We start from the raw sequence: 230,686 nt of genomic DNA on the forward strand, positions 1-230,686 counted from the left end.
TGCGGCGGGCGCGGCCGGCGCGCAGTTGGCGTTCGACTCGTTGGGCGAGGACGGTGAGTCCCCAGTTGATGAGGATCATGATGATGGCCACGACGGCCAGCGAGGCGAGGAAGTTCTGGTTGGCGGATGCGCTTTGGATGCCGGAGCGGACCACTTCGACGTAGCCGATCTGGTAGCCGAGTGCGGAGTCCTTGAGCGCGATGATCATTTGGGCGATCAGGGCTGGCAGCATCGCTGCGATGGCTTGGGGTAGCAGGATGGTCCGCATGGTTTGCGAGTAGGTCAGGCCGAGTGCTTCGGCGGCTTCGGTTTGGCCTTTGGGGAGGCTTTTGATGCCGGAGCGGAGGATTTCGGCGATGACGGACCCGTTGTACATGGTGAGCCCGAAGACGACGGCTGCGAACGCCAGGTGCTTTGGTGGGGCGAGGTGGTAGATGGCGAAGAGTTGGTAGGCGAAGATCATGAGGAGGAGCACTGGGATGGCTCGGAAGATCTCGACGATGACGCCGCACACCCAGCGCAAAGCCTTATTCCGGGAGAGCCTGCCTAGGCCGAGGAGGATGCCGACGGCCAGCGCGAGCAGGATGGATGCCACTGCTGCTTTGAGGGTGCCCATGAGGCCGGGGAGGATGTAGGTGGTCCAGGTTTGGGAGTTGAGGAACGGGGTCCATTTCCCGGCGGCTAGTTGTCCGTTGGCCTGCAGTTTCCAGAAGACCCATGCGGCAATGCCGAGGCAGACGGCGAGGCTGATGCCGGTGAGGATGCGGTTGGTGCGGCGGCCGTTGGGGCCGGGGACGTCGTAAAGTACTGTTGCGCGGACGCTCATTATTTTTTCACCGCCATGCGTTCGGAGAGGGCGCCAAGGACGAGGCCGGTTGGCAGGGTGAGGATGATGAAGCCGAGTGCGAAGATCCCGAAGATGGGGAAGAGCATGTTGGCGTGGTTTTCGATGGTGGATTTCATCAGGAGGGATGCTTCGGCGACACCGATTGCGGATGCGATGGTGGTGTTTTTCGTCAGCGCGATGAGCGTGTTGCCGAGTGGCACGATGGCTGCGCGGACGGCTTGGGGGAAGATGATGTTGCTGAATGTTTGGCCGAAGCTGAGGCCGAGGGATCGGGCGGCTTCGGCTTGCCCGAAGTGGACGGTGTTGATGCCGGAGCGCAGCGATTCCGCGACGAACGCCGAGGTGTAGATGATGAATCCGAGCACGGCGAGGCGGAAGTTGTTGTCTACCAGGAACGTCGCGGACTCTTTATCGGCGAGGGTGATGCCGAGGTTTTGGTAGAGCCCGAAGGAGCAGAAGATGATGATGAGGGTCAGCGGTGTGTTGCGCACGACGTTGATGTAGAACGTCGACATCGCGCGCAGCACGGGGATGGGTGCGACTCGCATCGCGGTGAGGATCGTGCCCACGATCATGGAGCCGATTGCTGAGTAGATGGTGAGCTTGATGGTCAGCCAGAAGGCTGCCCAGAGCTGCGGGCCCAGGTCGGACCAGAGTGTGGACATGATGTTCCTGCCTTAGGGGGTCTTACTGTTCGATGAAGGAGAGGTCGCCAGGGGTGCCGGCGTCGACTGCGTCGTCGCCGCCAAGGTTCTTATCGACGAGGGCGTCGAACTCTCCGGACGTTTGCAGTTCCTTGAGTGCGTTGTTGATGGCGTCGGTGCCTGCGGTGTCGCCCTTTGCCAGGCCGATGCCGTAGTACTCGTCGGTGAATGGCTTGCCGTCCTTGGTCATTTCGACGACCTTGAAGTCGCCTGGGGTTTGGGCGGAGTAGCCGAGCAGGATGGTGGCGTCGGTGGTCATGGCGTCGATGTTGCCTTGGCGGAGTGCTTCAACGCAGGAGGAGTAGGTGTCGTACTCCTGGAGCTGCACGCCTGGCAAGGCGTCCTTGACTTTCTGGGCTGGGGTGGAGCCGGTGACGGAGCAGAGGATCTTGCCGTCGAGGTCTTCGAGGCCCTTGATGTCGGTGTTGTCGTTGCTGACGAGGAGCGCCTGGTGGGTGACCAGGTATGGCCCGCCGAAGTTGACGGATTCGGAGCGGCCCTTGTTGATGGAGTAGGTCGCCGCGATGGCGCCTACCTCGCCGTTCTGGATGAGGGTTTCGCGCTGTGCGGATGGACTTTCGCGCCAGGTGATGGTCGGTTCTGCCCAGCCGTTCGCCTTCGCGATGTGGTTGACCACGTAGGTCGCCACGTCGACGTCGAGGCCGGACATGGTGCCGTCCGGGTTGCGCAGGCCGAGGCCCGGCTGGTCGTACTTGGTGCCCAGGGTGACCTGGCCGGATTCGATCTGGCCGAGGAGGTCGGTGCCTTCGCCGGCACCGCCGCCACAGGCGACGAGGGTTGCGGCAGCAGCGGAGAGCGCGGCGGTGAGTGCGGCGTAACGGATGTTCATGGTGTTGTCCTTTCGGTTAGTGGGCCAGGATTTTGGCCAGGAAGTCTTTCGCCCTGTCGGTCTTCGGGTTGGTGAAGAACTCTTCGGGTGTGGCGTCTTCGATGATCGCGCCGTCTGCCATGAAGATGATGCGGTCGGCGACGCGCCGGGCGAAGCCCATTTCGTGTGTGACCACGAGCATCGTCATCCCCTCGTTGGCGAGGTTGGCCATGACATCAAGCACTTCATTGACCATTTCGGGGTCGAGGGCGGAGGTGGGCTCGTCGAAAAGCATGACTTTGGGTGACATGGCGAGCGCCCGCGCAATCGCGACGCGCTGCTGCTGCCCACCCGACAGTTGCGCCGGGTACTTGTCCGCCTGATTCGCGATGCCCACGCGGTCCAGCAGCTCAATCGCCCGCTTCTCGACGTCCCCCTTCCCCTGCTTCCGCACCTTCAACGGACCAAGCGTCACGTTGTCCTTGATGGTCAGGTGCGGGAACAAGTTGAAGGACTGGAACACCATCCCGACGTCCGCCCGCAACTTCGCAAGGGCCTTGCCCTCCTCTGGCAGCGGGACTCCGTCGATGGTGATGGTGCCTTCGTCAATCGTTTCGAGCCTGTTGATCGTGCGGCACAGCGTCGACTTCCCCGACCCCGACGGCCCGAGCACCACCACTACCTGGCCTTTCGGCACAGTAAGGTTGATGTCTCGGAGCGCGTGGTAGTCGCCGAAGTGCTTCTGTACGCCCGCTAGGTCAATCATGGCTTCACTGGAGCTATTGCCCGACCCACTCTGGGCAGTGAATGTGCTTTGTGTCATAACGGGCACGTTAGTGGCCTGTCCCACACTTTGTATAGTGCTTGCGCGCTTTTCGCCCGAAAGTTCACCCCCACTACGTGTACTTCCCCGGCCCGCGCGCCTACTTCCCTTCCGGTTCGCAGCCGACCTGGGCTTTTGATCTCACCCCCACGAGGAATTGCGTCCTTTGGCACTCGCTCCCCTGTCGCGCGCACCACATTCCCTCCCGTACCCCCGCCGACCTAGGCTTTTCCAAACCTGGCCGCCGAAAAACCAGGAATCTGGTGCGCGTGTCCCCCGCCCAGACACCACATTCCCGTTTTCCCGCCAGACCCCCTCGGCGTTTCCCCAGGTCGCCAACTCCACGAGGGGGAATTTGGTGCACTCCCCCTCACCCCAGTGCCAAAGCACGCAACCCCCTTTTCACGACCTAGGCTTTTGCCCTCACCCCCACCAGGAATTGCGTCCTTTGGCACTGGCACCCCCGATGGGACGCCACATTCCCTCCCGCGCCCTAACTGACCTGGTCTTTTCCAAACCCGCCTGCGAAAATCCTGGAATTTGGTGCGCGCCCCCTAGGCTTCTAGCCCAAGCGCATAAAAAATGGGCGACCCACATGGGTCGCCCACATCTATCGGTGAGATGCTTCTTAGAAAGGAAGCGCGTCGCGCACTGCTGGTGGCAGCATCGGTGCAACCTGTGGCAGGGCCACTGCGATCAGGGCGATCAGCGCGAGAACGGAGCCACCAGCTACGGCACCGATGCCATAGTTGTTCAGCTTGCCGTCAATGGAGCTGAGGGTGGACTCGATCTTGGAGCTGGATGGGGAGAGGTCCTTGCCAGCTGCGCAAGCGCGAAGTGCTGGGGCGGTGGCGTTCAGGGTGGCGAGCTTTGCGTCGATCTCCTTGAACTTCTTGTCGGCGTCTTCCTGCTTGATCTTCTTGTCCTTGAGCTGTGCCTCGACCTCAGCGCGCTCCTTGACCAGTTTGGCCGAAGCCTCGATGTCCTTCTTCAGCTGTGCGTCAGCCTCAGCCTTGGTGAATTCCTTCGTTTCGGCCTTGTCGCCTTCCTTGGCAACCGGGTAGGTGATCTTGCACTTGGTCTCCTGTGGCTGGTTGTCAGCTGCCTGTGCTGGAGCGGCCAGGCCACCAGCGATGACTGCCGAAGCAACTGCGGCGGTGATGATCTTCTTCATGTTGAACCTCCTTTCAGGGGTAAGAAATAAGGGGCTTTAGGTGAACTACCTAGCTCGAAAATATATTGAATCCCCACTATTCGGGAAACAGTTTTTCGATAAATGTTTGGAGTTCATCCCCTAAATACCCCCGAAATAGGTGCGCCTAGAACGGCAGCTTCGGCGCCAATGTTGGGAATACCACGGTCACGAGTGCGGCCGCGCCGAGCGCTACTGCGAGGAAGATCCCGGCGAGTGGGCCAGCGACGCTGAGCCAATCGCGCATCTCTGCTGGGCTCACATCTTTAATGCTACTTCCTTCGCTGTTGCCGATTGACCCGGTCTGCTTTGGTGCAGTTTGCTTTGGCCGTGGGCTTGTGGTCTTAACTGTCCATTTCCCGTGATTTTCGCGCTGAGAGCAGGCTTTCAGGGCAGGCTCGAAAGCGCGAAGGAACTTGAGCTGGGAGTTGAGCTGTTTAAGTTGTTGTTCGTCGGCTGTGCCGTTGGTGGTGGCGTCGAGAAGTTCTGAGCGCTGCTTGGTGAGTGCGGCGACCTCCTGATCGAGGAGTGCCAGCTTGTCCGATGCTTCTTGCGGCGTTACCAGCGCGAATGCCTCGCGCAACCCGGCCTCCGAAAGTGCTTTCTTGGGTGCGATGGTGCTTGCTTTGAGGCTGGGAAGCTCGTCGTCGAACAGGGTGAACGCGCAGGTACCGTTCTGGTACTCAACGTTCGCTGCGTGTGCCGGTGTGGCGGTGGTAGCCAGCATGGCTACTGCGGTTACGGAAGCAACGATTCGCTTCATGTGGTGTCCTTTCCTGTCGGGGAACCTGATGGTTCAGGTTCTTCAAGAGTTTGACGCTGCGTCGCGCGCTTTGGTTCCATCGCGTCTTTGACTAGCTAGGCGTGGGTTAGTATTTCGGTATGCTTACCCGCTTTGAAGTTGATGGGTTTAAGAACCTGCGCAACCTAGCTATCGACCTCGGCCCATACACCTGTGTCGCCGGGGCGAATGCTATTGGTAAATCTAATCTTTTCGACGCTCTCCAGTTCCTAGCGCTCACTGGGTCGCGGACGTTGAATGAGGCTGCCATCAAGATCCGGGGTAATGGCGGGGACGTGCGCGATATTTTCGCGCCGGGTGGCAAGATGTCGTTTGCTGCAGAGATGATTACGGAGAAGGAGTTTGAGGATTCCTTCGGCAAGTCGATTACTGCTGATCAGACGTATCTCCGGTATGAAGTTGATCTTGAGCTGCGGGACGTGACTGTTGGTAACAATAGGAATGTTTCCAGCATTGTTGTTACGCGTGAGGAGCTAAAACCGCTCACGAAGGCGGATGCTCGAGAGAAGCTGGGTTGGGCAAAGAAAAGCTTTGTTGAGTCTGCGATCATGGGCGGACGTCGAAAAGCGTTTATTGAGACGAGTGAGCAGGAACGACAAATCCATGTGCGGCATGGAAGTCAGGGAAGGCCGTCGTTGGTGTCGCTGAGCGGGGATGCGCCGGCCCGTACTGCTCTGTCGGTGTATGGGCAGCAGGACCAGTATCCAGTGATTATGGCGGCGCGCCGGGAGCTGGATGCGTGGATGTACCTTTCCCTTGAGCCGAGTGCCATGCGCGCGCCGAGCGAGGCGTTGGCTCCCGACTTTATTAGTGCGAAGGGCGGGAACCTGCCGAAGACGCTGGACCGTCTTGTGGGGCAGTCGCCGGATCATGATGTGCTTGCGGAGCTTGCTGATGTCGTCGGAGATCTTGTCGATGTACGCAGCGTTACGGTGGACTTTGACGAGGCACGCCAGGTGTTTACGCTGCAGGCGCAGGTCGGTAATGGCGGTGTGGTGTCTGCCCGTTCTCTTTCTGACGGGACGCTGCGCTTCCTGGTCCTAGGCACGATCTTGCTTGACTCCGGTGGGAGCCGCCTGATCTGCTTCGAAGAGCCCGAGAACGGCATTCACCCGTTAAAGATCCAGGCGATGTATTGGCTGTTGCACGATTTGAGCGTGGACCCTGAGGAAGCAATCGGGTCGGAGAATCCGCTTCGTCAGGTCATCGTGAATACCCATTCACCAGCATTTTTAGCGCTGCACAAGGACAATTTTGACGAGCTGTTGCTGGGGTCGAAGGATCCGATGAATGGCTCGCTGGTCCTCACCCCGGTGGTGGCGGAGGGGAGCTGGAGGAAGTCGAAGGTGAAGGCTTCGGCTGCGAACGTTGAGGAGCTTCTTCGCGAGTCGTTCCCGGAGCTCAGCTTCCGTGAGCTCTTTGTGGCAGACGATGAGGGGGATCGATGAGTAGGCCACTGTATTGTTTGCTCGTTCGCGAGGCGTCCGAAGAGGTCAGCCCGGAGTTCGCGGTTGTTCCCGTTGTGCCGGTGAAAATGACTGAGGCGTGGGTGCTCCACGCACTGCACAGTCCGCAGTATCAGGCACAGCTGGGGATCAACATTCCTGCGAAGGATCTGCCAGCCAGGAAAACTATCCCGAATATTGCGGCGAAGGATCGGCTAAAACAGCTTCACGACGCCCACTTCGCCACCCGCGGGCGCCGAAAGCGAAAGCACGATTCCCGCTTCACGACGGACCGGTCCCGTTGGGTCGAGGCACTCACCAATGTGAGCTTCTTGGAGGGGTGCGAGTCCTTCGAGCGCTTGCGCGACGAGATCCTCAGCGCACAAACAGGCCTCTAGCCTCACTCCCTCCCGATGGGACACCACATTCCCTCCTTGGCACCCGACCCCCTCGGCGTTTCCCCAGGTCGCCAACGCCACGAGAGGGAATTTGGTGCGCTCCCCCTCACCCCAGTGCCAAAGGACGCAACCCCCTCTTCGTGACCTGGGCTTTTACCCCCTCTTCAAACAGGAATTGCGTCCTTTGGCACTCGCCCCCCCCAAAAAAATTAGATCTCGAACCCCTGCCGCCGCGCGACATCGAGGGACCCGTCCTGTGGCATGGCGTGCGTCGGCAACCCTGCGCGGACTTGGCGGAAGAAGTTGTCGGACCTGCGGTTGGCGTCTCGGAGGTCGTAGTAGGTGGTCATCTCCTGGTCGTATTCCCCCAGCGCCTCCTCCCAGCTCGCGGGGGCCTGGTAGGTGTTTTTCATGACGCGCAGCCGCGCCGGGATGCGTGGTTTGAATTGTGGGTCTTGGGCGGGCCACCCTAGGGTCAGCCCGACGACCGGGAAGGTAAAGCGTGGCAGTTCCAGCAGGTCAACCACGGCTTGCAGGTCGTTGTGGATGTTGCCGAGGTAGTTGGCTCCCATCCCGAGTGACTCCGCCGCGTTGACGACGTTTTGGGCCATGAGGCAGGCGTCGGTAAATCCTTCGACGAAAGGGCGGGTGTGCCCGGCGGCTGAGGGGTCCTCCAACAGCGCCGCGTTGCGCGCGGTGTCGACGATGAAGAGCAGGTAGACGGGCGCGCGCCCGACGTATTCCTGCTACCCGATCTCGGCCAACCGCCGCTGCTTGTCGGCGTCGGTGACGTGGATGATGCTGGCTTGCTGCAGGCCGCGCGAGCTCGCTGTGCGCATCGCGACCTCGAAGAGCTGGTCCAGCACCTCCTTATCGACGCCCCTCCGCTCAAACTCGCGGATCGTCCTGTGCTGTAGCTGGTGTTCGATGGTGTGGTTCATGCCCACACGGTACTTGAAATCGGCTACCCGAGCTCCTCCCGAAGCACATCGCGCACGATTTCGGCGACGTGCTGCGCCTGGGTGCCCGTGCCCTGCTCGACTTGGGTGCGGCAGGAGAATCCGTCGGCGACGACGGGCCCGTCGTGTTCCCTCACGCGCGGGAACAGCTCGCGTTCTCCCAGCTCCAGGGACATTTCGGCGTGGCCGTCTTCGAAGCCCCAGTTACCGGCGAGGCCGCAGCACCCGGTTTGGATCTGTTCCTCGTCGTAGCCGAGCGCCGCCAGGATCAGGGAGGACTGCTGCGGGTCGCCGAGTGACTTCTCGTGGCAGTGCACCTGGGTGAGGATGCTGCCGCTGTGCTTGCGCACCTTGCCCTCGGTGACGAGCGCTTGGATTTTCGGGGCGACGATTTCGGCGAAGGTGTGGGTGGCTTCGGCGAGTTCGCGGACGGCGGGGTCGGCGGTTTGGGTGGTGGCGTCGTGTTGCAGCATGACGGTGCACGACGGCTCCAGCGCGACAACCTGCAGCTCTTGGTCGAGGTACGGCTTGAGCACGTGCGCGGAGTGCTCGAGCACGCGCCGCGTCATCGCGAGTTGGCCGGTGGAGTGCCAGGTCAGGCCGCAGCAGACGAAGCCGTCGGGGATGATGACTTCGTAGCCGAGCATCTCCAGCGTTTCGACGGCCGCTCGCGCCGGGCCGGTGTTGAGTTTGTTGTTGAAGCTGTCTGGCCACAGCACAATCCGCTCACGCGAAGCTCCCGAACCAGCAGCACCCGAACGCTTCCGCGCCCACTTCTGCAGCGACTCCGGCGCGAAGCTGATGAGCGGCCGCCCGGTGTCCACGCCGCCGAGTTTCGCGACGGCCGTCGAGACGCCGGGGGCGTGGAGGGCCCAGTTCGTGATGCGCGGTACGAGCGGGAGTTTGTGGGCGATGTGGCTGAGGATTGGCAGCCAGCCCATGAGGTAGTGCACGCGTGGGCGGACGGGGCCGGCGTAGTGGTCGTTGAGGAACTCTGCTTTGTAGGTGGCCATGTCCACGTTGACGGGGCACTCGGAGGCGCACGCTTTGCAGGAGAGGCACAGGTCGAGGGCAGTGGTGGCGTCGTCACCTGTGATGGTTTCGCCGCGGAAGAGTTCGGAGAGGATGCGGGCGCGGCCGCGGGTGGAGTGGATTTCGTCGTGGGTGATTTGGAAGGAGGGGCACATGGAGCCGTCCATGGAGCGGCAGGCGGAGACGCCGACGCAGCGGTTGACGGCGTCGGTGAAGCTGCCGTTGTCGCGTGGGAAGAGTTGGACGGGTGTGATTTCGTGGGTGCGTTGGGCGGGTTCCATGCGCAGGCCGTCGGTGACGGCGTCGGCCCAGACGAGGACGCCGGGGTTCATGATGCGTTGCGGGTCGAAGAGCAGTTTGAATTCTTCGAAGATGGCGCGCATTTCGGGGCTGTACATGGTGTGCAGCAGGGATGAGCGTGCGCGGCCGTCGCCGTGTTCGCCGGACAGGGACCCGCCATGCTTGGTGACGAGTGTGGCGGCGTCGTTCATGAAGTTGTTGAAGTTGGTGATGCCCTCTGTTGAGTGGAAGTCAAAACTGATGCGGACGTGGACGCAGCCTTCGCCGAAGTGGCCAAATGGGATGCCGCGGTAGCCGTAGGTGTCCATGAGGTCGTAGAGTCCGCGCAGGTAGCTGGCCAGGTTTTCGGGCGGTACGGCGGAGTCTTCCCAGTTGGGCCAGGCTTCGCCGCCGTCGGGGAGGCGGGTGACGGTGCCTGCGGATGCTTCGCGGATGCGCCACAGCGCGCGGGCTTCGGCGTGGTCGCTGACCACGACGGCCCCGGTGTGTTCGACGGTGGAGGTGAGCGCTTCGGCGGCGGCGATGGCTTCCTCGAGGGTGTCGCCTTCGGTTTCGCAGTAGAGCCAGCCGCCGGCGTGGGGTTGGCCGGGGAGGTTCTCGCCGGCGTGTTCTTGCCCGTTTTTGCTGCGCAGCGCGTCGAGGAGGTCGCCGCCCATGCCTTCGATGGTGGCCACACCGGGTTGGCGCAGTTTGGGGGCGGCGTCGGCGGCGGCGAAGACGTCCGCGAAGGAGAGCACGGCCAGCGCGGTGTACTTCGGCTTATCGACGAGCCTCACGGTCATCCGCGTAATCACCCCGAGGGTGCCTTCGGACCCGGCGATGGCTTTGGCCATGTCGCTGCCCAGGTAGTGCAGCCCGTACCCGGAGACCTGGCGGGGGAAGCGCCCGAGTTCCCGCTGGATCAGTTCCTGGTTTCGGGTGTAGAGGTCGGAGAGGGCGTCGTGAAGTGTGGGGTCGTCGCAGCCGTCGGCGCTGAAGGTGACTTCCCTGCCGTCGGCGAGGGCGAGTGTGATGTCGACGAGGTTGTCGGCGGAGGTGCCGTAGGCGACGGAGTGGGAGCCGCAGGCGTTGTTGGCCACCATGCCGCCGATGGTGCAGCGGGAGTGGGTGGAGGGGTCGGGGCCGTAGGTCAGGCCGTGGGGTGCGGCGGCGTCGCGGAGTTGGTCGCAGATGACGCCGGGTTCCACGGTGGCCGTTTTGGCCTCGGGGTCGATGTTGAGGATGCGGTTGAAGTAGCGGGAGGTGTCGATGACCAGGCCGTCGCCGATGGCGTTGCCCGCCACGGAGGATCCACCACCACGCCCCACGATGGACCAGCCGCGTTCGCGTGCGTAGGCGATGCCGTCGAGCACGTCTTGTGCGCTGCTGGGTTCGAGTACTGCCGCCGGGACGCGTCGGAAGAGTGATGCGTCAGAGGAGTAGGCGGCCCGGGTTGGCATGTCTTTGCGGAGCTTGGCCCGGATGGCGTGTGGCGTGGTGTTCATGCGTGTCCTCTATTATTCTGCGCTGTTTTCGTCGCGGTGCTCGTGGAACTGCACTTCTTTGTCGCGTTTGCGTTGTTCGCGTTGTGCTCGGAGCGCTTCTGGGCGGTAGCCGAGCACGAATGCGGATACTGCACAAAGTGTAGCTGCGCCGAAGACCCATGGCGCGAGCGCCGCTTTGGCGCCGGTGATGGTGTCGCCGCTGCCGGTGACAAGACCGACTGCCTGAATGCCGACGAGTGCGAGTCCGCCGAGGAGGAACGCGGCGAGGAAGAGGTAGAACAGGATGTAGAAGAGCTTGAAGATTGGGTTCATGGTTTTACGCTCCTGGTACGTAGACGGGGACCAGTCCCATGCCGACGAGCCACGCCAGCAGGATCATCGGCAGGACAAAGTAGATGATGAGCGGGATGAACATCTTGGTCGGGTTGGCTTCCGCCATCGCGGCCGAGAGGTAGATCGGCGCGCCCACGGGTGGCGACGCCCCCTCCGTCGAGGTGCATAGCAGGGTGACGACGATCGCTACCGTCGGGTCGATGCCTACCGCGGTGAGCGCCGCGACTGCCGGGGCACCGATGGCGGCTGCCGTCGCAGTGGAAGACAGTGGGGTTGCCACGACGACGGCGAGCACGCCGACGACGAGGATCATGACCCACTTCGGCAGGTCCATTGCCCCAAGCGTGTTGGAGAGCTGGTCGCCCACACCGAGTTCCTCCATGATGGACGCGGCCGCGAGCGCTGCGAACAGCGAGATGCCGACGGTGGCGAAGCTTGGTAGGTCACGGACGATTTGCGCCCTGAACTGGGCGTTGTTGCGGCGGATGCGGCCGGCGCCCTCGATGAGGGCGATGAGCGTGATCAACACCGGAACCCACACGATGATGGAGATGGCCTTGATGCCGTCCTCGCCGACGCCGGTGGAGTTCTTGAACCAGTTGGCCAGCGGGCCGATGGTGAGCAGCACCGGGATGATGATGCCGAGGAAGATCGACGGCGAGCGCCACCCCTGCGCCCACGCTTGCCCGAACGGCACGATCTGCTCCTTCGGGGTCTTGGGGATGCGGTCCTTCTTGGTCCAGAAGAACACGACCGCCAGGCGGTACAGCACCGCGTACGCGCCGGCGGAGGCCAGCGCCACGTACACCTGGCTTGCCGACGCCGCCGCAGCCGCCGGCATCGCCAGAATGATGAACATGGTGGAGTTCGGCGGCAGCGCCACGCCCAGGCCGGAGTTACCGGCGACGAGGGTCGCTGCCCTGTTGGAGGAGAACCCGGTCTGCTTCATCCACGGAATCGTCACGGAGCCGACCGTGGCGGAGTTGCCAGCGGTCGAGCCCGCGATGAGCCCCATCATCGCTGAGGCCAGGGTGGACACGTAGCCCGCCCCGCCGCGCAGCCGGCCGAAGATCGAGTTCAGGATGGTAATCAACCTGTCGATCAAGCCCGTCGACTGCACAATGATCCCCATGAACACGAACGCCATACCTGCGAACGTGACCTCCGAGGAGACGGCCTTTTTAATTCCCAGCCACAGCAGTTCTGGCGCCCTCGTTCCGCCGACGAGCGCCACGCCGACCAGGCCGATCAGCAGCGCCTCTGCAATATTGCGCTTGAGCAGCACATTGAACACAACGGTGATCGCGATGAACACTATCAACGCAACGATGCCCATGTTCACTCCCTTCAACTCCAATTAGTGACGCGGCACACATTACGCGCTGCATGTTGCTGTAGCTACAAAATCCAACTAATTATCGACGCCCCTCCTCCCCCATCAACGCAAAAACCCGGGCGGGTGCGTTGTTGCACTCGCCCGGGTTTGACCCCCAGTAGCGGTAATCCCTACTTTGCCGGGACGTTCAGTTCCGCCAGGTCAGAGCCGTCCGGGTTATCGATGCTGATCTCCCACTGCAGCGCGCCATTGTCTTCGTCGAGCTCCGCCGAGTCCAGGATGCCGTCGTGCTGGCCCAGTGCCTCCTTGATCGCGTCCTCGATCGCCACGGTGGCCTGGCCCGCCTTCGCGACGTCCTCAGCGTCCTGCTCGGACTCCTTTTCCATCACGTGGTTGCCGTCGACATGCAGCTCGACGATCTTGTCCTCTGCCGCGACCTTGACCTCGAAGGCGTTGGTGTTGTCCTCGCGGTCGATGGCAATGACGGTGCCGAATGGGCGCGCCGCCTCAATCGCGTCGTACGCGGCGTCATTGGTGGCCTCGCCCGCGCTTTCCGACGCCGCAGCCGTGGTCGTCGTCGCCACCGTGGTCTCCGGAGCCTCCGTCACGGTCTTCGTCGCTGGTGCCTCGTCCGTGCCGTTCGAGCAGCCTGCGAGCAGTGCCGCCGCGGCCAAGACTGTCAGTGTGCGTTTCATGATTGCTCCTTCGTTCGGGTTCAGAAAGCCCCCACCGTACCCGTTTTGGAGGTAGAGTGTCGCACAACAAAGGTTCACAAACGCGGAGGAAATTCACCATGACCGATGTGGAAAAGATTGAGCGCGACACGCTTCTACCTGCATATTTCGGAGAGTTCGGCGGGCAGTACGTGCCCGAGCCGCTCTACCCGGTGCTCGATCAGCTGGAGCGCGCCTTCGTCGAGGCCCGCGAGGACAAGGAGTTTCTCGACGAGCTTTCGCGCCTCCAAGCGAAGTTCCTCGGCCGGCCGACCCCGGTCTACGAATGTGCCAACCTGCCGAGGGTGGGAGCGTCGAAAATTTTCCTGAAGCGTGAGGACCTCGCGCACGGCGGCGCCCACAAGGGCAACCAGGTGCTGGCGCAGGCGCTGATCGCGAAGCGGTTGGGTAAGAACCGCCTCATCGCAGAGACCGGCGCCGGCCAGCACGGCACCGCCACCGCCATGGTCGCAGCACTGATGGGGATGGAGTGCACGATCTACATGGGCGCGCAGGACGTCGCCCGCCAGCAGCCGAACGTGCGCCGCATGCGCCTGATGGGCGCGACTGTCGTCCCCGTAACTAACGACGCCGGCGGCTCCATGTCCAACGCCATCGACATCGCCCTGCAGGACTGGGTCGAGCACATCGACTCCACTCACTACGTCCTCGGCTCCGCTTGCGGCCCCCACCCATTCCCGACCCTGGTCAAGGAGTTCCAGTCCGTCATCTCCCGCGAGTCCCGCCAGCAGATGCTCGAGGACACCGGCCGACTTCCCGACGCCGTCATTGCCGCCGTCGGCGGCGGCTCCAACGCCATCGGCGCCTTCGCCGAATACCTGAAGGACGAGCCCGGCAACGCCGACGTGAAACTCATCGGCGTCGAACCCGCCGGCGAGGGCCTGGACACCGACCGCCACGGCGCACCACTCAACCACGGCAAGCTGGGCATCCTGCACGGCTCCCGCTCCTACATCGTCACTGGTCAGGACGGCGAAGTCCTCCCTGAGTCCTTCTCCGTCTCCGCCGGCCTGGACTACCCAGGCGTCGGCCCCGAGCACGCCTACCTCCGCGAGATCGGCCGCGCCCAATACGTCGCCGTCACCGACGAGGACGCCCTCCAGGCCTTCCGCCTGCTCTCCCGCTACGAGGGCATCATTCCCGCCCTCGAGTCGTCCCACGCCCTGGCCTACGCCCTGAAGCTCGCCGAAGTCGCCGACGCCGACGGCCACGAGCTCAACCTGCTGGTCAACCTGTCCGGCCGCGGCGACAAGGACCTCGACTACGTCTACAACATCCTCGGCGACCAACTCTTCGAGGATCCCGAGCAGGCCCCCATCGGCGACCTCCACATCAGCGAAGTCCTCGCCTCCATGACGAGCTCCTCCAACGAGCGCGAGGCCGGCCACACCGTCGCCCACTAGTTTTGGGTTGCTTGCTGTGACGTTTGGGCCCCTTCGCTCCTAGCGTGGGGCCCTTTTCTTTACTTTTGGCGTGCCTGTGTGCTGCCTGTGCGGGGCCTGTGCACCACTTTCGCTTTTGGCGTTGCGACGACCTGGGCTTTTCCGCCCGCCCCCTCCCGAAATCCTGGAATTTGGTGCACACTCCCTCACGGCAGTGCCAAAGGACGCAATTCCATCTGCCAGATCCGGCAAAAGCCCAGGTCGTGAAAAAGGGGTTACGTCCTTTGGCACTCACCCTGCCCGCGAAGACACCACATTCCTTCCCGCCCAACCTGCGACCTGGTCTTTTGCCCAGGCGCCCTCCCGAAATCCTGGAATCTGGTGCGTCCAACCCCTCACCAACGCAAAAACCCGCACCCCCTGCCACGAAAGCTAGGGGTGCGGGCTCAAACCCATTTGCAATTATGCCCGTGGAAGGACTGCGAGCGGTAGTACGTCGAAGCCGGTGGCAACGCCGTTGTTCTCGTCGCGGAACCACGTGCGGATTTGGTTGATCAACTGCATCATGTGGGTCCCTCCTTTCAAAGTGTGAAGGTTGTTAACCTTCTGTTCACGTTGAGGTAACTCTAGGGCCACAAAATTAGTTTGTCAACACCCACTATTGGCGTGTCGCAGGTATTTCTGGAACGAGTCCCGGTGGCCAGCACACTCATTTCCCCAGGCTTGAACCCAAGGGCAACAACTCGTCTATAGTGGGATCTGACATGAAGCCACCCAACGCCTCCATGTCAGCGTAAAGGCGAAGCCCCTCACCCGCCGGCAAGCAAAGTGAAGGGCTTCGTGAGACTAGTTAGTTGGCCGCTAACGCCCCGAAGGTCCGGAACGTAATTGCACCGATTGCTTTCCGGGCCCTTCCCTCATTCTCGTGCAATCAGGCTCTGCGGTTGAACCGTAGAAATACCCCCAACCCATTCAACGCGTGCGCTTAGAAGCGTGCGATGCAGGTCGCTCATTCGCACTGGCCTGGGTCGATTTTCGGCGACCAGCGTCGCACTCCTTTAGCACCTCGACCGAAACGAAAACAACCCGAAAAACCTACAGGAACGGGTACGGGTCCCACCCGGTGAAGTATTCGATCCGTTCGCGCGCGATCAGCAAAATGGCGGCGACCACGGCGACCAGCACGATCGCCAAAAAGACCCAGCCAACGACCCGCCGCACTCCGCTCGCCGCCGTGCCGTCTTCGGCTGGGGACAGGAAGTGGATGCTCAACGAAAACAGGGTGGGCAGCCCGGCGCCGAGGAGCAGGCCTACGCCGAGGACCATGAGTAGTGATTTCAGCATTGGTGTCTCCTATTTGCCCAGGTGGTGGTTGAGGCCGTGGGTGGTGTCGACGATGTGCGCGGGTCCGGTCGGGCCGGTTTCGGGGCCTTCGGGGCCGTCGATTGGGTCCCAGTCGTCGTTGACGTTGTCGCGGTGTACGGGCTGCAGTTGCGCGCGGTAGAACATGTAGCCGCCGCCGATTGCGAGGATGACGGTGAGGAGGATGCCGCCCCAGACGAGGTCGCCCCCAATTGTCGACGCCCACTTCGCCACCCACCACGTGACGAAGGAGATGGCTGCCGCGATCGGCAGTGTGGTGATCCAGGCGAGTGCCATCCTTCCGGCGACTCCCCAGCGCACTTCACCTTTCGGGCCCGTCAGGCCTGAGCCCATGATGGATCCGGTGGCGACGTGGGTCGTCGATAGTGCCATGCCGAGGTGGGAGGAGGTCAGGATGATTGCTGCGGACGATGTTTCCGCGGCGAGGCCTTGTGGCGGGTGGATCTCGACGAGCCCTTTGCCCAGCGTGCGGATGACGCGGAATCCGCCCGAGTAGGTGCCGATGGCGATGGCCAGGGCGCACGCTGCTTGGATCCAGAAGGGCATGGTGTGGTCGGCGTCGAATTGCCCGGCGGCGACCATGGCGAGGAAGATGACGCCCATGGTTTTTTGGGCGTCGGACGTGCCGTGTGCGAGCGCGACGAGCGACGCGGTGCCGACCTGCCCCCAGCGGAAGTAGGTGTCGCGGTGTTCGTGTTCGGCGTTGGCGGTGAGTCGGTAGACCAGCCACGTCGCGACGGCCGCGATGATCCCCGCGACGAACGGCGCGAACACGGCCGGCAGGATGATTTTGTCCAGGACGCCTTCCCAGACGACGCCTCCCCAGCCAATCGCCGCGATCGCAGCACCGATCAGCCCACCGAACAGCGCATGCGAAGACGATGATGGAATCCCGTACAGCCACGTGAACAGGTTCCACATGATGGCACCGGTCAGCCCGGCGAACACCACGAGCAGCAGCTTCTCGGATTCGATGGTGTTGGACAGGTCGAACCCGTCCAACTTCACGATGCCACTCGCCACCGTCTTCGCCACCGCCACCGACAGGAACGCACCTATTAAATTAAGGACGCCCGCGAGCGCCACCGCCGTTTTCGGCTTGAGCGCCCCCGTCGCGATGGATGTGGCCATCGCGTTCGCCGTGTCGTGAAAACCGTTCGTGAAGTCGAAGAACAGTGCCACAGCGATAATCAGAATCAGAAGGATAGTGATACTCACAACGTCGAATTATTCCCCTCTCCAGCGCGGAATGAAACTCTTTTCCACTTTTTACCTATTGTTCACCTCCCACCAGGCCTTTTCCCAGAGCGTCCGCCGGTTGTTCACCTTCTGGGGGCTGGCGTGGGGGTGTGTTCGTGTTAGAGTCTGTGCCAATGAGGACACGCCGAGGTTGGGGAGGTGTACCGTGAACGATTCCGCTGCGTACGTTCCGTTTCCGACGTTTGCTGAGTGGTCCAACCAGGCGAATGGGCATGGGGCGTTTGAGCGACTTGCTGCCGAGTTTCGGTGTTTTGGGGCGGAGCAGCGTGCCCGCTATTCGCGTGAGTCGACGCGCTTTGCTGCCGTCGATACGAATGCGATTGAGGGGGTGTTTCGTTCGGATCGTGGTTTTACGTATTCCGTGGCGAAGCAGGCGCATGGTTGGGAATCGGCGATGGAGGAGCGCGGTGTCCATGTGCGGCCGTCGTTTGAAGCGGCGATGGACGGCTACAACCTGGCGCTTGATGTGGCTACGGGCCGTTGGCCGTTGACGGAGGCGTTGATCCGTCGCCTGCACGAAACGATCATGGCGAGCCAGAAGCAGCCGCTGCAGCGTGGCGTGTATAAGTCGCAGCAGAATTCCCCGGTGCGTCCGGATGGTTCGCAGCACGTGTACGCGTCCCCGGAGGAGACGCCGAGTGAGATGCAGCGCCTGGTGGAGCAGTGCCGTTTGGATGAGTTTGTGGCGGCGCATCCGGTGGTGCAGGCGTCGTATGTGCATTATGCGTTTGTGTGCGTGCACCCGTTTGCTGATGGCAATGGGCGTGTGGCGCGCGCGTTGGCGTCGGTGTTTTTGTACCGGGATCCCGGCATCCCCCTCGTCATTTTCGACGACCAAAAGCACCACTACTACGACGCCCTCGAGAGCGCCGATGCGGGTGTGTTCCGCCCGTTCATTGACTTCATTGAGCAGCGGGCGATTGACACGATGAACGTCGCGATGGTCGAACTCGGCGGCACGGATGACGTCGATTCCGCCCTCGCTGACCTCGGCGATGCCTCCGCGCTCCGCCTCGCGGACATGGTGTTCACGGAGCTCGAGCGCCAGTTCGGTGCACTCCAGCACCCTCTTTTCGACGCCACCATCGCCCGTACCTGCACCACTCCAACCTGCGCCGATACCGGCTACCTCCCCGTCATTTCCGACGCCGACGGCTTTTCCTTCTCCCTCACGCCAACCTCATCTTCCGGCTCCCAGGTGACCGCGAACTTTAGCGTGTTCGCCAACCCGCAGGCCACCGATCGCCCCGAATACATCGTGGCTTGTACGTATGCGCAGCCATCCGGCCGCCCTGGCCCGCGAAACCTGGAAGTGTTCCGTCGCGAGCTCACCCCGGACATCAGCCTGAGCCTGACTACCCGCATCCGCGCCTGGTCGGCAGTCGTACTCGCCGACGCGGTGCGGGCGTTCAAGGGTTAGCTCGCCCCTGTTAGCTCACCACGGCAACCCCACAAACACGAACGGCACGACCTCTGTGCATTCAAAGCGTTCGATTAGAAGCGTGCGATGCAGGTCGCGCTTTCTCACCCAGCCCGGCCGATTTCCGCTGACCTGCATGGCACTCCTTAAAGCGCACGCTTTTAACCCGGCTCGAAGGGCACCCGAAGTACCAGAGTGGCTAAGAGGGCTTCCTGAACATTAGCTGTGCACCACAATCCCCGACGTGACGGCAGTGGCCTGGGCAAATAGAACGTCGGCAAACAGGAAACCCGGATTTTGGTGCGCCAGGCATTGATAGTCAGTGGAACCCTTATCGCGACGCGCCGTATTTTTGCCGGTCAACGGTCGACTGCTTGTCGACGGCGGCTCCGCCCGCGCCTGCGCCGCGGCTCGGTGACTTCGCCAAAAATAAAAGCCCCCCTCTCGTATGACGCTGTTCTGACGGGAAGCTCGGAGGGGGTTTCTGTCTCCACGAGTATAGGCCATGCGGTGGGCGCCTCGGGAAATGACGCTGACCTCAAGTAGCAGCTATCGTGTGATCGATTCCCGTTGTATCTCGTAGAGAGCGCCTCTAAAAGAGGAATGGGAGTACAGGTAAAAGTATGTTTCGGTGAGAGCACCGGTCATGAGCAGTTACGTGTCGGTTGGACATGATTCGAAAGGTATTTCTTGTGGATTCCTCCAAATATCCGTCAGATGAAGAATTCCTTGCACTGCTGAAATTGACGCGCGAAGAGCTATCCCCAGAACTGACCCCGGTCACCCTGGAATGGATATCCGCCTTGCAATTGGAAACGGAGGGGTTTCTGGCAATCGGTGAGTCCTTGACAGCGAAGCGCCTCGCCTTGTCGCTGATACAGGTTTTAGCAAGATTTGAATACGAATACGGGAACCGCCGTTAATCACGCTGCCAACGTCTAGGGCCCAGCTTCTCGACGCCAGCTCCGCCCCACCGCCTCACCCGCAATTCTGTTCACAAAATCCCGACTCTCAGCGCGATGCCTATCTCCACCCGCCTAAATCCCAACCCACCCAAATCCCTCCCCACCCAAAATCACACATAGAATCAACAGTCATGTGCCCTGACGCGACAGTAACGAACGCCGCCAAGCCCGCAGCCGAGCAAGACCAAACCTTCGCCCCCGGCCTCACGGTCCGGGTCCGGGACGAGTTGTGGCTGATCACGAACGTGACGCAGTCGGCGGACGGGTTTTTGTTGTCGGTGCGCGGCCTGTCGGATTTTGTGCGTGATTCCTCGGCAGCGTTTTATACGGCGATTGACCGTGTTGAGGTGGTGGATCCGGCGGATGTGCGGGTGATTCCGGATCGTTCGCCGGGGTTCCGTACGTCGAGGTTGTGGTTGGAGACGACGTTGCGTCGTACGCCGGTGCCGTTGTTTCAGGAGCAGTTGTCGGTGGCGGATCAGATGTTGTTGGATCCGTTGGATTATCAGTTGGCGGCTGCTCGTAAGGCGTTGAGTAGTGAGAATTTGCGTCCGCGTGTGTTGATTGCGGATGCGGTTGGTTTGGGGAAGACGCTTGAGGTCGGGTTGATTTTGTCGGAGTTGATTCGGCGTGGGCGTGGGGATCGTATTTTGGTGGTGACGCCGAAGCATATTTTGGAGCAGTTCCAGCAGGAGTTGTGGTCGAGGTTTGCGGTTCCGTTGGTGCGGTTGGATTCGTTGGGGATTCAGCGTGTGCGGCAGAAGTTGCCTGGTAGTCGGAATCCGTTTACGTATTTCAATCGTGTGATTGTGTCGATGGATACGTTGAAGTCTCCGAAGTATCGGGCGCAGTTGGAGCGTGTGCGTTGGGATGCTGTCGTGGTGGATGAGATCCATAATGCGACGAATGCGGGGACGCAGAATAATGAGTTGATGCGTACGTTGGCGCCGACGACGGAGGCGTTGTTGTTGGCGTCGGCGACGCCGCATAATGGTTCGTCGGATTCGTTCCGTGAGATTTTGCAGTTGTTGGATCCGTTGTCGGTGCGTCCGGATGGTTCGATTGATGTGTCGGCGGCGGAGCGGTTGATTATTCGGCGGCATCGTCATTCGCCTGAGGTGGCGAGTGTTGTGGGGGCGAAGTGGGCTGAGCGTGCGGAGCCTCGGAATATTTTGGTGGCGGCGTCTCCGGAAGAGAATGCGGTGGCGCGTGAGCTGGATGAGGTGTGGGTGCATCCAAAGGCAGGAAACCCTGCGGGGGATCGGCTGTTTCCGTGGACGTTGGTGAAGGCGTTTTTGTCGTCGCCGGCGGCGTTGGAGGAGACGCTGGTGAACAGGTTGAAGAATGTGCCGTCGGGGTCAGCGGAGGCGCAGTCGTTGGAGCGGTTGCGTGGGTTGAATGCGGGTGTGTCGGCGGGGGCGTCGAATAAGTATCGGCGGTTGTTGGAGTATTTGCGTGAGGTGGGGGTTGGCCCGCGGAAGGCGACTCGTGTGGTGGTGTTTTCGGAGCGTGTGGCTACGTTGCATTGGCTGCGGGAGCATCTGGAGCGGGATTTGAAGATGCCGAAGGGCGCTGTTGCGGTGATGCATGGGCAGTTGTCGGATCAGGAGCAGATGCAGCTTGTGGATGAGTTCAAGCGTGCTGATTCGAAGTTGCGTGTGTTGGTGACGGGTGATGTGGCGTCTGAGGGCGTGAATTTGCATACGTTGTGTCATGATTTGGTGCGTTTTGATATTCCGTGGTCGTTGATCAGGATTCAGCAGCGTAATGGTCGTGTGGATCGGTATGGGCAGGAGCATGCGCCGCAGATTGCGACGTTGTTGCTGGATACTGAGGGTGGGGGCGATGTTGGTGAGGTGAAGGTGCTTGCGCGGTTGGTGGAGCGTGAGTTTGAGGCGAATCGGATTTTGGGGGATGTGGGTTCGTTGATGGGGAAGTACAGTGAGTCGGCTGAGGCGGATGAGATCCGGAAGGTGTTGGAGCGCCAGAAGGAGCTTGATGACGTCGCGTTGGCACCGGAGGCGGTGCAGGATGGCTCGGCGGGGGATTTGGTGGCGCAGATGTTGGCGTCGTTAGCTGCGATGCCTGAGGAGGGTGTGGCTGATGTTGGGGCGCAGCGTCGTTCGTTGTATCCGGCTGAGGTGGGGTATTTGCAGGATGCGTTGAGTGAGGCGTTTCATGGTGCGCCGGAGAAGCCGTTGGAGGCGAATGGGGTGGCGTTTCATGTGCATGGGAATGGGGTGGCGGAGTTGGCGCCGCCGGTTGATTTGCGGCGCAGGTTGGATGTGTTGCCGCAGGATTATTTGGCGGCGCGGAGGGTGAAGGAGTCGTTCCAGTTGGCCACGACGCGGCTGCTTGGGGAGGAGTTGTTGCAGCGTGCCCGTACGGGTGATGAGGGGTCGACGTGGCCGGCGGCGCACTTTTTGGGCCCGTTGCATCCGGTGACGGATTGGGCGACGGATCGTGCGTTGGCGCAGTTGTCGAATGGCAGGATTCCTGCGATGCAGGGTGCGGTGGATGCGCCGACGGTGTTGTTGATGGGCACGTTGACGAATAAGCGTGGCCAGGTGGTGTCGCGTGCGTTTGTGACGGCGGGTCCGGAGTCGTTCCCGGCGACGATTGAGGATCCGGTGGCGTGGCTGCAGGGGGTCGGGTTGACGGTGGATGCGATTAATCCGGGCACGGTTGTGGTGCCGGAGGGTGCGCAGGAGATGATCCGTTCGGCGGTTGAGCAGGCGAAGGGCCAGTTGCAGCCGATGATGGCTGGGGCGAAGGCGGATGCGTCGAGAAGGATTGAGCGTTGGTTGCAGCAGGCGAATGCGTGGGAGGCGGAGAAGGCTGCTGGTTCGACGCATTCGGTGCGGGCTGCGAAGACGGCGAGGTTGTTGGAGCAGGAGAAGGCGTTGGTGGCGTCGTTGCATCCTGATCGTGAGTTGGTGCGTCCGCTTGTTCTTGTGTTGCCGAGGGAGGCCTAAGTTCCATGGCTGTGTTTGATTCGATTGTCAATGTTGAGGAGTGGATTAGTGATTACTACCTCACTACGGACGAGTCGAAGGGTGAGTCGTTTACGAAGCGTGTGAAGGCGCGGACGAATCAGTGGGCGAAGGAGGCGTCGCTGTCGGAGACGCCTGTGGAGCGGCTGAAGCGTGTGCGCGGCGCGTTGCAGTCGGCGTTTGCGCAGGGCGCGCCGACGTCGGCGTTGATCCGCGAGGCCTTCGGTTACGGGGAGCCGCAGGAGTTGACGTTTACGCGCGCGGGGGAGCCGGTGGAGTTCGTGGGCTGGGTTGGCCATGCGGGCACGCTGGTGGTGCTTGAGGCTGATCCGGTGGACAGTGTTGAGGAGGTTGCGCAGGCCAGCAAGGTTGTGGGGGATATTTTTCTTAGCGACGCCCCTCCGGCCTTCATCGTGATCATCGCCGGGAATTGGGTGGTGCTTGCGGAGCGTGAGTTGTGGCCGCTGGGCCGCTATTTGGCTGTGGATCTACAGCTGGTGGTGGAGCGCAATGACACGACGAAGTCGGGTGAGCTGGCGCGTGTCGCGGTGATGCTGGCGCGTGAGGATATTGAGCGCGCTGCGGATGGTACGACGTGGTGGACGGACACGTTGGAGGAGTCGCGTCAGCATGCGGTGAAGGTGTCTGGTGATTTGCGTGATGCGGTGCGTGAGTCGATTGAGTTGATTGGCAATGATGTGCTGCAGCGCCGCCAGGCGCAGGGCCTCCCGCTTGAGGATGTCGACGGCAACGAGCTTGCCCGCCAGGCGCTCCGGTACTTGTACCGCATTCTGTTTTTGTTGTTCGCGGAGGCCTCACCCGAGTTGGGTATTTTGCCGACGGGTAGCCCTGAGTACGTGGCTGGCTACGGTTTGGACCGGCTACGGGATCAGATTCTGACGCCGCCGGTCACCGAGCAGGCGCGCCACGGCACGCATCTTTACGAGTCTCTGCAGGTGCTGTTTGACCAGGTCAACCACGGCCACGATCCGTTTGCGGCAGCGGACGCGGATGAGGATGCGCAGAACCACGGCCTGACGTTCCGCAACCTGGACGCGGACCTGTTCAAGCCGGAGGCCACCGCGCTGATTGACCGCACTGCCCTGTCCAACGAGGCGCTCACGCACGTGCTGCGCAACCTGTTGCTCTCCCGTGAGGCGGCCGGGAAGGACCGCGGGTTCATCTCCTACGCAACGCTCGGTGTCACCGAGTTGGGCCAGGTGTATGAGGGGCTGATGTCCTACCACGGGTTCATCGCGCAGGAAGAACTTTACGAGGTCGCCCCGAAGGGCAAGGCCGAAAAGGGCTCCTAGGTCATCCCTGTCTCCCGCAGCGGTGAAGTTCCCGAGGACAGCTTTGTCATGGAGGACGTCGAAGACCCCGCCGGTGGTGTGTTCAAGCGCCGCCGCAGGTACCCGCGCGGCTCCTTTGTGTACCGCCAGTCCAGCCGCGACCGTGAACGCTCCGCGTCCTTCTACACCCCGCAGGTGCTCACGGAGTTCAGCGTCTCTCAGGCAGTCGAGGTGCTGCAGGAGGAAGGCCGCATCAGCTGCGCAGATGACGTGCTCACGCTGAGCATCTGCGAGCCGGCGATGGGCTCTGGTGCCTTCGCCGTCGAAGCCGTCCGCCAGCTCGCGGAGTGCTACCTGGACCTGAAAGAACAAGAACTCGGCGAGCGCGTCCCCGCCGAAGAACGCGCCGTCGAATTGCAAAAAGTGAAGGCCTACCTGGCGCTGCACCGCGTGTACGGCGTGGACCTCAACCCCACCGCCGTCGAGCTCGCCGAGATTTCGCTCTGGCTGGACACCATGACGGCTGGCCTAAAGGCGCCATGGTTCGGCCTGCACCTGCGGCGCGGAAACTCCCTGGTCGGCGCATTGCGCGCCACCTTTAGCAAGGAGCAGCTGAACAAGAAGGCGTGGCTGAAGGCTGTGCCGCGCCGGGAGTACGCGCCGGGCCGCATTCACCACTTCCTCCTCCCCTCTGAGAGCTGGGGTGCCGCAGCGGACGCGAAGGACCTGAAGAAGCTCGCCGCCGAGGAACAGAAGGCGTTGAAGGCGTGGCGTAGGTCCATGTTGGTCAAGCCGACAGGCCCACAAGCTAAACGCCTGTTGAACCTGGCTCAACGCGTTGAGTTCCTGTGGTCCGTAGCCCTTGCCAAGATGCAGATTGCGGAATCACAAATCCGCCGCGACATTGACCTGTGGGGCCGCGACCCCGAACCCGCCACCGGCGTGGTCACGCGCGAGCAGATCGAGCGCGAACTCCTCCACAACGAGGAAGGCGCCTACCGGCGTCTCCGGCTGGTGATGGACGCCTGGAACGCCCTGAAGTTCTGGCCACTCAATGAGGTGTTGGACACCGAGCTTCCCGATTGGGACGAGTGGCTGGACACCCTGCAGGACATCCTGGGCAAAGAGGCCGAAGCCCGCGACGAGGCCCAGATGGTCGTTGGCCGCGCCACAACCTGGGATGAGTTGCACGAACTGGAAACCACCGACCTCGGCCTGTCTGGTGCCCTGTCCATGGAGCGCATCCTGAGCGCCCACCCGTGGATCGCCACTGTTCGCGACGTCGCCGAGGAGCAGGGCTTCTTCCACTGGGACCTCGACTTCGCCGCCGTCTTCGCCGAGGGTGGCTTCGACCTGCAAGTGGGTAACCCACCGTGGGTGCGTCCCCGTGGCGACCTGGACGGGCTCTACTCGGAGCTGGACCCGTGGTTCTCCCTCGCCCACAAGCCGACGCAGGCCGTGAAGAACGAACGCCGCGCCCACTGGAACGACGACGCCCGCATGCGCGACATCGTATTCAAAGGCACCGGCGATATCGTTGCCACCGCGAATGTGCTCGGCAACGTGTCCGACTACCCGCACCTGGCCAACCAACAGCCTGACCTCTACCGCGCGTTCATGGAACGCACCTGGTCCAACGCCTCGAAGCGAGGCGTGGTATCCCTCATCCACCCGGAGTCCCACTTCACCGAAAAGAAGGCCGCTCCCCTACGCCGAGGCGCGTACCTGCGGCTGCGGAGGCACTGGCAGTTTATTAATGAGCTCTCACTTTTCGACGTCCACCACCTCGTTTCCTATGGTGTACACGCTTATGGACCTGAGCAGGAAACTGCCGACTTTATCCAGGCAGCACACCTTTACCACCCACGCACCGTCGAAGAGTCACTGCAACACAACGGTGAGGGACCACTGCCCGGCTTGAAGGACGACAACTACAACTGGGACCAGCGGCCTCACAAGGACCGTATTCAGCACGTTAATCTCGACGCACTTAAGCTATGGGCCTCGATCTTGGGCGACTCGGAAGCCGACCCGCTTGAATCGCGCATGGTGTACACCGTGAACACCGAGGCAGCAAAGGTGTTGGAGAAGCTCGCAGCGCAGCCACGAATCGGTGAGCTTGGTTTGCAGTTCTCGAACGGCTGGCATGAAACTGGTGATAAGAAGAAAGGCTATTTTGACACCGGCTGGGCGCATCCTGATTCCTGGGACAACGTCATTATTCAAGGGCCGCATATCGGTGTTTCGACGCCGATGAATAAGCAACCGAACCCAACGCTGAAGAACAATCAGGATTGGTCCGAGATTGATCTGGAGGCGTTGCCAAGCGATTTCACTCCCGCTACTGCCTACCAGCCAGATCGAGAGAAGAAGCCAACCTACGACTCCGACTACACGCAGTGGGAAGTCAAGGGTGAACGGCAATCTGCGAGGGGCTTCTACCGAGTTGCCTGGCGCGCAATGGCAGCGACCACAGGCTACCGAACTTTGTACCCAACGATTTTCCCCCCGGGCACAGCTCACATTCATGGTGTCTGTTCAGCGGCAAAACCAGGAGACAACCGAGCAACGGTGACGACGGCAGCTGTGTTGTCGTCGTTACTATCTGATTTTCAAATTCGGGTTAGTGGTATCGCCAATTTATATGGACCTGCAATAGAACACTTGGTAAGGCCAAATGAGGTGAAGAATGTGGAGAGCCTCATTCGCATCTACCTCCGCCTCAACTGCCTGACCGAAGCGTACGCACCACTCTGGGAAGAGATCATTGGTGAGAAGTGGACGGTAGACACGCCGATCCGCAACGCCCTTGAGCGGCGGCGAGCACAGTGGGAGATTGACAGAATTGTCGCAGAAAGCCTCGGGGTCAGCGAGGACGAGCTTGAGATGATCTACCGCACCCAGTTCCCCGTCATGCACCGGTATGACCAGGAAGACCTTTACGACACGAACGGTCGCAAAGTACCGAAGGAGGTCGTCAAGGAACACGAAAAGTGCAAGGGTGACGCCCAACTCACCGAGCAAGAGCGCACTTGGACGCACCCACAATCGCAGGTGGAGTATACGTTTGAGTACCCGTTCCTCACCTACGACCAGTGGGAGCATCAAAGAGTGCGAGCAAAGGAATCGTAGCCTGACTCAGTTTGAAATAAAGTGCATATACGAATTGTGCTATTGCGACACGAAGGATGAACATGATCGAATGCCCACCAGTTTTCCAACTTCACTCACTTGATCTTTGGTGGGAAGAGTATCTTTGCGAAACAGACCGCGAGGAGATCATCGCATACCTAACTGAATTTTCGCCTGAGTCATTGCAGAATGGGTATGGCGAGACCACCATTTACATGCCAAAAGGTGGCGAAGACTATACCGTCGAAACTGAAATAAAAGGTATCGCGAGCGGGATGGCTAGATTTTCCGACAACTTTGAATGTGTCGTGAAACTGTTCACCCTCCGACTTGCTCTTTTGGCAGAATCTGAAAACTTATTTCGCCTGCACCTTGGAATAATTGAGTTCGCTCACTTCCTGTACAAACGCCGTTCTGAACCGGGGGTTCTAGATGAAGCGACAAGATTCTATGCTTTGGCAGTCTCAGTAAGTGATGAGGTTTACGCTGAGCTTTCAAAAGAGCCATGGTTCGACGGGAATTGTATTAATGAAGCGGCTAAAAGGCTCTCAATAATTTTTGAGAAATCTGAGTTGTTCAACGTCGCTTTACAGGTAATCGAGAAAGTACGTGCTGAAGGATGGCCCGGGGACTGGAGCAACAGGACCAGACGAATTCAGCGGAAGCTAGAGAAACAAGGCGTGAGTAGTGCGAACACTGATTACGCAGTAGAAGAAGCACTTGCTACTGCGCTGTTTCAGCCACGAGACGTCATCGAAGTATATGAGTCTCTAAAGGATGGTTTCGAGGATGTCTTGAACCGGGTTTCTGTGTCTCGGCCTTGGGTGATTGAGAGCAGTGACCCTCCCGAACCAATCCCGGGCCCGAAGTCAGGGCCGGTGAAACTGCAAAGGCTCGATGTGCGAGTAGCAGTTGATATGTCGAATAAGCTTTTCGAAGTAACTAAAGGCACGACAACTCGCCAGGCTCAATTTCCGCCTGTTACGCGAAAGTTTATCGATGTTGAATGGTGGGAATTCATAAATATCATCGCAGCTGCATCTGATCGACAAGGCGGAATCCGGGAAGGCGTTGAGCAATGGTGGGTGTTGGAAACTGAGCCCCTCGAGATGCAGAAAGTGAGTCCATCGAAAGCACCTCGATTTGAATTCACTCTGCTTTCCAATGACCCGTATGGATTAACAAAGAAATCTGACCCGTTCGCAAGTCTCCATGGATTCAGAAAACTCAACTGGAACACGGGTGAGTCGCTACTCAGGAAAAACAAATACGCTAATCGACCCAGGCCAGCCTATTTATACTTTGAATCGGATCATCATAGAAGGAGAGTAAGCACGGGATATATCGGCGGAGAGGATAGAAATATTTGGGATAACGAAATAAATCTAGGCGGAATTATGGATGATACAAACTTCGATTTATACTCTAAGCTCGCGAGTGCAGTCGAGTCCGGTCTAGAACATGGTTTCACGCCTACAGGCCCGTGGGTCGGGCGGTTTATCACCGGCGCCGAGCCAGGAACTTTTGAATGTGGTTTTTATGCGCGTGCTGAGTTTTCCAAACCAGGATTCAGCGCCCCGATGTGGCTTGATTAGAAGGAAAGTTGACTCTGTCGGCACAGATCAGCACTTGCCTAGTGCCCTCCCGTGCAAAGACGCAAACTAGTGGATTACGTTGCAGTTGCAATTGCAACGCCGAGGCCTTCATTAGGCCTGCGGTCTGAACAGCACCTACTTATCGCAGAAGAGCTTGTTGGTGGAGGATAGATTGAGGATGGTGTAGTCTTTTATAGCCTGCTCTGACAAGCCTGCGGATACCAGCTTTTCGTGCAGCACAGCTACGATCATTTGTGCTCCAGTCTCTTCGCAAACATCGATAATGTGCCGCAGGTCGTCACCCTCGATGTTTTCAATGACATCATGAATGAAAAAGCGTGGGACAATAGTGTTGCTTGATTTTGCAAATTCTTGGTAAGCAAGATCGTAGGCAGCCATTAATGACTTGCGGGAACCGCTGCTGGCTCCATTCGGCAGCACAATTTCCATCGGGAAATGTGTTATATCCTGATCGTATTTGAGCACCGGATGTTCCTGATTAATTTCTTCAGAAAACTCGCTGAAGAAGTAGTTGAAAGACGCGATGCGTTGTTTCGCTTGGTGCTTGCTCGCTTCGATCGTTTTTTTGTGTTGCTCTAGTTCAGTCTCCAATGACGTAATCTCTTCCTCGAACTGTTCGGCGGTATTGACAATCTCCTGGAGCTCACCAATTCTTAAAGTCTGCTCTGTGATTTTATGGTTTAATTCTCGGAATTCATCCAAAGCAGGATCATTCAGTACCTCGTGGTTGCCGGCTAACTCTGCAATTTCATTCTGCGTGGCTAGCAGCTGTTCATGTGTATCGGATTTCAGATCGGAGAAATATTTAAGTTTGTTTTCTATTAGGCGTTGGTTGAAGCTGAGCATTTGCTTGAAAGTCTTATCCAAGTGCGGGATCAGCTTGGCGACCTCAGCGTAGAATTTGCTCTGGATATCGATCTCAGCCTGTAGATCACGTTCTTGCTCGATTTCTTGGATACTAAGATCAATCATTGTTAGATGATATTCGAGTTCATTTTTCCTTTCGTAGGCACGTGAGAATTGACTATAGAGTTCGGCTTGAGCGTCTTTGAATTTGTGGAAAGCCGGTAGATCTGTTATTGCTTCTAGTTTTTGTTCGAGGATATTGAGGGATTCAATCGATGCGTCGAGCTCGGATTTCGTTGCATTTATTTCATCGGTATCCCGAAGCTTTAGGTATGTTTTGCGGGCGTTCTTTATTGCGTTCAACTTACTGCTGACTTCAGCAGATTGAGATTTGTCTATATGACTGCCGAGTCCAAACAATACATCGTAGATTGAGTGGTAATCCGAGTGGCTTGTAGATTCAAGATTTTTCAAAAACCCTGGGTCATCACTGCGGGCTGAAATTCGTATAAACGACTTGATCAGCATCCGAAATGTCGGCTTAGCTGTTCCGTGCGCAAAGAAGATTTCATTTAGTTTTCGTACATATTTTTCGTAGCTGTACTGAGAGCCGTTGATGTAACGCGTACCACGTTCGAATAATTCAACTCTACAGGTTAATTCGTCCTCGTGATCCAGGATAGAAAGATCCGGTGTAAAAACGGCTTCGATTGCTATTCGAGAGTCATTGATTAGATTTTTGAGCTCGGAGTTTTCCTGCTGGAGCTGGTGGTCATAGTAGATGATCTTCTTATCTTTGGCCCCTAGTAACAGGTCGAGACAGCGCAGGAACGTAGTTTTTCCAACTTTGTTGTGTTTGTTGGATTTTTCGTTGTCAACGACGAGATTAATTCCTTGGCGAAATGCAACTGTGCGCAATGGGATATCGGTATCAGTTGCTATTATCTGAAATGTTTTGATGTACATGTAAGAAGCCACATTCGTCTAAATAGATCAAGTTGTTGAGGTACAGAAAGTCAAGAGCGAATAAGTAAGTACGGTACTGCATGTGGAGCGATTGGTGTTCATTTTTTGAAGCTCGGAACAAGCCAAGTGAATCTATAGCTCCATGCTTTGCGATGTCATGCAGAAGTTCTGCGGCCTTATAAAACACGGTGTGCTTCGGATGGGCGTTTCGGTCTAATATGATCATCGTTTACTCATCTTCGGTGGGACTTCTAGAACCTTACATTTCGATACCCCAACTTCAACGAGTGCCGTACAAAAATGTTGGACTGTCTCAACCTCTAAATCAAGCGCAGCGAAACGAGGATCGTTTTGGACTGTCTCTTGTATGTGATCCGCGAGTTCTTTTAGTACCTTGTCGGCGGCGCCCGGGGTTTGTTGCCATTTAGGCTCTGGAGGCATTAGTAAACAGTATTTTCGCTCCAGCGATTTGATGATTGTTTCAGAATTTGGAACATCATCTAGGACTTTGTCAACTAATTGAAATTCTCGAGCAAAGGTTCTAAAAAGCCGCCTTTGGTTTATGACGTTCTTAAACGTTAGCTTTTTCTCTAGCTCGGAGGGGAGATTGGTGAGGTCAAACGACCCCGATTCGTCGTTGGCGTCCGAATATAGTTTGAGCAATTTGTAGATATGAGTTTTCTGAAGCTTTTGAGGCCCTTGGGCGTAGTAATTATTGTCGCCAAAATGCTGTGTCGAATTATTCCCTGAGTTTTTCGCGCTGATTCTACCATTAGTGCTCAGCATGGTTGCCTACGCTCTGGGATGAATTCGCCCCGGAATTTTTCATCTTGATGTCCGAAAACGCTGTGCTATTACTGCCTTGTTTGATCTGCTTCTTGAGAGAATTGACTTGGCAAGTGCTGGCAATAGCTAGGGCGGATGCTATACAACTCAGCACAAGGGAGATAGTTTCGAGCATTGACTTCCATTCTTTAAAGGAGATACCTGTTTCCCTGGCCGTGAAATCGACGGGGGGATGCTCGTATATTACATGCATAGACTTGTGATCGATTCCATTTTTAGCGAAACAAGATGCGAATGGCCCGGCCAACTGCACGCTCTCAATGACTAATCTAATGGCGGTGTGTAACATTCACCACGAATACGTCACCAGGGAGCCCGCATGTCCACGTTGATCCCCGTTCACGCCTCCAACCACGTGCTTGAAGGTGTCAGTGAGTACCTGGCCACCACATTCTCGCTGGCCAGTCAAGACACGTCGGCGGCGCTCAAAGCGTTCCTTGAAGACTCCAAACAAGGCATGTTCCATGGACCATACGTGCGCACACGCTTGCCCTACGCGCGGGCAACAGGGTGGGAAGGGCTGCTCGGGTGGCTACCGGACTGGTTCAAGCCCTACCACCACCAGGCACAAGCGTTTCGTCGGCTCCGCTCCCTGGATGAAGGCGGGCAGCGCCGCCCAGAGCCAACACTGGTGATCACGGGTACCGGCTCCGGTAAAACGGAAGCTTTCCTCTACCCCGTGCTGGACCACGCGCGTCGCATGCGCGCGCAGGGGCAACGCGGCGTGAAAGCGCTGCTGCTCTACCCCATGAACGCGCTGGCGAACGACCAGGCGAATCGTCTTGCAACGCTGCTCACCGAGGAAGCCGCCCTCGCAGGGGTGACGGCGGGCATTTATACCGGTGAGCAGGCCGGAAGCAACGTGACCAAGGTGTCCAAGAAGTCCCTCATCACGTCGCGCCAACAGATCCAACAAGACCCGCCGGACATCCTGCTGACGAACTACAAGATGTTGGACCAGCTGCTGCTCCGCCCGGCGGACAGGGAGATCTGGCGCAACTCCGCCACCAGCCTGCAATACATTGTGCTCGATGAGTTTCACACGTACGACGGCGCCCAAGGCACTGACGTGGCACTCCTGCTGCGCAGGCTTGGTCTGCAGCTGAAGAAGCATCAACCGGCAGGGTTCCTCTCCCCCGAGGCAGCCGCGCGGCCGCTCGGGCAGGTCACGCCGGTGGCTACCTCCGCGACGCTGGGCGGGGAGGATGAGGCGCACAAGGTGCTGGGGTTCGCAAAGACGATCTTCGGCGAGACCTTCAACGAGGACGCGCTGGTTGGGGAGACGGTGCTCTCCTACGAGCAGTGGCGCGATGAGATCGCGCAGGCCTACGGGCAGGCGCACACGGACGCGTTCGTGCAGGTGGATGCGGATGTGATTCGTGGGATCGTCGAAAAGGTGGCTGCGCGCGTGGAAGCAGGTGAAGAGTACGCAGCAACCTGCCTGACAGTATTTCGTGGCGAGCTCCTGCACTGCGCAGACAACTTGGATGCCACCACTGCCGCCTTCGCAGCGCACCCGCTGACCAAGGCGGTGCTGCAGGCCTCCGCGCACGCGATCCCGCTCACCCAGCGCGAAGGCAGCGCGCAGGACACGCTGCCGCACCGGGTACTCGACAGCCAAGACCAGTACCTCGTGCGCGCCGTCGGGGAGGATACCGCGGCGGAGTTCACCACCCATGCGCTCACCGTGGTGTCCTACCTGCGCGCGCTCGCAGGCGACGCCTACGGCTTCGAAGGCAAACGCCTGCCCGGTGTGGAAACGCACCTGTGGGTTCGCGAAGTCTCCCGCGTGGACCGCGCCGTCACCCCAGTTGAGGACGGTCACATCTTCCGCTGGTCAGACGACGGCGCAGTGGAAGAGACCGGCGACTCCGCCGTGTGGCTGCCCGCCTGCTACTGCCGCAAGTGCGGGCGCGCAGGGTGGATGACGTCCCTGGAACCAGGCACGGACTCCCCTGTTTTCGACGTGGCCAAGATCCGCGCCGGCTCAATTGAGGATCGCAGCCGGCAGCGCGCGCTGCTGGACGCCACGAACGAATACCACCAGGCGCAGAAGCGTGGCACCGACTTCACTACTGGCGGCAGCGGCTCGGACGCCCGCGCGTTGCTGTGGCTGCACACCGGCACCCGCGAGTTGAGCCGCACTCAACCCTCCGAGGAAGCGCTCGCGGACGGACTGTCCGTACCGGTGCTCACCTTCGCAGGGCTTGAGGCGGACGAGCTCGCGCAGGCGCAAACCTGCCCCTCCTGCGGGGAGGCGGGCTCCATCCGCTACATCGGCTCCGCCGTGGCAACGCTGCTCTCCGTGGGGCTGTCGAACCTCTTCGGCATGGCGGACCTGGAGAGCCGGGAGAAGAAGACCCTCGTGTTCGCGGACACGGTGCAGGACGCGGCGCACCGCGCCGGGTTCGTGCAGTCGCGCTCCCACGCCTTCGGCCTGCGTACGTTCATGCACAACGCTGTGGGCGATGAGGTGCTCTCGCTCGCGGACGTGCCACGCCGCATGGTGGAGGCCGCCGATGCCTCCGGGGAGAAGTATCGTGCGCGCTACGAGCTGCTCCCGGCCGAAATCGCGCACACCCCGAACTTCCGCGCCTTCTGGGACCCGGACGCTGACCCGCAAAGCAGGCGTGCCTCCCGCACGAGCGCGCTCGAGCGCATCGCATTCGACGTCGCCCTCGAGTTCGGCCAGCGCGGGGACCTGCCACGCTCCCTTGCCCAGACGGGCGCGCTGTCCGTGGCGGTGGACGTGCCGGACGCCGTGCTGGAATCCGCAGGCAAAGTGGCCCTGGATGCCGTGGCCAGCCCCACCACCGCCATGCAGGACAAGCGCTTACGAATGCAGTGGCTGCGCGGACTGCTCGAGCAAGTCCGGGAACGCGGCGCCATCAACCACCCGTGGCTCAAGCAGTACCTCACCAATGACGGCAACGCCTGGTTCGTCAACAACCGCAACGCCAAGTCCCGCGGCGTGCCCTCCTTCCCACGCGGCGGCGCGCCCGAGTTCCCCCGCTCCGGGAAGAAGATCGACGACAAAGACCGCGGCATCACCCCACTCGGCAGCCCGCGCGGGCGCTACGCACAGTGGACGGAGAAGGTCCTGGGCATTACGCCTCACGACGCCGCCACCGTCCTGACCACGCTCTTCCACGAGCTGGCCAACCGCGACGTGCTCACCGCCATCCAAACCCAAAGCGGCGGCATCATGTACGCGCTTGAGCCCGAGCAAATCATCCTCACGCAGGAAGCGCAGCCGCACGTGCTGGAGTGCAACGTGTGCAACGCGCACATGGCGCTCGCCGCGACCACCCGCACGCTGCTCACCGGCATGGCGTGCACCACCCAAGGCTGCCCCGGCACCTTCGAGCAAAGCGCGGTGCCAGCCAACTACTACCGCACCCTGTACACCTCCAAGCAGGTGCGCTCCGTCGTCGCCGCTGAGCACACGGGCCTCATCCCCAAAGACGAGCGCCTTGCCCTCGAGCGCATCTTCCGCGGGGACCTCGCCAGCGGCACCCCGGCCCCGGATGCCCCGAACGTCCTGGTTGCCACCCCGACGCTCGAGATGGGTATCGATATTGGTGACCTGTCCACCGTCATGCTCTCCTCCCTGCCGAACAGCGTGGCCAACTACGTGCAGCGCGTTGGCCGCGCCGGGCGCCTGACCGGCAACTCGCTGGTGCTTGCCTTCGTCCGCGGGCGTGGCGCGTCGCTGCCGAAGCTGAACCAGCCGCTCTCCGTCATCGCGGGCAGCGTCGAACCGCCCGCCGCGTTCCTGTCGGCCACGGAGATCCTGCACCGGCAGATCACCGCCTACGTCATCGACTCCATCGATTTCGACGTCCTCGGCATCCAACTGCGCCAGGCCACCTCGGTGTTCTCACCGAAGGCACGCCCCGCCCCGCTTGTTGATGTCCTCGTGGAACACCAGCACGACGCCCACGAGAGCAACGCGTGGGTGGATGAGTTTTTGGGCACGCTGGACGCGGAGCACGTCGATAAGGAAACCCTCGAGCACGCCCGCGAGTGGGCGCTCGGTGGCGGGCCTGACTCCATGGCGGGGGACTTGAAGCGCGCGCAACAACGCTGGGAACAGCACGTGCGTGTCTACCAGGAGCGCGAGCGCGTCCTCGATGCCCGCTGGAAAGAACTCGAGAAGCTCAATGCCTCCAACCAGGACGAACGCCACAAGGATGAGGACCTTGAGCGCGAACTGCGCGCCGTGAAGTCCGCCCTGCGCCGCGTGCGACGCGACCTGAAGGAGCTCGCACTCGACGAGCACTGGGTCTCCGCCATGGAGCGCTACGGGCTGCTGCCCAACTTCGCCCTCCTTGACGATTCTGTGGAACTGTCCGTCTCCGTGAGCACGCTGAACCCCTCCACCCTCGAGCTGGAGCCCGAACCCTTCGAGCTCACCCGCGGCGTGGCCTCCGCCCTGCAGGAATTCGCTCCCGGCGCGACGTTCTACGCCCGGGGTATCGCTGCGAGGATCGACTCCGTCGAGCTAGGCGACGACGCCTCCGATGTCACCGCGTGGCGCCTGTGCCCCGCGTGCTCCTATGCCGAGCCTGCGGACGCGCGCGAGCCCGGCGCGTGCCCGGTGTGTCACTCGGCGGCGTTTGCGGATAATGGCCAGTGCATTGATGCGGTGCACCTGCGGAAGGTGTCCGCCTCTGTGGACCGCAGCCAGGCCACGATTGACGGGCGCAGTGAGCACCGCGTGAGTACCTGGTTCCATTCGACGATGAGCTTCTCCGTGCCCGAGCACGGTCAGGGTGGGGCGTGGTACCTTTCCGGCGGTTTCGGTGCCGAATACTTGCGTGTGGTGGACCTGAGCTGGTTCAACCTGGGCAACGGGCACGCCGTGCCGCGTATGTTTGCTGGCCGGGAGATCCAGGCGCCGCTGTTTACGGTGTGTAAGCACTGTGGTCACTTGGATTCGGCGCGTGGGGAGAACTCGAAGTGGGACCACAGGCCGTGGTGCCCGCAGCGCAACGAGCTCAACGAGGACGTCATGAGCGTGGCGCTCGCCCGCACGCTTCGCACCCAGGGCGTGCTGCTGCACATCCCGGAGCGCTTCAGCGCGGGCGATAACACCACGATCCCGTCGCTGGCGGCGGCGATCCGCCTCGGCTTTAAGGAGGTACTCGGCGGCGATCCGGACCACCTGAACGTCACCCCGGTGAAGGTGCCGAAGGAAAGCGGCGGCGCAGTCGAAGCGCTGATGCTGCACGATAACGTGCCAGGCGGCACCGGCTACCTCTCCCAGTTCGCGGACCCGGAATCGGTGCGCAACCTGCTGCTGCGCGCGTACGAGCGCGTCGTGTCCTGCACCTGCGCGGCCGATGATCGTCTGGCCTGCCCGCAGTGCCTGCTGCCGTACGCGCGCCCGCAGCAAATCGAGGTCACCTCGCGCGCCGCCGCACAGCGTGCGCTGCTGTCCATCCTCGCCGACCAGGACCATCCCGACCCGGCAACGGACCCGGCCTCAGTCACCTGGGACCCACAGCGCGAAGCCCCCACGATCGACCAGGGCAGCCAGCTGGAAATCCGCTTCCGCGAGACCCTGCGCCAGGCGCTCGAGGACCGCAACGCGGAGATCACCCAGCGGCCCACCGCCACCAGTATGGAGTGGCACATCCGCTTCCCCTCCGGGGAGCAGTGGGTGATGAACGAGCAGGAGGACTTCGGCTATACCCGGCCGGACTTCCTCTTCCGCCACCGCAGCAACCGCCAGGTGCGCAGCGTCGCCCTCTTTACCGACGGCTACGCCTACCACGCCTCCCCCGACGTGTTCCGCTTCGCCAGCGACATGGACAAACGCGCCCGCCTCGCCACCGAGCGTTACCTGCCGTGGACCATCACCCACCAGGACCTCAACTGGTTCGACGCCGAAACCAAAGGCACCGCGGAACCACCCGCCTGGCGCGACCCCCGCGGTATGGCCCAAGGCGGCGCCTTGCCGGCCCTGGACTCCCAGGCCATGGAGACAATCGTGTCCTCCCCACTTACCCAGCTGCTGCACTACCTGGGCAACCCACGCGATAAAGCGTTCGCCTCCTACGGGGAAGGCCTTACCGTGCTGCTCTTGGCCAGGATGTTTAGCGCGGGTAGCGCCCCTGACGGGAGTGTGTTGCGCTACCTCAACGACATTGAGCTCACCTTCGAGCAAATCGGCAACCGGCTGCTGCCCACCACGCTTAACATCGACGTGACCGGCCACAGCCTCCCCACCGAACTCTGGAACGACTACCTGCGCTTTTCCAACCTTCTCTACCTTTCCGACGAGCCCGTCACCGTCACCACCAGCGAATCCACCAGCGCCAGCGTGCCCGCTGTGCCCGCCGGGCCCACTGTGCCTTCGGGGCCGGAGGTGGGCGTCGACAAGCCTGTTGCTGACGAGGTCGCACCTGAGTGGGTCGAAGCCATCGAAGAATTCGAAGGCGAAGGTGCCGTCACCGAAGCCCTGCAGAAACTCGCCGCCGCCGGTGCCTCCACCAACATCCTGGTCGGCGAGGAACTCGAAGGCCTCATGACTGTGGTGCAATGGCCCGAGCGCCACGTCGTTGTCCTGTACGACGCCGCCGACGCCGAATCCCCCGCCGAAGCCGCCCTCCGGCGCGCCGGGTGGACCGTGCTCACCCCAGAAACCATCACTGACGACGCAATGAGAAAGGTCATGCCATGAGCATCCCCGTCACCATCAGCTACTACGAAAAGCTCAACGTCGACGGCAGCCTCAAGTCCCAAGTGTTCGACTTCGGACAGAAGCTCATGAAGGACCCCACCAACCCGTCGCTCAACATCAAGACGATCAACAACGCGGTGGACAAGCGCGTGCGCACCGGGCGCATCAACAAACAGTTCCGCGCCGTCCTCTTCGAGCTTCGCGACGCCACCACCCACCACTTCGTCCTCGTCGACGTCGACTCCCACGATGAAGGCATCTCAAAAGCCCGCCGCCTCGACCCGGCCAAACTGCGCCTGGACGTCAACCCCATCAACGGCATCACCACGCTCATCCAAGAGACGGGGCCGGCGTTGGATGCTGCAGTACCTGCTGCTCCTGCCGCAGCCCCTTCGGCTCCGCCGACCGCGACCTCCCGCCCCGCCGACGCCCTCACTGCCCATGGCTACACCCCGGACTCCCTCTACACCGACCTCGGCATTGATCCCCACTTCACCCAACAAGTCCTCGACTTGGCCACCGACGCCGACCTCGACCCGCTCCTCGCCACCCGCCCTGCCTGGGAAAACGAGGCCATGACCGGCCTGCTCGCCGGGTTCAGCGTCGACGAAGTCCGCGACCAACTCGACCTCTACGTCACCTCCCCAGCCGACGCCCCCGACCCCACCGACGATTCCCGCGTCATCGCCGGCCTCAAACAAACCGCCGCCGCCCTCGAGTTCGCCTACATCGGCGACGGCGACACCGACGCCCTACGCAACGTCATCGAAACCGGCGACTTCGACAAGTGGCGCACCTTCATCCACCCCGAACAGCGCCGCATGGCCAAAGGCGACTACAAAGGCTCCGCCCGCGTCTTCGGCGGCGCCGGCACCGGCAAAACCGTCGTCGCGCTGCACCGCGCCAACAACCTCATCACCACCCGCCCACAGGCCCGCATCCTCCTCACCACCTACACGCGCGGCCTCGCCGACGGCCTCAAATCCCAAATGACCATCCTCAACCCCACCTTCCCCGAAGCCACCTCACCAGGCGCGCCGGGCCTCTACATCGAGAACATCGACGCCATCGTGCGCAAAATTCTTCTCGACGCCACCACCGCCGAAATCGAACACGCCACCCGCAGCGTTCTCGGCGTCGCCGCGAAAGCCGTCAAACCCTACACCGACGCCCAGGCCCAAAGCGTGTGGGACAGCGTCCTGTTCGACGCCGACGACGCCCTCCCCACCGAGATCGCGAACCAGACCTTCCTCGCCGCGGAGTACGAAACCATCGTGCTTGCCCACGGCATCACCACCCAGGCCGAATACCTCCGCGTCGCCCGCACCGGCCGCGGTACCCCGCTGAACCGTAAGCAGCGCAAGCTAGTCTGGCCGCTGCTCGAGTCCGTCCTGCAAACCCAAGCTATCGACGGCAAACTCCTCTGGCCCACCATGTCCGCCATCGGCGCCGCCGTCCTCACCGTGCGCGGCCCAATCTTCGACCACGTCGTCGTCGACGAGGCTCAGGACTTCAACGCCGGACACTGGCACTTCCTGCGCGCCAGCGTCGCCCCCGGCCCCAACGACATCTTCCTCGCCGAGGACTCCCACCAGCGCATTTACGGCCAGCCGCTCGTGCTCAGCCGCTTCGGCATCTCCACTCGCGGCCGCGCTTCTCGACGCCTCACCCTCAACTACCGCACCACCCGCGAAAACCTCGACTACGCCCTCCGCATCCTCGACGGCTCCGAGAACGCCTACATCGACGGCGAAGGCGAAACCGACAACACCTTCGGCTACCGCTCCGCACGCTCCGGCCCCGAACCGACGCTCGTGCGCTGCACCGACCCCACCGAGGAATTCGACGCCGCCGCCCACTTCATCGGCACCTGGTTAGAGGAGGACCCCAACGCCCGCATCGGCGTCATGTGCCGCACACGCGGCCAGATTCCCCGCATCCTCTCCGGACTTCGCGACCACGGCATCGAAGCCATCCAAACCAAAAACGCCGACACCGCCGCCCACGAACAGGTCTCCGTCATGACCATGCACGGCGCCAAAGGCATGGAGTTCACCCACGTCGTCCTGATGGGCGTCGGCCGCAACATCCTCCCCCAGCGCTTCCGCCTCCGCGGACTCGCCGAAGCCGAAGTGGCACACGCCCTCCAGCAGGAGCGCTCCCTCCTCTACGTCGCTGCCTCCCGCGCCCGCGACGCTCTCCTCGTCACCACCCACGGCGAACCCTCCGACCTCCTCCCGGAGGTGTAGAAGTCGGCTGTAATTCCCGGGCGGCTTCGGATTACTCCCACCCGCAATTCTGTTCACAAAATCCCGACTCCGCGCGCGAAGCACTTCCCCACCCCACCTCAGAACGCCTCCAGCCTCCGCACCCACTGGGCGAGGGGGCTACCTTTTTCGCTGCTAGCGGGAACTGCAGAAACGGGACAAACGCTTCCACGCATCCCGCCAGTCCGTGGCTGAGCACGGATTTTTCCGAAGGAGCCTGCTTGTAGAGGTGGGAACAGGATGCCGACATCCATTGCCGTTGCCATTTGTGGGGGTGTGGAAGGAGCCATCAACTTTGCTTTCTAACACTCCACCCCGTTGCGGAAATCGAGTAGGAAGAAAACCTCCTATGAACTAGCAGATGATTTGGAAAGCGGAACCAAGTCATCGCCATCTTCTAAGGCCCAGAACTCTTCGCCCTTGAGGTTCGTTACGCCGAGGGAGTGCGTGGCTTCATCCAGTGAGTCAAAAATATTGACGCCATCGATGACAAGGTGGCCGTCCTCATTAATGACGGCATCAACAATCCAATCTGGATCAACCGGATCGAGAAGGTCGCCAGGTTTCAGCAGTCCGGCCTCAAAGAACTCCTGCAGGGTTCTAGACCCGGAACGTTCTTCAACGTCAGACGTAGAAATCACCGGTGCAGAGCCAGCTGTGATGTGGGCGAAAGCATCACGGATAACCTGGGCAATGAGGCTACGGCGGTTGGAAAGGAACTCGTCGTAGGACATGTTTTCCCAACCTTCTGGAATGGCATGCCAGTACATCTGTTGTTTCAGCCATTCCTCGTCTGGCGCGCGCTTCTCGACGAGTTCTTGCCAATAGTCCTTCGGGGCGCGATCCGAAATATGGATGTTGGTAGCCCAATCAGTGGGAGCGAAGTTAGCCACCTGGTTGATGCGCTTGAAGTCCGTAATCCCCAAAACCTTTTCCAGGTATTTGCGTGGAAACAGATGGTGGCCTTCGGTGCCCTTAGCCGCGGGCTGATTGGGATCCATCCAATCACGGACGCGCTCGTTGAGCATGAACATCTTGGCATCCAGGATGTTCAGCGCAGCGAGGTAGCACTGGTAATGCGGTGATAGGGCAGCGCCGGAAGTAACCAAGTTCTGAGGCAGATTGAAACGCCAGTAGTCTTCGGTGAGTTGAGTGCTAATCGTACGGTTAAGCAGCTCTTCGAAGCCATCCGCGTCGCCCTTGTCCAGCGCAGCAATCTGGTCGAGGTCCTTCTGGATTTGGGATTCCGATGAGCCCGTGTAGCGGGCGGTGAGTTGCGACATGAAGAGCCAGCGGGCAACCAGTGCGCGAAGGCGAGCGAGCTCGACGTCAAAATCATTGCGTCCAAGCAAGAAGATCACGTAAGAGTAGATGATGTTCATGTGCGAGGTGACGTTCCGGTTGGTTCGGAATCCAGCGGCCTGAATCGAACGAGTGAATTCCGTCCAGTTCGTGTGATCCACGACGACCGGTAGAGCGTCCTTGAGGAGCCCTAGTTCGCGTTCTTGACGCTCAGAGTTCACGCGGCCGGTGTGACGATCCTTTGCTTGAAGAGCGGCGTACGCATCTTGCAGTCGGCCTCGTCGCTGCCCGACAGCAACCATTGCACGAACAAGGTGGCCGTTCTCAACGTCAATATAGGGGTTGTGAGCCGTCCACTGAATTTCTTTCCCCAGTGCGGAGCTCGCATGAGCTGGGGACATACGGGAGTTGCGTGAAAACTCCTCGATTTGTTCACGGCCTTCAGGCCAAAAGACGCTGAGCCACGTCAGAATGTAGTCGTATGCCTTCAGTCGAACTCCTTCTGAGTTGATGCGAACGAAGACGTCAGCAACGAGGCGCTTGTCGGCCTCGCTCTGAAGGTGAACGACGTTGAACCGGTATTTCTCTAGCCCAGACAGTTTGCTAAAGACATCATGAACTGCCTCTTCTTCTTCATCGCTGAGAGTTCCGCCGGATTCTTCATACCTCTTGAAGAATGCTTTTCTTGCCTTGTAGGAGCTGGCGAAATAGGTCGAAATGTCTTCGACCCACTCCGGGGATTTGGCAATAGGTGGTGTACGAACCTCAAACTTCTCACTAAATGGATTGAACGCAATACGGATCCGCTTCTCGTTATAGTTAACGTCCCGGACAGGAAAGCCTTTTATTGCGGCATAAAGACTGGTCAAGCGCTGCTGGCCGTCGATAATTTGGTGCTGGCCGATGAAATTCGCGTCACCTGAAATTGATCGAGACTCACCGTCGGCAGCAACGTCCCAAAACATAAGCTCGCCTACTGGGTAGCCGCGGTACATCGAATCAAAAAGGTCACGAACCTTCGACGTGGGCCAGACAAATGGCCTCTGGAGATCTGGAAGTTGAATCCTTCCAGAGTGAACATCATTGACAAGTTGCTGCACGTCCCACGGGACAGTGCGGAAGATGGAGGCCATGGAGAGACCTTTCTAGAGTGACGTGAAAGAATTGATACCTTTTTAGAGTATCGCGCACTTCTGACACCTCTGCATGCGATTGCGCTGATGTGTTCGAGTGACGAAACTGCACCTGAAAAAGGCTCCGAACTTCGGGAAAACCTCGTTAGAGTTTCCGGCTCAGGATGGAAAGCCGATCGCCACAGTAGAACACCCTTTGCCACAAACCCCGAGTCCGGAAGGCCGGTGGTGCAAAGGCTTCTCTGTAGAAGCGAGGACGAGTGCTGTTTGCGTGGCCTGATCGTAAGCACCTGAATGACTTGTGGGGTATCGATGCAGATGCGCTCGTTGTGATCGAGTGGAACACAGAGGAAACCCAAGAGTGGATTGAGGACAATCAGCCCATCTTGCTACTTCATGATCGAACAACGCCCTACGTACCAGACGAAGAAGAAACGACTCATGCTGAGCCTCTGCCTAATGGGATTGATCGCATTCTGGAGTACGTTGCAAGGATGGCAGCCGGTTACTCCAGCGGGTTGAAATGGAATGAAGTAGACAAGCTAAAAGCGGACATGATGAATCGTCCTGATAGGTGGAAACCTGTAACGGTTGAGCAAGTTCGCGCTAAATGTAAAGAACTTGGTATGCGGCCGAACGATGTGGACACGATCGCAGATCTATTGCAGCGCCGGAAAGACGGGCGTTCTTTCCGGGTCGAACCTTCATATCGGAACTTTCATTCCTAGAAGAAACCAGCTTTAGAGACAGCCACGCGGACACGAGAGTTCGTAGAGCTTGCGGACTGTCTCGAGTCCGCGAGGCATCCTTGTCTATGGCGAGTACCTCGAGCTGCAAGGCAAATAGGCTCTGGCCCCGAGCAATCGGGGCCATCTTTTATCTCCCCATTCCCGTCGCTCTCCATCTGCAATTCTGTTCACGAATTCCCGACTCCGTGCGTGAAGCACATCCCCCACCCACTGCCTAATCCCCTTCTGCCCTCATGTCTCCGATTCGCCGATCGCCGAACCGCGAAATCGGCCCAGATACTCAGAATGGGCCGAAAACTCCGTGACCAGCATTGGTCGACGAGACCGAAGTAGCATGCGGAGCGCACTGGGCACCCGGGGTGCGGAGAGGCGTCGATAATTAAAGCTCTATTAAAACCGTCTGCAAAGGGTTATTGTTATCCGTGTAAGTCGCCTGTGTTCGGCGTTGTGCAGATTTGTGGAGAAATAGAAAATGAACCGGAAGAAACTGGTTGCGCTGTGTGGTGCCATCGCTATTGCGTGCGGGTCAATTACTGCGGTGGGTGGCCCGGTGGCGGGCGCGTATGTGGAGAAGCAAGACACTGCAGGCATGCAGCCGAGCCCCGATGTGACAGACGCGGCGAAGATTCCGGCTGTGGACGTGAAGGTCGAAACGGATAAGGCGGACGAGGTCAAAGCTGGTGACACGTTTAATATAACGATTTCGGGAACAGCGGAGGCGCCGTTTCCTGCTGGGGACGCAGCTGCTCAACCTGGTCAATCCAACATTTTAGGCTTCACTGTTGAGGTAACGCTGCCAGACGGCATCGAGCTTGCCGACCAAGCGGCAGTAAACATCAATGGCCAGTCCTTGGGCACTCTGGCGTTTAATCAACTCCCGTCAGGGTCGTACGAAGTAGACCTTCGTGGCGCTATGGGCGAGAAAGGCAACTTCCAGATCACCGTCCCCGTCAAAGCAACGAAAGATGCTCCCGCGGGTGAGACTTTGACGTTTTCTGGCGCTGCCCAAGCGCTGATTAATCCGGAGTTCTCTTTCGACGCTGTCCCGGGTAAGCGTACTGTTTCGCCTCAGGAAGTTGACGGCAAGTGCACCTGGATTGCCAAGACGGAATACGAACTCCACGCTGGTGAATACGGCGCCTGGCTTACCGAGCTTTTCCTCGGCGTCATCGACCCAGCCAATGTTCAGCTTGGCGACGCCACCATTACCATTTTTGACGCCGACGGCAAGAAGGTCACCGGCAAAGCTGGTGAGTTCGACGCTGAGGGACGGTTGACAGACCCGAGAACGTTGGAGAAGCGCAATGAGCAGTATAAAAACACGACTTGGCAGCAAACTTACGACTGGGGTTTGAACCTCAATCGCGCCGACCTGAACAAAACGCTTGGGCAGGTGTTCCTTCCTAGCGGTAGCCGCGTAGTCATCGAGCAGCCCGTATACGATAACCAGCGTCATTGTTCGATGACGGAGGTGTACCCGTCGGATATTTACAGCAGCTACGTCGGCGGCGTCATCATGAACCCAATCAAGCGTGAGACCGCCAAGACCCAAATCTCAGCGCCGGAAGCCCCGACCTCGCCTGCCGAGACGCCAACGCCCACCGTAACTACGACGGCAACTACGACGGCGACTACCACCGCAACCACCACGGCAACGACGACCGCAACCACCACGGCGACGACCACGGCGACGACGACTGCGACGACGACGGCAACTACCACCGCGACCACGACCGCAGACTGCGATTGCTCTCCAACGACGGTGACTGAGACCGCGACGACGACGGAGAAGGCCCCTGAGCCGACCACCGAAACCGCCACGGTGACCACCAAGGAGATCACCCCGACCACCGTTACGAAGAAGGTCCCTGAGCCGACCACCGAAACAACCACGGTGACCACCAAGGAGACCACCCCGACCACCGTAACGGCCACAGCAACCGAGACCACTACGACGACCACCACAACGACCGAAAAGGCCACGGAGACCGTCACGACCACTGTCACCACGACTCCGGTTGCTCCGGCGGACCCGCAGGATCCCACGCCGACCGTCACCGCAACGTCGACCCCGACCGCGCCTGGCAAGACTGCCGAGCGCTGCTTCGCTAACGCGTTGGCGTCGCCATTGTTCTATTTCGTGCCGGTGGGTGTGCTCGCGGCGGTTGGCGGTGAGCTCGCCCGCCCGTACGCCGGTGCGCTGAATGAGCAGCTCGCACGCATCAATGCGGATATTCAGGCAGCGTTCCAGCAGGATTCGCCAGATCGCGGTCGCAATGGTCGCACTCCGCGTAACGACGACCCCTCCGCCGCCCTCCGCGCCCAATTAGAGGAAGCGAACCGGAGGTTCCAGGAGATTGCTTCTGACCCGAACGTCCAGCGTATCGGCACGGTCGCCGCAGTGATCTTCGGTTTAGCTGCCGCCTCTGCCATCCTTTACGACTGGTGCTCCTCCGAGCCCGGCAAAGCCTTCACCGCCGTAGAGGGAAGCAGTGCCGCGGAGCGCTTCCTGAACCGGAACCGCTAACCCCCTGCCCTGCCCCAACCGAAAACGGGATACTAGTGAACTGAATTGAGCAGCGACTGTGTAGTGCCTCAACCCCCATTACTCCCATCTGCAATTCTGTTCACAAAATCCCGACTCCGCTGGAGGCAACTACTTCAGAAGGCCTCCAGCCTCCGCACCCACTGGGCGAGCGTGCCGTCGATAATCGCGGCATGCAACATAGCGGGGCCAACGATCCGCCGCCCGGTGAACTCGCTTGAGCCCCCCATCGCTTCGGTGGGGAGCACGGTTTGGGGCGGGTGAGCGTAGTCGTCGCCATGCGCCGTAGAATCCGGTTGATCGCAGTGCAGTTGGCGCGATTCGGCCCCATCATCACCTACGGTGGGTCGTGTTGACTCAATTTTGACTAGCGGGCGTCGATGAGTAGCTCGGTTGCGTAGTTCTTTGACCGCAAGCGCCTGGCTTTGGAAACGCCTGCGATTACTGGAGCTTCGGCCATAGGGCGAGAGGTTCGGTTCAAGCGCCTCATTCCAAAGAATTACGCGAGCATTGCGTTCTCCCGCATGAGGCTTGGGGAGAAGATGCATCCACTGACCAAACGTCAGCCCCGCCAACGAGTCATCCTGCGTACGCCACACTCTGCGGACTGAGCCGATAACATGGTGCGTAAACGCCCAGACACCACCACCCCCGATACCCCACAGATTGGATCAACGATGTCTCAGCCAAAAGATGACCTCCCCGTCAACCGCCCCGAAGTGTTTGGTGCTGCAGACTCGACAGGCTCGATCGACCGCGCCACCTGCATCCAGACGATCAACGCCGTTGCTCCGCGGCCAGACAACGCGCGGCCAGGGGTCAAGCGACTGCTGCAGGGCGACGGCGCGAACCTTATCGTCTTCAATTTCTGCCCTGGCCAGACGTTGCCGGCTCACAAGGCGGCCCACCCGATCACCGTGCAGTGCCTCAACGGGTCCCTCGAGTTCGAGTGCGGCGGCGAGCGTTTCCCGCTCAAGCAGGGAGAAGTTGTCCACCTGCGCGCGTATGTGCCACACGCGGTGTACTGCCCGGATAACGCTCTGTCGGCGGGCAACATTTTGCTGCTCAGCATGCTTACGGGCGAACGCCACGGCGAGCAGGACAGCTAAGCCCAAACATAGCCCCTAAAGGTGCACGATCTCCACGTCGTCCCAAACTTCGGCGAGGTACTCGGCGGCAACTAACCGATGGCAGGTGGAGGGGTCTGCTTCGGAGCAAAGCAGCACGGCGTCGTCAAAAAGCGAGCGGTCCAGGGACGAAACCTCCCCAGCGTCGTACTCCTCGCGCAACTGCTTCGAAAACTCATCGAAGCCAACCTCGTCATGCCGATACGCGTGCATCAGATCCGCTGACGGCGCGAGAGCGAGCTCGTGCGTGTACGGCATGTCCAGGATGACCCGCAGGAAGTAGCGCAGGTCGTCCTTCTTGGTAAACCCGGCGAGCTGATTCGTGTTGGAGCGGCGAATATCCACCACGCGCCGCACGCCGGACTCGCGCAGAATGTCGAAGAACTCCTCCGCGCTCTTGTGTGAAAACCCGAGTGTGTAAATTCGCATAATCCTCCTAGATCACGAAGCCTTGCCCGCAGCCACCGGGTCGTAGCCCTGCTCGCGCAGCTCCGACGGCGCGTCGATCGAAAGGTCTTCAGGCTTCGGTGCAAGTGCATCAGTCACGCAGCCCACGGTACCGCAGGGACTCTTGCTTATCGACGCCCCACTGTCCCACCAAACGTCTTCCGCTGCGCCCTAATGTCCCTTAAGCCCGGATTACTCCCATCTGCAATTCTGTTCACAAATTCCCGACTCCGTTTGTGACGCCTATCCCTTCCCCTATCCTGTCCCCATGCCTACGATCCGCCGCGCCAGGCCCGACGACGCCGAAGCCCTCGTCGAACTGTCTATCGCCACGTTCACGCAGACCTTCGGCCACCTCTACGACCCCGCCGACCTCGCAGCCTTCCTCAACGAGGCCTACGACCTGCAGAAACACAAAATCCTCCTCGCCGACCCCGACCACGCCACCTGGGTCGTCGAGGACAACGGCGCCCTCGTGGGCTACGCCCTCGCTGGGCCCTGCAGCCTCCCCCACCCCGACGTCCTCCCCGAAGACCGCGAGCTCAAACGCCTCTACCTCCTTGCCGATCACCAACAGTCCGGCCTCGGCTCCACCCTCATTGAGCTCGTCCTCGACTGGATCGGTCCGCGTACCGCGTGGCTCGGGGTCTGGTCGCAGAACTTTGGGGCGCAGCGTTTCTATCACCGCTACGGCTTCTCCAAGGCTGGCGAGTACTTCTTCAAGGTCGGCAATCACCGCGACCACGCTAACCTCTTCCGTTCAATCTCGAACGATTTTGGCGTCGTTATCCGACGGGCATTCCCAATTTTCGGGCACGGGCATTTGGAACTCAAAAATAACGGCTGCTGTTTGGCTCTTTCGCCATTTCAAGCGTGACTTATTTAGGTGCGCTTTCCATCTGCCTAGATCGGTATCGAGGTTGAACTCCTGGCGGAGGCTCTCTAAGACATCTTCCAATGACGGGCGGAAACGGTGCCCACCAGTAGGGAAATGGATTTTTGAGAGTCGAGGGAATTCCGAAGTAAATTTCTTTATCTTCTGATCGTTCGTTGAATCCAACTTCTTTGTTAGGCCTAGAAGGTGGGCTACTTCGTCCCGATGCGCGTGAACGTGGAAGTGCGAACTCGGTCTGTTGCTTTTGTTGCGGTCGTACTCAACTCTGAAAAGCGGTTCGTCGTTTGATTTTGCTTGAGCGTGAACAGCGAAGCTGGAGTTCTCCACGGCCAAGAAACTGTGAGTTGAATCCCAGGTGCATTTAAACGTCGGACGCAATCCGAGTATTACGTGCCCGTTCCAAGATAGAGGAATGATGCCTACACGGTCCTCTATCTGCTTTAGGCGGATCGAAATGCTGCCGTTCTCAACTATTTTGCTACTAAACTCAAAATGCTGTCCGGTGAAGGCTTCCACCGTAGCGGCGAGGTCTGCGCTGAACTCGGCGACCAGGGCCTGTAATTGCTCAGCGTTTTTAGTCATCGCCAAGGAGCCAGCGCAGTTCCGAAACACGCTCCCACACGGCGAATTCACGGGGTGTGAGATTGTAGTTGTCCGCACGCTCTTCAAACTCTTCGAACGAGTCCCCAGAAAGGGATTCGATCGACTTTTTGAGTTCAGCAAGCTCATGACGTGCAGCTTCTTTCGACAGATTTTCAACGAGCGGGGCGGTCATGATCGCTCCTTTCGAGTAGGGCAAGTGAAAATTGAAAATGAACTATATGCCTTTATCTTAACTTTGCAAAGGACAAACGGATCCTGCCACCCCCAAACGATATGGAACAAACGTGCGATATGTTTCTGGATTTTCCTCGTGAATGCGATGCTGACCAAACTCCGTGAAACCGGCACGATCGTGCCGAAACTGCCTCTTGCGCACCACTATTCCGCACAATATACTTCAAAACGGCACGATCGTGCCGAAACTCCAAAAGGTCGAAACCCCTCCAGAATCACAACACCGAAAGGCCCCCATGTCCCCCACGCCCCGCAGTCTCGGCGAGCAGGCTCGCGAGCAACGCCGTGCCATGCGCCTGACGCAGGCGGACGTGGCCGACCTGTCGATGGTGTCGGAACGGTTCATTCGAGAGTTTGAGCAGGGAAAACGTTCTGTCCGGCTGGATAAGGTTGAGGCCGTGCTGGCTGTGCTTGGCTTGGATGTGGTGGCGGTACAGCACGTTCCGGAGGCACTCCGATAGCGAGGCGCAATTCTGTTCACAAAATCGCTAAGGACAGTTTTCGACACCTTCCGCCCAAGCTTCCGCGCAGCTGGCCGTCGATAAGTTAGCTCAATTTCATTCATCGGCTAAGGTGTGTGGGGTCACATTATTGTCGAGCGAGAGAGGATTTCATGAGCGAGCGCGCCACGGACCCCGTACCTTTCAGCAGCGAGCACCAGGAGGTTGCCGCTGACGAGTTCGAGCTGGAGAACCTCACACCGGCGGACAAGCGCGAGATCCGCCGTACGCGCCGAGCCCCGTCTCCGGACGGTAGTACCTGGTCGTGGGCGATTACGCTGTTCGGCACCGCCGTCGGCGCCGGAATCCTCTTCCTGCCTATCGACGCCGGCTCCTTCGGCTTCTGGCCCCTCCTGCTTGCGACGATTCTGGTTGGACCAATGGTGTTTTTCTCGCATCGGATGTATTCGAGGATTGTGTCGGCGTCGCCGGTGAAGGGCCTGGACGTGCTGCAGGTCATCACTTCCCTGGCTGGGCGGAAGCGTGGCCTGGCCACGGCGCTGATGTATTGGCTCGCCATCTACCCCATCGTGCTGATTTATGGCGTTTCGGTGACGAACACGATGGACAGTTTCATCGTGAACCAGATGGGCGGCCCGCACGTGGACCGTTGGCTGCTGGCCACGATTTGCGTCGGCGTGATGACGGGCGCCTACGCCCTCGGCAAGAAGGCGACGCTGTGGTTCGCGAATCTGCTGGTGTATCCGCTGATCGTGGCGCTCGCTGCCGTCTCCCTGTACTTGATTCCGTACTGGGATCTGGAGAGTTTCATGGCGTACAAGTCGGATGTGCCGCTGTGGAAGGCGATGCTGTTTGTGCTGCCTGTGCTGGTGTTTTCCTTTTCGCATATGGCGGCGGTGTCGCAGTCGGCGTTGGATGTGCAGAAGTCGCACGACGGTGATGTGGCCGGTACGGAGAAGGAGGTCTCCAAGATTGAGTTGATCACTTGTACGCTCCTGGTCAGCTTCACGATGTTCTTCGTCTGGTCCTGCACGCTCGCCCTCGGCGCGGATGGCATGGCCGCCGTGCGCGAGGAGAACATTCCGGTCCTTTCCTACTTCGCCAACACGACGAATGCCCCGTTCATGGCGGTGGTGACTCCGGTGGTCGCGCTGTGTGCGATTGCGTCGTCGTACTTCGGGCACATGCTTGGCACGGAGGAGGGCACGCAGTATTTGCTGCGCGCGGTCGCGCCGAAGGCTTCGGAGAAGTGGAATCCGCGTGCGGTCCGCGCGGGCATCTATCTCTTCGTCTTCGTATCGACGGTCGCTGTCGCCATCTTCAACCCGTCAATCCTGGATTTGATTTCGGTCGTCGGCGGTCTCTTCATTACTTTGCTGGTCTACATCGTGCCGATGCTCCTCTTCCGCCACGCGACCGCCTTCCGTCATTACGCCAACCAGCCGGAGGCGATCTTCGTGTTCGGCCTGGGCATCGTGATTATTTGCGTGACGGTCTGGCAGATGGTGGCGTAGTACGGCGGGTTGCACGTTTATGGTGTGGATGTTACAGTTATAAGTGTAAACCCTCTGGAGGTGAAGCGCTGTGACAACGAAAACTAATCCGGCAATTGAGGTCACTCAAGCTGTCGAGCAGCAGGCCAGCCAGGTCGTGGCTAACCCCGAAACGTTTCATGATGCCGTGCGCGGTACGTTTCCACCTGCATTAGCCTCATTTATCGAGTCCATCTTGGCCAGGGTCGCGCGCGGAGAGAGCGTCGCGCTTTCCCGCCCCTCCGAGATACTCACCACCACTGAGGCCGCTGAGTATCTCGGGATCTCTCGGCCGACTCTGATGAAACGGATTCGAGAAGGCGAAATCGATTACTTCAAAGCCGGGTCACACACGCGGCTTCGCAGGGAAGACGTCGTCGCATACTTGCAGCGGTGCCGTGCGCGCGCACGGCACGAGTTCGATGCGATTCGAGAGCTCGATAATGAGATCGAAGGCCTGTGAGTATTCCAGTCCTTTTTGACGCTAACGTCTGGTACTTGCGCACTCTCACCGACTGGTGCTTCCTTCTCTTCCTGGGCTCTGATAAAGATGTCGAGCCACCATTCTTTCCAGTGTGGACCGAGGGTATTATCGCCGAAGCTCAGTATCATTTGCGCAGAAATAACCCACACGCTCCCGAGGGTGCTATTTCAAAACGCTTCAAGCGAATTCGCGGTGCGGTGGCGGAATGGGAAATCTCCGGTTTTGCTGTTGGCAAGTATGGGTACGCGGACATTCATGATCATCACGTTCTCAGCGCTGCCGTGGCTGGCAACGTCCAGTACGTCGTCACCAGCGACAGGGGACTCGTTGACTATGTTGGCTCACAGCAGTTTCTGTTTGACGTGGTGACTCCGGATGATTTCTTTTGCCACATTTTTGAGGCGTTCCCAGGGCTTTGTAAGAGGGTGGCGCAGGAAAACGAGGCTTATTGGGAGAAGGTGAAGGGCATCAAAGCGGCGGACCGGCCGATAACTGCTGTAATGCTAGAGCGCTCGGGCTGTCCGAATTTCGCAACGGTTATTGATTACGTTTTAAGATAGTGGGCACGGTCGGTGCCGTGCAGCAAATTCCATTGTGGACTGTTTGCGACCTGGACGTTTCAGAATCGCTCCTCCACCCCGGTAGGTAAAACCCCAGGTAATTCTTTTTAGGACCATTTTAAGGCTCTGAAAGATATCGGAAAGATATCACGCGCCGAGAAGTGGCAATTCTGGCCGTTTGTGCAGGTCAGAGAATTGTTTCGATATCTTTCTATCTCTTTCTACGCCCGAATCCAACGGGTGCCGCGGCCTCGCGGAGGACCATCCGGGTCGATCTTCGCGCGCCCGAGGCTGCGCAAGTGTCGAAGGATCCGGCCTGCTTCGGCGACGCTGACACCGGTCTGGTCGGCGATGTCGGCGGATTGGAGTGCGGCACCGTCGTGGAGTTTGGCCTCGATCCATTCCTGGACGCTCACGGTGGCCAGGTCGCCGGGTTGTCCCAGGTTAAGGAGTTTCCGGGCTTCACCGCTGAGGGTCCACTCGTCGGCGTCGGTGACGGGGTCGAGAAGGCCGCGGGCGACGAGGTCGTCCATAAGCTCATGTACCTCAAGGGTAGTGAGCTGGGTTTTCTGTGCAGCCGTTGTTGCTGTAATGAGCGGCGCGGAGTTGAGGTGCCAGAGCACAATCAGTGCCGCAACACTATCGACGACCTCCTCGCCGAAACGCTCCGAAAGCTTCCGCAAGCCCTTGATGAAGTTGGTATCTGGCTGCTGCGCTGCTAGCACCACCTGCACATTTGCCTCGGTCGCGGTTACCTCCGGGGCGCTGCGGCCGGTGCGGATCATGGTGGTCCACATGCGGTCGAAACCGCGCGAGCTTTCCTCTGCGAGGCCGAGCGTGCGCATCGCTGCCATGAGTCGATTGTTCCGTGGCACTGAGGGCGTCGATAGCAATGTATCAACCGTTACGCCTGGTGGGAGAGGTCCCGGAGAAGTGATCTTGAGCGTGCGGTTCGTTTGCTCGACCACTACTGGGCCGGGCAGGCGCCAGTCGCGGTGAATGAATGCGTTCGAGACGGCCTCGTCGACTGCCTGCGACGGGAACCTACTGATGGCGACTTCCTCACCATCTGCAAACTGCACGCGCTCAATCTCGCGGTCACCATTTTCCGCAATCAGACGTCGCAGGCGTGGCAACGCCAGCAGCAGAGGGTCTGAAATGAGCGTGGCCTGCGGTTCTTGCCCTGGGATGCTGCGCCACAGGTGGCGGACCACCACGTCTGTCGGGTTTGGTTGGGCGAGGAGGATTTCGGCGGCGCGCTTGAGTTGGCCGTCGTCACGCATGAGCCCGAGCTCTCGAAGCAGGCCAGTGGTGGTCTGCGGGACTGCCGCGTCTGAGCCCCGCGAGCGGCGATGCTCCCGCAGCATCCGCCGAGCCTCCTCGATGACGGGAAGTTGCAGGTCATCGACAGTGATATCGGCTGGGTCGTTCGAATAGTCAGGGTCTCGCCGCGCGGCATCAATCGCTCGGCGTAGCTCCTCTGTCATCGGCTGGCACGAGAACTGCGAGTCCGCCGTCCGCCTTTTCGCCGCACCATCACCCCGCGTGTACAGCGCACGAGCTTCCGGCACGTGAATCACTACAAGCCGAGCACCCCACGCATACACCGCTGTGACCTGCACATTCATGTTCGGCTTCGTGCCATTGAAGATTCTGCGGGCAATGTCCTCCTCGCCCAGCTCAGTGCCAGTGAATGCGCCCGCGCCGGGAGTCCGGTCCGCAACGCCGACAACAATGTGCCCCGTCGCCGCCTCGCTGTTGGCCATACAAATAGCCTCATTCAACAGCTTCTCGACGAGCTTCGCCCTCCCGCCCTTCCCCTCACGAGCAGTGGGATCCTCCTTGAATTCCAAAATCAGCGACTCTTGCGAGTCCGCCGTCGCTCCATCATGAATCGCCTCCAGCGCTAAACGAACATACGAGGGGAGCGCGTCCCAAGCTGATTCCGTGACCATGTGGCAGATTGTACATTCCCCAGGTAATTCTTTTCGGAGCCAATTTTGGGAGTTGAAAGATATCGGAAAGATATAGGGAGCCTGGAAGCCTCGCCGAAATGTTATTTGTGCAGGTCAGCAATTTGTTTCGATATCTTTCTATATCTTTCGGTGTGAGGGCGCCGGGTGCACCAAATTCCACCTCGCGCAATCAGCGACCTGGCCTTTTACCCTCCAGCCCCGCCAAAAACCCGGGTTCTGGTGCACAGCTAATTGCTAGAAACCCTTTCGCCAGCGGAGCCAGTGCCAAAGGACGCACCCGAAAATTCACGACCTGGGAAAACAGCCGTTTCCAAAACCGAAATTGCGTCCTTTGGCACTCGCTCCCTGTGACCAAGCCACCAGCAAGCCACCAACAAGCCACCAACCTGCCACCAACCCGTCGTGCGCATTCCCTCACAACCGATGTGCGAGTAAAGTAGGCCCGTAATTTATGGGCAAACAGCCCAGAAGCCACGAGCCCAAAGGGCCACGAGGAAAGGGAGGCGCATTATGCGTGTTGGCATTGTCGGCTATGGAAACTTGGGCAAGAGCGTGGAGCAGCTGGTGAAGCTGCAGCCGGATATGGAGTTGTCGGCGATCTTCTCGCGCCGCAGCAAGCTGGACACGGACACCCGCGTGTTGCCGGTGGCGGAGTTTGGCCAGTACAAGGACGAGATTGACGTCGCGATTCTGTGCCTGGGTTCGGCGACGGATATTCCGGAGCAGGCGCCGGAGTTTGCGAAGTACGTGCCTACCGTGGACACCTACGATAACCACCGTGACATCCCACGTCATCGCAAGGCGATGGACGAGGTCGCGCGCGAGCACAACACGGTGTCCATCGTTTCCACTGGTTGGGACCCGGGCATGTTCTCGTTGAACCGCGCGATGGCGGAGGCAATTCTGCCGAATGCGCAGCAGCACACGTTCTGGGGCCCGGGCTTGTCGCAGGGTCACTCGGATGCGGTGCGCAGGATTGAGGGCGTCGCGAAGGGTGTGCAGTACACGATCCCAGCGCCGGATGCGTTGGATCGCGCGCGCCGCGGCGAGACCGAGGGTCTCGACGGCAAGTCCGCCCACAAGCGCGTCGTTTACATCGTGCCGGAGGATGGCGCCGACACCGCCGCCATCGAGCACACCATCCGCACGATGCCGGACTACTTCGTCGGCTACGAGGTAGAGGTCAACTTTATTGACGACGCCACCTTCGTCCGCGAGCATTCCGGCATGCCGCACGGCGGTCACGTGATCACCACTGGTGGCGTCGGCGAGAACCACCAGCTTGTCGAGTACACCCTGGAACTCTCCAGCAACCCCGACTTCACCGGCGCCGTCGCCGTCGCGTACGCGCGCGCGGCTGCCCGCCTCGCGGAGGATGGCAAGTCGGGCGCGTTCACGGTGTTGGAGGTCCCGCCGTACCTGCTCTCCCCGGTCGCTCTCGACGACCTGATCGCCCGCGACGTCTAACTCACGGGTAGAAGGTGCCGCAAAAGGCCCTTAGAGATTTTGTGAACAGATTTGCACATGCAGATCTGTTCACATTTTTCTGACTCTTCTGGCTACACTTCCTGGAAGTGGCATTTTCAGGAGGCCCCTGTGAAGAAGTTCATTGCCCTGTTTATCGCGTTCGTGCTCGCAGTTCTTGTAGCGCCGAGTGCTTCGGCGATCTCCGTGCGTGGCGACGCCGCTTCGCCCCGATCCGCAGTTGCTGTGGTGCATGCGGGTGGGGGAGTGGAGGCGTCGAGAAATGGGTGGGAGGCGCGGCCGGCGCTGAGCCTGAGCAAGCTCTACCTGGGCTATTGGGTGCTGTACCACGGGGCGCCGCGGCATAAGGCGATGGTGGAGGAGATGGTGCGCACCTCGAGCGATGGCATCGCGAGCGTTCTCGATGCGGCGTACCCGCAGGCCATTGATGCGATCGCGCGCGACTTCAAACTGAGTGCCACTCAACGGCGTGGCAATTGGGGATTGGCGAGTACGTCGGCGGTGGACGTCGCGAGGTTTGTGCAGGCCATCAGGCACGATCCGGTAGCTGCGCCACTGCTGCGTGGCATGGCGCACGCGGCACCCGTCGCCGCGGATGGCTTCCCGCAGAACTACGGCACCTCGAGACTGCCCGGTGTGCAGGGCACGAAGTTCGGCTGGGCCGACGACCGGCGCAGCTCCACCGCGACGGTTAGTTACGGTGCCGGGTTCGCGGTCGCGGTGCTCACGTACGGTGATGTGCATGCGAACACGGTCGATGCGCAGCGTGCCGTCGATACCTCGGTGATGCCGGGGCCGAGCGGTGGCCGACGAGTTGTTGATATGTTGCCGCCGCAGACGCCGAACGAGATCAGGAACCTGGTTCCGAAGCATTGGGAGGTCCCGGCGGGCTCGTCGGTGCCGTGGTAAGGCGAGGTCCTGACCAGCCATTACGAGAATAGAGGGGGCTAATCGTCCAAGGTTTCGACGTTTCAGGAAAACCTTGGGAGATTAGGGGCAGGCGCAATTCTGTTCACAAAATCCCGAGCAAACTTGGCAACACACCTTCCACCCCGGAACCCCGAAACCCGCACCACTACTACTCACCCTTGCGGTACCTGCGGGAGCGCCCTCCGCCCACGGCGACGAGTAGGCCGTCGTCTTCCCACCCGCTGATGAGGTTGGTGGCCGTGGAACGGGAGATGTCGCAAAGTTCGACGAGGTCCGCGGTCCGGATTTCGCCGAATACGGAGAGCCATTGCAGCACAACGTTGCGTGCGTTTTCCGGGTCGGTGCCGAGGTACCAGGCGGGCTTCGAGGTGGGGGATTCGTGGTCGCGGAGTACGGCACGGCTTGTCTCGTTGAGGAGCCACGCGTCCCCATGCTTGCGGATCAGCGGTTCGCCATTGACCGTCGTTTGGTGCGCCGCGGTCAGGGCCAGTTCGGCGGCTTCCTCCGTGGACTGTAGTGCTTCGGCAACGCTTCGGCGGGTGATGAAAGGGTGGTTGAACAGGAGGTACAGGATGATGGCGATGCGTGTGTCGCGCTGGCGGGGCGTCGGCACGATGCGTGAAACGAGGTCCAGCACGGGCAGCTCAGGCTGGCCGCCCACGAGCGTCGTTTCGATGTATGGTCCTGGAACCTCGATGATCTCCGGAGACCGGTGGCCGAGCGTGATCATGGATTGGTACATGCGGTCAACGCCGACGCCCTGCTTGTCCACGAGGCCGATTGCGCGGTAGAGGTCGGCAAGGGCGGGGTAGCGGGCTTCCCGGTTGCTGAGCACGTTTGCCGCAGAGATGGCGGGCATGAATGGGCCGGGGCTGCGCACGATGAGGGTGCTGTCGAGTTCGATCCAGCGGACGTCGACTGGTTCTTGTCGGTTCCAGTCGCGGTGAATCATCGCGTTGAGCAGGGCTTCACGTACGGCGCTGTGCGGAATCTGTGGAATCGGTTGGTGCACGAACCCGGACACGATCGTGTTGTTCTTGTTCACGATGCGCAGCGCTCGCTCGATATCCTCAAGTTGTTCAAGTGCCGACGTCCCCGCGTTGCCACTGACACGATTCAGCACGTTGCCGCCGTGGACGTCGAAAATTGTGAGCTCGAGTACCGCGCGCGGGGCAGCGGCGAAGAGCGTGACGCCTGCTTGGGTGAGGTTGTTGTTCGCGTCGAGTGCCCCGAGTCCACGTAATAGTTCCTCGTCGGTGAGCTCGCGGAAGGCTTCTTGTTGACGCCGAACAATCTCAAGCGCACGCGGCCGGACGTCCTCAACTCCCAGGTCGGAGGCCTGTGCCATCGGGTCGATATTCATTTGTGAGCGCTGGTACTCCCACCATTCGGAAAGGTCCACCGGCTTGCACGAGTCGCCAATGCGCCAGCGCAGCTGATCACTCGTGTTGGGGACTGGTTGCTGGGACGCTGCCACAAAGAGGATCAACAGCCGCTGCCCTTCAACTACTCGTTCTTCGATGGAAGGGGCAACCTGCACACGCTGGTAAATTTCTTGCCGCAGCCAATCGACGTCCAACTCCGTCCCAATAATGCGCCCCGTTTTGTCTTCGACACCGACGATGAGCGCACCACCGCCGGGGGTGTTGGCCATGCAGGCAACTTCGTCAGCGAGTTTGGTGGCCGCCATCGGGTTCCGGGGTGCGCCCGGTTCGATCTCAGGCCCGTTGCGACGTCCGGCTTCTTCCTTGAAGTCGACATCCTGGGTTTCAGTCGTCCTATGGACGCGTCCACCTGCTGCCGTCGCCAGAATTGCGTCGACTTGTTCAGCCAAATCTTGCCGCAGGGGGTGAAAGCCGGGCTGCATACGAACCCTCCGACCTGCGATTGTTTGAATAACTATGTCTAATCTACCAAGGTTTCTGCGTTTCGGGGAAACCTTGGACGATTAGGCAGCTGTATTCGGTTAGGGTGGCAGGGGCCGTGATGGTGTTACGGCAGCATTGCTGCGATGTTGGCTGGCAGCATTGGCTTGAGCGCTGGCAGCGCGACAGCGCCGAGCACACCCGCGATCAGCAGTGCAACCGGTGTCCAGAATGTCGCAGCGCGTTCGGACTGCGTCATCTTCGAGGACTTAAGCCCCCAGAAGAGCTTGCCCGGCAATAGGACTTCGGACGCGTTGGCGAGAAGGCCGCACGAGCTGCTTGGGCCAAAGAAACACAAAATGTCCCTCAAGCTAAAAATGAAGGGACCCCGTCCGATGCTTCGGCACTAGCCGGTATTCGGACGTGATCCCTTCCCATCCGGAATACATAGGAGGCGATTACCGCCTTCTTGTACCCTCTCGTGTGTGATGCTAGTTCACACTGGAAAATACATCAAGCGCTATGCGTCGATTGACCGTGTTACAGTGTTACCTCACAGGGGGATTCGGCGGGAGGCAACACATAGAAATGCATGGTTCCGAGCAAGATAAGCGAGTCGTACGGGCGCTCGGTATGCAGCGTATGGAGAAATACCTGTCACAAATGGGTGACCATGCCGGTCGAGCAATCAAGCTTTACAAATGGGACGCCGAAATCTCGGCCGCTTTGTGGAACTTAGTTGCTCTTGTTGAGGTGGTTTTGCGGAATAAGATCTGTGAACAGGCCGAAATTTGGAGTGTTCAAAATAACCCACGAAGCAACCCAGATTGGATTTTGCAACCACGTCAAAACGTCCAGGAACCATTATCAAAGGTGAGCGCGAGCATCTCTGATCCGGCGTTAAACAAAGCTATAAAAGCCAAGCAAATCCGAGACGAGGGAACCGGTCTAACCGGGGGAGATCATCCGCGAAAAGGACAGCCAATCACGAAAGATGATGTGATCTCCCAGGTCACCTTATCCCAGTGGAAAGAATATTTCTTTTACCGTGAACCAATCAAAGCGCCAGATGGGTCCGTCCAGTACTACCCCGATAAAGTCACCTATGAATTTCGCAAAGCAATCTACCAAAAGATTACGTGCGAAGCCTTTTCCGCGCTTCCCGATACTGACCGAATTGATCCGGACGACGTCAGCCGAATCATGAACCGCGTTGTTCTACTTCGGAACAGAATTGGACATCAAGAGCCACTCATCGACATCAATTGTGCAAAATCTCGCGATGGCCTGCTCATTCTGCTCAAGCATTTGGATAGCGACGTCCTGAACAATTACACGGCATCCGACCCAATTCCTAGGATACTGAAGGCGGATCCACGGATACGCAGGGGTAGACGATAGGTACTTCGCTTCGCCACTTCTTTCGCCGTTTCTACAACGGGCGCAGCATTCTGGAGAGGCATCCCACCCCGTAGTAGCCCTCTACGCCCATGACGCCAGGTTGCGCCTAATACCTGACGTGCTCGGGTACAGCGCTATGATTCCTCATTCAGTGCGTCGTAGTCGAAGCCCGTGGAAGGTATGAACTCCTTCACGGGGTTCAACTCGTCGAGGCTCTCCGCCCTCTCAATCGCTTGAGGCACCATGAACGCATTACCTAGCGACGCCCCGTTGGTGATGCTTCCGGCGCGTCTGCACCCGCCCCGTCACGTCGGTGACAATCTGCGGCCACAAATTTGCTCTCAAGCCGCCGTCGGCGCCAGCAATGCGTTCTATGCGCAGACCAGACTGCTCTATCAACTCGATGTTGTGACGCACAGCCAGCGCGGTTCCCTCAAGCACCGCTCGGTACATGTGGCGACGGGTATGATGCGGCCGCAGCCCGGTAATCACCATGGACACGAACCCGTCAGGAGTGCGCGAGACCGGGTACTCACAAGTCTCGCTCCCCAGCATGGTGCCGTCCGACGCCACGAGTACCGCCTTCGAACTCGAGGTACCGACATCAAATCCCAGCACTGCTTCTTGGCCCGTCTACGCTCCCCTGGGTTGATAGGTTGTCTGCCCGATATCGTGAGTTTGGATTAGGGCAATGCCGCTTCTGACGACGCGCTCATCGCTGGCGCGGCGCTTGGGTTTACCAGTAGGGGTCCGGTTGTAAGGTATTCGGGGATGTGCCCGAGAACGTCTCTGGGCGCAACCCCACAGGAGATAAGATATGTTTTCTAATTTGTTTGAGGAGGGCGCAATCGATCAGTACTTTTTCGTCGGGGAAAGACCCCCATGGCATCGTAGAAAGACTCAAGAAGTTATACGTTAGGAATCTAACTAGGGTGAAACCAAAACAGAAAATACCCTGCGCGTCGTCCTAAATTTCCTGATTGAACACGTGGCTGACTAAGCGGCTCATAAGCTGCTGGGCTGCTGGGCGCCGATACGCCTCAGACTGCAGCGCTTCCTTAAGCTTTTCTGGCTTGCTCTTCTGCCCTTCTATCGACGGAAATAAATCCTCCAGCTCTCCTTCACGAACCAAATGTACGCCGAAACCATCCAAAGCATTCAACATTTCTTGCGCAAGTTCATTGAATTCCTTATCAGGAGAAACCGCACCGCAATTCTTGGCAGCGTTTTTACTACCAAATAGTTTTACACTTGCCACTCTCACTTTCTCGATGGTCGGACGAACATTCGTAATCGCTTCCGCAGAGTGTAGTGCACTAACCATGGAATACACAGCTCGCTGGGCGTGTACGTCGAAATCCGTTATTATTGCGACCTTTGCGCCCACCTCTCGAAGTGATTTTGCAAGTGGAGGAATCCCAGATGCACCACCTGCGCCAAGAAAAAGGACCCTGTCTGGCAAGTTCCGCACGTCCGAGTCAGTATTTGCCTCAGCAAACGCTCTCAATGCCTCGTCGTAGAATACGGCGTCTCTTTCGTTCTCGACCAAAATCGTGAGATCGGCGAAAAGACTGTCCAGAAACGGAGTAAAGCGCACTTGGCTAGCTTGTTGCGCTGAGCGGATAATCTCCGAGTTGAGCTTCTTGATTACCGGGAGGCGGTTACCCCTGTCTCGTCTCAGCGAGAGAATTGTCAGTGGAGTCTCTGTCGATCTAATTAGCGAAGCAATGAGGTTACGGTCGTGCGTTGCAATAAATATTTGCCTGTTGTGAAATTTCGTCAACTCCGACAAGATGGAGCCTAACGCAGAGGCTTGAGGCGGGTGTAGAAATGCTTCTGGCTCATCCAACAAGGCAATTGATGAATCACTCGCGTGTATGCGTAGAAGAAGACCAACTACACTGCGCATCCCATACCCTTGCTCCCACAGCTTCGGTCTTGTCTCCATATAAGCCCGCGTCTTCGTGTCAATCGGCTCCATCAGACTTGAGGCCTTGTTGAATGGTGGCGCTAAGAGCAGACCTATCTTGCCCTCTCCAAGGTTATAAAATGACAGATCTTCGTTAAAGATACGTCTGAATGCAGACGCGATCCTATTAAATACTGGCGGTTCATCCCAAGCTTGTTGGACTAATGTTTTGCCCCAGTATGCCGAGTTTTGCTCTTGCGGCTCTGTTTCATCCAATCTGTCCTTCACATCGTCAAAAGAGACAAAGACATTCGTCAATTCGGACAGCTTTGACTCGCTTTCAAACGCCGAATACACATCGCCCTCAGTCAGAAAACTCTGACTCTGTGTAGGTCGTCCTCGAACCGGCACTCTAAAGTACCGATCTGAACCGCTGCGGTATTTTTTGAGCTGCTTTATCAGCTGGGCGACACCATCTTCCCCTTGGTATTTCCAATTGATTTTTATTTTTTCCACGATTGAGTCGGCGTAATGATTTTGATCCAAAACATCGGCTTTGCCCGCTAATTGAAACTCGAGCGCCTTCAGGAAATAAGATTTCCCAGCATTATTGGGACCCACCAAAAGAACGACTTCGCCTGGCTTAAATTCCAGAGCTTCACCACTCGCCAAACGAATTTCATCGATATAAGGAGCATTAAGCAATTTTGGTTCTGAATAATCTAACATAAAGCCTTCCTTTTGCTTCTAACCTTTGCCCACGCACATTCAAAGACCACGAGAAGGAAATATGATTGAGACATGGGCCGACGTTTGATTGCTAATCCTAGAGAGAATTTGCGGCAAGAGTTTGAGGCAAAGCTTCAAGAGCGCGATAAGGAGATTGAAATGCTAAAGAGACGGATTGATGAACTGGGGATAGAACTTCGACGGCTTCATATCCAAATTCGGGAGAGATGATTCTCCTGCCGTAACTTCGCTGAGTCGAGATTTGAAAACCTGGAGAAGGCGCCCCTATATTTGAGCACAAATAATCTACACTCCCCACACCGGTATCCTCTTAAATCGCACCAGATTGTTTTAGGGGATTCGGCAGAGTTAGGCTAACGATTCCCGAAAGGAAAGCCAGAGAAGATGGTACAGGGGAAGCATGAACTAGCAATAATTAGTTTTCGACAAGTCAGATTATGAAGCTTTCGAGCCAAACGGCCAACACAACATTATGATGCTTGTTGGCATTGGTTTCGATATTTCGGTTCTGCAAATGCTCAATACCGACCGCCTCACTAGCTATCAGTCATTCTTTTACTACTTAGAGCACGACGTTTCAATGAAGAATGTTCTTTTCCAACAGTGCTGCCCGGCAACTTCTGCTTAATCCACTGGATACCCGCCGAGTCAAGGCGTATCAGCGGGGTAGCAAAACGGATCCACATCTCCTGTTGGAACTGTTCCATGATGTGTTTTGGATGACCATCAGGATATGCTCACCGCGACCGCGCCGGATCAGCTCCGCCACAATCATGCGGATCTCCACCGTCTTGCCCAGGCCCGTCGCGTCTGCGACGACCACGCGCGGACGCCAATTGTCCTGCGAGATCGCATTCGTCACCGCAGCGAGCTGTGAGTCCAGTAGATGCATCAGCAAGTCCTTTGTCACCGACAACTCGTCCTGATACCTGGTCACCGGATTCTGGCGCAGCGTGGTCTCCAGTCTCCAGCCACAGGCGCGGCGGGCGGTAGCCGGGTGAGTCATCCGGAGCAACCTGTACCTTCGCCGGGTTCACCACCTCGGTTGCGTCGATCGCGGTGTAGAAGCTGCTGGCGGTAGAATCACGTACGAAGTCCGACAAGCCCACGCACCGTAAGCAGAGAGCCGTCCACCGACTGCGCCACCTTGGTAATCGACCACAGCTCGTCGCGCACACGGACTGTCAGGTCCGGGACAGAATCGCTCTCGCAGAGCGAGATGAACCTTTGACCTGCAGGTCTTGAATGCGATTTTGAGTTTTATTTTCTTTGCGTGAGCGAAACCGTTATCAATCAAAATCACCATCAACACTCTGCGAGACATGGGCCGAGCTGGTTAAGGTTGGCATTCCTCTAAGTTCTGCTTCTTGTGTGGTCGGCTGTCCACCAAGTGGTAAGACTTGACCCCAGTTCGTGCTACCAGCGACCACTGTGATTGAAACCGGCGATTACATCGCCCAATTCGACACTGGTGGCACCTGGCGACTGATTGCAGAGAGGTTCGGAAAAATGCTTGAAAATGTGTGAGAGAGTGCAACGCCATGGGCTCTTCATGACTTTGAATGGGGCGAAGCGCTTCTCCGCTTGTTCCTCGATGGAGCTGACACTCAAGCAATCTGGTACGACCGTGTCAGACAGCAAGTCGGTGGGTGGCCTGTCATTTAAAGATGTATCAAAGTCGCCTCCAGATTCAAAGCGAGATTTGGACCTACGGCGAAGGTTTGCGGGCACACGCTTCCAACAGTGCCTCGAGTAGCTAGTTCGCGCTCAAATGGTCTCCCACTGTCTAACCAGCTGGCCGTTTTGAAAAAGGGGCCTGATCTGCAAAGGCTTCTTGAAATTCTAGAAACTTTGGCAGATCAGGCCCCGCGCATTTGATGTGAAGCGGCGGAGTGCCCCGTGGCGGTGTTACGGCAGCATCGCTGTGATGTTGGCTGGCAGCATCGGCTTGAGTGCTGGCAGCGCGACCGCGCCGAGCACGCCTGCGCTGCCAATGACACGATTCAGTATGTTGCCGCCGTGCGGCCAGGGGTGGACGTCGAAAATTGTAAGGTCGATTACCGCGCGCGGCGGCGGAAGTCATGCCAAACGTGCTGGTCGGCTGGGTGTGGATGCAGGGGAGAATGTGCTGTGGGTTTTGAGGGTGATTTTGATTTATGTTTTGAGTTTTACTGCCTTATGCGAGCGAAACTGCTATCAAAACCACCATCAACACTTTGAGAGACATAGGCAACGGCACCTATAGAATCAAAGCAAAAGATGCCTCGCACGGCTTTTCGCCCGTCATCATTTGTCAAGACTGCTGCCCGGGCGCGAAGCCAGGTGCAATTCTGTTCACAAAATCCCGAGCAAGCTTTTCACCACACCTTCCGCCCCCGAAACCCCGCAGCCTCCGCCGCCGCAGCGCCCCGGCCTACCCCAACAGCGCGTTATCGATGAGCCGCACGCCGTCCACCGTCGCCGCAACCAGCGCCAGGCCAGGACCGGACGTCGGCTGCAGCGTATCTGGATCAACGACCACCAGGTAGTCCAACGTCACGCCCTCCGAAGCGGCAAGCTCCGCACGCACGGCGTCCACGTCGAGCGCGCCCGCGCCGACCTGTTCCTGCAGCGTCCGCAGCGAACGTGACAGCGCCAGTGCCTGCGAGCGTCCCGCCTCGGAGAGGCGCACATTCCGCGAGGACTGCGCCAGGCCGTCCTCGGCGCGCGCGATGGGCAGGGTGCGGATCTCCACGTCGTGGTTCAGGTCGCGAACCATCCGGCGTAGCACCGCGACCTGCTGCGCGTCCTTCTGTCCGAAGTAGGCGACGTCCGGTTTGGCTAGGTTGAACAGCTTGTTCACGACGGTCGCTACGCCGTCGAAGTGCCCAGGCCGCGACGCGCCCTCCAGGACGGTGCCCATCTCGCCGGTGCGGACCCAGATCTGTGGAATCCCGCCGGGGTACATCTCCTCAACGCTGGGCGCGAACACGATGTCCACGCCGAGGCTTTCGCAAAACGTTGAGTCCGCCTCAATATCGCGTGGGTAGTTGCGGTAGTCGTCGCAGTCGCCGAGGTTGTCGAACTGTAGCGGGTTGAGGAACACGCTGGTAATAAGCGTATCGACCTCTCGCCGAGCACGTTCGATGAGCGTGCCGTGCCCGGAGTGCAGTGCGCCCATCGTCGGTACCAGTCCGACGGTCCCGTTCGCCTCCGCTCGTACCGCGCGGAGCTCTTCAACAGTGGTAATGACTCGCATGATGCCCTTTCCTAGTCCTCGAACGATTCGGCAGCAGCAGGGAAGTCTCCCTTTTCGACGTCCTCCCGGTACCTCCGCGCCCCCTCCAGCAGCTGTGTTCCCAGGTCCGCGTACTGACGCACAAACCGCGGCGTTTTTCCGCCGGCGCGGAACCCGAACGCGTCCTGCCACACCAGGATTTGCCCATCGGTGCCGTTGCCTGCGCCGATGCCGATAGTCGGGATCGGAACCTCCTGGGTCACCCGCGTTGCGATTTCGGAGGGCACCATCTCCAGCACGACCGCGAAAGCACCCGCGTTTGCGACGGCGGTGGCGTCCTCAAGCACCTGCTGGGCTGCGTCACCGCGACCCTGTACCACGTAGCCGCCGAGTGCGTGCTCGGACTGCGGCGTGAACCCTATGTGGGCGCAGACGGGAATGCCGGCGTCGACAAGCGTTTTGATCGTCGGCGCCACCTCGACGCCGCCCTCCAGCTTCACTGCCTGCGCTCCAGTCTCCTTCATCACGCGGACCGCCGCGGCGAGCGCCTGCGCCGGCGACTCCTCATACGTGCCGAACGGCAGGTCAACCACCACAAACGTACGCTGCGTCGAGCGCACCACGGCCGAGGCGAACGCGATCATCTCGTCGAGCGTGATCGGCAGGGTAGTGGTGTGGCCAAGCACCACGTTGGCCGCCGAATCTCCGACGAGCAGGAAGTCGATCCCGGCCTCGTCGAAGAGTTGGGCGGTCATGGTGTCGTAGCTGGTCAGGGCCGTAAATTTGCGACCCTCAGCCTTGGCCTGGGCGAAGTAACGAGTACGAAGGCGTTTCATACCGCCTTATATTAGGACGGCGCGTGGCGGTTTGTTGGCGGTTATTGAAAACCGGATGTCCACCATGGTGTACACAAAACCCTTTACAATCGCGCGAAATGCACTAGGTTGTGTAGAAACACTTTCAAAACGGGGGGACACTTTGCGCACCTACACATTGGCACCACTACTCGCCGCCACACTGCTCGCTGGCTGCTCCAGCACCACCCTTATCGACGCCCCCTCCGCCCCAACCAACGCCCCTCCTGCGGATTCTGCTGGCTCCTCGGACTCTGCGGGTCAGAAAGCCTTCGTCTTCGAATCCGGCTCCGTCCCCATCGGCGACTTCGACCCATTCACCCTCGCACCCGAGGACTACTTCGATCCCTGCAACGACATCACCGAGGACGAATTCCGCCGCGCGGGCTTCACCGGCGAAATCAAGCGGAGCACGGACGGGGAGATGGACGCTCCACCCGGTATTTCAGCTTGCATGTTTAAAGATGATCGAACTAACTGGGTAATCGGACTCGCCAATGTTGACGCCAACCGAAAAATGACAGAAGAGATTAGAACGATCTCTTCAAGCTATTCATCAAATGACTTGCCGAGCCTTTACGTTTATAACAATGGCGATCTCGTAACTGCTAGTAATCCTTGTGTTGCACAAGTAGACACGGTTAACGGGGGCATTGGGGTTTTCGTTCAAACGCCAAGTGATGAAGATGGCTTCGACATTCTTTGCCCAGCGGCTGTTGAAAAACTTGAAGCTCTGTACTTGAACAACAAGAAATAATTGGGGGGAACATGGTTCTTATAAATATTGAGGTAGAAGACGTTAACAAGGCGATTGCTGACTTGCTTGCTTTAGGAAAGGAAGGCAACGCCACGTCGGGTGTGTTCGGCATGGCGTCAGCCTTCACCTTCTCCGCCGTCTCCGGCCTCCGCGAGGCAGGGGAGAAGCACGGGGCGATTTACTCGGAGCACGCTCCACTTGCGACGGACGCGTTCACGGGGAATGTGAAGTCGTCGGCAAAGGTGTTGAAGGTCTGCCTGGACAATACGGTGATGGCGGACGATTCGATTGCGGGCATTGTGAACGCGGTCGGGCTTAGTGGAACGCCTGGGTTGAGTGGTTTGGGTTCCAATCTTGGGATGTCGTCGGCGGCGGCTGTTGCGAAGAGTTACAAGACGCAGCCGTTCAATAACAGTTCGGTGTATGCGTCGACGGATGGGAGCTTCGAGTCGCTGGTGAGCAACATCCTGACCACGAACACAGCGATTCCGTCGGGGTTGGCGTCGAATTGGACGTCGAATGCGCAGCGTATTTACGAGATGGTGGAGGCCATCGCCCCGGCCATTGCGTCGCTCGAATCTTCGGCGGAGACCGAGTTCGTCGCCCAGGCGATTGCGCGTCTCCAGCTGATTCAGGCAGCGGGGTCCGAGTACGCAGCCAACTCGGCGGCGCTTGCGGGGAATAACACGGGGTTGGCGGCGTTGGCGTCGTCGTCGCAACTTATGGCGGCGGCAGCTCAGGCTGCGGCGATAGCAGCTGAGGCCGTCTCCCCGGCCGCGGTGAAGGCTGTGAAGGAGGCCTTCGTCAGTTCCTACCCGATGTACGTGAACTCGTACCTGCCTGCGACGAACCCGACCTTCGTCAAACTGCTTCCGGATCTCACCGATGTCACCGGTTCCGACTTCTCCATCAGCGGCCCACCCGCGCCGACAGCACCCGAGTTCGCGGACGCACCGATGCCAGCGGGACTGGCCAGCATCTTTGCCAACAACGGCTACACGGATCTCGCGAACGCGCGTGGTCCGCAGGACGTGTTGCAGCAGTTCGGGAAGCCGAACCCGGACATGCTCAACGCCATCGCGTCCGGCGCCACCCCGACCCAGGTCGCCTCGGCGCAGGCCCCGACGCTTCCTCCACCAGGCGCGCTGAACGCTCCAGCAGCGAATGTCGCGCCGGGCGCTGGCCTCCACGGCGGTCTCGCCTCCGGTGCAGGCGGGCTCAGCGGTGCGACGACCGGCGCCGCCTCCGCAGCAGGCTCCGGCGTAGGCGCAGGCCAAGGCGCATTCGGTGGCATGCCAATGGGCGGCGCAGGCGGTGGTGGCCGCCATCGCGCCGGGTCGTTGCACCAGCAGGCGCCAGGCTTCGGCTCATCAGCAGGCTTCGGCTCGCCGGCAGGCGCAGGTGCAGGCTCACCCGCAAGCGCAGCCTCGGGCGCAGGCTTCGGCTCCAACGCTGGGCTTGCTGGCGGTGGTGCGGGAGGCTTCGGCGCCCGGCCGGGTGCCGGGTCCGCAGGTGGCTTCGGCGGCCAGACCAGTGCAGCGAGCGCCGCAGGCTCCTCCACCGGCAACGCAGCAGGTCAACAGGGGCAGCGTGGTGGCTTCATGGGCGCGCCCATGTCGCAGGGCCGCGGCAAGGATGACAAGAAGCAGCGCCCGAAGGCGGTCACCAGCGCTGTCGAGAGGGAAGGCAACATCCACGCCCTGCTTGGCGACGCCCCCTTGGTCAACCCCGGCGTCATCGGCTTCAACGTGCGTGGTCGGTAGGCAGTCCAGCGCGCTGGCGTAGTTCGGTGGCGCGCTCGGGGCGTGGCCGCAGCCGCCAGATGTGCGCGCTCACTGCGGTGCCGATCGCGGCGAGCAGCAACGCCACCGGCCACAGCCCAACCACCGCAATCACCACCCATATGGAGGCGCCCATCCCCAACCACAGCAGCCCTAGAATCCGCAGCTTCTGCGCGCGCGTCAGCTGTCCTGAGTAGTAGTCAATAATGAACGGTCCGAACGTGTCGTGGCGCAGCAGGTAGCGCTCCAATCTTGGCGAGCTCCTCGTAAAGCACACCAGCGCAAGCAGTAGAAACGGTGTCGTGGGCAGGATCGGCACCCACGCGCCGACCGCGCCCAGGCTCAGCGCCACCAGCCCCACAATCATGTACACGTACCGCATCGTCGCCACATTCTAGCCGGAACATGCAACAATAGTTGTATGACTGCCTGCACTATCCTGTACGCCTCGTTCTACGGCTCCACCAAGGAATACGCCGATGAGCTGGCAAAACGCCTCGGCACTACCGCCGAGCCAATCCCCGACGCCGACTTCTCTCCCGAAGGCCCCATCGTGGTCCTCGCCCCAATCCACGGCCCGAACAACCCCGGCGCCAACTTCATCCGCAAGCTCCCTGACCCACTTTTCGACGCCCACTCCGTCTCCCTCGTCACCGTTGGCATGAGCCTGGACGAAGTGGCCGTCGATAAGGACTTTTCTGCCAAACTTTTGGGGAGCCGCGCGGACAGCGTCACGCGCTTCTACCTGCCCGGACGCATGAACTACTCCGAGCTGTCAGCCGCCCACGCCGCCACGATGGCGGGCGTCGTCGGCGCTTTGCGACTCAAACCGCGCAAGTCCGCGAACGACCGCATGATGATCGACACCTATAACAAGGACGTGGACCGCGTCGACTTCACCCGCCTCGCCCCCGTCGAGGCCTGGGTGCGCGAACGCATGTAGCCCAGCAGGAAAACCTGCCGGGCTACAAAACTACAGAATGCTCAGCGCTGATTACTTGAGGAAGTCTGTCAGGAACTTTGCAACAGGTGCTGGCAGCATGTGGCGGAACTCGGGCGAGAACGCCGCACCAAGCGCCGCAATGCCGATGCCTAGAGGCACAATGACCGACAACAGCTAGTACGCAGCCGCGCGGCCCTGGTGAGGTTCGACCACGGAGGACAGCGAGTTCACGAAGTTGGTGGAGTAGTTCTCGCCGTCCGCGCATGCCTTGTAGGCGTTGTCGCCTCGCCCCAGTAGAAGTCCGTCACCTTTGAATCGGCAGCCCCACGAAGGAATGCGGAATGCTTGGAAGTTATGGTGCCTTCGGCGTATTTGCGCAGATCTAGCCTGGCCGCTTCGCGCGTGATGGTCTCATTTGTTCCAGCGGAGTTCGCGATCTTGCAGGTGTTGCCAGTTACAACAGTCGTGATCCAATAAGCACCATCGCTGCCCTTATCTTCCGCGGCACCAGCCGTCGGGACGGCCAGGCCGAGTGCCATGGTTGCAGCTACCGCTGCAGTTGCGAACTTCTTCACAGTGAGTGCTCCTTTGTTTGACAGGGAAAAATAAGGTTCATGCTCATTAACCCCCCCTATCTTTTGTCAATTTCTGGTTACCAGGCCTTACGCTGTGCCGGTGGAGCGTCGAACTGGGGATGTCAGTTCAAGAAACGTTGGGTATCACAGAGGTTCTTGTGCGTCATGCGATGGATGCCCGATTGCAGGAGTGGAGCCGGAGGGAAACCGGCAACCCTAGCTGACGTCTTGAAGAGCCTGCTTCTCTGCTTCTTCTCTGCTCCGAAGCCTCACACAAGGTAAGCGACGAGAGGTGTTGCGGCGTGCACGGAAGGGTGCAGCCCGACCTCGGCGATCAGCATGGCACTCCGTAAATCCCGCGCTTTTAGCTCGGCACAGGAACGCCAGGATAAAAACGAGGAATTCCTGTACGTTAGCTGTGCACCACAATCCAGAACCGGACAGCATCGAACTGGGAAAATAGAACCTCGGATAACGGGGGGGACCTTGAATTTGGTGCGCCACCCGTCAAAAAGGATCGGTCTCAGCAAAAGGAAGAAAGCCCTACATGTGCAAAATGTCCTGTAGAGCTTTCTCACCTTATAGCGAGGGACTTTGTCCTCACTTCCTCTTCACGTATGTGACTCCTGGAAAAGTTCAACGCAAACTGCCGATGGGCTATGCCAATCAACTTGGCAAGGTCATCCGGTACGCGAATGGTTTACAATTCCCGTCGACCTCCTCCGGGCAACCAAAACCCCTGGCCCCGCACCCGGGGAGTATCGCCACACCCAACTTAAAACGAAAGAACCCCTCCCGATGCTTCGACGCTGCGTCGGTATTCGGGCGAGGTTCCTTCTACTGGAGTGCACTCGAGCCGGAGACTCTACTCACTCTCTCGCTTGACACGCTAACCAATGGGACAGACAATAGTCAAGTCTAAAGGTGCCTTCATGGGGGTGTAAGGCTATGCACGGAAGCACACACGCTAAAAACGTATTAAAAGCGCTCGGCCAACAACGGATGGAAAAATTTCTAGCGCAAAGCGGAAATCATGCTGGTAGAGCACTCAAGTTGTACGCTTGGGATGCTGAACTTTCTGCAGCAATGGGGAGCCTCATCGCTATCCTAGAAGTAGTTCTTCGAAATAAGATTTGCGCGGCCATCGATATTTGGAGCGATCAGCCCCGGGCAGTAACAAAAATTGGATTCTCACTCCGGACCAAAACGTTCAGTCTCCATTATCGGAAATCAGTAAAGCAATCTCAGGCCCCGCTATAAACAAAGCGCAGAAGGCTAAAGAGATTCGAGATAGCGGTGCCGGTCTTTTCACTGGACACCACTTACGTAGTGGGAACGACTTGACACGAGATGACGTAATCGCTCAGGTCTCACTCACTCAATGGAAACAAAATTTTTTCTACCGAGAGCCCGAAATGCAGGACGACGGGAGCATAAAATTCTTTCCGGACGAAGTTACGTACACAAGAGTAAAAGCAGTCTATGAAGTGATCACCCACAAAGCTCTATCAGGTGGGCCTTCACAAATTACACCTGACCGTGCAAGTCTTATCATGCACCACGCTGTGCTGCTCCGAAACAGAATTAGCCACCAAGAAACGCTCATCAACATCGACTGCAAGGCATACCGCCAAGAGTTTCTCGATCTTTTAAAATGCCTCGACCAAGATGTTCTGGCTTACTACACTGCCAACGACCCTATTCCCGAAATTTTAAGCAGGGATCCTCGAAACACTGCTCCGCGATAGCCTCGCTCGCTTTTCAGCTTGTTCATCCACGCCAGCGGCAATGGTATCCGCTCCGAAACACATTGCACGCATCATGCGTGGTGGCGCTCCCGCTTGCAGGAAATGAAACTCGGTCATGCACTGCATCCCCAAGCCATCGGCAACGTCAGGCAGCTTGACCGAGCGGACCCGCGTTTGTTTTCGACGCCAATTCCCCCATCTTGCGCTGAACTGCATTGGTCAACGCTAAGAGGTCGCCCGGAACGCCCCGTCGGCCAACAGGCCGAACCACACGCAAATCTGTTCACAAAATCTCTAGCAACGCTCCCACGACACATCCCACCCCGCCGCACCTCACCCACTACACTGTGTATCCATGACTAACGCGAGCGAATCCCCAGCGCACCGTTACGGCGCTGGCCTGGCTAATCAGATTGAGCAGAAGTGGCAGACGTTCTGGAAGGACAACGGCACGTTTAACGCGCCGAACCCGGTCGGCGACCTCGCCACGGGTGGCACACTGCCCGAGGACAAGCTGAATGTGCAGGACATGTTCCCGTACCCGTCGGGGGCGGGGCTGCATGTGGGTCACCCGCTTGGCTACATCGCGACGGACGTGTTTGCCCGCTACAACCGCATGTTGGGCAAGAACGTGCTGCACACGTTGGGCTATGACGCGTTTGGTCTTCCGGCGGAGCAGTACGCGATTCAGACGGGTACGCATCCGCGTACGACGACTGAGTCGAATATCCAGAATATGAAGCGTCAGCTGGGCCAGTTGGGTTTGGGGCATGATCCGCGTCGTTCGGTGGCGACGACCGACCCGGAGTTTTATAAGTGGACGCAGTGGATTTTCCTGCAGATTTATAACGCCTGGTTTGATGAGGAGCTGCAGAAGGCCCGCCCGATTGAGGAGCTGGTCCGTGACTTGCTCACAGGCGCGCGCCTGACCAAGGACGGCCGTAACTTCCGCGACTTGACGCACGCGGAGAAACACAAGGCGATTGACGAGTTCCGCTTGGTGTACCTGTCCGATTCGATGGTGAACTGGTGCCCTGGCCTGGGCACGGTGCTGGCGAATGAGGAGGTCACGGCGGAGGGTCGTTCGGAGCGCGGGAACTTCCCGGTGTTCCGCAAGCGGCTGCGTCAGTGGATGATGCGTATTACTGACTACTCGGATCGCCTGCTCGATGACCTTGATCTGCTGGATTGGCCGGAGAAGGTCAAGGCGATGCAACGTAATTGGATTGGTCGTTCGCGTGGTGCGCAGGTGGCGTTCGCGTCGGAGGCGGGCCCGCTCGAGGTCTTTACGACGCGTCCGGATACGTTGTTCGGCGCTACCTATATGGTGCTCGCGCCTGAGCACCCGCTTGTCGACGCCCTCACGGCCGATGCCTTCCCGACCGACACGGATGAGCGTTGGACGAATGGGGCGGAGTCGCCGAAGGTGGCCGTCGAGAAGTATAGGGCGGCGATTGCTGCCAAGAGTGACTTGGAGCGCCAGGAGAATAAGGAGAAGACTGGCGTGTTCTTGGGTTCGTTTGCGACGAACCCGGTGAGCGGCGAGCAGGTGCCGATCTTCATCGCGGATTATGTCCTGACCGGTTATGGTACGGGCGCGATTATGGCGGTGCCGGCGCACGACGAGCGCGACTACGAGTTCGCGACCGTCTTTGGTCTGCCGATCGTGCCGGTGCTCGACGGCGACATCACAGAAACTGCGTTCACCGGTGATGCGCCGCACATTAATTCTGCGAACGAGCAGGGCCTGGACCTCAACGGCCTGGGCAAGGACGAGGGCATCGCGAAGGCGATCGAGTGGCTGGCCGCGAACGGTGCTGGTGAGGAGAAGATCCAGTACAAGCTTCGCGACTGGCTCTTTGCCCGCCAGCGCTACTGGGGCGAACCGTTCCCGATCGTGTACGACGAGAACGGCCAGGCGCACGGCCTGCCGGAAGACATGCTGCCGGTCGAGTTGCCGCAGGTGGAGGACTACAACCCGGTGTCCTTCGACCCGGAGGACGCGGATTCTGAGCCGGCGCCGCCGCTGGCGAAGGCCACGGACTGGGTCGAGGTCGAGCTCGACCTGGGTGAGGGCACGAAGAAGTACTGGCGCGACACGAACGTGATGCCGCAGTGGGCGGGTTCCTCCTGGTACCAGCTGCGCTACATCGACCCGACGAACCAGGACGCGTTCTGCGACATCGAGAACGAGCGCTACTGGACGGGCCCGCGCGGCGAGAACGACCCGGGCGGCGTGGACCTCTACGTCGGCGGTGTGGAGCACGCGGTGCTGCACTTGCTCTACGCCCGTTTCTGGCACAAGGTGCTCTATGACCTGGGCTTTGTTTCTTCGAAGGAGCCGTACCGCCGCCTGTTCAACCAGGGATATATCCAGGCGTACGCCTACACGGATTCGCGTGGCGTGTACGTCCCGGCCGCCGAGGTGGAGGAGAAGGACGGCAAGTTCTACCGCAACGGCGAGGAGGTCAACCGCGAGTACGGCAAGATGGGCAAGTCCCTGAAGAACGCCGTCGCGCCGGATGACATCTGCCGCGATTACGGTGCGGATACCCTGCGTGTTTACGAGATGTCGATGGGCCCGCTGGACACGTCGCGCCCGTGGGCGACGAAGGACGTCGTCGGCGCGCACCGTTTCCTGCAGCGCCTGTGGCGCCTGGTTGTGGACGAGGAGTCCGGCGAGGTCACCGTCACCGACGCCGCGCTCACCGAGGATGACAACAAGCAGCTGCACCGCACCATCGCCGGTGTCCGCGACGATTACGAGCACCTGCGGGACAACACGGTCGTCGCAAAGCTGATTGAGTTCACGAACTACCTGACCAAGACGTACCCGTCGGGCGCCCCGCGCGCGGCGGTCACTCCGCTGGTGCAGATGGTCGCGCCGCTCGCCCCGCACATCGCCGAGGAACTCTGGGCGAAGCTCGGCCACGTCGACACCATCACGTTCGAGCCGTTCCCGACCTTCGAGGAATCATTCCTTGTCGACGCCACCATCGAACTGCCCGTCCAGATCAACGGCAAGGTGAAGGCCCGGATTGACGTCCCGACGGACGCCTCCAAGGAGGACACCGAGTCCCTCGCCCTAGCTGACGAGCGGGTCAAGGAGCTCACCGACGGCAAGAACGTGGTCAAGGTGATTGTGGTGCCGGGCCGAATGGTGAACCTGGTCGTTAAGTAAACGTTCAGGAAACGTGTAGGTGCTGCGGAGCGTTTGTGTGTACTGTTGGGCACCATGACTGAACCAAATACACCTAACAACGATCCGCAGAACCCGGGCGGCATCCCGTCCTACCCGGAATACGGCGCGTCGCCATACGGCCAGCCCTCGGGACAGCCCTCCGGCCAGTCCTACGGGGAGCAGGTCGATTTCGGTGCGTTTGACGTCAACTCGGCCGCCCAGGCGTCCGGGCAGAGCGCGTTGCGCTACCACGGCGCCCAGCTCGCCGTGCCGACCAGCCCCGCAGCAGCCATGCTGGCGAACGACGACGGCTTCGTCGGCATCACGCCTTCCCAGTTCGGCGACGGCGTCACCCCGCACCCGATCAGCAACCCGGCCGTCAATGGCGTCGCCCACCAGCTAGGCACTGGGAAGCTGTCCGTCGGCGCTGCGCTGAAGTACGGTTTCAAAACCGCCTACTCCAACCCGGGCACCTGGCTGGTGCTGGCGTTCGTGTACGCGCTGCTGAACAACATCGGGGCCGTCTTCCAGAGCGACACGGTCAGCGCCCTGGGCATGCTGGCCCTATTCTTCGTCACGCCGCTGTTCCTGGCCGCCGCGCTGCAGCAGACCCTGGTCGGCCCGAAGCAGTTCGTCCTGAAGGACATCAAGTCGGCTGCCTACGGCAAGACGCTGGGTATGTCGGTGGTCGTCGGCATCATCACGACTCTGATCTTCGCCCTGCTCATGGTGATCGGGTTCGTCGCTGGTTTCGCCGGCGCGGACCCGGAGGCGCTCCTGACCGCCTCGAGCGGTGATCTCAGCGCTATCGACCCATCCGCGTTCGTGACCCTATTCGTTGGGATCGGCATCGCGGTGCTGATCATGTTGCTTATCTCGCCGTTCTTCATCTTCCAGTCGTTCTACGCAGCCGACAACAACGGCACTTTCGGTGACGCCTTCAAGGCCGGCTTCACCACAGCGAAGAGCAACTACGGTGGTCTGCTCGGCCTGATGATCGTCTGCGGGATCCTGATGGCCACCGTCTCCGGCAGTGGCGCCGCCTCCGGCGTGGCCGCTTTTGTCTCGCTGGTGTTGGGCACGCTGCTGGCCGCCCCAGCACTCCTGGCGATGGTATACGCCTACCGCCAGGTCTCCGGCGGCCCCGTCCCGCACGAGGTAGCCGTTGCCTAAACGCAGCACCTACTACACGGCCGTGGCACTGACCGCCGCGGCCGTGCTCTTTTTTACCATCGGCAAGGCGTACGTTGGCCTGCCCGGGGTGTGGGACACAATCTCCCACGAGGTCCGCCACCTGCGGCTTATCCCTTTCGGCTCCTTCATCTACTACCGAGTCTGGTGGGGGCCGTGGCTCAACCTCATCGGCAACATCGTCCTGTTCCTTCCCGTCGGCTACTTGGCCCGCCTCCGGCTCGGCTCCGTCTGGAAGGCCGCCCTGGTGTCGATGGTGGCGTCACTAAGCATTGAAGTAGCCCAGTACGTGCTCGCCGCCGGCTACTCAGATATCGACGACCTCATCATCAACACCGCCGGCGGCACCCTCGGCGCTACACTTGCTCACATGCCCAGCTTCACCCGCACCATCTTCCCCGACGGCAACGAACCCGACGCCCGCTTCACCCTCGCCAACGAACGCACCTTCCTCGCCTGGACCCGCACCGCCCTCGCGTTCCTCGCCGGCGGTATCGCGCTGGGCGCCTTCGACGTCACCGGCATCCCACCCGGCACCCAAACCTTTGCCGCCGCCACCGTCATCGTGATCGGCATGGCCATCGCCGCCGGCGCCGCCATCCGCTGGGTCCGCGTCGAACGAGCACTGCGCCACGGCCGTCCCCTGCCTGCCCCCGCGATCGCGCCGCTGCTCGGCGTCGGCATCCTGGTCGCCTCCATCGTGGTGTTAGTGGGGCTCCTCTCGTGACCATCCCCGTCCCAGACCCCGGCCTCCAGCCCGAGCGCACCGCCCTGAGCTGGACCCGCACCGCCCTAGCCATGCTCGTGTGCTCGATGGTGCTCCTGCGCTGGTCCCACGCCTACCCGGTGCCCGTCTTCGGCGCCATCGGGCTGCTACTCACGCTGGCGACAGTGCTCATCTCCAGATATCGACGCCTCTACCGCACCGAAGCCCACAACCTCGCCCAGGAGCGCTCCCAACCAAACACGATCTCCGTCTTCGCCACCGCCGTTGCCCTGGTGGCCTTGGGCGGGTTGGGCCTGTGGCTGGTCCTTGCGCAGTAGGTGTGCGCACCTTTTTCCTGCCTGGAAAATCCGTGACCTGGGGAAACGTGCCTGGCTTCGCGCGAAATCAGGGAATTTGGTGTCTTGCAGCGGGGTGCAGTGCCAAATCAGGCAGCTAGGAAAAACTAGCCCTTTTCTGACCAGCGACTATGAACATCTATACCAAGCCTGGCTGCGTCCTTTGGCACTGGCTGCCGATTCTGCGCACCTTTTTCCCACCCGAGGAATCCGCGACCTGGGCAAACGCGCCGGGCTGCGTGCGAAAACCAGGAATTTGGTGTCTTGCAGCGGGGTGCAGTGCCAAACCAAGCAGCTAGTGAAAACCAGCCCTTTTCTGACCAGGCACTATGAACCTCTATGCCAAGCCTGGCTGCGTCCTTTGGCACTGGCTGCCGATTCTGCGCACCTTTTTCCCACCCGAGGAATCCGTGACCTGGAGAAACGCGCCGGGCTGCGTGCGAAAACCAGGAATTTGGTGTCTTGTGGCGGGGTGCAGTGCCAAACCAAGCAGCTAGGAAAAACTAGCCCTTTTCTGACCAGGCACTATGAATAGCTATACCAAAGAGAAGTGCGTCCTTTGGCACCAGGCCTACGAAGAAAAGTCGATGGCGATGCACTTCAGCATGTCGTAGCCATCCCCGTTGAGGGCGAAGCCGTCGCCGGCGTCTTCGCCGAACCCGAAAGCCTCCAACAGGGCGGTGCCTTCTTTGTAGATGGTTGAGTCGGGAAGGTGGGGGGAGTCGGAGATGAGGTTGAACATGAGTTGGTTCCAGTTTTCGCGGCCGAAGGTCGCGTAGAACCCGCGGGCGATGTTTTCGGCGAAGTCGAAGGGGTTGTCGCCGCCGCTGAGCAGCTCGACGCCCTCGTTGGTGATGGTGTAGCGCCCGGTTTGTTCGGCGCGCATGAAGCCGGATTCGACGAAGAAGTTGTGGAGGTGCCTGCGCCAGATGGGGTCGTCGGGGAGGAGGCCGTCCATGAGGTTGTAGAGCGCTTCGGTGATGCCGGTGTAGACGGGGGAGTCGAAGGTCGGGTTAGGCCCGTAGTAGTCCTCGAGGAATTCGCCGATGGCGGCCATGACGGCGGGGTTGCTCTCGGGGTTGGGGTCGATGGCCATGATGTCTTTGAGGTCTTCGCGGTTGGCCAGGTATTCGCGGAGCGCTTCGCGAACGTCTTCGTCTTCTTCGGCGGCAGCCTCGGGGTTCATCATGTTGCGGGCGACCATGGTTTCGACGCTGTAGTACATGCGGTTCGAGATACTGACCGGGTCTGCCTTGGTAAGCCTGTCCACCATGTGGCCCGGCGACATCACGGGCATCGCGGAGAACAGGGTTGGCGTGATGTGCATGTCGGCGGGTTGGCCGGCTGCGAGGCGGACGGCTTCGTCATAGAGCTCGGTCATCATGGCGGGGCCTTTGAGGTGCTCGATGACGTCGGGGCCGAGTGCGGAGATGAGGACGGGGGTCGGGCCGGCGATGGTGGATGGCCCGAGTACTTGGACGTTGATGTTCCAGTTGGCGCCGGCGTCGTAGATGTAACTCATGGTTTCGGGCATGTCTTGGACGGTGAGGTCGTTTTCGTCGTATTCGCCGGCGGCTGGTTGGGCGGTGTAGACGCGTTGTTCGCCGTTGATGTTCCCCGAAAACATGTGTGTTGCTGCGCTCGAGAAGCCGAGGGTGGCGTCGATAATGAGTGCGAGTTCCCCCAGGTACATCGAGTGATCAACATTAATGCATCGTGAAATCTCGGGTCGGGAGTTTTCTACGGTGATTAATAGAGAGATGTTCATGTCGTTCACTCTATAGTTTTGTATCTTTTAGCGCTCGCGAACTACCCAGAATGTGCAGCGGGTGACGCAGAGGAGCCAGTGGAAGACGAGGAGGGCTGGCAGTGCGGTGGCGATGATGGTGAGCCATTCGAGGTTCCAGACTTCGGCGAGGTGGTGGCTGCCGACGCTGATGGTGCCGGTGGGGAAGGTGGAGGCCCACCAGGCGGGGGAGTATCGCACCCAGTGCGCGACGGCGGGGTAGAAGTGCCACATGGCGAAGGCGATCATGGGGATCGCGATGATGAGCAGCACGGTGCCAACGATAAGCTCGGCATCCTTGCCGAACAGCAGGTCCACGGCGGACACTGTCTGCCCGACGACGCCGAGGGGGATCCAGGCGGTCGCCGCGTTCGGCCCGCTCAGGTCCACTTTTCGACGCCACGCCGCCACATACACCCTGGCAAACAGCGGATACGCTGCGCCTATCGACGCCACCAAGCAGCACACGCCGAGTATCCAGTAGATGTCGCCGCCGCCTTTGGCGTGGGTCGTCCCGGCCGTGTTGGCCGCCATGATGGGGCCGACGAGCGCGAGCCCCCACGCGAAGTTCGGTTCCCCTTGGAAGCCGCGGAGCTGGTTGGCGTACACGGCGAGGCAGGCGGGAGCCCCGACCCAGAACCCGACGAGGATGTACGTCAGGTTGTCGGTGAGGTTGGTCCAGGCGGTGCCGAGCGACATGATCCCGATGAACGTCATGGCCCACGGCGCCATCATGTCCTGGTGGAAGCGGGGCGTGCGGTAGATGATGAACCCGACGACGAGCGCCACCAGGATGGCCACCCCGATACAGGCCACGACCCACGCCAGAGGGTCGAGTCCGCTGATGACCAGCAGCGTCGCCACCAGCGAGGTCCCCATGAGGCTGCCGCCCCACGCCGGGCCCGCTGGCGGCAGGCTATAGCTGGTCCTGGTTTTCACACGCGCTCACGCTGCCAGGAACGGAATCGGAGTGCGCACGCGCACCAGTGGAACAGCAGCAGGAGCAGCAGCCCGAAGGAGAGGGCGTGCCAGCCCTCGGTCCAGGAGCCCAGGCACAGGGTGCCCACCGGGAATGTGGAGCCCCACCAGCCCGGGCCGTACGGCGCCCAGGTGAAGACCGCCTGGTAGAAGCAGTACATGCCGAAGAGGACGCACGGTACGCCGATGGCGAACATGATGATGCCGTAGAGGTGGGCGTCGAAAAGGAAGGTGGAGGCGGCCGTCGACTGGCCGACAACCCCGAGCGGAATCCAGGCCGTGCCTGCCGCCGCGCCGCGCGGGCGATCGCGGCGCCGCCACAGCGACCAGTAGCAGTAAGCGAACAGCGGGATCGCCGGGATGAACGTGAAGAAGAAGCACACGATGCCAGCGTGGTGGTAGAACATGCCGTGCTCGGCGGCGAGCTGCCCACCGGACGTCGCCGCGACCATCGGCGTGACCGGCGCCAGCCCCCATGGGAACGCCGGGGTGGTGTAGTGCTCCGATACCTTCCAGAAGCCCCACAGCTGCCACAGGCACACCGCGATCGACAGCGGCGCGCCAATCCACCAGCTGATCAGCTGGAAGATGTCGTTGCCGGTCAGCGCCGTCCACGCAGAGCCGCACGCCAAAAGCCCCATCGTGTACATGCCCCACGCCGCCATGTTCTGGTGCCGCGGCGGCTCGTTGCGAATACCCACCGTGAACACCGCCAATAACACGGCCGCTACCAGTGCAAACGCGATCTGGCCGAAGCGGAACCCGTGCAACCCGGACAGTGTAGAGGCGATCGACGTCCCCATCAGGGACCCGGCCCACGCGGGGCCATACTTAGGCAACTGCATGCACCTACGCTAAGCCCGCCAGGCCTGTTTGGCCAACTACGAAACGCTGCCGAACAGCAGCGCTCGGCCCGTTTCTGTCCCCGTGTTGCGGACCGTCACCGCCAGGTGCCCGGCCCCAACCTTGCCTGCCTGGCCGCGCTCCAGCGCGACCCCCTCCAGACGCAGCCCCTCCGACTGAGCAAGTAGGTGGTGCTCGTAGTCCTCGTTGACCCAGAGCGTGACCTGCGCGCCGGGCTCCACCCGCAGCTCCGCGGCAAGTCGCCCCTTGGGCCCCGGCCTTGACTGCCCCGCCAGGCGCCCCGCATAGACTCGCAGCTTCCCGCCGGGCGTGGTGTCCACCGCCTTGAGCACCACCCACTCCGACGGCTCGCGGTCCGTGAGCGCCTTCGTTGTCGTTGGTATGTCTTCAGCCGAACAGATTTCTACAGTCGCACGCATGCAGCTATCCTACCGACGTGCAGAAACTTTCCGGTGGCCTCCTACTTGCGCTGGCCCTGCTCACCGCAGCGGGCCCGCTCGGCATCGACATGTACTTGCCCGGCATGCCCGAGCTCGCCACCCAATTATCGACGTCCCCCTCCTCCGCCCAACTGACCATCTCGGGGTTCATGCTCGGGATGGCACTCGGCAACCTGGTCTTCGGCGCCATCTCTGACGGTACGGGCCGCAAACCCGCCATCCTGGTCTCCTCGGTGGTGGCGCTCGCGGCATCGGTGGCGTGCGCCGTCGCCCCCACGATCTCCTTCCTGATCGCCGCCCGATTCCTGCAGGGCCTGGCAGGGGGCTGTGCCGTCGTCGTCACCCGGGCCGTCATCCCCGACATCGCCCACGGCCGCGAGGCCGCCCGCGGACTGTCTGGCCTCATGGCGATCTCCGGCTTCATGCCCGCCATCGCCCCCGTGCTCGGCGGCCTAATCATCCCCGCCTTCACCTGGCGAGGCGTCTTCTGGACCATCGCCGCCGTCAACCTCGCCCAGATCCTCATCGCCTGGCGCTTCGTCCCCGAAACCCTCCCACCCGCCAAGCGGACTCGCGGCACACTGCGCACCATCTTCCCTCGCATGGTCCAGTGCCTGCGGCGCCCCGCCTTCCTCGGCTACATGTTCGCCGCCGGCCTCGGCTTTGGCACCCTGTTCTCGTACATCTCGGCATCACCGCTGGTCCTGCAGGTGCAGCTCGGCGTTACACCGACTGCCTTCTCCCTCATCTTCGGCGGCATCGCCCTGCTCATCCCGCTGTCGAACTCCATCAACATGCGCCTGGTCAAGACCCACCAGCCACGCACCCTGCTCGTTGTGGCGTTATCTGTTGACATCCTCGCCGGGCTGATCCTGCTCGCTTACAGCCAGCTCGGTCCCAACCTCACGATGCTCCCCTTCATCGCCACGCTGTCCGCCATGGCCGGGTTCATCATGGCCAACGCCTCGGCGCTCGCCGTGGAGGAGATCCGGGACATCGGGATCGGCGCCGGCACCGGCGCGATGGGCTTCTTCCAATTCATCATCGGCGGCCTGGTCCCTCCCCTGGTGGCGCTCGGGTCCAACCCGACCGCATCGATGGCCAACGGCATCCTCACCTGCGCCGGCCTGGCCCTTCTGGGAGTGCTTTTGGGTAGCGCTGCACCACATTCCAGGCCTAAAAACATCTAGCACTTCTGTGGCGTGCAGGTATCCTGGGGCCGCTTTTCAAATGCTGGAATTTGGTGCATGGAGTGGGGAGCGAGTGACAATGGACGCAATCCTGTCGGCTGAACCCGGTAAAAGCCCAGGTCGTGAAAAGTGGGTTGCGTCTTTTGTCACTCGGGTCGGCGAGGGTGACACCAAATTCCTTTGCGCAGAGATCGCGACCTGGGGAAATAGCCAGGCACCTTTCCGGAAAATCGGGAATTTGGTGCACGTTCTGCCGCGGTTAGCGCCAAATACCCACATTAACAATCAGCGACCTGGTCTTTTGCGTGCACGTCCAGCTCAACGCTCGAACTTAGAGAAAAAGAGCTATCGATTTCGATCCGGTTCTACTTATCCTCAGAGCGATTGTCCTTGAGAAAGCCCATGAAACTGAAGTATGGGACATCTTCTGTCGCTCGTTGAACGGCTTCGAAAACAGCATCACTAATAGGGTCAATTACCTGGTCACTTAGGTTTAAGACTTCCAAGAAGAAGTGCTGGGTAATCACGTATGGACGAAAGCTCTCCTGATTGCTACCAGGTTCTAATTCTTTAGCAAGTTCGTACTCGTCTTCATCGCATTCACTAACTGTGAAATCAGGAAGAGCGTCAATTTCGGAGAAGGAAAGTTTGAGTTCCTTCTGGAAACGCTCTGCAATGTGGTAAGAATCCTTTTCAGAGCAATACACGTAAAGCTCTTCGTAAAAGCCTTGCAGCTCACCATTTGACAAGGAAGAAAGACTGGTCATTCGAAAGCCGCTCCGTTCATGAGTAGTTGGGATAGTAAGTTTAGCTTTCACGGGGGCAGCAATTTCGGTTGCGCCGAGTGCTAGTGCTTATGCACCGAAGCCAGCATCGGAAGTCTTCCCAGCGCAGAAAAAGCCTCCACGAGGAAAAGGATTCAAGCTCAAGCACTGCCGAGCAATCTAGCGCCCAACCAACACCTAAATAATCTTGCGCTCCCTCGCCCGGTCCACGGCGGCGGTCCGGTTGTCCACGCCGAGTTTGTTATAGATGTGGATCAGGTGGGTTTTCACCGTGGCCTGCGAGATGAAGAGTCGGTCGGCGATGGCGCGGTTGGAGGCGCCGGTCTGCAGGGCGCGCAGGATTTCGATTTCGCGGGCGCTTAAGGCTTCGTCGGGGCGCATGAGGCGCTCGGCGAGGACCCCGGCGACTTCCTGGGATAAGACCCGTTTGCGCTGGGAGGCGGCGACGATAGCATCGTGGAGTTCGTCCTCGGGGGCGTCTTTGAGCAGGTAGCCGAGGGCGCCGGCTTCGACGGCGGCGACGACGTCGGCTTCGGTGTCGTAGGTGGTCAGGATGAGCACGGGCGGGCCGCCTGCTTCGCCGAGGCGGCGGGTGACTTCGATGCCGTCCACGTGCGGCATCTGGATGTCGGTGACCACAACGTCGACGTTGTCGGGCATCCGCTCGATGGCGCGCCCGTCCGCGCCTTCGCCAACAACGGTGATGTCGCCGAAGGAGTCGAGCACTGCGCGGAGGCCGGCGCGGACGACGGGGTGGTCGTCGAGAAGCATGACGTTGATCTCACTCATGGGTGTCCTTTCCCAGGGGGATGCTTGCTGCTAGTACGTTACCTTCGACGCTGAGGGTGCCGCCGACTTCCGCGACGCGCGCCCGCAGCCCGCGCAGGCCGTAGCCTTCGGGCCCGGTGATGCCGCGGCCGTTGTCGAAGACGTCGACGGTGGCGACGTCCCCAAGCTTCTCCACCGTGACCACGGCGCGGGTGGCGCCGGCGTGGCGCACGATGTTGGAGAGCCCCTCGCGCACGACTCGCTCGATGACGTCGGCGGCGGGCTCGGGCACGTCCTCGACGTTGAGGTCCACCGTGAGCCGTTGCCCGAGTGCTTGTTGACGCCCCTCCGCTCCCCGCGCGAGCTCCTCCAGCCTGCGTGGCAGGGGTTCGGCGGGCCCGGCGTTGACGGCGACGAAGCGGCGTGCTTCGGCGAGGTTGTCGGAGGCGGTGGCGCGGATGGTGTCGAGGATCTGTTTCGCGCCGGGCTCGGTGATCTGTTTGTCCAGCGTGCGGCCGAGCAGCACGATGGAGCTGAGGCCTTGCGCGATGGTGTCGTGGACTTCGCGGGAGAGGCGGGCGCGTTCCTCGAGGACGCCGGAGGCGTGTTCGGCGGCGGCGAGTTCCATGTGGGTGGCCTGGAGTTCGTAGGCGAGGTGTTTGTAGTGGTCGGCTTCGGCGCGGAGTGCCCGGTAGGAGTGGTAGATCAGCAGCGCCAGCACGGTGCCGAGCAGCGGTCCGACCACTCCGCCGATTCCCGCGCCCGGCGCTGTGACCGACAGCGTGAATGCCAGCAGCAGCGCCGCCACCGCGATACCGGACCAGGTGGGCAGCACCACGGAGACCAGGATGACCAGCGGGAACTCCAGCCAGACGAACTCCGCGGCGTGCAGCGCCATAACCACCCACAGCGCGAGGACGGCGGCGAGCCAGGTGTACATAGCAGCGCGGGGGAAGCGCTTGCCTTCGTTGTAGGCCACGGTCCCGGCCAGGTAGAGCAACGCGAAGGGGACCGCCATGCAGATGGCCAGCGGGTTCCACCCGCTGGAGACAACGCCGACGAGCAGCAGCACGGCAACGAGTACGTGCAGGCTGACGCGCAGGAAGGTGAGGATCCGGTTGGTGGTGTTCACGCAGATCACCTTAGACGCTGCACCCGACATGCGATTGAGAGCGCATCAACCGGACGGTTGATTCGAGGTTCAACCCCGCTCCCGATGTGGATTATGCCTGCTCACACGCACAATGTGGGCATGTTCGTCGGATTGAGAGAAATTGTGAAAGCCAAGGGGCGGTTCGGCCTCATTGTCGGCACGGTCGGGTTGATCACGTTGCTCGTGGTGATGCTGACCGGGTTGACCAACGGTTTGGGCAAGCAGAACACGGAGGCCCTGGAGGCACTGGATGCAAAGTCGGTCGTCTTCCAGGACATGGATGAGCCTTCCTATATGACGTCGCGCGTGACGGCGGAGGAGGGCACGGTCCCGCTGGGCACCGGCCAAACCTTGCTGCTGCGCGAGAACGGCAAGGAGGAGTCCATCTCCATCCTGGGTCTGCCGAAGGGCACGGAGCTGCCCGGCGGCGAGGTGCTCGGCGACGGCGCGGTCGCGTCGCGTTCGCTGAACGTCGCTCCTGGCGACGAGCTCTCCGTCGGCGGCACCCCGATCACCGTCGACGCCGTCACGGATGACTTGTACTTCTCCCACACCGCGGTCCTGTGGGTGAACACGGAGGACTGGAAGGCCGCTATGCACACCGACGCGGACGGCACGGTGCTGCTCGCTAGCGATGACCGTGGCATGAGTATGAAGGACTCCTTCAACGGCCTGGCTGCGTACAAGTCGGAGCAGGCGTCCTTCAACATGATCCTGGGCTTCCTGTACGCCATCGCGGCGCTGGTCATCGTGGCCTTCTTGACGGTGTGGACCATGCAGCGCACCCGTGACCTGGCCATTTTGAAGGCGATTGGGGCGTCGAATAGCTACTTGCGCAAGGATGCGCTGGGTCAGGCGGCGGTGCTGCTGGGCATCGGCGCGGCGGTTGGCGCGCTGATCGCGCTGGGCATTGGCCTGGCGGCGTCGAAGGTGGCGCCGTTCTCGCTGACGGTGCTCACGGTCGCCGGCCCGCCGCTCGCGATTTGGGCGATCGGGATGGTGGGCGCGTTCATCGCGACGCGCCAAATTACAAAAGTTGAGCCGCAGCTCGCACTGGGAGGTATTGCGTAAATGTTGCACATGGAAAACGTCACCGTCACGTACCAAGACGGCGAGGACACACTCACGGCGCTGGATAACGTCAGTTTCGACGCCAACCCCGGCCACCTCACCTTCATCATTGGTGAGTCCGGCTCCGGCAAGTCCACCCTGCTTTCCGCGGCGGCGGGCCTGCTCACCCCGGACAGCGGCACCGTTCTTGTCGACGCCACCCCGGTCTCCGACGAAGTCCGCCTGCAGAAGATCGGGATGATTTTCCAGCAGGCCAACCTGATCGGGGCGTTGAACGTCCGGGATCAGTTGCTGGTCACCGACCACATTCGTGGCGTGAAGCCTCGCGTGGACCGCGCGAACGAGCTGCTCGCGGAAGTAGGCCTGGACGGCCTCGGGGACCGCAGCATGCAGCAGCTCTCCGGCGGGCAGCGCCAGCGCGTCGGCATTGCCCGTGCGCTGATGGGGGAGCCGAAGCTGATCCTCGCGGACGAGCCGACGGCGGCGCTCGACTCGGAGCGCTCCCACGAGATCGTCGCACTGCTGCGGACCCTGGTGCAGGAGCACGACGTCGCCTGCGGGTTTGTCACCCACAACGCCAGCCTCATCTCCGAGAGCGACGAGGTAGTCCGCGTCCGCGACGGCCACGTGTCGCGCGAGCGGGTGCTAGCGTAGCTTCGGGCGCGACCCAAGCACCAGGGTGATGAATGCGCAGGCCGCCAGTCCGGCCGTCATACAGAGCGTGCCGGGCAGGAAGCCCGCGTCCACCACCGCGGCGCCGAGCGCGGATCCGGCCGCGATCCCGACCTGGTAGGTCACCACGTAGATGGAGCTTGCCAGGTCTTCGTTGCGTTTTCCGGCGTGCAGGAAGATGGTGGTTGCCGACGGCGGCAGCGCCCCGTTCGCCAGCCCGAACACGATGATCATCGCGATGATGAGCAGCACCGATTTCGTCTCCAGTGCGAGCAGCCCCAGCGCCGCCGACCCGACCAGCAGCACGGCGACGAACCCGTTAACCCGGATCATGCGCCGGTCCACCGTGTTGCCCGCCGTCAACACGCCAATCACCCCGCAGATGCCGAAGAGGGACAGCCCGAACGGGACCAGCTTCGGCCCGGCTGTCGTCGTCATGAGCAGCGCCAGGTAGGTAAAGGTGGTGAACACGGCGGTGACATTGAACGTCAGGAAGAGTACCAGCGACGGGATCGCCGACTTTGTCCGCTTCGCCCCCGTTGCCGGTTCCGGGTGCTTCGCCGGCATCGAGGGTAGCGACGCCACCAACGCCACCACCGAGAAAATCACCGCGACGCCCAACACCCAGGTAGAGCCGCGCCACCCGATCATCCCGCCGAGCATGGTGGTCAACGGCGTACCGATCACCGCCGACATCGTCGACCCGAACGACACCGTCGCCACCGCCTTGCCCGTCATCCCCTTCGGCGCCAGCCGTGCCGCCATCGGGTTGATCAGCGACCAGAACAGCCCGTGCGTAAACGCCGCGGTCACGCGGGCAGCGACGAGCACCGCGTAGCTGTTCGCGATGCCCTGCAGAATCACGCCCCCGGCGAGGAAGCCGAGCGTGGCCAGGAAGACGGGCCTGCGGTCCCAGTTGCGCGTGAAGTGCATCAGCGGGATGGTCACCACGGCGACCAGACCGGCGTACACGCTCATGAGGAGGCCGATCTGGCCTTCCGTCACGCCGAGGTCCTGCGCCATGGGTCGAATCAGGCCGACCGCGAACATCTCGTAGGTGACGTAGACGAACGCCGCGAAGCTCATCGCGGAAAGAGGCAGCATAGGAAGCGACGACTGTTTACTCACACGTGACAACCTACACCGGGCGTGTTAGGCGAACGCCCCCAGGTTGAGAGCCTGCATGATAAGGGTGCCTCCCGCTAGCACCGCGCCCAGCACACCCAGCACGATCCCGGCGATCGCGAGCGGCGTGAGCTCCTTCTCTTCCTCGGTCTCGGTCGGGGTCGTGGTTGTGGGCGCGGGCGTGGTTGTGGTTGGGGCTGGCTTCGTTGTGGCCGTTGCGGTCGGCGCAGGCGCTTGTGCAGCGGGCGTCGAGGGCTTCGGCGCCACCGTAACCGCGGTGCTGGTGGTCGGCTCGGGGATCGGCGGCACCACCGTATTCACCGCGTTCGGCGGGATCGGGAGCGCCAGGGTGGCGTCGCCGCCGGCGGCACAGAGCTGCTCAGCCCGCTCCCGTAGGCTGACGTATTCCTTGACGCGCCGCAGGTTGGTGTAGAAGAACGTGTCTGCGTACTGCTGCGCCCAGGCGGTTGCGGCGGCGTCGCTGAGCCCGGGGAAGCGGGTTTGGAGCTCGCGCGCGATGTCTGGGGTTTCAGTGGCTTGGGTGACCGGCCGGAACAGGGCGCGTTGCCCTGGCCCGAGCACCTGGTATTGCCCCATGAGTTCGTAGTAGTGGTAGGTCAGCACGTCATCCGCCGACGCCTGCGGTGTGGTGCGCTGCGGACTGTACTTGAAGAGGTACCACTCGGCGACACTCGCGGGCAGCCCCGCCTCTGTGAAGGCCTCAACCGCGTACGTGTGCTGCAGCGAGTCGGGCCGCGCGAAGTTGCTGGGAGCGAGAAACTCTCGCCCTCCTCTTCCCTAATCCGCTTATAGACGTCCTCTTCGACCTTCCCCAGCTCCGGAAATGCTTGCCGGAATGTTTGATAGTCCAGCGCGTACTCTTTTTCGGGCGCGGAGAAGTGGAGGCGCGCTGCGTTCATGAGGCGGGCGTATTCGGCGGGGGAGAGGTAGAACGCGCAGAGTTTCGTTGCGGGATCTTGGGGGCCGATGACGGCGGCGTCCGCGACTGGAGACAACAAACTGGCGCTGAGCCCGAGGGCTACAACGCCAGTGAAAAATCTCCGAGACTCCATGGAGATGAGATTACAGCATCTTGGCTGCCGTCAGGCCGAGGACCGCCAGGATTGCAATCACGATGGTGCCAACAATGCCACCGATAAGGGCAGCCGAGTTATCGCTCGTATCGACTGTCTTCGAAGGCTCCTGGGTGACGGTGGTCTTCCCGTTCAATGGGTTGACCTGAACGTCAACGGAAACCGTGGTGGTCGGAGAGGAAGGCGTGGTGGTTGGCTGCTCCTTGCTGCGCTCAGTGCCCTCAGCACCCTGCGAGACTGCGTCCGGGTTGGAGTGCTGCGTTGGGAAGAGCACGATGCCGGACTTGCCGTCGCGGCAGTTGTCCTTCGACTGGTTCAGCGCTGCTTCGACTTCCGCCATGGTGCGGGTCTCTGCGACGCCTTCCTGGTTCTCGAACTGGTCAACCCAAGCAGCTGCCTGTTCGTCGGTGAGGCCCTTGAACTGGTCCTTCTTCTCCTGGATCAGGGCGTCGCGGTCACCGATGGTCGGGAAGACTGGTTCCGGTGCGCGGAACGACTGCTTCGAGGCTGGGATCTCGCCGTTCTCGAAGTACTTGTCGTACTCCAGGATCTCTGGGAGGCGACCCGGGTTCTCGAAGCCTGCCACGACTGCGTCGCTCCACTTGTGGGTGACGTAGTCGAGTGCGACAGACTCTGGCAGTTCCGAGTCCTCAGCGACCTGCTTAGCGAGCTTCGGGCGAGGATCTGGCTGGAACTGCTGCTGGTACGCAAAGTCCGACTTCAGATCGTTGTACAGCTTCTCGCCGTGCATCTTGGCTGCTGGGAAAGCCTGCTCGAATGCGAGCTTCCACGCCTTGTCGACGTCGAAGCTTGCCGCCTTGCCTTTCGACTGCTCATAAAGCTTTGTCTCTTCGGCGTTAAGGCGGATGGAGCATACGCCGGAGACATTCTCGCCAACGGTTGCGCCTTCAGCGGAAGGGGCGACCATGGCGCACGCGCCGAGCGAGAGCGCGATTGCGATTGCTTGGAGTCTCCGATTGTTGAACATATTTCTGAGTGTAGCCGAGGGAGCTGCGGAAACGTATTCGTTCGTTGACGCGTGTTTCTGTATTTATCCAGGAAAAACCGTAAATAAACCTTAATATTCACATACTCGCAGGTCCATGACATGTGTTTGCGGGATTGTTCAACATCTACATTTAAGGAAGCCACAAACCAAACAAAGGGACCATACCCCACCTAACCCTTTCTGGGGGTGTGGAGGGTGAAAATGCAGTTCATCGGCATTAAATTACAGCGGTGTAATTTAGACCCACATACACTGCTTTTGCTAAAAACGTGCGCACCACGCCGTAGCGCTACGCACATTGGATGCAATTTCGCTAGCAGAAGTCTGTGCGTGGCCGTACGGTGTCCGGGAAGCGAGCCACGCAGCCACCGCGTGTACCTGAACCGACTGGGCCAAAAGTAGGACGTCGTCTATCCCGTCGCGCGCCACACGAGCCCCAATAATCCCGGCAAGCACATCGCCGGAGCCGGGTGTGGCGGCCCAGGAGGAGCCGGCGTCGATAAGGATGGATTCCTGGCCGTCTGAAACGACCGTGGCACGCCCCTTCCGGACCACCGTGCAGCCGAGCGCCCGTGCGCAGTCGGCAGTCTCCTCGACGCGATCGTTGGTCATACCTGTATATAGGCGTGAAAATTCACCGTCGTGCGGGGTCACCACAACCCGCGCCAACTTACGCGGCGCGCGGGCCACAAGGGTGAGCGCATCCGCGTCGAGCACCACCGGCACACCCTGCCGCAACACCCAATCGACGGCAGCATCCGCCTCCCCATCGATCCCGATACCAGGGCCGCACACCCACGCCTGCACCTGACCGGCTTGCTCCAACTCGCGGGTGGCCACGACCTCCGGCCGCGCCCGTACCACCTCAAGCGCCTGCGCGCCCGCGAACCGCACCATCGCCGGTGTCGCCGTCACCGCCCCAGCCGTGCACAGCAGCGCCGCGCCCGGATACGTGCCGCTGCCAGCGTGGATGCCGACCACACCGCCTGTGTATTTGTCGTCATCGGCGCCGGGCTCCTTGACGCTCACCGGCACCGGGCCCATCGGCCTGATGCCCTCGAGGTCCAGGCCCGTGTTGGGCACCGCGCGGTACGCCCGCACGTGGCTCTCCGGCAGTGGTAGGCCAATGTCCGCGCACAGCACATTCCCGCAGCGCGTCGAGAGGGCATGCGCGTAGCGCCACCCGCCGAACGTCACCGTCACGTTGGCCTGCAGCGCGTTGCGGCCGGCCTTGCCGGTGTCGGCATCCACGCCGCTCGGCACGTCCACGGCCAGCACCTGGTTCGCGTCGATGTCGGCGACAGCGTCGGGCAGGTCGCCGGCCCCGCCGAGGCCGAAGAGGCCGTCGATAAGGAGGTCGCACGCCCCAGGCTTCTCGACGACCCCACCTCCGGCCCCCACAAACGCATCCAACGCCCGCTGCTGCGCCCTGCCCAGCGGCAGCCAGGCCTCGACCTGCCATCCCTCCCTGGCGAGCTCCGCCCCCGCGTACAGCGCATCCCCACCGTTGCCGCCCGGGCCCACCAGCAACAACACTCGCTCCCGCGGCCCCGACATCTCGCGCGCCACGCGCGCCACAGCATGCGCGGCGCGTTGCATCAACGCATCTGGAGACGCCTCAGCGGCAAGGAGGGGAGCTTCCGCGGCTCGAATCTCCGCGGCGGAATAGGCAAACGGTGCAGCAAACATTCCGCCATTCTACGCGCTATTCCGCCTGGCAGGAGGGGCACCAGAACAAATTGCGGCCCTCGTACTTGCGCACCTCGATTGGTGTGCCACAAACAAAGCAGGGCTCGCCGGCGCGGCGGTACACGTAGACCTCACCGCCGTGGTCGTCCTTCCGGGGTGGTCTGTCCATCGCCTCGGGGCTGTGCTCGGGGCGCACAGTATCTATCCGGCCGTGCTCCACCCCGTACTCCATCAGCTCGCGCACGTCCTGCCACAGGCGCAGGAACGCCTCGTGGTCCAACGCGCGGCCCGGCACGAACGGGGAAATACCCAGGCGGAACAGCGGCTCCGCACGGTATATATTGCCCACGCCCGCGAAGTACTGCTGGTCCATCATCAATGACCCAATCGTGCGTCTCGACGCCCGCACCCTCTCCCACAGCGCCTCCGGGTCCGCGTCCGGGTCAAGGGGGTCTTCGCCGCTGCGGTCCAGAATCACCTGCTCCTCCGGTGGGGAGACGTAGCGGCAGTACTGCGGGCCGCGCAGGTTCGCCGCCACGTCCTCGTTGGCCAGCCGCAGCCGGATCTGGCCCCACACGTCCTCCGCCGGTTCGAAACGGAAGGAACCAATCAGGCCCAGGTGCACATGCACCGTCGCCGTGGAGAACTCCAGGAACAGGTGCTTGCCCACCGCGCGGGCCTCCGTCAGGGTGGCGCCAGCGAGCGGGGAGACGTCGAAACGTCCTTGCGGGGAGGAAATCTCGATGGGCTGCCCCGCAAACGTGTCGTTCAAGTGGCGGGCGAGGCGGTGGATGACGTGGCCTTCGGGCATTGGACTCTGCTACTCCTTATATCTCACCGATTAAGGTACAGTGCGCACCCGCTTCCGCTCCGGTCGACCTCTTAGCGTCGACCAATGCAGGTCACGGCAATTTGGGGCTTTTCGACGCCAAAAACCTGATTTCGCCCTGACCAGGGTTGGTCGACCGTAAGAGGTCGACGGGAACCAACCCCGCCCCAACGTGCACAAATAGAGATGCGCGGGCTGGCCCGGTATACTTCAGGTTCCATGCCATATAGCGTTGGATTTGATCGGGATAAGTACATTGCGATGCAGTCGGAGCACATTTCGGCCCGACGAAAAGCAATTGGGGGAAAGCTCTACCTAGAGATGGGTGGCAAGCTCTTCGACGACAATCATGCCTCCCGCGTGCTGCCGGGGTTTACGCCGGATAACAAGATTGCGATGTTGGACCGCATCAAGGATGAGGTCGAGATCGTGATCGCGTTTAATGCGGGTGACGTGGTGCGCCAGAAGATGCGGGCGGACCTCGGGATTTCCTACGAGGAGGACGTGCTGCGCCTCGTGGACGTGTTCCGGGAGCGAGGGTTCCTCGTCGAGAATGTGGTGGTGACCCAGCTGGAGGGTGAGAACCCGCTGGTGGAGGCGTTCATTGAGAGGCTGCAGCGTCTGGGCCTGACGGTGTCGCGCCACTACATGATTGCCGGGTACCCGCACGATACGCAGCGCATCGTATCCGAGGAGGGCTTCGGCCGCAACGAGTACGTGGAGACGTCCCGCGACCTGATCGTGATGACGGCACCGGGCCCGGGCTCCGGCAAGCTGGCCACGTGCCTGAGCCAGATCTACCACGAGCACCGTCGCGGTATTAACGCTGGCTACGCCAAGTTTGAGACGTTCCCCATCTGGAACTTGCCGCTGTCGCACCCGGTGAACCTCGCGTACGAGGCCGCGACGGCCGACCTTGATGACGTCAACGTGATCGACCAGTACCACCTGGACGCCTACGGGGAGACCGTCACCAGCTACAACCGTGATATCGAAGTGTTCCCGCTGCTCAAGGCGCTGCTGCGTGAGGTGACGGGGGAGGAGCCGTACCAGTCACCGACGGACATGGGCGTGAACATGGCGGGCTACTGCATTAGTGATGACGCCGCCTGCCGCCACGCCGCGAAGCAGGAGATCGTGCGCCGCTACTACAAGACGCTCGTGGACGAGCGCCGCGACGACTCCGACCACACCGTCTCCGACCGGATCCTGAACATCATGCGCAAGGCGGAGGTGACCCCGCAGGACCGCGTGGTGGTCGCTCCGGCCCTGGAGGTCGCACAAACCACCGGCACGCCGGGCGCTGCGCTGGAGCTGCCTGACGGCACCATCGTGACCGGCAAGACCACGGACCTGTTGGGCCCGTCGGCGGCGGTGCTGCTCAACGCGCTGAAGGTGCTCGCGGGGATCGACGACTCCGTCCACCTCCTGTCGCCGGATTCCATCGAGCCGATCCAGACGCTGAAGACGCGCCACCTCGGGTCCGTGAACCCGCGGCTACATACTGATGAGGTGCTCATTGCGTTGTCGGTGTCGGCGTCGACAAGCAGTGATGCGGCGGCGGCGCTGGAGCAGCTGAAGAACCTGCGCGGCTGCGACGCGCACACCAGCACCATTCTTGGCTCCGTCGACGAGGGCATTTTCCGTAACCTGGGCGTGCTAGTGACCTCGGAGCCGAAGTACTGGAAGAAGGGGCTCTACCACAAGCGCTAAACTCGTGGGCATGACGAGCAAGATCCTCCTGTATTACAAGTTCCAGCCCATCGCGGACCCGGACGCGGTACGCCTCTGGCAGCGCGACCTCTGCGAGGGCCTGGGACTGACCGGCCGCATCCTGATCTCGAAGGACGGTATCAACGGCACCGTCGGCGGTGACATTAAGGCCTGCAAGACCTACGTGAAGAAGACGAAGGAGTACTTCCGGGGCATCGAGTTCAAGTGGTCCGAGGGCGGCGCGGAGGACTTCCCGAAGCTGTCGGTCAAGGCGCGCGATGAGATCGTGGCGTTCGGCGCGCCGGGCGAGCTGAAGGTCGACGAGCACGGTGTCGTCGGAGGCGGCACACACCTGAAGCCGGAGGAGGTCAACGAGCTGGTGGCCAACAACCCGGATGTTGTGTTTTTCGACGGCCGCAACGCCCGCGAGGCTGAGATTGGCAAGTTTAAGAACGCCGTGGTCCCGGACGTGGAAACCACCCACGACTTCATCAAGGAGCTGGAGAGCGGCAAGTACGACTGGATGAAGGACAAGCCAGTCATCTCTTATTGCACCGGCGGTATCCGCTGCGAGATCCTGTCCAGCCTGATGAAGAACCGCGGCTTCGAGGAGGTCTACCAGATCGACGGCGGCATCGTCCGCTACGGCGAGAAGTACGGCAACTCGGGCCTGTGGGAGGGCTCGCTGTACGTGTTTGATAAGCGGATGCACACCGAGTTCGGCCCGGAGAATGACCCGGACTATGTGCAGCTTGGCCACTGCGTGCACTGCGGGGCGCCGTCGAACATGTTCTATAACTGCGTGAACGAGCCGGAGTGCCGCCACCAGTACTTAAGCTGCGAGGCCTGCCGGGAGGAGAACCCGTACTGCGCAGATTGCGCTAGTGCGTCGCATCAAGCGCCAGCATCCCAATCGTGACCGTCAGCCACCACATGGTGAACGGCACGATGGGCAGCCAGAACACGCCCATCCAGGGGATCCAGCGCTCGTAGCGGTTGAGCTTGCGCACCATCAGCACCGCGCAGGTGAGTAGGCCCGCCACCGGCGGAATCGAGGTGACGACGGCCCACCACGTCCGCCACGACTCGGTGCACAGCCACGCCGCGTCCCCGGCCTCGCACAGGGGGCCGCCCTGCACGCGGGCGACGGCGGCGAGTGCCCACGCGAACAGCAGCGTGCCAAGCACCGTCACCACCGCAAGCGTGATCGCCTGCTTCGTCGACGCCTTGTTGCGCCGCGCGACCTCCAGCGGGTCCGGCTCTAAGGCCAGCTCGTCGAAGCTGGCCGGTTCCGGCCGGACGCGGGAGAAGCGGTCCGCGCCGGAATGCAGATCGTTTTCGGGGTGGTCAAACACGTCAGCCATGGTTAGTGCTTCCCTCGTGGGTACACGATGACGGGCACCGGGGCGAAGCGGATGAACTCGCCCTCGCGGGTGCCAACGAACACGCGCTTGAGCGGGCCCGAGGACTTCGAGCCCAGGCACAAAATGTCGCCCTTCTTCCACTTCACCGAGTCGATGGCCTTCTTCCAACCCTTGCCGGTGGCGACGAAGTTGGAGACGTCGAGACGCTCGGTGTGCTCCGGCCCGAGGTGTTCCGCGACAGCAAACGCCGAGTCGCGTGCGCGGTCCAACAGGCCGAGCGCGGCCTCGTTCCACTCCATCTGGTCTTCCTGGTCATCGAAACCGCCGCCCTCGCTGGGGGAAAACGCGATGATGCGCAGCGGGACGTCGAGAAGGCTGGCGAGCGTGGTGGCGTACGCCAGGCCGGAGAAGCTCGGTTGCACCGCGCCAGAGTCGATGAGCGAGTAGGTGACGCGGGTGATGCCCTTCTTCGAAAGCTGCACGCCCTTCGGCGCCAGGCCCAGCGGAAGCGGGGGAGGAGTGCATCATCTCGTCCGCGTCGGAGGTCGGCCGGAAACGGCCCTTCGACGTCTTCGACTTCGAGCCGAGCAGCAAAATATCAGCCTCAAAACCGTCCGCCATCTCGAACAGGCACTCCGCGAGGCTGCCGCGCTCCAGCACCTGCGCCACCGGGTCCGCCCACTGCGAACGCGGCAACTCGTGCTTCAGCGCCTTCGTGGCCTTCTCGCTGATGGTGTCTCGCTGCTTCTGCAGCCACTTGTCGTACTTCTTCGACGACAGCGACTTCGTCCACGAACCCGACACCGACGCCGCAACCCGCACCGTCACGGGCAGGCTCCGCCCCAGCCAGGCGGCGAACTCGATCGCCTCCGAGTTGGAAGCATCCCAACCGACGAGCACTCGAAGTGGGCGCTCAGACTCAAAGGACTGGGCTAGTTCAGAAGAGAAAGATCGTGGCGCCATACCGACCTAGTGTATTAGCTTTCCGGGTTCGCGTAGACGTCTGCCAGGGTATTAATTGCCTCGGTGGCGGCGTCGAGCTGCTGCAGCGAGGCGTCATCAAGCGTGGCGAGCATATCCGCGAGGTACTGCGTGCGTTCCTTGCCCACTCGCCTCAGCTCGCGTTTGCCCTGGTCAGTCAGGTCGACGAGCACGCCGCGCCTGTCCTCCGCGGAGCGCGTGCGGTGCACGAGGCCGCGCTTCTCCAGTTGGTTGATGGTGTTCGAGGCCGTCGGCATCCGCACGCCCTCTGACGTGGCGATATGGCTGATCCGGCTCGGCCCTTCCACCTCGAGGCGACGCAAGATCGAAAGCTGGGGGCCGGTGAGGTCGGAGCGTTCCGTATTTCGGAAATACGCGACATACAAACTCGTCATCGCCGGGCGAATACGCTGTGCCAACTCCAACGGGTCAGGACGATCAGCCATAAGGACCTGCCTTGTACAAAAGAGACGAACAAAACGTGCAACGCATCATTCTATACATAGGCGAAGGAAACTATGTTGTTGCGCTAGTATGGCGGCGATGTTCACCTACCAGCACGAAGTTTCGCACGAATGGCAACGCCGGGCGGCCCTTCGCGCCTATCACGCCGGGCACATTCCCAGAGAAGAGCTTTGCGACGCCGACTTCCTTCTCCGCGCAGCCGCAGAACATCACGGAGAGGCGTCGAAAAGAAACTGCCCAATTTGCGGCCGTGACTTGCGAGAAGTGCGCTGGGTGTACAGCGAAAAGCTTGGACGTCGCACCGGCACCGCACGCAGCGAGGCCGAGATTGACACCCTTGTGGGTGAGGTCGGCCCAATCACCGTGCACAAGGTGGAAGTGTGCCCCCACTGCCACTGGAACCACTTGTTGCAAGAATGGACCGCCACTCCAGTGCGGTAAAAACGCCCGGTACGGGTAGTGTGTGCTGTAGCAATTCTGTAGGTGATCGTACAGGGACAATGTGTGACTAACGTAGACGAGAAAACCAAGACCCCATCCAAGTCCCGGTCGCGGACGGGCCAATGGGTCCTAGCCATGCTCCTGCTCGTGGTGTTGCTGGCCAGCATCCCAGCTGTGTGGTTTATCTGGAACTACCAGCGGGCGAACATCCCGGAGCCGCATGAGATCGAAACGGCGCAGATCTCAAACCTCTACTTTAACGACGGCAAAACCGACCTGGCTCGCATCGTGCCGCCGGAGGGCAACCGCGTTCAGATCCCGCTGGAGCAGGTGCCAGTTGACGTGCAAAACGCCGTCCTCGCTGCCGAGGACCGCGACTTCTGGGACAACTCCGGCTTCTCCTTCACCGGCTTCGGTCGCGCCGTGATCGGCCAGATTACCGGCAACGCATCAGCCGGTGGTGGCTCCACGATTACGCAGCAGTACGTGAAGAACGCCCTGGTCGGCAATGAGCACTCCTATGAGCGCAAGGCCAAGGAGCTGGTGTACTCCATCAAGATGACCCACTCTTGGACCAAGGAAGAAATCCTCAACGCCTACCTCAACACCGTCTACTTCGGGCGCAACGCATACGGCATCGAGGCTGCTGCGCACGCATTCTTCGACAAGCCGGCCAGCGAGCTGACGCTGGAGGAGGGCGGCGTGCTTGCGTCCTCCATCCAGCTGCCGAGCCAGCTCGACCCGTGGACCAACCCTGATGGCGCGAAAGCCCGCTGGAACTACGTGATGGATGGGCTCGTTGAGACGAACAAGCTCGACCCTGCGAAGCGCGCCGGGCTGCAGTACCCGGAGACCCGCGATCCGGCGACCTACTCGGCCTACACCGAGGCCAGCGGCCCGAACGGCCTGATTAAGAACCAGGTGATGACGGAGCTGGCCACCATTGGCATCTCCGAGTCGGACCTTACCAACCGTGGTTTGAAGATCACCACCACGATTGACCCGAACTCGCAGGCAGAGGTCGAGCGGATTTCCCGCGAGCAGCTTTCGCTCCTGCAGGACGACGCCCGCACCGGCGTCGTGGCCATCGACCCGAAGACGGGCGCAGTACGCGCCTACTACGGCGGCGACGACCCCTCCGGCTGGGACTACGCCAACGCAGGTCTGCAGACCGGTTCCACCTTCAAGATCTTCGCGCTGGCCGCGGCGCTGCAGCAGGGCATCCCGCTCAACGCGATGTACTCGGCAACCCCTGTGACGCTGCCGGGTGGCCACGTGGTGACGAACTGGGACGGCGGCGGCGCAGGCATGATCTCCATGCTGGATGCCACCCGCACCTCCTCGAACACCGCGTTCATGCGCATTCAGGATGACCTGGATAACACCACGCAGGACACCGCGGACATGGCGCACGCTCTCGGCGTGGCCCGCTCCATCCCAGGTATCCCGGTGACGCTGCGTGAAAACGGTGGCCAGCCCTACGAGGGCATCGTGCTGGGCCAGTACCAGTCCCGCGTGCTCGATATGGCTACGGCGGTGTCCACGTTGACGAACCGCGGCCTGGCGCACCCGACACACTTCGTGCAGCGCGTCACCGACGCCTACGGCGAGGTCCTCTACGAGTTCGACCCGGGCTACACGGAGCGCCGTGTTTCCCAGCAAGTCGCCGACAACGTGATTAAGGCGATGCAGTCCGTCGTCCCGTACTCCAACGCCGTGTTGGCCGGCGGCCGTCCGTCGGCCGCGAAGACCGGTACTGCCCAGCTGGGCAACACCGGCCTGAACAAGGACGCCTGGACCGTCGGCTCGACGCCGCAGCTCGCCGTGGCCGTGTGGGTGGGCACTGCCGACAACACCTCGGCCATCTTCAACTCCTACGGCGGCAACATGTTCGGCGCCGACACCCCGGGCCGGATCTGGAAGAACGTGCTGGACTCCCTCCTGCAGGGCCAGGACTTCGAGTACTTCCCTGAGGCATCCCCGGTGTACTGGGGCGTCCACCCCTACTCGGGCGGCGTGAACCTGGGCGGCTACTACGGTGGCTTCTCCGGTAATTCGACCACGGGTGCTCCGGCTGATGCGGCGTCGCCAAGCGCCGACGCCAACGCGCCGACGGGCGAGGCCGGACCTGGCCAGCCGGCGGCACCAGCCCCCGCACCGGCTCCGGCTCCGGCGCCAGCACCGGCGCCCGCGCCGCGGCCGGACCCGGTACAGGACGCAATCGACCAGGTTATAAACGATATCTTTGGATAACGGAGCAACGATGACAGCAACCACGTGGCCTGACCCGAAGGATCGCGTCCAGCCAGCCCTCACCGAACCCGCCGCCCGCGGTTGGGTTGAGTTCCTCGGCGGGCCGATGGGGCGCTTCGCCCAAATTGGTCGCTCCAAGTTCTGGACGCCGCTACGCACCATCTTCGCGCTCGCCTACGTCTTCATTGGCCTCGGCGCGCTGTCGAAGTCGAACTGCGCAATGGGCAAGTTGGACGATAACGGCATCATGCAGGTCAACTGGGACGGAAACCGGCAGTACACCTCCTTTTGCTACAACGACATCCTGCCGCTGTACGGCGGCCGCGGCCTGGACCAGCCGGGCTTCGTCTACGACTTCTCCTGGGTTGAGGGTGACCTGACGCGCTACATGGAGTACCCAGTGCTCGCTGGCCTGTTCCAGCAGTTCTGCGCGTTCATCTCCCGCAACACCTACTTTGCGGTCTCCCGCATCCTGCCGGAATCCGGCTGGTACTTCTACGTCACCGTGCTCATCCTGGCCGCCATCTGGGTGGTCACGGCGCGCATGGTGGCGGAGCTAGCCGGTAACCGAATCTGGGACACCTTGCTCGTCGTCGGCTCCCCGTTGCTGATCATGCACCTGTTCACCAACTGGGACATCCCATCCATCTTCTTCGTCGTGGCAGCCATGCTCGCCGTGCGCAACAAGAAGTACTGGCTGGCAGGCGTCCTGATCGGCGCCGGCACCGCATTCAAACTGTGGCCACTGTTCATCCTCGGGGCCTACCTGGTGCTGGCGATCAGGAAGCGCACCTTCGTGCCCTTCCTGAAGATGGTGGCCGCCACCGCACTGACCTGGGTGGCGGTGAACCTGCCGGTGTACCTGCACAACCCGGAGGCATGGAACGAGTTCAACCGCTTGAACACTGACCGCGGCTGGGAGTGGACCACCATCTACGCAGTGATCAACCGCGTCTTCGGCTGGAGCGGATTCGACAGTGGCGAAGGAGCCCCCGTCATCCTGAACACGGTTACGCTGGTGCTCTTCCTCGCGGGCTGCGCAGCCGTCCTCGTGCTTGGCCTGAAGGCGCCGCGCACGCCGCGCGTCGCCGAGCTGTTCGTGCTCATCGTCGGCTTCTTCCTCCTCTTCAACAAGGTGTGGAGCCCCCAGTACTCCATCTGGTTCATCGTTCCCGCTGTCCTTGCCCTGCCGTACTGGCGCCTGCTGCTGACCTGGATGACCGTGGACATGATGGTGTGGCCAGTGCTGATGTGGCACATGATGGGCGAGGACCAAAAGGGTGCTCCTGGCGCGCTGCTGGACACCGTCATCATCTCCCGCGACGCACTCATCATCGCCATTATGGTGCTGGTTATCCAGCAGATGTTCGGCAAGCGCGAGGACAAAGTTGCTGCCGCACACAACGGCCACGACCCGCTTCTGACTACCCCTGAAGATTGGAAGGAGCCAGCATGGGATCCGCAACCGTTACCGGAATCGCCTCAATCGCAGTCGGATTCGGTTTCATCGCCGCAGCGTTCGTAGCGACGAACCGTCAAGAAATCCCTCGCGCCGTTGGCTACGGTCTTGCCGCTTTTGTCTTCATTACCGTCATTCCGGTGATCCTCGCGGTCTTCGTAGCCGTGCCCAATCCGCAGTAGGGCGGAGGGGGCGTCGAGAAGTATTTTGCCCAGCGTAACGGGTGGGGTACGCTGGTGGGGTTGCTTGACGCAACGACCCTCCTGCCACCGCACAATGCGGCGGCCGAAAACATTCAAATCTAGACCATAGGAGGTGATGAGGTCCGTGCGTCACTACGAAGTAATGATCATCCTCGATCCACAGCAGGATGAACGCACCGTTGCCCCGTCCCTGGACAAGTTCCTCGAGATCGTCCGTAAGGAAAACGGCAAGGTAGAAAACGTTGATGTGTGGGGCAAGCAGCGTCTTGCGTACCCAATCAACAAGAAGGAAGAGGGCATCTACGCTGTCATCAATCTTGAATGCGCAGCAGATACCGTCCAAGAGCTCGATCGTGTGCTGAGCCTGAGCGAATCAGTGCTGCGCACCAAGGTTCTGCGAACCGACAAGTAAAGAACGGCTTTCGGAACCACGGAAACGAAGGAGTCAAAACAATGGCACAAGGCGATACACCGATCACCGTCGTCGGCAACCTGGTTGCGGACCCGGAACTGCGGTTTATTCCAAGTGGTGCAGCGGTAGCGAACTTCCGCATCGCTTCCACGCCACGCCAGTTCAACCGCGACACGAATCAGTGGGAAGACGGCGAGGCCCTGTTTTTGACCTGTAACTGCTGGCGTCAGATGGCGGAGAACGTCGCGGAGTCCCTCACCAAGGGTATGCGCGTTATCGTCAACGGTCGCCTGAAGCAGCGCTCCTACCAGACCCGCGAGGGCGAAAACCGCACCGTGTTTGAGGTCGAAGTTGATGAGGTAGGCCCGTCCCTGAAGTATGCCACCGCGAACGTGCAGCGCACGCCACGCGAGGGCAACTCGGGCTACGGTCGCCCACAGCAGCAACAGCAACAGCAGCAGCCTCAGAACATGGGTGGGTTTGGTCAGGCACCGCAGCAGCCTGCACAGCAACAGCAGCAGGCACAGCAGTCGCAGCCGCAAAACGATCCGTGGAATTCGGCTCCACCTGCCGGTGGATTCGGCGGGATGGACGACGAGCCCCCGTTCTAAGCATTTCCCACACATAAGCATTTTCAACTCAAGGAAGGTTAGGATTCATGAAACTGATCCTCACCGCTGCCGTTGATAACCTTGGCGAGGCAGGCGAGATCGTCGAGGTCAAGGGCGGCTATGGCCGTAACTTCCTGCTCCCACGTGGCCTGGCTATCCCAGCCACCCGCGGTGCAGAGAAGCAGATCCGTGATATTCAGCGTGTACAGAAGGAGCGCGAGGTCCGCGACTTGGACCACGCAAAGGAGCTGCGTGATCAGCTCGACCAGCTGACCGGCGTGAAGGTGCCAGTGCGTACCTCCGAGAAGGGCAAGCTGTTCGGCTCCGTCAAGCCTGGCGACATCGCAGCAGCTGTCAAGGCAGCCGGCGGTCCATCCCTGGACAAGCGCCGCATCAATGTACCGAAGGGCCTTGTTACCAAGACCGGTGGATACCAGGTCAAGGTGAACCTCCACGACAGCGTGGAAGGCAAAGTGAACTTCGAGGTCGTTAGCAAATAACGACGATTACCGATAGGTAGTCCAACGACAACAGCTTGAGAACGGGTCCCGCTTGTGAGGAGCGGGGCCCGTTTTCGTTTGCCTACCTGCGCTTGTGGATAACTCTCCACAGCGAGGCGGTGTGACCCTCATGTGACGGTGTATATAGCGCACCGTAATCGCCTAGTCAAACCAGCTGGTAGCGGGTTATCCACCGGGGGTACCAATGGGTACCGTCTTGAATAAAAGTGGTGTGACCTGCGAAGAGGTCGCTGTAGCGCGCGCTATCGATAGCTTTTCCACACACTCTCCACAAGTTGTGCACACCCCCTGTGGATAGATCCCAGGCACAATGGAAAACTATTCACAGCCCCTGTGGATAACTCAACTGGCGGTACGTGAATGTCTGGGGAATCCGGTACGCTGTTGTGCAACACGAAAGGGTAAAGGGTGCTGCATGGCTGAGAACTCGAGTGCCGCGAGCTTCGACGATTTTGACGACGACTACGTTCCACCACCGGAGCCTCCAGAGTCCTCGGCGCCACCGGAGCCACGCCAGTGGGACGGTGGGTCGTCGAACTTTAACCGGGGCCGCAAGGACCTGAAGGAGTACCGCCAGCCCCCGCACGACGAGCGCGCGGAGCGTTCCGTGCTTGGCGCCATGCTGCTCAACCAGGACGTCATCACTGACGTTTCGGACGCGTTGCGCCCGGAGGACTTTTACTTCCCGGCGAACCAGCTGGTGTACAAGACCATCACGGACCTGTACTCGCACGGATCCGACATTGACGCGGTGGTCGTCGCAGGCCAGCTGGACCGCAACAACGAGCTTGAGCGTGTCGGCGGCGCTCCTTACTTGCACACGCTGATCTCCGAGGTGCCGACGGCCGCCAACGCCCGCTACTACGCGGAGATTGTCGAGGAGAAGTCGATCCTCCGCCAGCTGGTCAACGCCGGTACGCACGTGGTGCAGCTCGGCTATGAGGGTGAAGACGGCATGGAGATCGACGCCGTCGTGGACCGCGCTCAGCAGGAACTCTTCCAGATCTCCCGCAAGAACGCCGGCGAGGACTACAAGGTGCTCGGCGACCTGCTGCAGGACACCGTCGACGAGCTCGCGGCCATCGCGCAGGGCGGTGGCCTGGAGCAGGGCGTGCCCACCGGCTTTATTGACCTGGACAAGCTCACCAACGGTCTGCACGCAGGCCAGATGATCATCATCGCGGCGCGCCCGGGCGTCGGTAAGTCGACGCTGGCGCTCGACTTCATGCGCTCCTGCTCGATCCAGCAGGGCAAGACCTCAGTGATTTTCTCGCTCGAAATGAGCGCGTCCGAAATCATCATGCGCATGCTTTCGGCCGAAACAGAGATCAAGCTGTCCTCGATGCGCTCGGGGCAGATGGGGGAGCAGGACTGGGAGAAGCTCACCCGTCGGCTCGAGGAGATCCAGGACGCCCCACTCTTTATCGACGACTCCCCCAACCTCACCATGATGGAGATCCGCTCTAAGGCGCGCCGGTTGAAGCAGCAGCAGGGCCTCGACCTGATCGTGCTGGACTACCTGCAGCTGATGAGCTCCGGCAAGCGTGTGGAGTCGCGTCAGCAGGAGGTCTCGGAGTTCTCTCGTAACTTGAAGCTGTTGGCGAAGGAGCTCGAGGTACCAGTGATCGCGATTTCGCAGCTCAACCGTGGCCCCGAGGCCCGCACGGACAAGAAACCGCAGCTCGCTGACCTCCGCGAATCCGGCTCCCTGGAGCAGGACGCGGATATGGTCTTCCTGCTCTACCGCCCGGACTCGCAGGACCGCGACGACGAGCGCGCCGGCGAAGCCGACATCATCGTGGCGAAGCACCGCGGTGGACCAATCGACACGATTCCGGTTGCGCACCAGCTGCACTACTCGCGCTTCGTGAACATGGCGCACGGCTAATCCTGCACCCGTCCGGGGGTGGACAGCCAAGGCTGTCCTTGCTTAGGGTTGGCTCGCCATGCATGACACGCTGCGCGTTTCTGGCTAGCATTGTGGACTAACACAGTTACGAACGAAGGAAAAGTCACAATGTCTGTCCGAATGATGCACGACGCACCGTCCGCGTGCGCCCACACGGTGGCCCAATTAGAGGAACGTATTACCGTCGCGAAGAACCAGGATTCGACGATGCTGCTGAACCTCCCCCGCAGCATCGACGAGCTGGCCGCCACCTCCCAGCCGAGCGGTGTCCTGCACCGCCTCCGCGGCCTGTTTAGCGCGTAGCGCGGAAGCGGCGTAGCCGCAGCGAGTTCGTCACCACGAACACGGATGAAAATGCCATCGCTATGCCTGCGAGCAGGGGGTTGAGCAGCCCGATGGCTGCCACGGGGATGAGCACCACGTTGTACGCAAAGGCCCAGAACAGGTTGCCTTTGATGGTGCGCAGCGTCGCGCGCGACAGGCGGATGCCGTCGGCGGCGCTGACCAGCGAGTTATTCATCAGGGTGATGTCGGAGGCTTCGATGGCCACGTCGGTACCGGCGCCCATCGCCATGCCGAGGTCGGCCTGCGCGAGCGCTGCGGCGTCGTTCACGCCGTCACCGATCATCGCCACGCGTTTGCCCGCGTCCTGCAGGCTGCGCACCAGTTCGACTTTGTCGGCGGGGAGTACGCCGGCGGTGACGTTGGCGGCGTCGATACCCACTTCCTTCGCCACGGCGAGCGCGGTCGCGCGGTTGTCGCCCGTGAGCAGGTGCGGCTCGAGCCCCAGCTCCTTCAGCTTCTCGACGCCCACCCGGGAATCTTCCTTCACGGCGTCGCGCACCGCGATCACTCCCGTGAGCACGCCGTCGACCTCGACAGCGACTACGGTCGCGCCCGTCGCCTCCATGGACTCAAAGGTCTCCCGGAATTCGCCAAGCTCAACGGTCGGTCTGCCGACCCGGACGTGTGTACCGTCGACGGTCGCGCTGGCGCCGATGCCTGGCTCGTTGCGGAAGTCGGTGACGGCGGCGCTGGGAGCGTCCTGCACGTGGGCGGCGATGGCGCGGGCAATCGGGTGCTCCGAATGCGCCTCCACCGCGGCGGCGAGTGCGAGGGCGTCGTTGCTGCCATTCGCGTCAACCACGGTCATTTCGCCGGTGGTGACGGTGCCGGTCTTGTCCATCACGATGGTGTCCACCTGGCGGGTGGACTCCAGAATCTCCGGGCCGCGGATCAGCAGGCCCAGTTCGGCGCCGCGCCCGGTGCCCACCAGGATGGCGGTCGGGGTCGCCAGGCCGAGCGCGCACGGGCACGCGATGATGAGCACCGCCACCGCCGCCGTAAACGCAGCGGCCACGCTATAGCCCAACAGCAGGTGCGCTACCAGGGAAACCGCCGAGATAGCGATCACGGTCGGGACGAAGATCTGCGCGATCCTGTCCACCAGCCGCTCTACCGGCGCCTTGCCTGCCTGCGCGTCCTTGACCAGTTGGCCCATCTGCGCCAGCGTCGTGTCCGAACCAACGCGCGTCGCCCGTACAAGGAGGCGCCCGTGCGTGTTCAGGGTCGCGCCCGTGACGTCGTCGCCTTCCTTGACGTCGACAGGAACAGACTCGCCGGTGAGCATTGAGGCGTCGATCGCCGAGCGTCCCTCGACCACCGTGCCGTCCGTCGCGACCTTCTCGCCTGGGCGCACCACGAACGTGTCGCCGACCTTCACGTCGGCGATCGGCACGCGCGTTTCCACGCCGTCGCGCAGCACAGTCGCGTCCTTCGCGCCCATGTGCAGCAAGTTGCGTAACGCCTCGGAGCTGCGCCCCTTCGCGCGGTTCTCGAACCAGCGCCCAAGCAGCAAGAACGTGATGACGACGCACACCGTCTCCAGATAGACCTCGTCCATCCCGGCAGAGTTCGGCGTCAGGCTCATGTGCATTCTCATGCCCGGTTCGCCCGCGTTGCCGAAGAACAGTGCATAGATCGACCACCCGTAGGCGGCCGTGGTGCCCATGGAAATCAGCGTATCCATGGTCATGCTGCCGTGACGCAAGTTCAACAGGGCATTGCGGTGGAACAGCGACCCTGCCGAGAAATACACCAGGGTCGTGGCAGCAAACGCCGCCCACTGCCAGTACGTGAACTGTAACGCCGGAATCATCGACACCAGCATCACCGGCAGCGATACCGCAGCGGACCACACGATGGTCCACAGGAGGGTGTCGCGCTCGGGTTCGGAGGGGGCGTCGGCAAGCGGCTCGTCGGCGTCGGTGAATGTGAACGCATCGTAGCCCGCGTTCCGGATCGTCTTGATCAACGAATCAGGGTCAGCGAGCGCCGGATCGTACTCGACGGTGGCGGTTTCCGTCGAAAAGTTCACCGACGCCTCGACCCCCTCCATCTTGTTCAGCTTCCGCTGCACCCGCGACGAGCACGACGTACACGTCATGCCCGAAACGCCGAGTTCTATCTGTGCAGTCGACATTAGAGTAGCTTGAACCCCGCTTCCTCAACCGCCTTATCGACGTCCTCCCTGCTCACCTCTGCACCCTCAACCACAACCTCGCCGGTTGTGTGATCAGCCTTCACCGAGGTCACGCCCGGGATTTCCCCGACCTCTTCCTGGATGCTGAGCTCGCAATGCCCGCAGCTCATACCCTCAACCTGGAATGTTTGCGTTGCCATGTTATTTCCTTCCTTCCTGCGGGAATCGCCCCGCACTTGTTAGTGTTGCATTAATAGCTGCCAAACTAGCAAAAAACGAAAAGGAGCTACCTAATGGCCACAACCGACCTCACTGAGGAAACATTCCAGGAAACCGTTCTCGGAGAGGGCATTGTCATCGTCGACTGCTGGGCGTCCTGGTGCGGCCCCTGCCGCCAGTTCGCGCCTGTTTACGAAAAGGTCTCCGAGAAGCACCCGGATGTGACCTTTGCGAAGCTCAACACCGAGGAATACCAGCAAGTAGCGGTCGCCCTGGATATCCAGGCGATCCCGACGCTCATGGCGTTCCGTGACGGAATCATGGTCTACCGCGAAGCCGGCGCCCTACCGGAGTCCGCATTCAACGACCTTGTCGAGCAAGTCAAGGCACTCGACATGGACGAGGTCCGCCGCCAGGTCGAGGCCCAAAACGCGCAGGAGGGACAGTAATGGCAAACCCATTCGTGAAGGGCTGGAAGTACCTGATGCAGTCCTTCGACACCAAGATCGACGAAAACGCCGACCCGAAGGTGCAAATCCAGCAGGCCGTCGCCGCCGCCAAGAAGCAGCACCAAGAAATCACTGAGCACGCAGCCGCCATCATTGGCAACCGCAACCAGCTCAGCATGAAACTGGATCGCCTGCTGAAGTCCCAGCAGGACCTCGAGGCGAAGACTAAGACCGCCCTCCAAATGAACGACGACTCCGCCGCCGAGGTCATCGCCACCCAGCTGGTGTCCGTCGAGCAGGAACTCGAGCAAACCAAGCAGGCCTACGCCTCCGCCGAGCAAGCCGCGCAGGAAGCTCAGGCGAAGCAGAAGGAATCCGAGGCGCGCCTGCAGGAGCAGCTCGCCCAGGTCTCCCAGCTGGAATCCCAGCTTGACCAGGCGAAGATGCAAGAGCAGACCACCAAGACCATGGACTCCCTCAACCAGTTCGGCGGCGACGACAACGTCCCGACCCTCGACGGCGTCCGCGACAAGATCGAGCGCCGCTACGCCCAGGCACTCGGCGAACAGGAGCTGGCCAAGTCCTCGATGACCGACCGGATGACCGAAATCGAGTCCGCTGGCAGCGATGTTGCCGCCAGCGCCCGCCTGGATCAGATCCGTGCTGAGCTTTCCGGCGGCAAGTCCTCCTCATCCGAGGCTCCGAAGGAAATCGAGTCCAGCGAGGACTAGGAAAACCTCAGCGCCGCAAACTGTAGTAACAGGATTGTAGTATTCCCCGAAAATGCGTTCGAAATGGGGATTACTACAATCCTGTTGCTCACATTTAGAAAAACCGCAGCGCACAACGCAAAAAGAACGCCCCTGCCCGACCTGAATGTGTCGGACAGGGGCCTTGCTGTCTCGAAAGTGTGTTAGCTTTCGCGGCGAATATTGATGAGTACGCCCCGGATGCCGGAGTGGAAGCCGTCGCGAAGGTTGACGCGCTGGGTTTCCGTCAGGGTGTATTCGTGCAGGGTTTCGCAGGCGAACTGGAGCAGTGGCCTATCGATCTCCGGTGGCAGACCGCCACCGGAAAGCATGTGGGCCTTGTCGCGCTGCTCGCTGGAGGCAGCGTTCTCGAACCACCAGGCTGCGTACTGTTGTCCCACGTCGTAGGGGGTTTGGAAGCCGGAGGACGTCCAGACTTCTTCTGGCAGTGGCACGTAGCGCGAGCGGAGCTTGCGGCGCGGCGCCATCATCGACGGCTTCGGTGCCGGCTTGGGGGCCGGTACATCGTCGGTGTCCTCGTCGGAGATGGTTTCCGGCTTCGGGTCCTCGGCAGGTGTTGCAGGTTCTGTCGGCTTGGCCGGTGCCGGTGGTTCCGTGGGTACCGGGCCAGGCTTTGGGCCGGGCTTCGGCATATCGGCAGGCGATGGGGTCGCCGGGGTAACTGGGGTTTCCGCGGCCGGTGGATCGACCGGCTGGTCCGAAGCAGGCTCCTCAGCGGCAGGCTCCTCCGGCGCAGTGAGTGGATCGGGTCCCAGGCCGGGTACTTCAGTGGGGCCCTGGTTGTCTTCGACGGGTTCGGCGTCGGCGATCGGGCGCTCCCGGATGCTGGGTGGGAGGGGCCCTTCGAGGACGCGGAGCTGCATGGAGTCTGCGAAGTCTTCGCGTGGGTCGAGGATGGTGGTGGTGTCGCAGGCGTGGCGGAGGGCGGAGGACATGGAGTCCCAGCCGAATCCGTAGAGGTGGACGCGGACGCCGTTGTTGGTGGCTTCTTCGACGCCGGGGATCATGTCGGCGTCGCCGGAGACCAGGACGAAGTCGCTGAATTGGCCACGCGTAGCGTTGATCACCAGGTCTGCGACGAGTCGGGTGTCGACGCCTTTCTGTGTGCGTCGTTCACCCCATTCGATGAGTTGCCCGGTGCGGAGTTGGACCCCGTCGCAGGAGCGCAGGGCGCGCTGGTAGCGGTGGGGTCCGGAGTCGGGGATGCCGTCGTACCACATTTGACGGTGGATGGGTTGGTGGAGTTGGTGGCTGATCATGACTCCGAGGTTGGCGACTACCTCGGGTAAGTCGATTTCTAATTGTGCTCGCGCGCCGATTTCCCATGAGTTGTAAAAGCTCGCCAGTAGGTAAGAAGTGTCGACGAACACCAGTGTGCGTTCAAGCATGGCTCCTAAATTCCGATTCTTTATTGTCGTTAAATTCTTTTCATCACAAGGCTACATATGTTTGTGTGCCTACTCATGCTAGTAGTTCAAGAAATTTCGTAGGGGTCCTTGCGAGCTACCTGACCACAGTTCTATAGTTAGTTAGTGCAGTAACTAACCAACGAGCTCGAAGGGAGGAATGGTGGTTGGAGATTCAGAGCCACTCTTCGTGCAGATCGCGAAGTTGGTGGAGGACCTCATCGTCGACGGGACACTGAAGTCGGGCGAGCGGGCACCGTCGACAAACGAGCTCGCAGCCTTCCACAACATCAACCCCGCGACAGCGCGCAAGGGCCTCGGTTTACTTGTCGACGCCCAGGTCCTCGAGAAGCGCCGCGGCCTCGGGATGTTCGTCACCCCGGACGCGCGCGAACGGATCCTGGAAACCCGCCGGGAAGCGTTCCCGGGTACGTTCGTCGCCCCTCTTATCGACGAAGCCGTCCGCGTCGGCCTGAGCCGCGACGACTTGATCGACCTTGTACATCGAGTAGCAGAAAGTAGAGGAATGTATCAATGAACGCCATGATTATCCGCGCCGATGGGCTAGAGAAGCACTTTGGTAAGAAGCACGTCCTCAACGGGGTGTCCTTCGACCTGCCGTCTGGCGGCATCCACGGGCTGTTGGGGCGAAATGGCGTCGGTAAGTCGACGTTGTTGCAGATTGTCGCCGGCCAACTGAAATCCTCCGGCGGCGCCGTCGAGGTGTTCGGCCTGGCTCCGTTCGATAACGCAGCGGTGATGGACCGCGTCGCGCTCACCGGCGTCGACGTCGGCTACCCGGCGAGCTGGAGCGGCAAGGACATTCTCAAGGGCGCGCAGCTGCGGTACCCGAACTGGGACGATGGGCTCGCGCGCCGCCTCATCGACGACTTCGACCTCGACGAGGCGCTCGGCACCACGTACAGCAAGATGTCGCGCGGCCAGCGCGCGATGGTCGGCAACATTGTCGGCATCGCCTCTGGCGCCGAGCTCACGCTTCTCGACGAACCCTACGTCGGCCTCGACGTCCACAACACCAACGTGTTCTATCGCCACCTCCTCGACGTGGCCGAGGACGGACGCACGTTCGTGATGGCCACGCACCATATCGAAGAGGCGTCGAAAATTCTGAGCAGCGCCCTGGTGCTGGGCCGCGACGGCAAGGTCAGCGCGCACGTGACCGCCGATGATGCCGACGCCCACGCCGAGCGCCTCGGCCTGCACAATCCCCTGCGACCTGTCGACTTTGGCGATGTCATCGAGCACCTCCTGGAGGTGAGCTAAATGCAGACCTTTGTTCGCCCCGGTTTCTTCCGCGCGCAAATACTCGCGGGCTCGAAATGGCGCTTCCTGCTAACGCTCTTCGGCCTGTTCATGGGCGCTGCCACCATCTTTGCCGACTGGCTGGGCAGTATTCCGCTGGTCATCACAGCCGCGACGATGTCCTCGCTCCTCCTCTATATGACCCTTATCCCCGAATCGAACGTTTTTCGCTCCTACGGGATGAACCGCAAGCGCGCCCTCGCGTACAAGCGCCGCGCCGCCCTCGCGGTCTGGGTCGTTCTTTGCGTGCCGACGCTGATCGTGAGTCCTTCGCTGTACGGGTTACTCGCCATCGCGCTGGTCACCGGGTGGCTCGCCCTATACGCAAGTAACGACGCCACCACCGGCGAAGAACTCAACTCTCCCGAGAGGGGATCGGCCATCATGGGGCTGCGCTTGGACCAGCCGCTGACGTTCCAGCTCTTTTGGAAGCAACCGCTCCTCCTGGCCGCCGCCTTTGGCCTCGGCTCGGTCGCCGTGCAGCTCGCGGTGCAATCGTTCATCGACAAAGAGTGGGGCCCGTTTATCGCAACCATCCCTGACCTGTTCCTTTTTGGCTCCTTCGCAGCAATCTACTCGTGGGGCGCAAGTTCGCCGACGACCGCACGCGCGTACGGAATCCCCCGGCGCACGTGGGGTTTGCATGGGCTGGGTGCAGTGGTGGTGTCCGCCGGGATCTACGTAGCGCTGCGTTCCCTTCCCACACTTTTCGACGCCCACACCCTCACCACCGCACCTGTCTGGGCGACGTTCATCTTGGTCCTCACCGGACTTGCGATGCCGTTGGCATGGGGGCGCAACCAGCTAGTGACGTTCATGGCCGTCATGATCCTCTGGCAGTTCATCCGCGACCCAGAGCCCTTGGCCTGGACGCTGCCAGTAGTTGGATGCGCATTGCTGGTGGCACTCGCGACGCTCACGCTGTACGTCGCGGGACGTGTAAACGGAGCCCAAAAGAACCCTGATATGAAGTTGTGAAAATGCTGTCTGAACTGGCGATTTGTGTTGTTGTTGGTGTGTGTGTAACTTTATGTGAGTCAGCGAGACCGACAACGCCCCGCCAGACAGACTCTTGAGAGGGTTGGATGGTGAGATGGCGGTTAGGAAAACTACCGCTGGCCGACATAATGAAATAGGTTCTGTGATGCGGCGCGTGTTTGCGTTGTTGAGAATGTTTTGTTAGTGTCAATCTTCGTCGCTTTGAATGCGCCACTGTGTTTTGTGGTGTGTTTGGGTGTGCGGTTGTTGTTTGAGAACTCGATAGTGTGCCAATGTACTTTTTATTTTTTTGATTGCATTGACTTTTGGTTGCGTGCTGTGTGCCATGTNTTGGTGTGTGCCGGCGGTGATGCTTGAACCTATGATTGAGTGTCACTGGTGTGGTGCAGATGCATGGTCGCGTTGACTGTATTGGTTGATGTGGTTGTGACTGGTCCTGTTTTACCCCGTCGGGTTGGGACCAGTTTTGTTTGTACTTTACAGTTTTTGTAATTTTAGGATTTTGCCAGACACTGGCGATGACTGTTGTGGTTGTTGTTGGTGGTTGGTTTGTTTTTGGTTAGGTTTTGGGCTTTTCACGGCCTTGTTTCTTTCTGAAATAGTTTTTGTGGAGAGTTTGATCCTGGCTCAGGATGAACGCTGGCGGCGTGCTTAACACATGCAAGTCGAACGGAAAGGCCAGTGCTTGCACTGGTACTCGAGTGGCGAACGGGTGAGTAACACGTGGGTGATCTGCCCTGTACTTCGGGATAAGCTTGGGAAACTGGGTCTAATACCGGATAGGACAACTTTTTGGATATTGTTGTGGAAAGCTTTTGCGGTATGGGATGAGCTCGCGGCCTATCAGCTTGTTGGTGGGGTAATGGCCTACCAAGGCGTCGACGGGTAGCCGGCCTGAGAGGGTGTACGGCCACATTGGGACTGAGATACGGCCCAGACTCCTACGGGAGGCAGCAGTGGGGAATATTGCACAATGGGCGCAAGCCTGATGCAGCGACGCCGCGTGGGGGATGAAGGCCTTCGGGTTGTAAACTCCTTTCGCTAGGGACGAAGCTTTTTTGTGACGGTACCTGGAGAAGAAGCACCGGCTAACTACGTGCCAGCAGCCGCGGTAATACGTAGGGTGCGAGCGTTGTCCGGAATTACTGGGCGTAAAGAGCTCGTAGGTGGTTTGTCGCGTCGTTTGTGTAAGTCCACAGCTTAACTGTGGGACTGCAGGCGATACGGGCATAACTTGAGTGCTGTAGGGGAGACTGGAATTCCTGGTGTAGCGGTGAAATGCGCAGATATCAGGAGGAACACCGATGGCGAAGGCAGGTCTCTGGGCAGTAACTGACGCTGAGGAGCGAAAGCATGGGTAGCGAACAGGATTAGATACCCTGGTAGTCCATGCCGTAAACGGTGGGCGCTAGGTGTGAGTCCCTTCCACGGGATTTGTGCCGTAGCTAACGCATTAAGCGCCCCGCCTGGGGAGTACGGCCGCAAGGCTAAAACTCAAAGGAATTGACGGGGGCCCGCACAAGCGGCGGAGCATGTGGATTAATTCGATGCAACGCGAAGAACCTTACCTGGGCTTGACATGTAGCGGATCGCCGCAGAGATGTGGTTTCCCTTGTGGTCGCTATACAGGTGGTGCATGGTTGTCGTCAGCTCGTGTCGTGAGATGTTGGGTTAAGTCCCGCAACGAGCGCAACCCTTGTCTTATGTTGCCAGCACGTAATGGTGGGGACTCATGAGAGACTGCCGGGGTTAACTCGGAGGAAGGTGGGGATGACGTCAAATCATCATGCCCCTTATGTCCAGGGCTTCACACATGCTACAATGGTCGGTACAGCGCGTTTGCTACCTTGTGAGGGGATGCTAATCGCACAAAGCCGGCCTTAGTTCGGATTGGGGTCTGCAACTCGACCCCATGAAGTCGGAGTCGCTAGTAATCGCAGATCAGCAACGCTGCGGTGAATACGTTCCCGGGCCTTGTACACACCGCCCGTCACGTCATGAAAGTTGGTAACACCCGAAGCCAGTGGCCTGTCATGGGAGCTGTCGAAGGTGGGATCGGCGATTGGGACGAAGTCGTAACAAGGTAGCCGTACCGGAAGGTGCGGCTGGATCACCTCCTTTCTAAGGAGTTTTATTTTGTTGGCTCACAGTTGTGGGCTTTTTTGTTGGTTGAGTCACCGTGGGTGTGGCTGCCAATTTGTTGTTTCCGGGTGGAGACACACCAGTCACGGACTGTCATGCATTCGTGTGGTGGTTGTGGTTGTGGTTGCAGTGTGGCCGGGTTTTTGTAGTCAAAAAGAAGTGTTAATTATTGTGTGTTGGTGCACTGTTGGGTGTCTGAGGCAGCAGTTGTGTTGTCTTGAATGATTCCGCGTGTTGATCACTGACTGGTTTGGTTGGTGGTTGGTGTGTGGGGTGTGTTGTGTGAGAACTGTATAGTGGACGCGAGCATCTTTATTCTTGTGGAAGAATTTTTTGATTGTAAGTTTGCCTAACAACAAGTGATTGTCATGCTGTTTGTGTGTGGTGGTTGTTTGTTGTTTGTTTGTTGTGTGTTTTTGTTTTGTTACAAGGGCGTACGGTGGATGCCTTGGCATGCTTAGCCGATGAAGGACGTGTGAGGCTGCGTTATGCCTCGGGGAGTTGCCAACAAAGCGTTGATCCGAGGATGTCCGAATGGGGAAACCTGGCACTTGTTATGGAGTGTTACCTGCAGATGAATGTATAGTCTGTGTGGGGGTTACGCGGGGAAGTGAAACATCTCAGTACCCGTAGGAGAAGAAAACAATTGTGATTCTGCTAGTAGTGGCGAGCGAACGTGGATGAGGCTAAACCATGCGTGTGTGATACCTGGCAGGGGTTGCGCGTGTGGTGTTGTGGGCGATGATTGTGGGTATGCTGCCATGTACCCTCATGATGCGGCGTGTTAGCGGAAGTCACCTGGGATGGTGTGCCGGAGAGGGTGAGAGCCCCTGTACGTGAAGGCGTGTCGTGTTGTGGTGATTGTTTGCCCGAGTAGCAGTGGGCTCGTGGAATCTGCTGTGAATCTGCCGGGACCACCCGGTAAGCCTAAATACTAAGTGTGACCGATAGTGGATAGTACCGTGAGGGAATGGTGAAAAGTACCCCGGGAGGGGAGTGAAAGAGTTCCTGAAACCGTGCGCTTACAATCCGTCAGAGCACCGCGTGTGTGTGATGGCGTGCCTTTTGAAGAATGAGCCTGCGAGTCAGCGGCATGTCGCGAGGTTAACCCGTGTGGGGTAGTCGTAGCGAAAGCGAATCCTAATTGGGTGTTGTTTAGTGGCATGTCCTGGACCCGAAGCGGGGTGATCTACCCATGGCCAGTGTGAAGCAGCTGTAAGAGGTTGTGGAGGCGCGAACCCACTTAGGTTGAAAACTGAGGGGATGAGTTGTGGGTAGGGGTGAAAGGCCAATCAAACTCCGTGATAGCTGGTTCTCCCCGAAATGCATTTAGGTGCAGCGTTATAGTAGTTTGCCGGAGGTAGAGCTACTGGTTGGTTGAGCGGGACTATCATCTTAGCAACATCAGCCAAACTCCGAATGCCGGTTAAGTGTTCTATAGCAGTGAGACTGTGGGGGATAAGCTTCATAGTCGAGAGGGAAACAGCCCAGATCGCCGGTTAAGGCCCCTAAGGGTGTACTAAGTGGAAAAGGATGTGGGATCGCGAAGACAGCCAGGAGGTTGGCTTAGAAGCAGCCATCCTTGAAAGAGTGCGTAATAGCTCACTGGTCGAGTGGTTCTGCGCCGACAATGTAGTGGGGCTCAAGTACACCGCCGAAGCCGCGGCATAGTTTTTACTATGGGTAGGGGAGCGTCGTGCATGGGGTGAAGCCATACTGTAAGGGGTGGTGGACTGTGTGCGAGTGAGAATGCAGGCATGAGTAACGAGAGATACGTGAGAATCGTATCCGCTGGATGACTAAGGGTTCCTGGGTCAAGTTCGTCTTCCCAGGGTGAGTCGGGTCCTAAGGCGAGGCCGACAGGCGTAGTCGATGGTCAACGGGTTGATATTCCCGTACCCGTATGCATGCGACAAAGAGTGAAGCGGTGATACTAACCACCCTGAACTGGCAACATGCGCATCCTTTTGGGTGTGTGGTTGTTGGTGATGCGTGGGGCCTGATCCGTGGTAGTTCAGTGATGGGGTGACGCAGTCAGGTAGCCGCGCCAAGTGTTGGATATCTTGGTGTAAGCGTGTGGCACGTCGACTTGTGAAATGCGGTCGATATTTTGTGTGAGGCGTGATGCGTAGCCCAATTGTTGGGTGATGGTGGTGATCCTTTGCTGTCGAGAAAAGCCTCTAGCGATGTGTGTGTATGGCCCGTACCCGAAACCGACACAGGTGGTCAGGTAGAGAATACTAAAGCGGTCGGGTGAACTGTGGTTAAGGAATTCGGCAAATTGCCCCCGTAACTTCGGGAGAAGGGGGGCCCTTGCTGGTTGCATGCCTTTTTCGGTGTGTTGCTGGTGGGGGTCGCAGAGAATAGAGGGGAGCGACTGTTTATCAAAAACACAGGTCCGTGCGAAGACGGTTAAGTTGATGTATACGGACTGACGCCTGCCCGGTGCTGGAAGGTTAAGAGGACCTGTTAGGACGTAAGTCCGAAGCGGAGAATTTAAGCCCCAGTAAACGGCGGTGGTAACTATAACCATCCTAAGGTAGCGAAATTCCTTGTCGGGTAAGTTCCGACCTGCACGAATGGCGTAACGACTCCCCTGCTGTCTCAACCACAGGCCCGGTGAAATTGCAGTACGAGTAAAGATGCTCGTTTCGCGCGGCAGGACGAAAAGACCCCGGGACCTTCACTATAGCTTGGTATTGGTATTCGGTGCGGTTTGTGTAGGATAGGTGGGAGACTGTGAAGTGGTCACGCTAGTGATTGTGGAGTCGTTGTTGAAATACCACTCTGACCGTAGTGGATGTCTAACCTTGGCCCATGATCTGGGTTGGGGACAGTGCCTGGTGGGTAGTTTAACTGGGGCGGTTGCCTCCCAAAATGTAACGGAGGCGCCCAAAGGTTCCCTCAGCCTGGTTGGCAATCAGGTGGTGAGTGTAAGTGCACAAGGGAGCTTGACTGTGAGACTTACAAGTCGAGCAGGGACGAAAGTCGGGACTAGTGATCCGGCACCTACTTGTGGATGTGGTGTCGCTCAACGGATAAAAGGTACCCCGGGGATAACAGGCTGATCTTCCCCAAGAGTCCATATCGACGGGATGGTTTGGCACCTCGATGTCGGCTCGTCGCATCCTGGGGCTGGAGTAGGTCCCAAGGGTTGGGCTGTTCGCCCATTAAAGCGGCACGCGAGCTGGGTTCAGAACGTCGTGAGACAGTTCGGTCTCTATCCGCCGCGCGCGTTGAAACTTGAAGAAGGCTGTCCCTAGTACGAGAGGACCGGGACGGACGTACCTCTGGTGTGCCAGTTGTTCCGCCAGGAGCAGGGCTGGTTGGCTACGTACGGGAGGGATAACCGCTGAAAGCATCTAAGCGGGAAGCCTGTTTTGAGATGAGGTTTCGTTTGAGGTTCCCTAGAGATGATGGGGTTGATAGGCCGGATCTGGTAGCACTGTGAGGTGTGTAAGGTGACTGGTACTAATTACACCGAGACTAAAACAAAGCACACACATGTTGGTGTTGTTTATGGTCAAATTAATGAGTGTTCTTCCGCGAAGAAGAGTTAAGTGTTTGCGTCCACTGTGCAGTGTCTGGCATGACATGCCTGTGCTGATATGTGAATATTGTCGTTGTTATCAACAGTATTGTGTTGGCACGATTTTGGTCGTGTCGGTGGTTGATGGCGGCGGGGAAACGCCCGGTCCCTTTCCGAACCCGGTTAGCTAAGCCCGCCCGCGCTGATGGTACTGCACCTGGGAGGGTGTGGGAGAGTAGGTTACCGCCGGCCTATAACTTCATTTTCTTGTGTGTGGTGAGTGTGTGTTGTTGTGGCACATACTCACCACACTTTTTTGTTTTGGTGGGGGTGTGGTGTGGCTCGGGTGTGGGGTGTGTGCACCAGATTCCTTTACGTAGGGGGCGTGAGCTGGGGAAACGTCACCGCACAGTCTCGAAGACCCGGAATGTGGTGCACAGCTGCCTCGGCTACCGTTGGAGACACACTATTGGTACTCCGAGAGGGTTTATGGCCAGGGCACCGATGGGTCGGTCGTGAAGTGGACGGCCTTGCTGGAGAGCGGGTCGGTGAAGGCAACGGAAATGCATTCCAACAGCATTGGTTTGGTGAAGTCGTCCTCCCCAAAAGGATGTGGGACGGGGTAGATAGAGTCGCCGATGATGGGCACCCCGGCATCCAACATCTGGATTCTCAGTTGGTGCGTGCGTCCACTGATCGGTTCGAGGAGATAGCGCCCGAGCGGCTCTTCCACTCCGTAGCGTTCTTGAAGCACTGATTCTTCGTTCGAAGGCAAACGGGACGCGCCAAGGAACAGCGTCTCTGAATTGGGTTCCGCGCCGCGGACAATCTTGGAAGCAATTTCGCCGTGTTCTTTGACGATGTGATGCCGCCAAGGTCCGGCAGGTAGCGAAGGATCATAAGGAGCAACCGCGGAATACAGGCGGCGGACTTCACGGCGGGCGAACATGTCCTGGTACGCCCCGCGGACGTCACGGCGCTTCGTCAGTAGCAACAAGCCACTCGTCATCCGGTCCAAGCGGTGGGCCGGTGTGAGCTCCTCGTTGCCGGTCTCGCGGCGAAGGCGGACGGTGAGGGTCTCGGTGATGTGGGCGGCTCGTGGCATCGTCGCTAAGAAGGGTGGTTTGTTGACGATGAGGACGTTGTCGTCCTCGAACACGACGGTGGGAATGAAGGGGACGGGGGTTTCGGGGGCGGGGCGTCGATAAAAGAAGACGTCCGTGCCTGGCTGCAAAATATCGTTGGGAGAGAGCGGGGTGCCGTCGCGCAGGACGACTTCGCCGACGGCGAAGCGCTGGAGGACGGCTGCGGCGTCGTCATCGGGGTGGCGGTGGCGCTGCCCCATGATGACTTCGGTGAGGAAGTCGCCGGCGGTAATGGGGGCGTCGGGGACGCGGACTCGTGACGCGCCGAGGCCATCGCGCGGAGGCAGTGGCGGGGGCGACTTCCTTCGTTTTCTACTCATGTCCTTTGCTAGATTAGTCGCTATGGATCTTGGAGCGATGTTGCAACCAGTACTGGCGTTCTTCAATGAAGGTATCGGGAAGGTGATCGCGGACGTGTTGCGAGCACTCTATGAGACGTTCTTCCCTGCGAACTCTGAGGGCGCGAAGCCCGTGGAAATTCCCAAATAAGGGCCACGATATCGATGTGGGTTTTGTCTACAATGGGGGTAGAAACTGCCTACCTTCTTGAGAAAGGGCGAAACACATGTCGAATGAAGAAATGGTCGTTGTAGCTGTGGACGGAAGCCCGGCTTCCCACAACGCGGTCCGCTGGGCGGCGAACACTGCTGCGAAGCGCGGCATCGCGCTGCAGCTGGCTGCAAGCTACACCATGCCGCAGTTCCTGTACGCGGAGGGGATGGTTCCGCCGAAGGAGCTGTTCGACGATCTGCAGAAGGAAACCATCCAGAAGGTCGAGGAGGCGCGTGACATCGCGCTTGAGGTCGCCCCAGATATCAAGATTGGGCACGCAATCGCGGAGGGATCCCCGATTGACATGCTGCTTGAGATGTCGCGTACCGCGACCATGATCGTGATGGGGTCGCGTGGCCTTGGCGGGCTTTCCGGGATGGTCCTCGGCTCTGTGTCTGGTGCGGTTGTCTCCCACGCAAGCTGCCCGGTTGTGGTGGTCCGCGAGGACAACAACGTGACGGAAGAGAATAAGTACGGCCCTGTCGTAGTCGGCGTTGATGGCTCTGAGGTTTCCCGCCACGCAACGGAGGTCGCCTTTGAGGAGGCGCACGCTCGCGGTGCGGAGTTGATTGCGGTGCACACCTGGATCGATACGCAGGTGCAAGGGCCGGGCGCTGGGTTCTCTGTCACGGACGAGCACTGGAAGGCTGTGCAGGAGGAGAAGGACGAGATCCTCAATGGCTACCTGGAGGACTCCGCCGCGAAGTACCCAGATGTGCAGATCCGCAAGGTGATTACGCGTGACCGTCCAGTCCGCGCACTGACCGAAGCCGCTGAGGGTGCACAGCTCCTGGTCACCGGTTCCCACGGTCGTGGCGGGTTCAAGGGCATGCTGCTCGGCTCGACGTCGCGTGCGCTGCTGCAGTCCGCGCCGTGCCCGATGATGGTTGTTCGTCCGAACGACTAATCTCGCGGCACGCAACCAAGTCCCAGCGGTGCCGTTCCCGGATCGTTACCTGTTGGTGTCCGAATCGTAGTGGCATTATGCCCGAATAGGAGGCACCATGGTCAGTAGACATTAAACGATCGTTATAGAAGGGAACGTAGACATGCTGGGACTTGGCTTTTTCGGCTGGATTATTATTGGTGGACTTGCAGGCTGGATTGCCTCGAAGATTAAGGGCAAGGACGCCGACATGGGCATCGGCCTGAATATTATTGTCGGCATTATCGGTGGTCTGATTGGCGGCTGGTTGCTGGCGAAGTTCGGAGTGGACGTCGACAATGGCGGACTCTGGTTTAGCTTCTTCACCTGCATCCTTGGTGCGGTGATCCTGCTGACCATTGTCAACTTTGTGAAAGGCAAACAACGCCAATAGCCAGTAGCGCGAAAAGCGCGTGATGTATGTACCGGCCGGAGGGGCACACCCCCGGCCGGTATTTTTCTTTTCAGAAACTACGGTACGCGGTATGGTGAACGTACTGGTTTGTCTACTAGAGATTTTGGAGGAGCAGTCGCGTGAGCAGCGGTACAACCAGCAAGGCAAAGAGTGCTTCCAGGAGGCGGAATCGTCCCAGCCCCCGGCAGCGGCTGCTGGACGCCGCCACGAAACTCTTCCAAGAAGAAGGCATCCGCGTCATCGGTATTGACCGTATTTTGAGGGAGGCGGACGTCGCGAAGGCGTCGTTGTACTCCCTGCTTGGGTCGAAAGACAACCTGGTCATCGCGTACATTGAGCGGCTGGACGAGGAGTACCGGCAGCGTTGGGCGGAGCGCACCGAGCATGTCTACGACGCGGACGGCAAGGTGCTGGCGTTCTTCGACATGGCGATTGAGGAGGAGCCGGACCGGGAATTCCGTGGCTCGCCGTTCCTGAACGCGGCGAACGAGTATCCGCGCCCGGACACGGAGTCGGAGGAGCGCATCGTTGCGGCGTGTAAGAAGCACCGCCAGTGGATGTACGACACGATTACGCACCTGCTCAGCGTGAAGAACGGCTACAACTCGGCCTCGCAGACAAATGAGCTTTTGATCTTCCTCGACGGCGGACTGGCGGGAGCCCGCTTCGTGCGCGATACCGCGCCGCTGGAAACCGCTCGTTCGTTGGCGAAAGCTACGCTTGGGACTCCTCCTGCTGACTATTCGATTTAGCCTCCCGCTGCACTTTCGACCGCTCTTTTTCGATGGCCTTTTTGGCGCGCTTTTCCTCGCGCTTGGCCTCGGCAAGGGCGGATTTTTCTGCGCGGATGTCGCGGCGAACCGCTGGGATGGTCGTTGGTCGCACGAGCGCGCCAGCCTTCTTGCGGCGCCAGGTCCGCTTGCGCTCCCGCTTCTCCCGCTTCTTTTCGACGTACGCTTCGCGCGCCTCGCGTACATGGTTGCGGTGAATCTCCTCGGATGGGAAACGCTTTACAAGCAACGCCCAGAGCAGAACGGTCTGTGAGGCAGTCCAGAAGTTGTTGACTACCCAGTACAGCAGTAGCGCGATCGGTACGAGGCCGAGCAGGCCCGCCGTGGTCAGGGACAGCGCAATGAAGGGGATCATCCAGTACAGGAACCGGTAGCTGCCGCGGGTGAACGCGTTTTCCCACTCGAGGGTGGTGCGGTTGCGGATCTGGGAGAGCAGCAGGTTGATGCTGGTGAAGCAGATGGCGGCGATGAGCATCGGGATGGCCAGGCCGCGAACGGCGTCGACCGTGGTGCCGAGGGAGGCAAACTGCTCGGGTGTCATGGAGACGTAGGCGGGGAGGGGGACGTCGAAAAGCGTGGTGTTGCGGAAGCTTTCGATCTCGTCTGGGGTGAGCAGGCCGATCCGGTGGGCGTCGCCGACGTCGGGGACGGCGAGCCAGTACAGCAGGCGGTACAGGCCGAAGAAAAACGGCAGCTGGATCATGGCGGGAACGCAGCCGGCGAGCGGGTTGTAGCCGTGCTCGCTGCGGAGTTTCTTGATGGCTTCGCGCTCCGCCTCGATGTCCTCGAGTGCGGTGGAGCTGCCGTAGCGGTCCGCGATGGCTTTCATGTGCGGGCGCATCATGTAGCTGGTGCGGCCTACCTTGTACGTCTTCCAGGAAAACGGTGCGATGGCGCCGCGCACTGTGATGACCAGCAGGATGATGGATGCGATCCAGGCGCCAGAGACGGGGGCGCCGAGGACGTCGGCGAGGAGCCAGTGCCAGAACTGCAGCACGGCGGATACGGGATAGACGAGGATTTCCATCATTCGCTAATGTTAGGCCATGGTTTACCAACAACCCAGACGCAAGGTGCGCGCCTCCCAGGTGTTCGGCGAGGTGCTGCTGACCATCGGGGCGTTGTTGTTGCTGTTCGCGTTTTACGAGTCCTATTGGACGAATATCGCGTCCGGCAAGATGCAGAACGAAGCGCAGGACACGTTGTCGGAGCAGTGGAAGAACCCGCGCCAGCTGCGCGCGCCACAGCTTGGCGACGCATTCGCGCGCATGTACATCCCTGCGTTCGGGTCGGACTACCAGTTCGCCATCATCGAGGGCACCGACGAGAACGAGTTGTTGGTGGGTCCGGGCCGCTACCCGGACACGCAGATGCCGGGCGAGCCGGGCAACTTCGCGGTGGCGGGCCACCGCGTGGGCAAGGGAGCGCCGTTCAACGACCTTGGGGCGCTGAACAGTTGTGACGCCATCGTGGTGGAGACACAGGATTCCTGGGTGACGTACCGCGTGCTGCCGATGGGCCTGGACCCGCAGGAGCGCCGGGACGTGGCGGCGGGCTGCGTGCCAGCCGAGATCAACGAGCCGATCGCGACGGGCGAGTACCGCAACGTGGTGGGCAGGCACATTACGCTGCCGGGAGACGTGAACGTGATCAACCCGATCCCGGAGCAGCCCTCCATTGAGGTGCGCCCGGACATGCTGGGCATGATCACGCTGACCACGTGCCACCCGCAGTTTTCGAACGCGGAGCGCATGATCATCCACGCCGTGCAGACTGAGGTGCTGGCGAAAACACCGGGCGAGCAAACGCTGCCGCAGGCGATGTCGGAGGTGAAATAGACAATGTATGGAGCACTTTGGCGGATGCTGCCGGGGCCTACGCCGGTGAAGTGGCTGCTCGCGATCGTGATCGCGGTGGCCGTGTTCTTCCTGCTGATGGAAGTGGTGTTTCCGTGGGTGTCGGCGCAGATGCCCTACAACGACGTCGCAGTGTAACGCTCTAGAGCTGCAGGTTCTTGATGGTCTCCTCGGCGACGAGCTGCGCCTTGATGGACTCGTCCTGGTTGGTGAACACGGTCACGGCCGTGTTGCCCTTGGCCACGGAGTAGGCGGCGCCGATCCGGTTGGGCACGGCGCCGCCGCCGTGGCGCCCGCCGTTCCACCCGGCTGGCTGGTTGGCGGGCTCGGTGTAGTCGATGGGTGTTGCCCAGTCGACTACGGCCATGGCGTCCTCGGGGCTGTCCATGTGCCGCACGATGACGGTCAGCTGTGGCTCGGGCGGGTAGGACCAGAACTGGCAGGCTGGGGGGTCGAAGCGGGCGTCGATACCTACGCCGGTGACGCGCTGGCCGTTGGCGTCGGCGACCCAGTCGGTGTCGAGGTATGGGCAGGGCTGCCACGCGTTGCGGTCGGTGGCGGGCAGGGCGTCGAGAGGCAGGGCGGCTTGTTGCTTCTCGACGCCCCCTTCGCCCGCGGGCGCCGGATCCGGGTCGGGGGCGGCGCACCCGGCGAGGACGCCAAATGCCATGACTGCTGCGAGGGTGGGTAGTGTCAAACGCATGGGTTCCAGATTAGCTGTGTTGTCGCCGGGCCCCGGCGAAACCACTGAGGTGCCGGTAAACCGTTCTTTGGATATCGGTATCACGGTGTTGTCGGTGTCGCTGGTGCTGGTGTCGCTGGCGGCGCTGGCGCGGATGTCGCTGGATGAGGCGCTGCTGCACATCACTCTGGTGACGACGTTTTCCTTCCTCCTGTTCTACGGGATGACCGAGATGCACTACTGGGCTACCCCGGGCCGCGTGCTGTGGCTCGTGGGGCTGACCGGCGTGTGGATGCTGGACACGACCATCTCCGTGGTTGCGATGTACTGGGTGTTCATCCTGTTCTTCGTGTACATGCGGGCGTTCAACGACTGGCGAGGTATTGCCGGGGTTGCTGCTGGGCTTGTGATCACGGTGCTGATACAGCTGCCGGATCATCTCACGCTGGGCAGCGTGTTGGGGCCGGCGCTGTCGGCGGTGGTGGTCCTGGCGATCAACTATGCCTTCACCACGATTACGAAAGTGAGCGACGAGCGCGCCGAGCTCATCAACGAGTTACTGGAGACACGCGAACAGCTAGCAACTACGGAGCGCGCAGCCGGTGTGGCGCAGGAGCGGGAACGGCTCGCGCACGAGATTCACGACACGGTGGCGCAGAACCTGTCCTCGATCCAGATGCTGCTGCACGCCGCGGAGCGCGACCTGTTGGCAACGGACCTTTCGGAGGAAGAGCTGGCGGCGCCGTTGAAGAGGATGGAGACGGCACGCAGGGCGGCGTCGAGAAACTTGGCGGAGACCCGTGCGATTATTGCGGCGCTGACGCCGGCGCCGCTGAGCACGACGTCGCTGGAGGAGGCACTGCGGCGCATCGCGGCGGACTTCGGTACGACGGGCGACATGGACATCGAGGTGGAGGTCGACGGTGAACCGCAGCAGCTGCCGATGCGGATCGAGGCCGGCCTGCTGCGTATTACGCAGGGCGCGGTGTCGAACGCGGTGAAGCACTCCGAGGCGAGCCGCATGCGCATCACGCTGACGTTTGGGGATGATGAGGTCCGCCTTGATGTGGTGGACAACGGCAAGGGCTTCGACGTAGCGAGCCAGGCCAAAAAGCCCTCAGGGTTAGGCCATTTGGGTCTCGATGCGATGCGTTCTCGGGCCGAGGAATTGGGCGGTGAGCTGGCAATTGAGTCCCAGCCCGGCGGGCCGACAGCACTTTCTGTGGCGGTACCGAGTAGTATCAAACAAAAGACTGACCAGGTGGAGAGGAAAACTTCATGATTCGTGTGTTGCTGGCTGATGACCATGAGATCGTCCGGCTGGGGCTTCGGGCCGTGCTCGAGGAGGCCGAAGACATTATGGTCGTCGGCGAAGTTGCCACAGCTGAGGGCGCGATCGCGATGGCGCAGGCCGGTGGCATCGACGTGATTTTGATGGACCTCCGCTTCGGCGCGGGCGTCGAGGGCACCCGCGTGACCACGGGCGCGCAGGCAACGGCGCAGATTATCGCCTCGATGACGAACCCGCCGAAGGTGCTCATGGTGACCAACTACGACACCGACGCCGACATCCTTGGCGCGATCGAGGCCGGAGCCGTCGGCTATCTGCTGAAGGACGCCCCGCCGGAGGAGCTCGTCGCCGCGGTGCGCTCCACCGCGCGTGGCGACGCCACAATGTCCCCGGTGGTGCGCGAGCGCCTCGAGACGCGCGACCGCACTCCGCGCTCCTCGCTCACGCCGCGTGAGCTGGAGGTGCTGCAGTTGGTGGCGGCGGGGTCGTCGAATAGGGAGATTGGCACGGAGCTCATGCTTTCTGAGGCGACCGTGAAGTCCCACCTCGTGCACATTTACGACAAGTTGGGTGTGCGTTCCCGTACTTCCGCCGTGGCGTCGGCGCGCGAGCAGGGCGTGCTCTAGTAGTAGGGGTGGGCTTCGTGGAACGCTTCCACGATGCCGAGGGGGATCTTGCCGCGGTTGGCAATGGGCAGGCCTTCGGTCTGCGCCCAACGGCGGATCTCGGCGGGGTCAAGGGCCCGATCGGTCGCGTCGCACGCCTCCCTAGCTGCTTCGACGTACGGCTTGAGCTGCGCCAGGAAGCGCTCCGCGTTCTCCGGCTTGAGGTCCAGCACGTAATTCTTCCCCTGTAACCCGAAGCGGATCACGCGAACATCCGCCTCGTGCAGGGGCGTGTGGTCCAGGTCATCGAAAAACTGGGTGATATTTTGCCGGGCCATGAAGGCTGTCCTTTCTCCGGTACTCCCAAGAACGATACTTGGGAGTAGTGTTCGCGTTTGGAGGAAGTCTAGCAAATACTTTGGCCAATAATATTAATTAAGTTTCTTCTGCACTTCCGCGGACAGTTTCTGCAGGTCTTCATCAATAGAGTTGTGTGCCAGGCGCTGCTGTACCGGGTTCATGTGCTCGGCGTTTTCCACCGCGGTCTGCAGCTCCGCGAGGCGGACCTTCGCGTCGGTGGCGAAGCCCTTCGGCAGCTCGGCGGTCTTGACCTGGCCCTCGAGGGCGTCGACGCGCGACTTCAGCTGCCCGCCGCGCTCAGAAAAGCGCGAGACCTCCTGGGAGGACAGGCCGACGCTCTGCGCGCGCTGTTGTACCTGCTTCTGCTGGTAGGACGTCCAGCCCTTGTAGAACAGCGGCAACAGCACCGGCAGGAGCAGACGGGTCGCGCCGAGCCACTGCTTGGCTTTCTTCTTCGTAATGCCGGATTCCTCAATGCGCTGCAGATGTGCCTTCGCTAGCCGCTCCTCGTGCTTGCGCTTCTGCTTCAGGCCCTGCTTCTCTGCCTTCAGCAGGCGCTTCTCGGCCTTGTCCAGCAGCTTTGCGGTGCGGAAGTCCTGCTTCGCCTCCTCCTTGGCAAGCTTGCGGGCGTGCGCCTGCGCGGCCTTAATCTCAGCCTTGGCCTTCGTGCGTGCTTTCCGGATGGATTTGAACAGTCCCATGCGAGTTAACTCCTTTACGCTTCAGCGTTCGTTTGGACACCAACCTTACCTGTTTCTCCACTGCGCCTAGTAGAATATTGCCCATTGTGAGTACGTCGAAGCAGCAGGATGGCACACGCATGCGGCCGTCGGATCTTGTGGGGTGCCGCTTCCGGTTCCGCCGGAGGTGCCAGTTCCCGGACTACCCGTCGCGCGAGGAGGCCGAGGCGCACATGCCGCAGCGCATCGCGGTGCAGGAGGCGGTACTCGCCCAGCTGCCTACCAAGCCAGCGCTTGGCGACGGCCGGCGCCGCCTCTTCACCCGCGCCGACGCCGCGGACGCCACCACCGAGGGCGTCTTCGACTTGATGCGCCGCGGCACCCACCTGATCACGCGGGCGACGCTCCATGGGGACATCGCCGGGGTGGCGGTCGAGGTGGACGTCGACATCCTGGTGCGCACCGCCGACGGGTACGTGCCAGTGATCATCTCGAACCACAGAGTCGCGCGCACGCACCCGACCTCGACGCTGCAGGCCGTGCCGGTTGGGCGCCTTGGGCTGGGGGCGCCACTGCGGGTAGCGGGCAAGTACCGCCACCACACCGTCGACGGCTACCGGCTGGCCATGGCGCACCTCCTGCTTGGGGAGCGCTCCGCGGGCCGCGGCGGCGTCATTGGGCAGGATAGGTCGCTGGCGTACGGAGTGGACGTCGAAAAGTATGTCGCGCCGCTGCTGCTCGCGCTCGCCGAGCCCACGCCCGAGCACCCAACCCGCTACAAACAGTGCGCCACCTGCAGGTTCTGGCCGCTGTGCCTGCCTGAGCTCGAGGCGCGCGACGACATCTCGCTGGTGCTGCCCGGCGGCAAGGGCGACCGCTTCCGCGCCCAGGGCATCACGACGGTCCAACAGCTTATCGACGCCCAGCTCGGCGAACCTTCCCGCATCGCCGAAGCCTGGCGCGCCGGGATCCCCCTGCTCAGGAGACCGGGGCCGATCGGTATTCGCCGCGCCGACGTCGAGATCGACATCGACATGGAGTCCTACATGGACCAAGGCGCCTACCTGTGGGGCACCTTCGACGGCGAGCGCTACCGGCCGTTCGTGACGTGGGAGGAAGTCGGCGGCGACGCGGAGGAAGCCAACTTCGGTGTGTTCTGGCGCTGGCTCCTCGACCAGCGTGCCCAAGCCCACGCGGAAGGCAAGACCTTCGCCGCCTACTGCTACGCCGCCGCCGGCGAAAACCACTGGCTGCGCATGTCCGCGCAGCGCTTCGCCAGCATCGACGCCAAGGAAGTCCAGGAGTTCATTGCCTCCGACGAATGGGTCGACGTGTTCGCGGCGGTGCGCAAGCACCTCGTCGGTACCGACGGGCTGGGGCTGAAAGTGCTCGGGCCCATCGTCGGCTTCCACTGGGAGGACGACGACATGGACGGCGAAGCCTCCATCGACCGCCGCTTCGCCGCCGTCCGCGGCGACGAGGACGCAAAGCAGACCCTACTGCAGTACAACGAAGACGACTGCCGGGCCACCCGTGCCGTCCGCGAGTTTCTCGACGCCGACGCCCCCGGGATCCCTTTGCTCTAGCTTTGGGGGTTTAGCGTCTGGTGTTTTAACGCCTGGTGTTGCGGGCCACTGCCGCGGTAATCAGCACCAGCACCACAACGAGGCAGGCCAGCACCATCGTGAACCCGGCCCACGGCAGCAGCTCGTACACCCAGCCCGACGCCGCCCCCACCATCGACGACCCCATGTAGTACCAGAACACGTACATGCTGGACGCCTCCGCCCGGTCGCGCTCCGCGATGATGCCCACCCACGCAGAGGCCGTCGAGTGCATCGCGAAGAAGCTCGCCGTAAACACCAGCAGACCGGCCAGCAAGGCCACCAGGTTCGGTATCGCTGCCAGTATCAGGCCCACCACCATGAGCGACGCGCCCCCAATCACCACGTGCCCGCGACCGTACTTGCTCACCAGCGCACCCGCACGCGACGCAGACCACGTCCCCGACAGGTACAGCAAAAACGCCAGCCCCACCAGCGACGGCGGCAGGCCAAAGTAGTCAATCGCGCGGAACCCCAGGTAGTTGTACAGGGAGACGAACACGCCCATCCCGATGAACGCCGTCGCACATAGCGCCAGAATCCGCGGGTTCCTCGCGTGCCGAACCATCGCGCGGAACTCATTGCCCGGTCGCAGCTTCGCCTTCGGCGTGAAGTTCCGCTGCGCAGGAAGCAGGATCGCCGTTGCAATCGCCAGTGCAAGTGCCGTCACGCTACTGGCTGCGAGCGCCCACCGCCACGACGTGACCGCCAGCAGCCCCGTCGGGATCAACCTGCCCGTCAGCCCGCCGATCGTGTTGCCGGCGATGTACAAGCCCATCGCGCCGGGCAGGTCCTTGGCGTCGAGCTCCTCGGAGAGCCAGGTCATCGCAACGGCCGGGGTGCCTGCAATCGCGACGCCTTGCAGGGCTCGCAGTAGCACCAGCTGTTCCATCGACTGCGCCAGCGGCAACAACAACCCAATGCCCGTTGCCACCAGCGCCGACACGATCAGTACACGCCCGCGCCCGTACTTCTCCGAAAGCATCGACGCCGGCACCACACACAGCGCCAACCCGCCCGTCGCCGCCGACACCGTCAGCGCCGTCGTGGACGGGGAAGCGTCGAACGCCTCCGCCAGGGTGGGGAGTAGCGCCTGGGTGGCGTAGAGGGCGTTAAAGATTCCGAGCCCGGCGAGCAGCATCGCAATCGTTGCGCGACGATACTCCGGGCTCCCTTTCTTCATGCTCCATATCCTGGCACTTTGTGGCGGGGACCTCAAGGAGCGTTCTAGATTGCTGCACCAAATTCCTGGTTTGCCGGGCAGATTTGTAAAAGCCCAGGTCATTTTCGGCGCGTGGTGGAATCTGGTGCGCAAGTCGACCGGAGCGAACACTGCGGCCCAAAACTGGCCCGGTTAACCCCGTCCCCTACCCCCTCTTGCGTAGCAGGTTAGCCTACCCTAATATTCCTAGTGGGTCCTGGTTCCTTCAACGGACTCGTCGTGAATACAGATAAAACCCGCCGTGTTTCATACCCCTGTATGAAACACGGCGGGTGGCCATGTAAAGCGCTCCTCGCGAGAGCGCCTTTAATCTAACAGAATTACATGGCGTTGTCTATACCGACTTACTTGGAAGCCGCTGCGAAGCGCTCGTTGACGTCGTCCCAGTTGACAACGTTCCACCAAGCCTTGACGTAATCGCCCTTGACGTTCTTGTACTGCAGGTAGAAGGCGTGCTCCCACATGTCGAGCATCAGCAGTGGGGTGAAGTCAACGGAGATGTTGCCCTGCTGGTCGGTGAGCTGCTCGATGATGAGGCGGCCGGCGATGTGGTCGTAACCCAGGACTGCCCAGCCGGAGCCGTGCAGGCTGGTTGCAACGCCGGAGAAGTGTGCCTGGAACTTCTCGAAGGAACCGAAGTCGCGGTCGATTGCCTCAGCGATTGCGCCGGTTGGTGCGCCGCCTGCGTTCGGTGCCATGTTCTTCCAGAAGATGGAGTGGTTGGTGTGGCCACCCAGGTTAAATGCCAGGTTCTTGGACAGTGCACGCAGCTTGTCCGGGTTGGCGTCGCCGTTGCGCTCTGCCTCGAGGGCCTCGAGTGCGGCGTTTGCGCCAGCGACGTAGTTCGCGTGGTGCTTGTCGTGGTGCAGCTCCATAATCTCGGCCGAGATATGTGGCTCGAGTGCGTCGTATGCGTATGGGAGCTCTGGAAGTTCGTAAACAGCCATTGTCAGTTCCTTTCGTTTGGGGTTGGTGACGTGCCCCATAATAGACAAGAATCACATTCCCGCAATGGCGTACGCTAATTTTTATGGGTTTCTTGTTTGCACCGGAGCCGAAGCTGGTTCCTGAAGATCGCACGTTGCCGGGTCGTGATGAGCCTGTGTTGGCGCAGCCACGCCCGCATGCTGTGTTGGGCACGCCGATTACTGGCCCGTGGCGCGAGGGGCAGCGCCGCTTGCTGGTGGGCATTGGGTGTTTTTGGGGTGCTGAGAAGATGTTTTGGCAGATGGAGGGGGTGGAGTCGACGTCGGTTGGGTATGGCGGGGGTTCGACGCCGAACCCGACGTACCGGGAGGTGTGCAGTGGGCAGACGAACCACGTTGAGTTGGTCGAGGTGGTCTACGACCCGGAGCGCATCTCGTTGAAGGAGTTGGTGCGCGCTGCCCTTGAGGCGCACGACCCGACGCAGGGTTTCCGCCAGGGCAATGATGTGGGTACGCAGTACCGCTCGGCGTTCTATGTGGATGGGGAGGATGAGGCGTCGATAATTGAGGGGTGGGTTGCGCACTACGGTGAGCAGCTTGTCGACGCCGGCTATGCCCCGATTACGACGGAGGTGCGATGGGGCGTCGATTATTACTTGGCGGAGGATGAGCACCAGCAGTACCTGCATAAGGTGCCGAACGGGTACTGCCCGCACCACTCGACGGGCGTGGAGTGTGGGATCTAGTGTTGCCGAAGATTGTGGCGCATCGCGGCTTTTCGGCGATGTACCCGGAGTCGACGCGCCTGGCGTTTGAGGCGGGCCTGAAGCTGCCGATCCACGGCGTGGAGTGTGACGTGCGGTTAACGCGCGACGGGCGACTGGTGGTGTTCCATGACGGATTGGTGGACCGCACTACGGACGGGATGGGGCGCGTATCCACGATGGATTTTTGCGACCTGCGCGAGCTGAACTGCGGCACGAAGGAGTGCCCGCAGCAGGTGATGCTGCTCGAGGAGCTGCTCGAGCTGCTGCAGGACTACCCGGACAAGCACCTCTATATAGAGACGAAGCACCCGACGCGCTACGGCCCCGAGGTGGACGAGGCGACGTTTCGGGCGCTGGCGTACGCGGGCATGCTGGATTCGGAACAGGTCGCGATCATTTCTTTCTCGCATAAGGCGGTGCGGTATTTCACGCGGATGGCGCCCGATTTGCTCACGTATTACCTGTTCAGGGTGCGTGAGGCGAAGTGGAACCCGAAGAGCGTGATGCTGTCGAGCCCGTACGGGATTGGGCCGGGGTTAGCGCATGTGCAGCGGCGCCCGGAGCTGATCGGGAAGCATGGGTGCCCGACGTACGTGTGGACGGTCAACGACCCGAAGGATATGCGGTGGTGTGCCGAACACGGCATCGCTGCGATTGCGACGGACCACCCGCAGCTGGCGCTGCAGACGTACGCAGGGCTGCTGTAGCGCCTGTACGATGTGTGTCTATGGCTAAAAAGAACCGTAGAAAGCAAGAGAATCTCCCAGAGGGAATGAGCCGCCGCCAGGCGAAACTCGCTGCCCGCGCCGCTGAGCGCGAGGCGCTGCAGAAGGACCCGCGCCCGTACGAGGGCCTGGCCGCCGAGGCCGAGTTGGTGGCGCTGCAGGAGTTCGTGCCGTCCGCAACCGCGCAGGTGACCGTGAAGGACACCCCGGTGCAGCTGGTGACGGTGCTGCCAGGCGCCGTTGCGGCGATGGTGCGCGAGGGCGGCGAGCGCCTGGTCGCGCTGCAGGTTGCTGCGCACTCCCAGAACCCGGGCCGCGACCTCGCGTACGCCCTGAACTGGGTGCTGAGTGCCAAGGAGGGCGAGCAGCTCCAGTCCACCGCGGCCGACGGCCAGCAGCCGGCCCTGAAGGACATCTTCCCGGTTGACGACGCCTTGGACGTCACCTCCTACGACGACTTCTCCTGGTGGTTCCCGGAGGACGCGCAGATCCCGCCGCAGATCCAGCAGGCGATGGCGGCCGCGAACGACGCCGTCATCCCGTCCGTCGAGGTCAAGTCGGACGCGCCGGGTGCAGTGTGGTGGGTCAACCCGGGCGGCGGCAAGGCGCACATCCGCTGGGTGCGCACCGAGGATAACGAGAACCAGATGCTCTCGGCGCTGGCGCGCATCGCGGCGCGCGGTGAGCTCAACCTGGGTGAAGGCACGAAGTTCGCTGGCGCGTTCCGCACCCATGGTGTTGTGGTCCCGGTGTGGGACCTGGACCCGGCGGTGGAGCCTGCGTCCTACGCGGATGCGTTGGTGGCGCTGAACAAGGCCATCGAGGCCGAGTACGCGAACGAGGCCCAGCTCAGCGCCGACGAGCGCAAGCAGCTGGACAACATCAAGTCCCGCCAGGTCACCATCTAAACAGAGGGCGACCGGGCTACACGGGGGCTATTCGGGGGCCTACCTGAGTGACGAGAAGAGCTGCTCGGCAGCGACCTCGTCCCACAGGATCACGTTGCCGACGTCCGCGTCCATAAACCCGCCCACCGGGATGGTTTCCGTGTTCAGACCCATGCTGAACGCCAGCCCGATGCGGGCCAGGTTCCATACGTGGTCCTTGCTGCCCACGGTGAACATGGCCGGGGCGGTCCACAGCAGTGGCAGCGCCCGGAAGGGGTTGAGCAGCACGCCGGGAGAGAGGATGCGGCTGGTCAGGGCGCCGAGGAACTCGCGCTGGCGCCCGACGCGGTCCAGGTCGCCCTGGGCGGTGGCGCGGGTGCGCACGTACCCAAGGCCGGTCGCGCCGTCCATCGTTTGGCAGCCGGGCTCGACGAACAGGTTGGCCAGCGGGTCCTGGATGGGCTCCGCCACGCAGATTTCTACGCCGCCGACGGCGTCGACGATGTTTGCCAACCCACCCATGCCGATTTCCGCGTAGCGGTCCACCCGCAGGCCGGATGCCTGCTCAACGGTCTGGATGAGCAGCTGCGGGCCGCCGTAGGCGAACGCCGCGTTGATCTTTTCCTGCCCGTAGCCGGGCACGGCCACATAGGAGTCGCGCGGGATGGACACCAGCGTCGCCTTCCCGAACAGCGGCAGGTGCAGCAGCATGATCGTGTCGGTGCGGGTGGTGCCCAGGTCGCCGCCGGTGCCGAGGCGCGCCGCGTCCTCCTCGCTCAGGCCCGTGCGCGAGTCGGACCCGACGAGCAGCCAGTTCGTGCCCGAGGTGTTCGCGATGCGCTCGGCGGGCAGGGCGTCGACGCGGGAGAGTCGGGCGTCGACAAGGAAGGTGAGGGCGAGCAGCACCACGAGGAGGGCGGCGAGCAGACGGCCGCAGCCACCTTTTCGACGCCCCCTCCGCCGCTGCGTGCGCTGCCGTGGGGGTCGCTGTGGCCGCTGCGTGACCTGCATCGGGACGTGCTCGCGCTCCGGGCGCTGCTGCGGCGGCCTGTGCTGCGCTGGACGTTGCTGCGCCGGGTACTGGCGCGGCCGGTATTCGCGCGGTTCGTAGTCGCGCGGGTTGTACTGTCGTGTTTCCTGCGGCTCGCGCCGCTCCGGCCGGATGGCTGGCCGTTCCTGCCAGGCAGGGGGCCGTTGCTGCTCCCGCTGCGGGCGACGCTTCCGGATGGGGCGTCCGTAGCGGTCCACGAGCGGTTGGCCGTCCCTGCCAAGCACGAAGTCTTCGAGGTTATCCCGGGGATCGTTGGAATGCGGCGTACTCATGGCAACAGTGTAGACGGCAGGAGTGGGTAGGCGAGAAAAGCGACGGCGTCGATAAGGAAGTGTGCGAGGATGAGTGGCCAGACTTTGCCGGTGCGGTGGTAGTAGTAGGCGAAGACGGCGCCCATCGCGAGGTTGCCGAAGCCCGCGGAAACCCCCTGGTAGAGGTGGTAGGAGCCGCGCAGGATCGCGGAGGCGGCGATCGTGGCGGGTACCGACCAGCGCATCTGCCGCAGCCGGGTGCAGAGGTACATCACCACCACGACTTCTTCGGCGAACCCGTTGGCGAACGCCCACAAGAGGGAAGTGGGGATCTGGACAGCCTCGGTGGTGGGGATGACTACCTTGGACCAGCCGAAGCGCACCGCCCCGATGTAGAGCGCCAGCCCCGGGATGCCGATAAGTGCCGCGAACCCGGCGCCGCGCAGCCAGTCGCGCCACTTCGGCGCAACCCACGCGGTGCCCAGCAGGTACCACGCCAGGCCACCCCACCCGATAAGCGAAAGGGCTGAGACCGCCTGGAGCGCCACGTCGAGCCAGCCGATGGAGCTCGCCTGGGAGTAGAGCGTCGTCGATTGCTCGTTGAGGGGCGCCTGCAACAGCGAGTCGACTAGACGCAGCGCGGCGCGCAGCCCGCTGGCGCCGAAGGTGACGGCCAGCACAAGGAGGACTTCGACGCGGTACCGAGTGTGCATGCAGGCTACAGTAGCCCCATGACAACGATTGCGTACCTCGGCCCGGCGGGAACGTTCACGGAGCAGGCCGTCTGGAACTTTGACCTGCCCGACCCGCAGCTTGTGCCTGTGGATTCCCCGGCGGAGGCGCTCAACGAGGTGCGCGCCGGGCGCGCGGACTACGCGGTGGTTGCGGTGGAGAACTCGGTTGACGGCGCGGTCACCGCGACGACGGACGCACTGACCGAGGCGCCCGGGGTGCAGATTTACGGTGAGACCGAGCTGGAGATCGCCTTCGCAATCATGACGCGCCCCGGTGCTTCACTTGTCGACGCCACCCGCTTCGCCACCCACCCCGTGGCCTACCAGCAGGTCAAGCGCTGGATGGCCGACCACGCCCCGAACGCGACCTTCCACCCGACGACATCGAACGGCGCCGCGGCGCAGCTCGTCGCTGAGGGGGAGGCGGACGTGGCCGCGGCCCCGGAGCGCGCGGCGGAGCTGCTCGGGCTCGAGGTGCACGCGCGCGGCGTGGCCGACTTGTCCACGGCGCGGACGCGCTTTGTGCTGGTTGGTCCGTCCGGGAAACCAACGCCGCGTACAGGCAACGATAGGACGTCGATCGTGTTCCAGACCCCGAACGAGCCTGGCACCCTGGTGGCGGCGCTGCAGGAGTTCGCGTTCCGCGGCGTGCACCTTTCCCGTATTGAGTCACGCCCAACACGCAAGGAGCCGAACACGTACTCCTTCCACGTGGACATCGTGGGGCATATCGACGACACCGCCGTGGCGGAGGCGCTGCGGGCTGTGTACCTGCGGTCCTCGCAGATTACGTATCTGGGGTCGTGGCCGTGCGCGCAGCAGGCCACGTGGCCCAGCGGCAACCCGCGCCTGGCGGAGGCCCAGGCATGGGTGGACGGGCTGCGCTAAGCAGGGATAGCTTCGGCTAACCCCAGCCGAGTTCGTGCAGCTCGTGCTCCTCGAGCCCGAAGTAGTGGCCGACCTCGTGGAGGACGGTCACCTTTACTTCGTGGCGCAGTTCTTCTTCGTCGCTGCACATCGCCTCGAGTGCGTCCTTGTACACGAATACCGCGTCCGGCAGGAACCCGCTGTGGTTTGAGTGCTGCTCAGTAAGGGGGATGCCCTCAAACAGTCCGAGTAGCATGGGTTCGTCCGGGTTGAAGTCGCGGGCCAGCACCACCATGTTCGTCATGTGGCGGGCGAACTCCTCGGGGATGGTGTCCAGGGCGTCGTTGATCATCTCCTCGAAGGCGTCCTGGCTGACCGGCTCCATCATGGTCGGGGCTGCTCCTCCCGAAGCGGGCGGCGCTCGGGACGCTCCGGTGGCGGGTTGCCGTCGATCTTGAGCACTTCGCGCCCGGCGGTCGCGGACCCGGTCAGGGTAGCGAACTGCCCCTCCGGATTCGAAAAGACCAGCGCGCAGTTCACGCTGTGCGAGCCACCCTCCCATGCGGACGGCTTCTGCGTGGTCCAGAACGGCTGCAGCGCGATCTGGTAGAGGTTTTCCTCCGCGCCCATGTACTTCTGGGCGGCGTCGGTGCATACGTCGCGAAGGTGGTTGTCCTGCTCCTCGATGCTCGGGGTGTGGTCGGGGAAAACCGGTGCGAGGTCCACCGTGCTGGTGATCTCCATCTGGTGTGGCTCGTTGCAATCCACGCTGCTCAGGCTGGAGGTGCCGTCGATGGCTACGCACTCCCCGGGATTAAAGGTGCGCGCCTGGTCCTGCTCGGACACGCGGCCCGTGGTCAGGATTGGGGTGCCGTCGCGGTCGGTTTCCTGCAGGCCGCACAGCATGGTGCGGTCACCCTCTTCCCACGCGGCCGCGGGTGGCAGGATCGGCGCGATGGAGTAGCGCCCGTTCGGGTCGAAGGCGCCGTTGAGGTAGCGCAGGGTTGCGCCTCCGCACAGCTCCTCGCGCAGCTGTGCCTGGCGGGTCTGGTTCGGCATCGGCGCAGACGGCCCGAACTCGGAGGTGGGATAGGTGGCCAGGTCCTCGCGCGCGGAGATTTCAAAGCGGTGCTCGAGTGCGCAGTCGGTTTGCTCGAAGGCGGTGATGTGGCCCTCGGCATCGGCTTCCCAGGTCAGGCAGGCGCCTTGGTCCGCCGTGGTGAACGGCGCTGGCTTGTTCTTGCTCTGTCGCTTCGGAGTGGACGTCGATACCCCAGATGCATCAGTGCCGCCTTGCGGCGCGGGTGAGGCGTTGTAGGTGTAGGAGCCGAAGCCGACCGCACCCGCGAGCAGCGCGACGAGAAAGCCGCGCAGCGCTGTTGTCCTGCTAGCCATGTGCATTTCCTATCCCTCGAGGTTGCGCAGTACCTGTGTGTGCAGACTATAACGATCCGTCCGGTACACACTGGCACAGTATTCCACACGTGTGCCATGGCTTTGCGCATAGCGCACGATTCGCAGCAGCGCGCGGTTCGCCGGCACCTCGAGTAACGGGGCGACGGTCGCGCCGGCATTCACGGCGGTCACGGTCTGCTCAGCTTTGGTGATGCCGAGGTTGTAACGCTTATCGAGTACCTCGTACACCGACGCCTGCAGGTCGTGTTCCAGCAGGTCGGGGACCAGCTCGCCGTTGTACCAGCCGTCGTCGACGGCGTAGGGTTGGGCGTCGCCAAGCCGGAGGCGACGCAGGTGGATGTGCTCTGTGTGCGGCGGGGTGCCGAAGTACTCAGCGACTTCTTGAGGCGCTGGCGCGCGCTCCGCCAGCAAAATACTTGACGACGCCACTACGCCCTGCGCCTGCATCTCCTCAGAAAAACTTGCCAGCTGCAGCTTGCTCACCAGCGGGCTCGGCGCCACGAACGTGCCCTTGCCCCGGACTCGGCGGAGTTTCCCCTGGGCGACGAGATCCCCGATCGCGCGACGCACCGTGATGCGGGAGACGTTATAGGTTTCTTCGAGGGCGCGTTCGCCGGGCAGCGGGTCTCCTGGAGACAGCTCATTGCGGCAGTACTCTTCGAGGATGATGCGCAGCTGCGCGTGTTTCGGGAGGGGGCCTTCCTGGATTTCGGTGGGGGCTGCTCGGGCGTGGACATACCCCCACCATAGCGCACTGGTTATTACCAGAGCGGGGCGGCGGCGCAGGTGGCGTATGGAGGGGCGGAACCGGGTAGAGTTGTGTGCGTGATTGATCTGAAATTTCTGCGCGAGAATGCAAACGACGTCCGAGAGTCCCAAACCGCCCGTGGCGAGGATCCCTCCCTCGTCGATCAGCTGCTAGCGGCCGACGAGCAGCGCCGCGAGGCTATCCAGGCAGCAGATGAGCTGCGTGCGGAGCAGAAGGCCTTCGGCAAGAAGATTGGCCAGGCTTCCCCGGAGGAGCGCCCGGCGCTGCTCGAGGGCTCGAACGAACTCAAGGCTAAGGTGAAGGCCGCCGAGGCCAAGCAGGCTGAGGCAGAGCAGGCCGTGCAGGACTTGCAGTACAAGATCCCGAACCCGATCCAGGGCGCACCGGCTGGCGGCGAGGAGGACTTCGTGGTCCTCGAGCACGTCGGCGAGGTCCCGACCTTCGACTTTGAGGTGAAGGACCACCTCGAGCTGGGTGAGAACCTCGGGATTATTGACATGAAGCGTGGCACCAAGGTTGGCGGCGCGCGCTTCTACTACCTGGTCGGCGACGGCGCCTGGATGCAGCTGGGCATGATGATGCTCGCCGCGCAGAAAGCCCGCGAGGCCGGCTTCAAGGTCATGATCCCGCCGGTCCTGGTCCGCCCGGACGTCATGCAGGGTACTGGTTTCCTTGACGAGCATGACGAGGAGATCTACTACCTCGAGCGCGACGACCTTTACCTGGTTGGCACCTCTGAGGTGGCGCTGGCCGGCTACCACACCGACGAAATTATTGACCTCTCGGACGGCCCGCTGCTCTATGCCGGCTGGTCCAGCTGCTTCCGCCGCGAGGCCGGCTCCTATGGCAAGGACACCCGCGGTATCCTGCGCGTCCACCAGTTCGACAAGCTGGAGATGTTCGCGTACTGCAAGCCTGAGGACGCCGAAGAGATGCACCAGAAGCTGCTCGGACTCGAGCGCGAGATGCTCGCCGCAGTCGAGGTGCCGTACCGCATTATCGACGTCGCCGCTGGTGACCTCGGCTCGTCCGCTGCACGCAAGTTCGACACCGAGGCGTGGGTGCCGTCGCAAGATACGTACCGCGAGCTGACGTCGACCTCGAACTGCACCACGTTCCAGGCGCGCCGCCTGTCCATCCGCTACCGCGACGAGAACGGCAAGACCCAGACCGCCGCCACCTTGAACGGCACGCTCGCGACGACGCGCTGGCTCGTCGCCATCCTCGAGAACAACCAGCAGGCCGACGGCTCCGTGAAGGTGCCTGAGGCGCTGCGCCCGTGGGTTGGGAAGGACGTACTGGTTCCCTAATGCGCACGATTGATGGACTGTTTGAAGTAGCAGACGGCTATACCGCCCCGCGGCCGCACAGCGGTGATATGCAGAACCGCTTCTACCAGCGGATTGTGCGCGCGGCAAAGCGCTACTTCCGGTTCGCCGGGACGAAGGCGACGGTCCACGGCCTCGAGCACGTCCCGCTGGACGGCGGGGCGATGCTGGCGATCAACCACACCGGCTACCTTGACTTCATGCTGGCGGGCATTGGCCCGTACCTGCGCGGGGAGCGCCTGGTGCGGTTCATGGCGAAGAAGGAAGTCTTCGGCATTCCGGTGCTGCGGTGGCTGCTGCGCAACATGGGGCACGTCCCTGTGGACCGCTCGGCGGGCGCCGGGGCTATCGACGCCGCCGTTGCCGCCCTGCGCGAAGGGGCGATCGTCGGCATCTTCCCGGAGGGCACGATTTCGCGCTCCTTCGAGATTGCGGACTTTAAGACGGGCGCCGTGCGCATCGCTCGCCAGGCCGGAGTGCCGCTCGTGCCCTGCGTGATCTGGGGCTCCCAGCGCCTGTGGACCAAAGACCAGCCGAAACGGCTCGGACGCTCGGGCATTCCGGTCATCATCCGCTACGGGGAACCCGTTGCTGTCGACGGCACCGTTGAAGAAGCCACGGGTAGGCTCAAGGCAGCGATGGAAGCCATGCTGGAGACCACCCGCGCCGAATACGAAACGCGCTTCGGACCCTTCGAGCCCGGCGAGCCATGGATGCCGGCCTCGCTCGGAGGGAGCGCACCGACTCTTGAAGAAGCAGCCGAAATTCGCCGAAAAGAACGCGAGGCAAAGAAAGGGAAATAACATGAACGCCCCCAGCCTGATCATCAGTGACATCGATGGCACATTCCTCAACTCCTACGGACGGGTGACACCTCGTCTGCTGGAGGTCGTCGCGCGGGCTGTGCGCGGCGGAACCAAGTTCGGGCTGGCCACCGGGCGCCCCCACCGCTGGCTGCTGCCGGTGCTCGAGCAGCTGCCGTTCGAGCCGGTCTGTGTGGCCGCCAACGGCGCCGTCATCTACGACCCAGAACACGACGAAGTGGTGAAATCCTTCGCGCTGTCCCCGGAGAGTATGCAGGAGACCGTGGAGGTCGTCGAAAAGGTGATGGGGGAAGCCGACGTGACCGTGGGCTACGGGGTGGAACGGCTGAGCCAGAGCGCGCTCGACCCGGAGGAAGAGTGCTTCCTGATCACGCCGGAGTACAACCCGGACGCCTGGGACGCCCGCTTCGGCGTCGTCCACGTCGAGGAGCTGCTGGCAGAACCTGCGGCGAAGCTGCTCGTGCGCTGCCCGGACCTGATGGCAGCAGAGATGTTCGACATGATCGCCCCCGAGATCGACCAGGACATCGCGCACGTGACCTACTCCATGGAGGAGGGGCTGCTCGAGTTCTCGCGCCCCGGCGTGACCAAGGCGGCAGGTGTTTCCTACCTGGCGGCCCAATACGGGATCGACCCGTCTCAGGTGGTGGCGTTCGGCGACATGCAAAACGATGTTGAGATGCTGGCGTGGGCCGGCATGGGCGTTGCCATGGGCAACGCGACGGACGCGGTGAAGGACGCCGCTGATATTGTGACCGCATCGAATGATGAAGACGGCGTGGCACAAGTACTGGAGCACTGGTTTTAACTCATGACGTTGCTGGCGGCTATTGATCAAGGCACAACATCAACCCGGTTCGTAGTCGCCACTACGGGCGGCAAGGTGATCGCGCAGGCGCAGTTCGAGCACCGGCAGATCCTGCCGCGCGAAGGCTGGGTCGAGCACGACCCACTCGAGATCTGGCGCAACACGCGCCGCGCCATGAGCGACGCCGTGGCCAGCGCAGATATCGACGAAGCCGCCATCGCCACTTTGGGCCTGACCAACCAGCGTGAAACCGCCGTCATCTGGGAACGCGCAACCGGCATGCCCATCTACAACGCCATCGTGTGGCAGGACACCCGCACCTCCTACGACGGCGACGCCACCGAGTTCCAGGCCACCACCGGGCTGCTGCGCAACTCGTACCCGGCCGGGCCGAAGTGGGCCTGGATCCTCGACCACGTCGACGGCGCCCGCGAGCGTGCTGCCCGTGGCGAGCTGCTCGCAGGCACCATGGATACCTGGCTGATCTGGAACCTCACCGGCGGCCAGCGCGACCCTGACAACGCACTGCACGTCACCGACGTCACGAACGCCAGCCGCACCCTCCTGATGGACCTGGAAACCCTCCAGTGGGACCCCGACCTGTGCGAAGCCATCGGCGTGCCGCCCGAAATCCTGCCGGAGATCCGCCCGTCCGTCGGCGACTTCGGCCAGGTCCGCAACCGGGGTCCGCTGGCCAACGTGCCCATTTGCGGCGTGCTCGGCGACCAGCAGTCGGCGCTCTTCGGCCAAGGCGGCCTCGAAGAGGGTGCTGCGAAGATGACCTACGGCACCGGCCTGTTCATGCTGCTCAACACCGGCACCACGCCCACCTTCAGCGAGACCGGCATGCTCAGCACCGTTGCCTACCAGTGCGCCGGGCAGCCCGCCGTCTACGCCCTGGAGGGCTCCGTCGCGGTGGGCGGATCGCTCATCCAGTGGCTTCGCGACCAGCTCGGGATCCTGCGCACCGCCGCCGAATCCGAGAAACTCGCCAGCGAGGTCCAGGACAGCGGCGGTGTCGTCATCGTGCCTGCGTTCTCCGGGCTGTTCGCGCCGCGCTGGCGCCCGGACGCCCGCGGCGTCATCACCGGTCTGAACCGCTTCGTGGACCGCCGCCACATCGCGCGCGCCGCCCTCGAAGCAACATGCCTACAGACCCGCGAGGTCGTCGAAGCGATGGGCGTCGAACTGCGCGAGCTGCGCGTCGACGGCGGCATGACCTCCAACGACCTCCTCATGCAGATGCAGGCCGACATCCTGGGCACCCGCGTCGTGCGCCCCGGCAACATCGAAACCACCGTCATGGGCGCGGCCTCGGCGGCGGGGATGGGCGCCGGGCTTCTCGACGCTCCACTTTCCCTCGGCACGCCCACAACCTGGGAAGATACGGCAAACGCGGCGACTCGCGAAGTGCTTGTCGCCGCGTGGGAAGATGCGGTACGCCGTTCCTATAACCTTGCCTAGCCGCTAGCCGTTGCTAGTGCACGCCAATGTTGATGGTGTTGGTGTGCTGGTTGTACGTGATGTCGCCGCCTTGGAAGTCGACGCGGAAGAGGCCGTCGCCAATCGGGTGCTCGGAGTTGACCGGCAGGCCGAGCGGGCCGGCGTCGAGACCCTGCTGGAGCCAGGCGTTCGCAATCTTCGTGAACATCGTGAACGCTTCGCCCTTCGCGTTGCGCACGGCGATGCCGTTCTGGAAGAAGCCGAAGTCGTTGCCGCCCACGCCGCCGACGCCACCGATGACGGCGCCGAGCGTCGGCTCGAACTGCTTCCACACCGCAGCCAGGTCGTTCTGGCCAGCGAACTTCAGCATCGGCTCGATGTACGGGGCGATCTGCTGCAGCGTCAGCCCCGGAGCGATCTCCACACCTGCGAGGTTCTGGATGCCTCCCGGCAGCAGGTCGTTCGCCTTCGCGTACAGGAAGATCAGGCCAGCCAAGGTGCCGACGGCCGCTGCGATCGCCACCGCGTCACCCGAGGCAATACCCGACAGGGAGATGTTGTCGGAGGAGCCCGAGTTGGTCACCTGGGTCGTGGTGCCGTCAGGGTTCGTGACGGTGTCCGATTCCTTCTTACCGGAGCCCAGCGCGTCGAGCAGGTCGCCGACCGTGGTGTCGGTGACCGGTCCCGTGTAGTCGCCAGGAGGGGTGAACTCGGAGGAGTTCTTCAGCGCGCGGTACTTCGTGTTCGCGATGGTGCGCACCGTGCCCATCTGGTTGTACAAGTTCTGACCTGGGCACTCGTTGTAGTGGAAGTCCCGGTGCGCGTTGATGTTCGGGAACATCCCGCCCTGGCCGGCGCGGTACTTGCTGCCCTTGAAATCGAAGTCAGCGTAGTGGTAGCTCGAACCCATCGGGTCGAACCCGGAGACAGCAGCCTTCCAGCCGATGATGTCGCCCAGCGCCTGCAGCGACGCCTGCGTCGGCACCGCAGTCTGGTAGTTGCCCAGCACGGACACGCCCCAGGTGTTCTGGTTGAAGCCACCCACGTGCGCGCCCTGGACCGCGCGGTCGAGCCCGCCGTACCGGCCCTCGTAGATGTTGCCGTACTTATCGACCATGGCGTTGTAGCCCACATCGCCCCAGCCCAGGGTGTAGGTGTGGTAGTTCCAGATGCCGCGGACGATGCCCGGCGCCTGCGCCTCGGTGTAGTTGTTGGAACCAGCGGTGTGGTGGACCGTCGCAGCCGTGACCGGCGCGGTGTACGTCGGGTTGCTGTTCTTGCCAGCACCCCACTGCGCGCGCGTGATCACCTTCGGCATCCCGTAGGTGTAGGAGTCGACGACTGGCTTGATGTTGCCGTTGACGGTGCCGGTGCCGCCGTCGATAAACACGGCCTGGATGTCGGTGGCCGTATTCGGTGCAGTGGAGTCCTTGCGGCCGTTCTCCAGGAGATCGACGTTGCCCGTGGAGACCTGAACACGCTTCGTCGGCTCCACGAAGATCGGCTCGGTGCCAAACGTGTCGGTGCCGGGTGCTGCATCGAGCGGATCCATCTCGAACCACTCCGTCCAGCTGCCGTCGGCACGCTGGGCACGCACGTAGGCGACGATGTCGCGGTCGCCCTTCCACGTCAGGCCAAACAGCGTGAACTCGCGGTCGCGGGTGAACTCCTTGACCACACGACGCTCCTCGGTCTCCTCACCCTGGGTGCGCACCGCTGCGTCATCCACGGTGATATTCGCACCCTTGGCGAAGGACTCGCTGGCGTTATAGACGTCCATCTGCGCCGGTGCCGCTGACTGGACCTGGACAATGTGGTTGCCGCCGAACGCTCCGGCGACAACGAGGGCCACGGACATCACCGCAGCCATCAGAGGGCGCATCCTGGAGGATTGCCCATTCAGGCGCTTCCGCTGTTGCACGTTTTAACTCCTGTGGCTATAGGGATAAAGGTTACTCCAGTGAAGTGTAGTGCAAGTTAAAGTCTCAAGTGATTCTTGAGGCTTGGCGTGTCGTGCGGAGGGGCGTCGAAAAGAAATGTGACAAAATGGCCGTATGACTTACGACCTCATTGTTGTTGGATCCGGATTCTTCGGCCTCACCGTGGCAGAGCAAGCCGCCAGCGAGCTGGGTAAGCGGGTGCTCGTGGTGGAGAAGCGCAACCACATCGGCGGCAACGCCTACTCCGAAAAGGAGCCGGAAACCGGCATTGAGGTGCACAAGTACGGTGCGCACCTGTTCCACACCTCCAACGAGCGCGTGTGGGAGTACGTCAACCGCTTCACCTCCTTTACCGACTACCAGCACCGCGTCTTCGCGATGCACGACGGCACCGCCTACCAGTTCCCAATGGGTCTGGGCCTGATCAACCAGTTCTTTGGCAAGTACTACTCGCCGGACGAGGCCCGCAAGCTGATCGAGGAGCAGCGCGAGGGCCGCGATCCCGCCGAGGCTACGAACCTCGAAGAGCGTGGCATCGCGCTGATCGGCAAGCCGCTGTACGAGGCATTCGTGAAGCACTACACCGCCAAGCAGTGGCAGACCGACCCGACCGAACTGCCGCCGGAAATCATCTCCCGCCTGCCAGTTCGCTACACCTTCAACAACCGCTACTTCAACGACAAATACGAAGGCCTGCCCGTCGACGGCTACGCCGCCTGGCTCGAGAACATGGCCGATCACGAACTTATCGACGTCCGCCTCGACACCGACTGGTTCGACATCCGCGACGAGTTCACCGGCATCCCAGTGGTCTACACCGGGCCGCTCGACCGCTACTTCGACTACGCCGAAGGCCACCTCGGTTGGCGCACCCTCGACTTCGAACAGGAAGTACTGGACACAGGCGACTTCCAGGGTACCTCGGTGATGAACTACAACGACGCCGACGTCCCCTACACCCGCATCCACGAGTTCCGCCACTTCCATCCAGAGCGCACCGAGTACCCAACGGACAAGACGGTGATCGTGAAGGAGTACTCCCGCTTCGCCACCGACGACGACGAGGTGTACTACCCAATCAACACCCCTGAAGACCGCGCCAAGCTGCTGAAATACCGCGAACTCGCCGCCGAGGAATCCCGCAAGAACGGCGTCCTATTCGGTGGTCGCCTGGGTACCTACCAGTACCTGGACATGCACATGGCCATCGGCGCTGCCCTGTCCCTGTTCGACAACCACCTGCGCCCCCACTTCGAGGACGGCGAGCCGCTGGACCAGAAGCGCGGGCACTAGGGGTTCGCTTGGGGTTTCGGCGGGGTCTTGAGGGGTGAGTGCCAAAGGACGCACCCGTTTATATCTAGAACATTTCTTACCTGCTAGTTTGAATGTCTAGGGTAATTCGGGTTGTGTCTATTGGCACTCTTTCTCTTGTACGCGCACCAAATTCCCGCGTCGACTTCGCGCGACCTGGGGAAACGTCTCGGCGCCCAACCGAAATTCGGGGATTTGGTGCGCGCAGCTCTTGGCCCTACGCTACGGCTTCTTCCTATCGGTGATGCGTACCAGGCAGCCAGCGGCTGCGCCCACCAGCGCGGCCCACAGAATATTCGGCACAGGTCCTGCCACGATCAGTGCGATGCGTGCCAGCGCCGCCGTTGCCATCAAGGCCAACCAAGTGATTCTCGCCGAAGGTATCGCGGCGCTGGGCTCTGCGTCTCAAGTGCGTCGCCTCCGCTCGGCGAACTCATCGAGCAAATCCAACACGTCGGGGGCTCGCCAGGCGCGGGTGCGTCTGTCCAGCTGTGCTCCGGTAACGATGCCGACCTGCGCGAGTGCTTCGAGCGCATTTCCTGCTGAGGTCTGCGTCGCTCCTAATTCCTCTACCACAATCCGCGTGGTGATTACCGGCCGCTGCAACAACAACGGGAGCACTCTCCATACAAGGGCATCGGAGCGTGCGGCCAACTGTTGCTTCCACTCATCCAGCAGCGTATTCAGTTCATCTGCGATCCACGTGCCGTACTCGACGGCTTCGAGCGCACTTGCTGCGAAAAGGTTGACGATTTGGTCGGCGTCACCTTGCCGGTATGCGTCCAGTGCAGCAAAGTAGTCATCAATATGGGATAGCAAACCTGCAGAGATTGGCACCGACCCATTGACACTGATGCCGTGGGTTTTCAGCAACACATGAACGAGGGCTCTCCCTGTCCTCCCGTTTCCGTCCGCGAAGGGGTGGATGGTTTCCAACTGAGCGTGTGTAATCGCGGCCTGCGCCAACGCTGGGATGTCGCGGCGCGACATGAACCTCTCCAGATCCGCCAACAGCTCCGGTACATGATCGTGGTGCGGCGGAACGAACAATGCACCGCCCGGGTGGTGGTTGTCCGGTCCACCGATCCACACCGGCTGCTCGCGCAGTCGACCTGCGATCCTCGGTGCAGCGTCCTGCAGAAGCACACTGTGCATCGCCAACAACGTTTCAGTTGTTGCTGTATCAACTGCAATCACCCGTTGCATCTGTCGAACATTCGCCACGATCAGCTTTGCATTGGCCGACCCCGAACCAGAAAGTTCCGCTTCAAATATCTTGCGAGACGAGGAGGTAAGTTGTTCAATTCTACTCGATGCGACGGCTTCACCGCGCAGCAAAAGTGGGATAAAAGGAATGAGGTCTGTGGCGTGTGTGGCGTCGAAACGCGTCACCGCGATGGTTGCTCGATCCGCGGCTGCAAGCGTTTCAGGGCGTAGCTGCAATTCCTCGTCAGCGATGCGCGGGACTATGGCGCTCTCGTATTTTCGCGGCGTACGTAGCTGCGCCCGACGCGATATATTCTCGGTTGCAGCCTGCCACGGCAAAGTCTCATAAGTCACACTCGGCCACACCATACGTCATAAGTTAGCATGCAAAGTTGTGATGTCGTACCCAACCTATAAACTTAGACATCTATCCTTTGCTATTTGAAGCAACATCAAAGGATAGGTGGAAAGCGCACCTGCTCCCAATGATTGCCTCACCATCTGTACCGAATGGGTGAACAATTGCCAGCCTGGGCATGATGGCAGTGTCTAGAGCATCTGTCAGGGCGAAGTGGCATGGGCGCTCGGTTGAGGGCTTTGTGCTGTCGGTGGGGATGGACCTCCAAAATGACGAGTGAAACCATTTCAAAGTGCCGAACGTGCTGGTAGAAGACTATGAGCGGGTAGTGCTATCGATCTGATCGGTGCAGATCCGCCGGAAGGCACAAGCCACGCTTACACGTTTTTCCTCAGCAGCTGCGCGGGGATTCGCTGCGCGATGCTTGCTTCAGTAGATGTTCGCGGGTGCCTGCGCGGATAATCTCGAGAATGCAAGCAACCTTGACGGCAAGCTGCACCTCGTGGAGCATGTATGCCTCGACCGGGAGTACGGAATAAAACATTTGCGCAGCTTGAATAATGACCACAGCGCCAACCAGGTACTTCCAATTCATCTCATAAAACGCGAGCGTGGCCAGGGTGCAGACGGTGCCTACCAAGATTCCCTCCGGGGACGGCCACGCATGGGCAGTGAGTAGCCGCCCCGCAGTAAGAATGAGAAAAGCGGCCGTGATCGCGCCGGGCATCGATAGCCTGCTCGTGTCTTGACGAAGTACTAACACGGGATTGGCCTGCTCTATGTGGGAAATGATGAGGACGTAGATTCCTGCGAGCAGTAACCCTGCCGGAAGCGGAATCCAAACGTGTATAAACGATTCTGGGCTGGGGGCCAGGACCATGGGCACAATGATTGCGATGAGACCTAGCAGGCCGACTGCGCTGGAGATAACAGCAAACTTCCGAGGTAGCGGCCGCAAGAGCAGTGCCACTATTCCAAACACCAACGCGGAAAATGGCCCGAAGGTGCTGATGATGCTTCCTATCAGTGATTCAGGCTCCGATGCTGTATCCGGAACTTCGAGGAAGTAGTCGAGAAGGATGGCTAGTAACGGAAGGAAATGAAACATGTGGAAACACCTAGCGGCATGTAGCTACTAATAGGTATGCCATAAATGTACGGGACTGCACCTGTACGTGTAGGACGTTGCCGATAGATTCGGTGGCGCGCGGTACCTGGCACGCCACCTCGTCTCTTGGCTGGTCAGCTTGCAGGTTGCTCAGTTTCCGGCGGCTCAGGGTTATCGTCGAGCGGATACAACAACCACTGGAGGATATAGGTGGCAATGGCGGGCAAGCTAAATAGTTGCGCTACTGCGTACCACCAACGGATTGTTTCTGGGCTGCGACCGTAGCGTTCTGCGAGCCCCGCACAGACTCCTGCAATGACGCGTCCGCGTGATGTCCTGTAGTAAGGCCTGCGCATGTTATTCCCTTCAGACGAAATGGCGGGTCGAAATCACTGTGTCAGAGCTTAATGGATGGGTGCCGACGACGATATGAACAACGAGCGCGCTCACTCCTGGTGACAGGGAAGCTCAGGGCCGCTTGCGTCGGACAAGCACCAAACCGGTTCCGATCAGTGCGTCCTACCCATCGCTAAAGAGAATGTATCCGCCTTTTACTTCGCCGGGTCGACGAACGTCGATACGAGGTAGCGGTTGATGATGCCCCTGCTGTCACCTGCTTTGAAGGTGGCTAGCCGACTCCAGCTACGCGGGCGCTAGGGGACTGCGCGCTTCACACTTTCTATAGGTTAGGCAAGCCTATATAATTTACGGGGTGAGTTTTAGGTCTTTTCTTGCAACCGTCGTCCGGAGTGAACGTATTGCGCCGAGTTTCCAGCGGGTGACGTTCACCGGGATCGACGCCATGGGGCCCGCCGTTCCGATCAGAGATTTGCGTATCAAGCTGCTGATCCCGCCTGCCAGCGGTCTGTTCGAGCTTCCCGAAGAGGGGTGGTGGGACACATGGCGTGCGATGCCGGAGCACACGCGCGGACACCTGCGTACCTATTCCATTCGGGAGTTCCGGCGAAGTGCTGACAGCCCTGACGAAGTGGATGTGGATTTTGTTTTGCACAGCGATAGTCCCGGTCCCGCCTCGGCGTGGGCACAAGACGCTCACCCTGGACAGCAGCTGCTGATTATTGGACCAACCCGCGACGATGATTCCGGTGTTGGTATTGAATTTAACCCCGGATCTGCTGGGATTGCCCGTCTTTACGGCGATGAAACCGCGTTGCCTGCAATGGCTCGTATCCTGGAGGATTGGCCCGAGGGGCTCGCTGGTTCGGTTGATATCGAGGTGCCCGCCGGCAATCACCTGCCCATCGACTCCCCTTCACAGGTTGATGTCCGGTGGCATTTTCGTGCAGAGGGGGACTTCGACTATGGAGGCTTGCTTCTTGCGCAGCTGAAACAGGAAGTTGGATCCCGTTGTGCCTCCGCTTCGTTGGAAAATGGAGAACCTGGTCTTGTGGATGAAGCCCAGCTCGATGAAGTCTGGGAGACACCCACGTATTCCAGCAGTGGAGAATTGATAGGTCCCACGTCGGATACTGCAGGGCACACCTATTACTGGATCGCAGGGAAGAACACGGCTGTGACGGCGATGCGGCGGCTCCTGGTGAAAGAGGCGGGTGTGCCTCGCCACCACGTGTCGTTTATGGGGTATTGGCGATAACGGGGTTACAAAGTGGATAAACGTGTAGGGCTTGTCGCTTTCCTTGCGGCTTCCACCGTGTGCGCGGCATTAGTGTCTCTTCTGTTCGGGGCGCGTGAAATGGGTTTCGGGGCAACGTTGGGCGCGGTTCGCGACGGAATTGTGTTGGCATTCTCGGGAGGAGCCGAAAGGCTTGAGGCCTCCAGCGACGAGGCGAAGATCATTGCACAGCTTCGGGTTCCGCGCACCCTGCTCGGCCTGTTGGTGGGGGCAGCCTTGGGCACAGCGGGGGCGTTGCTGCAGGGACACACCCGAAACCCGCTCGCAGACACAAACTTGCTGGGTGTAGGCCCTGGTGCGGCGCTTGCGGTGGCTGCAGCCATTTCCTTTCATGGCTCAATGACGGTGTTGGACACTGTTGGGGTGGGATTCCTTGGCGCAATACTTGCGGTGGCGCTCGTGTTCACACTCAGTATGAGGAGCCTGGGATCGAGCCCGATCATGGTTGTGCTCGGTGGTTCTGCGCTGGGCGCGGTTTGTAGTGCGCTCACCAGCGGCATCGTGCTGACCAATACACAAAGCCTCAACGAGATGCGGTTTTGGACGGCGGGCGCTATCGCTGGGCGTGACATGCAGGTGGTCACGGTGCTTGCCCCGGTGATTCTCCTCGGACTAGTGGGGGCCTTCGCCATGGCAAACAGGGTGAACCTCCTGAACTTGGGAGACGATGTGGCAAGCGCACTTGGCGTGAGCGTCCCCCTCTCGCGGGCCGTGGGCATCGTCCTGGTTGCATTGCTCACGGGTGCCGCGGTGGCTGGGGCGGGCCCAATCGGGTTCGTCGGTCTGGTTGTTCCACACCTTGTGCGCGCCTTCACGGGGCCCGATTACCGCTGGGTACTACCGTGTTCCGCGTTGGCTGGGGCCACGTTGCTTTTGCTTGCCGACGTTATCGGCCGCGTCATCGCCAGGCCCGGCGAATTGCAGGTGGGCATCACGCTCGCCTTCGTTGGTGCCCCATTTGCCCTGTACCTCTTGCGCAAAGGGGCGAAACTGTGATGCGGGTTTTCGTGACGAATGGTGTCCTTGCGGTGTTGGCTTTCGCCGCGGCCCTTGGCGGCGTTATAGTCGGGGACTTCGGGCTTACGGTGCGGGATGTCGCTTCTGCGCTCATGGGCCAATCCACAGAATTGGCTCGTACGGTGATTGTTCAGTGGCGTCTGCCGCGGGTGGTAACTGCTTTGGGAGTAGGAGCTGCGCTTGGTTTTGCGGGGGCGATCTTCCAGACCATCACGAGGAATCCATTGGCGAGCCCAGACATCTTGGGCGTCACTTCGGGTGCCTCCGCTTTCGCATTGACTGCGTTACTTGCTGGTGGAAGCTCCGGAATGCTGCTGCATCTTCTGGGGGTCCCGCTCAGTGCGTTCCTCGGTGGATTAGCAGTGTCTGCGGCAATCTGGTGGCTGAGCCGTGGCGCGGGTCTCGGGTCTTTCCAGCTTGTCTTCGCCGGGATCATTATCAATGCACTGGCGATGGCATATACCTCGTTCCTGCTCGTTCGCGCCGACTATCGTGACGTGGGCAAGGCGCAGGCGTGGGTGACCGGCTCGGTGGGTTCTGCTAGCTGGCGCGATGCACTCGCCGTACTTATTGCGCTGGCAGTCGTCGTTCCGTTCTTGCGGTGGGCAGCCTTCAATCTGCAGGCGCTCTCGCTCGGGGAGGATACGGCTGCTGGCCTCGGGGTGGAGCCCCGGCATATGCAACTCATCCTCATGCTCATGGCTGTAGTGCTGGCATCGGTGGCCGTCGCGGCGTCTGGTCCGATAGCTTTTGTGGCGTTTGTTGCGCCACAGATTGGACGCAAGATCACACAAGCAGCAACGCCACCTTTAGGAACAGCGATGCTCGCTGGCGCGGCGATTGTGTCTGGCGCAGACTTAGCAGTGCGCACCCTGGTGCCGGGGAACTTGCCGGTGGGCATAGCTACAACTGCGATTGGTGGCGCAGCACTGCTCTACACACTGCTACGCGCAACACGAAAGGTGTCCGTATGATGCTTCAGGTTCGAAATCTCAAGGTGAGTTATGGGGCTTCCGTCATCGTTGACGGCATTGATCTCGACGTGCCCCAAGGCGGTGTCACCACAATCATCGGCCCCAACGGTTGCGGCAAGTCAACGCTGTTGCGAGCTACAGCAGGGCTTATTGCGCGCGATGGCGGCACGGTAATGCTGAACGGCGTAGACACGTCGAAAATGAAGCGCCGAGAGATTGCGCGTCAGCTAGCAGTATTGCCACAGACGCCTGTCGCCCCCGAGGGACTGACGGTTCGTGACTTGGTCAGCCGCGGACGCCACCCGCATCAGTCTTGGCTACGACAGGCTTCTGCTGAGGATGCGCGTGCGGTTGATGCGGTGATGGAACTGACCAATATTGCAGAGTTTGCAGATCGTCCACTCGAACGGCTTTCTGGCGGACAGCGCCAGCGTGCCTGGATCGCGATGGTCTTGGCGCAGGACACTCCGCTCGTGTTTTTGGACGAGCCGACGACATACCTCGACCTGTCTCACTCCGTCGAGGTCTTGTCGCTCGTACGTCGACTCGCTGATCAAGAGGGGCGAACCGTGCTCATGGTGTTGCATGATTTGAACCTCGCAGCACGCTACTCGGATCAACTTATCGTGATGCAGCGTGGCGAGGTTCGTGCGGTCGGTGCGCCTGCCGAGGTGGTCACGGAGACTTTGCTGAACAGCGTTTTTGATCTGCCTGCTGTCGTGGCAACCGACCCGGTAAATGGGGGCCCACTGGTTGTCCCCCGGTAAGCACCACTTCTAGAGCGACTTTTTGATTTGCTCGATTGCGTACGGGATGGTGAGGGGGTTCGGCATGCTCATTGCATTGGCGGTATCGGTGTCTAGCCAGTAGACCCCGCCACGCTTGTTGACATCAAGGTCCATGAATTTCTCGTCGTTCTTCAGCGCATCGATTGCGCCGTAGTAGTCCAGCACGAAGAGGTAGTCCACGTCGTTGAAGTCGACGTAGTTTTCAGGCGACCAGTCGAGGAAGAAGCTGGAGCCATCGCCGTTGAACTTCTCTGGGATCTTGAAACCAAGCTTTTCAATGAAGGAGCCGCGGCCGTCGCCCGAGGTGTATACGCCAAACTTTCCGTCGTAAGGCATGCCGATTACCGCTGTTTTGCCTTGCAACTCAGGGTGAGCTTCGCGGAAATCTTGGAAAGCCTGCTCGGAATCGGCGATGAGTTTTTCGCCTTCGGCTTCCTTATTCAACGCCTTGGAGATTTCCTTAATCTGCTCATCCCACGGCACTTGCCAATCTTCGTATGCATCCGAGTGGAAGGTAGTTGGCGCAATTTGCTCGAGCAGCGCCTTCTTGTCAGCTTCGAGACCACTGTTCACCGCAATGATCTTTGTCGGGTTGAGCGAGGCAACTCTTTCGGCAGTGTCGGTGCTGAACTCGGTGGTCGTATCCCGGATCGGGTTTGGGTCGACTGTGAGTTTGTCCTTGGCCCATGGTCCAAGTCCGGAAGGGTCTCCCGAACCTTCCTGTTGCCAGGTGGCGTAACCGACCGGTTGTTCACCGAGCGCAAGGACCGTATCGACGTCGCCGAGACCCATTGTCACAATGCGCTCCTCTGACCCGTTGGCATTGGAGGTTTCGGGAGCGGTTGTCGAATCGCTTGATCCGGTGGAGCAGCTGGCAAGCATGAGCGCCGCAGTGAACGTGGCTGCGATCCCCTTCAGGGCGCGAGGGGTAAAGAGTGTCAAGGTTGCACCTTTCGTAGGTGGTTAAAGAATTTCGCGTTAGGTCTCCCTGACCCAACGTGACCACTCTAAGGTATGCCTTGCCTAATGGGCAATCCTTGTCTAGGCGCTCGGGACCGGGTCGACGAACGTCGATACGAGGTAGCGGTTGATGTCGGAGCGGTTGATGATGCCCACGACGGTGCCGTCATCCGCCACAACCAGCGCCTTCTTTAGGTGTTTATCGGCGAGGACGGAGGAGATGTGCCCGAGGTCGTTGTTGACGTTGACCGTGATGACGGACTTGGTCGCGATGGAGACGATTGGCCGGTCGAGGACTACGGCGACGTCGGTACCGAACTCCGTCGAGTCGTTGTGCGCGAGCAGCGCATACGGTGTGGTGAGCGCCTGGACGGAGTCGCCGATGACGTCGAGCACGTCGCCGTCGGAGACGAAACCCGCGGTGGGCGTCATGACGGCCGCGCCCAGCATGTATGCCGTGGCGAGCCACTGGACAGTCGAGACGCCAATGTTGAAGTCGGCCATGATGTTGGTGAAGCCGACGTTGAGGAACGTTTCATTAAACGTAGCGATAAACGCAGCAAGCGCCGCCGCAAACATAATGGACAGCGGCCGATTTTCTGCAGCCTGAGCTGCCGAGGATGGAGACGTAGCCATGAAGCCTCTCTCAGTCGAGCGGATAGGAATGGCTTCGGTGGCGTTAGCAGATTTACGCGCGGCTATCCCGGCAGCGGGGCCGCACAACGTGTCTCGTATTCCAGGCGGGGGCAAGGCTGTAGCAGATTTTCGGTTTTGGTAGGAGTGGATTTCAAAGTGGCGAGTAAAACCATTCCAAACTGCCGAGTAAAAGTATTTCAAAATGACGAGTGAAACCATTTCAAAGTGTGGAATAGGCAGTTCATGGCTATGATTTATCCTCATGGTGGATTCGTATATTGCCCGCATTGCGGACGCTCAATTAGAGGCAGCGCTTCGGCGGCAAGGTGGGGTGCTCATCCAGGGACCAAAAGGCTGCGGGAAAACAGAGACGGCAAGCCGACAAGCGGGAAGCATTTTGAATGTTGAAACCGATCCCAGCGTCCCACTGGCGATGGCTACCGATCCGCGATGGCTGCTCGATGGGGAGGCACCTCGCCTTGTCGACGAGTGGCAACTGCATCCTCGCCTGTGGGATTTTGCACGACACGAAATTGATCGGCGCAAAGCGAAAGGGCAGTTCATTTTCACAGGCTCGACAGCGCCTGGGGTGAACGCGACTCGCCACTCCGGGGCAGGTAGATTTGCGCGATTGACGATGTCGACCATGACGCTATTTGAATCCGGCGAATCGGATGGCTCGGTGTCTTTGCGGGATGTCGTTGCTGGTAAGTCTCCTGCTTTTGCAACTCCGCCACTCGCATTTGCGGATTTAGCGAATCGGATGTGTCGTGGTGGCCTGCCCTACAATATGGATCTTTCTTTGGAAGATGCCATTCAAAACGTCCGCGACTACATGCAAACAGTCGCGGACGTAGACATTCACACGGTTGGGGATGTGACTCGTGACTCGGAACGGGTTCGTAGAGTTTTGCGCTCTATTGCAAGAGCCGTGGGGACAGAGCTTGGCCTACAGACGATTGCAACCGACGTCGAAGTGAGTCGCGATACGGCGCGTGACTACCTTGACGCGCTTTCTCGGATTTTCGTCTCCGTGGATCAACCAGCCTGGTCGACTCACCTGAGGACAAAAGCAACGTTGCGAAAGTCTCCCAAGCGTCACCTCGCTGACCCTTCGTTCGCCATGGCTGTCCTTGAGCGAGGCCCACATCATCTGATGCAGGATGCCCGCTATTTTGGGCAACTGTTTGAGTCGCTCGTTGTGCACGAATTACGCGCTTTGACTGGCAAGACGGTGTACCACGCAAGGCTGAATACAAAGCTCGAAGTGGATGCTGTAGTCAGCTTTGACGATGTTGATTTACTCGTCGAAGTGAAGCTTGGCTATACGCCAGAGATTCTTGACCACGCCGCAGATACGCTTAAACGGTTTGCGGATCAGCTTGAACAGGAAACAGTTTTGCTCATCGTGACCTCAGGGGGTCCGGTCCACAGGCGTGCGGACGGTGTGATTGTTGCGCCGATTGGGGCGTTGGGTCCGTAGCGGAGGGATTGACGTGCTGTTCGCGTATGGCGGCCACTGAAAAAGTTGGGCGGGGAACTTTTTCAAAAGGGCAGGACGGCAAACCTCTGTACCATGTTCACATGGAACCTCGAAGCATTCTCCGGACCTACGCGACGGCGATGGTTGTGTGCCTCGCGCTGGCGATCGGTACGCAGATCCTGCTCGGTAGCTCCGTGGAATTCATGACTATGACCTTGGTGTGCGGCATCGTGGAGGCAACGACGGCGCTGCTTGCGCTGGGCGGCGCGGTTTGGTTCACGCAAGCTGCGTGGGGGCGCGGCTACAGAAGGGCAGTTGTGACGGCGTGGGTAGCCACGGTGTGCCTGGTGGTCGGGTGGGGGTCGATGGCGGTGGCGCGGTGGGAAGAGTATCGGGCGGAGATGTCCCTGCCGATCATCAACCTCTTTATGTTCCTCATTCCCATCGGCCTGGTGGTGTTGTTGAGCGCGGTCCAGCTGGTGCGGAGGCGCTAGCGCTGCGCACCTTTAATAAGGAACACCACGCCCACGATCGCGCAGGCGGCCGCGATGATGGCGCCTGTCGAGCCTGAGATGAACATGACAGCAAACGCTGAGAGCAAAATTCCTGCCCCGCCAATCAAGAAATCCATAGGTTGCAAGGCTAGTGCATGTCAGTAGACTTCGGTGACCTTGGAGGGGTCGCCGAGTCGCTCGCCGGCGAGTACGAGGCCGAGGAAGCACAGTGGCACGACGTAGCCGAGCATGATCCAGAAGGTGTGCAGCCGCGGGCCGCATGCGCGGGCGATGCCGACGCCCACCAGGGTGCCCACGGTGTTCATGAGGAGGTCGTCGATATCTGAGTAGCCGAGCGAGAAGATGTATTGTCCCGTTTCGACGGCCAGGCTCAGCCCGAACCCGAATAGGATGGCCCAGCGGGCGTCGCGGAAGGCAACGTATGCGAGCACGCCGATGGGGATGAAGAAGGCGATGTTGCCGCCGTAGCCGAAGATGGGCGCGAACCAGGATTGGGCGTCGTGAAGCTCGGCGAGGGGTTGCAGCGAGAGGCCGCGGCGGCGTTGGTTGGCTGGATCCCAGAGGTAGCCGATGCGGAAGAACGCTTTACACATTGTTAACGCAATGACGACGCAGCAGTAGGCGGCGAGGGCTCCGAGAGCTTTGCGGTTCATGGTTGCAACCTAGCACAGTTTCACACCAGTCACAGGGGTAACAGTGGGGGCGTCGAAAAGTCACCCTGAACTGCCCAAACATAAAAGCGAGATAGTGGGTGGAAATAAATGCTTGACTTTCACCCACTAATTCTTTAAAGTAAACAGCAAGTTAACAAACGGGCAACAAAGTAAAAGTAAATGAAAACCGAAGGGAGAGTGTCATGAAGTTCCTCAAATACTTGCTCACGTACGATACGCGCACGATCCTTGAGGCGATCGACCGCGCATCGAACTAACAACTAACACAGAGCGAACGCGAACTGGCGGGCACCGACGAGGGGGTTGGTGCCCGCCAGATTTTTCATGTGCACCCACATATGAGAGCGCCGAACATGCACCGGCGCCCGCGAACGCACTACGCTTAGGGCGAAACTCTAACTAGGCACCGAAAGTGAGACCTGTGGAAACCACGACTGCAGTAGAAGTCCTTCAGCGAGTGCTGATGCCGAAGAAGGGCGAACCGCACGACGTCCGCATGCTGTACCTCATCGAGGCAGAGCAGAACAAGCAGCGCTTGACGTGGGCGGACCGGACGAGCGTATCCATCCCCGCCGGGGAGGAAGTTTCCTTCGAGACGTACTTCAATGCGTTCCCGGCATCCTATTGGCGGCGCTGGTCGCAGCTGGAAAACGTTGTGCTGGCGATGGAGGTTGAGGGGCAGGCGACTGTCTCCATTTACCGCTCGAAGCACGACGGCAAGCGCATCGCTGTGCAAAACGCGGACGCCAGCGACGGCGTGCTGGAGGTAGTGCTGCCGCTGCGTAACTTCGAGGACGGCGGCTGGCTGTGGTTCGACGTCACGGCGGAAACGGACACGACGATCCGCAACGCGGGTTGGTTCTCCGACAAGGAGCCGGAGGCCCAGACGATGCCGGACGGCACGACCACCGGCCCGGAGCCGAAGCAGGTCGCGGTGGGCATCCCGACGTTCAATAGGCCTCGCGACGCCGTCAACGCCCTGCACGCGCTGGCAGAGGACCCGTTCGTGCTCGAATCCATCTCCGATGTGCTGATGCCCGACCAGGGCGACCAGCACCCGTCTGACCTACCGGACTTCAAGGAAGCGGAGAAGAACCTGCAGGGTAAGCTGCAGATCTTCCGCCAGGGCAACCTGGGCGGCTCGGGCGGCTACGGCCGCATCATGTACGAGGCGCTGCGCACCACGGACGCCCCATACATCCTCTACATGGACGACGACATCGCGATCGAGCCGGATTCGATCCTGCGCGCGGTGCAGGCCGCCCGCTACGCGAAGGCCCCGATCCTGGTCGGCGGCCAGATGCTGAACCTGCAGGACCGGTCGCAGCTGCGGACGACGGGAGAGGCCGTCGATAAGGATGTGTTCATGTTCCGCGCCGCGGAGCACGCGGTGTACGACCACGACTTTGCCAAGTACCCGCTGGGCTACCTCGGCACTGAGGAAGAAGAGCTGGACCCTCGCAAGACGACGTCGCGTGCCCTGCACCGCCGCGTCGATGTGGACTACAACGGCTGGTGGATGAACCTCTTCCCACGCGTCGTCGCGGAGAAGCTCGGCCTTCCGATGCCGCTGTTCATCAAGTGGGACGACAACGAATACGCCCTGCGCGCCAAGCAGGCCGGCTTCCCCACGGTGACGTGGCCGGGCGTGGCAATCTGGCACATGGCCTGGGCAGATAAGGACGATGCCATCGATTGGCAGGCCTACTTCCACATGCGTAACCGCCTCATCGTCGCCTCCCTGTACGGACCGGAGGCCCCGGACGCGATGCTGAAGAACATGCTGAAGTCCACCTACAAGCACATCATGTGCATGGAGTACTCCACCATGGCCATCCAGCTGGAGGCCATGAAAGACTTCCTCGCCGGCCCGGACCAGCTGTTCGACATCCTCGAGACCTCGCTGCCGCGCATCCAGAAGATCCGCGCAAACTACGACGACGCCAAGGTCGTCGCCTCCGCAACGGAGCTGCCCGCGCCGACGGGCGCGCCGGGCGTACCCACCAAGAACATCGGCGGGCGCCTGGCCAAGCTGAAGAAGATCCCGTGGGCGGTCAAGGCGCTGCGCCACCAGTTCACCCAGGAGAACCAGGAGCACTGGCAGGCGCCGCAGCTGAACCTCACCGCGGAGGAGGCCCGCTGGTTCACGCTGGCCCGCCTCGACTCGGCGACGGTGGCCACGGCAGGTGGCACGGGTGTGGCATTCCGCAAGCGCAACAAGGCGCTTGCCGACGACCTGCTGCGCGACACCAAGGCGCTACAGGAGGAAATCAAGGAGCGCTGGCAGGAACTGCGCCAGCAGTACGAGGCCGCGAAGCCGGCGCTGACCAGCGCAGAGAACTGGGGGAAGGTGTTCGATGAGCAAGCGTGAAGCTGATATCCTCGTCGCGATCCAGAACGCGGCGTACACCCCGGCAGCCGTCAAGGCGGCCAGGGGCTTGAGCCACTTCGGCGAGCACGACCTTGGCTGGTTGGCCGTCGCGGGGCTCGGGGCGGGCGTCGATAAGAAGAGGCGCTCGAAGTGGCTGGCGCTGGGCGTGGGCACCTTCGTGGCGCACGCGGCGAGCGTCGTCATCAAGCGGATTGTGCGGCGCCCAAGGCCGCATGACCCCCGCGTGAACATTGGCGTGGCCACCCCGTCGAAACTGTCGTTCCCTAGCTCGCATGCGACGAACACGGGCGCGGCCGCGGTGCACCTGATGGACATCACGGGCAAGAAGTGGCCGCTGCTGCTCGTGCCTGTGATGATGCTCTCCCGCAACCTCCTTGGCGTCCACTACCCGACGGATACTATTGTCGGTGCTTTGCTCGGCGCCGGGTGCGCCAAAGCGACGATCGAGGTGGAAAGGCAGCTGAAGTGAGCAACACGCAACCGCACGAACCCTTTTTGAAGCCGGAGCCCCACACCGAGGGCGTGGACTACCAGCAGGTACGCGTCCCGCCGAAGAACCTTCCCGACGCCATGGTGAAGGGCCTTCGCCCGAAGCAGTGGGTGAAGAACGTCCTGGTGCTGGCGGCTCCACTGGCCGCCGGGACGGAGGCATGGACCTCGCGCACCGCGCTGGACGTGCTGTTGGCGTTCGTGGTGTTCTGCTTCGGCGCCTCCTCGATCTACCTGGTCAACGACGCCCGCGACGTGGACAGTGACCGCGAGCACCCGACGAAGCGCTTCCGCCCGATCGCCTCGGGCATGCTGCCGATCAACCTGGCCTACGCGATGGCGGTGGTGCTCATCGTCGCAGCGCTTGGCCTCTCCTTCTTAGCGACGGACGGCTTCGCCCTCGCCCTCGTGATTGGCATCTATATTGCGCTGCAGCTGGGCTACTGCTTCGGCTGGAAGCACATCCCGGTCATCGACATCGCGCTGGTGTCCTCCGGGTTCATGCTGCGCACCATGGCCGGTGGCGTGGCGGCGAACATTGACCTGTCGCAGTGGTTCCTGCTGGTCGCGGCGTTCGGCTCGCTGTTCATGGCGTCGGGCAAGCGCTACGCGGAGCTGCTGCTGGCGCAGGAGACTGGCGCGAAGATCCGCAAGGCCCTGGAGGGTTACACGGCCACCTACCTGCGCTTCGTGTGGACCCTGTCCGCGACCGCCGTCGTGATGAGCTACGCCCTGTGGGGCTTCCAACTTTCGAACTCGGTCGAGGGCGCGGCCGCGGTCTGGTACCAGATCTCGATGGTGCCGTTTGTGATCGCGATCCTGCGCTACGCCGCGAAGGTTGACGGTGGTCACGGCGGCGCGCCTGACGAGATTGCCCTGGAAGACCGCGTGCTGCAGATGCTGGCCGCGGCCTGGATCCTGTGCATTGTGCTGGCAGTTTACGTGGTGCCAGCGCTGGCTTAGTAACATTGGCGCAATGAAGATCAACGCCCGGGTGACGCTGCTGCTGTCGTGCGCCATTGCGGGCGTGTTCGCATTTTGGGGCGGGTGGACCAGGCGCTGGATGTCTGACGACGGCCTCATCGTCCTGCGCACCGTGCGCAACCTGTTGGCCGGCAACGGCCCGGTCTTCAACGCAGGCGAGCGCGTGGAGGCGAACACCTCCACGCTGTGGCAGTACATCATCACCGCCTTCGCGATGGTCAGCGACGCCCGCCTGGAAACAATCGCGATGTGGCTCGCGCTGCTGTGCACGGTCGTCGCGGCGGTGCTGGCCACCTACGCTGCGGGCAAGTTCTGGCACACCGCGCCGGTGGTGCCGCTGGGCATCTTGGTGTACTTCGCCCTGCCGCCCGCGCGCGACTTCGCCACCTCCGGGCTGGAGTGGGGCCTGTCCCTGCTGTGGCTGGCGGCGTGGTGGGCGCTACTCGTCCAGTGGGCGGGCGGCACCGCGCGCCGCGCCGCCCCCGTGGTTGGTTACTGGCTGGCCTTCTGGTGCGGGCTGTCCTGGCTGGTCCGCCCCGAGCTGGCGCTCTACGGCGGGCTGAGCGGCCTGGTCCTGCTGGTGTACTCGCCGCGCAAGACGCCCGGCATCCTGGCGGCGGCGCTGCCCGTGCCCGCCGCGTACCAGATCTTCCGCATGGGCTACTACGGGCTGCTCACCCCGCACACCGCGGTGGCCAAGTCCGCCTCCGGCAGCGAGTGGGCCGAAGGCGCCAAGTACGCCTGGGACTTCATCGGGCCCTACGCGCTGTACCTGCCGCTTCTGCTGGTCATCGCGGTACTCCTTATTTCTTTACGACGCTTCCTCGTCACCGGACGTCGCGCCGCCATCGTGGCGCTCGTCGTGGGGTGCGCGCTGATCCACATCCTGTACGTGCTACGCGTCGGCGGCGACTTCATGCACGGACGCATGTGGCTGCTGCCGCTCTTCGCGCTGCTGCTGCCGGTGATGGCCGCCCCACTGACGCGCCTCAACTTGGTGGTTGCGCTGGTGTTGGTGGTGTGGGCGTCGATAATTGTGGTGCGTGCCCACCCGCTCGACGAAGACATCCACAGCAGGTCGGCGAAAGAATTGGGCATCGTAGACGAGCGCGAATTCTGGACGATGGCCGTCAACCGCGAACCAGACAACCCGCCGCGCTACGCCGAAGACTTCCTGGGCTCGAAACTCATGACGAACTACACAGACGCTGTCATCGAGGCCCGCGACGCCCACGCCGCCCAAATCGCACCGGGGCTTATCAGCCGCGACCCGGAGCTCTACTCCTGGTACCCGCGCCCCCGCGTCCCCGAGGCTGACAGCGAACTGCAGGCCTACCCGTTGTCGCTTTACCTGATCAACCTCGGGATGACCAGCATGAACGCGCCGCTCGACGTGCGCGTCCTCGATACCGTCGGCCTCGCGACGCCGCTCGCGGCCCGTATGCCGCGCGACCCCGAAGGGCGCGTCGGGCACGACAAGCAGCTTGCCGCCGAATGGCAAGTTGCGGACACGGCCGTCGACCTCTCAAAGCTACCTGAGTGGATCGACCAGGACGAAGCACGCCAAGCCCGCGCCGCACTCCGTAGCCCCGAAATAGCCGAGCTGCTCGCCACCTCCCGCGAGCCAATGAGCCGCGAACGCTTCTGGAAGAACATCAAATACTCGCTGGGTAACGGCCGAACCCTCCAGCTTTCCGACGACCCCTCCACCTACCTCAGCTACCTCACAGACGACGAACAGGCACGGCTCAGCCAAGGCGAGGATTTGGGTATCCATAGCGGTACCCGTGTAGTTTGGTAGCAAACTGCTGAGAAAGGGAAACGCTGTATGAAGAACCGCCACGGACTCATGGGCCTAGTGGTAGCGCTCCTGACCGCGCTGTCGATGATCGTCGCCGCCCCCCAAGCACAAGCCGCCAACCGTGACTGGCTGCGCCCCGACTCCACCGGAACCTGCGAGTGGGACCGCGTCGGCTACTGGGTACAACGCTGCACCGTCTGGTCGCCAGCAATGGGCCGCCACATCACCGTCCAGATCCAGCCCGCTCAGCGCGGCGGCAACGCCGGCCTCTACATGCTCGACGGCCTCCGCGCCACCGAACGCACCAACGCCTGGGTCCAAGACGTCAACGCAGCACGCACCTTCGTCAACCACAACATCACCCTCGTGATGCCGGTCGGCGGCCAGTCTTCCTTCTACACCGACTGGAACGCGCCAGCCACCTACAACTTCAACAGCCCCGTCACCTACAAGTGGGACACCTTCCTGTCCAAGGAGCTGCCCGCATACCTGCAGCGCCACTTCGGCGTATCCCCGACGAACAACTCCATCCTCGGCCTGTCCATGGGTGGCACCGCCGCGATCAACCTCGCCGCGCTGCACCCGCAGCAGTTCCGCCAGGTGCTGTCCTACTCCGGCTACCTCACCACCACCATCCCCGGCGCCCAAACCGCGCTGCGCCTCGCACTTCTCGACGGCGGCCTCTACAACCTCAACGCCATGTGGGGCTCCATCTTTGATCCCCGCCGCTACGAGAACGACCCATTCCTGAACATGGGTAACCTCCGGGGCCGCGACGTCTACGTCTCCGCCGGAAGCGGCACTCCATCCGCACGCGACGACCGCTACTTGCCACAGCACAAGGCCGCCGGTATCGCGCTCGAGATGGTCGCGAACTTCACCACACGCCTGTGGAGCGCCAAGGCCACGGCCACCGGCGTCAAGCACACCGCCGTGTTCACACCTGTTGGCCTGCACAACTGGGAGCAGTTCGGCCAGCAGCTCGAGTACACGAAGCCTCGCATCCTCAACGTGATGAACGCCTGGTAGTTCTTGGCGCTTGCCCCCCGTCAGCCTCGCCTGGCGGGGTTCTTTTTGTCTGTGCTGAGGGCGCGAGTGCCACAGGACGCAATTCGCAAACTGGTACTTTTCGTATTTGCAGTTCAAAAAAGGGCTAGTCGAAAACGATTGCGTCTTTTGGCACCGATATCCACCCACAAACAAATATCTTGGTGGCGCAACGGCGTGTCTGGTGGCTAAACTCTCAAGGCATACTTAACCTTTAGAGTGATTTGTTGGCGCCGTCGCTGGTTGATTCCGGGGGAGGGGAACCCTCGGAGTTGGTCGTAGAGCACGCGGCGCTGGTTGTGCACACCCAAAAAATGGCAAAAGCCCAGAAGAAGAGTTGAGGCAGGAAATTCATGCGTGAGACCCGTTCCCCTATGAATCGGATGAAGAAGGCTGCGATTGTTGCGGCGGCGGTGCCGATGGTGGCGTCGTTAGTTCCGGTGTTGTCGACGTCGGCTGCGGCGCAGTCGTCGTTGCCGCTGTCGAGTAACCGTGGTGGGCTGTCGGATAATATTCGGCCGTCGGACCCGCCGAAGCGGACGCCGATTGAGGTGGATAAGAACCCGCAGATCCCGGGCCTGCCTGAAGGTGTGAGCGTGGACCGCATTGAGTGGTTGACGAACCGCCGCGTGGCTGTGTTTATTCGTTCGGCGGCGATGCCGGAGCAGCTGATGCAGGTGCAGATCCTGCTGGCGCGTGACTGGCACTCGAATCCGCAGGCGAAGTTCCCTGAGGTGTGGGCGCTGGATGGTCTGCGTGCTCGTGATGATGAGAATGGCTGGACCATCGAGACGAATATTGAGCAGTTCTACGCTGACAAGAACGTGAACGTGATCCTGCCGGTTGGTGGTGAGTCTTCGTTCTATTCGGATTGGCAGCGCCCGAACAACGGGAAGAATTACAAGTGGGAGACCTTCTTGACGAAGGAGCTCGTCCCGGTGCTCAACAACGAGTTCCGCTCGAATGATAGCCGTGCCGTGGTGGGTATCTCGATGGGTGGTACTGCCGCGATTAACCTGGCGGAGCGTAACCCGCACCTGTTCAAGTTCGTGGGTTCCTTCTCTGGTTACTTGGACACCACAACCACGGGTATGCCGACGGCGATTAAGGCCGCGCAGATGGATGCGGGCGGCTACGACTCGGAGGCGATGTGGGGCCCGGCTGGGTCGCAGGACTGGATTGACCACGACCCGAAGCTTGGCATTGAGGCGTTGAAGGACATGACGGTGTACGTGTCCTCGGGCTCGGGCCGCGATGACTTTGGTAACCCGGAGTCGGTGGCGAAGGGCGCTGCGAACCCGGCTGGTGTCGGGCTTGAGGTGATTTCTCGCTTGTCGACGCAGACCTTCGTCGATTACGCGTCGCGGACGCCGGTGAAGCCGGTTGTGAAGTTCCGTCCGTCGGGCGTGCACTCGTGGGAGTACTGGCAGTTTGAGATGACGCAGGCCTGGCCGTACATCGCGAATGCGTTGGCGTTGGCGGAGGCTGACCGCGGTTCGGACTGTAGCCCGGTGGGCGCGATTGCTGAGGCGACGAAGTCTGGTGTGATCGGTAGCTGCGTGAATAACGAGTACGACGTCGCTGACGGCAAGGGCAAGGCCGAGGACTTCCGTGGTGGTACCGCGTTCTGGTCCCCGAAGACGGGTGCGTACCCGCTGTTCGGCGCGATCCTGGCGAAGTACAGCGGCCTGGGTGGCGCGTCGAGCTGGCTCGGCTTCCCGACCACCGGTGAGACCAAGACGCCAGACGGCGTTGGCCGCTTCGTGCACTTCGAGAACGGTTCGATTTACTGGACGCCGCAGACTGGCGCCTACGCTATCCCTGGCGACATGTTCAAGGCCTGGGGCGAGAACGGCTACGAGACGGGCGACCTGAAGTACCCGGTTGCTGAGGCGAACCAGGTGGGCAAGGGCTACGTGCAGAAGTTCCAGGGCGGGTTCCTGACCCGCAACCCGGACAAGAGCCACAACATTGTCCACGGCGCGATCGCTGAGAAGTACGGCGAGCTGGGCACGGCGACGAGCGCATTGGGCTACCCGAAGAGCAACGAGATCGCGATCCGCGGAGGGTTCTTCCAGCAGTTCGAGAAGGGCAACATCTACTGGTCGCCAGAGACCGGCGCACACGTGGTGCTCTACGGCGACATCTTCGAGGAGTGGGGCAAGCGCGGCTACGAGCAGGGCGCGATGGGCTGGCCGACCTCGGACATGCGCGAAATCCCTGCCGGTGGCCTGGTGATTGACTTCCAGCACGGAACGCTGGAGCAGGTCAACGGCGTGGTCCGCGAGCGGAAGTAAGGAGCGGCGATGAAGCGACTGCTGACGAGCGCAAGCCTGTGCCTCGCGTTGGGCCTGGCGGCCTGCGGTGGCACGACGGTGGAAAGCGATGACGTAACGGCGACGCAGGCCCCGCCGACGGCAACGTCGTCGGCGTCTGGCACTGCAAAGGCGACGTCGTCGGAGGGAGCGAAGCCGGCGTCGAAAAACCAGGGCCCGGCGGATCAGCCGGCGCGTGAGGTGACCTCGATTCCGGAGCAGGCGCCGACGTTTAGCCCGAAAGAGCAGGCGTTCCTTGACCAGCTGCAGCAAAGCGGCGTGAATGTGAAGGGCGTCGAGGATCAGTTGACGGCGACGGGCGCGACGGTGTGCAATGGTGACTCCGTGACGCGCGATGCGGTTGCGGGGCAGCTGGTAGAGCAGCGCCGCACCGATTTGGATGCGAATGCCGTGGCGGCGCTGATTGGTGAAACCGCGCAGTCCAAGCTGTGCAAGTAAGGGAGTAATATGCGCAGAGCAGGCGTTGTAGCTGCAGTCATTGTGGTGCTCGCGGCGATTGGGCTCGGGGTATTCCAGTGGCTCAAGAACCAGGATGGGCCGCGCGTTGTCGAGCCGGGTGAGCCGGGCACCTCGACGGAGGCCCGCCAGGAGCCGGATTGGTGCCCCTCGGTGGAGTTCGTCTCGATTCCGGGTACGTGGGAATCGTCAATTGACGACGACCCCTTCGCCCCGCAGGCGAACCCGAACAGCTTCATGCTGTCGATTACGAACCCGCTGCAGGAGCGCTACCCGATTGACCAGGTGCGCGTGTTCACGGTGCCGTACACGGCGCAGTTCCGGAACATTCAGACGCCGCAGGGCCGCAACGAGATGAGCTACGACGACTCCCGTGCTGAGGGCACGGCGCGCGCGAACGGCGAGATCGCGTTTGTGGCGGAGCAGTGCTCGAAGACGAAGTTCATCGTGGCTGGTTTCTCCCAGGGCGCGGTGATTGCGGGCGATATTACGAGCCAGATTGGCGCGGGTACGCACGCGTTGCCGCCGGAGCGCCTGCTGGGCTCGTTGATGATTGCGGACGGGCGTCGTGAGAACGGCGTCGGCGTGAACCCTGGTGTTGAACTGCGTGGTGTTGGCGCTGAGATTGCGCTGCGCCCACTGCAGATGGTTGTGAGCGCGGCGACGCCAGGCGCAACGATGACCGGCGCGCGGCCGGGCGGTTTCGGACAGGTGGCTGATCGCGCGTACGAGATTTGTGCGCCGAACGATTCGATCTGTGACGCGCCGCAGAATGTCGGAAATGCTGTGGATCGCGCGGCTGCGTTGTTGCTGGCTAACGGCAATCACGCGATGTATGCCTCGAACCCGGATGTGATTCCGGGTACCACTACGCCGCAATGGGCTGTAGATTGGGCAATGTCCGTAATTGATTCTTTCTAGAAACTAACTAGATTCTAGGACCTGACTACAAGGAGTGCCCATGGATCTCCAAGCACTGATTCAGCGGTTTATTGACGAGACCGGCCAGATCAAACTCCCGCCGAACTTCACCATCCCGGCCCTGACCGAGATGCTCTACGGGGCGGCGGCACAGGCCGGTGCGACAGACACCATCAATATCCGCTCGTGGGACTACTCCGCGGACCCGGACGGGGCGCTGCGTACGTTCACGCGCGCGGAAGTGAACACGCGGATCAAGTCGGTAGCGGCGCGCCTGCAGCAGATCGGCGCACCGGGGGACCGCGTGGCCATCCTGGCGGGCAACTGCCCTGAGTACATCTTCGGATTCATGGGTGCCATGTACGCTGGCCAGATCCCGGTGCCGCTCTACGACCCGACCGAGCCAGGCCACGAAGGCCACCTGCGCGCCGTCCTCGCCGACGCCGAGGCCAACGTGGTACTCACTAACAAGCAGGGCGCACCAGCAGTGCGCGCCTTCTTCGCGGAGCTGCCGGGCAAGGAGCGCCCGCGCATCATCGCGGTCGACGCGCTGCCGGATACACTCGCTGCCAGCTGGGTGGCCGGACAGGTGGAGGGGGACGTCGATACGACGGACCATGTGTCCTTCCTGCAGTACACCTCCGGCTCCACCCGCAACCCGGCAGGCGTGATGCTCACCAACGAGTCCATCGTGTCTAACGTCATCCAGATCTATACGGCGGCGAAGCTGGAACAGCCGATGCGCGTGCCGTGCTGGCTGCCACTGCACCACGACATGGGCATCATCATCTCGATGATGCTGATCATCCTTGGCAGCGAGTTCGAGCTATTCACCCCGCGTGACTTCATCCAGCAGCCGATGCGCTGGGTGGAACGCCTCGGTCGCTGCGAGAGCGACCCGGAGGACATCCACGTCTTCACCGCGGCGCCCAACTTCGCGCTCGAGCTGTGCGCTCGTGCCGTCGGGCACGCGCCGCAGGACCTGGACCTGTCCGTCCTCGACGCCCTCGTCATCGGTTCTGAGCCGGTGACGAAGCCGAGCGTCGACAGCTTCATTGCGGCCTACGAGGGCTTCAACCTGGACCGCAAAGCGATGCGCCCCTCCTACGGGCTCGCGGAGGCGACCCTGCTCGTTTCCACCCCGCAGACCCCGGACCGCCCCAAGTTCGTCACCCTCGACCGTGACAAGCTCACCGAGGGGCTTGCGGTAGAGACAGATGGCGGCGTTGTGATGGCCTCCAACGGCCAGCCGGTGTCATGGATGCACTTCGCCGTCGTCGACCCGCAGACCCACGACGAGGTCGCGCCTGGCACCATCGGCGAGCTGTGGGCACACGGCCCGAACATCGCCCTCGGCTACCAGGACCGCGCGCGCGACACCGCCGACACCTTCGGCAACACCATCGGCGCCACGCTCCAGGAAGGCCTGCCGAAGGACGGCTGGCTGGCAACAGGGGACCTCGGCACGCTTCTCGACGGCCACCTCTACATCACCGGTCGCGTCAAGGACCTCATCGTCGTCGCAGGACGCAACCACTACCCGCAGGACATCGAGGCCACCGTCATGGAGGCCAGCGAACATGTGCGCAAGGATTCGGTGGCGGCGTTTGCGGTGCCGGGGGAGGACGTCGAAAAGCTGGTGTTGCTTGTCGAGCGCGCCGAGACTGCGACCCCGGAAGGCGACGCCGACGCCATCGCCGCGATCCGCTCCGCCGTGACCGCGAAGCACGGGCTGGCGCCGTCGGACATCCGCTTCTACGCGCCGAACGAGATCGCGCGTTCCTCCTCAGGCAAGATTGCGCGCCAGGTCAACGCGAAGAACTACCAAGGCTGATAACGAAAAGAAAGGCACGACCGATAGGGTTGGATGCTATGAGTGAGAATGCATTGATCCAGTGGCTGCAACAGTGGGTTGCGGAGACGACCGGTGTGGAAAGCGTTGACGCGACCACCCCGTTTGAGTCCTACGGGCTCTCGTCCCGCGACGCAGTGGTTCTCTCCGGGGAACTGGAGAAGCTACTGGGCCGACGCATTGACCCCACCGTGGCCTACCAGTACCCGACGATCGCTGCCTTGGCCCACGCGCTGACCGCTGACGCCCCGGCGGCGTCGAACGTCGTCGCCACCGGCCGCGACGTGGAGGCGAAGGGTCACGACATCGCCATCGTCGGCACGGCCGGGCGGTTCCCGGGCGCGAATAACGTGGACGAGTACTGGGAGCTGCTCGCCGCAGGCGAGGTCACGACCGGCCCGCTGCCGGAGGGCCGCTGGTCCGAGTACAACTCGGACCCGTTCCTGCGCACCAAGATGCGCGAGGAAGCCACCGACGGCGGTTACCTCGACGACATCGCCGCCTTCGACAACGAGTTCTTTGGCCTGTCCCCGCTGGAGGCGAAGAATATCGATCCGCAGCAGCGCATCATGCTGGAGGTCGCCTGGGAGGCGCTTGAGGACGCCCACATCCCCGCCGACTCGCTGCGTGGGCAGCGCGTGGGCGTGTTCGTCGGTTCCTCGAATAACGACTACGGCATGCTCATGGGCGCTGACCCGGCGCAGGCGCACCCGTACGCGCTGACCGGCGCGTCCAGCGCGGTGATCCCGAACCGGATCTCCTACGCCTTCGACTTCCGCGGGCCGTCCATGAACGTGGACACGGCCTGCTCTTCCTCGCTGGTGTCGGTGCACCACGCGGTGCGCGCCCTTCGCGAGGGTGAAGCCGACGTCGCCCTCGCCGGCGGCGTGAACATCCTGGCCAACCCGTTTGCTTCCCTGATGTTCTCGGAGCTGGGCGTGATTTCGCCCTCCGGGAAGATCCACGCATTCTCTGATGACGCGGACGGCATCGTTCGCTCGGAAGCGGCCGGGTTCATCGTGCTCAAGCGCGTGGAGGACGCCATCGCCGACGGCGACGACATCCTCGCCGTGATCAAGGGCAGCGCCACCAATTCGGACGGCCACTCCAACGGCCTGACCGCCCCGAACCCGGAGGCCCAGGTGGATGTGCTGCAACAGGCGTACGCCGACGCGGGCGTGGACCCGCGCACCGTCGACCTCGTGGAGGCCCACGGCACCGGCACCATCCTCGGCGACCCGATTGAGGCCACCGCGCTGGGCCAGGTCTGCGGTGCCGGACGCGAGGCTGGCCAGCCGCTGCTGCTCGGCTCGGCGAAGTCGAATATCGGCCACTCGGAGTCCGCCGCGGGCGTGGCCGCGCTGATCAAGGTCGTCCAGGCCCTGCAGCACGACACGATCCCGGCCATGGCGAACTTCGCGGGCCCGAACCGCTACGTCGACTTCGACGCCAACAACCTCGAGGTCGTCGAGGACCCGCGCGAGTGGCCGCAGTACTCCGGCCGTCGCGTGGCGGGTGTCTCCGGCTTCGGCTTCGGCGGCACGAACGCGCACGTCGTGGTCAAGGAGTTCGATCCCGCAGACTACGAGGCAGCGCCGCAGTGCCCCGAGGCGCTCACCGGTGTATCAGCGGCCGTCCTGCCCGTCAGTGGCCTGTTGACCTCGCGGCGCAAGTCCGCGGCAGCCGAGCTGGCCGACGCGCTCGAGGGACGCCCGGACGCCGACCTTATTCCTCTTGCGCGTTCGTTGGCGCTGCGTAACCACGGCCGTTCCGCCGCGGTAGTCACTGCCGCCACGACCGAGGAGGCAGTAAAGAGGCTGCGCCAGGTCGCCGAGGGCAAAATCGGTCCCGGGATCGCCGTGGCGGATTCGCCGAACGCGCTCGGCCCGGTCTTCGTCTATTCCGGCTTCGGCTCCCAGCACCGCAAGATGGCCAAGCAGCTCATGGAGTTTTCGCCGTTGTTCGCGCAGCGGATGCGTGAGCTGGACTCAATCGTCCAGTTCGAGGCCGGCTGGTCCATCATCGAAATCATCGAGGACGACGGCCTGACCTACGACACCGAAACCGGCCAGGTCGCGGTGACCGCGTACCAGATCGCGCTGACCGACATGCTGGACGCCGCCGGTATCCGCCCGGCAGCCGTGATGGGCATGTCCATGGGCGAGATCGCCGCGGGCTACGCCTCCGGCGGCATCAGCGCAAAGGACGCGATGGTGATCGCGTGCCACCGCGCCCGCCTGATGGGCGAGGGCGAAGCGCTCACCGCCGACACCGACGCCGAGGGCGCTATGGCCGTCGTCGAATTGAGTGCCGATCAATTGGAGGGCACGGGCGTCGAAGCAGCTGTGTTCGCCGGCCCTGGCATGCTCACCGTGGGCGGCCCCGTTGGTGCGGTGAAGGGGCTCGTCGAGAAGCTGGAAGGCGAAGGCAAGTTCGCGCGACTGATGCGCGTGCGCGGCGCCGGGCACACGAGTGCGCTCGACCCGATCCTGGGTGACCTGGCCGCGCAGATCGCCGGGATTGAGGCCCACCCACTGCGGATCCCTCTGCTGAGCAGCGTTGACGAGCGGGTGGTGTACCAGCCGGGCCAGGTTGTGCACACCGACGAATACTTCCTGCGCATGACGCGTCAGCCGGTCTACATCCAGCAGGCCACCGAGACCGCGTTCGCCGAGGGCTACACCACGCTCGTGGAGGTCGCGCCAAACCCGGTGGCGATCATGGGCCTGATGAATACCGCGTTCGCCTCGGGCAAGCCGGACGCGCAGCTGCTGTTTACCTGCAAGCGCAAGGTCGACGAGGTGGAGTCCATCCTGGACCTCGCCGCGAAGCTCTACGTCACCGGCACCGCCGTCGACTTCACAGCGTTCTACGGCCGCGGCCCGCGTATCGACGCCCCACTGACCCAGTTCAAGCGCTCCGAGTTCTGGACCGATGCGCGCCCCGCGTCCGCGCACACCTCGCTGCTCGGCGCGAAGGTGCGCCTGCCGGAGGGTCAGGTCGCGTACTCGACGGCCGCGGACACGCTGTTTAGCCCGCACCAGATTATCGACGCCGTCGCCGCCGAAGTCCTGCCCGGCTCCCGGGTGGTGGCCTACGAGGACCACGACGTACTTCCTGCCGAGGGTGACGTGACCACGATCGCGGCGACCTCGCTCGGCGGGGTGAGCGTGAAGGTCTTCCACGAGGACACCCTGCTGGCGGAGGGCTTCGCTACCGCACTCAACCTTGGCGGCGCTGTTGAGGAGGACTCAACCGCAGCTGCTCCTGCCGCAGTGGCTGAGGCTGCTGGTGAAGGCGCGCCAGTCGCGGACGAGCTCGCCGACGTCGACGCCATCCGCTGGGACCCGAACTCCGGCGAGTCCGTCGCCCAGCGCCTGCGCTCCATCGTGTCCGAGTCCATGGGCTACGACGCCGAGGACCTCCCCGACGAGCTACCGCTCATCGACCTCGGCCTGGACTCGCTGATGGGCATGCGCATCAAGAACCGCGTGGAGAACGACTTCCAGATCCCGCCGCTGCCGGTACAAACGCTTCGCGACGCTTCCGTCGCCGACGTCATCCGCATCGTCGAGGACGCGGTCGCCGGGGTGCAGTCGGAGGCCGCTGAGGCTGCCGCCCAGCCCGCTGAGCCCGCCGATGCTGCTGCCGCCGAGCCCGCCGAGAAGCCTGAGGGTGCCCAGGGTGTGGGCGTCGCACCGCGCGACGCCTCGGAGCGCATGGTTTTCGGCGCGTGGGCCAAGTTCACCGGCACCGCAGCAGCCGGAGTGACCTCCGAACTGCCCACCATCGACGACGCGCAGGCCGAAGCCATCGCCAACCACCTGAGCGAGCGTTCCGGCATCACTGTGACCGCCGAGCAGGTCAAGGACGCGGAGACGCTCGAGCCGCTCGCCGACATCGTGCGCGAGGGTCTCGAGACCGAGGTCGAGGGCAATATCCGCGTGCTGCAGCAACCAGAACACACCACCAAGCCGCCCGTGTTCGTGTTCCACCCGGCCGGCGGGTCCAGTGCGGTGTACCAGCCGTTGGCTCGTCGATTAGAAGATGACGTCGCGGTGTACGGCGTCGAGCGACTCGAGGGCACCCTCGAAGAGCGCGCCGCCGCCTACGTGGAAGACATCAACCGCATCGCGCCCGAGGGTAAGGTCGTGCTCGCTGGCTGGTCTTTCGGCGGCGCACTCGCCTACGAGGTGGCGCACCAGCTGGGCAACGACCGCATCGCCTACATCGCGCTGCTGGACACCACCCAGCCGTCAGAGCCCGCCCCCGACACCCCGGAGGAGACCAAGGCGCGTTGGGAGCGCTACGCCAAGTTCGCCAAGGACACCTACGGGCTGGACTTCCCGGTGCCCTTCGACCTGCTGGAGTCGGCCGGGGAGGACGCGGTGCTCAACATGCTGGCGGAGTTCCTCGCCACCACTGACGCCTCCGAGCACGGGCTCGCCGCCGGGGTGCTGGAGCACCAGCGCGCGTCGTTCGTCGATAACCAGATCCTCAACCGCCTCGACTTCGCCCGTTGGGCGGACGTGCAGGTGCCGGTGCTGCTGTTCCGCGCCGAGCGCATGCACGACGGCGCCATTACCCTGGAGCCGGCCTACGCCCACATTGACGAGGACGGCGGCTGGGGCGCTATCGTGAAGGATTTGACGATCGTCCATCTGCCGGGCGACCATTTGGCAGTAGTTGACGAGCCCGCGGTTGGCATCGTGGGCAAGTACATGAACGAATGGATTGATAATGGCAACTAGCGCAGAAAAGCTCGCTGACCTGCGTGCACGTCTAGAAAAAGCGCAGGACCCCGGTTCTGAGCGCTCGCGGAAGCGCCGCGACGACGCCGGGAACACCACCCCGCGCCAGCGCATCGCCGCGCTTCTCGACGAAGGCTCCTTCGTTGAGATCGGCGCCCTGGCCCGCACACCCGGCGACGAGAAAGCCGTCTACTCCGACGGCGTCGTCACCGGCTACGGGCGTGTTGACGGCCGCCCCGTCGCCGTCTACGCCCACGACAAAACCGTCTACGGCGGTTCCGTCGGCGTGACCTTCGGCCGCAAGGTCGTCGAGGTCATGGAGTTCGCCATCAAGATCGGCTGCCCCGTCATCGGCATCCAGGACTCCGGCGGCGCCCGCATCCAGGACGCCGTGACCTCCCTGGCCATGTACTCCGAGATCGCACGCCGCCAGCTCCCGCTGTCCGGCCGCAGCCCGCAGATCTCCATCATGCTGGGTAAATCCGCCGGCGGCGCCGTCTACGCGCCCGTAACCACCGACTTCGTCGTCGCCGTCGACGGCCAGTCCGAAATGTACGTCACCGGCCCCAACGTCATCCGCGAAGTCACCGGCGAAGACATCACCTCCGCCGAACTCGGTGGCGCCCGCGTGCAGGAGCAGTCCGGCAATATCCAGGCCGTCGTCGGCTCCGAGGAAGAAGCCTTCGACTACGTCCGCGACCTCCTCGCCCACCTGCCGACGTCCACCTTCGACCCAGCCCCCGTCGAATGGGCCCCCGAGGACGACGACCTCGACGACTCCGCCCTCGACACCTTCATGCCCGACGACACCAACGCCGGCTACGACATGATGGACCTCCTCGTGCAGCTCGGCGACGACGAGGACCTCGTCGAAATCCAAGCCGGCTACGCCGAGAACCTCATTTGCGCCTTCGGGCGCATCGACGGCCGCACCGTCGGATTTGTCGCCAACAACCCCATGTACCAGGCCGGGTGCATCGACGCCGACGCCGCCGACAAAGGCGCGCGCTTCATCCGCACCTGCGACGCCTACAACATCCCCCTCGTCTTCGTCGTGGACACGCCCGGCTACCTGCCCGGCGTCGACCAGGAGCGCGAGGGCCTCATCCACCGCGGCGCCAAGCTAGCGTTCGCCGTCGTGGAGGCCACCGTGCCGAAGGTCACCCTCATCGTGCGCAAGGCGTACGGCGGCGCCTACGCCGTCATGGGGTCCAAGAACCTCACCGGCGACATCAACCTCGCCTGGCCGACCGCGCAGATCGCCGTCATGGGCTCCTCCGCCGCGGTCGTGATGATCCAGGGCAAGCAGCTCGCCGCCATCGAGGACCCCGTCCAGCGCGAAGCGATGAAGAAGATGTTCATGGACTTCTACGACGAAACCATGACCTCCCCATACGTCGCCGCCGAGCGCGGGTTCATCGACTCAATGATCGAGCCGTCCCAAACCCGCATCTCGTTACGACGCGCCCTTCGCCAACTTGCCACCAAACAAGAGCAAGACCTGCCGAAGAAGCACACCATCAGCCCGCTCTAACACTCAAAGGAGAAGAATTTCATGCTTTCCTCTGCACTCGACATCGCCGGAGACATCATCAACCACCTCGTGTGGATGGTCTACGCCCTTCAGGGCGGCGACTTCCTCGCAAACATGGGTTGGCTGTCGAGCTAACGCCGCTTCAGGACAAGTTTCGCTGTCCCGCGCCACCCCAGCATGAGCAGCGCCGACATGCTGCTCGCCACGATGACGAACGAGTAGTGCGGCAGCTTGTGGCGGTAGAAGCCCCAGATGATCAGGCCGACCACGATCGTGATGAGCCAGATCAGCCACCCCTTATCCTTGCGGGTGGCCAGCCACGCCAGCCCCAGCCCAGTCGCGAACGGCAGGAAGGTTTCCAACCAGCCGAAGAAGTTCAGCGGCATCTCTTCGGTCTGGTGCGCGATGCGCGCGAGCAGCGCGAACGCGGCGATGGCAACGTAGTCAGCAGCAATTGCGTACGGTTTTTTGATCATGCCAGACAGTCTAACCCGGTGCCTGGTTGCGTCGGTAGGCCGCTGGTAGGTGCCGCAAAACCTGCTTAGCGATTTTGTGAACAGATTTGCGTCTGCTTCCTGCTAACACCGGTAAAACCGCAAAGTGTAGTAAGAGGATTGTAGTAATCCTCGAAAACAGTTGCGAAACGGGGAATACTACAATCCTATTACTCACATTTGGGTTTCGGCGGCGATGGGACCGAACTCACGCCTTGCCTAGCATGTAGCCGCGCCCGGCGTACTCCGCCGTGTGGACGACCCAGCCGATGGCGGTGATGAGGGCGAAGGAGATGAGGCGGTAGAGGACGGTGACGGCGGTGGCGTCGACAAGGGTGAGGCCGACGGTGACCAGGGAGCCGGCGAGGATGGCCTCCACGGTGCCCACGCCGCCGGGCGTGACTTGGGCGGCGCCGGCGAGTTTGGTCATGATGAACGCGAGGGTGATGCCCATCGCGGAGGTTTGGTTGAGGCCGGGGTCGAAACCTGGGGCAGCGCCCAGGACGGACCAGGCGCAGAAGTAGAGCACGGCCAGGTCGAGGACCTGGTTGAGCAGGGAGAATGCGGCGGCTGCGGTGAAGCGGCGGCGTGACATTTGGATGGCGGCGACTTGGTCGACGACGCCGCTGGCTTTGGTGGCGACGCGGGCGGGCAGGAAGCGTAGCCAGCGTTTCAGCACGGCGGGGTTGCGGGTGGCCCAGTAGAGGCCACCGACTACGGCGGCGGTGCCCGCGAGCGACCCGGCCAGGGCCCACACGGAGAGGCGGGCGCCCATAAACACGACGGCGCTGATGCCGATGAGCGCCATCCACACAGTGGATAGCGCCCCGGAGACGACGAAGAACCAGGCGCACAGGCCGGTGGTCGCACCCCAGGACTGGTGGACGCGGAAGGTCAGCCACGCGGAAAGCGCCGGGCCGCCGGGGACGGTGGTGGACCAGGCGTTAGAGGCGAGCGTGATGTTGATGCAATTACGTAGGTCGGCGATGCGCCCCTCGATGTTCAGGAGCACGAGCATCACGGCGGCCATGGCGGCGATGGCGCCAAAGGCGGTGGCGACGGCCCCGATCAGCGGCAGCGGGTGGACGCGGCGTAGCGTGGTCCAGGCTTCGCCGAGGAAGGGGAGGCGGTCGCGAAACAGCACCAGGCCGACAATCAGGATGACGACGGGTGCTGTCCAGCGCAGCCACTTAGCGTTCAAGTTCACGCTTCTTGAGCTGCTCGAGCGCCCGGCGGGCTTCGAGTTCCTGCATCAATTCCGTGAAGGGGACAAGGTCGGCGTCCTCGTTGACGGTACGGCCCGCGCGGGCGGGGGAGGGGTCGAGGGCGATCGCTTCGTCGACGGGGGTGTGGGTGGGGTCGGAGGGGGCGTCGATAAGTGGGACGGAGCTGGAGCCTTCGCCGAGGCTGCGGTAGGCGCGCTTGACCCAGCGTGGTGCCCACCAGTTGTCTTCGCGCAACAGGTGCATGACGGAGGGCACGATGAGCAGGCGGATGATGGTGGCGTCGAGGGCCAGGGAGACGATCATGCCGAACGCGATGTACTTCATCATGACGATGTCGCTCATGGCGAAAGCGGCGGCGACCACGATCATGATGGCGGCGGCCGCGGTGATGATGCCGCCGGTGTGCGCCGTGCCGTACTTGATGGACTGGTCGGTGGTGGCGCGATTGTGGCGGGCCTCGACCATGCGGGAGACCAGGAAGACTTCGTAGTCGGTGGACAGACCGTAAAGGATCGCGATGATGAGGACCAGCACCGGGCTCATGAGCGGGCCTGGAGTGAAGTTGAGCAGGTCGGAGCCGACGCCGTCAACGAAGACGAGGGTGAGGAACCCGAGGGTGGCGCCGATGCCGAGCACGTTCATGATGACGGCCTTCGCTGGCAGAATCAGCGACCCGAACAGTAGCGCCATCAGCAGGAACGTGGCCAGCACCATGTAGAGCGCCATCCAGGGCAGCCGCTCCAAGAGGGCCTCGATGGATTCGACTTCCATGGCCGGGGTGCCCGCGATGTAGACGCCGACGCCTTCTGGCGCCTCGATGGCGCGCAGCTGGTCCACGACTGCCTGGCCGCCGTTGCGGTCCGCAAGTGGTGCGGAGAGCACCGTGGTGCCGTCCTTCGTCGCCTGGGATGGGGAGAGCGGCTTGGCTAGGCCGGTGACTTCACGGGACTGCAGGACCACGTCCACGAGCTGTTCGTTGGTCGCGTTGGTGACCACGAGCTTGATCGGGTCGGTGCGGAACGCGGGAAACTCTTCGTTGAAGGCGTCCTGCGCCTGCCGTGTCTCCTGGTTGGGCGGCAGGTAGCTTTCGTTGATGCCGCCGAAGGTGATGCCGACCATTGGCACGGTGAGCAGCAGCAGTGCGCCGGTCGCGCCGACGACGACTTTCTTCGAGTTGCGCATCGCCCACGCCGGAAGGCGGTACCACACGGTGTCGTCTATTCGACGTCCCCTCCGCGACGTCCGCCGCACCGACCACTTATCGATGTTCGCCCCCAGCATGCCGAACAGCGCCGGCAGCATGGTCACGGAGATGACCGCGGCGAGCATCACAGCGCTAATTGCGCCGTAGGCCACGGACTTGAGGAAGGCCTGCGGGAACATGAGCAGGCCGGAAAGCGCCACACCAACCATCAGTGCGGAGAAGAACACGGTCTTGCCGGCGGTGGTCGTGGTGGCGGCGACAGCCTCCTCGGTGCTCACGCCGCGGTCGAGTTCTTCGCGGAAGCGGGAAACCATGAACAGGCCGTAGTCGATGGCCAGGCCCAGGCCGAGCAGCGTAATAATCGACTGGGAAAAGATGTTGACCTGCTGGAACTGCGCCAGGATGGACAGCAGCGACAGGGAGCCGATGATGGACAGGATGCCCACGATCAGCGGCATTGCCGCGGCGACCACGCCACCGAAGACGAACAGCAAGATGATGGCCACGAACACCAGGCCGACTTTCTCGGCGCGGGCGATGTCGTTGGCCATGCCGGTGTCCAGCGCGTCCGCGACGGCAGTGGCGCCGGCGATCTGCACGGTGGCGTCCCCGGGCAGCGTGATGTCGTTGAGCGCCGGCTGGATGGTGCGGAAGTCTTTCAGCGTCTGTTCGCCGTCGCCGGCCAGGCCGATCGCGGCGAAGGCGGCGGTGCCGTCCTCGGTGATCTGCTGCTGGTTCGGCGCGGAGAAGTAGCTGGTGATGTGGTCGATCTGGTCCGGGAACTGGGTTTTTAAGGCCTCGATTTGTCGGTTGGCCTCGTTGAATACGGCGGGGTCGGCTACGCCTTGTGGGGCGCGGACAAGCAGGATGACGTCACCGGCGTTGTCGCGGCCGAAGGTGTCGTTCTCGATGGTGGCCGCCGTGGTGGAGTCCGCGCGGGGGTCCTCCCAGCCTTCCTGCGAGAGGCGTTCGCCCAGCTTGGAGCCGAAGAGCACCTGCAGCACCACGATCACCGCGATGACCACGATTGGCAGCACCTTGCGCTGCCGGTACGCGAAATGTCCCCACCTGTAAAACACGGCCAGCTCCTACTTTTCCTTGGTGTTGTGCAGCAACGAGGTCAGTGGGCGGAATGGCTGCAGCCATGCGCCACCGTCCGGCAGGGATTCCAGGTTGATGCGCGGCAGCGGCTCCAGGAATACGTTCGGGATGTCCTCGAGGTCCACGAAGCGCAGCAGTGGGGAGTCGACGGCCCACGCGGCGTGCTCGTGGAACCCGATGACGGTCACGGGCAGGCCGTCTTCCGCGAGCTGCTCGAGCGGCTCCTGGAAGTTCTGGCCGTCGGCAGACGCGACGACGACGCCGCGCAGCACGCCCTCGTCGAGGCGGCGGCGGATGTGGGTGAGCATGTCCTGATCGACGTCCGAATCCTCAGCAGTCTTCGGTTTTGCGAAGACCGCGAAACCCACGTTGCGCAGCGCGTCCACCCACGGGCGGATCGATTCTGCGTTGTGGGAGGCGACGTTGGTAAACACGGTGGCTTCCGGCTCGATGGTGGAGCCGGTGTCCTGCGAGGCCTTCGCCGCGAGCCCGATCAGCCAGTGGCCGAGGGCGTCGAAACGCGGCCGCTGCGCCCCGGAGGGCCTCCCGCCGAGGATCGCGCCGAGCCCCATGTCAAGGTTCGGTGCGTCCCAGACGAGCAGGTAGGTGTCGGGACCTGGCTCTGCGCCTGGCGTGTAGGGGTGCGTCTTGTCCTGCAGGTCCTGCATGGTTTACTTCTTCTCCCAGAGGTATTCGCGGATTGTGTGGTCTTTTTCTAACCCTTTCCCCTCGAATTTAGTGATGACCTGTCGGTCTGTCAGCAACGGCGCCTCTGGCCACGGCCAACCCTTGTATTCCAGCATGGGTTCCACGTTGACGAGTTCGTCGATCCACTCGGCGTAGTCGGCGTGGTCGGTGGCCACGTGCAGCACGCCGCCTTTCTTCAGGCGCGTCGCGATCAGGTTCAGCGTGCCCGACTGAATAATGCGGCGCTTGTGGTGGCGGGCCTTTGGCCACGGGTCCGGGAAGAAGATGCGCACGCCGTCGAGGCTTTCCTCGCCGAACATGCGGGCCAGCACCTCGACGCCGTCGCCGCGCACCATGCGGATGTTCTCGATCTCGCCACGCACCACGGAGCCGAGCAGCTTCGCCAGGCCCGGCTTGTACAGCTCGACCGCAATCACGTTGGTGTCCGCCTCCAGCGGGGCCATCGCCGCGGTGGAGGTGCCGGTGCCGGAGCCGATTTCGAGGATCGTCGGGTGGCCCGTGCGGCCGAACCATTCGTCGATGTCGATGGGGGTGTCGCTGAGCATCTGCCCCAGGCGCGGCCAGTGCTCGTCGAAGAGCGCCTCCTGGTTGTCCGTCAGCGTGCCACGACGGAACGTCACCGAGCCGAGGCGCGGGTAGTCCAGGCCAGTATCAAATTCGGTTTGTGGGGGCCGCCCGTGGGGCAGTTCGCCCATGCCAGGGCGTGGATTCTCAGACATGTTCATCGTGTTCATTGTCCACACAGTGTGGTGAAATGCAATTCCCCCAATTGCCCCCGGAATGGGGTGAATATGGGTCCGGTCACGTTTATTTACGGGTTTGCACGGTGAAAGAATGTTGTTTTCGCTGCGTACGGCCAATATTTATCGACGCTCCACCGTTCGGGCACACCCCTTTTCGGGGCACATTTACATGCTCACTCTTGGTTACATCTATGAAGTATGTCACTGGTTATGACCGGGGTGGGCGTCGAAAAGCTGGAGACGGACCAGCGTAACCGCGATTTCGATAGGCTTGGGACCTAGAGGTTTGTCTATTTTGACCAGGAGAGATTATGACCACTGCCGTGAAGCGCATCGAAGGCAACGTACCAACCGACAATGAGCAGCTCATTGCTTGGATCAACGACGCTGTCGACCTCTTTGACCCGGACAAGGTGGTTTTCGCGGACGGATCCCAGGAAGAGTGGGACCGCCTCGCAGCCGAGCTGGTGGAGAAGGGCACGCTGATCAAGCTCAACGAGGAGAAGCGCCCGAACTCCTTCCTTGCACGTTCGAACCCTTCCGACGTCGCACGTGTTGAGTCTCGCACCTTCATCGCCACCGAAGACGAGGACGGCGCAGGCCCAACCAACAACTGGCGTGACCCAGCCGAGCTGAAGGCTGAGATGCGCGAGCACTTCAGCGGCTCCATGAAGGGTCGCACCATGTACGTCGTGCCGTTCTGCATGGGCCCAATCAGCGACCCAGACCCGAAGCTGGGCGTCCAGCTCACTGACTCCGCATACGTGGTCATGTCCATGCGTGTGATGACCCGCATGGGCCAGGAGGCACTGGACAAGATTGAGGGCGACAAGTTCGTGCCGTGCCTGCACTCCGTCGGCGCGCCGCTCGAGCCAGGCCAGGAAGACGTCGCGTGGCCGTGCAACGAGACGAAGTACATCTCCCAGTTCCCAGAGACCAAGGAAATCTGGTCCTACGGCTCCGGCTACGGCGGCAACGCAATCCTGGCGAAGAAGTGCTTCGCCCTGCGTATCGCCTCCGTCATGGCGAAGGAAGAAGGCTGGATGGCTGAGCACATGCTCATCCTGAAGCTCACCTCCCCAGAGGGCAAGGTGTACCACATCACCGGCGCATTCCCGTCCGCGTGTGGCAAGACCAACCTGGCAATGCTCACCCCGTCCCTCGAGGGCTGGACCTCCGAGGTCGTCGGCGACGACATCGCCTGGATGCACCTGCGTGAGGACGGCCTCTACGCCGTCAACCCAGAAAACGGCTTCTTCGGTGTTGCACCTGGCACGAACTACAAGTCCAACCCAATCGCCATGAAGACGATGGAGCCGGGCAACACCCTGTTCACGAACGTCGGCCTCACCGACGACGGCGACGTCTGGTGGGAAGGCATGGACGGCGACGCCCCAGCACACCTCGTGGACTGGCACGGCAACGACTGGACCCCAGAGTCCGGCGAGAAGGCCGCCCACCCGAACTCCCGCTACTGCACCCCGATCGCACAGTGCCCAACCGCAGCACCGGAGTACGACGACTGGAAGGGCGTCAAGGTCGACGCCATCCTCTTCGGCGGACGCCGCCCGGACACCGTGCCGCTGGTCACCCAGGCGCACGACTGGGAGCACGGCACCATGATCGGTGCGATGCTCTCCTCCGGCCAAACCGCAGCCTCCGCAGAGGCGAAGGTTGGCTCTCTGCGCCACGACCCGATGGCCATGCTGCCGTTCATCGGCTACAACGTCGGTGACTACTTCCAGCACTGGATCGACATGGGCCGCGAAGGCGGGGACCGCATGCCGGCGATCTTCCTGGTGAACTGGTTCCGCCGCGGCGAGGACGGCCGCTACCTGTGGCCAGGCTTCGGCGAGAACTCCCGCGTCCTGAAGTGGATCGTGGACCGCATCGAAGGCCGCGTCGGCGCAGACGAGACCGTGGTCGGCTACACCGCCCGCGCAGAAGACCTGGACCTGGAGGGCCTCGACGAGCCAATCGAGGACGTCAAGGAAGCCCTCTACCCGGATCCGAAGCTGTGGGAAGGCGACGTCGCGGATGCCCGCGAATACTTCGCTGGTCTCGGCGACCGCGTTCCGAAGGAAATCTTCGAGCAGCTGGACAAGCTCGAGGAGCGCGTTAACGCCGCGAAGTAAATCAGAGTAAGCCTCTAAGGTAAAAGGCCCGCCGTGTGGCGGGCCTTTGCTTATGCGAACTTAGCGGACAGTGATTGTGACAACCTGTGGCTTCTCAAAGTTACTGACCTGCGCGTGGCCTTCCAGCCGTGTCTTTCCGGAGGACAGGGCCCCAATACTCGGGCAGGATGCGTCGATGCGTTCCTCCCCCGGCTCGAGCTTCCAGTAGTAGACGGAGTTCTTGTCGGTGTAGTGCACCTTTTCCTGGCGCAGACCACCGAGTGCGCATACGCCCGCTGACTTGCCGTCTTCGGTAACCACCTGGATGACTGACTGCTCGCCACGAGGCTGCACGACGGGCGCTTTCGAGTTGGTTTCGCCCATCACGACGGCCACCACGATGGAGACCACCGCCAACACGGCTGCGAAAATGGACGGGGCTTGGAATTGGATCGGGAGTTTCATAGTTGCTGATCCTACCCGCGCAGCACGACGACGAGGTTAGAAACCGCAAACTCGCGAAGCAGGGGCACCCGCGTGAGCCACCAAGCCCAGCGCGGGTGGTAGCGCGGGAATGCAGCGAGGAGCCTGCCGGTCGATTCCGCCCACGCCAGGCCTTCCTTGGCGGAGACGGCGAAGAGGGACTCGCCCCACTTGTTCTTCGGCTCGTGGCCGTGGGCGGCCACGTAGCAACGCCTGGCGAACTCGCCACCCACGTAGTGCTGCCACAGGCCGGTCTCGTGGCCGCCGAATGGGCCCAACCACACCGTATAACTCAACACCACCAGGCCGTCGGGCTTGGCCACCCGCAACATCTCCTCCGCCATCGTCTGCCAATCCGGGATGTGCTCGGCAACGTTGGAGGAGTACACCACGTCGAAGGAGTCCGTGGCGAAGGGGAGGGCGGTGCCGTCGCCGCGAACGGAGCCGTAGCCACTGATGCCGGCGGCGGACAGCTCGGAGACGCTCGGCTCCACGCCCACATAGAACGTGTCCGCGAAGGCCTCGGCGAAATAGCCCGGCCCGCCACCCACGTCTAACACTGACTTGCCCCGCAGAGGGGTGGAGGTGAGGTCGGCGGAGAGGGCGTCGAGAAGCTGGTAGGTGTCGCGGGCCAACCCCTCGTAAAAGATGCGAGGGCGGAACTGCTCATAGCGAAACGAGCCCAACAAGCGCAACGAACGTGCCAACGTGGCCAGGCGGCGGGTACGGTACATGACAATGAAGATACTGCTGATGTGTTGGCGCGACTCCACCCACCCGCAAGGTGGCGGCTCCGAGGCGTACCTGGAACGCGTCGGCGAAGCACTCGCGGCCGCCGGCCACCAGGTGATCTACCGTACCGCGAAACACACCGACGCCCCGCGCATTACCCGTCGAAACGGCATCCGCTTCGAGCGCGCCGGCGGCAAATACAGCGTCTACTTGCTCGCGCCGTTCGCCGCGTGGCGGCACCGGCCCGACGTCATCGTGGACACCCAAAACGGCATCCCCTTCTTCGCACGCCTCTACTCGCGGGCCACGACCGTGCTGCTCACCCACCACTGCCACAAGGAACAGTGGCCGGTGGCTGGGCCGATCATCGGGCGGTTCGGGTGGTGGCTGGAATCCAAGGTGGCGCCGCGGGTGTATCGCTGGGCGCCGTATGTGACGGTCTCGCAGGCCTCGAAACGCGACCTGGAGGCGCTCGGGGTGGACCCGGCGGCGATCCGCATCATCGAAAACGGAGTGGACCCAGTGCCCGCCGAACTGCCCACCCTCGCCGACGACGGCCGCACCCACGTGGTCACCCTCTCCCGGCTCGTGCCACACAAGCAGATCGAGCACGCCATCGACGCCGTCGCTGCCCTCGACAACGTGGTGCTCGACGTGATCGGCTCCGGCTGGTGGGAAGACCAACTCCGCGACTACGCCGGCGACCTTGCAGGCGAGCGCGTCATCTTCCACGGCCACGTCGCCGACGACCACAAACACGCCCTGCTCGCTCGCGCGCAACTCCACCTCATGCCCAGCGCCAAAGAAGGCTGGGGCATCGCCGTCATCGAAGCCGCCCAACACGCCGTCCCCACCATCGGCTACATGACGGCAGGCGGCCTTGCCGACTCAGTGCAGCACGGGGAAACCGGCCTGCTCGTGGAAACGCGCGCCGAGTTCGTCACCGAAGTCGCCCACCTTCTTGACGACGCCCCCCTCCGCCACACCCTCGGCACCCAGGCGCAACAGCGCGCCGGGACCTACTCGTGGGCGGAAACTGGGCGCAAGTTCACCCAGTTCATTGACTCTCTTTAGAGCAGCTCCGTCGACCAGTTCAACTGCTGAATCTTCGTATCCAGCTCCCGGTACTCCTTCGCCGCCTTATCCGCCATCGCGTGCAACTGCCCCACATCCACCGTGGACACATACCGCACCTCGGAGGCCGAATACCGATCCGCGCGTGCCGACGCCGCATCCGCCACCGCACTATAAAACTTCCGAGCGCGCAAAAACGCATCCCGACGCGCAATCGCATCCGTCAACGTCGCGTCCCCCTCAAACGGCGTCGACGCATTCGTGTGGTTAATCCGGCGCACCAGCGTCTCAATGCTCTGCAGCACCGACGCCGACTCCTTCAACAACACCTCCGAATCCTCCACCGGGGTATCCCCCTCCTGGATCCGCGCATTCCGCGTCAAACGACGCTCCAACTCATTCAGCCGATCCTGTGCCTGCGCCCGCTTCGCCAGCGCCTCTGCCAACAACATCGCATCCTCCTTCAAAAAATAGGCGGCCACCCCCAGCACCGTGGTAGTTCCCAATTCTCATGTGCACTGTACCCGTGTACCTTGTGCAGGCTTAGGGATCAATCACAGGGACCCGGAAAGCCACCGGGTTACAGGTTTGGGTGGTTTCCAATTGCGCCCGAGGAAACCGGTCGGGCTGGTGCTCGCTGAGTAGCCTGCGCACCACGATAGCAGGTTGGTGGGTGTTGGGGTTGGTGGCGGTTTCGGCTTTGGCTTCGGTTCGGTTTCGGTTCGGTTTCGCTCTGGTTTCGCTCCGGTCGAGGTGTTAATGGAGTGCGATGCTGGTCGCCACAAATCGGCCGGGCGGGGTGAGAAAGCGCGACCTGCATCGCACGCTTCTAAGCGCACGCTTTGAGTGGTTTCGGGAGTCCGGAGTGGGCAGGGTGCGCACCAGATTCCGGTATGGTGTTTGTTTGGCCCCTTCCATTGGAGTGAGTCCTGAACATTATTTAAGAGGTTGTTCGTAATGGCTAAGGTTACGCGGGAAAATAAGGTAAAAGCTTGCTTCACCTTGATCTTTACGGGTTTGGCCTTATACTACTGCTTCTATACCTTTCTTAGTCGAGACGGTGCCTTGCCTACTAGTGTTGGCCTCGTCGGATTCGCGGTGACAGGTGTTGCAGTATGGCGATCGGTTCACCTTTTTCCCCAACGCCCAGTTCGAGAGTTCTTGCAGGAAACCTTTCTGTACTTCTTTCCTGTCTTCGTGGTACCTATCGTCGGTGCGCTGCACGTGGAGTTTCCCTATTCCGGGCTGATGGCTCTTATTTGGCCTGTAGGTCTAGCTGTCTGCTTTGTTTATAATGACAGCTATCTCTCATGGGCTTCTAGGGGGTGACTTCTCCGAGAAGATTATCCGCTGTAGCGCAGGAGCATCTTCGCTAAGCATGCTATGTCCATAGGGTTTTTGGACACGGAGTCCGGTGTCTTTTTGGACACGGAATCCATGGTGTTCTTGGGCACTTCTAGCGGCTTACGGTTGCAGCCTGCGTTTCGGCCGGGGCTTGGATAATTTCGGGTTCATCCGCGGTGGTTGGCGATGTTTCATTCCTTCGACGAGGTTAATGTTGATCTGACCACCTGGCGGCCTGTGGCTCAACGTGATCGGAAGGGGCACGCTGAAGAGGAATTCACCATCATGGGCCGTGTAGAACTCCGCAACATTATCGACTGCGACTGTCGAGTAGAGCCGACGGTTTTTAAACCTCAGACCAATGTAGAGCCCGAAACCGCATACGCGTACAACGCCGTCTTTGCTCACGCAGAGCTGGTCTGGGATGCCCCAATGGTTTGTTGATTGTGGCGTCGGCGCCGTTAGTGTGGAGGTGTCGGTGGGAGGTATGCCTTGCTGAGCTGCCATGTCATCGGTGTTGGCCTCGTGTGAAGTTGCCGCTTCCACGGGGCCGTTTGGCATTTTGGATATAGCTTGAGGATTGTGTGCTTGGTTATAGGCAACTACGCGGGCCCAGATTTGATCAGGATCGAGTGGATGCGTAGGCGACGGTGCCTTGGGGAAGGTATCGAAAGCCTGGCGTGGTGTGATATGCATCTTGCCGACCAGCAGTGATTGGTGCCGTCGTTGTTCGTTGTATACCTGGCGATATTCGGCCAGATAGGTGTTGACCTCAGCAAGGCTTGCTGGGTGGCGTGCATCGAGGAACTGGGTCAACGTACGGTGAGATCGCTCGTCTTTTCCCTGGGTTGTCGGTGCGAAACCAGCAATAGCAAGTACGCCTTGGCTGGCGAGCCAAGTTTCAGTAGCAGAGAGAAAACCCCGGTGGTAGGTGGCGAACGCATCGCCATTGTCAGAAAGGATTTCTTGGGGTTTGCCGTAGGCGGCGAACGCTGCGGCCAGCGTAGCGCGCGCATCAGTACCGTTTTCCGGTAGAGCGAATGCTGTGGTTCCGACATCAAATCTGCTGGCATCATCGATGATCTGGTAAATCGTGACATGCGTGTGGGCATGGTCGAAGAGGCGATAGACCAGTCCATCGATTTGCCAGAGTTCACCGACGAAATCACGGGCGAAGCGCTTATAGGAACTCCGCGGCCGTTTGCGGGCATTGGCATCAACAAATCCCAGCTCATACAGCCACGAGGCGATTGTGGACCGCGATGGGGTGCGATCTGCACCGACAGAGTCGAACAAGAAGTAGTAGATCGACCAAGGGCCATAATCCAAGCCTTGTTCCATCAACTGTTGCCTGGCGTGAATGACTGCGATTTTGTCGGCCTCGTCAAATTTCTTCATCGGATTCTTCGGGGCAGTCGAATCCGGCACGATACCTGCTCGGCCTTTCTGCGCTATCCGGTTTTTGATGTTGTGGTACGTCTGTCGCGAGATCCCCAATTCTTTGCAAAACTGTGTGACCGTCTTGCCGTCACGAACGGGATCGAAATCTGCGACCTTTCTACGTTTATGCAATGGAATAGCCATCCGGCTATTCCACCGCCGTAACCGTCCAAAAAGCCACTAGACATCCCGTCCAAAAACATCCTGGACTCCGTGTCCAAAAAGTCCCTAGACATCACACATCTTCGCTAAGCATGTTCGCTAAGCACGGGGCTGGGCGCGGGCTACTTGTGTGCGACACTAATGGATACAACCGGTGCACCACGACACCCCAAGACCAGCGGTAATACGACTGTTCGAAAGGTAGTTAATCACCAGTGTCACTCCAGCTATCTTCAATTTTTTACCGAGAGCAACGCTAAAAGATAAGTGTTGCGGACTCCTAGCTCCGTCAAGGGATCACAACCAGCTGACCGTCTTCCACCAATCAGATTCCGACACCACCTAACCAGCTCAGCCTCAGAGTGGACCTACACCTTTGACTGCGAAGAGCTTGAAGACTATTCAATGGGTTACTTTGGCCGATGTCGTTTATAGTGCTGCACGTGCAGCACCATCGAAGTTGTAGTCGATTCCTTCATGCTGAGGTAAGAACACGAACGCCTACAGCGTTCGTGTTCTTTTGATTTTTGCACTTGATGCCGCTTTTCCTCATCCACGCCACGCGCGGGCTTACCGCGTACCGACAGAGGGGGTCACGCTCACATCACCGTGTAGGGACATCAGCGTGAACCGGAATTAACGGTAGCAGTAGTGGGTGGGTGAGCGGAGGACTCTGAAATCATTTGATGGGGAACTTTCTTCGTGGTCACACGTCGCGACCTGGGGAAACAATGTGGTTGGTCGACCGGAACTGGCGCGAAACGCTAAATGGTTCCCGAACGCGGGAACTTTTTCAGCGGGCGAGCGACGTGAACTGGGGAAACACGTCCCGAACGCAGGCGGGCGGCCCCGAGACGCGAAAAAGTTCCCGGACGCAGGGCGCGGGAACTTTTTGCAGATGGAAGGGAGGGGGATGGGGTAGGACAGAGCGCGTTGAGTATCAGTGAGCCGGAGTTTAGGCGGCCGCGAGGAGGCTGTCTGTGCGCAGGCGGTTGAGCATCTCGGCTTCGACGAGGACGGGGATGAAGTCTTCGACGGTTGCGGTGCTGCAGTGCTCGGCGAGGACGGTGTCGAAAGTGTTGTTGATTTCGGCTTCGCTGAATTGTGGGGTCCAGGCCTCGAGGAGGTCGTGGCGGATGTTGCGAAGTACGCGCTTCTGGATGGTGTTGAACTGAATCTGCATGGTTACGCTCCTTGTTAAACTCTTGTTTACCTGGAGTTCACTTTAACCTACGCGCAAGAATACTGCAAATGCTCCAATAATGGGAGTTCCCCAACTATTTAAAGCGCCTGGTCAGCAGCGCAATCAGGGGCGATGTGCACCACAGTCCGAACAGTCCGAGGCCAAGCGGCGGCAGGCCGACGGGCGCGGCACCCGTGTCCACCGAGCGGCCATCCGGGTACACCACCACGCCGACGCCCAACGAGGCGGCACGGCCCAAGTCGGCGTTGAGGGCGGACCAGCGCGGGGACGGTGGGTCGACCTGCACGTCGCCGACGCGTAGCGCGCCGGACTCGACAACGTTCATGATCTTGGGGGCGGGATCGACGATCACCGTGCCATCGGTACGCAGGGCGAGGGTGGGGCGGTCGACGAAGAAGACGTCGCGGCCCTGGTCGTCGACGTGCGGGATCGGGAGGGAAGACGCCGGGACTGGCGTGAGGGCGGAGAGGGCGAAGGGGGCGTCGAGAAGCTGGAGGAGGGCGAAACTGCCCGCGAGCTGGGCGCGAAGCTCCGGGAGGTTGCCGGCGGCGGTGACGTAGGCGGGGATGGCGAGGATGAGGAGTTTGTGGGCGTCGCGAAGGAGGCCGCCGCCGGGAACGTGCTGGATGACGGGGGTGAGCCAGCCTGCCCACGACGCGAGCGCCAGTGCAAACCCGAGGCCCGCCAGCACGAGGAGGCGGCGCGGGACGTGGCGCCACGCCAGGCACAGCACGGCAAAAAGCAGCACGCCGAAGACGGCGAAGCCCGAGGTGCGGGAGGCGGGCACGGCGTGGGCGTTCCAGATCCCGCCCAGGCCGAGCAGTGCACCGAGGGTGCCGACGCTCCCCTCCGCACGCGGGGCGAACATGGCGGCGGCCTGCGCCGAGGATGTGCCCTGTCCGCCGCTAAAAGCGGCAACTGCACCGGCGACAATCCAGGGCGCGCAGGTCAGGGCGCTGAACAGCCAGCGCCTGGAGTGGAGGGCAGCCGCGATGGCGCCGGTGGGGGTCAGCGAACAAACCCACTGGGCAGCGATGCTGCCGCGCGCGCCAAGTGCCACCAGCGGCAGCAGCCAGGCGGCCACCGCCACCGACCACTGCCCCTGCAACAGGCGCTCGACGACGAACGGGTTCCACACCGCGACCGTGATCGCCGCGAACCGGCCCCAGCCGCCGCGGCCGATCTGCCACCCCGCCCACGCGGCAGCGGCGGCGGCGCCGACCACGAGCGCGCGCACCGCCAGCACCGGGAAGGGGAGGACAGCGAGCAGCGCGTCCTGGGGGACGTTGCGGGCTGGCAGGTCCCCGAAGCCGAGGGCTGCGCGAGTTAGCGCCATGTCCGGCAGGACGAGCATGTCCCGGTACGCGAGCGCCTCGCCCGGCGCGAGGAACGGCCAGGTCACGCCGAGGACCAGGGCCGCCGCGTAGGCGAACAGCAGCCAGGAGAGCAGACGCCCCTTAATCACGGCGGCGCCGCACCAGTAGGACGAAGGCGTAGAAGAGCGCGAGCGCGCTCACCAGGCGGGTTACGAACGCCATGACCTGGAGGGATTTGAGGATGTGGACGTCGTGAAGTGCGGCGGAAGCCGCTGTGGCCTTGTTCTCTTCGCTGAGTGCGTAGAGGCCATTGAGGGGGCCGCGCGTGATGGTCCACGACTCGTCGAGGAGGCGGCCGGTGCGGCGCTCGACGTCGATGGTTCGCTCGGCGTGGTACTCGGGCACGTCGATGGTGGCGGTGTACTTGTAAGTTTCCAGGCCGGCGACCCAGCCGGCGCCGAGGTAGTCCAGGGGGACGACGAGGTCCGCAAGCGGGTCGTAGAAGGGATAGGAGCGTCGCTCCGGGTTGTACGGCAGGACGTAGCCGAGGCCCTGGCGCCCGCTGGTGGGGTAGGCGGAGGCCGGGTTGACCTCGAAGGAGTCCTCGGCGATGACGGTGCCCTCGTTGCGGACGGTGGCGGACATGGTCAGCGCCTTCTTCTTCGGGTGCTCCTCCGAGGGACCCTCCGTGATGAGGAGGGTGCGGGTGAGGGCGGAGGGGCCGTCGAAAAGGAGGGTGCTTTCGGTGGGGGCGAGCACCCGCTGGTGGTTGATGATGAGCGGGGACAGGAAGTTCAGCGCCACGCACACCGCGATGATGGCGGCGCAGATGCCCAGGCGCCGTTTGCTTACAATGTCCACATCAGAAACATTAACGTACTCCCGGAACTGGCGGGCCTGCGCGGTATCGCGGCGCTCGGCATTGTGGTGACGCACGTGGCGTTCCAGACGGCCACCGATTCGCCGCTGCTGGCGCGCTTCGACTACTTCGTGGCCGTCTTCTTCGCGCTGTCGGCGTTTTTGCTGGCGCGCGGCGAGCCCCGCCCGGCGCGCGAGTACTACTGGCGTCGCGTCGCCCGCATTGTGCCTGCGTACGTGGTGTCCGTGGCGATCATCGTGGTGACGTTGCCGCCACGGGCGGGGGTGCGCGCCGGCCCGCTTCTGGCCAACCTGACGCTTACGCAGCTCTACGTCCCCGGCGGGCTTATCGACGGCCTCACCCAGCACTGGTCCCTCTGTGTCGAGGTGGCGTTCTACCTGGTCCTGCCCGCCTACCTAGCGTGCGGGCGCCGGGGCCGCGCCGTGGTGCTGGCGGTGGCGGTGGCGACCGCCCTGGTCTGGCCGCACCTGATCCCCGCCCCCGAGCAGACGCCGGGGGAGCTAAACCTGCAGATCTGGCCGATCTCCTTCGCGCCGTGGTTCGCGGTGGGCCTGCTGTGCGCGGAGGCGGAGCGCGCCGGGCACACGTGGCGGCTGCGGGTGCCGGAGCTGCGCTGGGTCTTCCCAGCGTTGTCGTTGCCGGTCGCGTGGGCGGGCGGGGTGCTGGGCCCTGCGGGGCTGGAGCACCCGAGCGCCGCCGAGTTCAACGTCCGGGTGCTGCTCGGCGCGCTGTTCGCAGTGCTGTGGATCGTGCCGTTCGCGCTCGCGCCGCGCCTGCACGGCACCGCCCTGTGCACCCGCCCGGCGCAACTGCTGGGCCGCTGGTCGTACTCGCTGTTCCTGTGGCACGTGGCGGTGCTCTACTTCGTGTTCCCAATCTTGGGGGTAGGGCTTTTCGACGCCCACTTCGTCCCCGCCCTCACCCTGACGGTGCTGTTGAGCCTGGTGGTGAGCTATCTGTCCTACTCGTGGGTGGAGGTGCCGGGGGCGAAGGGGGTGCACCAACTACGCGCCAGGCTTGTTAGGTAAGGCTTGCCTGATATATTGTTGTTCCGCACTATTGGAACAAATGTTACTACGGCAAGGAAACCACTGTGAACATCCTGCGTAAAGCAATGACCGGCGCCGTCGCACTGTGCGCGGCCGCCTCACTCGCCGCGTGCTCGGGCGACAGCGCCGACACCACCCCATCCGCCGAGCCGACCCAGGCGGACAAGGTGCTGACCGTCACCGACGTCACCGGCCGCGAAGTCACCTTCGACCACGCGCCGGAGCGCATCGTCCTCGGCGAGGGCCGCGGCGTCTTCGCCACCGCGCTGCTCGGCGGGGACCCCTTCGACCACGTCGTGGCCTACGGCAACGACCTGACCAAGGCCGCCCCGGCGTTCAAGGACAAGGTCTTCGAAATCAGCGAGGGCGCCATGAAGGCGCAGGAGATCGGCAACATCGGCAAGGGCGACGTCTCCCTGGAGACCCTCATGGCGCAGGAGCCGGACGTCGTCGTGATGACGCTCGACCAGAAGAAAGTCGCCGAGGAATCCGGCCTCCTGGAAAAGATGGACCAGACCGGCATGAAGTACGTCTTCACCGACTTCCGCCAGTCCCCACTCGAGCACACCGTCAGCTCCGTGCAGCTGCTCGGCGACCTGATGGGTAAATCGGAGCGCGCCAAGGAGTACGGCGAGTTCTACGAATCGAAGGTCGAAGAGATCAAGGGAAGGGTCGAAGAGGCCGTCGCAAAGGACGGAGAGAAAGACGGCCTGATCTGGTCCGCCGCGGGCTTCGTTGACTGCTGCAGTACCCCCGGCAAGGCGAACCTCGGCCAGCTGCTCACCGCCGCGGGCGGCAACAACCTGGGCGAACAGCTCATCACCGCCGACTCTAAGCAGTTCAGCGCTGAGAAGATGATCGAGCTGCAGCCCGAAAACCTCATCGTCACCGGCGGCGAGTGGGCACGCAAGCCCGACCAGCCGGACACCTTCAGCCACGTCGAGCTCGGCTACCAGTCCAGCCCGCAGCGCGCCGCCGAAACCCTGAACAACCCGCTGGGCACCCCGGGTCTCGACCTGCTGCAGGCGCCGAAGCAGGGCAAGTACTTTGCCGTCTACCACCAGTTCTACGACAACCCGTACAACGTGTTCGCACTTGAGGCGTTCGCGAAGTGGCTGCACCCGGAGGCCTTCGCTGACATGGACCCGGCAAAGGACTTCGAACAGTTCCACGCCGACTGGCTGCCATTCGACTACTCCGGCGCGTTCTTCGCCCAGGCACAGCAGTAGGGGAACCATGAACCAGCAAGATCAGGCGATCCGCGCCTACCACCAGCGAGGACGACGCAAACTCATCGCGATTAGCGCGCTGCTGCTCGTCGCGTTCGTCAGCTTCGTCGTTGCCACGGTGGTCGGCCCGATCAACCTCAGCGCCTCCCAGCTTCTCGACGCCCTCCTCCACCCCAACACCGCACCCGAGCAAGCCTCCGTGGTCCTGTGGGACCTGCGCCTGCCGGCCTCGGTGATGGCGCTGCTCATCGGCGCGTCCCTGGGACTTGCGGGCGGGATGATGCAAACCATCCTGGACAACCCGCTCGCGGAGCCGTTCACGCTGGGCATCTCGGCGGCGGCCGCGTTCGGCGCCGCGATGTCGATCGTGCTGGGCATCAACCTGATCGCGCACCCCCAGTTCAACCTGGCGCTCGCCGCCGCCCTGGCCGCGCTGGTGGCGGTGGCCGTCGTCGCCGCCGCAGCAGTGTGGCGCGGGGCCGCCGCCGAAACCATGATCCTGCTGGGCATCGCCCTGTCCTTCTTCTTCCAGGCGCTCCTGTCGCTCATGCAGTACGGCGCGACGCTTGAGGCGCTGCAACAGATCGTCTTCTGGACGCTCGGCTCCATGCAGCGCGCCACCTGGCTCGCCGACGGTATCATCGGCGCCCTCCTCGCCGCCGCAGTCCCGTTCGTGGTGTTCAACGCCTGGCGGCTCACCGCCCTCCGACTTGGCGACGCCCGCGCCGCCTCCCTCGGCATCAACGTCTCCCGCCTGCGCGTCACCACCCTGATCGTGGCATCCCTGCTGGCAGCAGCCTCCGTGGCCTTCGCAGGCGTCATCGGCTTCATCGGACTGGTGGGCCCCCACATCGCCCGCATGTTGGTCGGGGAGGACCAGAAGTTCTACCTGCCCGCCTCCGCCGCGGCCGGCGCCCTGCTGCTCACCGCAGCGCACGCCGTCTCCATCACCGTCAAACCCGGCCTGGTGATCCCGATCGGCATCATCACCGCCATCGTCGGCGTCCCATTCTTCGTCTTCCTCATCTTCTCCCGCTACCGCAAGGCAGGCCGTTAACCATGATCGTCGCCACAGACCTCAACGTTGCCTACGGACGCACCCCTATCCTCCACGACATGACCTTTCGCCTGGGCACCCCCGGCGCCGTCACCGGCCTCCTCGGCCCCAACGCCGCCGGTAAGTCCACCCTGGTCAAAACCATCGCCGGCCTCAAAGCCCCCACGTCCGGCACCGTCACCACCTCCTGTGGGCCCCACGACGTCGGCTACGTCCCCCAAGACCTGCTGACCAGCGCGTCGCTGACCGCGTTCGAATCCATCGTCGTCGCCGCAAAAGCCGGAGGCGCCGTCACCAACCCACTCGAAGCCACCGCCGCGATGATGGACCGCCTCGGCATCCTCCACATCTCCGACCGAATGGTCTGCCACATGTCCGGCGGCCAGCGCCAACTCGTCGGCGTCGCCCAGATGCTGGTACGCGAACCCCAACTCCTCCTTCTCGACGAGCCCACCTCCGCCCTCGACCTCCACCACCAAGTCAGCCTGCTCACCATCATCCGCAACATCGTCGCCGACACCGAACGCCAAGCCGTCGTCGCAATCCACGACCTCAACCTCGCCGCCCGCTACTGCGACGAACTCCTCGTCATGAAAGCCGGCCGCGTGGTCACGCACGGCGAACCCCTCGACGTACTCACCCCCGAACTCCTCGAAGAGGTCTACGGCATCGAAGCCCGGGTCCTGTACGACCCAGTCTCCGGCGCGCCCGTCATCTGCCCTGCGTAGGGGGTGGTAGGGGGTTGATCCGTTTTGGTATGGAACTGTTCTGGGTAGGCATTCAACAAGAGTCAGCGTAGGTGGGGTGCATATGTAACTTCGATGCCAGCCCCAGAGACAGATTGTGTTGCATATCACAGTATTGAAAAAGAGTAACATGCGTGATAATATCGACACCAATGTGTTTATCTCATACGAACGCAGCCTTCATCCCTACCTCAAGGAGCTGTCATGTATCTCAACTCCCATATCAGAAAGATCTTCAACCGGGCTACAGTCCTGGCATCATCGGCTTGTCTGGCCATGGCTGTGGCGCCAGTGGCAGTCCATGCTCAGGAATCATTCATCGGAGAAGAAGCTGAAACCACGGTCGGAGTAATTAACCCGAATGATCAGTCGACTAGATCAGTTTCCTCGGAGATGACACTGGATGAGTATTGGACACTGGATCGCATGTCGAGAGCCACTCCTGTTGATGCAACCCTCGACTTGCCATTTGCGGCGGACCGAGCAACGTCAAACAGCAAAGAGGTTGTCGTTTCCCCTGAAGTGCCAGAACGTGAACAAGAAGCATCAGAACCTATTGAACCGTTCTCCTCATCTCAAACGGCCAGTGAGGCGCACTCTCGAATCGGCAATTCCGGTGCTGCGAATGGAAAAGTATTTTTCTCAAAGAAAGTCAATGGCCAATATGAAGATCACGTCTGCTCCGCATCTGCCGTAAACTCAGACAACAAAAGTACCGTAATTACTGCCGGTCACTGCGTTCATAGCGGGAGCGGAGGTGAGTTTCATAAAAACTGGGTATTCGTTCCAGAATATACGATCGGTGTTGCACCCCATGGGAGATTCAAGGCCAATTTTATGACCACAACTACTGACTGGGCCAACTATGGAGCTACACCTCGTGGGTTTGCTTCTGACTTCGGGTTTGTCACTGTCAACTCAGAAAGAGGGAAACGTCTCGTCGATGCGGTTGGAGGCCATGGACTGCGCTCCGGAAATGCAGGTTCGTTCAAAGCTGACATAATTGGATATCCCCGCAAACGTTTCCTGGGTTCCGCTATGTTTCGGTGTACGGTACCGGTGAAAAACGAAAATTGGTCGTCCTTCAATTTCTACATGTCATATGGGTGCAACTTTGGCGGTGGTGCATCCGGTGGCGCATGGCTAGAAGACTTCAACGGAACTCTGGGGCATATCCGCTCCGTGAGTTCGTTTGGTCCTGAAAACGGTGCGTCGTATCTCGGTTCGCCGATCATAACCTCCAAGATTTGGGACATGTTTGATTCAACGGCGAGTCGGCCAGTGAAGTAAGGAGTGAGAATGTCTGGCATACTATCTAAATTCGGCATAAACGCAGGTTTGAATGCGCAAACTGTACATTTGGTCGGCGTTATTTTAACTGTGTTTGCGATAGTGGGAAGTACCATAGGAATAGTCTCAGCCACACCTGTCGGCGACGAACTCAGCAGTGCAATGGGGATCGTCCACAAAACTCGACAAAAACCTTTCGACCGAGAGGCGCGCAACGATCTCAAAAATGAGCGTCAAGTCAAATGGGCAGGCTATCAAGTAATTAGTCCGACAGAAATTCGAGTGTTCTTCCCCGCCGGAACCGAAACTTGCTACGGATACCGCGCGGAGACATCGGAGACCGCGACATCAGTAAAAGTTAGAGTGTACGAAGGGAATATTCCAGGATCGCCTGATAAGTGCATCCTGATCGGTTCCACGGCCTCCATGAAGGTGACGTTGCAGTCGCCACTTGGGGCTCGCTTGCTCCAGAACTGGTAGATCACCCGCCTGTTGTGTGAGAGTTTTCCGACGTTTCTTTGGCCCGTGCCCTAATGGGAACGGGCCAATTTACGGGGTGGAGCCCAATAAATCTCAGATTCACCCCTCGTACTCCGCTATCGTCATCTAGCCTGCCTAGTCCGCGGTGGGCCCATCGCACGCTTGTAATCCCACGCTTTCAGCATCGTTGGGGCGTGATGGACTGAAGACGCGGTAAAGCTATCGCCTGCAACCCGAAGAATTCAGGCTGATTCACCCTTCTGCCAAGCAACGATTGCTTCAGAAAAAGAGAGATCTGGATTCTTCTCCCGATAGCTCTTTAACTCTGCTGCCGAAGGGATTGGCAGATCAGAAGCAATAACATCATCGAGTGCTGAGCGCCGATTATGCGACCGCAACCCCCACACGCCAATCGCCGCGACTACCGTCGCAAGCAGAAACTGGCCGGAAAGAAGCCCCAGTACCGCCGCGAATAGAGCCAAATATGATCCAATGATCGTCAGTTTCTCAGACATAACGACACCTTTCGCAATATCTCGGGCGTGCTATCTACTCAAAGCACTGGTCTTTGATTCCTGCAATTTTTGTCAGCTCTGCTGTGAGCACCGACTGCGATCATTCTAGTGATTGCTGCCGCACATCGCAGAGCGCTTGTATATGGAGTGACTTTGTCGCCTTGGGAAGTAGAAGCAGCGGGATGTCCCCGACACTGCGCTGAGGAGATGGCGCGCTGTCACTCGAATTCGTTCCGGGCGAGGTGTTAAAAGTGTGCGAGGCGAGGGGCGGCCGGGTGCGCACCAAATTCCTGCATGAGGTTTGCGCGACCTGGGGGTTTGCAAACGCACTCGCGGGAAACCCGGAATCTGGTGCGAAGAAGCAGCGGTCGTGGGAACTTTCTTCGTAGACAGACGACGCGACCTGGGGAAACGTCACGTCGGTCGACCGGAACCGGCTGAAAACCCAAAATTCCCGAGCGCGGGAACTTTTTCAGCAGGCGGCCGGGCAACCAAAATCTAGTCCGGCCAGGCGAGGCAGGCCACCGCGACGCACCCGGCCACGAGCATGAGGGCGGCGTCGCCGGCGTACCCGGCGGAAGGCCAGGGCGCGCGTGCCAGCCACAGTCCCATCACGGTGATGGCGCCGGCGGCAATGTAGCGTCTGGCCAGGAGGGTAAAGCGGCGCACCGCCCAGACTCCGATGGCGCTGACGATCCCGAGTACCGGGTTGATGCACAGCGCGGCTGCCAGCGGCAACGCTGCCACCATCCTGCCGGGGATGGGGCGGGCCGGAGTGCCAACAAACCGGCGTCGACACGCGAACCACAGCAACACCAGCGCGGTGACCAGGCTGAGCGCCGCCCCGCCGAATAGGCTGAGGCGGTAGGGGCGCTCGCCTGCGAAGGAGAACGTGAGGGTGCCACCGTGGCCTGCGGGGATGCGGAAGGCGAGCTGGCCGGCGTCGATGCGTTGGGCGGTGAGGGGTTCGCCGTCGAGGCTGGCTTGGAGCCCTGGGTTGAACGCGCGGGTGGTGATGAGCAGGCGGTCCTGGTCGGCGGGCACAACTGCGCCACCAATAACCGGCTCCCAAGAAACAGCAGGCGCAGGCCCGCGCCGCAGCGTGATCGTTTCGGCGTCCGTGACCAATTCGTGGCGCCCGGCGGGAAGGAAGACGGTGTTGGTGGCGGAGGAGCCGTCGATAAGGGCGGGGGAGGAGAGGTGCCATTCGGCGTCTTCGGCGGTGGTGAAGGCGCGCTGCAGTGTGGTGGTTTCGGGCATGAGGCGTTGGAAGAAGTAGGTGTCGGCTGTGCCGGGGACGTCGACGATGCGGTGGATGCCGGCGTCGATTTCGGTGATGCCGACGGGTTCGGTGAGCGTGAGGGTGGTTTCGCCGCGTACGCTGATGGTGCGGGGTTGGTCGGCGACGAGGCTGAGCGTGCGCTCGCCGGAAGCGTCCGTGACCTGCACTTTTGTGTTGGCGGTGGCGGTGATGGTGGCGGTGTCGGCGTTGGGGGTGAAGCGTAGCCACGGGTGGGGGTCTTGGGCGGCGGGCCACCAGGCGGTGTCGTCGAGGCCGTCGAATGCGGCGGTCAGTGACCGGGAGGCGCGGGCGCCGCCGAAGGCGGTGGCGTCGGCGGCGGAGGAAGAAGCTGAAGCGCTGCCTGCCATGGCTACGCCGACGGGTGTGCCCGCAGACGGGTAGTCTGGCACCCGGTTGCGCACGTCTTTGCCCTCCGAAGCGGTGGCCAGGTGCGCGGACTGCGCGCGCTGCACGGCGCCGTAGTTGCGCACCGCCAGCGCCGGGGTATCGGTCACGATGTCCGCATCGCCGCTGGTCAGGGTGGCGGGGAAGTAGCCGAACTCGCGCCACAACAGGGGCAGGGCCTCGCCGCCGGCGTCGACGCGGACGGGGGTGGCGCTGGTCAGCATCATGTCGCGCGTGGGCTCCAGCGCATAGATATCGACGTCCCCGAAGCGCACGGTCGGCTCGCCAAGATTAGGCACGCTTGTCGACGCCACCGCCTCCTCCAAATCGTGCCGGACCACGACGACGCCCACCCCGATGGCGCGCAGCGCCTCCGAGTCCACGGCGCGCACCTGGCCGTCGAGGCCCCGGATCGCCTCCGGGTCGACGAGGGGGATGGCGTCGCGCACGGCGAAGCGCGCCTGGCTGAGTGCCTGGATTGGTTCGTCGCGCGTCCAGCCCCAGGTCTGGCGGGCGAAGGGCGCGGCGGGGACGACGAGCGTGCGGGTGGCGGCGGCGTGTTCGTCGAGCCAGCGGGCCGCCGCGACCCAATCTGCGGATGGTTCCTGCCAGGTGCCCTGCGGCAACAGGCGTAGCGACCACGCCGGGGACACCGCGACCGCCACCAGCGTGACGGCGCCGACCAGCTGTGGGGTGCGCGCCCGGGACACCACCCACCCGGCCCCCAATACCAGCGGGAGGCGGACCAGTGGGTCGAACTTGTGCAGGTTGCGGAAGGCGGCGAGGGGGGCGTCGAAAAGTGAGGGGTGGGCGTGCGCGAAACACAGCATGCCGACGCCCACCGCGAAGACCGCGACGAGCGGGCCGCGGGCGGGCATGTCGCGCCGGGCCAGCCCCGCGATGCCGAGCGCCGCAACACCAGCCGTGATCAGCACGAACACCGGCTCGGTGACCAGAAGGTGCCCGGCGGCGCGCTCGGCGTCGACGAAGGGGGTCCAGCTGGTGGTGCCGCGCAGGACCTCGATCGGGTTGAGCCACGCGGTGGTCACTGAGGCGGACTCAATAAAGTCGGTGAACGGCGGGGAGTAGCGGCCGAGCACCACGAGCGGGCCGAGCCACCACGCGTTGACCAGTACCGCCTCCACCGGCCACAGTGCGGCGGCCCGCCACTGGCGCTGCGCGCACAGCACGAGCAGGGCGGGTAGGCAGGCTGCGATGGTGGCCGTCGCGTTGACCGCGCCCATGCACGCCACCGGCAGCAGCGCAGCGGCGAGCCGCGGCCCCCGGCGCTGCTCCCCGAGCAGCGGCAGCAGCGTCCACGGCACCAATGCCACAGGCCACGCCTCCGAAGAGATGGCGGTCAGCGTGGTCAGGATGCGCGGGCTGAACGCGTAGAGCGCCCCGGCCACCGCCGGGCCCGCCACCCCGCGCATCCCCAGCCGTCTGGCCAGCGCGTACGTCCCGGAGAACGCCAACCCGACCAGTAGCGTCCACCAGCAGCGCTGCAGCACCCAGGCGGGCAGCGGCAGCAGGAAGAACGCGCCCTGGGGGAAAAGGTAGCCGTACGCCTGGTTCTGCAGCTGCCCGAGCGTGAAGCGGTCCGTGTAGGCGTGCATGGCCTGCGCGAGGAACCCGGCCGGGTTGGTGGTGAGGTCGAACTTGGTGTCTGCGGCGATCTGCCCGGGCGCCTGCGCCCACACAATCAGCGCGATGATGACCCACGCGACCAGGTGGGGAATACAGCTGCGGAGTCTAGCGCGCGCCATATTCCGGGCCGCCAAGCACGGCCTCGTCTGCCGGGACGGCGTTGGACACCGGCACGGAATTCTGCCCGGAGAACGCCGCTACCCCAATCACGCCCACCACGCCGAGCACAACACCGACGACGGCGCTAGCCACAACGGAAGGCAAGGTAGTACGGTTTGACATGTGCAAAAGCGTACCAGACGTGTATGGGGGTCCGCCGCGGCGACGGCGGGGCTCGTCGTCGTGCTCGCCGGGTGCGCGCCCGAGCCAGCCCCACAACCCGTGACGACGCCCGCTCCGCTCCACGAACACATCCCACTCCTGCCCACCGACACGGTGCCGATCACCGAGATCGTCCCCAAAACGCCCGCTCAGCAGCGCGTTCCGGAGGACCTGCGGGCGCGCGTCGCATCGCTGATGGTCGTCGGAGTGAAGAACTACGACCAGGCCCGCGCGGCCCTGGACCAGGGTGTTGGCGGGCTTATCATCCCCAGCTGGGCCGACCCCAAACTTCTCGACGACCCCGGCCGCGACATCAATGCGCTGCGCGAGCAGTACCCGCGCGGGTTCACCGTCGCCATCGACTTTGAGGGCGGCCGCGTCCAGCGCCACACCGACGTCCTCGGTGATTTTCCCGCGCCGGGCCGCCTCGCCGCCGGGACACCCGCGGTGGTCCAGGGCACCGGCTACGACATCGGCCGCTCACTTCGCGCCCACGGCATCAACGTGGACTACGCCCCCGTCGTCGACATCGACGCCGCCGACCTGCCCATCATCGGGGACCGCGCCTTCCACCGCGACCCCACCGAAGTTGCCCGCATCGCCGCCCTCTTCTCCCAAGGTCTTATCGACGCCGGCGTCACCCCCACCTTCAAACACTTCCCAGGGCACGGCCGCGCCTCCGGCGACACCCACAAGAAGCTCGCCACCACGCCACCCATCGGGGACCTGCACGCTTTCGACTTGGCCCCCTACGGCGAGCTCCTGCAGCGCTTCCCGCGCGCCAGCGTCATGGTCGGCCACATGATCGTGCCCGGCCTCGGCGCCGAGGGCGTGCCCAGCAGCCTCAACCCGGAGGCCTACCGCATCCTGCGCGAAGGCGACTACCCCGGCGGCGTCCCCTTCGAGGGCGTGGCCGTCACCGACGACCTCTCCGGCATGCGCGGCATCCTCGAATACGCCCCCACGCCCGAGGCGGTCCGCCTCGCCATCAGCGCAGGTGCCGACCAAGCCCTCTGGTCCTCCGGCCACGACATCGCAGGCATCATCGATGGCGTCGTAGCGGGCGTCGAAAAGGGAGAAATCCCCGAATCCCGCATCAACGAGGCCGCCACCCGCGTCCAACAACAACTCATTGACGTTGGGTTATAGCCCAAACTCTATTACCCTGGGGCGGGTGAATAGGGCAACAAAGATCTTCATCGGCTTCTCCGTGGGCGTGCTCGCGGTGCTGCTGGCCATCTACCTCGCCGACCTGGCGCTCAACCGCGGCCACGTGCCGCGCGGCACCACCGTCGGCGGCGTCGCCATCGGTGGACTTACCCCGCAGGAGGCAGAAGCCGAGCTCAAAGCCCAACTTGGCGACGCCCCCTCACACCCCATCACCGTCACCTCCGGGCCAGAGCGCGCCGAGGTGGTGCCGCAGCGCGCCGGGCTCGGCATCGACTACTCGGCGACGGTGGAGGCGGCCGGGCTGCAGTCCGCAAGCCCGATTGAGCGCCTCAGCGGCCTGATCCGCGAGCACGAAGTGGCCGTCGTCCCCAGCGTCGACGACGCGAAACTCGCCCCAGAAATCACCCGCCTGCAGAAAGAACTGCACCGCGACCCCGTCAACGCCGCCATCACCCTCGAGGGTGGCACCGCCCGCGAACGCACTCCCGAAGACGGCCAAGACGCCCCCGCCGATGCACTGCGCACCCAGCTGACCACCCACTGGCTCAACCCCGACGGCGTCACCGTTGAGCCAAAACCAATAGCGCCGCGCATCGGCGCATCTGCCCTGAAAGAAGCGATGGACGGCCCGGTCCACCGCGCCCTCTCCGGGCCACTCACCGTCAACGGCCGCGAAGACGTCACAGCAGTGATCCCCAAGGAACGCATCGGCGAAATCCTCCACTTCGATGAGGGGCTGAAACCCGTCGTCGACTACAAAGCAGCCGGCGCCATCCTCGGCGAACAGCTCGCCGAGTCCGAGGTAGAGGCCAAGAACGCCCGCGTGCTTACCAGCGGCGGCATCGAGCCCTCCGTCGACGGCATCAACGTCGACTGGGACGCCACCTTCAAACGTTTCGACGACCGCCTCCTCCACAACGCCGACCGCACCTGGGACGCCACCTACAAAGACGTCCCCGCCAACTTCACCACCGCCGACGCCGAACAAGCAACCTTCAACGACACCGTCGGCTCCTTCACCACCGGCGGCTTTTCCGGCGCCTCCGGGGAAAACATCCGCATCGTGGCCAACACCGTCAACGGCGCCATCGTCAACCCGGGCGAAACGTTCTCCCTCAACGGCTACACCGGCCCCCGCGGCACCGCCCAGGGCTACGTCGAATCCGGCATCATCATCAACGGCCGCGGCGGCACCGCCGTCGGCGGCGGCATCTCCCAGTTCGCCACCACCCTCTACAACGCCGCCTACTTCGCCGGCATGACCGACGTCGCCTCCACCCCACACTCCTACTACATCTCCCGCTACCCAGCCGGGCGCGAAGCCACCGTCTACGAAGGCGCCATCGACCTCGCCTTCCGCAACGACAGCAACCACCCCGTCAAAATTGTCACCAACTACGGCGGCGGCAACATCACCGTCAGCCTCTTGGGCGTGAAAACCGTCAACGTGCAGTCCATCAACGGCGGGCGCTGGGCCTACACCCAGCCCCAGCCACGCACCGTCACCGGCCCCGACTGCGCCCCGTCCGGCGGCGCCCCCGGCTTCACCACCTCCGACACCCGCGTGATCACCGACCTCGCCGGCAACGAACTCAGCCGCGAAACCACCACCACGGTCTACGACCCGCAGCCCATCGTCCGCTGCGGGTAGGGTCTCTGTTCTTGGCTTCTTCCCTTTCGCTTCAGTGACAAAAGACGCACCTCTTGACGTCTAGCCCTTTTACGGTCTGCGGTTATGGCGACCAAATTTTTCCGGGTTGCGTCTTTTGCCACTCGCGTCTCCGCCCACCTCAAAAACGGCAAACGTAAACACCCCTGCAAAAGGGGTGTTAGTGGAGGCTTAGACGTCGAAAATGATAAAAGCCGCATGAGCCACTAAACCCCTGTTGAGCTGGGATTTAGCTGTTTTTGAGACTGCTCGCTACTTCGCTGGAGGTTCGGCGATCCGGCAGTCATCGCTGTAACGCCCACTGGGGGTGGCGTCCGTTTGAAGCCAAGGGGATCTGCGGGTGGGCTTGCGTTAGCGGGTATCTGGTTAGGGGGTGTCATCGCTTTCAGCTAGTGGTTGGAGGGCACGGAGTGTTTCAATACCGGCTTGATTGAGCGTTTCGAGAATTAACTCTGTGAGTGTTTCGTACTCTTGAGCAGTAGATGGACTTGCTTCAGGTTCGTGTTGGACAGTCCTGAAGTGCTTGATCGGTGCGAACCCATTTCGCGGGCGCAGCAAACTTCCAGCCCAAGAGCCTTCGTTCTTACAGATGTAGAGTGGAGCGCACTCATTGACCATGCCATTGTAGACGAGGATACGATCCGGTTGGTATTCCGCACCGGTGAACAGGTAAGCATGGCCTTGAAAGGGTGATGCTCGTATCGGTTGATGTGCACGGTTAGGTACACCTCCCAGAAAGCGAGTAAGGTTAGACTAACCTAATAAGGATGGTGTTTACGTGAACGATAGTGTAACGGATCAGGTTGTTGACGGTGAGTATGGGTCCGCGAAGGAAAAATCTGTCGCTGGCCAGAACGCGATCCGTCAGCTATCGCAGCCGGTGAAAGGCAAACTGTTTATCGCGCAGGTTTTGGCTTTTCTCTCAGGCGTGTTGGCTATTGCCCCGTATGTGGCTCTGGTGGAGCTTGGCAGAGAACTTATGCAAGACCAGGTGGACCCGGCGCGGGTGAACTGGATCGTCATGCTCCTCGTCAGCGCATACATGGCCCGGTTGACCTTATATTTTGTTGCATTGGGCGTGACGCATTTTATTGACCTGTCGTTGCGTAATCAGATGCGTCGGCAAATTGCCGCCCGAATGTCGACTGCTCCGCTGTCGTGGTTTACCCGCGAGGGTGAGGGGAAGATCCGCAAGACCATTCAGGATGATACGGCCACGGTGCATACAGTGATCGCGCACGGGCCGATTGAGAAACTGAACGCGATCGTATCCCCGCTCGCCTTGTTGGTGTATGCGTTTGTGGTGGATTGGCGGCTCGCTCTGCTGTCGATTGCGACGATTCCGATTTATGTGGGCATGTATGGCATGTCGATGCGTGGGATGAATGAGAAGACCGCACAAATGGACACCAAGCTCGCTCAGGTTTCGGCAACGATGGCCGAGTTCGTTGCCGGTATCTCAGTGGTGAAAGCATTCGGCAAGGTCGGCCAAGCACATAAAGCCTATTTAGATGCGGCTAACGAGTTTTCTAAGTTCTACCGGGCGTGGTGTATGCCGCTGGTGTCGATGTCGGTCGCCTCATTTTCGTGGGTGTCGATCCCGGTGTTGTTGATCGTGAACCTTGGCGGTGGCGCGTTGATGATGAACGCCGGTTGGGTGAGCATCTACGAGGTGATAACGACGACGTTGATCGCCTTGGTGCTGCCGGGAGCGTTGATGGCAGTCGCAACCATCGCCTGGTCGTACCAGCTCGCAGGGTCTGCGGCAGTGAGGCTGGTGAACGTCATGGAGCTACCAGCGTTGAGTCAGCCCGATGCGCCACAGACACCACACGGTCATGATATCGAGATTCGGGGTGTGTCGTATGCCTATGACGACACCCAGGCATTAGACGAGGTGAGCCTGAGCATTCCGGCAGGCACGGTGACCGCGCTGGTTGGCCCGTCGGGTGCGGGGAAGTCGACGTTGGCGAGTTTAATTGCCCGCTTTGATGACCCGGACGCTGGCACGATCACTATCGGCGGGGTTGATCTAAAGAGCATTTCCCAGGATTTGTTGTATTCGACGGTCGCGTTCGTCTTGCAAGATGCACAGCTTATTCGCGACACCATCCACAACAACATTGCCCTGGGCGCGCCAGACGCAACCTTGGATCAGGTGCGACAGGCGGCGAGAGCCGCGCAGATCGACGAGTTCATCATGAGCCTGCCAGATGGTTACGACACCGTGTTGGGGGAGGACACCCACGTTTCGGGCGGGCAGGCAGCCCGTATCGCGATCGCCCGGGCGCTCATGGTTGATGCCCCAGTGTTGGTGCTGGACGAGGCGACGGCGATGGCGGACCCGGAATCGGAATCGAAAATTCAACAAGCTCTCTCGACTCTTGCCAAAGGCAGAACCGTGATTGTGATCGCCCACCGGTTGGCGTCGATCAGGGGCGCGGATCAGATTGTCGTCATGGAACGCGGGCGCATTGCTGTGGTCGGTAAACACGACGAGCTGTTGGGTAATGCGCACTATCAGGCACTTCTTGCCCAAGGTGCATGTGAGGAGATGACACGATGAATCAACTATTGCTGCCACGCTTTAAGCGTTTGATGGAACCCGCCTCGTGGCGTGACCTCTCGGTCGGTCAAGCGTGGGGTGCGGTCTCAGGACTGTGTCACGGCTTTGCCCTGCTGATTCTGCTTCCCGCAGCAAGTGCCCTAGCGACCGGAATGCCGGTGTGGGGGTTATCGTTTTGGGGCTGGCTCATCGCCTTGGCGGTGATCTCGGTAGCGGGTGTAGGCACCGAGTTTTATGGCATGCGCACCGGCTATATTGGCGCGCTCGGGTTCATTCACGACGTCCACCACGCAATAGGTAACAAAGTAGCCCGCCTACCGTTGGGAGTGTTCGATTCGGGTAGCTCTGGCCGACTGTCGCGCATGGTCACCCAGGAAATGATGAACTTGGGCGAGTCGGCGGCGCACTTCATTTTCTCCCTCGTCCAAAAACTCTCAGCCGTGCTGGTGATCACTGTGGGAACCTGGTTCTGGGATTGGCGGCTGGGACTGACCTTGACGATCGCGTTCCCGATCATGCTCGCATTCCTCCATATCTCCCGCGTGCTTCTTGATAAAGGTAAGCAGGTTTCCGAACCAGCTGAGTCAGAATTGGCGGCTCGCATGGTCGAATTCGCCACCTGCCAAGGCGCGCTGCGCTCCTGCCATGTCGCCGACGACTACCCGGCCCTTGATCGGGCATTCAAACAGGCTGACCGCAAAAGCCGCAAAGCATTGTGGATCGAAACATTAGCGAACCTGATTAATGGAATGTTCGTCCAAGCCCTTGTCGTGATAATGATCTGGCTGACCGCCCAACTCGCCCTCGGCGGGCAAATGAATGCGCTGAACGCCGTGGTCACAATCGGCATGTGCCTGCGGTTCACCACCATGCTCCAAGACATCGGTGGCTGCATGACCGGGCTGGAAGAACGCCGCCAGCAGATGAACCACGTCGACAAGGTCATGGATGCCCCCGAACTGTCCGAACCCGATGCCTCTACACCAGCGAGGGCACCTGGTGATGTTCGTTTCGAGGACGTCACCTTCAGCTACGATCCGGACACCCCGGTGCTGCACGATATGTCCTTCCATGTCCCGCAAGGCGGCATGTGTGCCCTGGTTGGTCCATCTGGGTGCGGGAAGACGACGATCGCCCGGATGGTTGCACGTTTCTGGGATGTGCAGTCCGGCAGCGTGCGCGTTGGCGGAGTGGACGTGCGCGAGCAGACCACCGAAGATTTGATGCGCCAGATATCTCTGGTCTTCCAAGACGTCTACTTATTCAACGACACTCTCGAAGCCAACATTCGCCTTGGCAATCCCGAAGCTACTGATGAAGAAATCAGGTGGGCCGCTGAGCTGTCGGGCGTGACGGAAATTGTCAACCGCCTCCCAGACGGCTGGAATTCATTGGCGGGTGCTGGCGGGCGTGCACTGTCAGGTGGGGAACGCCAACGAGTGTCCATCGCTCGCGCCTTGGTGAAGAAAGCCCCGATCGTGCTGTTCGATGAGGCCACCAGCGCGTTGGACGCGGAAAATGAAGCCAACATTGTTGCGGCGATGAACGAGCTGCGTAAGCACTCCACACTAATTGTCATCGCCCACAAACTTGAAACCATTCGCCAAGCTGACCAAATCATTGTGCTCTCCCACGATGGGCGTATCGCCCAGCGCGGGTGCCACGACGAGCTGGTCAACCAGCCGGGTCAATACCGCGATTTCTGGCAAGAACGCATCAACGCAGCTGGATGGCAACTCGTCTAAACACAGCACGTATAAGCACATGAAAGGAAAAACTATGTCTACGCCTACATCCTCGCGCCTCAACACGCGCGACTTCATCAACATTGGCGTCTTCACCGCCTTGATGTTCGTCATCGTGTTTGCATTCGGAATGCTCGGGTTCATCCCCGCCGCCATGTATGCCGGCTTCTTGCTTTCTATTCTCGTTAACGGCATCGTCTTTGCGCTGTTCACAGCACGCACTCCGAAGATGGGGGCATTGACAATCATGCTGATTATCATCGAAATCCTCTTCTTCGTGACCGGCCACTGGGTAGGGGGAATCGCGGTGGCCGCTGTATTCGGCCTGCTCGCCGACCTAGTCATTACCAAGGGGCCGAAGAGCGTGAAGGTTCGCGTTCCGCTGGCATACGCACTGTTTATTCTGCCGATCTATGTTTCCCCGTGGATGCCGCTATTTATGGACCAAGACGCATATATGTCGCAGATCGCCGAACAAATGGGCGCCGAGTATGCCGCGAAGATGGCGCAGGTTGTCACGATTCCGATTCTGTTGGGCTTCTTCGTTGTGATGCTCATCGTGGGCTGGCTTGCTGGTCTGTTGGGAACCAGGGTGGCGCGTAAGCACTTTGAACGGGCCGGTCTTGTCTAAACTTCCCGACCCGCGCACGATTATCGTAGCGCTCGTCATCGTCTCCACCACGATCTACAGTGCCTACTCGCCGTGGTTCGTGTGTGCTCTGGGCGGATTCGCCGCCGTGATGCTGGCGAGCGCTGCGATCAACCCCAACACGCTCGTGCGCCCGAGCTGGGTGGCCGTCTACCTGGCCACGTTTGCGGTCCTCGGCGGGCTCGTCTTCGTGATACCACTGGTGTGGAAGTCAACGGTCAGCGCGTTCCTCATGCTGTTTTTGCAGTGGATGTGGCGATTCAGTGTCAGCGCAGGCATGGGCGCATACGCGATCGGTGTAATCCGACCCGCCACCTTGCAAAAAGCACTCGTCAGCTCACGGATCCCGACCTGTTTCACGATCCCAATCTCGGTTGCCTTACGGGTGCTGCCCGTGATCGGCCACGAGGTTAAAGCGATCTCAGATGCGATGAAACTACGCGGCATGTCTGCGTTTTCCCTGCGCGCGGCCCAGTACTTCACAATCCCGCTGCTATCGACCGTGGTACGCAGCGGGGACGAACTGGCATCTGCTGCCCTCGTGCGAGGACTGGGCGGAACCGCAAAGCCCACCTCAGTCACGGTCGTGAAATTCCGTGTGATCGACGCAGTCATTCTGCTCGTCGTTATCGGCTTCGCGATATGGAGAATCGTCCTATGACAATAACCCAAGCCACCGGCGTCACCTTCACCTATCGAGGAGCAGACCACCCCTCAATCACTGACGCAACCATCACCATCACACCTGGAACCGTCACCTTGCTGTGTGGCGCATCGGGATCGGGGAAAACCACCGCGCTACGGCTGTTTAACGGGCTCATCCCGCACTTTCACGACGGCGACCTTACCGGAAGCGTCACAGTCGACGACATTGACGTGGCACGAGTAGATCTATCAGAGCTTGCCCACCACTGTTCGACAGTGTTTCAAAACCCACGCACCCAGTTCTACACCACTCACGTGCGCCAAGAACTCGCCTTCGGCCCAGAAAATCTCGGCCGCGCCCCGCAGGAGATCTGTGCCCGCATTGACGAGGTTGCAGCCGAGTTAGGTATCGCCGACCTGTTGGAATCCCGCGTCACACAGCTGTCGGGCGGGCAGATGCAACGCGTGGCCTGCGCCGTCGCCATGTGCAACAACACGTCGCTGATCGTCTTTGACGAGCCGACCGCGAACCTATCAGCTGATCTTATCGGCCAACTCGCCACACTCATCGCCAGGCTCAAAGCTGATGGACACACGATCATCATTGCTGAACACCGGCTAAGTTTTCTTTCCGGGATCGCTGACCGTGTCTACTGCTTCGACAAAGGCAAGATCGCCCTCACCGCAACCGGCGAAGAGTTCTACGCTACCTCGGATGAGGAGCGCAAACAGCTTGGACTGCGATCCCTAGTGACTGTGTCTATGCCACAACTTCCGGAACCGGCAGGGGAGGGGCTCACGATCGACAACCTCACCTTCGCCTACCGGCAGGGGAAAACGGTTCTCAACGTCGACCATGCGCTCTTTCCGGCAGGGAAAATCACAGCGCTCCTCGGCCCGTGCGGTTCAGGGAAATCAACCCTGGCACGCATTGTTTGCGGACTAGAAAAAGCCAAACACGCATCCATCATACTCAATGGACAAAAATTCCCCAGCCGTGACGCCTACCTTGTGATGCAAGACCCTACCCGACAGTTGTTCTCAGATACCGTCATCGACGAAGTCACGCTCGGCACGACCAAAGCCGAAAAGCAACACATCGATGCCCACGCGATCCTTGAAGAACTCGACCTTGCCGACCACGAGGCTGACCATCCCCAAGCACTCTCTGGCGGGCAGCGCCAACGCCTGGTTATTGCTACAGCGCTTGCTGCGAACAAGAAAGTTTACATCTTCGACGAACCCACGTCCGGTGTTGGCTACAAGCACCTTGTCGCGATTTCCCGAGTAATGCGTAAACTCGCTGACACTGGTGCCGTCGTCATTGTCATCACCCACGACGCTGAACTCGTTACCGAGGTCGCCGACCATAGCGTCCGCCTTGACCAGATCAACGCCTGCTAACGCAAACGCTCGCTCAGCCGAAAGAGAGGAAAGCGCTTCCGCAGGTCAGAGCTAATGCGCTATACACTCGCTAACGCAAGCGATTTTCTTGACCCCCTTGGGGCGTACGCGCTAACGCAAACGCCTACTTATCATTTTCGACGTCATAGTGGAGCCGGCGACGGGAATCGAACCCGCACTCTCAGCTTGGGAAGCTGATGTTCTACCACTAAACTACGCCGGCAGCGCATGTAATGCAGCAGTGGGTAATTTTAGCACCGCGCTGCTAATTCGCCAAACGCTAGCGGGCTGCGTCGGACCCGTCGGGGAGTGCGCTGAGTGAGCAGGCGCGCTGGTTGGGGGTGCGGTCGTCGGCGGTGCGCTCGAGGCCCCACCGGGTGAGGGCCGCGACGGTGAGGTCGGACTGCATGTTGGGGTGCAGGACTCGGCCGGAGTTCGGGCAGGATGCTTCGATGTTGATGTTGACGACGTCCGCTCCGTCGACAGCTTGCAGGATTGAGGTGCTGTTTGGGGTGGCGGTGACGTCGGATGGTGAATAGAGCGAGGTGTACACGATTCCGGCTTGGGTGTCGGGGAGTGCGTTGAGGGCCTGGATCTCGGGGGAGTCGTTGAGCTGTTGGAGTGCGCCTGGTCCGACGAGGAACGCCGCGAGGCGTGGGAGTGCGCGGGCGATGGGGGAGAGGAATCGGCCGGCGCCGTTGAGGTCGGTGCCGTGGAAGGTGGCGCCAACGGTGACTGCGCGCCGGACGTTGTCGCCACCGCCGAGCTCGGCGATGTACTTCTTCACCAGCAGGCCGCCTTGGGAGTGTGCGACGAGGTCGACCTGGTCGGCACCGGTTGCTTCCTTGACACGTTCGACGTTGCGCGCGAGTTCGCGCGCGGAGCTGTTGATGTCGGCGTTGCCGTAGGAACCGGGGAAGAGAGAGGGCAGTCCGCTGCCACGGCCGTAGTTGAAGCCCCATACGCAGTAGCCTGCGGCTTTGAGGGCGACGGCGTTTTGGGCCCACTTTTCGGTGTTTGCGGAGGTGCCGTGTACATAGAGCACGGGTGTTGTTTTGTCGGCGGCGGGGACGCAAGAGGCGTCGTTAAATATGTCGCTGGTGTTCGCTGTGGCGATTGGGGCGCCACTGACCGCGAGAGCGGCGGTCAGGAGAATGGTCGAGAGGATTCGGTGCATGCGTTTACTTTAGCCCCGCGTGAAAGCAGGCTAGACTTGGCGCCGTGCTTCTTTCAGACCATGACATTCGTGACGCCGTTGATTCGGGACGCCTCGGTATTGCACCGTATGACGCTGCGTTGGTGCAGCCGTCGTCGGTGGATGTGCGTTTGGATCGGTTCTTCCGCGTGTTTAATAACTCGCGCTATACCCATATTGATCCGCGTGAGGAGATGCCGAATCTGACCACGCTGGTGGAGGTCCCTGAGGGTGAGGGGTTTGTGCTGCACCCGGGCGAGTTTGTGTTGGCGTCGACGTTGGAGAAGTTCACGTTGCCGTCGGATTTGGCTGGGCGTCTGGAGGGCAAGAGTTCCCTGGGCAGGCTTGGCCTGTTGACGCACTCGACGGCCGGGTTCATCGATCCGGGTTTTTCGGGCTACATCACGCTTGAGCTGTCGAATGTGGCGAATTTGCCGATTGTGTTGTGGCCCGAGATGAAGGTCGGCCAGTTGGCGTTGTTCGCGATGACGTCGCCGGCGGAGGTGCCGTACGGCAGTGGCGCGTTGGGCTCGAAGTATCAGGGGCAGCGGGGTCCGACGCCGTCGAAGGCGTACTTGAACTTCCGTTAGGGGGCCGTACGCATGCGGTTGTCGGTGGTCGGCGCGGGGTATTTGGGGGCGACGCACGCCGCGTGCATGGCTGAGCTTGGCCACGAGGTCCTGGCGGTGGATACGGACGCGGCGAAGGTTGCGGCGTTGCAGTCGGGGAGGGCGCCGTTTTTCGAGCCCGGCCTCGACACATTGCTGCAGCGCCACACGGCGTCGGGTCGGCTGCGCTTCACCACCGATCTGCGCGAGGTAGCGGGGTTCGCGAGGGTGCATTTTTTGGCCGTCGGCACGCCGCAGGTTTCCGGTGGGCTCGCCGCGGACACTTCATTTCTTGACGACGCCACCTCCCACCTCTCCGCAATCCTTGAGGGGGAGCACCTGGTGGTGGGCAAGTCGACGGTGCCGGTGGGCACTGCGCGCCGCCTGCAGGAGCGCCTCCCGGATGCGGTGGAGGTGGCGTGGAACCCGGAGTTTCTGCGCGAGGGCCACGCGGTGAGCGATACGTTGGCGCCGGACCGGATCGTGGTGGGGCAGCGTCCGGGTGGGCGCGCGGAGCAGGTGCTGCGGGAGGTGTACGCCACTCCTATTGAGCATGGCTCACCAATTGTGGTGACGGATCTTCCCACCGCTGAGCTGGTGAAAGTGGCGGCGAATGCGTTTTTGGCCACGAAGATTTCCTTCATCAACGCGGTCGCGGAGGTGTGCGACGCCGCAGGCGCGGACGTCACCCAGCTTGCGGACGCCATCGGGTTGGACGCGCGCATCGGGCGCCAGTTCCTGAACGCAGGGCTCGGCTTCGGCGGCGGCTGCCTACCGAAGGACGTCCGGGCGTTCATCGCACGCGCCGAGGAGCTCAGCGCCGGGGATTCGGTGCGCTTCCTCCGGGAGGTCGACGCCATCAACCAGGGGCGCCGCGCCCGCATCGTTGACCTGGTGCGACGGGAGCTAGATACGCTGGAGGGGCGCACCATCGCGGTGTTGGGGGCGGCGTTCAAACCGAACTCGGATGACATCCGGGATTCGCCGGCGCTCGACGTCGCGCAGCGCCTCTTCGAGGCCGGTGCTCGCGTGCGCGTCCACGACCCGAAGGCCCTCGACAACGCCCGCGCCGCCTACCCCGACCTTGACTTTCCCGGCACGCTCGCGCAGGCCACCGCTGGCGCGGACCTGTGCATCCTGGCGACCGAGTGGGATGCGTTCCTGCAGCCGCTGGTGGGCGTCGATAAGCGAGTAATTATCGACGCCCGCAACGCCCTCGACCTGCCCACCTGGCAGCAGGCGGGCTGGCGCGTCATCCGCTAGTGCTGGTGGTAATCCGAAAGGAAGTTGCCGAGGCGCTCGATGGCGTTCTCCAGCTGTGACGCCCACGGCAGCGTGACCACGCGGAAGTGGTCCGGGGTGGGGTAGTTGAAGCCGGTGCCCTGCACCATAAGGATCTTCTCGCTCTTGAGCAGGTCCAGCATGAAGCGCTCGTCGTCGTGGATGTGGTACATCTCCGTGTCGATCTTCGGGAAGGCGTACAAGGCGCCCTTCGGCTCCACGACGGAGATGCCCGGGATCTCGCGCAGCTTGCGCACGGCGACGTTGCGCTGCTTGTGCAGTCGTCCGCCGTCCGCGGTGAGCTCGTAAATCGACTGGCGCCCACCCAGGGCCACCTGGATCGCGTGCTGGCCAGGCACGTTCGCGCACAGGCGCGTGCCGGAGAGCAGATCCAAGCCCTCGATGAGGCCCTTCGCCCGGCGGCGTGGCCCCGTGAGCACCATCCAACCGGCGCGGTAGCCGCACACGCGGTACGCCTTCGACAAGCCGTTGAACGTCAGGGTGATCACGTCCGGGGCAACCTCCGCCATGGAGATGTGCTGGGCACCGTCGTAAAGGATGCGGTCGTAGATCTCGTCGGCGAAGATCATCAGCTCGTGCTCGCGGGCAATGTCCGCGATGCCCTCGAGCGTCTCCCGCGAGTACACCGCACCCGTCGGGTTGTTCGGGCTAATCACCACGATCGCCTTGGTCTTGCTGGTCACCTTGGAGCGGATGTCCTCCAGCGAGGGGTTCCAGTCGTCCTCCTCGTCGCACTTGTAGTGCACCACCTTGCCGCCCGCAAGTGTCGACGCCGCCGTCCACAGCGGGTAATCCGGCGTCGGAATGAGGATCTCATCACCCTCGTTGAGGGAAGCCTGCGTGACCATGCTGATCAGCTCAGACACGCCGTTACCCAGGTAGACATCATCGATGTCGAACGCCGGGAAATCCGGAATCATCTCGTAGCGAGTCACAATCGCGCGACGCGCCGAAATAATGCCTTTCGACGTGGTGTAGCCCTGGGACGTCGGCAAATTGGCAATCATGTCGCGCATGATCACATCCGGCGCCTCAAACCCAAACACGGCCGGGTTGCCCGTGTTCAGCTTCAGGATGGTGTGGCCGTCGCGCTCCATCTCCTCCGCGGTCGCGCTCACCGGGCCGCGAATGTCATAAAACACGTTCTTCAGCTTCTCGGCCTGGTCAAAGTGCCGGTGCCGCTTAAAAGGCGTGTGCTGCGGGGTTGTTTGTTCTGGTGCTTCTGATTGCTTCTTGTTGGCCATGTGCCAATACTAGCGCCCGAACCTAACCACGTTTGTTGAACCGCTGCATCGTCTGCTGCGCGATATTCAACGCATCGTTCTTGAGTTGGTCCATCTGCTGGCGCTGCTGCTGCTTCCGCATCGCGATCTCCGCCGCCTGATGCGACTGCAACTCCAACTGCTGTATCTTGACCGCCTGGCGCTGCGCCCGCTGAATCTGCCGAACCGACGGCGAGTACCAGCTATCCGGCCCCACCTTCATCACATACAGCAGGATGAACACGGTCGGGATGATCAGCAGCGACAGTGTAGCTAGGGCGTCCGCCCCCATCTCTGCAAAGACGCCGATGAATGCGAGGCTGGCGATCGTCGACAAGCCCAGCAGGCCTCCGCGCACATTGCGTCCGCGCTTGCGGGCCAGCTCAATGTCCTCGCCCGTGTACACCGGCGACTGTTGCGACTGCTGGGCAGGCACCTGGCACTGGCCCGGCTTCTGCGGCAGGTCCTGGAACAACGCCATCAAATCCGGCGAGTACTCCGCTTTCGCGACAGCCGCACACCGCCTATCGAACTCGTCCATGGTCAGGCGCCCCTCACCGAACGCCACCGACAACGCCGTCACCGCGTCATTGCGGTCGGTATCGCCGATGCGGTAGTTGAATTGGAAATTCGGATTCGGTTGAGGCATGGTCATAGCTCCTAAGCATACTTGGCTGGTGCGGACTGTCCTAGAACTGCAAAGTGTAGTAACAGGAATGTAGTAATCCGCTTTTTTGGGGCAATTTCGGGGATTACTACATTCCTGTTACTACACTTTGGGTTTTGTCAGCCCCTAGGACACCAAGTTGGTGATGAAGATCGCCAGCAGTGGCAGCGCGAAGAACACGCTGCCGACCCAGATAAAGATGTACACCTTGTTCTTATCGGCGAGGCCGGCGAGCCACTCGGCACCCTTCGGAGGAAGTGCGCGCAGGAAGGGCACCGACATGATGATGATCGCTGCGAAGGTGTTGAAGAGGGTGTGTACCAGGGCGGTCTGCATGGCGACCTCGGCAACCTCGGGCGGCGCGGAAAACGCCGCGATCAACCCGGTCACCGTGGTACCGATGTTGGCGCCGACCACGAACGGGAACAGGTCTCGCATGTGGAACTTGCCCGACGCCGCCAGCGGCACCGTCAGCGACGTGGTGGTGGAGGAGGACTGTACCGCCGTGGTGATGACGGCGCCGGAAAGCACACCGGAGAGGGTGCCCTTGCCGAGTGCCGCGTGCAGGAACTCCTGCGCCCGGCCGACCAGCAGCGTGCCGAGCATGTTGCCGATGAACCCGATGACCACCATGATCAGGGCGATGCCGCCAATCGAGAGGATGATGCCGCCCCACACGTGGCTCAGCGGGCTGACGGCGGTTTCGGCGAGGGAGACGAGTGGTTCGGTGATGGCGTCGACAAAGTCGCCGATGCCGCTGAAGATCGTGTTGAGGATGCCGCCGGAACCACCGCTGGTGTAGTGCGCGATCGCGCCCGAGGTCTTTTGCAGGAAGCCGGTGGCGAGCTCGAGCGGCATGAAGATGGCCAGGGCGATCAGGTTGAAGAAGTCGTGCACAGTGGCCATCGCGAAGGCGCGGCGGAACTGCTCCTTGTTGCCCGAAAGACCGAGCGCGACGAGGGTTGCGGTGACGGTGGTGCCCAGGTTGGCGCCGAAGAGCATCGGGATGGCGATTTCGATGGGCAGGCCACCCGCAACCATGCCGACGGTAATCGATGTGGTGGTGGAGGAGGACTGCATGATCGCCGTGGCGAGGATACCGATGCCCAGGCCCACGAACGGGTTCTGTGCAAACGAGAAGAGTTCCTCGGCGCGGTCACCGGCGGCCATCTGGAAGCCGGCGCCGATCATGCTCACCGCGTTGAGCAGCAGCCACACCGCGACGACGACGGACATCCAGTCCACGAAGGTCTTGAAGGGGCCACCGAACGGCAGGAAACCCAGTGGGTCTTTCTTACCTGCGTCTGCTCCGTCGGGGTGGTGCGTGAACGTCGTTGTCGCGGTGTCCATGCTCATATGATGAAGCGCTTCCTGTCGTCGAAAAAACTCTCGCCAAAAAGGGCCCAAGGTGTGGGCCAACGTATCACCATAATGTGCGCACGTGCACGGCCGGTAACACCAAAGTGAACTTTAGGCGAACTTATCGCAGCTGCCGCGCGTACCAGCCCGGGATCGAGTTTGACGACGTCGTGGGCTGGTCAAGGTCCATAGAAACAGGAGATAGCAGTTCGGGTCCGAAGTACAGCTCCGGGTAGGAGCCGGTCATCCAGTACTTCTTGTCTTTCCATACCCCGCCGGAGGTGACGGCGACGAAGCCGCGGCCCGGGATCCAGATGGGGCCGCCGGAGTCACCGTGGCGAGGCCCGGCGATGGAGGTTGCCACCATGTTGCCGCGCACCCCAGTGACGTGCCCGCAGAACTCGCGGCGCGTGGTGGCGCCGTAGGAGCAGACGCGCTCGCCCGGGCGCACCGCGTTGGGGTGGACCTTCGCGTTGCCAGAGAACCGGTTGGCGCCGGCGGTAGCGCCGGAGAGGGTGACGTAGGCGAAGTCGTTGGGGCCGTCGGCGGAAACGAGCCAGCCGGGGAAGGAGATCACCGTGCCGATGCGCCGGCCGCTGCCGTCAAGCACCTGCTGGAACGGGAACTTCACGCAGTGACGCGCGATGGCGATCTGGTTGCGCGCATGGTCCACGTAGCCGACGGTGCAGATACCGTAGGCCAGCCCCATGTCGAGGCGGACGCGGTCGCCCTGGTTCACCACCGGCCGCGCGTCGGCAGCGGGGGCGAGCAGGGAAGCGGCGGTGGCGACGCCCACGCATGCAACGGCGATCTTCTTCAAAAACTGGCGCATAGCCAGCAGCTTACTGCTTGTGGTGGGCGTAGGAGACCATTTCGTCCCACTCGACGATCTTCTTGCGCTCGCGGCTGTGGGTGGCGCACTCCTCGCCGAGCTTGCGCTCTGCTTCATCCAGGCGGTACCAGCCGTCCCAGGTGGTGTAGTCGATGCTGCGCTCGTCGAGAAGTCCGAGGATGGCGTCCGGGTCCTCGTGGACCGGGGCAGTGAGCTTGCCGGCGTCAGCGTCGGCGATGAGCATGTCGGTCGTTTCCTTCGCGTCCGACTTCGTGTTGCCGATTAGGCCGACCGGGCCACGCTTGATCCAGCCGGTGACGTAGAGGGAGTCCTCGAAGCCGTCCTCGCCGAGGACGTGGCCACCGTCGTTCGGGATGACGTGGCGCTCAAGGTCGAACGGGACGCCCTCGACGGGTTCGGAGCGGTAGCCGATGGCGTGGTAGACTTGCTGGACTGGCCAGTCGGTGAACTTGCCGGTGCCGCGCAGCCCGCCTTCGCCGTCGAACTCGGTGCGCTCGGTGCGGATACCAACGATGGCGTCGCCCTCGGTGAGCACCTCAACAGGGGACTCGAAGAAGTGAATGTGGATCTTGTGCGGGGCGTCGTCCGGCTCGCGCATCGCGTACTGCTCCAGGACCTGGCAGTTCAGGTCGATGGACTTGTCGGCGCGGCGCAGTTCCTCGGAGGGACCGTCGTAATCAATGTCTTCAGGGTCGACGAGCACCTGGATGGTGTCGGACTCGTCGAGCTCGCGTAGCTCCTTCGGCGTGAACTTCGCCTGCGCCGGCCCGCGGCGGCCGAACATGTGGATGACCTCGGCCTTGTTGTTCTTCAGGGACTCGTAGACGTTGTCCGGGATCTCAGTGACCAGCAGTTCGTCGCCGGTCTTCGCCAGGATTCGGGAGATATCCAGCGCCACATTGCCGACGCCCACCACCGCGACCTCGCGCGCCTCCAGGTTCCAGGAGCGCTCGAAGCGCGGGTTGCCATCGTAGAAGCCGACAAACTCGCCGGCGCCGATCGACTTGTCGCCACCTGGGACGAGGAACTCACGGTCGCGGACAGCGCCGGCGGAGATGATGATGGCGTCGTAGTACTCGCGCAGCTCATCAATGGTGATGTCGCGGCCGACGGTGATGTTGCCCAGGAAGCGCAGGTTCGGCTTGTCCATCACGTTGTGCAGCGACTTGACGATGCCCTTGATGCGCGGGTGGTCCGGGGCGACACCGTAGCGGATGAGGCCGAACGGCGCAGGCATCTGCTCAAACAGGTCGACGTGGATCTCGTGCTCCTGATTGCGGATGAGCAGATCGGATGCGTAGATACCGGCTGGCCCGGCACCTACGACAGCGACGCGCAGACTCATAGAAATATGTCCTTTCGGTTTTTGAGGCTAGTTATCTTAACAATATAGCGCTACGTGCTTAGTTCTTGGAGCGCCTGCCCATTTGTGCCATGTGTTCGCGCACGGCGTTGAAGGCCTCCTTGGAGTCCAACGTCTGGCTCTGTTGGGTGGCCATTTGGACCTCGTCGGGGGTGACTTCGCCAGTTCGGAGCGAGACCATCTCTGCCCAGTAGCGGAACCAGACAGCGAGGACCGCGGCGACCGGCACCGCGAGGAACGCGCCGACGATGCCGAACAGCGTGCCGCCGAGCGCCACGGAGAGCAGCACGATCGCTGCGTGCAGGCCCATTGCCTGGGACTGCAGGATCGGCTGGAGGATGTTGCTCTCCAGCTGCTGCACCACGATGATGAGCACGAGCACCAGGATGGCGTTGGTCAGGCCGTTGGAGACCAGCGCGATGATCACCGCCAACGCGCCCGCCGTGACCGCACCGATGATGGGGACGAAGCCCGCGAAGAACGTGATCACTGCCAGGACCGGCCACAGTGGCACGCCGAGTAGGAGCAGGCCGAGGCCGATGAAGATGGCGTCGACAGCCGAGACGACCGCCTGCGTGCGGATGAAGCCGGACAGCGTGTTCCAGGAACGCATGCAGACCTCGGTGAGGTGCCAACCGGCGCGCACGCCGACGTAACCCTTGAGCCACGGCAGGAACTTTGAGCCGTCCTTCAGGAAGAAGAAGGTGAGGATCAGGGTCAGCGCCAAGGTGGTGCCGACGGACGCGATCGCCCCGAGGCCTGAGAACACACCAGACGCGATGTTGGAGGCCTGGCCTCGCAGGACGTTCGTGACCTGGTCGATGACCTCTTGAACCTTGGTTGGATCGATGAGCTCGTTATCGACGTTGTCGCGCAGCCAGTGCGTGATCTGGTCAATACCCTGCTGCGCCTGGTCGACGAGCTGGGTGCCCTGGGTGCGAACGGTCGGGGCCATCGCGGCGAAAATGCCGCCGATGATGGCGAACGCCCCCACGAGCACGCCGGCCGCAGCGAGCGCAGGCGGCGCTTTCTTCTTGCGCAGCCAGTCCACTGGCGGCCACAGCACCGTGCACACGATGAGCGCTAGGAAGATCGGCAGCAGTCCCATCCAGACGTACTTCAGCAGGTACAGCAGGATGGCGGTGGCGGCGACGATGATGATGAATCTCGCCGCCCAAGCTGCCGCGGTGCGCCCGTCGGAGGCGATGACCGTGCTGCGGTCAACATTTTCTGAGGAAAGCTCCTGCGCGGCGTCGGCCGCGGTGGGCTGTGTTTCCTCCTGTGGTTCAACTTCGTTGTTCATACCAAGACATTGTGCCAGACCTCTCCGACATAACTTATTTACACCCCCTGGACTGCAAGATTAGGAAAAGTTGAGTCGAGTGGGAATAACTTTCTGGATTGCATGTTGTAAGGATTGAGCGTGACAAGCTCAAGGTTGGCGGAACTTCTGCTACAGTGGTTCCCGTCAAGTTGAGTCGAGGCGATTCAACTTCGGATTAACTTCAGAAATGACTTCGACAAACACAGGAGGAAATGTAGAAATGGGACGCGCAGTAGGTATTGACCTTGGTACGACAAACTCGGTTGTCTCTGTCCTTGAAGGCGGAGAGCCGGTAGTTATCGCGAACGCTGAGGGTTCGCGCACCACCCCGTCTGTCGTCGCGTTTGCGAAGAACGGCGAGGTGCTGGTTGGCCAGTCCGCGAAGAACCAGGCGGTCACCAACGTTGACCGCACGATCCGCTCCGTTAAGCGTCACATGGGCGAAGACTGGACGGTCGAGATTGATGACAAGAAGTACACCCCGCAGGAGATTTCCGCACGTACGCTGCAGAAGCTGAAGAGGGACGCAGAGGCATACCTCGGCGAGGAGGTTACCGACGCCGTCATTACCGTCCCTGCCTACTTCGAGGACGCACAGCGTCAGGCTACGAAGGAAGCCGGCCAGATCGCAGGTCTGAACGTCCTGCGTATCGTCAACGAGCCGACGGCAGCTGCACTGGCATACGGCCTGGAGAAGGCTGACAAGGAGCAGACCATCCTGGTCTTCGACCTTGGTGGCGGTACCTTCGACGTCTCCCTGCTGGAGATCGGCGACGGCGTCGTAGAGGTCCTGGCAACCGCGGGTGACAACGAGCTCGGTGGCGACGACTGGGACAACCGCGTGGTTGAGTGGCTCGTCGATAAGTTCAAGTCTGCACAGGGCGTCGACCTGTCCAAGGACAAGATGGCGATGCAGCGCCTGCGTGAGGCCGCTGAGAAGGCAAAGATCGAGCTGTCTTCCTCCCATCAGGCATCCATCAACCTGCCATACATCACGGTTGATGCCGAGAAGAACCCACTGTTCCTCGACGAGACGCTGACGCGCACCGAGTTCCAGAAGATCACCTCTGACCTGCTGGACCGCACCAAGGCGCCGTTCAACCAGGTCATCAAGGACGCTGGACTCTCCGTCGGCGAGATTGACCACGTTGTGCTGGTCGGTGGTTCCACTCGTATGCCGGCCGTGACCGACATGGTCAAGGAGCTCACCGGCGGCAAGGAGCCGAACAAGTCCGTGAACCCGGACGAGGTCGTGGCACTCGGTGCGGCGCTGCAGGCAGGTGTCCTGCGTGGCGACGTCAAGGACGTCCTGCTTCTCGACGTCACCCCGCTCTCCCTCGGCATCGAGACCAAGGGCGGCGTGATGACCAAGCTCATCGAGCGCAACACCACCATCCCGACGAAGCGTTCCGAGACCTTCACCACGGCTGAAGACAACCAGCCAAGCGTGCAGATCCAGGTCTTCCAGGGCGAGCGCGAGATGGCTTCCGCGAACAAGCTGCTCGGCTCCTTCGAGCTGGCTGGCATCGCACCGGCACCGCGCGGTGTTCCGCAGATTGAGGTCACCTTCGACATCGACGCCAACGGCATCGTGTCCGTCTCCGCAAAGGACAAGGCGACCGGCAAGGAAAACACGATCAAGATCCAGGACGGCTCCGGCCTGTCCCAGGAGGAGATCGACCGCATGATCAAGGACGCCGAGGCACACGCCGACGAGGACAAGAAGCGTCGCGAGGAGCAGGAAACCCGCAACGGTGCAGAGTCCGCCGCCTACCAGACGCGCAAGTTCATGGAGGACAACGCCGACAAGCTGCCGGAGGACCTCAAGACCCGCGTCACCGAGGCAGCCGACGCCGTCGACGAAGCACTCAAGGGAGATGACCTTGAAGCGGTGAAGTCGGCCGTCGAGAAGCTGAACACTGAGTCGCAGGAGCTGGGCAAGGTGCTCTACGAGGCACAGGCCAACGAGGGCGCGACCCAGGCCGAGGCAGCCGACGACAACGTCGTCGACGCCGAGGTTGTCGACGAAGACACCGACGAAACCAAGTAGACACCAGCAACACTGCAGAAGGAGGTCACCATGACGAACCCGAACACTCCGGAACCGGAGCAGGTTGAAGACCTGATCGAAGAAGCTGAGGCCGTAGCCGCAGAGGCTGCCGAAGCCGAGGCTGAGGTCGACGCCGACGCTGCACCGGAAACGGATGAGGGCGAGCAGGATGACGTCGAAAAGCAGCTTGCTGAACGGACCGAAGACCTGCAACGTGTGAGCGCCGAGTACGCAAACTACCGGCGCCGCACAGAGCGGGAACGCGCGGCCATCGCCGAGCACGCGAAAGCAGCCTTCGCTACCGAACTGCTCCCGCTACTCGACGACCTCGACCTCGCCGAACAACACGGAGACTTGAACGAAGGCCCACTGAAAGCCTTCGCCGACAAACTCCGCGGCGTGGCCACCGCGCAACGCGTCCAAGCCTTCGGCGCAGAAGGCGACGCCTTTGACCCCGAAACCCACGAGGCAGTCCAAGACCTGTCCTCCGGCGACGACAAAGTCATCGGCACCGTACTGCGCAAGGGCTACCGCGTAGGCGACCGACTCGTGCGAAACGCAATGGTCATCATCGCCGACCCTGCGAAAGAGCCTGCTGAAGACAACGAGTAACAACAAAACCCAGGGCCGGGGCGTGAGGTGCGCGAAAAGCGGCCTTCACGCCCCGGTTTTGTACTTGAAATAACAAAATTCATCCGAGAAAGGAGGGTGCGAGATGGCTATGCAACAAGAGTGGGCCAACAAGGACTACTACGGCGACCTCGGCGTCTCCAAAGACGCGTCCACAGCTGACATTAAGAAGGCATACCGCAAGCTCGCACGCGAAAACCACCCCGACTCCAACCCCGGCAACAAAGCCGCCGAGGAGAAGTTTAAGAAGGTGGCAGAAGCGTACGACGTCGTCGGCGACGAAGAAAAACGCAAAGAATACGACCAGTTCAAAGCGATGATGAGCTCCGGCGGCTTCGGCGGCCGATTCGGAGGGGCAGGAGGTCCCGGCTTTCCGGGAGGGTTTCGCCAAACGGGGCAGAGCGACTTCAACTTCTCCGACCTCTCCGACATCTTCGGAGGAGCCGGGGGTGCTGGACAAGCTGGAGAAGGCGGCCTTGGTGATCTCTTCGGTGGCCTCTTTAACCGCGGCGGCGCTGCTGGCAGGAACGCTCGGCCGTCGCGGGGGGCGGACGTCGAGACGGAAATAACGCTCGACTTCCGCGAAGCCGCCAAAGGCACCACCTTCCCCGTCGAACTCACCGGCGACGCCCCATGCACCACATGCCACGGCTCCGGATCCAAATCCGGCCACGTCGAACAGTGCGAACAGTGCCACGGCTCCGGCTACGTCCGCGAGAACTCCGGCGCCTTCGGCATGGCCCGCCCATGCACCAACTGCGGCGGCACCGGCGACGTCATCAAGGACCCGTGCACCACGTGCCACGGCACCGGCACCGTCCGGCGCTCCCGCACGATCACGGTGCGCATCCCCGCCGGCGTCGTCGACGGCCAAAAAGTGCGCCTCGCCGGACAGGGCGAAGCAGGACCCAACGGCAAACCAGCCGGCGACCTCTTCGTCACCGTCCACGTCCGCCCCGACAAAGTATTCACCCGCACCGGCGACGACCTCGAAGTCACCGTCCCCGTCTCCTTCAGCGAACTCGCCCTCGGCGGCACCATCACCGTGCCCACCCTGGACAAACACGTCCGCGTGAAGGTTCCCGCAGGCACCCCCAACGGGCGCACCCTGCGAGTCAAGGCGCGCGGCGTGCCACGCAAATCCGGCAACGCCGGCGACCTGCTGGTCACCGTCGAAGTCGCAGTGCCCAAGGACTTGGACGCAGCCGCCACCAGCGCACTGCGCGCTTACCAACAAGCCGAACGCGACTCAGGCTTCGACCCGCGCGCCGGGTGGGCAGGAGGCGCATAACCATGGCTGAGGAGTACTACGTCATCTCCGTCGCCGCCGAACTCACCGGCATGCACGCCCAAACCCTGCGCACCTACGACCGCATCGGCCTGGTCACACCGATGCGGACCAGCGGCGGCGGACGCCGCTACTCCCGACGCGACATCTCCATGCTGCGCCGGATCCAACAACTCTCCCAGGAAGACGGCGTCAACCTCGCCGGCATCAAAACCATCATCGAGCTCACCGAACACATCGACGAGCTCCAAGAGGAACTGGCGGCCAAACGCGAAGAAAACGCGCAACTGCGACAACGCCTGGAATCACGCCCGCGCGGCGGGGAGCTCGTTCACGTCCCACGCTCAACCGCGCTGGTGACGTGGGAGCCATCCTCCGCCAGGTCGCGTCGCCGGGCGCGGTAATAGTGGAAAGCCTCTGCTTCGCTTTGATGCTTGGCGGGGGCTGTTTTCTTTTGTTTGGGGGTTCTTGGGAGCTGGTGCGTGCTGTGTTTTGCCCTCGCTGCGCTCGTGTCGAGGTGTTTAAGGAGTGCGATGCTGGTCGTCGAAAATCGGCCCGGTTGGGTGAGAAAGCGCGACCTGCATCGCACGCTTTAAAGCCCACGCTTTGAGTGGTTTGAGGGTGACAGGCAGGGGTGGATGCGCACCAAATTCCTACATCGGGTTTGTCCGACCCGGGTTTTTGTAAATCCGCTCGCTGAAAACCCGGAATCTGGTGCGAAGAAGCAGTGGTCGTGGGAACTTTCTTCGTAGACAGAGGACGCGACCTGGGGAAACGCAAGTGCTGGTCGACGGGAACAGGCCTGAAACGCCAAATGGTTCCCGGGCGCGGGAACTATTTCAAGGATGCTGATTGATTGGCAGTCCCAGTTGAGTCGTGGATAGGCGGGTCGCCTCGTGGGGGCGTCGTGCTCAAGAAGTGAGGACACTGAGGGGTTGTTGAAGTGCTTGATCTGATGAATGTGTAGCGCAAGCCTGGGATGGAGAGGGTCTGGTCTTCATATCGCTGAATGTCCGTAAATGTTATGTTTGCTACATCTTTACTGTAGTAAACATAGCTTCCTAGTGTTGTATTTGATATGTTTGCTACATGAAGCTTTCTGAAGCTCAGACTATCTTGGCAGCGTATTCCTATCTGCAACATGGATTGGTTACCTCTGCCCAAGCGGCAAGGGAGGGGATTGATACCACGACGATGACACGATTGGCGCAGGGGGATTACATACGTCGTATCCGTCGAGGTGTGTACATCCTTTCTAGTGTGGCGGAAGATTCACTGACGGAGATCCGGGCGGCATGGTTGTCGACCAGGCCGGGGATTCTCGCTGAGGAACGTCTCCATGCAGAAAACCCGATCGTTGTCTCCCATGTCTCGGCTGCCAGCGTGCTTGAATTGGGTGATATCACCCCGGCAACGCATACTTTTACGTCCTCGAAACGGAAGCAATCATCCGCGACTGACATGTCTCATCGCACTGCTGATCTTCAGGATGAGGACTGGATGATAGTTCGTGGCCTTCCAGTGACGACCGTGGCGCGTACGATCCGCGACCTGGCGAAAGATCGCCTTGATGGGGACCAGCTTTACCACGTAATTGCGGACGGAATTCACGAACGGCGTCTTAGCCCCTCGGAGGTTGCGCGGGTAGTTGATCCCTATGCTGGTTCCTACGGCAGTAGCTCGGGCGATGAGATGGTGGCGGAATCTTTGCGACGCTTCCCTGAGCATGACAGCGCAACAGAAGCTAGGGCCTACAGTAGGAAATCGACCCCTGATGGTTGGGCCAACATGATGGAGGACGTTGGAGAAGCAGTAGCGTCAGCACTGATGCGCCAACTGTCGGATGAGTTGTTATCGAGAAAGCATACGACCCCTGGGCAGGAAGCGACGTTGATGCAGGGCGCGTCGCAGCAAACCCTCCGTTCGAAAGACTGGAAACTAGATCACGCCACGTTGGAAGCGATCCAGGCTCCAGTGAATGCTTTGTTTAAGAAACATCACCCTGCGTCAGACTCTGCTGATGGTGGTGAATCATGAGTGCGGTATCACCAGTCAGCCGTATTGTTCGCAAGCGGACGCAACTCTTGGCGAAGCTTCGTAACGAAGCCCGCCGACAGTCAGTGACAGTGGAGAATATCCAACACCAGTTCGCTTTCGATATGTTCCTGACCCGATTATTTGCTCATGATGACTGTGTGTGGGTCCTCAAAGGAGGGACGAGCCTTCTCTTACGGATCGGGTCTGGTCGACGCAGTCGCGACATCGACTTAGCGCGCCGGGAGCAAGTCCCTCCTGCAGAAGCGCTCCGAGAGCTGCAGGTGCTAGTTGATGAGCCTGGCCCGACAGATCCCGATTTCACTTTCGAGTTACAAGAGCCGGCAAGGGATAATCAGGACCCGATGGACCGGACCAGAGGATCATTCAAAGTCATTCTCAGGATCGGGGCGCAGCAGGTCGTATCCTTCAGCGTGGATATATCTACGCAGCAGCATCTCGACGCCCCGATTGACTCTGTGACGATCAATCCGGTCATTGAGTACGAGGGGCTTCCATCCGGTGCAGTTATCCGAATGGTTCCGGTTGAAAACGTTGCTGCCGACAAACTATGCGCCTGCTACGAATTGCACGGGGCAGAACCATCAACGCGGTACCACGATCTCATCGACTTGGTCCGGATTGTGACCAGCCAATCCATCGATGCGAAGCTCTTGCAAACACTCATGACAAAGGAAGCCACCCACCGCGGTCTTGATCTTCCAAAGGAGATGATTAGTCCTGGTCCGCAGTGGTCCCAGGCCTATCCGAAGCAGGCGCGGCAAGCAGCTGATTTCCCTGCGGAGTATCACGATCTTGCAACCGCACTTGGCGTCGTCGGAGGGTGCTTAAACCCGCTTCTTAGTGCGTCAATCGTGGCCGGGGTATGGAATCCGCAGAAGCAGACATGGGAATCCTGACAACATATAGGTCGCTGGTGCAGACCTCTCACTTACCCCACTCGCGCGCCTGAGTCACCTGTTCGCCGTCGGGGAGCTGGCTTTCGCGATCCCATTGGCCTGGTGTTCGCAGATGATTGCCCGCTCGAGTTTTACCACGTTACCGAGAAGGCCGAGCATGGTTTTGTATTTGGAGCCGAATCCCACGATTGGGTTGGTCCCGCTTTGATAAATCTCATCGGGCTTCTGCATTCGGCGAGATCTACGACTATGCGGTGTAAGTGCTTGTGCACCTCGTGGCCGAGTGGCGTTGGAGTTCGGTCGGGCTGCGGGATTTTGCTTGCAGTGCTCGTGTCGAGGTGTTTAAGGAGTGCGATGCTGGTCGCCGGAAATCGGCCCGGTTGAGTGAGAGAGCGCGACCTGCATCGCACGCTTTGAATCCCACGCTTTGAGTGGTTTGAGGGCGCCAGGCAGGGGAGGGTGCGCACCAAATTCCTACATCGGGTTTGTCCGACCTGGGTTTTTGTAAATCCGCTCGCTGAAAACCCGGAATCTGGTGTGAAGAAGCAGTG

At 61.6% G+C, this 230,686-nt stretch carries 197 protein-coding genes, 1 tRNA gene, 3 rRNA genes and 2 pseudogenes (1 of these 203 running past the window's edge); 109 read left to right on the top strand and 94 right to left on the bottom strand.

Annotated features, from left to right (window positions below):
• The 6 genes from BJP05_RS00240 to BJP05_RS00265 all read right to left on the bottom strand — a co-directional run.
• On the bottom strand, positions 1–826 hold the 5' portion of the coding sequence (locus BJP05_RS00240; RefSeq protein ID WP_070361655.1) for an amino acid ABC transporter permease. 113 nt of this gene lie to the left of the window's left edge; the window shows 826 of its 939 coding nt (coding positions 1–826); the start codon lies at positions 824–826; its stop codon lies off the left edge, out of view.
• Positions 826–1,512, bottom strand: a complete 687-nt coding sequence (gene gluC, locus BJP05_RS00245; protein ID WP_070361656.1) for a glutamate ABC transporter permease GluC — start codon at positions 1,510–1,512, stop codon at positions 826–828. Before gluC ends, BJP05_RS00240 begins: the two co-directional genes overlap by 1 nt.
• A 22-nt stretch (positions 1,513–1,534) precedes the next feature.
• Positions 1,535–2,401, bottom strand: coding sequence for a glutamate ABC transporter substrate-binding protein (locus BJP05_RS00250; RefSeq protein ID WP_070361657.1), 867 nt, complete (start codon positions 2,399–2,401; stop codon positions 1,535–1,537).
• A 16-nt stretch (positions 2,402–2,417) separates the two neighbouring features.
• Entirely contained in the window at positions 2,418–3,146 is a 729-nt protein-coding gene (gene gluA, locus BJP05_RS00255) for a glutamate ABC transporter ATP-binding protein GluA (RefSeq protein WP_070361658.1), read from the bottom strand.
• 685 nt (positions 3,147–3,831) lie between these two features.
• Complete coding sequence (locus BJP05_RS00260; RefSeq protein ID WP_070361659.1) at positions 3,832–4,377, bottom strand: hypothetical protein; 546 nt, start codon at positions 4,375–4,377, stop codon at positions 3,832–3,834.
• Positions 4,378–4,522: 145 nt separating this feature from the next.
• The gene (locus tag BJP05_RS00265; RefSeq protein ID WP_070361660.1) at positions 4,523–5,158 is read right to left on the bottom strand and encodes a hypothetical protein; all 636 of its coding nucleotides are present in this window, start codon (positions 5,156–5,158) and stop codon (positions 4,523–4,525) included.
• A 119-nt stretch (positions 5,159–5,277) separates the two neighbouring features.
• Between BJP05_RS00265 and BJP05_RS00270 the strand changes: the two genes are divergently transcribed.
• Positions 5,278–6,645 (top strand): AAA family ATPase, encoded by a 1,368-nt coding sequence (locus BJP05_RS00270; protein WP_070361661.1) that lies wholly within the window; start codon positions 5,278–5,280, stop codon positions 6,643–6,645.
• Complete coding sequence (locus BJP05_RS00275) at positions 6,642–7,040, top strand: hypothetical protein (protein ID WP_070361662.1); 399 nt, start codon at positions 6,642–6,644, stop codon at positions 7,038–7,040. Before BJP05_RS00270 ends, BJP05_RS00275 begins: the two co-directional genes overlap by 4 nt.
• A gap of 209 nt (positions 7,041–7,249) precedes the next feature.
• Here BJP05_RS00275 and BJP05_RS00280 read toward each other — a convergent pair.
• From BJP05_RS00280 to BJP05_RS00300, 5 genes and pseudogenes are all read right to left on the bottom strand, one after another.
• Positions 7,250–7,981 (bottom strand): annotated as a pseudogene (locus tag BJP05_RS00280) (nitroreductase family protein).
• Positions 7,982–8,004: 23 nt separating this feature from the next.
• Positions 8,005–10,815 (bottom strand): FAD-binding and (Fe-S)-binding domain-containing protein, encoded by a 2,811-nt coding sequence (locus BJP05_RS00285; RefSeq protein WP_070361663.1) that lies wholly within the window; start codon positions 10,813–10,815, stop codon positions 8,005–8,007.
• 12 nt (positions 10,816–10,827) lie between these two features.
• Positions 10,828–11,127: a hypothetical protein gene (locus BJP05_RS00290; RefSeq protein ID WP_070361664.1), complete on the bottom strand. Its 300-nt coding sequence runs from the start codon at positions 11,125–11,127 to the stop codon at positions 10,828–10,830.
• Positions 11,128–11,131: 4 nt separating this feature from the next.
• On the bottom strand, positions 11,132–12,484 hold the full coding sequence (locus BJP05_RS00295) for a TRAP transporter large permease subunit (RefSeq protein WP_070361665.1): 1,353 nt from the start codon (positions 12,482–12,484) through the stop codon (positions 11,132–11,134).
• Positions 12,485–12,654: 170 nt separating this feature from the next.
• Positions 12,655–13,179 (bottom strand): PepSY domain-containing protein, encoded by a 525-nt coding sequence (locus BJP05_RS00300; RefSeq protein ID WP_084028516.1) that lies wholly within the window; start codon positions 13,177–13,179, stop codon positions 12,655–12,657.
• Between the two features lie 98 nt (positions 13,180–13,277).
• Here BJP05_RS00300 and trpB point away from each other — a divergent pair, with 98 nt between their 5' ends.
• Positions 13,278–14,621 carry a tryptophan synthase subunit beta gene (gene trpB / locus BJP05_RS00305; protein WP_070361666.1) on the top strand — a complete coding sequence of 448 codons (1,344 nt, stop codon included), beginning with the start codon at positions 13,278–13,280 and terminating at the stop codon, positions 14,619–14,621.
• Positions 14,622–15,695: 1,074 nt separating this feature from the next.
• On the opposite strand, the gene BJP05_RS00310 is transcribed toward trpB, so the two are convergent.
• Together BJP05_RS00310 and BJP05_RS00315 are read right to left on the bottom strand one after the other, a co-directional pair.
• The gene (locus BJP05_RS00310; protein WP_070361667.1) at positions 15,696–15,944 is read right to left on the bottom strand and encodes a hypothetical protein; all 249 of its coding nucleotides are present in this window, start codon (positions 15,942–15,944) and stop codon (positions 15,696–15,698) included.
• A 9-nt stretch (positions 15,945–15,953) separates the two neighbouring features.
• Positions 15,954–17,201 (bottom strand): inorganic phosphate transporter, encoded by a 1,248-nt coding sequence (locus BJP05_RS00315; protein ID WP_084028517.1) that lies wholly within the window; start codon positions 17,199–17,201, stop codon positions 15,954–15,956.
• A gap of 187 nt (positions 17,202–17,388) precedes the next feature.
• Here BJP05_RS00315 and BJP05_RS00320 point away from each other — a divergent pair, with 187 nt between their 5' ends.
• The 6 genes from BJP05_RS00320 to BJP05_RS00340 all read left to right on the top strand — a co-directional run bounded on the left by BJP05_RS00320 (position 17,389) and on the right by BJP05_RS00340 (position 28,640).
• The gene (locus tag BJP05_RS00320; protein WP_070361668.1) at positions 17,389–18,663 is read left to right on the top strand and encodes a Fic family protein; all 1,275 of its coding nucleotides are present in this window, start codon (positions 17,389–17,391) and stop codon (positions 18,661–18,663) included.
• A 692-nt stretch (positions 18,664–19,355) separates the two neighbouring features.
• Positions 19,356–19,586, top strand: a complete 231-nt coding sequence (locus BJP05_RS00325; protein WP_070361669.1) for a hypothetical protein — start codon at positions 19,356–19,358, stop codon at positions 19,584–19,586.
• A 173-nt stretch (positions 19,587–19,759) separates the two neighbouring features.
• Positions 19,760–22,603 (top strand): DEAD/DEAH box helicase, encoded by a 2,844-nt coding sequence (locus BJP05_RS00330; RefSeq protein WP_084028519.1) that lies wholly within the window; start codon positions 19,760–19,762, stop codon positions 22,601–22,603.
• Positions 22,604–22,608: 5 nt separating this feature from the next.
• A complete protein-coding gene (locus BJP05_RS11420) occupies positions 22,609–23,934 on the top strand; it encodes a hypothetical protein (protein WP_240492763.1) in 1,326 nt (441 codons plus the stop codon).
• Between the two features lie 48 nt (positions 23,935–23,982).
• A complete protein-coding gene (locus BJP05_RS00335; RefSeq protein ID WP_240492764.1) occupies positions 23,983–27,045 on the top strand; it encodes a class I SAM-dependent DNA methyltransferase in 3,063 nt (1,020 codons plus the stop codon).
• Positions 27,046–27,101: 56 nt separating this feature from the next.
• On the top strand, positions 27,102–28,640 hold the full coding sequence (locus tag BJP05_RS00340; protein WP_070361670.1) for a hypothetical protein: 1,539 nt from the start codon (positions 27,102–27,104) through the stop codon (positions 28,638–28,640).
• A gap of 135 nt (positions 28,641–28,775) precedes the next feature.
• Here the strand turns inward: BJP05_RS00340 and BJP05_RS00345 are convergent, their stop codons facing one another.
• Genes BJP05_RS00345 through BJP05_RS00350 form a run of 3 tightly spaced genes read right to left on the bottom strand, consistent with a single transcriptional unit; the run spans position 28,776 to position 31,259 of the window.
• The gene (locus tag BJP05_RS00345) at positions 28,776–30,473 is read right to left on the bottom strand and encodes a DUF2326 domain-containing protein (RefSeq protein ID WP_070361671.1); all 1,698 of its coding nucleotides are present in this window, start codon (positions 30,471–30,473) and stop codon (positions 28,776–28,778) included.
• Positions 30,439–30,699, bottom strand: a complete 261-nt coding sequence (locus BJP05_RS11570; protein WP_371440788.1) for an ABC-three component system middle component 6 — start codon at positions 30,697–30,699, stop codon at positions 30,439–30,441. The genes BJP05_RS00345 and BJP05_RS11570 overlap by 35 nt, the downstream gene beginning before the upstream one ends.
• Entirely contained in the window at positions 30,696–31,259 is a 564-nt protein-coding gene (locus BJP05_RS00350) for a hypothetical protein (protein WP_070361672.1), read from the bottom strand. The genes BJP05_RS11570 and BJP05_RS00350 overlap by 4 nt, the downstream gene beginning before the upstream one ends.
• A gap of 379 nt (positions 31,260–31,638) precedes the next feature.
• Between BJP05_RS00350 and BJP05_RS00360 the strand changes: the two genes are divergently transcribed.
• Together BJP05_RS00360 and BJP05_RS00365 are read left to right on the top strand one after the other, a co-directional pair.
• Positions 31,639–38,007 carry a DEAD/DEAH box helicase gene (locus BJP05_RS00360; RefSeq protein ID WP_070361674.1) on the top strand — a complete coding sequence of 2,123 codons (6,369 nt, stop codon included), beginning with the start codon at positions 31,639–31,641 and terminating at the stop codon, positions 38,005–38,007.
• Entirely contained in the window at positions 38,004–40,256 is a 2,253-nt protein-coding gene (locus BJP05_RS00365; protein ID WP_070361675.1) for a 3'-5' exonuclease, read from the top strand. The genes BJP05_RS00360 and BJP05_RS00365 overlap by 4 nt, the downstream gene beginning before the upstream one ends.
• Positions 40,257–40,621: 365 nt before the next feature.
• Here BJP05_RS00365 and BJP05_RS00370 read toward each other — a convergent pair whose 3' ends face one another.
• Positions 40,622–42,709, bottom strand: a complete 2,088-nt coding sequence (locus BJP05_RS00370) for a DUF262 domain-containing protein (protein WP_070361676.1) — start codon at positions 42,707–42,709, stop codon at positions 40,622–40,624.
• A gap of 260 nt (positions 42,710–42,969) precedes the next feature.
• On the opposite strand from BJP05_RS00370, the gene BJP05_RS00375 reads away from it, so the two are divergent.
• The 3 genes from BJP05_RS00375 (at position 42,970) to BJP05_RS00385 (ending at position 47,112) form a co-directional block, all read left to right on the top strand.
• A complete protein-coding gene (locus BJP05_RS00375) occupies positions 42,970–43,437 on the top strand; it encodes a hypothetical protein (protein ID WP_083290909.1) in 468 nt (155 codons plus the stop codon).
• A gap of 493 nt (positions 43,438–43,930) precedes the next feature.
• A complete protein-coding gene (locus BJP05_RS00380) occupies positions 43,931–45,985 on the top strand; it encodes a hypothetical protein (protein ID WP_070361677.1) in 2,055 nt (684 codons plus the stop codon).
• Between the two features lie 638 nt (positions 45,986–46,623).
• Complete coding sequence (locus BJP05_RS00385; protein WP_240492765.1) at positions 46,624–47,112, top strand: cupin domain-containing protein; 489 nt, start codon at positions 46,624–46,626, stop codon at positions 47,110–47,112.
• A 15-nt stretch (positions 47,113–47,127) separates the two neighbouring features.
• Here the strand turns inward: BJP05_RS00385 and BJP05_RS00390 are convergent, their stop codons facing one another.
• Positions 47,128–47,559: a DUF488 family protein gene (locus BJP05_RS00390; protein ID WP_070361678.1), complete on the bottom strand. Its 432-nt coding sequence runs from the start codon at positions 47,557–47,559 to the stop codon at positions 47,128–47,130.
• A 286-nt stretch (positions 47,560–47,845) separates the two neighbouring features.
• On the opposite strand from BJP05_RS00390, the gene BJP05_RS10830 reads away from it, so the two are divergent.
• Positions 47,846–48,454 carry a GNAT family N-acetyltransferase gene (locus BJP05_RS10830; RefSeq protein WP_084028520.1) on the top strand — a complete coding sequence of 203 codons (609 nt, stop codon included), beginning with the start codon at positions 47,846–47,848 and terminating at the stop codon, positions 48,452–48,454.
• Between the two features lie 592 nt (positions 48,455–49,046).
• On the opposite strand, the gene BJP05_RS00405 is transcribed toward BJP05_RS10830, so the two are convergent.
• On the bottom strand, positions 49,047–49,247 hold the full coding sequence (locus BJP05_RS00405) for a hypothetical protein (RefSeq protein WP_070361681.1): 201 nt from the start codon (positions 49,245–49,247) through the stop codon (positions 49,047–49,049).
• A 298-nt stretch (positions 49,248–49,545) separates the two neighbouring features.
• Here BJP05_RS00405 and BJP05_RS00410 point away from each other — a divergent pair, with 298 nt between their 5' ends.
• From BJP05_RS00410 to BJP05_RS00425, 4 genes are all read left to right on the top strand, one after another.
• Positions 49,546–49,770 carry a helix-turn-helix domain-containing protein gene (locus tag BJP05_RS00410; protein ID WP_070361682.1) on the top strand — a complete coding sequence of 75 codons (225 nt, stop codon included), beginning with the start codon at positions 49,546–49,548 and terminating at the stop codon, positions 49,768–49,770.
• A gap of 152 nt (positions 49,771–49,922) precedes the next feature.
• Positions 49,923–51,284, top strand: coding sequence for an amino acid permease (locus tag BJP05_RS00415; protein ID WP_070361683.1), 1,362 nt, complete (start codon positions 49,923–49,925; stop codon positions 51,282–51,284).
• A 70-nt stretch (positions 51,285–51,354) separates the two neighbouring features.
• Entirely contained in the window at positions 51,355–51,765 is a 411-nt protein-coding gene (locus BJP05_RS00420) for a helix-turn-helix domain-containing protein (protein ID WP_070361684.1), read from the top strand.
• Complete coding sequence (locus BJP05_RS00425) at positions 51,762–52,346, top strand: PIN domain-containing protein (protein ID WP_070361685.1); 585 nt, start codon at positions 51,762–51,764, stop codon at positions 52,344–52,346. Before BJP05_RS00420 ends, BJP05_RS00425 begins: the two co-directional genes overlap by 4 nt.
• 221 nt (positions 52,347–52,567) lie before the next feature.
• On the opposite strand, the gene BJP05_RS00430 is transcribed toward BJP05_RS00425, so the two are convergent.
• Positions 52,568–54,301 carry an ATP-binding protein gene (locus BJP05_RS00430; RefSeq protein WP_070361686.1) on the bottom strand — a complete coding sequence of 578 codons (1,734 nt, stop codon included), beginning with the start codon at positions 54,299–54,301 and terminating at the stop codon, positions 52,568–52,570.
• A 531-nt stretch (positions 54,302–54,832) separates the two neighbouring features.
• Here BJP05_RS00430 and BJP05_RS00435 point away from each other — a divergent pair.
• Positions 54,833–55,789 carry a diaminopimelate dehydrogenase gene (locus tag BJP05_RS00435; RefSeq protein ID WP_070361687.1) on the top strand — a complete coding sequence of 319 codons (957 nt, stop codon included), beginning with the start codon at positions 54,833–54,835 and terminating at the stop codon, positions 55,787–55,789.
• Positions 55,790–55,918: 129 nt separating this feature from the next.
• Positions 55,919–56,716, top strand: coding sequence for a hypothetical protein (locus BJP05_RS00440; protein WP_240492766.1), 798 nt, complete (start codon positions 55,919–55,921; stop codon positions 56,714–56,716).
• 169 nt (positions 56,717–56,885) lie between these two features.
• Here BJP05_RS00440 and BJP05_RS00445 read toward each other — a convergent pair whose 3' ends face one another.
• Both BJP05_RS00445 and BJP05_RS11510 read right to left on the bottom strand, forming a co-directional pair.
• Positions 56,886–58,604: a DUF5635 domain-containing protein gene (locus tag BJP05_RS00445; RefSeq protein ID WP_070361688.1), complete on the bottom strand. Its 1,719-nt coding sequence runs from the start codon at positions 58,602–58,604 to the stop codon at positions 56,886–56,888.
• A gap of 125 nt (positions 58,605–58,729) precedes the next feature.
• Positions 58,730–58,861 carry a hypothetical protein gene (locus BJP05_RS11510; RefSeq protein WP_256005726.1) on the bottom strand — a complete coding sequence of 44 codons (132 nt, stop codon included), beginning with the start codon at positions 58,859–58,861 and terminating at the stop codon, positions 58,730–58,732.
• A 329-nt stretch (positions 58,862–59,190) separates the two neighbouring features.
• Here BJP05_RS11510 and BJP05_RS00450 point away from each other — a divergent pair, with 329 nt between their 5' ends.
• A complete protein-coding gene (locus tag BJP05_RS00450) occupies positions 59,191–60,003 on the top strand; it encodes a hypothetical protein (protein WP_240492767.1) in 813 nt (270 codons plus the stop codon).
• A gap of 252 nt (positions 60,004–60,255) precedes the next feature.
• On the opposite strand, the gene BJP05_RS00455 is transcribed toward BJP05_RS00450, so the two are convergent.
• The 5 genes from BJP05_RS00455 to panB all read right to left on the bottom strand — a co-directional run bounded on the left by BJP05_RS00455 (position 60,256) and on the right by panB (position 66,715).
• Positions 60,256–60,621, bottom strand: a complete 366-nt coding sequence (locus tag BJP05_RS00455; protein ID WP_070361689.1) for an FGGY-family carbohydrate kinase — start codon at positions 60,619–60,621, stop codon at positions 60,256–60,258.
• A gap of 349 nt (positions 60,622–60,970) precedes the next feature.
• The gene (locus BJP05_RS00460; RefSeq protein WP_070361690.1) at positions 60,971–62,641 is read right to left on the bottom strand and encodes an ATP-dependent endonuclease; all 1,671 of its coding nucleotides are present in this window, start codon (positions 62,639–62,641) and stop codon (positions 60,971–60,973) included.
• Positions 62,642–63,320: 679 nt separating this feature from the next.
• A complete protein-coding gene (locus BJP05_RS00465) occupies positions 63,321–63,668 on the bottom strand; it encodes a hypothetical protein (RefSeq protein WP_070361691.1) in 348 nt (115 codons plus the stop codon).
• 1,407 nt (positions 63,669–65,075) lie between these two features.
• Positions 65,076–65,900 carry a pantoate--beta-alanine ligase gene (gene panC, locus BJP05_RS00470; protein WP_070361692.1) on the bottom strand — a complete coding sequence of 275 codons (825 nt, stop codon included), beginning with the start codon at positions 65,898–65,900 and terminating at the stop codon, positions 65,076–65,078.
• Positions 65,901–65,911: 11 nt separating this feature from the next.
• Positions 65,912–66,715, bottom strand: a complete 804-nt coding sequence (panB, locus tag BJP05_RS00475; protein WP_070361693.1) for a 3-methyl-2-oxobutanoate hydroxymethyltransferase — start codon at positions 66,713–66,715, stop codon at positions 65,912–65,914.
• A gap of 34 nt (positions 66,716–66,749) precedes the next feature.
• On the opposite strand from panB, the gene BJP05_RS00480 reads away from it, so the two are divergent.
• Both BJP05_RS00480 and BJP05_RS00485 read left to right on the top strand, forming a co-directional pair.
• Positions 66,750–67,490, top strand: coding sequence for a DUF3558 family protein (locus BJP05_RS00480; protein WP_145945214.1), 741 nt, complete (start codon positions 66,750–66,752; stop codon positions 67,488–67,490).
• An 11-nt stretch (positions 67,491–67,501) separates the two neighbouring features.
• Positions 67,502–69,253 (top strand): hypothetical protein, encoded by a 1,752-nt coding sequence (locus BJP05_RS00485; protein WP_070361695.1) that lies wholly within the window; start codon positions 67,502–67,504, stop codon positions 69,251–69,253.
• Here the strand turns inward: BJP05_RS00485 and BJP05_RS00490 are convergent.
• Positions 69,234–69,653: a YbaN family protein gene (locus BJP05_RS00490; protein WP_070361696.1), complete on the bottom strand. Its 420-nt coding sequence runs from the start codon at positions 69,651–69,653 to the stop codon at positions 69,234–69,236. The two genes, BJP05_RS00485 and BJP05_RS00490, sit on opposite strands and share 20 nt — an antisense overlap.
• 39 nt (positions 69,654–69,692) lie before the next feature.
• Here BJP05_RS00490 and BJP05_RS00495 point away from each other — a divergent pair, with 39 nt between their 5' ends.
• Complete coding sequence (locus tag BJP05_RS00495; protein ID WP_070361697.1) at positions 69,693–70,214, top strand: flavodoxin domain-containing protein; 522 nt, start codon at positions 69,693–69,695, stop codon at positions 70,212–70,214.
• A 227-nt stretch (positions 70,215–70,441) separates the two neighbouring features.
• On the opposite strand, the gene BJP05_RS00500 is transcribed toward BJP05_RS00495, so the two are convergent.
• Positions 70,442–70,789 (bottom strand): hypothetical protein, encoded by a 348-nt coding sequence (locus tag BJP05_RS00500; RefSeq protein ID WP_070361698.1) that lies wholly within the window; start codon positions 70,787–70,789, stop codon positions 70,442–70,444.
• A gap of 2,103 nt (positions 70,790–72,892) precedes the next feature.
• Here BJP05_RS00500 and leuS point away from each other — a divergent pair.
• From leuS to BJP05_RS00525, 5 genes and pseudogenes are all read left to right on the top strand, one after another.
• Positions 72,893–75,718, top strand: coding sequence for a leucine--tRNA ligase (gene leuS / locus BJP05_RS00510; RefSeq protein ID WP_070361700.1), 2,826 nt, complete (start codon positions 72,893–72,895; stop codon positions 75,716–75,718).
• Between the two features lie 54 nt (positions 75,719–75,772).
• Positions 75,773–76,891 (top strand): hypothetical protein, encoded by a 1,119-nt coding sequence (locus BJP05_RS00515; protein ID WP_145945215.1) that lies wholly within the window; start codon positions 75,773–75,775, stop codon positions 76,889–76,891.
• 43 nt (positions 76,892–76,934) lie between these two features.
• A pseudogene (locus tag BJP05_RS11425) lies at positions 76,935–77,264 on the top strand (VanZ family protein); the annotation flags it as partial.
• Between the two features lie 15 nt (positions 77,265–77,279).
• The gene (locus BJP05_RS11430) at positions 77,280–77,636 is read left to right on the top strand and encodes a YidH family protein (protein WP_070363406.1); all 357 of its coding nucleotides are present in this window, start codon (positions 77,280–77,282) and stop codon (positions 77,634–77,636) included.
• Positions 77,633–77,953: a DUF202 domain-containing protein gene (locus BJP05_RS00525; protein ID WP_070361702.1), complete on the top strand. Its 321-nt coding sequence runs from the start codon at positions 77,633–77,635 to the stop codon at positions 77,951–77,953. The genes BJP05_RS11430 and BJP05_RS00525 overlap by 4 nt, the downstream gene beginning before the upstream one ends.
• Positions 77,954–78,542: 589 nt before the next feature.
• On the opposite strand, the gene BJP05_RS00530 is transcribed toward BJP05_RS00525, so the two are convergent.
• Genes BJP05_RS00530 through BJP05_RS00545 form a run of 4 tightly spaced genes read right to left on the bottom strand, consistent with a single transcriptional unit; the run spans position 78,543 to position 82,018 of the window.
• Entirely contained in the window at positions 78,543–79,739 is a 1,197-nt protein-coding gene (locus BJP05_RS00530; RefSeq protein WP_145945216.1) for a plasmid pRiA4b ORF-3 family protein, read from the bottom strand.
• 27 nt (positions 79,740–79,766) lie between these two features.
• On the bottom strand, positions 79,767–80,696 hold the full coding sequence (locus BJP05_RS00535; RefSeq protein ID WP_240492768.1) for a hypothetical protein: 930 nt from the start codon (positions 80,694–80,696) through the stop codon (positions 79,767–79,769).
• The gene (locus BJP05_RS00540) at positions 80,693–81,580 is read right to left on the bottom strand and encodes a hypothetical protein (protein WP_070361705.1); all 888 of its coding nucleotides are present in this window, start codon (positions 81,578–81,580) and stop codon (positions 80,693–80,695) included. Before BJP05_RS00540 ends, BJP05_RS00535 begins: the two co-directional genes overlap by 4 nt.
• Before the next feature lie 36 nt (positions 81,581–81,616).
• Positions 81,617–82,018, bottom strand: coding sequence for a hypothetical protein (locus tag BJP05_RS00545; protein WP_070361706.1), 402 nt, complete (start codon positions 82,016–82,018; stop codon positions 81,617–81,619).
• 17 nt (positions 82,019–82,035) lie between these two features.
• On the opposite strand from BJP05_RS00545, the gene BJP05_RS00550 reads away from it, so the two are divergent.
• Entirely contained in the window at positions 82,036–83,229 is a 1,194-nt protein-coding gene (locus BJP05_RS00550) for a multidrug effflux MFS transporter (protein ID WP_070361707.1), read from the top strand.
• 365 nt (positions 83,230–83,594) lie between these two features.
• Here the strand turns inward: BJP05_RS00550 and BJP05_RS00555 are convergent, their stop codons facing one another.
• From BJP05_RS00555 to BJP05_RS00565, 3 genes are all read right to left on the bottom strand, one after another.
• Positions 83,595–83,996, bottom strand: coding sequence for a hypothetical protein (locus BJP05_RS00555; RefSeq protein WP_070361708.1), 402 nt, complete (start codon positions 83,994–83,996; stop codon positions 83,595–83,597).
• Positions 83,997–84,191: 195 nt separating this feature from the next.
• On the bottom strand, positions 84,192–84,803 hold the full coding sequence (locus BJP05_RS00560) for a response regulator transcription factor (protein ID WP_070361709.1): 612 nt from the start codon (positions 84,801–84,803) through the stop codon (positions 84,192–84,194).
• Positions 84,796–85,914: a sensor histidine kinase gene (locus BJP05_RS00565; RefSeq protein WP_240492769.1), complete on the bottom strand. Its 1,119-nt coding sequence runs from the start codon at positions 85,912–85,914 to the stop codon at positions 84,796–84,798. The genes BJP05_RS00560 and BJP05_RS00565 overlap by 8 nt, the downstream gene beginning before the upstream one ends.
• 93 nt (positions 85,915–86,007) lie before the next feature.
• Here BJP05_RS00565 and BJP05_RS00570 point away from each other — a divergent pair, with 93 nt between their 5' ends.
• Together BJP05_RS00570 and BJP05_RS00575 are read left to right on the top strand one after the other, a co-directional pair.
• Positions 86,008–87,006 (top strand): ABC transporter permease, encoded by a 999-nt coding sequence (locus BJP05_RS00570; protein ID WP_320072983.1) that lies wholly within the window; start codon positions 86,008–86,010, stop codon positions 87,004–87,006.
• Positions 87,007–87,660 carry an ABC transporter ATP-binding protein gene (locus BJP05_RS00575; protein WP_070361711.1) on the top strand — a complete coding sequence of 218 codons (654 nt, stop codon included), beginning with the start codon at positions 87,007–87,009 and terminating at the stop codon, positions 87,658–87,660.
• Here BJP05_RS00575 and BJP05_RS00580 read toward each other — a convergent pair.
• The 6 genes from BJP05_RS00580 to BJP05_RS00600 form a co-directional block, all read right to left on the bottom strand.
• The gene (locus BJP05_RS00580; RefSeq protein ID WP_070361712.1) at positions 87,652–88,782 is read right to left on the bottom strand and encodes an MFS transporter; all 1,131 of its coding nucleotides are present in this window, start codon (positions 88,780–88,782) and stop codon (positions 87,652–87,654) included. The genes BJP05_RS00575 and BJP05_RS00580 overlap by 9 nt on opposite strands.
• Before the next feature lie 48 nt (positions 88,783–88,830).
• Positions 88,831–89,427, bottom strand: coding sequence for a hypothetical protein (locus tag BJP05_RS11205; protein WP_070361713.1), 597 nt, complete (start codon positions 89,425–89,427; stop codon positions 88,831–88,833).
• Complete coding sequence (locus BJP05_RS11060; RefSeq protein WP_145945218.1) at positions 89,421–89,876, bottom strand: hypothetical protein; 456 nt, start codon at positions 89,874–89,876, stop codon at positions 89,421–89,423. The genes BJP05_RS11205 and BJP05_RS11060 overlap by 7 nt, the downstream gene beginning before the upstream one ends.
• 10 nt (positions 89,877–89,886) lie before the next feature.
• Positions 89,887–90,885 carry a hypothetical protein gene (locus BJP05_RS00590; protein WP_070361714.1) on the bottom strand — a complete coding sequence of 333 codons (999 nt, stop codon included), beginning with the start codon at positions 90,883–90,885 and terminating at the stop codon, positions 89,887–89,889.
• 282 nt (positions 90,886–91,167) lie between these two features.
• On the bottom strand, positions 91,168–92,595 hold the full coding sequence (locus BJP05_RS00595) for a bifunctional ADP-dependent NAD(P)H-hydrate dehydratase/NAD(P)H-hydrate epimerase (protein ID WP_070361715.1): 1,428 nt from the start codon (positions 92,593–92,595) through the stop codon (positions 91,168–91,170).
• A gap of 16 nt (positions 92,596–92,611) precedes the next feature.
• Entirely contained in the window at positions 92,612–93,406 is a 795-nt protein-coding gene (locus BJP05_RS00600) for an Fpg/Nei family DNA glycosylase (RefSeq protein ID WP_070361716.1), read from the bottom strand.
• Between the two features lie 237 nt (positions 93,407–93,643).
• Here BJP05_RS00600 and BJP05_RS00605 point away from each other — a divergent pair, with 237 nt between their 5' ends.
• Entirely contained in the window at positions 93,644–95,137 is a 1,494-nt protein-coding gene (locus BJP05_RS00605; protein WP_070363408.1) for a DUF1846 domain-containing protein, read from the top strand.
• A 10-nt stretch (positions 95,138–95,147) separates the two neighbouring features.
• Positions 95,148–96,056: a rhodanese-related sulfurtransferase gene (locus tag BJP05_RS00610; protein WP_070361717.1), complete on the top strand. Its 909-nt coding sequence runs from the start codon at positions 95,148–95,150 to the stop codon at positions 96,054–96,056.
• Here BJP05_RS00610 and BJP05_RS00615 read toward each other — a convergent pair.
• Genes BJP05_RS00615 through BJP05_RS00630 form a run of 4 tightly spaced genes read right to left on the bottom strand, consistent with a single transcriptional unit; the run spans position 96,019 to position 97,928 of the window.
• Positions 96,019–96,501 (bottom strand): hypothetical protein, encoded by a 483-nt coding sequence (locus BJP05_RS00615; RefSeq protein ID WP_070361718.1) that lies wholly within the window; start codon positions 96,499–96,501, stop codon positions 96,019–96,021. The genes BJP05_RS00610 and BJP05_RS00615 overlap by 38 nt on opposite strands.
• Before the next feature lie 2 nt (positions 96,502–96,503).
• Positions 96,504–96,923, bottom strand: a complete 420-nt coding sequence (locus BJP05_RS11210) for a universal stress protein (protein ID WP_168156152.1) — start codon at positions 96,921–96,923, stop codon at positions 96,504–96,506.
• On the bottom strand, positions 96,814–97,464 hold the full coding sequence (locus BJP05_RS11065; protein ID WP_145945219.1) for a universal stress protein: 651 nt from the start codon (positions 97,462–97,464) through the stop codon (positions 96,814–96,816). The genes BJP05_RS11210 and BJP05_RS11065 overlap by 110 nt, the downstream gene beginning before the upstream one ends.
• A gap of 14 nt (positions 97,465–97,478) precedes the next feature.
• Positions 97,479–97,928, bottom strand: coding sequence for a MarR family winged helix-turn-helix transcriptional regulator (locus BJP05_RS00630; protein ID WP_070361721.1), 450 nt, complete (start codon positions 97,926–97,928; stop codon positions 97,479–97,481).
• Positions 97,929–98,025: 97 nt separating this feature from the next.
• On the opposite strand from BJP05_RS00630, the gene BJP05_RS10850 reads away from it, so the two are divergent.
• The 3 genes from BJP05_RS10850 to BJP05_RS00645 all read left to right on the top strand — a co-directional run bounded on the left by BJP05_RS10850 (position 98,026) and on the right by BJP05_RS00645 (position 102,166).
• Positions 98,026–98,388 (top strand): DUF5318 family protein, encoded by a 363-nt coding sequence (locus BJP05_RS10850; protein WP_084028643.1) that lies wholly within the window; start codon positions 98,026–98,028, stop codon positions 98,386–98,388.
• 63 nt (positions 98,389–98,451) lie between these two features.
• Positions 98,452–100,641, top strand: coding sequence for a transglycosylase domain-containing protein (locus BJP05_RS00640; RefSeq protein ID WP_070361723.1), 2,190 nt, complete (start codon positions 98,452–98,454; stop codon positions 100,639–100,641).
• 10 nt (positions 100,642–100,651) lie between these two features.
• Positions 100,652–102,166, top strand: coding sequence for a glycosyltransferase family 87 protein (locus BJP05_RS00645; protein ID WP_070361724.1), 1,515 nt, complete (start codon positions 100,652–100,654; stop codon positions 102,164–102,166).
• On the opposite strand, the gene BJP05_RS11215 is transcribed toward BJP05_RS00645, so the two are convergent.
• Positions 102,124–102,399 carry a hypothetical protein gene (locus BJP05_RS11215; protein ID WP_168156153.1) on the bottom strand — a complete coding sequence of 92 codons (276 nt, stop codon included), beginning with the start codon at positions 102,397–102,399 and terminating at the stop codon, positions 102,124–102,126. The two genes, BJP05_RS00645 and BJP05_RS11215, sit on opposite strands and share 43 nt — an antisense overlap.
• 19 nt (positions 102,400–102,418) lie before the next feature.
• Between BJP05_RS11215 and rpsF the strand changes: the two genes are divergently transcribed.
• The 5 genes from rpsF to BJP05_RS00670 all read left to right on the top strand — a co-directional run bounded on the left by rpsF (position 102,419) and on the right by BJP05_RS00670 (position 106,059).
• Positions 102,419–102,715, top strand: coding sequence for a 30S ribosomal protein S6 (gene rpsF, locus BJP05_RS00650; protein WP_070361725.1), 297 nt, complete (start codon positions 102,419–102,421; stop codon positions 102,713–102,715).
• Positions 102,716–102,756: 41 nt separating this feature from the next.
• A complete protein-coding gene (locus BJP05_RS00655; RefSeq protein WP_070361726.1) occupies positions 102,757–103,326 on the top strand; it encodes a single-stranded DNA-binding protein in 570 nt (189 codons plus the stop codon).
• A gap of 47 nt (positions 103,327–103,373) precedes the next feature.
• Positions 103,374–103,826, top strand: coding sequence for a 50S ribosomal protein L9 (gene rplI, locus BJP05_RS00660; protein ID WP_070361727.1), 453 nt, complete (start codon positions 103,374–103,376; stop codon positions 103,824–103,826).
• 436 nt (positions 103,827–104,262) lie between these two features.
• The gene (dnaB, locus tag BJP05_RS00665; protein WP_070361728.1) at positions 104,263–105,735 is read left to right on the top strand and encodes a replicative DNA helicase; all 1,473 of its coding nucleotides are present in this window, start codon (positions 104,263–104,265) and stop codon (positions 105,733–105,735) included.
• A gap of 129 nt (positions 105,736–105,864) precedes the next feature.
• A complete protein-coding gene (locus tag BJP05_RS00670) occupies positions 105,865–106,059 on the top strand; it encodes a hypothetical protein (protein WP_070361729.1) in 195 nt (64 codons plus the stop codon).
• Here BJP05_RS00670 and BJP05_RS00675 read toward each other — a convergent pair.
• Entirely contained in the window at positions 106,049–108,238 is a 2,190-nt protein-coding gene (locus BJP05_RS00675) for a cation-translocating P-type ATPase (RefSeq protein WP_070361730.1), read from the bottom strand. The two genes, BJP05_RS00670 and BJP05_RS00675, sit on opposite strands and share 11 nt — an antisense overlap.
• A complete protein-coding gene (locus BJP05_RS00680) occupies positions 108,238–108,438 on the bottom strand; it encodes a heavy-metal-associated domain-containing protein (RefSeq protein WP_070361731.1) in 201 nt (66 codons plus the stop codon). The genes BJP05_RS00675 and BJP05_RS00680 overlap by 1 nt, the downstream gene beginning before the upstream one ends.
• 93 nt (positions 108,439–108,531) lie before the next feature.
• Between BJP05_RS00680 and trxA the strand changes: the two genes are divergently transcribed.
• Complete coding sequence (trxA, locus tag BJP05_RS00685; protein ID WP_070361732.1) at positions 108,532–108,906, top strand: thioredoxin; 375 nt, start codon at positions 108,532–108,534, stop codon at positions 108,904–108,906.
• Positions 108,906–109,637, top strand: a complete 732-nt coding sequence (locus tag BJP05_RS00690; protein WP_070361733.1) for a PspA/IM30 family protein — start codon at positions 108,906–108,908, stop codon at positions 109,635–109,637. Before trxA ends, BJP05_RS00690 begins: the two co-directional genes overlap by 1 nt.
• Positions 109,638–109,819: 182 nt before the next feature.
• Here the strand turns inward: BJP05_RS00690 and BJP05_RS00695 are convergent, their stop codons facing one another.
• Positions 109,820–111,064 (bottom strand): NYN domain-containing protein, encoded by a 1,245-nt coding sequence (locus tag BJP05_RS00695; protein WP_070361734.1) that lies wholly within the window; start codon positions 111,062–111,064, stop codon positions 109,820–109,822.
• Between the two features lie 178 nt (positions 111,065–111,242).
• On the opposite strand from BJP05_RS00695, the gene BJP05_RS00700 reads away from it, so the two are divergent.
• The 6 genes from BJP05_RS00700 (at position 111,243) to rrf (ending at position 119,327) form a co-directional block, all read left to right on the top strand.
• On the top strand, positions 111,243–111,620 hold the full coding sequence (locus tag BJP05_RS00700) for a GntR family transcriptional regulator (protein ID WP_070361735.1): 378 nt from the start codon (positions 111,243–111,245) through the stop codon (positions 111,618–111,620).
• Positions 111,617–112,366 carry an ABC transporter ATP-binding protein gene (locus BJP05_RS00705; protein WP_070361736.1) on the top strand — a complete coding sequence of 250 codons (750 nt, stop codon included), beginning with the start codon at positions 111,617–111,619 and terminating at the stop codon, positions 112,364–112,366. The genes BJP05_RS00700 and BJP05_RS00705 overlap by 4 nt, the downstream gene beginning before the upstream one ends.
• Positions 112,367–113,383, top strand: a complete 1,017-nt coding sequence (locus BJP05_RS00710; protein WP_070361737.1) for a hypothetical protein — start codon at positions 112,367–112,369, stop codon at positions 113,381–113,383.
• A 625-nt stretch (positions 113,384–114,008) separates the two neighbouring features.
• Positions 114,009–115,525, top strand: a 16S ribosomal RNA gene (locus tag BJP05_RS00715).
• A 437-nt stretch (positions 115,526–115,962) separates the two neighbouring features.
• Positions 115,963–119,043 (top strand): 23S ribosomal RNA (locus BJP05_RS00720).
• A gap of 165 nt (positions 119,044–119,208) precedes the next feature.
• Positions 119,209–119,327: ribosomal RNA gene (gene rrf / locus BJP05_RS00725) — 5S ribosomal RNA — on the top strand.
• Together the 16S, 23S and 5S rRNA genes form the textbook arrangement of a ribosomal RNA operon.
• Before the next feature lie 235 nt (positions 119,328–119,562).
• Here rrf and BJP05_RS00730 read toward each other — a convergent pair.
• Positions 119,563–120,540 (bottom strand): pseudouridine synthase, encoded by a 978-nt coding sequence (locus tag BJP05_RS00730; protein ID WP_070361738.1) that lies wholly within the window; start codon positions 120,538–120,540, stop codon positions 119,563–119,565.
• Between the two features lie 22 nt (positions 120,541–120,562).
• Here BJP05_RS00730 and BJP05_RS11220 point away from each other — a divergent pair, with 22 nt between their 5' ends.
• The 4 genes from BJP05_RS11220 to BJP05_RS00745 all read left to right on the top strand — a co-directional run bounded on the left by BJP05_RS11220 (position 120,563) and on the right by BJP05_RS00745 (position 122,864).
• Positions 120,563–120,709 (top strand): hypothetical protein, encoded by a 147-nt coding sequence (locus BJP05_RS11220; protein WP_168156154.1) that lies wholly within the window; start codon positions 120,563–120,565, stop codon positions 120,707–120,709.
• 76 nt (positions 120,710–120,785) lie between these two features.
• A complete protein-coding gene (locus BJP05_RS00735) occupies positions 120,786–121,679 on the top strand; it encodes a universal stress protein (RefSeq protein WP_070361739.1) in 894 nt (297 codons plus the stop codon).
• A 142-nt stretch (positions 121,680–121,821) separates the two neighbouring features.
• Complete coding sequence (locus tag BJP05_RS00740; protein WP_070361740.1) at positions 121,822–122,091, top strand: GlsB/YeaQ/YmgE family stress response membrane protein; 270 nt, start codon at positions 121,822–121,824, stop codon at positions 122,089–122,091.
• A 140-nt stretch (positions 122,092–122,231) separates the two neighbouring features.
• Positions 122,232–122,864, top strand: a complete 633-nt coding sequence (locus BJP05_RS00745) for a TetR/AcrR family transcriptional regulator (protein ID WP_070361741.1) — start codon at positions 122,232–122,234, stop codon at positions 122,862–122,864.
• Here the strand turns inward: BJP05_RS00745 and yidC are convergent.
• Entirely contained in the window at positions 122,827–123,933 is a 1,107-nt protein-coding gene (gene yidC / locus BJP05_RS00750; protein WP_070361742.1) for a membrane protein insertase YidC, read from the bottom strand. The two genes, BJP05_RS00745 and yidC, sit on opposite strands and share 38 nt — an antisense overlap.
• 16 nt (positions 123,934–123,949) lie before the next feature.
• Here yidC and BJP05_RS00755 point away from each other — a divergent pair, with 16 nt between their 5' ends.
• Both BJP05_RS00755 and BJP05_RS11225 read left to right on the top strand, forming a co-directional pair.
• The gene (locus BJP05_RS00755) at positions 123,950–124,741 is read left to right on the top strand and encodes a class E sortase (protein ID WP_070361743.1); all 792 of its coding nucleotides are present in this window, start codon (positions 123,950–123,952) and stop codon (positions 124,739–124,741) included.
• Positions 124,742–124,744: 3 nt separating this feature from the next.
• A complete protein-coding gene (locus BJP05_RS11225; protein ID WP_168156155.1) occupies positions 124,745–124,897 on the top strand; it encodes a hypothetical protein in 153 nt (50 codons plus the stop codon).
• Between the two features lie 4 nt (positions 124,898–124,901).
• Here BJP05_RS11225 and BJP05_RS00760 read toward each other — a convergent pair whose 3' ends face one another.
• On the bottom strand, positions 124,902–125,462 hold the full coding sequence (locus BJP05_RS00760) for a DUF2020 domain-containing protein (protein WP_083291002.1): 561 nt from the start codon (positions 125,460–125,462) through the stop codon (positions 124,902–124,904).
• Between BJP05_RS00760 and BJP05_RS00765 the strand changes: the two genes are divergently transcribed.
• Together BJP05_RS00765 and BJP05_RS00770 are read left to right on the top strand one after the other, a co-directional pair.
• A complete protein-coding gene (locus BJP05_RS00765; RefSeq protein ID WP_070361744.1) occupies positions 125,461–126,723 on the top strand; it encodes a sensor histidine kinase in 1,263 nt (420 codons plus the stop codon). The genes BJP05_RS00760 and BJP05_RS00765 overlap by 2 nt on opposite strands.
• The gene (locus BJP05_RS00770; protein ID WP_070361745.1) at positions 126,720–127,358 is read left to right on the top strand and encodes a response regulator transcription factor; all 639 of its coding nucleotides are present in this window, start codon (positions 126,720–126,722) and stop codon (positions 127,356–127,358) included. The genes BJP05_RS00765 and BJP05_RS00770 overlap by 4 nt, the downstream gene beginning before the upstream one ends.
• Here the strand turns inward: BJP05_RS00770 and BJP05_RS00775 are convergent.
• A complete protein-coding gene (locus BJP05_RS00775; protein ID WP_070361746.1) occupies positions 127,355–127,675 on the bottom strand; it encodes an Lsr2 family protein in 321 nt (106 codons plus the stop codon). The two genes, BJP05_RS00770 and BJP05_RS00775, sit on opposite strands and share 4 nt — an antisense overlap.
• A gap of 93 nt (positions 127,676–127,768) precedes the next feature.
• Positions 127,769–128,398 carry a DUF6474 family protein gene (locus BJP05_RS00780; RefSeq protein WP_070361747.1) on the bottom strand — a complete coding sequence of 210 codons (630 nt, stop codon included), beginning with the start codon at positions 128,396–128,398 and terminating at the stop codon, positions 127,769–127,771.
• An 86-nt stretch (positions 128,399–128,484) separates the two neighbouring features.
• On the opposite strand from BJP05_RS00780, the gene BJP05_RS00785 reads away from it, so the two are divergent.
• Complete coding sequence (locus tag BJP05_RS00785; RefSeq protein ID WP_240492770.1) at positions 128,485–129,963, top strand: TM0106 family RecB-like putative nuclease; 1,479 nt, start codon at positions 128,485–128,487, stop codon at positions 129,961–129,963.
• Between the two features lie 25 nt (positions 129,964–129,988).
• Here the strand turns inward: BJP05_RS00785 and BJP05_RS00790 are convergent, their stop codons facing one another.
• Together BJP05_RS00790 and BJP05_RS00795 are read right to left on the bottom strand one after the other, a co-directional pair.
• Positions 129,989–131,164 carry an MFS transporter gene (locus BJP05_RS00790; protein ID WP_070361749.1) on the bottom strand — a complete coding sequence of 392 codons (1,176 nt, stop codon included), beginning with the start codon at positions 131,162–131,164 and terminating at the stop codon, positions 129,989–129,991.
• A gap of 383 nt (positions 131,165–131,547) precedes the next feature.
• The gene (locus tag BJP05_RS00795; RefSeq protein ID WP_070361750.1) at positions 131,548–132,150 is read right to left on the bottom strand and encodes a superoxide dismutase; all 603 of its coding nucleotides are present in this window, start codon (positions 132,148–132,150) and stop codon (positions 131,548–131,550) included.
• Between the two features lie 83 nt (positions 132,151–132,233).
• Between BJP05_RS00795 and msrA the strand changes: the two genes are divergently transcribed.
• From msrA to BJP05_RS00810, 3 genes are read left to right on the top strand one after another with little or no spacing between them, the layout of a single operon-like run.
• Entirely contained in the window at positions 132,234–132,875 is a 642-nt protein-coding gene (gene msrA / locus BJP05_RS00800) for a peptide-methionine (S)-S-oxide reductase MsrA (RefSeq protein WP_070361751.1), read from the top strand.
• On the top strand, positions 132,875–133,603 hold the full coding sequence (locus BJP05_RS00805; RefSeq protein ID WP_240492771.1) for a glycerophosphodiester phosphodiesterase family protein: 729 nt from the start codon (positions 132,875–132,877) through the stop codon (positions 133,601–133,603). The genes msrA and BJP05_RS00805 overlap by 1 nt, the downstream gene beginning before the upstream one ends.
• A 20-nt stretch (positions 133,604–133,623) precedes the next feature.
• Complete coding sequence (locus BJP05_RS00810) at positions 133,624–134,529, top strand: DUF5926 family protein (protein ID WP_070361752.1); 906 nt, start codon at positions 133,624–133,626, stop codon at positions 134,527–134,529.
• 39 nt (positions 134,530–134,568) lie between these two features.
• Here BJP05_RS00810 and BJP05_RS00815 read toward each other — a convergent pair whose 3' ends face one another.
• Together BJP05_RS00815 and BJP05_RS00820 are read right to left on the bottom strand one after the other, a co-directional pair.
• Positions 134,569–135,831 (bottom strand): LCP family protein, encoded by a 1,263-nt coding sequence (locus BJP05_RS00815; protein ID WP_070361753.1) that lies wholly within the window; start codon positions 135,829–135,831, stop codon positions 134,569–134,571.
• Positions 135,828–136,523: a CPBP family intramembrane glutamic endopeptidase gene (locus BJP05_RS00820; RefSeq protein ID WP_070361754.1), complete on the bottom strand. Its 696-nt coding sequence runs from the start codon at positions 136,521–136,523 to the stop codon at positions 135,828–135,830. The genes BJP05_RS00815 and BJP05_RS00820 overlap by 4 nt, the downstream gene beginning before the upstream one ends.
• Positions 136,524–136,541: 18 nt before the next feature.
• Between BJP05_RS00820 and pheA the strand changes: the two genes are divergently transcribed.
• Positions 136,542–137,432 (top strand): prephenate dehydratase, encoded by an 891-nt coding sequence (gene pheA / locus BJP05_RS00825; RefSeq protein WP_070361755.1) that lies wholly within the window; start codon positions 136,542–136,544, stop codon positions 137,430–137,432.
• Between the two features lie 16 nt (positions 137,433–137,448).
• On the opposite strand, the gene BJP05_RS00830 is transcribed toward pheA, so the two are convergent.
• From BJP05_RS00830 to BJP05_RS00840, 3 genes are read right to left on the bottom strand one after another with little or no spacing between them, the layout of a single operon-like run.
• The gene (locus BJP05_RS00830) at positions 137,449–137,796 is read right to left on the bottom strand and encodes a metallopeptidase family protein (protein WP_070363411.1); all 348 of its coding nucleotides are present in this window, start codon (positions 137,794–137,796) and stop codon (positions 137,449–137,451) included.
• Positions 137,796–138,806, bottom strand: coding sequence for a septum formation family protein (locus tag BJP05_RS00835; protein WP_371440790.1), 1,011 nt, complete (start codon positions 138,804–138,806; stop codon positions 137,796–137,798). Before BJP05_RS00835 ends, BJP05_RS00830 begins: the two co-directional genes overlap by 1 nt.
• A gap of 9 nt (positions 138,807–138,815) precedes the next feature.
• Positions 138,816–139,589 (bottom strand): GntR family transcriptional regulator, encoded by a 774-nt coding sequence (locus BJP05_RS00840; protein WP_084028644.1) that lies wholly within the window; start codon positions 139,587–139,589, stop codon positions 138,816–138,818.
• A 63-nt stretch (positions 139,590–139,652) separates the two neighbouring features.
• Between BJP05_RS00840 and serS the strand changes: the two genes are divergently transcribed.
• The 4 genes from serS to glpK are packed head-to-tail and all read left to right on the top strand — an operon-like array spanning position 139,653 to position 144,020.
• Positions 139,653–140,906: a serine--tRNA ligase gene (serS, locus tag BJP05_RS00845; protein ID WP_070361757.1), complete on the top strand. Its 1,254-nt coding sequence runs from the start codon at positions 139,653–139,655 to the stop codon at positions 140,904–140,906.
• A complete protein-coding gene (locus BJP05_RS00850; RefSeq protein ID WP_070361758.1) occupies positions 140,906–141,727 on the top strand; it encodes a 1-acyl-sn-glycerol-3-phosphate acyltransferase in 822 nt (273 codons plus the stop codon). Before serS ends, BJP05_RS00850 begins: the two co-directional genes overlap by 1 nt.
• A 1-nt stretch (position 141,728) precedes the next feature.
• Positions 141,729–142,556: an HAD family hydrolase gene (locus BJP05_RS00855; RefSeq protein ID WP_070361759.1), complete on the top strand. Its 828-nt coding sequence runs from the start codon at positions 141,729–141,731 to the stop codon at positions 142,554–142,556.
• Positions 142,557–142,559: 3 nt separating this feature from the next.
• Positions 142,560–144,020, top strand: coding sequence for a glycerol kinase GlpK (gene glpK, locus BJP05_RS00860; protein ID WP_070361760.1), 1,461 nt, complete (start codon positions 142,560–142,562; stop codon positions 144,018–144,020).
• Between the two features lie 13 nt (positions 144,021–144,033).
• On the opposite strand, the gene BJP05_RS00865 is transcribed toward glpK, so the two are convergent.
• On the bottom strand, positions 144,034–145,920 hold the full coding sequence (locus BJP05_RS00865; protein ID WP_070361761.1) for an N-acetylmuramoyl-L-alanine amidase: 1,887 nt from the start codon (positions 145,918–145,920) through the stop codon (positions 144,034–144,036).
• A gap of 133 nt (positions 145,921–146,053) precedes the next feature.
• On the opposite strand from BJP05_RS00865, the gene glf reads away from it, so the two are divergent.
• A complete protein-coding gene (glf, locus tag BJP05_RS00870) occupies positions 146,054–147,232 on the top strand; it encodes a UDP-galactopyranose mutase (protein WP_070361762.1) in 1,179 nt (392 codons plus the stop codon).
• Positions 147,233–147,472: 240 nt separating this feature from the next.
• On the opposite strand, the gene BJP05_RS11230 is transcribed toward glf, so the two are convergent.
• From BJP05_RS11230 to BJP05_RS10860, 4 genes are all read right to left on the bottom strand, one after another.
• Positions 147,473–147,610 (bottom strand): hypothetical protein, encoded by a 138-nt coding sequence (locus BJP05_RS11230; protein ID WP_168156156.1) that lies wholly within the window; start codon positions 147,608–147,610, stop codon positions 147,473–147,475.
• A 45-nt stretch (positions 147,611–147,655) separates the two neighbouring features.
• Positions 147,656–148,810, bottom strand: a complete 1,155-nt coding sequence (locus tag BJP05_RS00875; protein ID WP_240492772.1) for a Fic family protein — start codon at positions 148,808–148,810, stop codon at positions 147,656–147,658.
• A 395-nt stretch (positions 148,811–149,205) separates the two neighbouring features.
• Positions 149,206–149,922 (bottom strand): hypothetical protein, encoded by a 717-nt coding sequence (locus BJP05_RS00880; RefSeq protein ID WP_070361764.1) that lies wholly within the window; start codon positions 149,920–149,922, stop codon positions 149,206–149,208.
• A 134-nt stretch (positions 149,923–150,056) separates the two neighbouring features.
• Positions 150,057–150,278, bottom strand: a complete 222-nt coding sequence (locus tag BJP05_RS10860; RefSeq protein ID WP_084028527.1) for a PspC domain-containing protein — start codon at positions 150,276–150,278, stop codon at positions 150,057–150,059.
• A gap of 356 nt (positions 150,279–150,634) precedes the next feature.
• On the opposite strand from BJP05_RS10860, the gene BJP05_RS00885 reads away from it, so the two are divergent.
• Genes BJP05_RS00885 through BJP05_RS00900 form a run of 4 tightly spaced genes read left to right on the top strand, consistent with a single transcriptional unit; the run spans position 150,635 to position 154,334 of the window.
• Entirely contained in the window at positions 150,635–151,537 is a 903-nt protein-coding gene (locus tag BJP05_RS00885) for a siderophore-interacting protein (RefSeq protein ID WP_070361765.1), read from the top strand.
• 57 nt (positions 151,538–151,594) lie between these two features.
• Positions 151,595–152,572, top strand: coding sequence for an iron ABC transporter permease (locus tag BJP05_RS00890; RefSeq protein ID WP_256365706.1), 978 nt, complete (start codon positions 151,595–151,597; stop codon positions 152,570–152,572).
• Positions 152,572–153,567 carry an iron chelate uptake ABC transporter family permease subunit gene (locus BJP05_RS00895; RefSeq protein WP_083290998.1) on the top strand — a complete coding sequence of 332 codons (996 nt, stop codon included), beginning with the start codon at positions 152,572–152,574 and terminating at the stop codon, positions 153,565–153,567. Before BJP05_RS00890 ends, BJP05_RS00895 begins: the two co-directional genes overlap by 1 nt.
• Positions 153,564–154,334, top strand: coding sequence for an ABC transporter ATP-binding protein (locus BJP05_RS00900; RefSeq protein WP_070361767.1), 771 nt, complete (start codon positions 153,564–153,566; stop codon positions 154,332–154,334). Before BJP05_RS00895 ends, BJP05_RS00900 begins: the two co-directional genes overlap by 4 nt.
• A 9-nt stretch (positions 154,335–154,343) precedes the next feature.
• Here BJP05_RS00900 and BJP05_RS00905 read toward each other — a convergent pair whose 3' ends face one another.
• Both BJP05_RS00905 and BJP05_RS11070 read right to left on the bottom strand, forming a co-directional pair.
• Positions 154,344–155,297 (bottom strand): iron-siderophore ABC transporter substrate-binding protein, encoded by a 954-nt coding sequence (locus BJP05_RS00905; RefSeq protein ID WP_240492773.1) that lies wholly within the window; start codon positions 155,295–155,297, stop codon positions 154,344–154,346.
• Between the two features lie 99 nt (positions 155,298–155,396).
• Positions 155,397–155,951, bottom strand: coding sequence for a CBS domain-containing protein (locus BJP05_RS11070; RefSeq protein WP_240492774.1), 555 nt, complete (start codon positions 155,949–155,951; stop codon positions 155,397–155,399).
• A gap of 262 nt (positions 155,952–156,213) precedes the next feature.
• On the opposite strand from BJP05_RS11070, the gene BJP05_RS00915 reads away from it, so the two are divergent.
• Together BJP05_RS00915 and BJP05_RS00920 are read left to right on the top strand one after the other, a co-directional pair.
• Positions 156,214–157,434 (top strand): ATP-binding protein, encoded by a 1,221-nt coding sequence (locus BJP05_RS00915; protein ID WP_070361769.1) that lies wholly within the window; start codon positions 156,214–156,216, stop codon positions 157,432–157,434.
• A gap of 101 nt (positions 157,435–157,535) precedes the next feature.
• Positions 157,536–157,928, top strand: coding sequence for a hypothetical protein (locus BJP05_RS00920; protein ID WP_145945220.1), 393 nt, complete (start codon positions 157,536–157,538; stop codon positions 157,926–157,928).
• On the opposite strand, the gene BJP05_RS11235 is transcribed toward BJP05_RS00920, so the two are convergent.
• Positions 157,925–158,065, bottom strand: coding sequence for a hypothetical protein (locus BJP05_RS11235; protein ID WP_168156157.1), 141 nt, complete (start codon positions 158,063–158,065; stop codon positions 157,925–157,927). The genes BJP05_RS00920 and BJP05_RS11235 overlap by 4 nt on opposite strands.
• 21 nt (positions 158,066–158,086) lie before the next feature.
• Positions 158,087–158,602, bottom strand: a complete 516-nt coding sequence (locus tag BJP05_RS00925; RefSeq protein WP_070361771.1) for a VanZ family protein — start codon at positions 158,600–158,602, stop codon at positions 158,087–158,089.
• 442 nt (positions 158,603–159,044) lie between these two features.
• Between BJP05_RS00925 and BJP05_RS00930 the strand changes: the two genes are divergently transcribed.
• The 11 genes from BJP05_RS00930 (at position 159,045) to BJP05_RS00980 (ending at position 177,186) form a co-directional block, all read left to right on the top strand.
• Positions 159,045–160,994, top strand: a complete 1,950-nt coding sequence (locus BJP05_RS00930; RefSeq protein ID WP_256365700.1) for a glycosyltransferase — start codon at positions 159,045–159,047, stop codon at positions 160,992–160,994.
• Positions 160,981–161,484: a phosphatase PAP2 family protein gene (locus BJP05_RS00935; RefSeq protein WP_070361772.1), complete on the top strand. Its 504-nt coding sequence runs from the start codon at positions 160,981–160,983 to the stop codon at positions 161,482–161,484. The genes BJP05_RS00930 and BJP05_RS00935 overlap by 14 nt, the downstream gene beginning before the upstream one ends.
• Positions 161,481–162,467, top strand: a complete 987-nt coding sequence (locus tag BJP05_RS00940) for a decaprenyl-phosphate phosphoribosyltransferase (RefSeq protein ID WP_070361773.1) — start codon at positions 161,481–161,483, stop codon at positions 162,465–162,467. The genes BJP05_RS00935 and BJP05_RS00940 overlap by 4 nt, the downstream gene beginning before the upstream one ends.
• Positions 162,468–162,480: 13 nt before the next feature.
• Entirely contained in the window at positions 162,481–164,289 is a 1,809-nt protein-coding gene (locus BJP05_RS00945) for a hypothetical protein (RefSeq protein WP_070361774.1), read from the top strand.
• Positions 164,290–164,316: 27 nt separating this feature from the next.
• Positions 164,317–165,318: an alpha/beta hydrolase family protein gene (locus BJP05_RS00950; protein WP_070361775.1), complete on the top strand. Its 1,002-nt coding sequence runs from the start codon at positions 164,317–164,319 to the stop codon at positions 165,316–165,318.
• A gap of 371 nt (positions 165,319–165,689) precedes the next feature.
• Positions 165,690–167,633: an alpha/beta hydrolase-fold protein gene (locus tag BJP05_RS00955; RefSeq protein WP_070361776.1), complete on the top strand. Its 1,944-nt coding sequence runs from the start codon at positions 165,690–165,692 to the stop codon at positions 167,631–167,633.
• 9 nt (positions 167,634–167,642) lie between these two features.
• Complete coding sequence (locus tag BJP05_RS00960; protein ID WP_070361777.1) at positions 167,643–168,110, top strand: DUF732 domain-containing protein; 468 nt, start codon at positions 167,643–167,645, stop codon at positions 168,108–168,110.
• Positions 168,111–168,119: 9 nt separating this feature from the next.
• Positions 168,120–169,049, top strand: a complete 930-nt coding sequence (locus tag BJP05_RS00965; RefSeq protein ID WP_070361778.1) for a cutinase family protein — start codon at positions 168,120–168,122, stop codon at positions 169,047–169,049.
• 40 nt (positions 169,050–169,089) lie between these two features.
• Positions 169,090–170,883 (top strand): FadD32-like long-chain-fatty-acid--AMP ligase, encoded by a 1,794-nt coding sequence (locus BJP05_RS00970; RefSeq protein WP_070361779.1) that lies wholly within the window; start codon positions 169,090–169,092, stop codon positions 170,881–170,883.
• Positions 170,884–170,921: 38 nt separating this feature from the next.
• Positions 170,922–175,652, top strand: a complete 4,731-nt coding sequence (gene pks13, locus BJP05_RS00975; RefSeq protein WP_070361780.1) for a polyketide synthase Pks13 — start codon at positions 170,922–170,924, stop codon at positions 175,650–175,652.
• Entirely contained in the window at positions 175,642–177,186 is a 1,545-nt protein-coding gene (locus tag BJP05_RS00980) for an acyl-CoA carboxylase subunit beta (protein ID WP_070361781.1), read from the top strand. The genes pks13 and BJP05_RS00980 overlap by 11 nt, the downstream gene beginning before the upstream one ends.
• Before the next feature lie 131 nt (positions 177,187–177,317).
• Here the strand turns inward: BJP05_RS00980 and BJP05_RS00985 are convergent, their stop codons facing one another.
• The 5 genes from BJP05_RS00985 to trmB all read right to left on the bottom strand — a co-directional run bounded on the left by BJP05_RS00985 (position 177,318) and on the right by trmB (position 182,644).
• Complete coding sequence (locus tag BJP05_RS00985; protein WP_070361782.1) at positions 177,318–177,662, bottom strand: DUF3054 domain-containing protein; 345 nt, start codon at positions 177,660–177,662, stop codon at positions 177,318–177,320.
• A gap of 226 nt (positions 177,663–177,888) precedes the next feature.
• Positions 177,889–178,887, bottom strand: a complete 999-nt coding sequence (locus BJP05_RS00990) for a lysylphosphatidylglycerol synthase transmembrane domain-containing protein (RefSeq protein ID WP_240492775.1) — start codon at positions 178,885–178,887, stop codon at positions 177,889–177,891.
• The gene (locus BJP05_RS00995) at positions 178,871–181,189 is read right to left on the bottom strand and encodes an MMPL family transporter (RefSeq protein ID WP_070361783.1); all 2,319 of its coding nucleotides are present in this window, start codon (positions 181,187–181,189) and stop codon (positions 178,871–178,873) included. Before BJP05_RS00995 ends, BJP05_RS00990 begins: the two co-directional genes overlap by 17 nt.
• 9 nt (positions 181,190–181,198) lie before the next feature.
• Positions 181,199–181,879 carry an NYN domain-containing protein gene (locus BJP05_RS01000; protein ID WP_070361784.1) on the bottom strand — a complete coding sequence of 227 codons (681 nt, stop codon included), beginning with the start codon at positions 181,877–181,879 and terminating at the stop codon, positions 181,199–181,201.
• 3 nt (positions 181,880–181,882) lie between these two features.
• Positions 181,883–182,644, bottom strand: coding sequence for a tRNA (guanosine(46)-N7)-methyltransferase TrmB (gene trmB, locus BJP05_RS01005; RefSeq protein ID WP_070361785.1), 762 nt, complete (start codon positions 182,642–182,644; stop codon positions 181,883–181,885).
• Between the two features lie 329 nt (positions 182,645–182,973).
• Between trmB and BJP05_RS01010 the strand changes: the two genes are divergently transcribed.
• On the top strand, positions 182,974–184,797 hold the full coding sequence (locus BJP05_RS01010) for a phosphoenolpyruvate carboxykinase (GTP) (protein WP_083290995.1): 1,824 nt from the start codon (positions 182,974–182,976) through the stop codon (positions 184,795–184,797).
• Between the two features lie 60 nt (positions 184,798–184,857).
• On the opposite strand, the gene BJP05_RS01015 is transcribed toward BJP05_RS01010, so the two are convergent.
• Together BJP05_RS01015 and BJP05_RS01020 are read right to left on the bottom strand one after the other, a co-directional pair.
• Complete coding sequence (locus BJP05_RS01015; protein ID WP_070361787.1) at positions 184,858–185,241, bottom strand: hypothetical protein; 384 nt, start codon at positions 185,239–185,241, stop codon at positions 184,858–184,860.
• 11 nt (positions 185,242–185,252) lie between these two features.
• Positions 185,253–185,993, bottom strand: coding sequence for a class I SAM-dependent methyltransferase (locus BJP05_RS01020; protein WP_070361788.1), 741 nt, complete (start codon positions 185,991–185,993; stop codon positions 185,253–185,255).
• A gap of 4 nt (positions 185,994–185,997) precedes the next feature.
• On the opposite strand from BJP05_RS01020, the gene BJP05_RS01025 reads away from it, so the two are divergent.
• Entirely contained in the window at positions 185,998–187,065 is a 1,068-nt protein-coding gene (locus BJP05_RS01025; protein ID WP_070363418.1) for a glycosyltransferase family 4 protein, read from the top strand.
• Here the strand turns inward: BJP05_RS01025 and BJP05_RS01030 are convergent.
• The 5 genes from BJP05_RS01030 to BJP05_RS01055 form a co-directional block, all read right to left on the bottom strand.
• Complete coding sequence (locus BJP05_RS01030; RefSeq protein WP_070363417.1) at positions 187,062–187,517, bottom strand: DIP1984 family protein; 456 nt, start codon at positions 187,515–187,517, stop codon at positions 187,062–187,064. The two genes, BJP05_RS01025 and BJP05_RS01030, sit on opposite strands and share 4 nt — an antisense overlap.
• Positions 187,518–188,529: 1,012 nt before the next feature.
• Positions 188,530–189,993, bottom strand: a complete 1,464-nt coding sequence (locus BJP05_RS01040) for an integrase core domain-containing protein (protein ID WP_070361651.1) — start codon at positions 189,991–189,993, stop codon at positions 188,530–188,532.
• Between the two features lie 973 nt (positions 189,994–190,966).
• Positions 190,967–191,194: a three-helix bundle dimerization domain-containing protein gene (locus BJP05_RS01045; protein WP_070361790.1), complete on the bottom strand. Its 228-nt coding sequence runs from the start codon at positions 191,192–191,194 to the stop codon at positions 190,967–190,969.
• A 94-nt stretch (positions 191,195–191,288) separates the two neighbouring features.
• Positions 191,289–192,353 (bottom strand): hypothetical protein, encoded by a 1,065-nt coding sequence (locus BJP05_RS01050; RefSeq protein WP_145945221.1) that lies wholly within the window; start codon positions 192,351–192,353, stop codon positions 191,289–191,291.
• Positions 192,354–192,672: 319 nt separating this feature from the next.
• On the bottom strand, positions 192,673–193,467 hold the full coding sequence (locus BJP05_RS01055; RefSeq protein ID WP_240492776.1) for a porin PorA family protein: 795 nt from the start codon (positions 193,465–193,467) through the stop codon (positions 192,673–192,675).
• On the opposite strand from BJP05_RS01055, the gene BJP05_RS01060 reads away from it, so the two are divergent.
• The 6 genes from BJP05_RS01060 to BJP05_RS11080 all read left to right on the top strand — a co-directional run bounded on the left by BJP05_RS01060 (position 193,468) and on the right by BJP05_RS11080 (position 199,262).
• Positions 193,468–194,439 (top strand): acyltransferase, encoded by a 972-nt coding sequence (locus BJP05_RS01060; protein WP_240492777.1) that lies wholly within the window; start codon positions 193,468–193,470, stop codon positions 194,437–194,439.
• A 65-nt stretch (positions 194,440–194,504) separates the two neighbouring features.
• Positions 194,505–195,689 (top strand): ABC transporter substrate-binding protein, encoded by a 1,185-nt coding sequence (locus BJP05_RS01065; RefSeq protein ID WP_070361793.1) that lies wholly within the window; start codon positions 194,505–194,507, stop codon positions 195,687–195,689.
• Between the two features lie 7 nt (positions 195,690–195,696).
• Positions 195,697–196,746 (top strand): iron ABC transporter permease, encoded by a 1,050-nt coding sequence (locus BJP05_RS01070; RefSeq protein WP_070361794.1) that lies wholly within the window; start codon positions 195,697–195,699, stop codon positions 196,744–196,746.
• Positions 196,747–196,748: 2 nt separating this feature from the next.
• Positions 196,749–197,474: an ABC transporter ATP-binding protein gene (locus tag BJP05_RS01075; protein WP_070361795.1), complete on the top strand. Its 726-nt coding sequence runs from the start codon at positions 196,749–196,751 to the stop codon at positions 197,472–197,474.
• A gap of 222 nt (positions 197,475–197,696) precedes the next feature.
• A complete protein-coding gene (locus BJP05_RS11075) occupies positions 197,697–198,782 on the top strand; it encodes a serine protease (protein ID WP_143000809.1) in 1,086 nt (361 codons plus the stop codon).
• Positions 198,783–198,791: 9 nt separating this feature from the next.
• Positions 198,792–199,262, top strand: a complete 471-nt coding sequence (locus BJP05_RS11080) for a hypothetical protein (protein ID WP_083433200.1) — start codon at positions 198,792–198,794, stop codon at positions 199,260–199,262.
• A gap of 242 nt (positions 199,263–199,504) precedes the next feature.
• Here BJP05_RS11080 and BJP05_RS01080 read toward each other — a convergent pair whose 3' ends face one another.
• From BJP05_RS01080 to BJP05_RS10870, 3 genes are all read right to left on the bottom strand, one after another.
• Complete coding sequence (locus BJP05_RS01080) at positions 199,505–199,777, bottom strand: hypothetical protein (protein ID WP_070361796.1); 273 nt, start codon at positions 199,775–199,777, stop codon at positions 199,505–199,507.
• Between the two features lie 498 nt (positions 199,778–200,275).
• Positions 200,276–203,230, bottom strand: coding sequence for an alpha-(1->3)-arabinofuranosyltransferase family protein (locus tag BJP05_RS01085; RefSeq protein WP_070361797.1), 2,955 nt, complete (start codon positions 203,228–203,230; stop codon positions 200,276–200,278).
• Positions 203,217–203,393, bottom strand: a complete 177-nt coding sequence (locus BJP05_RS10870; RefSeq protein ID WP_071565697.1) for a DUF2613 family protein — start codon at positions 203,391–203,393, stop codon at positions 203,217–203,219. The genes BJP05_RS01085 and BJP05_RS10870 overlap by 14 nt, the downstream gene beginning before the upstream one ends.
• On the opposite strand from BJP05_RS10870, the gene BJP05_RS01090 reads away from it, so the two are divergent.
• The 7 genes from BJP05_RS01090 (at position 203,394) to BJP05_RS01120 (ending at position 213,280) form a co-directional block, all read left to right on the top strand.
• Complete coding sequence (locus BJP05_RS01090; protein ID WP_070361798.1) at positions 203,394–204,581, top strand: glycoside hydrolase family 3 N-terminal domain-containing protein; 1,188 nt, start codon at positions 203,394–203,396, stop codon at positions 204,579–204,581. It begins immediately after the preceding gene.
• A gap of 25 nt (positions 204,582–204,606) precedes the next feature.
• The gene (locus BJP05_RS01095; RefSeq protein ID WP_240492778.1) at positions 204,607–206,253 is read left to right on the top strand and encodes a VanW family protein; all 1,647 of its coding nucleotides are present in this window, start codon (positions 204,607–204,609) and stop codon (positions 206,251–206,253) included.
• 796 nt (positions 206,254–207,049) lie between these two features.
• Complete coding sequence (locus BJP05_RS01100) at positions 207,050–208,837, top strand: ABC transporter ATP-binding protein (RefSeq protein WP_070361799.1); 1,788 nt, start codon at positions 207,050–207,052, stop codon at positions 208,835–208,837.
• Positions 208,834–210,582, top strand: coding sequence for an ABC transporter ATP-binding protein (locus BJP05_RS01105; protein ID WP_070361800.1), 1,749 nt, complete (start codon positions 208,834–208,836; stop codon positions 210,580–210,582). The genes BJP05_RS01100 and BJP05_RS01105 overlap by 4 nt, the downstream gene beginning before the upstream one ends.
• Positions 210,583–210,616: 34 nt before the next feature.
• On the top strand, positions 210,617–211,213 hold the full coding sequence (locus BJP05_RS01110) for an MptD family putative ECF transporter S component (RefSeq protein WP_070361801.1): 597 nt from the start codon (positions 210,617–210,619) through the stop codon (positions 211,211–211,213).
• Positions 211,206–211,892, top strand: coding sequence for an energy-coupling factor transporter transmembrane protein EcfT (locus tag BJP05_RS01115; RefSeq protein WP_070361802.1), 687 nt, complete (start codon positions 211,206–211,208; stop codon positions 211,890–211,892). Before BJP05_RS01110 ends, BJP05_RS01115 begins: the two co-directional genes overlap by 8 nt.
• Positions 211,889–213,280 carry an ABC transporter ATP-binding protein gene (locus tag BJP05_RS01120; protein WP_070361803.1) on the top strand — a complete coding sequence of 464 codons (1,392 nt, stop codon included), beginning with the start codon at positions 211,889–211,891 and terminating at the stop codon, positions 213,278–213,280. Before BJP05_RS01115 ends, BJP05_RS01120 begins: the two co-directional genes overlap by 4 nt.
• 149 nt (positions 213,281–213,429) lie before the next feature.
• Here the strand turns inward: BJP05_RS01120 and BJP05_RS01125 are convergent.
• Positions 213,430–213,503, bottom strand: a tRNA-Gly gene (locus BJP05_RS01125).
• A gap of 57 nt (positions 213,504–213,560) precedes the next feature.
• Positions 213,561–214,457 (bottom strand): alpha/beta fold hydrolase, encoded by an 897-nt coding sequence (locus BJP05_RS01130; protein ID WP_070361804.1) that lies wholly within the window; start codon positions 214,455–214,457, stop codon positions 213,561–213,563.
• A gap of 44 nt (positions 214,458–214,501) precedes the next feature.
• On the opposite strand from BJP05_RS01130, the gene dcd reads away from it, so the two are divergent.
• Entirely contained in the window at positions 214,502–215,065 is a 564-nt protein-coding gene (dcd, locus tag BJP05_RS01135; protein ID WP_070361805.1) for a dCTP deaminase, read from the top strand.
• Positions 215,066–215,077: 12 nt separating this feature from the next.
• The gene (locus BJP05_RS01140) at positions 215,078–216,346 is read left to right on the top strand and encodes a UDP-glucose/GDP-mannose dehydrogenase family protein (protein WP_145945223.1); all 1,269 of its coding nucleotides are present in this window, start codon (positions 215,078–215,080) and stop codon (positions 216,344–216,346) included.
• Here BJP05_RS01140 and BJP05_RS01145 read toward each other — a convergent pair.
• From BJP05_RS01145 to BJP05_RS01170, 6 genes are all read right to left on the bottom strand, one after another.
• A complete protein-coding gene (locus BJP05_RS01145; RefSeq protein ID WP_084028530.1) occupies positions 216,343–217,629 on the bottom strand; it encodes a pyridoxal phosphate-dependent aminotransferase in 1,287 nt (428 codons plus the stop codon). The genes BJP05_RS01140 and BJP05_RS01145 overlap by 4 nt on opposite strands.
• A 22-nt stretch (positions 217,630–217,651) precedes the next feature.
• Positions 217,652–218,296, bottom strand: a complete 645-nt coding sequence (locus BJP05_RS01150; RefSeq protein WP_070363423.1) for a DUF1707 domain-containing protein — start codon at positions 218,294–218,296, stop codon at positions 217,652–217,654.
• A 144-nt stretch (positions 218,297–218,440) separates the two neighbouring features.
• A complete protein-coding gene (locus tag BJP05_RS01155) occupies positions 218,441–219,664 on the bottom strand; it encodes a Na/Pi symporter (RefSeq protein WP_240492779.1) in 1,224 nt (407 codons plus the stop codon).
• A gap of 130 nt (positions 219,665–219,794) precedes the next feature.
• Positions 219,795–220,505 (bottom strand): hypothetical protein, encoded by a 711-nt coding sequence (locus BJP05_RS01160; protein ID WP_070361806.1) that lies wholly within the window; start codon positions 220,503–220,505, stop codon positions 219,795–219,797.
• A 10-nt stretch (positions 220,506–220,515) separates the two neighbouring features.
• The gene (locus tag BJP05_RS01165; RefSeq protein WP_070361807.1) at positions 220,516–221,871 is read right to left on the bottom strand and encodes an FAD-dependent oxidoreductase; all 1,356 of its coding nucleotides are present in this window, start codon (positions 221,869–221,871) and stop codon (positions 220,516–220,518) included.
• Between the two features lie 58 nt (positions 221,872–221,929).
• Positions 221,930–223,192: an AI-2E family transporter gene (locus BJP05_RS01170; protein WP_070479596.1), complete on the bottom strand. Its 1,263-nt coding sequence runs from the start codon at positions 223,190–223,192 to the stop codon at positions 221,930–221,932.
• A gap of 241 nt (positions 223,193–223,433) precedes the next feature.
• Here BJP05_RS01170 and dnaK point away from each other — a divergent pair, with 241 nt between their 5' ends.
• The 6 genes from dnaK (at position 223,434) to BJP05_RS01200 (ending at position 230,135) form a co-directional block, all read left to right on the top strand.
• The gene (dnaK, locus tag BJP05_RS01175; protein ID WP_070361808.1) at positions 223,434–225,263 is read left to right on the top strand and encodes a molecular chaperone DnaK; all 1,830 of its coding nucleotides are present in this window, start codon (positions 223,434–223,436) and stop codon (positions 225,261–225,263) included.
• A gap of 30 nt (positions 225,264–225,293) precedes the next feature.
• A complete protein-coding gene (gene grpE, locus BJP05_RS01180) occupies positions 225,294–225,875 on the top strand; it encodes a nucleotide exchange factor GrpE (RefSeq protein ID WP_070361809.1) in 582 nt (193 codons plus the stop codon).
• Between the two features lie 103 nt (positions 225,876–225,978).
• Positions 225,979–227,184, top strand: a complete 1,206-nt coding sequence (gene dnaJ / locus BJP05_RS01185) for a molecular chaperone DnaJ (RefSeq protein WP_070361810.1) — start codon at positions 225,979–225,981, stop codon at positions 227,182–227,184.
• 2 nt (positions 227,185–227,186) lie between these two features.
• Positions 227,187–227,585 (top strand): heat shock protein transcriptional repressor HspR, encoded by a 399-nt coding sequence (locus tag BJP05_RS01190; protein WP_070361811.1) that lies wholly within the window; start codon positions 227,187–227,189, stop codon positions 227,583–227,585.
• A gap of 685 nt (positions 227,586–228,270) precedes the next feature.
• The gene (locus BJP05_RS01195) at positions 228,271–229,218 is read left to right on the top strand and encodes a type IV toxin-antitoxin system AbiEi family antitoxin domain-containing protein (protein ID WP_070477003.1); all 948 of its coding nucleotides are present in this window, start codon (positions 228,271–228,273) and stop codon (positions 229,216–229,218) included.
• Positions 229,215–230,135 (top strand): nucleotidyl transferase AbiEii/AbiGii toxin family protein, encoded by a 921-nt coding sequence (locus BJP05_RS01200; protein WP_084028531.1) that lies wholly within the window; start codon positions 229,215–229,217, stop codon positions 230,133–230,135. Before BJP05_RS01195 ends, BJP05_RS01200 begins: the two co-directional genes overlap by 4 nt.
• Positions 230,136–230,686 lie beyond the last annotated feature (551 nt).

The sequence above is a fragment of the Corynebacterium sp. NML98-0116 genome (assembly GCF_001767255.1).
GTDB lineage: Bacteria > Actinomycetota > Actinomycetes > Mycobacteriales > Mycobacteriaceae > Corynebacterium > Corynebacterium pseudogenitalium.

Coding starts and splice junctions, on each gene's coding strand:
- BJP05_RS00695 (WP_070361734.1), bottom strand. CDS start 111,064: ATGCTTGAACGCACACTGGTGTTCGTCGACACTTCTTACCTACTGGCG.
- BJP05_RS00365 (WP_070361675.1), top strand. CDS start 38,004: ATGAGCATCCCCGTCACCATCAGCTACTACGAAAAGCTCAACGTCGAC.
- BJP05_RS00630 (WP_070361721.1), bottom strand. CDS start 97,928: ATGGCTGATCGTCCTGACCCGTTGGAGTTGGCACAGCGTATTCGCCCG.
- BJP05_RS00830 (WP_070363411.1), bottom strand. CDS start 137,796: ATGGAGCCGGTCAGCCAGGACGCCTTCGAGGAGATGATCAACGACGCC.
- BJP05_RS00915 (WP_070361769.1), top strand. CDS start 156,214: ATGGTGGATTCGTATATTGCCCGCATTGCGGACGCTCAATTAGAGGCA.
- BJP05_RS00530 (WP_145945216.1), bottom strand. CDS start 79,739: ATGAACATCTCTCTATTAATCACCGTAGAAAACTCCCGACCCGAGATT.
- trmB (WP_070361785.1), bottom strand. CDS start 182,644: ATGAACATGTCTGAGAATCCACGCCCTGGCATGGGCGAACTGCCCCAC.
- BJP05_RS01045 (WP_070361790.1), bottom strand. CDS start 191,194: ATGCAGATTCAGTTCAACACCATCCAGAAGCGCGTACTTCGCAACATC.
- BJP05_RS00610 (WP_070361717.1), top strand. CDS start 95,148: ATGACGAGCAAGATCCTCCTGTATTACAAGTTCCAGCCCATCGCGGAC.
- BJP05_RS00705 (WP_070361736.1), top strand. CDS start 111,617: ATGAACGCCATGATTATCCGCGCCGATGGGCTAGAGAAGCACTTTGGT.
- BJP05_RS00815 (WP_070361753.1), bottom strand. CDS start 135,831: ATGAGTACGCCGCATTCCAACGATCCCCGGGATAACCTCGAAGACTTC.
- BJP05_RS11220 (WP_168156154.1), top strand. CDS start 120,563: ATGGATCTTGGAGCGATGTTGCAACCAGTACTGGCGTTCTTCAATGAA.
- BJP05_RS00590 (WP_070361714.1), bottom strand. CDS start 90,885: ATGTTCAACAATCGGAGACTCCAAGCAATCGCAATCGCGCTCTCGCTC.
- BJP05_RS01015 (WP_070361787.1), bottom strand. CDS start 185,241: ATGAAACTCCCGATCCAATTCCAAGCCCCGTCCATTTTCGCAGCCGTG.
- BJP05_RS00680 (WP_070361731.1), bottom strand. CDS start 108,438: ATGGCAACGCAAACATTCCAGGTTGAGGGTATGAGCTGCGGGCATTGC.
- BJP05_RS00760 (WP_083291002.1), bottom strand. CDS start 125,462: ATGCGTTTGACACTACCCACCCTCGCAGCAGTCATGGCATTTGGCGTC.
- BJP05_RS00615 (WP_070361718.1), bottom strand. CDS start 96,501: ATGGCTGACGTGTTTGACCACCCCGAAAACGATCTGCATTCCGGCGCG.
- BJP05_RS00670 (WP_070361729.1), top strand. CDS start 105,865: ATGTCTGTCCGAATGATGCACGACGCACCGTCCGCGTGCGCCCACACG.
- BJP05_RS00920 (WP_145945220.1), top strand. CDS start 157,536: ATGGAACCTCGAAGCATTCTCCGGACCTACGCGACGGCGATGGTTGTG.
- BJP05_RS01000 (WP_070361784.1), bottom strand. CDS start 181,879: ATGCAGGACCTGCAGGACAAGACGCACCCCTACACGCCAGGCGCAGAG.
- BJP05_RS10850 (WP_084028643.1), top strand. CDS start 98,026: ATGTTCACCTACCAGCACGAAGTTTCGCACGAATGGCAACGCCGGGCG.
- BJP05_RS00645 (WP_070361724.1), top strand. CDS start 100,652: ATGACAGCAACCACGTGGCCTGACCCGAAGGATCGCGTCCAGCCAGCC.
- BJP05_RS00275 (WP_070361662.1), top strand. CDS start 6,642: ATGAGTAGGCCACTGTATTGTTTGCTCGTTCGCGAGGCGTCCGAAGAG.
- BJP05_RS00965 (WP_070361778.1), top strand. CDS start 168,120: ATGCGCAGAGCAGGCGTTGTAGCTGCAGTCATTGTGGTGCTCGCGGCG.
- BJP05_RS00730 (WP_070361738.1), bottom strand. CDS start 120,540: ATGAGTAGAAAACGAAGGAAGTCGCCCCCGCCACTGCCTCCGCGCGAT.
- leuS (WP_070361700.1), top strand. CDS start 72,893: ATGACTAACGCGAGCGAATCCCCAGCGCACCGTTACGGCGCTGGCCTG.
- BJP05_RS01195 (WP_070477003.1), top strand. CDS start 228,271: ATGAAGCTTTCTGAAGCTCAGACTATCTTGGCAGCGTATTCCTATCTG.
- BJP05_RS00385 (WP_240492765.1), top strand. CDS start 46,624: ATGGTGCGTAAACGCCCAGACACCACCACCCCCGATACCCCACAGATT.
- BJP05_RS01130 (WP_070361804.1), bottom strand. CDS start 214,457: ATGCACCGAATCCTCTCGACCATTCTCCTGACCGCCGCTCTCGCGGTC.
- BJP05_RS11065 (WP_145945219.1), bottom strand. CDS start 97,464: ATGGCGCCACGATCTTTCTCTTCTGAACTAGCCCAGTCCTTTGAGTCT.
- BJP05_RS01120 (WP_070361803.1), top strand. CDS start 211,889: ATGACAATAACCCAAGCCACCGGCGTCACCTTCACCTATCGAGGAGCA.
- BJP05_RS11075 (WP_143000809.1), top strand. CDS start 197,697: ATGTATCTCAACTCCCATATCAGAAAGATCTTCAACCGGGCTACAGTC.
- BJP05_RS00445 (WP_070361688.1), bottom strand. CDS start 58,604: ATGCAGCCCGGCTTTCACCCCCTGCGGCAAGATTTGGCTGAACAAGTC.
- BJP05_RS01200 (WP_084028531.1), top strand. CDS start 229,215: ATGAGTGCGGTATCACCAGTCAGCCGTATTGTTCGCAAGCGGACGCAA.
- BJP05_RS00810 (WP_070361752.1), top strand. CDS start 133,624: ATGGCTAAAAAGAACCGTAGAAAGCAAGAGAATCTCCCAGAGGGAATG.
- BJP05_RS01070 (WP_070361794.1), top strand. CDS start 195,697: ATGAACCAGCAAGATCAGGCGATCCGCGCCTACCACCAGCGAGGACGA.
- BJP05_RS00795 (WP_070361750.1), bottom strand. CDS start 132,150: ATGGCTGTTTACGAACTTCCAGAGCTCCCATACGCATACGACGCACTC.
- BJP05_RS11225 (WP_168156155.1), top strand. CDS start 124,745: ATGTATGGAGCACTTTGGCGGATGCTGCCGGGGCCTACGCCGGTGAAG.
- BJP05_RS00770 (WP_070361745.1), top strand. CDS start 126,720: ATGATTCGTGTGTTGCTGGCTGATGACCATGAGATCGTCCGGCTGGGG.
- glf (WP_070361762.1), top strand. CDS start 146,054: ATGACTTACGACCTCATTGTTGTTGGATCCGGATTCTTCGGCCTCACC.
- BJP05_RS00960 (WP_070361777.1), top strand. CDS start 167,643: ATGAAGCGACTGCTGACGAGCGCAAGCCTGTGCCTCGCGTTGGGCCTG.
- msrA (WP_070361751.1), top strand. CDS start 132,234: ATGGGTTTCTTGTTTGCACCGGAGCCGAAGCTGGTTCCTGAAGATCGC.
- BJP05_RS01110 (WP_070361801.1), top strand. CDS start 210,617: ATGTCTACGCCTACATCCTCGCGCCTCAACACGCGCGACTTCATCAAC.
- BJP05_RS00350 (WP_070361672.1), bottom strand. CDS start 31,259: ATGCTGAGCACTAATGGTAGAATCAGCGCGAAAAACTCAGGGAATAAT.
- BJP05_RS01190 (WP_070361811.1), top strand. CDS start 227,187: ATGGCTGAGGAGTACTACGTCATCTCCGTCGCCGCCGAACTCACCGGC.
- BJP05_RS00575 (WP_070361711.1), top strand. CDS start 87,007: ATGTTGCACATGGAAAACGTCACCGTCACGTACCAAGACGGCGAGGAC.
- BJP05_RS00390 (WP_070361678.1), bottom strand. CDS start 47,559: ATGCGAATTTACACACTCGGGTTTTCACACAAGAGCGCGGAGGAGTTC.
- BJP05_RS00560 (WP_070361709.1), bottom strand. CDS start 84,803: ATGAGTGAGATCAACGTCATGCTTCTCGACGACCACCCCGTCGTCCGC.
- BJP05_RS00710 (WP_070361737.1), top strand. CDS start 112,367: ATGCAGACCTTTGTTCGCCCCGGTTTCTTCCGCGCGCAAATACTCGCG.
- BJP05_RS11430 (WP_070363406.1), top strand. CDS start 77,280: ATGCCCAGCTTCACCCGCACCATCTTCCCCGACGGCAACGAACCCGAC.
- BJP05_RS00780 (WP_070361747.1), bottom strand. CDS start 128,398: ATGGGACTGTTCAAATCCATCCGGAAAGCACGCACGAAGGCCAAGGCT.
- BJP05_RS00790 (WP_070361749.1), bottom strand. CDS start 131,164: ATGAAGAAAGGGAGCCCGGAGTATCGTCGCGCAACGATTGCGATGCTG.
- BJP05_RS00270 (WP_070361661.1), top strand. CDS start 5,278: ATGCTTACCCGCTTTGAAGTTGATGGGTTTAAGAACCTGCGCAACCTA.
- BJP05_RS01010 (WP_083290995.1), top strand. CDS start 182,974: ATGACCACTGCCGTGAAGCGCATCGAAGGCAACGTACCAACCGACAAT.
- BJP05_RS00345 (WP_070361671.1), bottom strand. CDS start 30,473: ATGTACATCAAAACATTTCAGATAATAGCAACTGATACCGATATCCCA.
- BJP05_RS00465 (WP_070361691.1), bottom strand. CDS start 63,668: ATGACTCACCCGGCTACCGCCCGCCGCGCCTGTGGCTGGAGACTGGAG.
- dnaJ (WP_070361810.1), top strand. CDS start 225,979: ATGGCTATGCAACAAGAGTGGGCCAACAAGGACTACTACGGCGACCTC.
- BJP05_RS00490 (WP_070361696.1), bottom strand. CDS start 69,653: ATGCGGTACGTGTACATGATTGTGGGGCTGGTGGCGCTGAGCCTGGGC.
- BJP05_RS00985 (WP_070361782.1), bottom strand. CDS start 177,662: ATGATCAAAAAACCGTACGCAATTGCTGCTGACTACGTTGCCATCGCC.
- BJP05_RS11570 (WP_371440788.1), bottom strand. CDS start 30,699: ATGATCATATTAGACCGAAACGCCCATCCGAAGCACACCGTGTTTTAT.
- BJP05_RS00775 (WP_070361746.1), bottom strand. CDS start 127,675: ATGGCCCGGCAAAATATCACCCAGTTTTTCGATGACCTGGACCACACG.
- BJP05_RS00735 (WP_070361739.1), top strand. CDS start 120,786: ATGTCGAATGAAGAAATGGTCGTTGTAGCTGTGGACGGAAGCCCGGCT.
- BJP05_RS01155 (WP_240492779.1), bottom strand. CDS start 219,664: ATGGACACCGCGACAACGACGTTCACGCACCACCCCGACGGAGCAGAC.
- BJP05_RS01075 (WP_070361795.1), top strand. CDS start 196,749: ATGATCGTCGCCACAGACCTCAACGTTGCCTACGGACGCACCCCTATC.
- rpsF (WP_070361725.1), top strand. CDS start 102,419: ATGAGGTCCGTGCGTCACTACGAAGTAATGATCATCCTCGATCCACAG.
- BJP05_RS01150 (WP_070363423.1), bottom strand. CDS start 218,296: ATGCCTCAACCGAATCCGAATTTCCAATTCAACTACCGCATCGGCGAT.
- BJP05_RS00655 (WP_070361726.1), top strand. CDS start 102,757: ATGGCACAAGGCGATACACCGATCACCGTCGTCGGCAACCTGGTTGCG.
- grpE (WP_070361809.1), top strand. CDS start 225,294: ATGACGAACCCGAACACTCCGGAACCGGAGCAGGTTGAAGACCTGATC.
- BJP05_RS01040 (WP_070361651.1), bottom strand. CDS start 189,993: ATGGCTATTCCATTGCATAAACGTAGAAAGGTCGCAGATTTCGATCCC.
- BJP05_RS01105 (WP_070361800.1), top strand. CDS start 208,834: ATGAATCAACTATTGCTGCCACGCTTTAAGCGTTTGATGGAACCCGCC.
- BJP05_RS00700 (WP_070361735.1), top strand. CDS start 111,243: ATGGTGGTTGGAGATTCAGAGCCACTCTTCGTGCAGATCGCGAAGTTG.
- BJP05_RS11235 (WP_168156157.1), bottom strand. CDS start 158,065: ATGGATTTCTTGATTGGCGGGGCAGGAATTTTGCTCTCAGCGTTTGCT.
- BJP05_RS00405 (WP_070361681.1), bottom strand. CDS start 49,247: ATGACCGCCCCGCTCGTTGAAAATCTGTCGAAAGAAGCTGCACGTCAT.
- BJP05_RS00555 (WP_070361708.1), bottom strand. CDS start 83,996: ATGACCAGTCTTTCTTCCTTGTCAAATGGTGAGCTGCAAGGCTTTTAC.
- BJP05_RS01170 (WP_070479596.1), bottom strand. CDS start 223,192: ATGAACAACGAAGTTGAACCACAGGAGGAAACACAGCCCACCGCGGCC.
- BJP05_RS00415 (WP_070361683.1), top strand. CDS start 49,923: ATGAGCGAGCGCGCCACGGACCCCGTACCTTTCAGCAGCGAGCACCAG.
- trpB (WP_070361666.1), top strand. CDS start 13,278: ATGACCGATGTGGAAAAGATTGAGCGCGACACGCTTCTACCTGCATAT.
- BJP05_RS00945 (WP_070361774.1), top strand. CDS start 162,481: ATGAAGATCAACGCCCGGGTGACGCTGCTGCTGTCGTGCGCCATTGCG.
- BJP05_RS00950 (WP_070361775.1), top strand. CDS start 164,317: ATGAAGAACCGCCACGGACTCATGGGCCTAGTGGTAGCGCTCCTGACC.
- BJP05_RS01085 (WP_070361797.1), bottom strand. CDS start 203,230: ATGGCGCGCGCTAGACTCCGCAGCTGTATTCCCCACCTGGTCGCGTGG.
- BJP05_RS00450 (WP_240492767.1), top strand. CDS start 59,191: ATGCATGGTTCCGAGCAAGATAAGCGAGTCGTACGGGCGCTCGGTATG.
- BJP05_RS00900 (WP_070361767.1), top strand. CDS start 153,564: ATGATGCTTCAGGTTCGAAATCTCAAGGTGAGTTATGGGGCTTCCGTC.
- BJP05_RS01165 (WP_070361807.1), bottom strand. CDS start 221,871: ATGAGTCTGCGCGTCGCTGTCGTAGGTGCCGGGCCAGCCGGTATCTAC.
- glpK (WP_070361760.1), top strand. CDS start 142,560: ATGACGTTGCTGGCGGCTATTGATCAAGGCACAACATCAACCCGGTTC.
- BJP05_RS01025 (WP_070363418.1), top strand. CDS start 185,998: ATGAAGATACTGCTGATGTGTTGGCGCGACTCCACCCACCCGCAAGGT.
- BJP05_RS10860 (WP_084028527.1), bottom strand. CDS start 150,278: ATGCGCAGGCCTTACTACAGGACATCACGCGGACGCGTCATTGCAGGA.
- BJP05_RS00580 (WP_070361712.1), bottom strand. CDS start 88,782: ATGCTGCCTCTTTCCGCGATGAGCTTCGCGGCGTTCGTCTACGTCACC.
- BJP05_RS01080 (WP_070361796.1), bottom strand. CDS start 199,777: ATGTCTGAGAAACTGACGATCATTGGATCATATTTGGCTCTATTCGCG.
- BJP05_RS00925 (WP_070361771.1), bottom strand. CDS start 158,602: ATGAACCGCAAAGCTCTCGGAGCCCTCGCCGCCTACTGCTGCGTCGTC.
- BJP05_RS00545 (WP_070361706.1), bottom strand. CDS start 82,018: ATGCGTGCGACTGTAGAAATCTGTTCGGCTGAAGACATACCAACGACA.
- BJP05_RS00360 (WP_070361674.1), top strand. CDS start 31,639: ATGTCCACGTTGATCCCCGTTCACGCCTCCAACCACGTGCTTGAAGGT.
- yidC (WP_070361742.1), bottom strand. CDS start 123,933: ATGATGGAAATCCTCGTCTATCCCGTATCCGCCGTGCTGCAGTTCTGG.
- BJP05_RS00765 (WP_070361744.1), top strand. CDS start 125,461: ATGGGTTCCAGATTAGCTGTGTTGTCGCCGGGCCCCGGCGAAACCACT.
- BJP05_RS00310 (WP_070361667.1), bottom strand. CDS start 15,944: ATGCTGAAATCACTACTCATGGTCCTCGGCGTAGGCCTGCTCCTCGGC.
- BJP05_RS00380 (WP_070361677.1), top strand. CDS start 43,931: ATGAACCGGAAGAAACTGGTTGCGCTGTGTGGTGCCATCGCTATTGCG.
- BJP05_RS00335 (WP_240492764.1), top strand. CDS start 23,983: ATGGAGGACGTCGAAGACCCCGCCGGTGGTGTGTTCAAGCGCCGCCGC.
- BJP05_RS11510 (WP_256005726.1), bottom strand. CDS start 58,861: ATGACGCAGTCCGAACGCGCTGCGACATTCTGGACACCGGTTGCACTG.
- BJP05_RS00495 (WP_070361697.1), top strand. CDS start 69,693: ATGACTGCCTGCACTATCCTGTACGCCTCGTTCTACGGCTCCACCAAG.
- BJP05_RS00410 (WP_070361682.1), top strand. CDS start 49,546: ATGTCCCCCACGCCCCGCAGTCTCGGCGAGCAGGCTCGCGAGCAACGC.
- BJP05_RS00855 (WP_070361759.1), top strand. CDS start 141,729: ATGAACGCCCCCAGCCTGATCATCAGTGACATCGATGGCACATTCCTC.
- BJP05_RS00820 (WP_070361754.1), bottom strand. CDS start 136,523: ATGCACACTCGGTACCGCGTCGAAGTCCTCCTTGTGCTGGCCGTCACC.
- BJP05_RS00340 (WP_070361670.1), top strand. CDS start 27,102: ATGAACATGATCGAATGCCCACCAGTTTTCCAACTTCACTCACTTGAT.
- BJP05_RS00690 (WP_070361733.1), top strand. CDS start 108,906: ATGGCAAACCCATTCGTGAAGGGCTGGAAGTACCTGATGCAGTCCTTC.
- BJP05_RS01140 (WP_145945223.1), top strand. CDS start 215,078: ATGCGGTTGTCGGTGGTCGGCGCGGGGTATTTGGGGGCGACGCACGCC.
- panC (WP_070361692.1), bottom strand. CDS start 65,900: ATGCGAGTCATTACCACTGTTGAAGAGCTCCGCGCGGTACGAGCGGAG.
- BJP05_RS00850 (WP_070361758.1), top strand. CDS start 140,906: ATGCGCACGATTGATGGACTGTTTGAAGTAGCAGACGGCTATACCGCC.
- BJP05_RS00935 (WP_070361772.1), top strand. CDS start 160,981: ATGAGCAAGCGTGAAGCTGATATCCTCGTCGCGATCCAGAACGCGGCG.
- BJP05_RS00955 (WP_070361776.1), top strand. CDS start 165,690: ATGCGTGAGACCCGTTCCCCTATGAATCGGATGAAGAAGGCTGCGATT.
- BJP05_RS00835 (WP_371440790.1), bottom strand. CDS start 138,806: ATGGCTAGCAGGACAACAGCGCTGCGCGGCTTTCTCGTCGCGCTGCTC.
- BJP05_RS10830 (WP_084028520.1), top strand. CDS start 47,846: ATGCCTACGATCCGCCGCGCCAGGCCCGACGACGCCGAAGCCCTCGTC.
- BJP05_RS00675 (WP_070361730.1), bottom strand. CDS start 108,238: ATGTCGACTGCACAGATAGAACTCGGCGTTTCGGGCATGACGTGTACG.
- BJP05_RS00300 (WP_084028516.1), bottom strand. CDS start 13,179: ATGAAACGCACACTGACAGTCTTGGCCGCGGCGGCACTGCTCGCAGGC.
- BJP05_RS00370 (WP_070361676.1), bottom strand. CDS start 42,709: ATGGCCTCCATCTTCCGCACTGTCCCGTGGGACGTGCAGCAACTTGTC.
- BJP05_RS11060 (WP_145945218.1), bottom strand. CDS start 89,876: ATGGAGTCTCGGAGATTTTTCACTGGCGTTGTAGCCCTCGGGCTCAGC.
- BJP05_RS01145 (WP_084028530.1), bottom strand. CDS start 217,629: ATGGCCAACAAGAAGCAATCAGAAGCACCAGAACAAACAACCCCGCAG.
- dnaK (WP_070361808.1), top strand. CDS start 223,434: ATGGGACGCGCAGTAGGTATTGACCTTGGTACGACAAACTCGGTTGTC.
- BJP05_RS00485 (WP_070361695.1), top strand. CDS start 67,502: ATGGTTCTTATAAATATTGAGGTAGAAGACGTTAACAAGGCGATTGCT.
- panB (WP_070361693.1), bottom strand. CDS start 66,715: ATGAAACGCCTTCGTACTCGTTACTTCGCCCAGGCCAAGGCTGAGGGT.
- BJP05_RS00980 (WP_070361781.1), top strand. CDS start 175,642: ATGGCAACTAGCGCAGAAAAGCTCGCTGACCTGCGTGCACGTCTAGAA.
- BJP05_RS10870 (WP_071565697.1), bottom strand. CDS start 203,393: ATGTCAAACCGTACTACCTTGCCTTCCGTTGTGGCTAGCGCCGTCGTC.
- rplI (WP_070361727.1), top strand. CDS start 103,374: ATGAAACTGATCCTCACCGCTGCCGTTGATAACCTTGGCGAGGCAGGC.
- BJP05_RS00430 (WP_070361686.1), bottom strand. CDS start 54,301: ATGGTCACGGAATCAGCTTGGGACGCGCTCCCCTCGTATGTTCGTTTA.
- BJP05_RS00435 (WP_070361687.1), top strand. CDS start 54,833: ATGCGTGTTGGCATTGTCGGCTATGGAAACTTGGGCAAGAGCGTGGAG.
- dnaB (WP_070361728.1), top strand. CDS start 104,263: ATGGCTGAGAACTCGAGTGCCGCGAGCTTCGACGATTTTGACGACGAC.
- BJP05_RS00755 (WP_070361743.1), top strand. CDS start 123,950: ATGGTTTACCAACAACCCAGACGCAAGGTGCGCGCCTCCCAGGTGTTC.
- BJP05_RS01160 (WP_070361806.1), bottom strand. CDS start 220,505: ATGCGCCAGTTTTTGAAGAAGATCGCCGTTGCATGCGTGGGCGTCGCC.
- BJP05_RS00290 (WP_070361664.1), bottom strand. CDS start 11,127: ATGAACCCAATCTTCAAGCTCTTCTACATCCTGTTCTACCTCTTCCTC.
- BJP05_RS00570 (WP_320072983.1), top strand. CDS start 86,008: ATGCCTGCTCACACGCACAATGTGGGCATGTTCGTCGGATTGAGAGAA.
- BJP05_RS00895 (WP_083290998.1), top strand. CDS start 152,572: ATGCGGGTTTTCGTGACGAATGGTGTCCTTGCGGTGTTGGCTTTCGCC.
- gluA (WP_070361658.1), bottom strand. CDS start 3,146: ATGATTGACCTAGCGGGCGTACAGAAGCACTTCGGCGACTACCACGCG.
- BJP05_RS00295 (WP_070361665.1), bottom strand. CDS start 12,484: ATGGGCATCGTTGCGTTGATAGTGTTCATCGCGATCACCGTTGTGTTC.
- gluC (WP_070361656.1), bottom strand. CDS start 1,512: ATGTCCACACTCTGGTCCGACCTGGGCCCGCAGCTCTGGGCAGCCTTC.
- BJP05_RS00265 (WP_070361660.1), bottom strand. CDS start 5,158: ATGAAGCGAATCGTTGCTTCCGTAACCGCAGTAGCCATGCTGGCTACC.
- BJP05_RS00515 (WP_145945215.1), top strand. CDS start 75,773: ATGACTGAACCAAATACACCTAACAACGATCCGCAGAACCCGGGCGGC.
- trxA (WP_070361732.1), top strand. CDS start 108,532: ATGGCCACAACCGACCTCACTGAGGAAACATTCCAGGAAACCGTTCTC.
- BJP05_RS00880 (WP_070361764.1), bottom strand. CDS start 149,922: ATGTTTCATTTCCTTCCGTTACTAGCCATCCTTCTCGACTACTTCCTC.
- BJP05_RS00460 (WP_070361690.1), bottom strand. CDS start 62,641: ATGTTAGATTATTCAGAACCAAAATTGCTTAATGCTCCTTATATCGAT.
- BJP05_RS00605 (WP_070363408.1), top strand. CDS start 93,644: ATGCCATATAGCGTTGGATTTGATCGGGATAAGTACATTGCGATGCAG.
- BJP05_RS01020 (WP_070361788.1), bottom strand. CDS start 185,993: ATGTACCGTACCCGCCGCCTGGCCACGTTGGCACGTTCGTTGCGCTTG.
- pheA (WP_070361755.1), top strand. CDS start 136,542: ATGACAACGATTGCGTACCTCGGCCCGGCGGGAACGTTCACGGAGCAG.
- BJP05_RS00600 (WP_070361716.1), bottom strand. CDS start 93,406: ATGCCCGAAGGCCACGTCATCCACCGCCTCGCCCGCCACTTGAACGAC.
- BJP05_RS11070 (WP_240492774.1), bottom strand. CDS start 155,951: ATGGCTACGTCTCCATCCTCGGCAGCTCAGGCTGCAGAAAATCGGCCG.
- BJP05_RS00540 (WP_070361705.1), bottom strand. CDS start 81,580: ATGCAGTTGCCTAAGTATGGCCCCGCGTGGGCCGGGTCCCTGATGGGG.
- BJP05_RS00740 (WP_070361740.1), top strand. CDS start 121,822: ATGCTGGGACTTGGCTTTTTCGGCTGGATTATTATTGGTGGACTTGCA.
- BJP05_RS11420 (WP_240492763.1), top strand. CDS start 22,609: ATGGCTGTGTTTGATTCGATTGTCAATGTTGAGGAGTGGATTAGTGAT.
- BJP05_RS00285 (WP_070361663.1), bottom strand. CDS start 10,815: ATGAACACCACGCCACACGCCATCCGGGCCAAGCTCCGCAAAGACATG.
- BJP05_RS00595 (WP_070361715.1), bottom strand. CDS start 92,595: ATGTTTGCTGCACCGTTTGCCTATTCCGCCGCGGAGATTCGAGCCGCG.
- BJP05_RS00970 (WP_070361779.1), top strand. CDS start 169,090: ATGGATCTCCAAGCACTGATTCAGCGGTTTATTGACGAGACCGGCCAG.
- BJP05_RS01030 (WP_070363417.1), bottom strand. CDS start 187,517: ATGTTGTTGGCAGAGGCGCTGGCGAAGCGGGCGCAGGCACAGGATCGG.
- BJP05_RS00250 (WP_070361657.1), bottom strand. CDS start 2,401: ATGAACATCCGTTACGCCGCACTCACCGCCGCGCTCTCCGCTGCTGCC.
- pks13 (WP_070361780.1), top strand. CDS start 170,922: ATGAGTGAGAATGCATTGATCCAGTGGCTGCAACAGTGGGTTGCGGAG.
- BJP05_RS00260 (WP_070361659.1), bottom strand. CDS start 4,377: ATGAAGAAGATCATCACCGCCGCAGTTGCTTCGGCAGTCATCGCTGGT.
- BJP05_RS00330 (WP_084028519.1), top strand. CDS start 19,760: ATGTGCCCTGACGCGACAGTAACGAACGCCGCCAAGCCCGCAGCCGAG.
- BJP05_RS11080 (WP_083433200.1), top strand. CDS start 198,792: ATGTCTGGCATACTATCTAAATTCGGCATAAACGCAGGTTTGAATGCG.